We start from the raw sequence: 229070 nt of genomic DNA on the forward strand, positions 1-229070 counted from the left end.
AACTGCCGGCGTTTAAACAGACCATGCTGACCTTTGAGTCGCAGTGCTGGGCGCTGGGAATGAAGCTGCTGTCCTGCTTTGCACTGAAGCTGGGCTTCCCGGAGCACTTCTTCGCGCAGGCGCACAATCCTGATGAAAAAACCTATCAGAGCACGCTGCGTATGCTGCATTACTATGCCACCGAGCAGTCCGAGCAGGGGATGTGGCGTGCCGGTGCGCATACCGACTTTGATTGCCTGACGCTGTTGTTCCAGCGCCCTGGTCAGGGTGGTTTACAGGTTTGTCCGGGCAAGGACCATGAAAGTCAGCAATGGACCAGCATCGAACCGCGCGAAGAGGTGATCACCTGTAATATCGGCGACATGCTGATGCGCTGGAGCGACGATCAATTGCCGTCGAATTTCCATCGGGTCAGAAGTCCGCTGCCGGGTGAGTATCAGGGGCCGCGCTACAGCCTGGCGTTTTTCTGCCAGGCCAATAAAGAGGTCGAAATTCTTGGGCCGCAGAAGAAATATCCGCCGATCACCGCCGCAGACTATCTGCAACAGCGCATCCAGGCGAACTTCGCGAAAGGATAGAGTGGAAGGGCGACGCGCTCAGTGATGCAGAAAAGACAAAAGCCCGCTTATATCAATAAGCGGGCTTTTGTTAAGGGGCACTTCTTCGCGATGCGGGCTGGCCCGGATTTATCCTCGCGTCATCCCCATCGATAAGACTATCGGGTCAGTTCACCACGAACGATAGCGGCACCGGCACTTAACGCGCTCAGCTTGCCACGGGCGACGTCACGAGACAGTGGCGTCATGCCGCAGTTGGTCGAAGGATACAGCTTGTCGGCATCGACGAACTGCAGGGCTTTACGCAGGGTATCAGCCACTTCTTCCGGGGTCTCAATGGCATTGATTGCCACATCAATCGCACCAACCATTACCTTTTTACCGCGGATCAGTTCAATCAGATCCATCGGCACACGGGAGTTCTGACATTCCAGTGAGACGATATCAATGCTGGATTTTTGCAGTTTCGGGAAGATTTCTTCATATTGACGCCATTCGGTACCCAGCGTCTTCTTCCAGTCGGTATTGGCTTTGATGCCATAGCCGTAGCAGATATGCACTGCCGTTTCGCATTTCAGGCCTTCAACCGCTCTTTCTAATGCGGCAATACCCCAGTCATTCACTTCATCGAAGAACACATTAAAGGCAGGCTCATCAAACTGGATAATGTCGACACCGGCAGCCTCTAAATCTTTCGCTTCCTGATTCAGGATTTTGGCGAATTCCCACGCCAGCTTTTCGCGGCTTTTATAGTGGCTGTCATACAGCGTATCGATCATTGTCATCGGGCCTGGCAGCGCCCATTTAATCGGCTTGTCGGTCAGCTTGCGCAGGAATTTGGCATCTTCAACAAATACCGGCTTCTGACGCTCTACCGCACCAACCACGGTTGGCACGCTCGCATCATAACGATTGCGAATCTTAACGATCTCACGCTTCTCAAAATCAACGCCGTTTAGGTGCTCAATAAAGGTGGTGACAAAGTGTTGGCGGGTCTGCTCGCCATCACTGACGATATCGATACCGGCCTGACGTTGATCTTCCAGGCACAGGCGCAGGGCATCGTGTTTGCCATCGATCAGTTCCTGATCCTGCAATTTCCACGGTGACCATAATGTTTCAGGCTGAGCCAGCCAGGAAGGTTTAGGCAGGCTGCCCGCCGTGGACGTAGGTAATAAAATTTTCATAACAGGTGACCTTATATTTTTATGGTTAATCAAAGAACGGGATTAGCTGAGAGCTGCTCAAGGATCGCCCGATAGGGTTTGATAAAGCGCTCTTCAGTAAACTTTCCTTGTTCAATCGCTAACTGGCTGCGTTCTTCTCGATCATAAACAATCTTCGTTAATGCATAATCTTTGTGACTCAGGGTCGGCTGATATTTCTTACCCGCCGCAGAATTCGCATTGTAAATCTCAGGACGATAAATCCGTTGGAACGTCTCCATCGTGCTGATGGTGCTGATTAACTCAAGATCGGTGTAATCGTTCAGCAAATCACCGGAGAAATAAAACGCCAGCGGCGCAACGCCGTTTGGCGGCATAAAGTAGCGTGCCTGCAGGCCCATTTTATTGAAGTAGTGATCGGTCATGGACAGTTCATCCTGCAGGTATTCGACACCTAACACCGGATGATGATTTTCAGTACGGTGATAGGTGTTTTTGCTGGACACGCTCAAACAGATCACCGGCGCTTTATTGAAATGCGCTTTGTAGGCCGCAGAGTTAACGAAATATTTGAACAGGTTGCCATGTAAATCGCCGAAATTATCCGGCGTGGTGAAGGCCGTTTTGTTCTTGTTATGCTCTAACAGCACCACGCTAAAATCATAATCCCGCACGTAAGAGGAGAAGTTATTGCCAACAATCCCTTCCGTGCGCTGGTTGGTCTTTTTATCAACGATGTGGGTTTTCAGAATTTCGATAACCGGGAAGGTATTTCCCTTGCCTTCTACGTCCATCTCAACGGAAATAATTTCCAGCTCGACGGAATAACGATCGCCATTAGCATTATCCTGCCGCGCCAGCGAGTTGAAACGATCGTCGATCATTTTCAAGGTGTTGCGCAGGTTATCCTGGCGTTTTTCACCACGTGCCAGATTGGCAAAATTGGTGGTAATACGCGTATTTTTTGAAGGATTATAATTTTCATCAAAAGAAAGACTTTTAATGGTAAAGGCGAATTCGTTATTCATTTTGATGGCTATCCTAATCTCAGATGTGACACTGAATGCGTTTATTTTAAGCAGTTCCAGAATTTACTTTCTGGTTTCTTATTCAGCTGTTGTCAAATTGTCTTGGGCGAAAAGCAGTGTCTAATTTATGCCATAGTCACTGAGTGAGGAAAAGTGATATAAATTCACCGAACATGAAGCAATTTCATGATCTGGATCAATTTTGAGGGGATTTCACGAGGAAGGCCGCTTAACCGGGGGAACCGGGGCTGGAGGTTAAGGCCAGCCTGGCGTCTGAAGCGGAGAGATTAACGCCTACTTCTTCTTGTTGAGCATCGACTTTAAATCGGCAAACGGATTGTAGGTCGCGGCATCCACATCATTCTGCGCGTCTTCGCCCGCCACCACCGAGGTGCCGTACTGGTCAGCTTCAGTGTACTTCGAATGCTCGTGATCATGGCAATACAGACACAACAGCTCCCAGTTACTGCCGTCTTCCGGGTTATTGGTATGGTCATGATCGATATGGTGAACCGTAAGTTCACGCAGGTTGGAGTAAACAAACTCACGCGAGCAGCGTCCACACACCCACGGATAGATCTTCAGGGCTTTCTCGCGATAGCCGCTTTCCAGACGGGTGTAGTTTTTGGGGATCAGAGCCATGCCGATGTTACCTGTTAACAAGAGATCAATTCACGATAGTGCTGCCAATATATCTCAAAGCCCGGGTCATTCCTATCTCGTCTGAAACCAATACTCTTCCACCCGTTGCTCCCCTGATGCAGCGCCCATCCAACCCCCGTTCATCGCACAACGTCGGTGTCATTCTCCTTATCAATGGACCTGTTTTCCAGGATAGTTCCTGGAATCGGCGGCTGGCGTTTCATCTTCTTGTAAAAAAAGTCTATTAAGTTTATTTAATAATTAGGTTGCTCATTTTTTATCTCTTTAAAAGGAACAAGCGAATGTCTGTTGATATGTATCTGAAAGTTGATGGTGTAACCGGTGAGTCCGCTGATTCGAATCATAAGAACTGGATTGATATTCAGTCCTTCAACTGGGGAGCCAGTCAGCCGGGTAACATGGCGGTAGGTGGCGGCGGCGGTGCCGGTAAGGTCCAGTTTAGCGACCTGGCGGTGCAGGCGTTTATCGATAAAGGCACACCGGCGATCATGAAGTTTTGTGCGTCAGGCAAACACGTCAACAGCGTTGAGCTTTCCGTTTGTAAGGCGGGTGGTCAGAAAGTTGAGTACACGCGTATCGTCCTTGAAGACGTGCTGGTCACAGGATGCAAATTCACCGGCGTGGGCAGCACCGATAAAATCATGGTCAGCTATTACTTCCAGGCAGCAAAAGTGAATCTTCATTACTGGGAGCAAAGCGATCAGGGTACCAAAGGCGCGGAAACAAAATCAGGATGGGACGTTAAGCAAAATAAAGAAATCTAATTGTCTGGGGTATAACAATGGCTGGAATAGCATCCGCGATAACCAACGCTATTTTTAATGGTGGGTCATACGATCTTACTGAGATGAAACTGTTGGTGGATATCATCAACCATACACATGATGATGATTTATACAGTTTTGCCAATGATGATGTTGAACAGGCGATGAAAACCTACACGGCTCTGCTGAACAACACCAGTGGCCGTACAGCGATGAGCGAGGATGATGTTGAGATGGGGCTGTTATCCAACCGCGCCCATGCCGTGATGGTGACGCCCAATAACCAGAATTTCTTTAATAAACACACCGCGGGAAATTCCGGGTGGTGGAATCCCCTGAAGGTCCGGGATGTCTACAATAAGTCTAATCGGGATTTTTTATGGGAGATTCTGGCGCCCATCGGCACCTTCCTGACCTCCGGGAGTACTGTTGCCGCTATCTTGAGGGAAGTCAGCGTCAGGGTAGCGCTGTACTCCGCAGGCTCAACTTCGGCCCTGGTGTCTTTATTATTGGTGCTGAGATCACGGAATAAAGAACATCAGCTGAAAGATAATAAAGACTTAATGAACGCGTTTAAGTCTCTTGCCAAGTCGAAAATTGAATTAAAGAAATCGTACTTGAAGGTTATTTCAAAGCTAAGGAATGATTTAGGCCCGCATGTGAAAGAGGACAAGAAGGAAGATACTCTTGCTAATCTCAATAGCGATCTTAATATTTGGGGCGCGAGTGAGGGGATGAAAACCTTCATTCACGGCGGCTTTATGAATATTTCGGGCGATTCTAATCCCGAAATAAAGATTGTGGACAACGGTTGGGTGATCAATTTTGATCAAACGATGACCTTCAGTAAGAACGATATTGAGATTCTGGAGAGAATGGCTTAACCACCTTTCACCCAGCTATGAGCGATGAGGAGCGCGCGCCGACTTCGTTCATGGCCTGTTCCTGCCTTGCCACCTGATTCGGCCTGAAAAAACAGGTATAATCCCCCAAAATCAGGTAACCAGTTAGAGACCAGGATGACAAAACTCACCTTACAAGAGCAGATGCTAAAAGCGGGATTAGTGTCGAGCAAGAAATTGGCCAAAGTGCAGAAGACGGCCAAGAAATCACGCGTTCAGGCGCGTGAAGCCAGAGAAGCGGTTGAAGAGAATAAAAAAGCGCAGGCCGAGCGTGATAAGCAGCTGAGTGAACAGCAGAAGCAGGCCGCGTTATCGAAAGAGCACAAGGCGCAGGTGAAGCAGCTGATTGATATGAACCGGATCGCCATTGCCAAAGGCACTATCGATTTCAACTTCACCGACAATAATCTGATCAAGAAAATTGCCGTGGATAAGACCACGCAATCCCAGCTGATCAGCGGCCGTCTGGCCATTGCCCGCCTGAGTGCGGATAACAACGGTGAAAATACTTACGCCATTATTCCTGCCAGCGTCGCCGACAAGATTGCCCAACGTGATGCGAACAGCATTGTCCTGAACAGTGCATTGAGTCAGGAAGAGCAGGATGAAGACGATCCGTACGCGGACTTTAAAGTGCCCGATGATTTGATGTGGTGATTCGCTGGACGCTGACTGCATTTCCGGTTAAATGACCGGGTGCTTGCCGCCTGCAAACAGCAGGCGGTTTTGCCAGGAAAAAAACCTCTCTATCAGCGGCATTCTTTGCCATTCCGCTTAGCGCGTAGTTTCGTTCGCGTTTAGTGGAAAGGTTTCAACATCGCCACCGGTGAACTCAACCCCAATCACGAAGCTTCGTTGAGACTGCTGATCGTCAGGTTTCTGAAGAATGTATTGTACGATGTACTGGCGTTTCTCAGAGAATTGATAAAATGTGGGAGGGAGACAAAGTTTTCCATTTGCGACAGTCAAATCAGGTGAGTCCTTTATGGACAGCTTTTGTGGAGGCGTTCCTCTCGGGTTTATTGCGATGAGAGAAGGTTGGTAGTCACTGGCATCTGGAATATCGAAGCATATTTCAGCCCCAACTTTACTGACCGTAGTCGTTTCGTCAGCTTTTAGCCTGTCACCTGAACCTGGGCATCCACTCAGGAAAATAACTGAGGTCGCTAAGATAGAAGAGCGTATTTTAATTAAGTTATTCATTATCATCCCCATGGGAAGTAACGCATCGTTTCTTGATATTTATGTCTGATCACCGCTTCGCTTAAATCCCCGTCCAGGGTGATATCTCCCCTCCGCCTGAGGATCATCCACACGGCATAGCCGTAATGGCTCAATATAAAGTGGTCAGCAATAATTTGAGCCTGTTGTTCCATGGGATAGCGTCTTAAAGATCGTCCATCGAGTCGGTAGCGATAGCTGACTGCAAAGCTTATTAATCCTCTTGCGATGACATTCATGCCTCTTTCACGCTGCCATACATGGCTCATCTCATGGATGAAAAGGTGCTTATAGGGATAGTCAGCTGCTGAGAAGTCATTGCAATACCAGGTCCTGAAATACAACTCTCCATTCGGAGTCATTGCGGTATCTTTGTTTTGCAGGCCGAAGGGTAAGTAACTTCCATGATGAATCCAAACTTTGTTGTAATGAATCGCTTCTCCAAAAACAGACTTAGCGATTTTAATCTCACCCAGAGTAAGCAGCCTCAGACTGCCTTCCTTATTCTCACTCATTGAAACCTCCTTGTGTTTATCTAAGCTTAACATATGGATAGCTCAGTTCAATGTTTTGGGTAATGGCCAGAGAGCCTCTTTTCCTTGCTGCCAACTGATATTTAAGCCTGATATCACGTCAACCTTTCCACTGCTAACCGCGCTCTCAGATAAGGTAAAGTCGGAAGGTCAGACAGGCAATTAGCAGCGGTTTAAAGGTTTGTCAGAACGGGCTGGGATGACAGGCGTTGATCGGTTCCTGGCTGAAAGGATGCATAAAATGCAGCTCGCTGGCATGCAGCATCAGCCTTGGGGTACGTTCGGTGCCTGGCAGCAACAGGCCGCCATACAGGTCACAGCCCAAAATAGGATGGCCTAACTGCTGGCAGTGGATGCGCAGCTGATGGGTACGCCCGGTTTCCGGGGTGAGCTGCACCCGCGTTACTGGCAGTGACGTCCCGTCTTCACTCTCACGATAAAAGCGCTCAACGACCTGATAGCGCGAGCGAGCCGGCTTGCCGTTAACCGCGCAAATTGACATCAATGGGAACAGCGCCGGATCTTTCGCTATTGCGGCGTCGATAACCCCTTCATCTTCCGCCAGATGCCCGCACAGCAGGGCACTATACACCTTGGTCACCGTGCGCTGGCTGAACTGATGACACAGAGCGGCATTGATCGCCTTATTGCGCGCAATCACCATCAGCCCGGAGGTGCCGAAATCCAGGCGGTGGATCAGCGTGCAGCCGGGGAACAGCTGCACCAGCCGGTGATGCACCGAATCGAGATTTTGCGGATTTTTGCCTGACAGGCTGAGCAGTCCGGTGGGCTTATTGATCAGCACCAGATTCGCGTCCTGATAAAGGATCTCAATCTGCTCATGGCACGGCGGGGCAATAAAGGTATCGATAATCTTGGACATCAGGTGACCAGCAGCAAGAGTGGCAGCGGATGATAGCGAATTTTACGCCGACTGACGACTCTGGCGAAGGGCGCGTCAGATCACCGCCTCCTCGCAAGTCGGCAAATTATCGTCCAGGCTTAAAGAAATGGTCTGCGCAGGCATTGTGATTTACACTGCGCGCTGCAAAAATTGAGCAAATAAACGATTAAGTAGGCGGTAATGGCGATGAACGGAACGATCACAACCTGGTTTAAAGATAAAGGCTTTGGATTTATCAAAGATGAAAACGGTGATAACCGGTATTTTCATGAGGTTAAGGTCGCCAACCCTGATCTGATCAAGAAAGATGCGGCGGTGACTTTCGAACCGACCACCAACAGCAAAGGGCTGTCAGCCTATGCGGTCAAGGTCGCACCGGAAAGCAAATACATTTATATCGCGGGTGAGCGCATTAAGCTTACCTCGATCAAGTCTTACGTGGTGTTCAGCGAAGAAGTGCCAGCTGATACCCGCATCGATAAAGAAAATGCCGTGCTTTCCGTGGGCATTCTGATGAGCAGCATCAAGCCGAAGTCCACGACCACCGCGGGCGAAATGCGCTCGGTGAAAAAACTGGCGATCACCACCTTCCAGGGAACGACCTTAATCTTCTCGGAAGATGAGATCGACGTGGATACCACGGTGAAAATGCTGAAGGTCTGATTTTCGCTCCCGCGCTGAACAGCGTCGTGCAAATACGCCGGTGTTCAGCAGGGAAACATCCCCATCATTGATGACCGATCAAGACAGTAAATTTGGACTCTTTATGAATAACGAAATAGCGCTTAAATATTATGACATCGCCGATGATTATGTGGCGGAATCTGCCAAGCCGGTGAGCGAGCCACAGCGTGACGCGCTGGCTCATTATTTCCAGCTGCTGCTGACCCGCCTGTCGGATAATCAGGAAATCAGCGAAGACACGCAGAAAGAGATGGCCCGTGAAGCGGGTATCGACGAGCAGCAGATTGATGGCATCGCGAACTACCTGAATGAATGGGGCAACGAGTAGCGTTTGCCCGGTTCTTTGGAGGTGGATATAAGGTGACGCGCTTTATATCCACTTCAGGTCGCACCGAAAAATTCACAGCAAAAAGCCCGCTTAAGTTTCCTTAAGCGGGCTTTTCTAATTTGGCTCCTCTGACTGGACTCGAACCAGTGACATACGGATTAACAGTCCGCCGTTCTACCGACTGAACTACAGAGGAATCGGTTTCGATGGGGCGCATATTAGCGGGGTAGCCCAGGTGTGTCAACAGCAAAAAACACGCTAGCTTTCAACTGGCTAGGATTAAATCAACCCGACGTATTAGTGAACAATTCCACGGTCATTTTGACGGGATTGCGCGTCTGAATAGCGTTTTGCCGGATCCTGGCGGTAAAACTGGCTAAAGCGTTGATAGAGGCTGGGGAAACGATCCTGCACAATGTCCGGCGCAGTGAAGAAGTACTCCGATAATACGGCGAAGCATTCGGCGGCATCGCTGGCGGCATAGGCATCAATGCTGGCGGCGTTCTCACCGACGGTATCGATCTCATCCTGAATATCCTTCATTGCCGCCTGCAAGTCCTGCTCCCAGCCCGCCACATCACGCAGCGCAATCGACGGTACGCCATTGGCATGGCCGCTACCGCGGCTGTCGAGCTTGTGCGCCACTTCGTGAATAATCAGGTTATAACCGGAGAGATCCCAGGAGTCCTGCACATCCAGCCAGTTCAGCACCACCGGACCTTGCTGCCAGCTCTGACCCGAATGCACCATCTTTTCATGGTGGACCAGACCAAACTCGTCCTGCCATTCATCGTCGACCATAAAAGGAGAAGGGTAGAGCAGCACTTCGTGAAAACCGTCCAGCCAGTCATAACCCAGATTCAACACGGGCAGGCAGAAGATCAGTGCCAGGCGGGTGCTTTTCAGTTCATCAAGCTGGAAGTCTTGCAGCGGGACCAGGCGCTTTTGCTGTAAAAAGCGTTTCGCTAGAGAAATTAGTGATGTCTGTTCAGCTTCGGTAAGCGCGCCAAGTAAGGGGATCGCCATTGCCTGCTGCCAGGGCAGGGCGTCTCTGGCATCTTCGTCGGTTTTCCACGGCCATTTGATCATGATGCACCCGGTTCGCTGAAGGGATCTTTACCATGCCGTAGCGCACCGTCTTACGCAACTGCTGCGTGGGAGCAACAGTGCATAAGAAAGAAAGCTGAATGTGGGATGCGCTGGCTTTAAGGCGCATATTCAATCACTTAAAACCAGCAGTGTCTGTGATGAAGTACAAAAAAGCGGCCTTTCGCCTCAGACGCGTTCGAACTCAATCACCCAGACCCAGGGGTTAACTTCCCAGCTGGTGCCACCATACTGTAACGCCCATTGTTTACGATAGGCATCTTTGCTGGAAACCGCTTCGCTGTGCATGGTGAAAAAGTTATTCAGGAAATGGGAGTCGGTTTGCACACCCTCGGCGATCACATCGTCATCGCTGATATCCTGAATTTTCTCGACACGAATGCCGGTGACCACCAGATCGATACGGCTTGCCCAGCGGGGCATATGAATGCCGGCCTGCCAGCCAAACTGCTCTTGTTCATCCAGCTCGGCGGTTGCGAACTGGCTGGTATCGGCACGGTACTGGCAATAACGCGCGCTTTTAAATGCCGCTGGCGAACGCTGATATTCCGCCATTTCGTCAGGCTCGATAACCGGGCCGCGCCAGGTTTCACGGACCCAAAGCCTGTCGCCGGGTTGTCCGTAAGGGCAGTGGTAACTTAAGTTTTCCATGCCCATAACCCGGTTACCTTGCAGGTGATTATTCAGCACATCAATACCATAGCACCCCTCATGGTTATCCTGTCCGGGACCAAAGAGTTGTGACTTCATAATGCGCCGAGTTTGGCTCTGTTGGCCTGAGAGCAGCGCTCGCACCCGTTGATCGCTAAACAAAATCGGGCGTTCTTTCATGGTTTGACCTCTGTTACTTACATGTTGAACCGATGAACACAGCAACGCTAAAAAGACAAGACAGAATAATCTGAACATTAGCCTGAAGAAAAATACCAGAATCAAAAATTTAGGTAAACATTAGCTGTGCTTGTTGATTTCACTGCCAGGTTAGGGCCATCGCACCTGCTGAATGATCAGGTCGTCCTACCCGGTCTTACCCAAGATGATCCCCTAAAATAAAGGCGGGGTAACAAATTTGACATATGTCGTCTTTACAATCTCTTACAGTGCAGATGCTGAAACAGCGTACCGTCGCGAGGTAAAAATGCCCCAAAATAAGAGATTGTCGGGTAGCGTTAATTCTATCTCACTCTTTGCATAAAAGCCGACAGTTAATTTCACGGCGTTCATTATGTCTGTTTAACCATTTGCCTGAAAATTAATCAATAAATTTTCCTATGGCAAAAGGCTGAAAAGACGAAATATGTTGTGATTCCGTTAAAATTAGCGTTATAAACATGATGTGGATCTCGTTTTTGACCAATTGGTATAGGCGGGTTTCCAGCAGTGGACTGGCCTTCACCCACTGACATCTCTACAAGTCCAAACAATAAGGAGAAGTCTATGTCGCTTATTAACTGGCAACTGCGTTTTGAAAGCTGGCTCCATGAGACCTGGCCACAGGATGATAAAGCTCACGACGTTGCCCATTTGCGCCGGGTCTGGCAGACAGCACAGCGTATTATGAATGGCACCGAGGCGGATGAGCTGGTTGTGCTTACCGGCTGTTATTTCCACGATATTGTGAACCTGCCGAAAAATCACCCGGAACGTCATCTGGCGTCTGCGCAGGCCGCGGTCGAGACCCGCCGCGTATTGCGCGAGGTCTTTCCTGATTTCCCCAAAGACAAATACGAAGCGGTGGCCCACGCGGTTCATGCTCACAGCTTCAGTGCCGGCGTAACCGCTGAAACGCTGGAAGCAAAGATCGTGCAGGATGCCGACCGTCTGGAATCATTAGGCGCGATTGGATTAGCGCGGGTGTTTTATGTTTCTGGCGCGCTGGGGCGTTCACTGTTCGACAGTGCCGATCCGCTGGGACGTGAACGACAGCTAAATGATACCGAATGGGCGCTGGACCATTTCCAGAAGAAATTGTTGCGCCTGCCTGACACCATGCAAACCGTCGAAGGTAAACGTCTGGCTGAACACAATGCCCGTTTTCTGGTGACCTACATGGCCAAGCTGTGTGCGGAATTGAAAGGGGATTTCTGCGCCCTCGATGAAGACGTGTTACGAGAATTTAGTCCGGTTTCATAGAAATATTAAATTTTTATGACTGTATAGTTAAATCGCACAATACAGGCTACGTTATCTGGGACATTTTTCAGGAGAATCAGTGATGACCGATAACGTAAGCCTTACGATCAAGATTGACCCCACTTTAAAAGAAACCCTTAAATCACTGGCGTTGGAAAACCAAATCTCCCTGAGTCAGGAAGTTTGCCAGCGTCTGCAAAACAGCCTGACCGCCGTGGAACACACCGCCGTCGATAATCAGGGCACAGCTGAAGAGACCGATGAGCAGCTGAATGCCAGCGAGCTTAAACAAATTCGCGCGTTACTGAAAAAATCTAAAAAGAAGAAGTAGGTCGCCTGTTTGTGCCCCTCACTTTGGCGAGGGGCTTCCTTCCTGCCACAATCTACATCATCAACTCGTTACGCCTCCTTTTGCCGATGTCCATCCTCCCGGTCTTAACGTCCTTTATCAGATTTAATGCGCCGCCAGCTTGCCCGATCTTTTTTCCGCCTGGCGCGGGCGCAGCGAAGTGATAGACTGCAGGCGTTTACTTATTGATGTCGGGTGATTATGAGCGAGTTTGACAGCGTGGCGCTGCCGTTAGCCGAACAGGCAAGCCAGCAGAAATTTGATCAGGACTGCGAGTTACTGCACAGCGTGCTGGCGATTTATGACCAAAAACGGGTCCTGGCGGAATTACAGCAAGCCAGCCAGCATGGCTGGACGCGCGACAGCCTGAGTCGCTGGATGAGCGGTAAAAGCGCCGCAACGCCGCTGACTGAAGCCGAGCATCAGGCGCTAAGCCAGCTGCTGCCGACACCACCCGCTCATCATCCGCATTATGCCTTCCGCTTTATCGATCTGTTTGCCGGCATCGGCGGCATTCGCAGTGGCTTTGAGGCCATCGGCGGTCAGTGCGTGTTCACCAGCGAGTGGAACAAATATTCGGTCAGAACCTATAAAGCCAACTGGTACTGCGATCCTGATGCTCACCGCTTTAATCAGGATATCCGCGACGTCACCCTGAGCGGCAATCCGGCAGTCAGTGAGCAACAGGCCTATCAACATATCGATAAGCAGGTGCCCGACCATGATGTGCTGCTGGCCGGATTCCCCTGCCAGCCGTTTTCACTGGCCGGTGTGTCGAAGAAAAATGCGCTGGGTCGGGCCCATGGATTCGAATGTGAAGCGCAGGGCACGCTGTTTTTCGACGTGGCGAGGATTATCACCGCCAAAAAGCCGGCGATCTTCGTGCTGGAAAACGTCAAAAATCTGAAGAGCCACGATAAGGGTAAAACCTTCCGTATCATCATGGACACGCTGGATGAGCTGGGTTACGACGTGGCAGATGCCGAAGCCAGCGGTGCCGGCGATCCCAAGATCATTGATGGCAAACATTTCCTGCCGCAGCATCGCGAACGTATTGTGCTGGTCGGGATGCGTCGCGATTTGAAACTACCGGAATTCACCCTGAAGGCGCTGTCCACGCTCTATCCCAAACAGCGCATCCCGCTGCGTGCCTTAATGGAGCCCGAGGTTGACGCCAAATACATTCTGACGCCGACCTTATGGAAGTACCTTTATAACTACGCCAAAAAGCATCAGGCGAAGGGTAACGGCTTTGGCTATGGCTTGGTGGATCCGCAGGTGGAGACCGGTGTGGTGCGCACGCTGTCCGCGCGCTATTACAAAGACGGCTCTGAAATTCTTATCGATCGCGGATGGGATCGTCAGCTGGGCGAAGTGGATTTCGACCAGGCTGAAAATCAGCTGCGCCGTCCGCGCCGTCTGACGCCAAGAGAGTGCGCCAGGCTGATGGGCTTTGAAGCGCCGGGCAGTTACCGCTTTCGCATTCCGGTTTCAGATACCCAGTCTTACCGCCAGTTCGGTAATTCGGTTGTCGTGCCGGCGTTTGCGGCGGTGGCTAAGCTGCTCCAGCCGTGGATAGCGTTGGCGGTGAAGCAGCGTTAACTGGCCCGATCCTAAGCTGGGCTATACTTAGCCAAAGCATAAGGATGATAACAATGGCCGACGTTCACTCCTCTGAAATCCGCAGCAAAAACATGCGCGCGATCCGCACGCGCGATACGGCGATTGAAACCCGGCTGGCAGAGTTGCTGACCGGCCTTGGCTTGCACTATCGGGTGCAGGACAAGGCGCTGCCGGGCCGGCCCGATTTTGTGCTGGATGAGTATCACACCATTATCTTCGTCCACGGCTGTTTCTGGCACAAACACCATTGCCATCTGTTTAAGGTCCCGGCGACGCGGACGGCATTTTGGCTGGGGAAAATCGACAGCAATGTCGCGCGAGATAAGCGCTATATTGCCGAATTGAGCGCTGCGGGCTGGAAGGTGTTGCTGGTGTGGGAATGCGCGTTGCGGGGCAAAACGCGGCTGGAAGAAGACGCGATGACCAGCCGGCTGGAAGAGTGGATCTGTGCCGGAAAGGGAAACGGAGAGATCGATTCCCAGGGGATCCGGCAGATTTAAGGGCCGCGTTACTCGCCCAATACGCAAGGCTTTACGGTGGGCTTGGCCGGGAACAGATACTTGCCCAGCGTCACCAGAATGACCGCCAGCACAATAATCCCTAATGCCAGCCACTCTCTTGACGTCAGGCTCTCACCGCCAAGTCCAATCCCCAGCAGCACGGCCACCACCGGATTCACATAGGCGTAGCTGGTGGCGATGGCCGGCGGCACATTGCGGATCAGGTACATATAGGCGTTAATGGCGATCACCGAGCCAAACAAGCTCAGATAACCCAGTGCCAGCAATCCTTCAATCCCCGGACGGGTGGTCAGATGCTCACCGCTTACGGTGCTGGCGATCAGCAGGACGATACCAGCGGTCAGCATTTCCACCGCACCTGCCATCATGCCGTGTGGCAGATTGATGCGTGAGCCCCAGACGGATCCAAACGCCCAGCTTAATGAGCCCAGTAGGATCATCAGCGCGCCCCAGGGATTTCCCCCCAGATGGCCGCCGCTATTCAGCAGCACGATGCCAACCAGCCCAACGGCAATCCCCAACCACTCAATCCAGCGGGTCTGAATGCCGAACAGTCGGCTAAAGCACATCGCAAACAGCGGCACCGTCGCCACCATCACCGCTGCAATGCCGGAAGGGACATTCTGGTGCTCAGCCACCGTCACCGCACCGTTACCAATCGCCAGCAGCATGATGCCGACCAGGGCGGCGTTTAGCGCAGGACGCCAGCCTGGCAGTTTTTCGCCACGCAGCAGCAGGAACACCAGCAACACGACACCGGCCAGCAGAAAACGCAGACCTGCCAGCATCATCGGCGGCCAGCTGGCAACGCCCACTTTAATCACGAAGTAGGTCGATCCCCAGATAAAGTAGAGGGCGAACAGCGCGGCCAACAGCGGCAGCAGGGCAGGAGCACGGCGTAACATGATATTTTTCTCGGCCTGTTAAAGGAGGGTTAACTTAACGCTAAAAAAACGTTTCAACCAGATGATAAAACACTTTTTTTCCGGCAGAAGGACGATTAGCGTCACACAAGTTGCATCCCTCGTTCATAATTGTTTAGATCACACTCTTTAACATCTCTCGGCAGGGTAAACCATGGCCAGTATCAAACTCACGGTAAGACGGCTGTATAAAATCAGCGGCGAGCGCATGGTGAATACCCATGCGACCGCACGGATATTTGTCGGTGAACACCTGGTGGCAACCGAAGAGATTAGCGGAATGACCGAAAGCCCGGTGAGTAAATACCTTCATCATCATCAGGCCGAAGGGCAACCGATCCGCGTTGAGTGGGATTGCGACGGTATTGCCGATATGGCAGTGGCCGAAATACAGGTTTGTCCCTGTTGTCAGCACGATGAACACTAATAAGGAACGTAATTTTGGCAGGAACGAGCTTACTGACACTTTTGGACGATATTGCCACGCTGCTGGATGATATTTCGGTAATGGGGAAGGTGGCGGTAAAGAAGACCGCTGGCGTGCTTGGGGACGATCTTTCGCTGAACGCGCAGCAGGTTAGCGGCGTTAAGGCCAATCGCGAACTGCCCGTGGTCTGGGGCGTCGCCAAAGGATCTTTCCTCAATAAGCTGATCCTGGTGCCGCTGGCGTTGGTGATCAGTGCGTTTGCGCCCTGGGCAATCACCCCTTTGCTGATGGTTGGCGGGGCTTACCTGTGTTACGAAGGCTTCGAGAAGGTGCTGCACAGTCTGCACAAGGACAAGTCGGCGAACACCCCGGAGGCGAGAGAAGCGCGCATCAAAAAACTCTCACAGCAAAATGCGGCAGAGTTTGAGAAGAAGAAGGTCAAAGGCGCGATTCGGACCGACTTTATTCTGTCGGCAGAAATTGTCGCCATTACTCTGGGCATCGTCTCTGAAGCACCGTTAATGAACCAGGTGTTAATACTGGCGGGCGTGGCCATTTTGGTGACGGTGGGCGTGTACGGGATTGTGGCCGGCATCGTGAAAATTGACGATCTGGGCATGTGGCTGCAGGAGAAATCCTCGGCGGTGGCGAAAGCCATTGGCGGTGCACTGCTGGCGATGGCGCCGTGGATGATGAAGATCCTGACCGTGGTGGGCACCATTGCCATGTTCCTGGTTGGCGGTGGCATCATTGCCCATGGCGTGCCGGCCATTCATCACTTTATCGAGCATTACACCGCTGATTTTGCCGGGCTACTTGCCTCGGTAATGAGCAATCTGGCGCACCTGGTACTGGGCCTGATTGTGGGGTCAATCGTGCTGTTGGTGGTGAATTTGGTTGCCAGGATGCGGGGTAAATCAGTATAAAGGCAGCTTATTCGCGAGCAAGAACTCTGGAGTGATGATGAAAGACGACATTTTTGAATTTGATATTGATGCCGAGCTGGAACAAGCCGAAGCCAATGCGGAAAAAAAGGCCAGTGAAGTGCCTGCCGACTTAGGTGATGAAGCGGATTGTGAAGGTTGTAAAATCTGACGCCAGAGCGCCAGTACTTTCCCTTAAAAGGCGAATAACTTAGCTTATTCGCCTTTTTTATTTGCCTTAAATTGAGCGGCTTATCGGGATTTAACATAAGTTTTACTCCCCATTAACAGAATAATACTGGCCCGCCTGCTATACCTGAAGTTCCCGGTGTCAGGTCTGCAAACATGAGGGTCAGTTATGATCATGGTCAGTCAGGAAGTGCAGCTTAAAAGTGGTGGTCCGGCGATGGTGGTGACAGGCTATGCCAGTGGCATGGTTGAGTGTCGCTGGTATGACGGTCACAGCGTTCGTCGCGAAGCCTTCAGGGAGGAAGAACTCTCACCTTTGCTCACGGGCGAGAGCCAACTTGCCAGCTAGCACCAAAAAGCAGGACGAAGTCGCTCTCGTCCTGCTTTTTCTTTCCTGAATTGCACTGCCGTCAGGCGCGATAATTACACGTTGCCGGCGTTATCCTCTTCTACCGCGTCATAAATCCGATGCAGAATATCCGGGAACGCTGACTGAACCCGACTCCAGCTCGGGATAAAAGGCTTCTCGTTTGGCCGTTCAATAAACGACTGACCAGCATCCAGAATCGACTGGGTAAACATCTCAACCGCCGCTTCCTCGGCATGCTGATCGAACTTCAGCCCGTTCATCGTCGCTTCGTGGTTATAGACTTCCATCATATCCAGCGCATTGCGGTAATAGGTCGCTTTCAGCACGCGGAACGAGTCGCTGGTGATGTTCACGCCCATCGTCGCCATCTTACGCAGCAGCGACTGCACAATGTCATTGCTCATCCTGCGCAAGCCACCGGTGCCATCCTCTTCCGATAATGGCTGATGCTTGTGGTCATAATTATCGGCAATCTCGACCTGACAACTCTGTCGGGTGGTGTAGTTGCGGTAAATTTCTGACAGCACGCCGATTTCCAGTCCCCAGTCGCCAGGGATCTTGATGCCGTTGAGCACGTGCGTGCGCATGGCGAATTCACCGGAGAGCGGATAACGGAAGCTGGAGAGGTAATCCAGATACTCAGAATGGCCATACACTTTTTGCAGTGAGCGCAGCAGCGGACCAACCAGCAGACGGCCCACGCGGCCATTCAGCTTGTTATCCGCCACGCGGGCATAGAAACCTTTGCAGAACTCATACTGGAACGAGGGATTGGCCAGCGGATAGAGCAGACGTGCCAGCATGCCGCGCTCGTAGGTGACAATGTCGCAGTCATGCAGCGCAACGCAGGAGGACTTGTCTGAGGCCAGCGTGTAGCCGGTACAGAACCAGACGTTGCGTCCTTTACCCGGCTGTGACGGCGACAGGCCTTCTTTATCCAGTTCCGCATCCAGCGCTTTCAGACGCGGTCCATCGTTCCACAAAATACGGTGCCGTTGTGGCAACCGCGAGAAGAACTCACGGGCAAACAGAAACTGCTCACGGTCAGCCTTGTCGAGGCCAATCACAATCTCTTCGAGATAGGGGACTTTCGCCAGCTCGTCAACGATGTTGCTTAACGCCGGTCCTTCCAGTTCAGAGAATAAAGAAGGCAGGATTAACGCCATTTTGCGCTTTTTGGAGAAACGCACCAAATCCTTCTCAAGTTCCTCAACCGGCCGGCCGGTGAGGTTATGGAAGTTGGTAATTACGCCGTTCTGGAAAAAATCACTCATCGCATTCCCCTTAATGGCGGGTTATCGGCAGCAGGCCGATCCTCACCCCTGGTTTAAAAAGTGCGTAAGACCTTCACTCCAGCCTTCAGGGCCGAAATACGCACTGTGGAAAACGTGCTCGTTATCTTCACGCTGCAGCGTGACGGGTGTTTTACTGTAACCCTTAATAATGACGGCAAAATCGACTTTATCCAGCATCGGCGCATCATTGGGACCGTCGCCTAAGCCCACCGTCAGCCAGTGTTGGCCGGATGGATTCGGGTAGTGGCTGAGCAAAAAGTCCAGCGCCGCGCCTTTTCCCGCACCCTGATTGGTGACACTCCAGAAACGTCCTCCCTGCAACAGGCCCAGCTGCTCGGCGGCCAGCGCCTGCTTAAAGGCCGTGAACTGTTGTTCGGTGTCCCGCCAGATCAGGCTTTCCGATCCTTCACGCATGCGCGCCAGCGAGGCGTTATGCAGCGTCAACCCGGTCCAGTCAGCCACTTCCTGTTCGGTCACATCGGCAAAACCGGTGAACTTGAAGTGATAGTGGTCGCGCAGCGCGTGCAGGGTCTGGCAAATCTCGGTGTAACCCTTCTGTGTCGGTTGAGCCAGGGCGTCCTTAAACCCTTCCCAATGGATGATGGCGCCATTTTCCGCAATATAGGGTGCGCCGGTAAGACCCAGCTGGCGCTGAAGCGGCAGGATTTCGGCGGCGGTTTTACTGGAACAAATGACTACCGGGATCTGCTGCTCATTAAGGCGATCCAGCCAGGGCTGAGCAGGCTGCCAACTGTAGGTATGATGATCGAGCAGGGAGCCATCTAAATCCGTCACAATCATCAGGGGATCATTCAGCGTGGGCATAAGCCATCCTCCTCGTTCACAACGATAAAAATGCAGGATAATCAGAGAGTATAACTCCGGCTGGAGACTCCGAAGGCTGAAGCGCAGAAATACTGTCCGTTAAGGCCGGAGAAGTGATGAGAATTATCCTAAAAAATAGCGGGGGTTGTACAAGGGCAAAATAAAATGAGAATGCCGTCTCAACACGCGGCAGCATTGGGTTGACCGATTTACGCCATGTACAATTTTCACAATCCTGTACAACTTTGGCGAAACTTGGGACTTGTCTTAGTAGAGAAGTCAGGTACTCTGCTGCAGTCAGAGAATTTCCTCTGTAACGAATTTCAAATGAATTTTTCATTCCCGGCCAGATGGCCGGGATTTTTTTTATCTGTTCACTTCCGAAACCGTAAAATCGCGGATATCGAGTTCGAAGGCGTCGGCCAGTTCGGTGTACGAACGGTACTCCCGACCATCCACCCTGACTTTGTGCGCGCGGTCATTATCCATAAACTCTTTGACCTCACCGCTGGAACGATCCTGGATCGCTTCCAGTAACGCCTCAACGTCAATATTGACTTCACGCTGAACGTTGTCGCTGTACTCTTTTGCAATAGTCATCATGGAGTTCCTCAGCCGATCGTATCAACTGAGTATAGATGGCGGGAAGGAAAGGGGAGGCGGGAAACAGGCAAAAAAAAGCCCGCGCTGCGCGGGCAAAAATCCTTGTTACTTTTAGGTTGACTGCGCCTTTGGGGATGGTGCAGTGGGGAGAGTGTATGCAATCTCCCTGTCAGAAGTCCCACCGCGAAACGTTAAGAAAGTGAAAAGAGGCGTTGCGCCAGACATTACGTTGTTTTACACGCTGCCACCGGGCGGCATTATGCATAACGGCTATACTTATCAGTCGATTAGACAATAATAAGTTTCAATCCACGCTATGGAGGCGACATGGACCTTTTACGTATCATTATTGCGATTATTTTACCGCCAGTTGGGGTGTTCATGCAGGTCGGTTTCGGCGGCGCGTTCTGGCTGAATATTCTGCTAACGCTTTGCGGCTATATCCCGGGAATTATCCACGCGGTGTGGGTAATTGCACGTCGTTAAATGACTCCACTGCCAGAGGCGTTAATTTCGGTTAAACTTAGCGCATCTATCAAGGGAGGAACGCAATGAAAGTGAACGATCGGGTCACGGTCAAAACCGACGGAGGCCCACGCCGACCGGGCAAAGTGCTGGCTGTAGAAGATTTCAGTGAGGGAACGATGTTTCTGGTTGCGCTGGAAGACTATCCGCTGGGGATTTGGTTCTTCAATGAGATTGGCCACAGCGATGGCATCTTTGTGGAGCCACATCCGGAAGCCTGACGGCTGGAACGGTGTTGCGATCCTGCTGCCTCTGACCCGGCAGCGCGTCATTGAAGTGAAGGGGCGAACTGAAAAGTTCGCCCCTTTTCGATCAGAAGGTTTCCCAGTTGTCGCTGTTCGCCAGCGCAGGGCGGCCGGTGGCCAGCGCGGCTTTAGGCTGAACCGCCTGCACCGGCTGTGCTACGCGGCGTGGCGTGCTGTCACTCAGATGGAAGGCGGCAACGGCCTGGGTCAGGCGTGAAGCCTGTTCTTCCAGAGAAGAGGCGGCCGCAGAAGCTTCCTCAACCAGCGAGGCGTTCTGCTGCGTCACGTTATCCATTTCGGTCACCGCCAGGCTGACCTGCTGGATACCGCGACTCTGTTCATCAGAGGCGGCGGCAATCTCGGCCATAATGTCGGTAACACGGCGCACCGCACCGACAATGTCGGTCATGGTGTCGCCGGCATGGCTGACCTGCGAAGACCCTTTGCCAATCAACTCCACCGATTCAGAAATCAATCCTTCAATCTCTTTCGCCGCGCCCGCACTGCGTTGGGCCAGGTTACGCACTTCGCTGGCGACCACGGCAAAACCGCGACCCTGTTCTCCCGCCCTGGCGGCTTCGACCGCCGCATTCAGCGCCAGAATATTGGTCTGGAAGGCGATACTGTTGATCACCGTGGTAATTTCGGCAATTTTCTTGGAGCTGGTGGAGATATTGTTCATGGTGCTGATCACACCGGAGACAATTTCGCCGCCCTGACTGGCTTTACCTGAGGCATCGGCGGCCAGCTGGCTGGCATGATGCGCGTTCTCGGCATTCTGTTTCACCGTGGCGGTCAGCTGTTCCATACTGGCTGCGGTCTGTTCCAGCGCGGCGGCCTGCTGTTCGGTGCGCGAGGAGAGGTCGGTGTTCCCGGCGGAGATTTCGCTGGAACCCTGATAAATCGCCACCGCACCTTCACGGACGGTGCCGACGGTTTTCACCAGCGACTGCTGCATATTTTGCAGATTGCTGCCCAGCGTGCCGATTTCACTTCTTCCCCAATTTTGCAGCGGCGCGGTTAAATCGCCACGGGAAATATGTTCAATTCGCTCAACCGCCTGACGCAGTGGCGTGATCACCACACGACGCAGGAAGATAAAGGTCGCCAGGGTGAGTAACAGCGCGGCAGCAAACGCGGCGGCCATCATAATAAAGCCCAGCCGGGTTTGTGATTCGGCCTGTTTATTAATGGCGTCGGCGCGTTGAGTACGAATGGCAATGGCTTTTAATAATACGGCGTTATACGCATCATCAAACTTACGGGTGTAATCCGTTTCCTGCGCAATCACCCCTTCGAAACTGCCGTCTTTGGCGCTTTTCACCATCGGCAACAGGCCCTGAGTGACATAGGCATCGAATTTGGTTTTCAGCTCGCCATCCAGCGCCATATCTTCCGGGGTTTTCACCCGACGATTCAGGTAAGCATTAAAGCTTTCCGTCGCTTGCTGAATACGCTTTTCGGTTTGCTTAACATTATCGTTAAAGGCATCCATCTCGCCGATTCGGGCGGAGGCACCGGCATGGATGATATTCAGGCGGGCGGTACGTAAATGGTTAGAACTGTTCGAAATCGCCATTCGGACCTGAATTTCTTCCGTGACGTCCTTCAGTGACTGATTACTCTGGATAAGAAAATAGCTGGCCAGCGCAATACACAGGGCAAACAACAGCAGGATGCCACCCAGGATCGCGGAAAATAAAGGTACCAGTCGCAGATGTTGCCAGAAACTGATCCCGTTTTGTTCGGCATTGAGGTGTGATGATTTCATGTCCTTTTGCTCTCTGTAAGGGGTAAGCGAAGCGGGGAGCTTCGGTCTGTCTACAGAACATCGGCAACAGGCGGAAAAGGCTTAGCGGGGAAATGAGATCTGGTTAACACTTTGCTCAAAAAAAGAAAAAGCCGGCAAACGCCGGCATTTTTACTGTGCAGGATGTGATTATCTCACATTAACATAAATGCCACTGGTGACATTGTCCGTCAAACGGACCACATGATAAATAACTTGTTTGTTGTGTGTTTTAATTTTGCGTTTAATATTTCCTTTATGGGAGGAAACCGTCTTGGCCTTAATTTGCATTTTATCCGATATTTGAATTGTATCGTGGCCAGACATCCACATTTTAAGCATATTTGATTCTGTTTGGCTCAGCGTCAGTGGATGCACGTCGAAACCTGCGGAATACCGCGGGGAAACATTGAGTTTCTTTTGAAAATAAGACAGCAATAAATTATCCAGAGTGGCCGGCTTAATCGATTTTGATGTAATAATCAGGTTCTTACGAACGTAGAGATATTCCTCAAAATGGATGTTAGATATGGCCATGAAGATAAAGAACAGCGTGTCAGGATGCTGCATAATAATATTTCTTATGCGCTGACTGGCATCTGCTTCATGAATGAAACAATCTTCGTTAATAAAAACCACGCCTGGCTGATACTGTTGGCATTTTGCTTGTAATTGATCAATGTCAGTGACGGAAGTAATGTTTTTCTTTTTAACACCCTTCACAGTCATATAATCGGTAAGCCCTAGCCGTGTATAGCTGCATGAATCCATTATAATTGTTGGCATTGTAGCGACCCTCACCAAATTGTTATCCGTTTAAATCAACGATGAATTACGCGTTTGTGTAGTTACAAGAGTAAATTGTTCTTATGACGATCTTATTATTTACCCGGCAGTAAATCTGTGTGAGCGAGCGCCCACTGGTCAGATCTGTCCATGCCCGAGGTAATATTTAGGTTTAGTCAGCAGATAAAACCAGTCTTTCGACGCTGAAAATCCACGTTCAGAATGAGTGACTGGCAAATTTTCTTAGCACAGCATGCAGCATGTTTTTTGTGAGCCACGCCACTATCGCGCAAAACACAGAAAAGTCTGATAGGACGATTCCTAAAAAACATTCGTCATGCGAATGTGTGACGCTGTGTGGTGTGTTGACAATGCCGCAAAATGCGGTTTGACACAAGATAAACCACCAAAAATAAAATTTCCAGTAAAAACAGGCAGTTGTTTGTTTTATGAACATTAACGTTCCCGTAACAATCTACCCGTTTCGAAAATCAAAATACGCTAACTGGGATTTAATAAGAATAATTTTCATTGTCCGAATTAACTTATCAGAATTTCCTTAATGAAATTCTGATAATTTTGGTTCGAAAAATGCACAAACACATTTCACATACTTAACAGTAGCGACATTATGATCTATGGATACATTAATTTATCTGGCGGGCATCTCGCTAAGTACACTGGCGAGTAAATCAAACACTTCACTGAACAAATGCTCACAGAATGGGGCGAGGAGGGGCATCATCAGGCTAATGAAGATGATCCCTATAGATAAGGTGACCGGGAAGCCAATAGCGAAAACCGACAGTTGAGGTGCAACACGGTTTAACAAACCCAGTGCCAGGTTAAGGGTGAGGAGCAGAGTTATCAACGGTAGCGCTAATCGCAGACCGTTAAGGAAAATTAGACTGGCCGCTTTGGTCAGGGCAAGGAAAGCATTGCCGTTGATCGGATCGCCGCCGATCGGCAAGGTGTGAAAACTGTCGGCAACCATCGAGATCAGCCAGAGATGTCCGTTGAAGGACAAAAACAGCAGCATGGCCAGCATATCGAGAAATCGTGCCAATACCGGCATGTTCAAACGGCTGGCCGGATCGAAGAAGGTGGCAAAGGACAGTCCCATTTGCAAACCAATTACTTCTCCCGCCGTCCGCACCGCAGCGAAGGCGAATTGCATCGTAAAACCTATCGCCACACCAATCAGAATTTGCTGAATCAACAGCCAGAATCCGCCAACTGAGAACAGCGTCACGTTTGTCGGCGGTAAAGAAGGCAGCAGAACGTAAGTGATCATCACGCCGAGGCCGATTTTCACTTTCTTACTGATGGATTTCTCGCTCAGCAGTGGCGCGGTCATGATCAACGCCAGTACACGCGCCAGCGGCCAGAAGAGTTGGCTGATCCAGAACACCAGCTGACTGCTGTCGATGTTAATCATTAACCGATCATATACGGGAGGTTAGTGAACAGGGTACGCATATAGTCGAGTACCAGATTCAGCATCCACGGCCCGGCGATCACCATAGTGGCGACAACCGCGAGGATTTTCGGGATAAAAGAGAGGGTCTGTTCGTTGATCTGGGTCGCCGCCTGCAGCAGGCTGATAATCAGACCGCTGACCAACGCGGCCAGCAGCAGTGGGGCAGCAACTGCCAGGGCAACCTGCATTGCATCGTGCCCGATAACCATAACCGATTCAGGTGTCATAGAGACTCCGGAGAAATAAAAGGGAAGTGCATTTTTCGGGGCGAAGTGGCTCCGCCCTCAATTTTTTTGGCAAATAAACGGTTAACTGTAAAAACTTTGCGCCAGCGAGCTGACCAGCAGCGACCAGCCGTCAACTAATACAAACAGCATCAGCTTAAAGGGCAGTGAGATAGTGGCCGGTGGCACCATCATCATCCCCAGCGCCATCAGTACGCTGGCAACCACCAGGTCGATAATCAAAAACGGGATAAACACGGTAAAACCAATCTGGAAAGCCGTTTTCAATTCGCTGGTGACATAGGCGGGTAACAGAATACGCATCGGCACGGCTTCCGGTCCCTGCAATGGCGGGGAGTTTGAAAGACGGGCAAACAGCGCAAGGTCGGCTTCACGGGTCTGGCGCAGCATAAACTCACGCAGCGGCTGTGCCCCTTTATCAATCGCATCCTGCATGCTGATCTTGTCCTGACTGAACGGCAGATAAGCATCCTGGTAAATTTTGTCGAACACCGGACCCATAATAAAGAAGGTCAGGAACAGCGCCAGACCGAGCAGCACCTGGTTTGGCGGTGCGGACGGCGTGCCCAGTGCGTTACGCAGAAGGCCAAACACGATAATGATGCGGGTGAAGCTGGTCATCATCAGCAGGATGGCGGGCAGGAAGGTCAGCGAGGTGATGAATACCAGCGTCTGTACCGGTAAGGACCAGCTCTGGCCGCCGTTGGCGGTTGGGTGGCTCATCAGGCCAGGCAGCTGCGCGTGCACATCAGGCGCGATCAGTAAAAACAGCGCCAGCAGAGGAAGAAAGCGTTTCATTATGGCTTACCGGGGCGTTTGAGTAAGGACTGTAACACCTGACGGAAGTCTGCCGTCGCAGCCGGAGGCTCCGGATTTTCCTGCTGCGGTTTAGGCGGCAGGGTATGTAAATGGGTAATCTGTTGACCGGTCACACCCAGCACCAAACGGGCATCTTCCACATCGACAATCACCACGCGTTCGCGCTGGCCAACCTGGCAACTGGCGCTGACGGTCAGGCTGCTTTGCCCGCGAATGCCGCGTTTCGGCGTAAAGCCAAAGCGTTTTGCTATCCAGGCACAGGCCAGGATCAGCAGGATAATCACCGCCAGCACGCTGCTGACCTGCGTCAGCATCGAACCGGTGGACACAGCAGGCTGACCTGCTGGTATTGGCTGGAGTGAACCGGTCTTCATTTAGCGGCTCAGACGACGCATACGTTCGGTCGGGGTGATGATGTCGGTGATACGCACGCCGTATTTATCGGCCACCACCACCACTTCACCCTGCGCAATCAGATAGCCGTTGATCAGGATATCCAGCGGCTCGCCCGCCAGGCCTTCCAGTGAGACCACGGAACCCTGAGTCAGACGCAGCAGCTCTTTAATGGTCATTTTGGTGCGGCCCAGCTCCACGGTCAGTTTGACCGGGATGTCCATAATCAGATCGATATCCTGCAGCGAACCGGTGATATCGTTGCTCTCCAGAGATTTAAACACCCCTTCAGAAGACGGCGTGCTGGCTTGCTCATTCATCGCGTCAGCCCACAGGTCGTCCGCGGAGATGTCGTCTTCGGACGGCTTATTCGTATCACTCATCGGGCTGTTCCTCGTTCATCGAATTCAAAATCGGGTTAATCAGATGTTCCACACGCAGCGCGTACTGCCCGTTAAGGGTGCCGTACTGGCTGGTTAACACCGGCACGCCGTCGACATGGGCGATGATGCGGTCCGGCTTTTCAATCGGTAAAACGTCACCTGGCTTCAGCGCCAGCAGACGGGAAATGCGCATCGACACTTCACCAAAGTTGGCAATCAGCTCCAGTTCGGAGTGCTGAACCTGCTTCACCAGCGTGTCGCGCCAGTTCTGGTCTTCCTGGCGGGAGTTCTCCAGCGGTGGATTGACCAGCGTTTCACGCAGTGGCTCAATCATGCTGAACGGGATACAGATGTTGAACTCACCGACCAGGTTACCAATCTCGACCTGGAACGGCGTGGTGATCACGATATCGTTCGGCGAGGTGGTGATGTTGGTGAACTTCACCTGCATTTCTGAGCGCACATACTCTACGTCCAGCGGATAAATCGGCTTCCACGCTTCGCTGTAGCCTTCAAGGGCCAGTTTCAGCATGCGGCGGATCACCCGCTGTTCGGTCGCGGTAAACTCGCGGCCTTCCACTTTTGTCGGGAAACGACCGTCACCGCCAAACAGGTTATCCACGGCGATAAACACCAGGCTTGGCGAGAACACCACCAACGCCGTACCGCGCAGCGGCTTCAGGTGGATCAAGTTCAGGTTGGTCGGCACCGGCAGGTTACGGGCAAACTCATGGTAAGGCTGAATTTTAATCGCCCCTACCGTGATGTCCGGGCTGCGGCGCAGCAGGTTAAACAACGCCATGCGATAAGAGCGGGCAAAACGTTCGTTGATGATCTCCAGCGCCTGCAGACGTTCGCGAACCATGCGACGCTGGGTATTAGGATCATACGGACGAATATCGTTATCGCCCTTGCTGGTGGTGGTTTCTTCTGCCGCACTGTCGCTGTCGCCATTGAGCAGTGCGTCGATTTCCGCTTGTGAGAGAATGCTGTCGCCCATAATGTCTACCTCAGGATAAAGGCAGTGAACAGAACATCGTTCACAACCTGCTGAGGTTCACCTTGTACCAGCGGTGGTGCCAGTACAGCTTTGATTTGTTTCATCAGTTCCTGTTTGCCCTGCTCGCTGCTTAACGCGGAAGCGTCCTGGCGGGAGAGCAACAGAAGCAGACGGCTGCGAACTTCCGGCAGATAGTCGTTAATGCGACGACGGGTGTCTTCGTCAGGCAGACGTAGCGTAAAGCCAACATACAGCACCCGATCGGGATCGTTGTCTGGATTGATTAAGTTAACGGTGAAGGTGTCCAGCGCATAGAAGACCGGTGCGACAGGCACGGCAGGTTTTTCAGCCTTCGCACTGTCAGCAGGGGACTTCATCATGTGCCAGACCATATAGCCCGCCACGCTGCAAGCAACCACTGTTACGAGCAGTAACAGGGGTATCAGGAGCTTACGTTTGCCGCTTTTGGCTTTCTTATCAGTCATATGAGCTATAACTTCCTGTGATTATCTTCGAGGTGCGGTGCCACTTAATCCGCTATCCCACGGTGTTATGGGCAGATTATGGCGCGTCTTGCGCTAAACAATAGGCAGATAAGACGCGCGTTTTGCCACTAGCTTATGCGTTTGTCACCGTCAGGCGAAAATATCAACAGCGTTGGAACCGGCTGCACGCGCCTGTAATGAGGCTGGAACGGCAATCGCGGTGACATCACTGTCGTTTTCTGCTGCAAGACTAAATGTGTTACCACGTGAGTTATTACGCTGCGGATCCTGCTGGTTGCCAGAGCTCTGACCCTGCTGGAACGCATCGCTGCTAACGTTACTCTGGCCGAGGTTGATGCCGTTTTCTGCCAGTGCGGTACGCAGCTGCGGAATAGCCGCTTCCAACGCCGCACGAACCTGGCTGTGGCCCGACACCATATTCAACTGCGCCTGGTCGTTATCCAGCTTCAGACTGATCTGAATGCTGCCCAAATCCTGTGGATGCAAATGCAGTTCAGCCGTTTGCTGACCGTTTTTGCTGAACATCAGGATCTGCTGACCTAACGCCTGCTGCCACTCCTGGCTGCCAAGCTGTGAACTTAGCTGCGCGCTGGCCGGCGCCGTCACCAGTGAAGTGGTGACCGGCGTGGTCAGTGAAGAAGCCGCACTGATAACATTATTGGTTATCGTCGACGCGGGGGCAGAACTTGAATTTTCTTTATCTGTCTCTTTGCCCGCGTGGCCCATGGCCTGCTGGAAAGCGGTATTCAGCACGCTGGTATCCACCGTGGCTTTCTGAGACGCGCCGGCAGTGGATGCGGTGGTGGTGGCCGTATCGGCCTTGCCGCTGACGTTGCCTTTATCACTCTCTTCCGTGGTGTCCGCGCCGAGCAGCGAAGCGAGGGTCGACTGCTTCGCGCCCTTAATGCTTTGTTCGTCAGACAGCGATTCGGTGCCTTTGGCCTGTGTCGTCACCGGCTGGGCGGTGGTGGGTGGCAGCATGGCGAACAGCGCCTGCAGCGTTTGCATATCGCTCTGATTCAGCGTTGGCGCGGCGGCCTGACTTTCGTCCGTGGTTTTATCGTCGGTCTTGATGTCTTTGCCGGTTTTCTCTGGCTGCAGCAGGGCACTCAGGGTTTCCGGCTTGTCCAGCGCCGCCAGCAGGGCATTCAGCCTGGCTTTGGAAGACTGGCCCGCGTCGGCGGTTTCACCGGCAGCCGCGGTGGTGGCTGCGGCGGCAGTGGCCTGGCCTTTTTCGCTCTGTTGCGCCAGGGTCAGCAGCTTGTTTCCCAGCAGGGTCAAAAAGCCTTTAGAAGTGCCTTCACCCGCAGCGGACTCTTCGCCTGCTGCGGCGGTGGTGGTATCGGTCCCCACGTCTGCTGACGCTGACGCAGAGGCGGAATGACTGGACGTCGTGGTTTTGGTCCCGGAAGTAACAACAAGTGGCAAAGTGATCATTCGCCTTTCCTCAATGATGCCCGTTGGGCAAATTCATCCATCCGTTTCTGATCGAGACGGTTTTCCTGTAATAATTCGTTGGCCTGCGCACGCGCATGCAGCGTTTCGTAGGCATGGAGCCGCTGCTGCTTATCGCGCCAGAAGGTCAGGGCGTTTTCCACCCGACTGCTCCAGTGCAGGAGCTGCTGACGATGCTGTTCGATGGCTTTTTCCAGCGTTTCGATAAACTGGTGGTAGTTGTACCAGCGGGTGCTGGCAATGCCTTCCGCCATGGTGTTGTTCAGCGTTTTACGGTATTCGTCCTGGTAGTTCAGCAGCATGGATAACTGTTCGTCGGCCTGCTTGTGTGCGCGCCGGACGTCACCCAACTGGATGGCCGCCTTCTCAAGATCTTTCTGTGCCAGACCGCACAGGGTTTCGATGGGTGATGCTTGTTTTGCCATGCTTCCTCCGCCAGGGTCGGACTTCTCCGCTCGGGCCGCCCGTTAGCCAAAGATTGCCTGTAGGTGCAAACAGGCATCGTCAAATGTGCTGCGCTCAAACATGCCCTGTTGCAGGAAGGTTTCCAGCTCCGGGTAGAGTTTGATTGCTTTATCCAGTGTCGGATCGCTGCCTGCGGCGTAAGCGCCGACGCTGACCAGATCACGGTTACGCTGATAGCTCGACAGTAACTGTTTGAACTGGCGAACCCGCGCGTAGTGCGGCTCATCAATCAGGTGCGCCATCACGCGGCTGATTGAGGCTTCGATATCAATTGCCGGATAGTGACCGGACTCCGCCAGACGGCGGGACAGTACAATGTGTCCGTCCAGAATGGCGCGGGCGGAGTCCGCAATCGGATCCTGCTGATCGTCGCCTTCGGTGAGAACGGTATAGAAAGCGGTAATCGAGCCGCCGCCATCAATGCCGTTACCGGCACGTTCAACCAGCGCCGGCAGCTTGGCGAAAACCGATGGCGGATAGCCTTTGGTTGCCGGCGGCTCGCCAATCGCCAGCGCGATTTCACGCTGTGCCATCGCGTAACGGGTCAGTGAATCCATAATCAGCAGCACGTGCTGGCCACGGTCACGGAAATCTTCGGCGATACGGGTAGCATAAGATGCGCCCTGCATACGCAGCAGGGGGGAAACGTCAGCCGGCGCCGCAATCACTACCGCACGCGCACGGCCTTCGGTGCCGAGAATATTTTCGATAAAGTCTTTTACTTCGCGACCACGTTCGCCGATCAGGCCAACCACAATCACGTCCGCTTTGGTGTAGCGGGCCATCATGCCCAGCAGCACGCTTTTACCGACGCCCGAGCCGGCAAACAGGCCCATACGCTGTCCACGTCCGACCGTCAGCAGGGCGTTGATGGCGCGCACGCCGGTATCCAGTACGTCGGTTATCGGCGTTCTCTGCAACGGGTTGAATGGTGGGGTGATTAACGGTGCGCGATAACCGGTTTCCGGTGCCGGCAAACCATCCAGCGGACGACCGCTGCCATCCAGCACGCGGCCCAATAATTCCGGGCCGAGCATCAGCTGCTTGCCGCTGTGCTTATCGCCAGACAGACGGGCGTAAACGCGTGCGCCGGGTAAGATGCCTTCCACTTCTTCCAGTGGCATCAGGAACAGCCGCTGGCCATTGAAGCCAACCACTTCGGCCTCAACTTCCGCCACGCCATTATTATCCGCGCGTTCAATCACGCAGGTGGCGCCGAGCGGCAGCTGCAAGCCGGTCGCCTCCAGCACCAGGCCGGTCGCACGGGTTAACCGTCCGTAGCGACGCACTTCGGGTAACTGGTTCAAACGTTGTTCGAACGATTCCATGGCGCCAAGCCAGCGTGAAAGGCGAGTGGTCATTACAGTTCTCCCGGTGCTGCAAGGCGGCAAAGTTCATGCCAGCGGGTGGCGAGGCTGGCATCCAGATCGCCATCTTCAGCGCTGACTTTGCAGCCGCCAGGATGGATCGTGCTGTCAGCCATCAGACGCCAGCCGTGCAGGCTGAGCGTGGCACCCAGCGTTTGTTCTACGCGCTGTAAATCGTCCGGATGAACACGTAGCGTCGGTTTGCCGCTTAACATCGGTTCCTGCTGGATCATGCCCTGAATCTGACGAAGCAGGGCGGTGCCATCGACGTGCGGCGCCTGACCGATGACCTGACGCGCGGCTTCCAGCGCCAGCTGCATCAGTCGGGCGGCAATCACGCTGTCCAGCGCTTCCAGCGTATGGTTGAATTCTGATACCAGTTGCTGCATACGCGCCTGAAGCGGCGCCTGCTGCTGCTGTGCTTCCGCCAGACCCTGCTGGAAACCGGCGTCGTATCCCGCTTTCTGGCCTTCGGCAAAGCCTTTCTGCTGACCTTCGGCATAGCCCAGACCCTGGGCTTCACTGCGCACCTGGGTCTGGAGCTGCTCCAGCTCAAACTGCTGCCGGTTGAAGGGTTCTTCCGGCTGCTCTTCCTCGACGATTTCTTCGATCTTGGGCTTGTTCAACTGCCCGAGATCGTTGGGCTGCCAGCGCTGCCACGGTAAGGAAGATTTATCAGACATACTGTTCCTCGCCACCACCAATCACCATCTCGCCACTTTCTGCCAGACGACGAACGATAAGCAGGATGGCTTTCTGTTCGCTTTCCACCGCAGACATACGCATCGGGCCACGGTTGGACAGGTCGTCGCGCAGGATATCTGCCGCACGCGAGGACATGTTTTTCAGGAACTTCTCGCGCAACGGCTGCTCGGAACCTTTCAGAGCCACCAGCAGAGATTCGGATTCCACTTCCTGCAACAGGCGCTGGATGCTGCGATCGTCGACCTGGATAAGGTTTTCGAACAGGAACATCTCGTCGATAATTTTCTGTGCCAGCTCGCCGTCGAACTCGCGAACCGCTTCGATAACCGCTTCTTCCTGCTGGGTCTTCATCAGGTTGATGATTTCCGCCGCCGTTCTCACGCCGCCCATCTTCGCGCGCTTGAGGTTCTGGCCATCGAGCAGGCCGTTCAGCACTTCGGTCAGTTCTGCCAACGCCGCCGGCTGCACGCCGCCGAAGGTGGCAATACGCAGCATCACATCGTGGCGCAGACGTTCGTCGAACTGGGCAACAATATCCGCCGCCTGAGCACGTTTGAGGTGCACAAGGATGGTGGCGATAATCTGCGGGTGTTCGTCGCGGATAAGATCGGCCGCCGCTTGTGGCTCCATAAAGTTGAGTGTGTCCATGCCGCTGGTGGTTTCCCGCGTTTCGAGAATATCTTCCAGCAGGGTGGCGGCCTTCTCCTCGCCCAGCGCTTTAACCAGCACCGTACGCAGATAATCATTCGAGTTGACGCTCAGTGCCGCAAACTGCTCGGCATCGATTTCGAACTCGCGCAGCACATCGGTCAGCTGCTTGTGGGACACCTGACGCATATTAGAAATGGCAGAACTCAGGTGTTGGACTTCGCGGCTGTCGAGGTGTTTGAACACCTCTGCAGCGCGGTCTTCACCAATCGTCATCATCAGGATGGCGCTTTTTTCAGTACCGGTGAGACTCATAGCTCGTCCTTCATCCACTGGCGAATAACCAGAGCCACCACACGCGGGTCATTTTCTGACATATCGCGAATACGCTGGCTCATGACCTCAGCACTCATGCGGTGCTGAGATTTACGTTCCTGATCCTGCTCGTCTTTCGACAGGCTGACGGCAACGGCATCGTCACCAGATTCTTCCCGAGCCTGCTTAGCAACGGCCGCGGCTTCAACAGCAGCCTTCTCCAGCTCTGCCTTGCGGCGCAGCTGTGGGCGAACCAGCTTGCGGTAAAGGATCCAGGCAACAATCAGTACCAGTAACCAGCGTCCCAGTTCCATCATCTGGTCGATGAAGGCCGGCTGTTTCCAGAACGGTACGTCATCACTGGTGTCTTCGGTTACGGTGAACGGTGAGTTAACCACGTTCAGACTGTCTCCGCGTTTGTCCGAATAGCCCATCGCCTCACGGGTCAGGTTTTCAATCTGTTTCAACTGTGCATCGGTCAGCGCAATTGGCTTACCGGCTGCATCAGCTTTGTAGTTCACCACCACCGCGACCGACAGGCGCTGGACTTCACCGACGTTCATCTTGGTGTGAAGGATGGTGCGGTCCACTTCATAGTTGGTGGTGTTGTCGGTGCGGGTATTCGACGGACCGGCCTTGGCGGTGCTGGCGCTGGAACCCTGATTCGCCGCTGCCGCGTTGCCGTTCTGTCCATTCTGACCGTTTTGGCCGTTCTGGTTGTTTGCCGCAGGCGTGGTCACCGGTGCGGTATTCGCCGGAGCAGGCTGGTTGGAAAGGGCACCCGGAACGCCGCCAGGATACTGTCCGCCAATCTGTTCGCTGTCGCTGGTCTGGCGAGAGCGGACAGCCTGAGTAGACGGGTCGCTGTTTGGCTGATATTTCTCGTCGGTCTGCTCACGGGCATTAAAGTCGATCTGCGCAGTCACCTGAGCATGAACGTTGCCGGTTCCGACAATAGGATTAAGGATGGCTTCGATGCGAGACTGGAAGCGGTTTTCAACATCGGTGGCGTATTTCAGCTGAGCATCGTTCAGATCGCGGCCAGCATTATCTGATTGGGTCAGCAGGTGACCGGCCTGGTCAACAACGGTCACATTGCCCGGTGGCAGTCCGGCGACGCTGCTGGAAACCATATGCACGATGGCACTGATTTGCCCCTGATCGAGCGCACGACCCGGTTGCAGCGTTAAGGTGACGGAAGCGGTTGGGGATTTCTGCTCGCGGACAAACAGGGACGGTTTTGGCATCGCGAGGTGGACACGAACATTTTTAACCGGGCCCAGCGTTTCGATGGTCCGCGCGAGTTCACCTTCCAGCGCGCGCTGATAGTTAACCTGCTCGCTGAACTGGCTGATGCCGAATTTTTCCTGATCCAACAGCTCAAAGCCCACGGCTCCGCCTTTCGGCAGACCCTGTTGGGCTAAACGCAGGCGCAGCTCATGCACTTTTTCAGCCGGCACCATTAATGCACCGCCTTTATCATCAAACTGATAAGGGATGTTCATTTGGGTGAGCTGAGTAATGATTGCTCCGCCGTCTTCATCACTGAGATTGTTGTACAGCACACGGTACTCAGGCTGTTTAGCCCAGAGCGCCATGGCGATAACGATGGCGATCACCGCCGCCGCCGCAATGATGATTGGGATGCGAGGATTAGCGCGTAAACGAGTAAAAAGATCGTTCAGACCTTTCTTCTCGGGTTGATCCTGCGTGACAGTTGCATTCATGACTCTTTCCTGGCTGACAGTTGACCGGACTGTTTCGTGTAGTGTCGTAACAAAACTGACTCCCTGATGCGCTGGCGAAAAATTTTCACTTCTAATGGCTGCCATTATTTTCTGAATCAGGAAATTCGATGGCTGGATAAGCCGTGTTTTATGCGCTTATTTAGCGGCTTTGTCTTATTGACATTGTGTTAAGTTTTCACCCATCAAAAAAATCACCGTCAACTTAGCAAGGTAAAACATGTCAATTCAGGGTATCGAAAGTGTTATGCAGCAGCTGCAAACCGCAGCGATTCAGGCCAGCGGCAAGAGTACCGATGCCTCCAGCCATGCGGATTTTGCCGGTGAGCTGAAAGCCGCATTGAACAAAATCAGCGACACGCAGAATGAAGCCCGCACGCAAGCGCAGGACTTCGAGCTGGGTAAGCCAGGCATCAACCTGAACGATGTGATGGTGGATATGCAGAAGTCGTCGGTGTCGATGCAGATGGGGATTCAGGTGCGTAACAAGCTGGTGAGCGCGTACACCGACATTATGAATATGCAGGTTTAGTGGGTGTAAGAGACGTGACGGCACAAAAAAGCCCGCATGGCGGCGGGCATGTGCTCAGGTCTTGTTGCATTAATGTTACTTTTAAGACTAATACCCCCCAGATAATTCGGACAGAAGCATCGGGGAGTGATATTGTAATTTCTTGTTGTTCACAGTTTATGAAGGTTACTATTCCTATTATCAGATTCAAATGCCCGTCATGTCATGGATGTCAGTTCCGTTTATCTCCCCATAACATCACGCCAAAAAATCCCCACGGTGCTAACTGTATTTTCTGCAAAGCCGGAATGCAGGCCAGCGCTCAGACACTTACTCACTAACACGCTCCGACCGTAAAAACTCTTGATTGCCGCGAATGAAAATCGGGTGAGTCACTAACCCAGCACTTCAGCGCTGCAATCAGGGTGTAAAACTGCTCATATCCCTCTCTTACCCCGACAATCAATCTTCTATTTAAGAAATCAATCGCTTACCCCGACAATCAATTTTCTATTTCAGAAATCAGTCGCTCACCTCAAATCACTCTTTTATCTCAACAATCACTCATGTATCCCTGATCGATTTCACCACGCGTTGGCTGCACCCATTCAGCGCTTCAGCAATCTTACTGGCCAACCGACGATCGCGCTGTCGCCGCGCCAGGGCTTCTGCACGGCGGGCTTTGTAACGACTTTTGCTGGTGCCATATTGCTGGCACGCTTTCCAGATGATCGTGGTCATCATAACCTCCTGATTTTTACGGCTGGCTGGTATTCATTCAGGGAAAATATGACCATTAAATCAGTTAACAGCATAAATATATCCCCCCCTAAAAACGATAGCCATAGTTATTATTAATATCAATGGTTATGATGAAAATAACTGTACTTATAGATTTACGTCATTGAATTTAAACGCAAAAATGTTTTTTTATCGCTTTTTTTACGCTTTATTCTGGCGATGTTATAGAAAGCTTTACTAATCTATTCAGTTGAATCAATGCGTCAAAACCCCTGTGCAGGTTAACTGTCACAGAGGGGGGAATTTGCGAGGAGTAACTGATGATATCTGTACTGCACAGAGTATCCGGAGGGCGATACAAGGAAACCATTCTGCAAGGGCAGGATGTCAGTACTTACCGTCTTAAATCACGGATCAGGAAGATTGCAACACCCGTCAGTTCTGACTCGTCAGAGAGCTCTACAGCGGGCAATCTGGGATCATCTACGGTCAAAAAACCATTAGAGGGGCCCTCAAGATAACGGTATACGGAGAGGCGGGAATTGACCTTTGCAATCACCAAATCTCCAGATTCTGCTGGTACTTCAGTGTCGATGATGACGATGCTGCCGGCGGTGGCTTCTGAGCAACCGCTGTTGCGGTCAAGAATATAGGCTCGCCAGCTCTTCTTCGCCTTTGCGCCATTAGGGGCTGAGACCACTTCTCCTGTTTTTCCATCTGGCCCCCAAACGGAAATAGTAGTACCACTCTTTACTTTGTCAATGGCGCTAATGGCGGAGGCGCCACGCATCTCTCCTTCGCCGTTAGCCAGCCACTGTACGTTCACGTCGAGGGCGCGGGCAATGTCGACCAGTTTGCGGGAGCCTTCTGCTTCCCCTTTGGTCAGACGCCAGATTGTAGGCTGCGATACGCCGGAGGCTTTAGCTAAAGCACCCTGGGTAATTCCCATCATGGACATAGCCATGTTCAGTCGGTAAGCGAGTGTATTCGGTTTCATATACCAGAATTTATAGCGAAGGCTATTTTTCGTCAAACACGCTTTGCTATTGACGAAGCTAATAGCTATTGCTATTAATTTATCATAAGCAATAGCAAGGAGGATATTCAGCGCCACGGAATGCTATCGGATTTACCGCTCTTTCACAATCTGGCCGCCCAGCCTAATCGCTGGCAACGCATCCGACGTCTTCGTATGACGCAGATTTATCCCGATATTTGGGTCAGATCTGCCGACTTGAACTTAGCAGGTGTTTACGAAAAGTGCCGAATAGATCGGCTCGTTACCTGCCTGAATGCTGATTTAAGGAGTCATTATGCGAGACATCAAGCTATTACTGGAAAGCTGGGGCGGCTGGGCGGCCACCGATCGCAATGGTATCGGTTACTCTTCTGTTGCGGCCGGTTTCCGTGGTCTGATTACCTCCTCACCGGTTCCCCGTCCTGTCTGCAGTGACAACGACGGCATTCTGCTCGACAGCTGCATCAGCCGTCTGAAAAAAAATCATCCTGATGAACATGCGCTGCTGGTTGCTCACTATCTGTTCAGAGTTTCACTTCGCTCCATTGCCCGCCGACGCCGTTGCGCCGACGGCACCATTCGCAAGCAACTCCAGACCGCAGAAGGTTTTGTCGAAGGGGTGTTATCCGCACTGGATATAACGCTTGAATGTGAAAATTAATTTATTTTCAGAAAAAGTGGTTGCGTACGCAATTACCGATCCATGATGTTAAAAAGGCAATTTAATCTTCACCCTTGAAGCACTTTCAATACCGGGGAATTCACTTTACATGAATTCAGGCTGGTGCCTGTTTTCGCATGAGGAGGTGGGGAATGAGTAAGATAATACAGATATTAACCTATGAAGAAGGATATAAGGATCGGCCTTACATCGACACTGAAGGTTATCCAACCGTTGCCTGTGGGATCGTTATCGGTCCCAAAGACGCTTCGCTGGTTAATTATCAATTTACCGTGCCAAAAACGGTGGGCGATATTTGGATGCAAAAAATGCTGGATGACAAAATTCAGCTGATGAATACGCGTCCTTCTATTGTCGCTGCATTGAAGCAATGTAATCCAGCGCGTGCCGATGTGCTGTACAGCATGGCCTATCAGCTGGGTGTTGATGGTCTGGCAGCCTTCAAAAATACGCTGGTGATGATCTCAAACGGTCATTTCGATGGCGCGGCGGAAGGCATGCTCAGCAGCTTGTGGGCACGGCAAACGCCGCAGCGGGCAAAACGACTGGCGCAGGTGATGCGCAGCGGTACGTATGATGCTTATCAGGGGGTTATATGAAATTCATTCTGTTTTTACTGATTGTGCTGGCGGTGATTTTCCTGGTCTGGTGGGTAAGCAAGCACGGCAAAATCGAGCTGGTCTCCCATACCAAACTGCTGTTTAAGACCTGGTCGGTCTGGCTGGCGTCAGCCGGTTCCGCCATCGGCGCCTGGGCCCAGTCATTCCCGGATTCCGCGATGAATGCCTGGACCGCATTACCGGAAGATGTGAAGACCTTTATGCCGCAGCATTATCTCGGATTTGTCGCCTCTTTTATGGTCGCGATGGCGGTTATCGCCCAGTTTGTTCGGCAGAAAACCTTAGCCATACAGCGCCAGGCAACGGAGGGTAAAGCATGAGCACACTTCTTGCGCTTTTTACCGGCAGCTGGCATGGGCTGGCTGCAATCGGGGTGGTGTTTGCCGCGTTAATCGCCAGCTGGTTTGGCGGCAAAAAAATCGGCAAGGTGCAGCAAAAAGCCACCTCTGACGTCACGGCGGCAAAGCAGGAAGCCGATCGCGTGGCTATCGTCGCCAATAAACAGGCTATGGATATTAAGGAGGTTAAAAATGTTCAGGACAGTAATAACGTGCTTACTGATGACGCTGCTCGTAACAAGCTGCGCGACTCAACATGGAACAACCCACAATAGTCCTCAGCTTATTCAGGACTCCTCCTGTACGTTATTTTCACCCATCCGTACTTACGGTAAGGACTGGCAGGTCATCGATATCAGGACGGTGAAGGAAATTAACGTCCACAACGATACCTGGAATAAAGTTTGCGCAACTAAAAAGGAAAATTAACCCATTCACCCACAGGGAACGGGTGATGTTATCCCTCAGGAGTTATGACTTATCTTTTATTATTCCTTTAATGAATTTTTCATTTAGGCGATTCGCTACGGCTTATTGCCCCGGAGGTTATTATGATTGAAGTTAACTCATTTGCTGAATTAAGAACAACTGCACCTGCCAAAGCTGGCGATTTGGCTATTCTGCGCCGTTATTACGATAAGGATTCCACATTCCGTGGCGGCGGTGATTTTGTTGGTTTCCTCAGCGCAACGCCGCCGGCGGATGATTCAGGCACGCTGGCAGCCGGCAGCACTTTTTACTGGAAACGCGTCATTCACGATCCGGATGAACTCAACATCTATCACTTTGGCGGGAAGGGTGACGGCGTGACCGATGACAGTGGCGCCTTCAAGCTGATGATGAGCTGGGCGCAGACCTTTAATACCAACGCCAAGGATCTCGGCGTGCGCTTCCCGGCCGGAAAGTTCCTGATTAATCCCATCGATTATACCGGGACCGACGCCGCCTTCTTTTATATCTACGGTGATGACAATCCCCATGGTGCCATGCCACGCACCACCATCGTGTCCAACAAGTCCACCGCACCGGTGTTCAAAGTGCAGGCACGGCGCGTGGCCATCAAGGGCATCGCGTGGAATGGCCAGGCCACGGCGGATATCACCACCAATAAAGCGGCGATTACCTCGGCGATGTGTACCAACCAGCAGCCGTTTTTTGAAAATACCATCGTTGCGGGGGAGTCGGTGGTGATTAATCGCTTCCGGGCGTCAAACAATGGCGGCACGGTCATCAAGCTGTTGGATACCCTGGATTCGAAGTTTGACCAGATCTATACCTTAACCACCTATGGCCGGGTGTTTGATATTGGCTGGTCAGACACCGCAGCCGGTGTCTGGGATCACTCAACGGCGATTGAGTTAACCAACGCGAATTTCCAAACCGGCTATGGTGATGCAACGCTGTATATGCCGCGCGTCACGCAAGGGATTTTGCGCAACGTGTGGATTGAGCATACGCGTTACCCGGGCGACCTGAGTGATGGCGGCTGGACGATTGATACCCTGAATCTGGAAGACTGTGCCAATCCGTTCAATATGAACAATGGACGCGTGCAGATCCGCCAGCTGAATCTGCAGTCCGGCGGTAAAGTCAGTCTGGATACCACGTCTCCACGCTGGCTTTCAGGCTATGAATACGGCTGGCGTCGCGATGAAAGTTTTGGCTCAACCATGACCGGTTCGATGAAGGCGGGCTGGTACACCGGCTTCAAGGTGACCAATACCTCGACCAGCGACAAATGGTACAAGCTGGGCAAAATCAATATGCCGAAGGATAACCAGCAGTGGGTGGTGGAGATGATCAGTAAAGCCACTAACGATGTCCTGACGGGCACGGCGGGTAACCCGGTCACGGCGCTCTCTTCCTGTATGACCTGGCTGAATATCTCGCGTTGTTCAACCGCCATCTATGCTGACATTCAGCATAAAGGTTCCCCGGCGGTGCTGGACGTGAAGCTGAACCGCATCGGTGTGACCTACGCCGAAATTTGGGTCAAGCTGAAAGCCGCCAGCGGCGACATGATGTTCAACCTGAAATCGACCGGGCCGAGTCGTTTTGAGTCGGGCGAATGTAACCTGTTTACCCCGGATCTCAGCGAAGTGACCGACAGCACCACCATCGGCACCACCTCACCGAACGCCAGGATGAGCCTGCATAACGGGCTGGCGGGAATTGGGGCGAACGAGAAGGGGGTACTTACGGTGGCTACCGTGGCGGCCACCGCGCCAACCACCACCACGGCAGCGGGCTATATCACCGTCAACATCAACGGTACGGACCGCAAAATCGCCTATTTTTGACCTGTAAAACAGCAGCGGCCGCCAGTGATGGCGGCCTTTTTCAGTGTTTTACTTTGTTGGTTAAAAAATTGTTGTGAACTTCTGCGAAGCGCAGCGGTCAGAATTGATGAGTGATTTTTTAACCCAGAAGGATAAACGCATGAGTGATAACACCGAAGAACGTAAATCTCCGACTGAACACGTACGCGATGTGACTTCTCAGTTAAAAGAAATGCGCCACTATGCCCAATCCAATGTGGAAACGCTTTCAGCTCACTGGCTGGCTTTTGATCAGGGTGAGTACAAACATCCCGAATTCGCCGAAAGGGTGAACGACCTGCTAACTAAGCAGGGTCAGCTACTGGATGAGTTAGATAAAAACATTCAGGATATGGAAATTGAAGCGAACCGTACCGACAACGAAGCCTGATGATTCAGACTGAGTGAACGCAACCCGCCACGGCGGGTTGTTTTGTTTTTGTGGCAGGGACTACAGCACGAACTCCGGGCTGACGCGATTTCTGCCGCTGCTTTTCGCAATGTACAGCTGCTCATCGGCATTTTTAATCGACTCGTCCAGACTGCCCGCATCAATCACGTGCAAGGTACTGATGCCAATACTCACCGTCACGCTGAGGTTCTGCTCGTTGAGCATAATGGTATTGCGCTCGATGCTCTGGCGCAGCCGATCGGCCAGCAGATACGCTCTTGGCTGAGAAATCCCCTCTATCAACACCAAAAACTCCTCGCCACCCATCCTGCTGATGATTGCCGTCTGTTGCAGCGACTGGCGGATGCACTCCACCGTCTTTGCCAGCACCTGATCGCCGGCCGCGTGCCCGTAGGTATCATTGATGTTTTTGAAACGATCGATATCCACCACGAAAACCGCGCCGTAAAAGCCGCTGGTTTTATTCTTGCGGGCAATCAGCGCGTTCAGCTGCGAGGAAAGGCCGCTGCGGGTCAGTGCGCCGGTGAGGAAATCATAATCCGCCCGCTTGGTAATGCGCGCCACCAGCTTTTTATTGGCAGTAGTGCTTAATGCCACAATCAGCGGGCTGATGGTCATCGCGGCAACGCCCAGTCGGGCGGATGCCAGGCTGTCGATGCGGAAGAAATCATCGGAGCCCTGGATAGTCAGCACTTTACTGGCCACCAGAATGATTTCAGTGATACCGGTTAACAGCGTGAGCAGGCAGGTAAAGAAGATCGGATAGCTGACCGCACACCACATCAGCGCAGGCAGCGGGAAGATGAGGCTGCCGCCACCGCCAACATAAATGCCGCACACGGTGGAAACCAGCAGCATCACCAGCGGCATCAGATTGCTTTCGCGGAGTTCATTGAACAGCTGGTCCAGCTCATCACGGCGCGGGAAGGTGATTACCAATGGCAGGATCAGGATCGACGTGGACACCTGTTCGCAGAACCACGAGATCCATCCTTGCATCAGGTCATCATGAAAATAACGCTGGCCGGCGAAGGAGCCAATGGCGGCACACACCGCGGCGGCGATAATGGAAGCCGGGAAGACGCGAATCAAGGCCTGCAGCCGTCGCGGATAGGGACGCGTCAGATAGGGTGACAGCAGCACCGCCTTGCCCACCGTCACAAAGGCGATATTCGCGGCATCCATTCCCAGCGAAACAACAACCGGGGTGCCGTACAGCATATCGGCGGCGACCATGCCGAGATACATCGCCGGCAGGCTGGAAAGGGTATCAAAGCGAGGAAAACGGATCAGCACCCCTAATAACAGGGCATTACAGGGCCAGAAAAGAGAAAGTGCCTGATAACTACGGCAATGCAGGCCCAGGGTCGCTAAACATAATGCGAGAAAAAATAAGAATATAACCTGGTCAAACTTATATTTATTAATTTGCATTTTTTATGGCTCAAGGTGCTTACCGGAGTCCGGCGAAGACTGTCTGCGCGGTAACTACCGTGTCATGTCCGACTGCGGCCGGCTCCGTGGTACACATTTCTCAGGGTGAAAAGTGTGTAAGGGTGGCATCCACTCGCAGTAAAGCCATGGTTTAAGAATGTTCTTAATTCGGCTGGTGTGCCGCTCAGAATATCGCTAAGGCTGTTTAATTTCAATCACTACCAGGCGTAACTGGCGTGAACAACATAGCTGACAGGTTAAGGGCAATCGCTAGCATATATATCGTAATAGCCAGTGATTTTCGAACGATAATCTGCTGCCCTTTTCGATTTGGGAGCATTCTTAGCAGCTGAAAAGCATAAAAAGTTGTGGAGGGGAAATGTGGGGCATCGTAATCACTGGCCCGGTTACAGGCCAGTGAAAGGGGATTACAGTTCGTTCTTGATGCAGAACTCTTCCCAGGTCATGCCGAGCGCGGTCGCGTGTTGACGCAGGTAAGCTTCAATGGCCTCAGCAGCGACCGCTTTATCCGGTTCGGCTAGCTGAATGGCGAACAGCATGCCGTCGAGTTTTTTCTCCCGGGTGAACGCGGCATAGGCGCGGTCAGTTTGCATATCCTGTAACTGGGGCAGGGTCATGCCCAGTTTGGCCGCATCGGCGTCCGTGAGTTGAGCAATGCCGGTTTTAATTTCCGGGTGTGCTTCAAGAAAAAGAACGCGCGCGATGGCGTAATACTCTTCAATGCTTTTCATAAAAAATCCTGCGGTCAGTAATGGGCGCTAGTTTACACGGCTGCGGGCTGAGGTGAAATGGCGATGGTAACGTCAGTGCCTGCGGGAATTGTTGCGGTAATTGTTGCGGTAAATAAGGAGAAATTATAACGTAGCGCCTGACTGCAGAATTTGGAACTGAATATGAAAAAGTGGATGATTACGACCTTAGCCGCCTTCACGCTGGCTGGCTGTGCAGATATACCCAACTATCAGGGTGCAGTAAAAACCCCACCGCCGGCGAACCTGGTCGGAAACTGGCAGAGCATGGGACCACAGAAAGGTCTGGTCAGTAAGGAGGCGATTGCCAGCCTGATTATTACTGCGCAAGGCGACACGCTGGATTGCCGTCAGTGGCAGCGGGTGATTGCTAAACCTGGCAAGATCACGCTGTTTAAAGGCGACTGGGTTAACGTCAATAAAGACGTCCGGGTGATGCCGCTGGAGCTGGAAGGCACCGAGTTGCATTACGACAAGCTGGTTCTGCAGCGCGTCAATCAGCCAACGGCAGAGTGTCAGCAGGCGCTGGCCCATGAAAACGATGCGGTTGCTACTGCCACCAAAGCCAAATCTGCCGAATCCGGTGCTAAAAAGCACCACAAAGCGTCGTTCAAAAACGCCAAGTCTTAAGCAAAACAGGCCGTCTGAGGATCCCAGACGGCCTGTTGTTATTTAGAAACTGCCGAATCGAGCAAATCCCTTCGGGTTGCCCAATCATTACCCGTCAGTCCGGGCGCTATTCCGTCAGCACCCACACGCTGACGCTACCTGGATTACAGCGGAACACCGCGTTCCCCTGTTCGTCAGCGGTAATGGTCTCCGTCTGATGGCCAAGATAATCCCGCCAGCTTTTCCCTGCCAGCGCCTCGCCCATTGGCAACGATTTTTCTCCTGCGTCACCATTGGACAGGATCACCACGCAGCCCGGCTGTTCTTCCGTTCCGCTGCGCGCGAAAGCCACACAGTTGGGATGATCGAACCACTCGGTCTGTACGCCGTGCGCATACAGCTGACGGGCGCGGATCAAGGCTTCCAGCTCCGGGATCACCGGCATATCGATGTGGTGATTTTCGCCGTCACCGCCTTCATCTTCATAGCTGGCACCGAACAGATCCGGATAGAACACCACCGGCACACCCTGTTCCCGCAGCAGGATCAGCGCGTAGGCCAGCGGTTTGAACCAGGGTTCGACCGGCGCTTCCAGCGACTGCAGCGGTTGCGTGTCGTGGTTGGCGACGATGGTCACCGCATGCCAGTGATCTTTCTCAACCAGGGTGTCATTAAAAATCTGGCTAAGGTCGTAGCTGGCGCCTTCGCGGGAGGCATTGTGGAATTTCATCTGCAGCGGGGCGTCGAACAGCATGGTTTTGCCCTCGACCTGATGAATGTACTGCTGCAGCTTATCCACTTCGTGCGACCAGTATTCCGCAACAATAAACAGCGGTTGTTCGGCGACTTCCTGAACGTGCTCAATCCACTCTTTATAGAACCAGGCGGGAATATGTTTGACCGCATCCAGCCGGAAGCCGGTGCAGGGCAGTTGTTCCAGCATCCAGCGCGCCCAGTACTTTAACTCTTCCGTGACGACATGATTGCGGAAGTCGATATTGGCACCCATCAGATAATCGAAATTGCCCAGTTCATCATCGACCTGATCGTTCCAGCCTTCGCCGGTGTAATCATTGACGATTTTGAATACGCCGTTTTCGTCGGGGTTTTCGATGTAATCAACGCCGTTGAAGCACTTATAATCCCAGACAAATTTTGAATACTGGCCCGCGCGGACCGGGAAGGTAAATTTGGTCCAGGCATCGGCTTCGAAGGCTTCAGGATCGATCTCATCGCGGTTGTCGGGGTTGGTGCGGTTAACCTGAATACGTTCCTTTTCATCTGCCCCCATTTTATGGTTGAGCACCACATCCATGATCACGCCAACCTGGTGCGCGCGAAGGGCGTCCACCGCCGCTTTCAGCTGCTCTTTGTCGCCATACTTGGTGGCACGCGAGCCTTTCTGATCAAACTCGCCCAAATCAAACAGATCGTAACTGTCGTAGCCGACGGAATAGCCGCCGGATTCGCCTTTATAGGCAGGCGGCAACCAGACGTCGGTGATGCCGATTTCAGCCAGTTTTTCCGCTCGTTCGGCGGCTTCGGGCCAGAGTTTACTGCCGTCGGGATAGTACCAATGGAAGAATTGCAACAGGGTCGAATTAGGCATGTCCTTGCTCCGGGTGTTCAGGCTGGGATCTGAAGTATGGAGCAGGCGGAGAGAAAAGCGCGGGTCAGAAGCTAAAAAAGTTTAGCGTTCTGCCCGCCGGCTGGTGTGAGTTGAATTCATACTGAAAAAGGTCTTTTTATGCGCCTTGTGATCCCTGCGGGAACAGCACAACACCCTGCATTCCGCTATAGGCTTTATTGACGGATTTCTGCCGGGTTGCCTGGCCAATCAGCGAGGAGATCTCGCTCATCCGCGACTGCAAAAGGCTTTTCACTTCGGCTTCGTTGTTAAGAATATGGCGCAGCACAGGACGCAACTGATCCTGTGTCTGATCCGGAACAGGGGAAAGCTTGGTGCTCTCCGCCAGTATTTCTACCGCACTGACGTAATCGACTTCCATTTCAATGAGTTCATCCCATTTACCTTCGCTTGCCAGGCGCAACATAGACTGGCTGAGGACTAATAACTGTTGGTAAATCGTGAGCAGCTGCGGAGCAATATTCATTTAAACGGCGTCCTGAAGGGCGTTAGTTGCAGAAACTTCTTTCCAGGCATCGGCAATGTTGCGCAGCAACGTTTCGACTTCCAGAATCGCTTCGGCGTCATTATGCAGATTGGCTTTAAGCAGCCGGTGGACCATATAGCGGTAAAGACTGGCAAGATTATCAGCAAGTTCGTCGCCTTTATTCTCATCCAGACCCTGCTTAAGGCCGTTCTCAATAATGTTGATGGCTTTGGAGAGCGACTCTCCTTTGCCAGCAATGTTGCCATCGAGCAAAAATAACCGGGCACGAACCAGGGCGCTAAGCGCCCCGTCGAACAGCATGGTGACCAGTTGATCCGGCGTGGCGCTCATCACTGCGCTTTCCACACCGATTTTTGCATAGGCTTTGGTACCGCTTGCGCTATACATTTTGTCTCCTTTACTTAGTGCTGCTAGAACTGCTTGATGTTTCAAACTGCGACGTCAGATAGCTACTTGTACTGTTCAGTTTGCTCATCATGACATCCAGTGCGGTGAACTGGGTTTTGTAACGCGCGATAGTGGCATCGATGCGCGTGCTGGCCGCGTTATACTGCGTGGTCAGGTTATTCAGCGTTTTACTGACACCATCTGTCGCTGCCTGCAAGATGCCGCTGCTGGATAACCAGCTAGTGATATTGGTGGCAATGGTGGTCGCGATACCGTTGGTCTTACCATCACCGATAATCATTGCCTTCACGCCGTCCGGATCGCTGGTCAGCGCCGTTGAGAGCTTGTCGTCGTCAATCTCCAGCGAACCAGAAGTTGGATCGGTGGTGACACCAATCTGTGCAAGTGATTTATAGGTAGAAGAGCTCTGCGCATTGGTCAGCATGGTCTTTAGCTGCGACTGAATAGTACGCAACGTACTGTCACCTAACAGAGCGCCGTTGCTGGTGTCTTGCGCGGAGGTGCCAACATCGACAGAGGTATATTTGGTCAGGCTGGCAAAGCTGTCCTGCAAGGTGTTATAGGCTTTTACCCAAGACGTGATGGCGTTGGAGGCTTTAGACGTATCGCTGGAAATAGTCAACGTCTGGTTACCGGTAGTCACGTCGTTCAGATTCAGCGTAATCCCTTCCAGCGCATCGCTGATGGTGTTGCTGCTATTCTCAATCGCGACGTTATTCACCGTCAGTTCAGCATTTTTGGCCGCAACACTCTGCGTCATATTGCTGCTGGCAGTGCCGTCGTAGCTCAACATGCTCTGAATCGCACTGTCACCGGTCACACCAATGGTCACCGCGTTGTCAGTCCCTGTGTCTTTCGAGGTCATCGAGAGACGATAGCTGCCGTCACCGGTTTTAATAATACTGGCGGTGACGCCGGCAGCAGACTTATTGATCGCGTCGCGAATGCCGGTCAGTGAAGATGTGCCAGCAGGAATCGAGACGCTTATCGCCGCATCCCCTTTCGCATTCTGGAAGGTGAGGGTGCTGTCAGTGGTGGCCAGGGCCGTGGTGTTGCTGGTTTGCACCGCTGACGTCAGCGTTTGTGCGGCGGCTAACTGGCTGACGCTTACCGTATATTTACCGGCGACGGCACCTGCAGCAGTCGTGGCGCTAAAGGCGCTGGAGCTGCTGCTTGTTGTCGTCGAACTAAACAGGTCGGCATTGTTTAGCGTGGTGTTCGCGGTCTGGAAGGTGGTCAGCGCGCTTTTCAGCGTGCCATAAGCACTGAGTTTGGCTGTATAGGAAGACTGCTGCGTAGAGATAGGCGTTAACGCGGCCTTCTCGGAGGTTTGCAGACTGTCCAGTATAGAAGCTAAATCAAGGCCTGAGCCGATACCCAACGTAGAAATACTCGCCATAGATGTTTCCTTTCTAGAGTCAACACGGAGAATGAATACCGTGGTTATCGGCCAGTGATGAGGAAAGTTTACGATTATTAGTGCAGGGGTAATTCCACGAATAGCGGTAATAGAGAGGGGTATTTCAACGAGTAGGGGAGTGAAGAAAAAATTGCGGTTGGGAGTAAAAAAATTCTAAAGGTTAGTTAAGTGCTGACGATAATAAGTTTGACGGCGATGAAGCCGGGCGGCAAACAAGCCCCACTCCCTTAACAAGATTCGATTTTAATAGGAAACTTTATCATGGCACAAGTAATTAATACCAACAGCCTCTCGCTGATCACTCAGAACAACATCAACAAAAACCAGTCTGCTCTGTCTACTTCTATTGAGCGTCTGTCTTCTGGTCTGCGTATCAACAGCGCAAAAGATGATGCAGCTGGCCAGGCAATTGCCAACCGCTTCACCTCTAACATCAACGGCCTGACTCAGGCTGCTCGTAACGCCAACGACGGTATCTCTGCTGCGCAGACTACTGAAGGCGCACTGTCAGAAATAAACAACAACTTACAGCGTGTTCGTGAGCTGACTGTACAGTCTCAGAACGGCACCAACTCCGATTCCGACCTGTCTTCAATCCAGGACGAAATCAAATCCCGTCTGGACGAAATTGACCGCGTATCTGGTCAGACTCAGTTCAACGGCGTGAACGTGCTGGCTAAAGACGGCAAAATGTCTATCCAGGTTGGCGCTAACGATGGCGAAACCATCTCTATCGACCTGCAGAAAATTGACTCTACTACTCTGGGTCTGAAAGGCTTCTCTGTATCAAGCAACGCCCTGAAACTGGGTGATGCAGTGACCACTGTAGGCGACGCTTCAAATTCTGGTGCTGCGGTTTCTGGTGTTGACCTGACTGATGTTGCGTCTGCACTTAAAGTAGATGCAAGTGGTCTGTCCCTGCACAACGTGCTGACTTCAGGCGGCGCGGCTACTTCAACCTACGTTGTATCTTCGGGTTCAGATAACTACTCTGTTTCTGTTGGTGCAAGCGGTAAAGTTGAATTGAACAAAACTGATGTTTCTTATACCGATACCGACAACGGTGTTACTTCAGGTGAAGCAGACGGTAAATTCATCAAAGTTGGCAGCGATTCTACCGGTGGTGCAGTTGGCTTCGTGACTATTCAGGGCAAAGATTACACTACTGCTTCAACTGCTCTGACTAACGGTGGTAACACAACTACTACCGGTACTACCTCTATCGGTGATATCTCTAACCCAACTACAGGTACAGCTGCAGGCGACTTGTTCAGTGGCTCAGCGACTAACGATCCATTGGCTCTGCTGGACAAAGCGATTTCTCAGGTTGACAAATTCCGTTCAAGTCTGGGTGCGGTTCAGAACCGTTTGGATTCAGCGGTAACTAACCTGAACAACACCACCACTAACCTGTCTGAAGCACAGTCACGTATCCAGGATGCTGACTACGCAACAGAAGTGTCTAACCTGTCTAAAGCGCAGATCATTCAGCAGGCTGGTAACTCGGTGTTGGCTAAAGCTAACTCCGTACCACAGCAGGTTCTGTCTCTGCTGCAGGGCTAATTATCCTCGCGATTATCCCTTCAAAAAACCCCGCCTCGGCGGGGTTTTTTTTGTCTTATCCGTTGCGGATGGCGATATATTTATGGGTCAGTTTAGCCTTACTTTCCCTCGCTTCTTGAACGATTGATTCCGTATCAGAGCGTTATCATAACTAAAATTATTTCATTCCTACGCCCATGGATCGCCGGGTAGTGAGGAACTCCGGGAGAATCACCAGTTATGACTCAGCCAGCACTTGTCAGTATTATTCTTACCGCCCAAATTCCAACGTGGTTTAAAGCCGCACTCGACAGCGTGTTGGCTCAGGATTATCCCAACTGCGAGATTCTGATTGCTGACAGCAGCGGTGACAAATTCATTTCGGCAATTCTGGCCTCAGTACCAGAAAGTCCCGCGCATCCGGTGCGCCATTTGGCATTGGGTAAAAATGCTGAAAATAGCTACGAGAAAGCACTTGGTGAAGCGAAAGGTAAATATTTAAAATTCATCTCTGATGCTGAGTTGTTGAGTCATGATTGTATAAGCACTTTAGTTGCTGGCCTTGAAAGTCATCCTGAATGCCGTTTGGCATCTTCATCACGTAAACGTATTGATCCTCACGGTGAATCTTTACCCAATATTCCTTCAACCTCTCCTTTACTTGATTACCGCGCAATTTTAGACGGACGCGATCTTCTTAGATGCCAAACTCGAGTGAATTACAGTTTGTTGGGTGAACTGAGCAGCTCTCTTTTTTATCTGGAGGATGTACTGTCATTGGTCCCTGAGAAAGGATCCCTGTTTACGGTAGATCAACAAAAGTTACTGGAAGTTGAAGGTCTGATTGTTTACACCCAATTATTAACGCAAAGCAATGTGCTGTGGTTTCCGCAGCAGTTGTGTTCAATTCGGGTTTCTGAGATATACGGGCAGCCACATCAACGAGAAGGCCTGGAACATGTCAAAAAAAATCGCGATATTATTTTTTCTGCATTACGCGCTGAACCCTGGTTCAAAGACAGTTCTACTCCTGTAGATATGGTGCAAGTCACGGCGCTGGATGGGAACCCAGAGCATTCGGGTTATAAAAACTTAATTAGTCATCAGTTCCATTATCTCAATTTGAACACGCTGGCATGGTGGAACCGCGTGCGGACATTGAAGCCATTCCAACAACAGCGGTTGCAGCAGTCAGCCAGTGATATATCAGCAGTGACAACTGTTGGAGTAGTCATAAATGTGACGGCTGAAAATAATCAGGGCCTGATGACCACATTAAACTCATTGGTTCATCAGGGGTTAAGTTCTTTTCAGCTCACTCCTGTGATTACAGGCTTGACTGAGGGGGTTCCGGAAGGCATTGCATGCTATGCGACCAGTGATGAAAATCACCTGAAAACATTGAATGAAATTATTTCCCAGCGCGAAGAAAACTGGTTCATCTTTATCGACGCCGGGACTTTCTTCATGCCTGCAGGACTGATAGCGCTTTCAACGACGTTGACCCAGGCTGAAAACGTTCTGGCAATTTATGCTGATGAATACTTCTATCTTGATGATGAACCGTGCGGCATCAATTTCCGTCCGGATTTTAATTTAGATTTGCTGCTGAGCTCACCGAAAACGATGGCACAGCATTGGCTATTCCGCCGTGAGTTGCTGTTGGCAGCTGAGGGCTTTGATATTAATTATCCCCAGTCTGCTGAATTTGATTTGATCATTAAAATGATTGAATCCCAAGGGTTAAATGCAGCTGGCCATCTTGCAGAGCCTTTATTGACTGCACGTCTAAAAAAACGTGCCATCGTCGAAGACGCTTCTATTATAGAGCGCCACTTGAACAATCGCGGATATCCTCAGGCGCAAATAGCGCTGGACAGCTTCTACAATTTTCGTCTGCGATATCAGCATGCTACACAGCCAATGGTGAGCATTATTATTTTGGCTAACTGGCACCTGCCTTCGCTAATTACCTGTGTTACCACCGTGCTTGAAAAAACCCGCTACGGCCATTATGAGCTGTTAATTGTGGCAGATGGCCAGGGAAGCCAGGAACGCGATAGCTGGCTGGCTGGCATAGCAAACGTAGATCCACAGCGTATCCGTATTCTGCAATACAGCGAAGCTTATCACCATGGCGCAATGGCCAATATTGCAGGCGAACAGGCACAGGGCGAGTATTTAGTCTTTATGCATTGCGAATTGGCTGTCACAGATGGTGAATGGTTGGACAATTTGTTGAACCATGCTCAGAGACCTGAAGTGGCGATAGTCGGGGGCAAGCAGCTAACCTTTGATAACAAAATTCGCCATGCAGGATACATTTTGGGAATGAATGGGGCCGCCGGGGATGCTTTCCGTGGGCTCGAAGATAATCAGTCCAGCTATCAAGGCCGTTTGCATCTGGATCAAAACTACAGTGCGGTTTCCGGTGACTTCGCGATGGTGCGTAGTGAGGTATTTAAAGCATTAGGAGGTTTTGATACTGATAATCAACTTTATGACGATGTTGATTTCTGCTTGCGCGCACGCGAGCAAGGCTACATGACTGTCTGGACCCCCTATGCGCGAATATTGCGCCCGGCAGCTCGTCAAAATCCTTTTCCGGGTGAAACGGTGCATTCTTCCAGCCAACTCAAACAGATTGAAGAAGACAAACTGTTCAGTCGTTGGATGCCATTGATTGCCAGCGATCCTGCTTTCAATAGTAATCTCACACTTCGCAGCCGTCACTTTGATATGACCAGCGACAGCATCATGAGTTGGCAGCCTGCCAAGCGAGCGGACTTGCCTGTATTTCTGACTCACCACGCGGATACTGCTGGCTGTGGTCATTACCGCATGATGAAACCTTTTGAAGCAATGCAAAATGCTGGGTTGGCTGAAGGCATATCTAGTATGACTCTGCTGAATATTGCAGAAATTGCTCAATTTAAACCCGACAGTTTGATCATTCAGCGGCGATATTCACCGGCTTTTCATAAATGGATTGAGCGCACGGGCAAATTGCACGATGTCTTCAAGGTCTTTGAACTGGATGACTACATTCTTAATGTGCCGATGAAACACTACCGGCGCACCAGCTTCAAACAAGAAGTGACCGGGTTATTGCGTAAAAGTTTGAGTTTTTTTGACCGTTTTGTTGTCTCGACACAGCCTTTGGCAGATGCGATGAACGATATGCATCCCAATATTATGGTGGTAAAGAACCGTCTGCCCGTAGATATCTGGGGAAATCTAGAGAGTTTGCGTAACCAGGGTAAGAAACCTCGTGTAGGTTGGGCGGGTGGTTCAAGCCATCGTGGGGATCTCGAAATGATCCTTGATGTGGTGAAAGAATTTGCTAATGACGTTGAGTGGGTATTTATGGGGCTATGTCCAGCCAAACTAGTGCCTTATGTACATGAAATTCACTATGGTGTAGACATCAGTTTATATCCGGCAGCGATGGCAGCTTTAAACCTCGATCTTGCTCTGGCACCTGTGGAAGACAATATATTCAACGCCTGTAAAAGTAATCTGCGTCTGCTCGAATACGGAGCGTGCGGTATTCCTGTGATCTGCAGCAATGTGGCTTGTTATACAGATGATGATCTTCCCGTCACACGCGTTAGTAACCGCTTTATTGACTGGCGTGATGCCATTCGTATGCATCTCGCCGATCCTGCTGCCAGCGCACGAATGGGTGAGCAACTGCAAACCGCAGTACGTCGCGATTGGATGCTGACAGGCGATAACGTTAAAGCGTGGGCGAAAGCCTGGAGTGCAAATTAACGTATGGAAAATATTGAGATGCCTTCTGCTGCTGTCAATTGGCCCTACATTATTCTGGCACCGGATTATAAAGAATCATCTCTTGGGGTTCAGGTTATCCACCGTTTATGCCATTTGCTTAATGAAAGTGGTCAATTGGCCTATTTAAAACAATGTGTGGTCAATCCAGACTGGAATACACCCTGCGTTTCTTTTGACGATTTTAGAGAATATACCGAGGGTGGTAAGCCTTTCATCGCAGTTTATCCCGAAGTGATTGCTGGAAATCCCCTTAAAGCACCCGTCGTTGTACGCTATATGCTCAATCGAGAAGGGGTCATTGAGCACAGGAGTATGAATGCGAGGGCTGAAGATCTTTATTTCTGGTATCGCGAAGAGTTCGCCGACAAGGCATTTAATGCCCCTTTACTGGTGTTAGAATCTTACGATCTGTCGCTATTTTGTGACGATAACGCAGAAAAAGATCTCGATCTGCTCTATGTCAATCGGATGCCTGAAAAAAAAATTGACTTTAGCAAGCTCCCCACTGGAATACGTGTTTTGTCAATGCAACAGCCATTGTCTTTAAACGAGTTGGCAGCGGTGTTGAAACGCGGAAGGGTACTTTATACCTTCGAGTCCTCTGGCACATGTACTTTGGCAAACCTGTGCGGTTGTCCGGTAGTAGCGCTTACCCAACCTGGCTATGAGCAATTGGCTATTAATGAGCAAACGGTCAGAGACAATGGGGGGGGAATTGCCTGGAATGATCATCCACAAGAGCTGGCCCGTACCCGTCTGTCACTGTCTACTGTCAGAGACGGAATGCTTGCAAAGCGTGCTCTCACAGACCGCCAACTTAATGTATTCATTACTCAGACGCAGCAGCGTGCTGAAGAAATTGGGCAATTTATACCGACAAGCACTGTAGATAGTTGGTTGGAACTTCGCCGTATGTCATCGGGACAGCGGGAACAGGTGGCGGCAAAAATAGAGGCACTGCATCAGCCAGCAAGAATGATGATAGTTGTCCGTAACAGTTCAGAAACTCAGGATTTACTGGACATTACCCTCCGCAGCTTAAACCAGAGCCGCTTGCGTTACCCTCATATTAAGGTGTTGCTAACATCGAAGTCATTCTCTCATGACCCCCTGCCAGACTGGGTGACTGTCATGACCGATGAGTACCAGATTCATCTTATGGAAGAACAGTGGGTTCAGGTTATAGATGCCGGCACTCGCTTGCTAGCTGACAGCTTCTGTAAGTTAGGGCTGATCCTTAGTGAAAACTCGGGCTGCTTTGCGGTGTTTACCGACGAGCTGATTGAACGGGAAAACGGCGAGCTGGAAACAGCACTGCGCCCTGATTTCAACCTTGATTTAGTATTAAGCACACCATGGTTGTATGCACGGCGTTGGTTATTCCACAGCGACGCGCTCAACAGCATTAGCACTGAGCTAACAATAAACAACATAGCCTGGGAACTTGAAGTAATTACTCGTTTGGTTGAGCAGCGGGATATCTCAGGCATTGGCCACGTGAGCGAACCTCTACTCGTCGTTCCTTCATCACTTTTGAAAGCGGATGATATTGATGCTGTGGTTATCCAACGGCATCTGGAACAACGTGGTTATCCTCAGGCCCAAGTCACCTTTAATGATGATAAACCCTGGCGTCTGAGCTATGGCAATACGTCCTTGCTGGCAGTGTCGGTAATTATTCTTGCTGGTGACGATCTGAATTATCTTCAGCGTTGCGTCGAGCTGATGGTCGGCAAAACGACGCATGAGACCTATGAAATTATCATCGTTCATCAGGCAGGTGGCGATGAAATTTTAACTGGCTGGCTTAACAACGTTATTCGAGGCAGTTCGGAAAAGATCGTCGTTGTTACCCTGGAAACTGGAACCGCTGTCGCAGCGATGTATAACGCCGGGGCAAAAGCAGCAAGAGGGGACTTCATCTTATTGTTTAACACCCGTGCGATTGTGGTGCAAAACAATTGGCTGACCAACTTACTCAATCACGCTCAGCGCCCTGAAGTAGGTAGCGTTGGCGGCAAAATTATTTCGCTTGACCAGCGTGTCCTGACGGCGGGGGAGATTATTGGAGGCAACGATTTTTGTCTTCCTGTAGGTTACGGCTCGACAATTGATATGCCGGGCTATATGCAGCGCCTGCAAAGCGACCAAAACCTTACCGTACTTAACTTGGCCTGTTTGATGATTAAAAAAGAAGCCTGGCAAGCTGTCGGGGGTATGGACGAAGGGCTGGTCACCCTTAAGCAAATTAATATCGATCTAAGCCTCAAATTGAGACAAGCAGGATATATGTCGGTATGGACCCCCTATTCGGTAGTGGCCAGTGATGAACTGCATCTCCATCCACGCAGTAAAACACTCAATAAAGCAGAGGAGAGGGGGGATAAAACGATCCGGTCCAAATGGTTGCCGCTTTTACTCCGCGATCCAGCTTATAACGATAATTTCTCTTCACAGCGCCAGTTATTTAAACCTGAGATGAATCCGGCAATGATCGAAAATCCGGTTGCAGAGCGAGTTCATCATCGCGTGCTGGCTATAACAATGCCAGTCGGAATCGGAGCTCCTGAATATTATGCAGCGGCAATAGATGACCTTCAGCGTAAGGGGGTAATTGGCGGTGTGGTTACTGAAAATCACCTTGATTTCAGGCTGTTCAATCGGGTTGATGCCGATGCCTGCGTCATTAGTAGTGATCTGCCTTTAGAAGCCCGAGATCTAATCCTTTCATTGCGTAAACGCCAGCACAGTGTGTTTAGCCAGATGGTTTCCCTGCAATGGATGACCAGCCAGACCCGACAGTTGCCAGATCTACGAGGGATTGACCGTCTTATTGTGCAAAACGAGGCACAGGCTGAATCGGCGCGTCAATACAACCGGCCCGTGGTGATATTGCCACGTAGTCTGCTGACAGTTGCGCCATATGCAAAATCACCCCGCCACGAAGGTGAAAAGCTACACGTACTTTGCAATACCTGCGAGCTGAGCGAGGCAGATATTGAACTGATACATAACTTGATACGTGAACTTGCTGATGAAGTGAGTTGGCAGGTATTGGGGCCGTTACCTTCTTCGTGGATCCCATGGATAGACGAGCACTATCGTTATCCGGGACACCATTATTATCTGCCTCTGCTTGCAAGTATTGACACGGATCTGGCCATCATTCCACGGGCTGATAATAAATTTAATCGTCTTAAGGATAGTTTCATTCTAATGGAGTTGGCAGCGTGCGGTATTCCGGCGTTAGTCAGTGACGTGGTGAGTTTACAAAGTCATATTCCAGCACGTCGGGTGCGCAACCGTAAAACCGATTGGCTTGAGGCTGTTCGTCAGGCTATGGACGATCGAGTGGGTCTGGAAATTCAGGGGCGGTCAGCAACTCACTCTTTACGAGAAAAAGACTGGTTATTCGGTGAAACAATAGACCAGCATCTCCGTGCCTGGTTGGCATAGAGTTATAACTGAGAAGGTCAAGGCAATGAAAGAGAATATATTTGTCACCAGCCCGTTGATGCCGCCACTGGAAGAATTCATCCCTTACCTGGAGCAGATCTGGCAAAATAAGCAGCTGACCAACGGTGGACCTTATCATCAGGCATTAGAGCAGGCACTGGCAGAGTATCTTGGTGTTGAACACATCTGCTTGTTTGCCAACGGCACGCTGGCGCTGGTAACGGCGATGCAAGCATTGCGTATTACTGGTGAGGTTATTACTACGCCTTATTCCTTTGTCGCTACGTCGCATTCGCTATTATGGAACGGTATTAAGCCCGTTTTTGTTGATATCGATCCGGTGACGTGTAATTTGGACCCAGCCAAAATTGAAGCGGCTATTACCCCTAACACCACGGCGATTTTACCCGTGCATTGCTACGGCATCCCTTGCGATGTTGATAGTATTCAGCATATTGCTGATAACTACGGGCTCAAGGTCATCTATGATGCGGCTCACTGTTTTGCGGTTAAGCAGGAAGGCATCAGCGTACTTAACCACGGGGACCTTTCTATTCTGAGTTTTCACGCCACTAAGGTGTTCAATACTTTTGAAGGTGGCGCAATCATTTGCCCGGATGCGAAAATCAAACGTCGCATTGATTACTTAAAAAACTTCGGCTTTGCTGATGAAACGACCGTTGTCGCGCCGGGAATTAACGGCAAAATGAACGAGTTTCAGGCGGCATTCGGCATGTTGCAGCTTAAGCATATTGATGCTGCTCTGGCGGTGCGCAAATTAGTTTATGAAAATTATCGTCTGGCGCTCGCCCATGTTCAGGGTGTGACATTTTTAGAGGCGCAGGAAAATACGCAGTGGAATTATGCTTATTGTCCAATATTCATACACGAGGGGATGTACCCGATCAGCCGCGACCAGCTCTATGACAAGTTGAAAGAACATGGCATTTTCGTCCGCCGCTATTTCTATCCGTTGATCTCAGAATTTCCGATGTATCGGGGCTATGCCTCTTCAGCCCCGGCAAACTTACCGGTAGCCAGCAAAATGGCGCAAAGCGTTCTTTGCCTGCCCATCCATCCTAATCTGACGGCGGCCGAGCAAAACCTGATTATCGATATCGTCCTTCGCGCCAGTGGGGTTGTTGCAGCCTGAAATCATTACCCGCTATTCAATGTCCGGATAAGAGAAGCAAAACAGGCGGTATTCTCCGCCTGAATTACCTTAAGGCCATGTTGAAATAGCGTAAAACCGCTGATAGCGAACGGATGAGAAGCATGAAACTGGCAATTTATGGCGCGGGCGGTCTTGGCAGAGAAGTGCTGGTGCTGGCACAGCGTATTCAGCAGGAAAGTCGACGCTGGGATGAGCTGCTCTTTATTGATGATATTGCCCCCGACCGTGAGGTCAAGGGAACAGGCGTGATCACCTTTGACCGTGCCGCTGAGCAACAAATTGAGGTGGCGATCGCCGTAGGCGAGCCTGCTCTACGGGCCAGCCTGGCGAATAAAGTACGTCAGCGTGGCCTGCCTCTGGCAACGCTGGTCCATCCGAACGTGATGCTTACTGCCTGTGCGGTGGTGGGGGCGGGTTGCATTATTTCCAGCGGCGCGCATGTGTCCTGTGATGTGATTCTCGGCGAAAACGTCTTTTTGCAACCTTACGCCAGCATTGGCCATGACTGTCAGATTGGCGACCACGTGATGGTGTCGACCTACGTGACGATGGGGGGCAGTTGCCATATTCAGGAACGGGTTTTTGTTGGCATGGGCGCCATGATCCAACAACGTCTTAACGTGGGTGCCGATGCCATTATCGGTATGGGTGCCGCTGTATTTTCGGATATTCAGACGAGCGTGATCGCGCTGGGTAATCCCGCGCGGGCGATGCGTAAGAACGAAGAAAAGCGCGTATTTAAATAATTCTCTGTTAACAGCAAGGTCTGGATAGTTGCCATCGTTCATTTTTGCGGATGAGGCATACAGACTTAGGCTTCAGCGCTACCCGGCAGACGGGTAGACACCGATTTTTGCCGCAATTATCCGGCACTCATTGAGAACTCAGTTATGTCTAATATTGAAAAATATAATCAAATCTTCGCCGAAACCTTTGAAGTGGATCAAGCCGTTCTGCCTGATTACAAATATCAGGACACACCTGCTTGGGATTCTGTCGGTCATATGAGCATGATTGCCGGTCTGGAAGAGACCTTCGATATTATGCTGGATACCGAGGATATTATTGAGTTCTCATCGTGGGCCATCGGCAAAGAAATTCTGAAAAAATACGACATCGTATTGTAGGAGCTCCGATGCTACTTGCTGGAAAATGGGCGGTGATTACCGGTTGCCTTCAGGGGATTGGTAAAGCCACGCTGGAAAGTTTCACCGCTGCCGGTGCCTCCGTCTTCGCCTGTTGCCAGCAGGAGGATCCCGCGTTCTCAGCGCTGATCGCCAGGCTTCAGACGCAACATAATGTTGAAGTTATCCCGGTTTATTTTGATTTGCTGGACGACGCCTTGATTAAGCAAGCGGCACAAACGATTCAGAAAGCAAAAAAACCGGTCGAAATCCTGGTGAATATTGCCGGTGCCAATTTTGACGCTTTATTCCCCATGATGACACTGGCGCAGTTGCAGAAAACCTTTGCCATCAATCTGTTTTCTCAACTGGTGTTCACCCAGTACATGACTAAATTAATGTTGCGCCAGAAAAAAGGCAGCATCATTAATATCTCCAGCATTTCTGCTCTCGACGGAAATGCCGGTCAGCTGGCCTATGCAGCTTCAAAAGCGGCATGGGTTGCGGCCACCAAAACGCTCTCCGCCGAATTAGGGCCGCAGGGGATCCGCGTCAATGCGGTGGCCCCTGGGGTGATTGCGACCGCTATGACGGCTGAACTTCCTGATGCCGTGATGGCCAGGCAGATGGCCCGGTGCGAACTTAACCGTCCAGGCTTGCCGGAGGAAGTAGCAAAAGTGTTGCTTTACCTGGCCTCCGACGGTGCCAGTTACGTTACCGGGCAAATTATTCGGGTCGACGGCGGGATGGGCTGAGGAAATGACAATGTTAATGCAGAATAAAACGGTATTAATTACCGGCTGTCGTCGGGGGATGGGCCGGGCAATGGTCGAAGTCTTTGCCGCCAACGGTGCAAATATCTATGCCCACGCCCGCAATGAAGATGCTGAGTTTATTGCTGAAACCCAGCAACTTGCCCAACAATATGGGGTCGAGATCTGGCCGCTATTTTTCGATATGACCGACACGGCATCAATGAAGCAGGCGGTAAAGTGCATTCGGGCGGATAAACGCCCGCTTGATGCGGTAATTAATAATGCCGGGATTACCCACAATAGCCTGTTTCAGATGACCACCGAAGCCCAGCTTCGCCAGCAGTTCGAAGTCAACTTTTTTGCGGTCTATCTTTTCAGCCAGTTTATGGTCAAGCTGATGCTGCCAAACGGCAGGGGCAGTCTGGTGAATATCGCCTCGACGGCAGGTGAGGATGGTAATCCGGGCAAGTCAGCATACGGTGCCTCTAAAGCGGCGCTAATTGCCATGACTCAATCCGTTGCGGCCGAGCTGGGTGAACATGGTCTGCGTGCCAACTGTATTTCGCCGGGCATTACCGAGACGGAAATGCTACTGACAATGCCAGAGCAGGTGGTTGAAGCCGCCCGACAAAGCACGCATCTCCGGCGTGCCGGCCTGCCATCTGAGATTGCTGAGATGGTATTATTCCTCGCTTCAGATCTTTCCAGCTATATTACCGGACAGACTCTTCGCGTCGATGGAGGGTTAAAATGAACCTGCATATCAGTCAGACCCTCAGCTTAGCTAACCAGATCCGCCAAAGCCTGCTCAACGTGGCCTTCAACGCGCCGGTTGATGGCGTGCATTTGGGATCATCGCTTTCGCTGGTGGACATGGCTACCGTCCTTTACGGCAGCAAAATGCGATATCGGGCAGACGCGATGGACGATGCCCAGCGTGACGTTTTTATCCTCAGTAAAGGCCATGCGGCGTTAGGCCTGTATGCCGTATTGCACGCGGTCGGCATTATCACCCGCGATCAGCTCAACAGCTTTGACGTTAACGGCTCGCGTTTTCAGGCGCTGGCACCGATGTATCCCTCGGCTGGCATTGATTTTCCCGGCGGATCGCTGGGGCAGGGATTATCCTATGGCGTGGGCATGTCTATCGGCCACCGACTGAAACAGCAACCCTGGCATACTTGGGTGGTGATGGGCGATGGTGAGTGTAACGAAGGCTCCGTCTGGGAGGCGGCTTTTTATGCCGCACAGCAGCAGCTGGAGGCACTGACGGTCATTATTGATGCCAACGGCATGCAGTCCGACGGCGCCAACCGTGACATTCTTCCGCTTGATCACCAGGCGCTGTGGCGTGCCTGCGGTTGGCAAGTGGTAGAGTGCGATGGGCACGATCATCAGGCGCTGATGACGGCGTTCGATCATCCTCACGAGGGTAAGCCCAAAGCCATCATTGCCAATACGGTGAAAGGGAAGGGCATCTCGTTTATGGAAAACAACAATGACTTTCACCGCAGCAAGCTGACTAAAGATCAGCTGCAGCTGGCGTTAGCCGAACTGGCCGGAGGGGCACTATGATCGCTATCAAACCGGCCCAGATCCGCGGGTGGTCGTTAATGGGCTCGCGTGGCACCTTTGGCGTGACGCTACTCGCACTGGCTGAAAAGCATCAGAATATTGTTGCACTGGCGGCAGACCTAGGCGTCACCGCCGGGCTTGAACGGTTCAGTAAGGCCTTCCCATCGCGATATTTTAACGTGGGTATTGCTGAGCAAAATCTTGTTGGTGTGGCCACGGGGCTTGCTAGCGGCGGTTTTGTGCCGTTCGCCACGTCCTTTGCGAACTTCCTCGCTTTGCGCGCCTGTGAACAAGTCAGACACAATTTGGGCTATATGGAAGGCAACGTAAAACTGGTTGGTCTTGCGGCCGGTTTTGCGATGGGGACATTTGGTTCGACACATTATGGCATTGAAGATATTGCCACACTTCGCTCGATCCCCGGTTTAACCATTCTCTCGCCAGCCGACTGCACGGCGACGGCAAAAATGACCGAGGCCGCTTACTATCACCCTGGCCCGGTATATTTGCGCCTAACCGGAAATATGCGGACACCCATTGTTTATAAAGAAGACTTTGAGCTGCACATCGGGCGGGCAATCCGCTTGCGTCAGGGCAGTAATGTGGCGATCGTCGCCACAGGAAGCATGGTGCACGTGGCATTACAGGCGGCGGAAAGCCTGGCCGTGGCGGGCATAGCCGCAGCGGTAATTGATATGCATACCTTGAAACCGCTGGATACGGCGATATTAGACGAGCTTTTGCAGAGCCAGTTACTGGTGACGCTGGAAGAGCACAGCACCATTGGTGGGCTAGGAAGTGCCGTCTCTGAGTATCTGGCGATCAAAAAACAGCGGCCGCCGCTGTTGACGCTTGGCATTCCGCAAGGTTATCCACATGCCGGTGATTACGGCTGGCTGCTGGAGCAGGCAGGTTTAACCGCCGGTCAGGTAACTGACCGCATCTCCACTCAACTGAAGCAGTAACGCCATGTTTTTCCATCTGGAGCAGCACGATCCTCAACGCCTGGCGGTGATTGACGATCACCATAATGAGATGAGCTATGGTGCACTGCTGGCGGCCGTTTCTCTGCTGGAGCAGAGGCTGCTGCCAGGCCAGCTGGTGTTCATTCTTTGTCAAAATACGCCCGGTGCACTGATCGGCTATCTTGCCTGTCTGCGGGTCGGGGCAGTGCCACTGATGCTTGATGCCTCGCTACACTGCGATCGTCTGCGTGAGTTGGAAAACAGCTATCATCCCGCCTGGTTATGGCAGCCAGAAACAACGGTGGATAATGGCGCGATCTGGCAATCATCGGGCTATCAGCTAACGCCGGGAAGCGCCGACGCCTTCCCCATGCACCCCGATCTCGCCCTGCTAATGACCACCTCCGGCTCCACTGGCAGCCCTAAGCTGGTCAGGCTCAGTCAGCGTAATCTGCAAAGCAATGCAGACAGCATCAAACAGTACCTCGCGATTGATGAAAACGAGCGCCCGTACGTCCATCTGCCGATCCACTATGTCTTCGGCCTGTCGATCGTTAACAGCCATCTGCAGGCAGGCGCTACGCTAATACTGACGCAGCACAGCCTGATTCAGCGTGAATTCTGGACCAATGCAGCGGAAAATAACATCACCTCATTGTCGGGTGTGCCCTACACCTTTGAGATGCTTAACCGACTTCGCTTTACCCGCATGTCATTGCCTTCCTTGAACACGTTGACGCAGGCCGGAGGCAAACTTTCACCAAAACTGCATCAGCTATTTGCAGACTATGCCAGCGAACAGGGAAAGCGCTTTATCGTCATGTACGGCGCAGCAGAAGCCACCTCGCGGATGGCATGGTTGCCTGCTGAACAGGCGGTAGAGAAGTGCGGCTTTATTGGCCAGGCCATTCCCGGCGGTGAGCTTTCACTGGAGGATGAACAGGGCAAGGTGGTTGTCGAACCCGGCCAGCAGGGCGAACTGGTCTATCGTGGTGAAAACGTGATGATGGGTTACGCCAACAGTGGCGTGGATCTTCTCCGGGGAAATGAACTGAATGGTGAACTGAGAACCGGCGATCTGGCGCGCTTCGATCCGCAAGGATGCTTTGAAATCATTGGGCGGAAAAAACGCTTCCTGAAGATTTTTGGCAATCGTGTGGGACTTGATGAGATGGAAAACGTGTTGAAAACGCAGTTCATCGGACTGGCATGTGCCTGTGTCGGCAGGGACGATCGTTTAACCGTGTTCCTGACCGACGAAAGCCTGGCCGCTGAGGTGAAGCGTTATGCTGCACAGACCACGCAGTTACACCCGTCGGCTTTTCGCATAACCGTCATTGAAAACATACCGTTGACGGCCAGTGGGAAAACGCATTATGAGAGGCTGAACGAAGATGAATCCCGGATTTGAAGAAGGCCTGTGCCTCGCGCCCTTTTCACTACGGAAGAGGGATAAAGAGACGTTTTTGCTGAAGCGGGTGCGCGAACTGAGCCTGCATCATCAGCGGCATTGTTCGCCCTATCAGCAGATCCTCACCGCATCGGGTTGCGACTTACAAGCGGTTGATAATCTGGCCTCACTGCCTTTTTTACCCGTCTCACTGTTTAAAAAAATGACGCTAAGAAGCGTTCCAGAGACGTCCGTGGTTAAAACCATGACCTCATCAGGCACCTCTGGACAGCAGGTTTCCCGTATCTTTCTCGATAAAAGCACGGCGGGGTTACAACAGAAAGTGCTGGTGAAAATTGTCAGCGATTTCATCGGTACGTCCCGACTGCCGTTGCTGGTGATTGATTCATCCGCGGTGATGAAAGATCGTGCGATGTTCTCAGCCAGAGGCGCAGGAATTTTAGGTTTCTCCCTGTTTGGTCAGAATATTACCTATGCGCTGGATGAGAATATGGCGCTTAATCATCAGGCTATCGCAGCTTTTCTGGCCAGGCATCAGGGTAAACCCATCTTGCTTTTCGGCTTCACCTTTATGATCTGGCAACATTTTTGCCAGGAGTTGAAGGGCAAGTCTGAAGTTTACGACTTTTCGCAGGCGATGATGATCCACGGCGGCGGCTGGAAAAAACTGCAGTCCCAGGCCGTATCCCCTCACGAATTTGCTGGGACGTTGAAAAGCGTATGCGGTATTCCCAGGGTCACGGATTATTACGGTATGGTCGAGCAAACAGGGTGTATTTACCTTGAATGTGAACAAGGGCATTTGCATGTCAGCATTTATTCAGACGTCATCATCCGCAATCCCCAGGATTTTTCAGTCTGCGTTGTTGGCGAGGTTGGCATTATTCAGGTTATATCCGCGCTGGCAGAATCCTATCCAGGACACTCGTTACTCACTGAAGATGAAGGGGTTTTGATTGGAGAGGATGATTGCCCCTGCGGACGCCACGGCAAATATTTTCGCGTCATTGGACGATTAAAGGATGCAGAACTGAGAGGGTGCAGTGATACCTATGCCGCACAAATTTGACGAGATAGATTTCTTGCTGGGTAGCCCGGATTTACTGGCGTCAATTGGCAGCGTGCCCGCACGCGCACCATTTGATTCTGAAACCGTCGCTTTTATTAATACGTTTTCACAGACCTTGTTGCGCCAGCCGCAGGCGAAAAACTGGAGCGACGTTGTGAGCCTGGCGTTCTGGTGTCGTCCAGCGTCGTTACATCAGATGGCTGCCAGGTATGCCGATCTGAATATGAGGCAAGGCCGTGGCGTGGCGTTTCATATTGCCCCAGCGAATGTCGCAGTTAATTTTGCGTTTTCATTGCTTGTGGGGTTACTGACCGGTAATGCAAACGTGGTGCGTTTACCGGGAAAACACTTTCCGCAGGTCGATATTATCGTTCAGGCACTAAGAGAGGCGCTGGAGATCCATCCGGCGATGAGTTCCGCCGTTCTACTGGTGCGATATAACAAACAGCAGGCGATCAATGAAGCACTCTCTGAGATGTGCAATACCCGAATAATTTGGGGAGGCGATGCGACTATTGCTTCATTGCGCCAGTCGCCTCTGCCGCCACGCGCCCTGGATATAGCCTTTGCTAATCGCTACTCCTTTGCGTTGCTTGATGCTGAGGGCTATCTGGCTAAAGACGACAAGGCCCGTATTGCGTTGGATTTTTATAACGACACCCTGCATAGCGATCAGAATGCCTGCTCCTCGCCGAGTCTGGTGGTCTGGTTGGGGGAGAGTGCTGAGGCGCGCGCGCAGGCGCGTCAACTTTTCTGGCAGCATTTTGACGACGTTGCTGCTGCCCGATACACTTTGCAATCAGTCAGCGCGGTTGAAAAGCTAACTTCATTCTGTCTGTTGAGCGCGGCTATCCCTGGCGTGTTCAGGCAACCCGTTACTCACAATCGACTGGTGCGGGTTGAATTACCGGTTTTAACCGATGAAAGTCTTGGCTACAGCGGAAACTGCGGGTATTTTCTGGAGTATCAGGCACAAAAAATTGATGAGATCTTGCCGATTTGCGGTGCTTCGACCCAAACCCTCTCTTTTTGTGGGTTGAGCCGTGAATCTCTAGAGAATTTTGTGACCCGCAATCGTCCTTCGGGAATCGATCGTATCGTTCCAATTGGTCAGGCGCTGAGCTTCACCTTGCAATGGGACGGATACGATCTGGTTTATATGCTGACCCGCATCTGTGCAAGATGAGTGGCCTTGTTTGAATTCTACTACGCCGTAGTCACGATGACCCCTCCCTACGCTGATTGGCTAAACAGAAGCGCATTTATGCCCTCATTGAGGCCCATTCCCTCAACGCCCCCTTACAGAATCCTTACGCTCTGCCGATAACAGAAGAGATAACAACCGTTGCGATTTTCCTGGGCGACCTGGGGAACGCTTTACCCTTTTCTGGAGTGTCTATGCGCTTCAATGTCGACCTTACACCTGGGGACTTGCTGACCTTTGAGGAGATAGCGCAGCGCTATGCGTTGAAATATCCCGAAGAGAAGGAGTTGACGGCGCGTGCGCTGTTAAGCCCCTCGACCAGCTACCGCAACCTGGTGATCCGTGCGGTGTTTGCCAACGAAGAAACCAACAGTCCGTTAGAAGACCTGTTGTTCGTCTCCAATGACAACGAGCGCAAAAACTACCTGCGGCGATTTGAGTCCTATCTCAAACAGCAGCAGTCCTTCTTCTATTTTCGCCGCACGGCAGAAGCGAAGCAGGAGAACCGCTGGAAGGTGATGGGCGAAAGCCAGGTGTACGCCATGCTGGACCCCGCGTCGGCAGCGGCACAGAACTTGATATCGAGCCGGGGCTACAAACTGTCGCTGATGCGTAAAGAGGGTGAGGATGACTATTGGCAGATGTTTGATGCCCAGGCGCATCCGTGCTTCACCGTGTCGCGGCGTATTCAGTTTGTGGTGGTGTTGACCAGCCCGTTACTGAAACTCCCTGCCGGGGTGATTGCCGGCACTCAGGTGGGCAGACAGGTGAAAGCCAACGTTTGGCAGCGCGCCAGTCAGGCGGAATTTGCCGCGTCGGTGAAGGCCCGTTATGGCGCCTGCGTCATCACCGGCACCCGGCTGATGGAGCACAGTCAGTATCCGTGGGTGGAAGCCTGTCATATTGATACTCAAGAGAATGACGATGGTTTCCTGCAGGACAACAGCGTCGACAATGGCCTGTTTTTGCGCAGCGATTTGCAACGGCTGTTCACCAGTCGCTTGCTGACCATCCATCCGACAACCGGAACGGTGAACTTCCGCCACGGTTTGCATGAGGAAAGTCAAATAAGTGCGTTTTATCAAGAGATTGACGGCAAGATTTGTGCGCTTTGGCAGCAGGTTCCTGCCGCCACCCGTGAGAAACTTCATCCCCTAAGGTAAATCCTCAGCAGGCGGTTGCGCAACGCGCCGCCTTTTTAAACAAAAATGAAATAACCCGCCTTTAGTACCGCTATTCAGCCAATCAATCTCCCCTACAGAAACGGATAATCATGCCGATAACTTAACTAACGCAGGGTCGTCATCGTGAATGATCTCTATACCGCCGATGGTGTGATGGACAAAAACTCGCTCTGGCAGCGATACGTACCGCTGGTGCGCCATGAAGCGTTGCGCCTCCAGGTCCGGCTGCCAGCCAGCGTGGAACTGGATGATTTGTTACAGGCAGGGGGAATTGGTCTGTTGAATGCCGTGGAGCGCTATGACGCGTTACAGGGCACCGCCTTTACCACCTACGCGGTACAGCGCATCCGTGGCGCGATGTTGGACGAACTGCGCAGCCGTGACTGGGCACCTCGCAGCGTGCGGCGTAATGCACGTGAAGTGGCCGGCGCGATGCACAAGGTCGAGCAGTCGCTGGGGCGAACGGCGACCGAGCAGGAAGTTGCTGCATCGCTTGATGTTTCATTACAGGAATACCGGCAGATCTTGCTGGATACCAATAACAGCCAGTTGTTCTCCTACGACGAGTTTCGTGAAGAGCACGGCGATACCGCAGAACTGGTGACAGATGGCCACGAAGAGGCCAATCCACTGCACCAGTTAATGGAAGGGAATCTGCGCGAACGCGTCATTGAAGCGATTGAAGCCTTACCCGATCGCGAAAAGATGGTTCTGACGCTCTATTACCAGGAAGAGCTGAATCTGAAAGAGATTGGCGCAGTGCTGGAAGTGGGTGAATCCCGCGTAAGCCAACTGCACAGTCAGGCGATTAAACGCCTGCGCGCCCGGTTAACGGGAGCGCGCTGACGGAGTCAGTATTGCACTCTCAACACCAACCGGGGACTCTCAGATGGGATCCAAAACTAAAATGAGGCCGTTGAGCCGCTATTTGAAAGACTACAAACACAGCCAGAGTAACTGTTCACATTGTGGCAAAGTACTGGACCGCATGGCGTTAGTGTTTCGCGGTCAGATAATAAATAAAGAGGCCATAGCCCGGATGGACCAGCTGATCGACGATCAGGTCTGGTTGAAGCTTCAAAATGAACTGACGGCACTGTGCCGTTTTTGCAGTGATATCTACTGCAACACGCATCCGAATTATTTCGATATTATGGCGTTCAAACAGTATCTGTTTGAACAGACCGAAATGAGCCACAGCACCATTCGCGAATACGTCGTTCGCCTGCGCCGCCTTGACGATATGCTATCGGCACGCAACTTCCCTGCTGAAAAACTCAGCGGCAACAGCTGGCACGAATGCCTGGAAAATGATTTACCGGATGCCGGTAATAATAACTATCGCATTGCTCTGCGCAAATATGACCAGTTTTTAGGCTGGCAGCGCGCTTAAGGTGACATCAACTCACTCTTTTACGTTACCTTTTTGCTATCTTCTGTAAGACTGTAAGGATAACTGTTAGCGCCATCTCAGGAGGCTGCATTGTCCTTACATCTTTTACCCTCATTCCCCAAGCTTGAGCTGCTGGGTGCGCCCACGCCGCTGGAGCATCTGCCACGCCTGTCTGACTACCTCGGCCGCGATATTTTTATCAAACGGGATGACTTTACGCCCGTTGCGCTCGGTGGCAATAAACTCCGAAAACTCGAATTCCTCGCCGCCGATGCTTTGCGTCAGGGTGCCGATGTGCTGCTTACCGCCGGTGCGATTCAGTCCAACCACGTGCGTCAAACCGCGGCCGTCGCGGCCAAGCTCGGTCTGAAATGCGTGGCGCTGCTCGAAAATCCACTCGCCACCACCGCGTCTAATTACCTGTCTAATGGCAACCGCCTGCTGCTTGATCTGATGGACGCCGAAGTGGTGATGGTCGATGCGCTGCACGATCCTGCGGCACAGCTCGAAGAACAGGCGACGCGGCTGGAAGCGCAGGGCTTTCGTCCCTATATTGTGCCCGTCGGGGGATCGAATGCCCTTGGCGCGCTGGGCTATGTGGAATGTGCCCAGGAAATGGCGCATCAAATCGAAGGCGTGGTGGATTTTGCCGCGGTGGTCGTGGCGTCTGGCAGCGCCGGCACCCATGCCGGGCTGGCGGTGGGGCTGGAAGTGCTGATGCCCGAAACCGAACTGGTCGGCGTCACCGTCTCGCGCAAAGCGGATGAGCAGCGCCCGAAAGTGGTGGCGATCCAGCAGCAGCTGGCGGCCTCGTTGGAACTGACGGCCAGCGCACCGATCACCCTGTGGGATGAGTATTTTGGCCCGCAATACGGCATGCCGAATGAAGAGGGGATGGAAGCGATCAAGCTGCTGGCCCGTCTTGAGGGGATCTTCCTTGACCCGGTCTATACTGGCAAAGCAATGGCCGGATTAATTGACGGTATCTCGCAGAAACGTTTCCGCCGTGAAGGACCGATTGCTTTCGTCCATACCGGCGGTTCACCGGCGCTGTTTGCTTATCATCCTTCGGTCTGAGCTGGAACGAAATAATCTTTGCAGGCCGCTGGTATTCACGCGGCCGCTCGAATAAATTCTGCGGGTCGGAATCTAATAACACAGTGGAGTCTTTATGAATTTATCTCTGGTACGTCGCCGTCTGGTGATGGGAGCCGTGTCGCTGGCGCTGGTGGCGGGCTTTTCAGTCAACGCCTTTGCGGCGGATGAAAACCTGCTCAGCAAGGTAAAAGAGCGCGGTTCTCTGTTAGTGGGTCTGGAAGGCACCTATCCGCCGTTCAGTTTCCAGGATGAAAACGGCAAGCTGGCCGGTTTTGAAGTGGATTTCGCTGACGCGTTGGCGCAGCACCTGGGCGTGAAGGCCAGCCTGAAGCCGACCAAATGGGATGGTATGCTGGCGTCGCTGGACTCCAAACGCATCGATGTGGTGATCAATCAGGTGACCATTTCCGATGAGCGTAAGAAAAAATATGACTTCTCCACGCCGTACACCATCTCCGGTATCCAGGCGCTGACCAAAAAAGAGAATGCGGCAAGCATCAGCAAGCCGGAAGATCTGAGCGGCAAGAAAGTCGGTGTTGGCCTGGGCTCTAACTACGAGCAGTGGCTGCGCGCCAACGTGAAAGGCGTCGACATCCGTACCTATGATGATGACCCAACGAAATATCAGGATCTGCGCGTAGGCCGTATCAATGCGATTCTGGTGGATCGCCTGGCCGCCCTTGATCTGGTGAAGAAAACCGGCAATACGCTGGCTGTCGCCGGTCCGGCATTCTCCCGTCAGGAATCGGGTGTGGCATTGCGTAAAGGCAATACCCAACTGCTGGACGCGATCAACAAAGCCATTGCGGACATGCAGAAAGACGGCACCATGGCTAAACTGTCTGAAAAATGGTTTGGCGCGGACGTGACTAAATAATGCAGGAAAGTATTCAACTGGTGCTGGATTCAGCACCTTTTTTATTGAAGGGTGCCGTATTTACCCTGCAGCTGAGCATCGGCGGCATGTTCTTTGGCCTGTTGCTCGGCTTCATTCTGGCGATGATGCGCCTGTCGCATTTCTGGCCGATTTCATGGCTGTCACGCTGCTACGTGTCGATTTTCCGCGGCACGCCGCTGATCGCCCAGCTGTTTATGATCTACTACGGCCTGCCGCAGTTCGGCATTGAGCTGGATCCGATCCCGTCGGCGATGATTGGCCTGTCGCTGAATACCGCCGCTTACGCTTCCGAATCCCTGCGGGGTGCCATTGCCTCGATCGAGCGCGGGCAATGGGAAGCCGCATCCAGTATTGGCATGACGCGCTGGCAGACCATGCGTCGCGTTATCCTGCCGCAGGCGGCTCGCACCGCGTTACCGCCGCTGGGCAACAGCTTTATCAGCCTGGTGAAAGATACCTCACTGGCCGCCACCATTCAGGTGCCGGAGCTGTTCCGTCAGGCACAGCTGATTACCTCGCGCACATTGGAAGTGTTCACCATGTATCTGGCTGCGTCACTGATTTACTGGGTGATGGCAACCGTACTTTCCATCCTGCAAAGCAAGCTGGAAGATCGCGTTAATCGCCAGGATCGGGAGTCGAAATGAGTGCCATCGAAGTCAGAAATCTGGTTAAACAGTTTAACGGGCAGACGGTGCTAAATGGCATCGATCTTGAGGTCAAATCCGGCGAAGTGGTGGCAATTATTGGCCCCAGCGGTTCCGGTAAAACCACGCTGCTGCGCTGCATCAACCTGCTGGAAGTGCCGGAAAGCGGCACGATCCAGGTTGGCGAGATTAAAATTGATGCCGCACTGGGCATCAACAAACAGAAAGAGCTGGTGCGTCGGTTGCGTCAACAGGTGGGGTTTGTCTTCCAGAGCTTCAATCTGTTCCCGCACCGCTCGGTAATGGAAAACATTATTGAAGGGCCAACCATCGTTAAGCGCGAACCGAAGGCCGAGGCGATTGCCCGTGCCCGCCAGTTGCTGGAGAAAGTCGGTTTGCAGGGCAAAGAAGAGAGCTACCCGCGCAAACTGTCCGGTGGACAGCAACAGCGCGTAGCAATTGCCCGTGCGCTGGCGATGCGTCCTGAAGTGATCCTGTTTGATGAACCGACCTCGGCGCTGGATCCGGAGCTGGTGGGCGAGGTGCTCAGCACCATTCGCGCGCTGGCAGAAGAGAAGCGCACGCTGGTGATCGTTACGCATGAGATGAGCTTTGCCCGCGACGTGGCTGACCGGGCGATCTTTATGGATCAGGGCCGCATTGTGGAGCAGGGCGACGCCAAAAGCCTGTTTACAAATCCGCAGCAGCCGCGTACCCGGCAGTTCCTTGAGAAATTCCTCAATAATTAATTCCCTCATCTAATTTCCTCCTCGCCGGGTTCCCCGGCGAGTTATTTTTCGTTTCCCCCGTTTCTGCCATTCGCTTATTACTAAGGATTATCTTAATTACGCCCGGCGCTTATTTGGCTTAATGACTGAGATAACGCCCGAAATCGCTTAACTGACTGATAATCACCGTCGTTATCAGACCAATTAGGAGTAACCCCATGGCCTTTTCGTGGACAAGAGTTAATAATTCCTAAAGTTTTACGTTAATTTGGGTTAAATGCTATGTCTGCTTCTGGGTCTTCTTCAACTAAAAATGAAGTTTTATGGATCAATACGCTGAAGGGCGGTTGTATTCTATTGGTTGTTTTGCATCACACTATTATCACTACTTTCGCCCCATCTTTACAATATCTTACCGCCGGCGTCTTGCCAGCGGAAATATGGATCGCGTTTAATAAGTACCTGTCGCCATTAAGAATGCCGGCGTTCTTTTTTGTTTCTGGTTTGCTGGCAATCAGTGCCATTAATAAAAAGTCCTGGGGAGAGGTTTTTACTAAAAAATTCAGCAATATTTTTTACCTGTATATCCTGTGGGGCGTGATCCAGTGGGTCAGTATCTACAATATTTCAGCGAATTTGATTGGAGAGAAACTCTCCACGGCTAAGAACGCAGCCTACGCTGAAAGCCCGCAGGAATTCGTGAAATTGCTGTTTTTATCGATGACCAGCCTGTGGTACCTGTACGCGCTGGCGGGGTATTTTGTGGTGGCTAAGCTGTTCCATCGCCAGAAAATGGCGTTGATAGTGGCTGCACTGCTGATGAACTATGCCACGCAGTTCAGCCTGGTGCCAGGCTGGGGACCGGCAAGCGTGGTGCAGAACTTTGTCTACTTCCTGTTAGGGGCGTACTTCAGCCACTATCTGGTCGAGCTGAGTTTTATGAACCGACGCAACGTGCTGATCCTCAGTGCCTTCGCCCTGACCGGCGTCGTACACCATGCGGTGGGACTGTATAAGAACCCGTTCTACTGCATGCTGTCGATTGTGTTTGGCATCGTGCTGTGCCGGGCGCTGAACAACCGATTCAATATGGCCTGGCTGAACTGGATTGGCCGTAACACGTTACAGATTTATGTTTTGCATCGCATTTTTATCGAACTGCTGGGACTGAGCGTGCTGACGCTGGCCGTGCAGTACAACCTGTTCGATAACAGTGCGTTTTCACTGATTTGGGCGTTGACGCTTCCGGTGGTTGCCGTCAGTACCTGTACTGCTGTCTCTTTGCTGGTCTGGTCGCTGCTCAATCGTGGCCCTGGTCGGGCTCTGTTCCTCTATCCGGTATTGATGAGAAAAACAAAGCCTAAACCCGATATCGCCAGCAATCACTGACAGTCTCCATTCAGGGCCGATAATATCGGCCCTGAATGTTTCTGAACCACCGCATTACCCTGTACCACATAATAATAAAATTACACTCAGCACCGGGAAAGATGCTGCCACTGTTTTATAAAAATACGACGATAACAGCTGGAGTATTATAATGAAACCTACTCAAAAGAAAGATATCGCCTGGGTGAATAGCCTGAAAGGCGCTTGTATATTGTTGGTTGTCTTATATCACGTTGTACTACCAGGTTATGCTGATATGGTAACGCATTTAACCGCCGGTTTTTTCCCGGCGAAATTATGGGTTGCTTTTAATAACACACTCTCACCGCTTCGAATGCCTGCGTTCTTCTTTGTCTCCGGTCTGCTGGCGGCCAATGCCATTGTCAATCGTCCCTGGAAACAGGTATTCACCAGTCGCGTCACCAATCTGTTCTATCTCTATTTTCTGTGGGGACTGATTCAGTGGCTGATGATCAACGGCGTCTCCGGTGAAATCATGGGCGATCACCTCTCCGACAACATCAACGCTGCCTGGGCTTCCACGCCGTGGGAGTTTTTGAAGCTGATGCTGCTGGCGATGAGTTCTTCCTGGTATCTCTATGCGCTGGGCCTGTTCTTTGTCTTTGCCAAGCTGTTCCGCCAGCAGAAGGTGTTGATGATGCTGGTGGCGGCGGCACTGAACTATGCGGCGATAGTGAAAGCCATCCCCGGTTGGGGACCGGAAAGCCTGTCGCAGTATTTTATCTTCTTCCTGTTTGGCGCGTTCTATAGCAGTACGATGATCCGCTGGAGCGAGTGGCATCGCAGTAATGTGCTGCCGTGGGCCGCGATTGGGGTGCTGGCGGGCATCCATGCGATGGTGGGATTACCGAAAAGTCTGTTTATGTGCGTCATCGCTATCCTGTTCTGCATCGCCGCGTGTCGGGCGTTGAACAGCCGCTTCTCGATGAACTGGTTAAACTGGATCGGTAAAAACACGCTGCAAATCTACGTGCTGCACCGTATTTTTATCGAGTTCTTTGGCATGTCGGCGATCCTGTTTGCCGTGCATCACCATCTGTTTGCCAGCAAAGCCTTCTCGATGGTGTGGGCGGTGGGCTTCCCGATCGCCATGGTCGCGCTCTGTTCGGGCTGCTCGGTGGCTATCTGGACGCTGCTCAATCGTGGAGTCGGCAAGAACCTGTTTATCTACCCGAAGCTGTTACGGATGAAGCTGAACGTACAGTAAGGGCGTCTGCTTTCAGGCAATAAAAAACGGGGCGAATAATCGCCCCGTTTTGTTTTCCGTTATGCCGCTTAGCCAATGGTCATCAGGCTGGCATTGCCGCCGGCTGCGGCGGTGTTAACGCTCAGGGAACGCTCGATCAGCAGACGTTCCAGCAGCAGATTGGTTTCCCCGCGCGCAAAGCCCTGTACCGACACAATCGGCCCTTCACGAGAGGCGACGGTTTCACATACGGTGCGTAACTGATCGGCGTCACCGTGATAAATTACCGCGTCAAACGCTTCGCTGGCCGCCAGCGGCTGCGCGCGCAGGCTGATGCGTTTCTGCACCTCGGCAGGCAGGGATTTCAGCAATGCGCGGTGCAGCTCATCATCACTCCAGATCGCCTGGCTACCCACGGCAGTCACCCCAGCCAGCTGGATCAGCGCATCCTGCTCATTATCCGCCAGGCACAGGACATGCTCTCTTGGTAGCAGCGCAAAGGTGTTGCGCTCGCCCGTTGGGCCCGGCAGCAAGCGGACGGTGCCGCCCTGACCGAGTTCGGCAAAGCGGGCGCAGCAGGCCGCAAGTTCCGGTTGGTCTTTCGCCCATTCGGTCAGCGCCTGGTGAGCGGCTAACAGCGAGAGACGCAGCGCCGCATCGACCGGACGTTCGCCATCCTGACGATCGAGGGTAACGCGCAGCGCGCCATCCGGGCGGTGCGATAACAGACGATAGAGATACAGCGGGCCACCGGCTTTCGGTCCGGTGCCGGATAACCCTTCGCCGCCAAATGGCTGAACCCCAACCACCGCGCCAACCATATTACGGTTAACGTAGAGGTTGCCGACGCGGGCATGGTTGGTGACCTGAAGGATGGTCTCATCAATACGCGTGTGCACACCCAGCGTCAGGCCGTAACCCGAGGCGTTGATCTGCTCAATCACCTGCGGCAGGGAACTGCGCGCGTAGCGCACCACGTGCAGCACCGGGCCAAACACTTCTTTATCGAGGTCGCTGACGCTGCCAAGTTCAATCAGCGTTGGCTGGATAAAGGTTCCGCTCTGCCACTCTTTGCTGTCTTCCTGGCTGGCGTAGGCGGCCTGATAAACGGTCATGCCTTTGCTGCGCATGCTCTGAATATGACGTTCGATGTTCTCGCGGGCTTCGGCATCAATCACCGGGCCGATATCGGTGGACAGGCGTTCAGGATTGCCCATCCGGCACTCGGCCATCGCCCCACGCAGCATTTTCAGCGTGTGGTCAGCCACATCGTCCTGAATGCACAGCAGACGCAGCGCGGAGCAACGCTGTCCGGCACTGTCAAAGGCCGAGGCGACAATATCAATCACCACCTGTTCGGTCAGCGCGGAGGAGTCGACGATCATCGCATTCATCCCGCCGGTTTCGGCGATTAACGGCGTCGGGCGGCCTTGTGGATCGAGACGACCGGCCAGATTGCGCTGCAGTAAGGTGGCCACGGCGGTAGAGCCGGTAAACATCACGCCACGGACGCGCGCATCGCCCGTCAGCTGCGCACCGACGGTTTCCCCCAGGCCTGGCAGCAGTTGCAGCGCGCCGACCGGCACGCCCGCTTCATGCAGCAGCGCCACGGCTTCGGCCGCCACTAACGGCGTCTGTTCCGCCGGTTTCGCCAGCACGCTGTTGCCGGCGGCTAACGCTGCCGCAATCTGTCCGGTGAAGATCGCCAGCGGGAAGTTCCACGGGCTGATACAGACCACCGGACCCAGCGGGCGGTGGGTTTCATTATCAAAGTCATCACGCACCTGGCCGGCATAGTAATGCAGGAAGTCGACCGCTTCACGCACTTCGGCAATGGCGTTGCTGAAGGTTTTACCGGCTTCACGCACCAGGATCCCCAGCAGGCGCTGCATCTGGCCTTCCATCAGGATCGCCGCGCGTTCCAGAATGGCGGCTCGCTCCTGCGGCGGCGTGGCGAACCAGATTGGGCCTGCACGGGTAGCCGCATCCAGCGCAACCGACACCTCGGCTTCGCTGGCATGACGAACGTAACCGACGATATCGGTCGGCTCTGCCGGGTTAATCACCGGCAGCGATTCACCGGCTTCCAGCTCGCCGTCAATCATTGGCACAGCCTGCCACGGCTGGATCGCACTGTTCAGCAAGGCGCTGGAAAGCGACGCCAGGCGATGTTCATTGGCCATGTCCAGGCCGGCGGAGTTCTGTCGCTTCTTGCCATACAGATCGCGCGGCAGCGGAATCTTCGGATGCGGTAAGCCAATCGCCCCTTCAACCCGCGCCATTTTCTCCACTTCTTCCACCGGATCGGCCACCAGATCTTCAATCGGCAGGGTGTTATCGGCGATGCGGTTAACAAAGGAGGTGTTGGCGCCATTTTCCAGCAGACGACGAACCAGATAGGCCAGCAGAGTTTCGTGGGTGCCCACCGGCGCATAGATACGGCAGGGACGGTTTAACTTGCCGTCCGCCACTTTGCCTACCACATGTTCGTACAGCGGTTCGCCCATGCCATGCAGGCACTGGAACTCATACTGGCCAGGATAGTAGTTGTTGCCCGCCAGCTGGTAAATCGCTGCCAGCGTGTGGGCGTTATGGGTGGCAAACTGCGGGTAAATCAGGTTTGGCACCGCCAGCAGTTTGCGGGCGCAGGCCAGATACGAAATATCGGTGTACACCTTGCGGGTGTATACCGGATAGCCTTCCAGACCTTCGACCTGGGCGCGCTTAATTTCGCTGTCCCAGTAAGCGCCTTTCACCAGGCGGATCATCAGGCGGCGACGGCTGCGTTGCGCCATATCGATCAGCGAATCGATCACAAACGGACAGCGCTTCATATACGCCTGGATCACAAAGCCAATGCCGTTCCAGCCTTCCAGCTCCGGTTCAAAGCAGAGTTTTTCCAGCAGATCCAGCGACAGCTCCAGGCGGTCAGCTTCTTCTGCATCGATATTGATGCCGATGTCATAAGAGCGGGCCAGCAGCGTCAGCGATTTAAGGATCGGGTACAGCTCGGTCATCACGCGCTCGTACTGCGCGCGGCTGTAGCGCGGGTGCAGGGCGGAAAGCTTGATCGAAATGCCCGGACCTTCGTAAATGCCGCGGCCGTTGGAGGCTTTACCGATGGCGTGAATCGCCTGCTGATAGGACTGCAGATAGGCTTTGGCATCCTGCGCGGTCAGCGCCGCTTCGCCGAGCATATCGTAAGAGTAGCGGAAGCCTTTCTCTTCCAGCTTGCGGGCGTTGGCCAGCGCTTCGGCAATGGTTTCACCGGTGACAAACTGTTCGCCCATCAACCGCATCGCCATATCCACCCCTTTGCGGATCAGCGGTTCGCCACTTTTACCGATAATGCGGTTCAGCGAGCGGGACAGGTTGGCTTCGTTATGGGTGGACACCAGACGGCCGGTAAACAGCAGTCCCCAGGTCGCCGCATTGACGAACAGAGACGGGCTGCGGCCGAGGTGTGAATGCCAGTTGCCGTTGCTGATTTTGTCGCGAATTAACGCGTCACGGGTTGGTTTATCAGGAATTCGCAGCAAGGCTTCGGCCAGACACATTAACGCCACGCCTTCCTGCGACGAGAGTGAGAACTCCTGCAGCAGGCTTTGCACCATGCCAGCGCGTCCGGTTGCACCTTTCTGGTGCCGGAGCTTCTCCGCAAGCTGATGGGCGAGGCGGTAGGTTTGCTGTGCCAGCGGCAGCGGCAAACGCGCCTGTTCCAGCATCATCGGCACGGCTTCCGTCTCTGGCCGACGCCATGCGGAGGTGATGGCGGCGCGGTTAACCGACTGCGGCAGAATATGTTCCGCAAATTGCAGGAACGGCTGGCGCTGCTCGTCTGCCGGGGCTTCATCGGTTTCCTGGGGCACCGTCTGCAGCGGGATCTCAGGCAGGGCATGGCCACTTTCCAGCTGCTCAAGATAGTTAAAGATCGCCTGCTTGATCAGCCAGTGTGGGGTGCGGTCAATCTGGCCTGCCGCCAGCTTAATGCGCTCGCGCGTGGCTTCATCCAGCTTCACGCCCATGGTAGTTGTGCCCATGCCTGAGAACTCCTTAAAAAATAATGACAATGTTGGCAAGCAATATCACTGAAGTTGCAACTTTGTGCAACCGTGTTAAATGTGACGCCGTTTGCAGAGTTTGAAACCGATTATTTAAAAGCGGCATGGATATTGCTGCAAGAATCCGGCCAAGGTTGTTCAACGCCATCCAGCCTGGGTTGTAGGGACGCTTCTCGCAGGTGCAACCGGTTAAAATGTGATCCAGTGCAACCTGTTAAAACGCCGTCTGTGACGAAGGGTGAAATTGCTGTAACTGCTGTGTTAAATCGTTTGTGCGTCAAAGCGGTTTACGGCAGGATACCCCGCGCTGAGCCAGGGAGGTAGCGCCGCGACGTTCCAGCGGTGACTACGGATAGCTCCGGTGGTTGCGCATAAACAATAATAAGTGGAGAACCTGAATGACTCTGAGTACACCAATGATGGTGACCTTTTGTGTGTATATCCTCGGCATGGTGCTGATAGGTTTTATTGCATACCGGTCTACAAAAAACTTCGACGATTACATCCTCGGCGGTCGCAGCCTCGGTAGCGTGGTCACCGCGCTGTCGGCGGGCGCATCGGATATGAGCGGCTGGCTGTTGATGGGTTTGCCTGGCGCGATTTTCCTGTCGGGCATCTCAGAAAGCTGGATTGCCATCGGCCTGACCATCGGCGCCTACCTTAACTGGAAAATTGTCGCGGGGCGTCTGCGCGTGCAGACCGAGCATCACGACAATGCCTTGACCCTGCCAGACTTCTTCTCCAGTCGCTTCGAGGACAAAAGCAAAATGCTGCGGGTGATCTCAGCGCTGGTGATCCTGGTGTTCTTCACTATTTATTGTGCTTCCGGCATCGTTGCCGGTGCGCGTCTGTTCGAAAGCACCTTCGGCATGAGTTATGAAACCGCGCTGTGGGCCGGTGCTGCTGCCACCATCATCTATACCTTCGTTGGCGGCTTCCTCGCCGTCAGCTGGACCGATACCGTGCAGGCCAGCCTGATGTTCTTCGCGCTGATCCTGACGCCGGTGATGGTGATTTTAGCCGTCGGCGGGCTGAGCGATTCACTTAAGGTGATTGAAGCGAAGAGTATCGAAAACCTCGATATGCTGAAAAACCTGAACTTTGTCGCGGTGATTTCACTGCTGGGTTGGGGACTGGGCTACTTCGGGCAACCCCATATTCTGGCGCGCTTTATGGCGGCTGATTCCCATCGCTCAATCCGCAGTGCACGCCGCATCGGCATGATCTGGATGATCCTGTGTCTGGGTGGGGCGGTTGCCGTGGGCTTCTTCGGCATCGCGTATTTCCAGAACCATCCGGAGCAGGCCGTGGGTGTATCTGAAAACGGCGAGCGCATCTTTATTGAGCTGGCGCGTATTCTGTTTAACCCGTGGATTGCCGGTATCCTGCTCTCCGCTATCCTGGCGGCGGTGATGTCGACCCTGAGCTGTCAGCTGCTGGTGTGTTCAAGCGCACTGACGGAAGATTTGTACAAAAACTTCCTGCGCAAAAACGCCACTCAGCGTGAGCTGGTGTGGGTAGGGCGCCTGATGGTTCTGCTGGTGGCGGTGATCGCCATTGCGCTGGCCTCGAACCCGGAGAACCGCGTGTTGGGACTGGTAAGCTACGCTTGGGCGGGCTTCGGTGCGGCGTTTGGTCCGGTGGTGCTGTTGTCGCTGATTTGGAAGCGTATGACCCGTAACGGCGCGCTGGCAGGCATGATTATCGGTGCGGCAACCGTACTGATCTGGAAACAGTACGGCTGGCTGGATCTGTATGAAATCATCCCTGGCTTCCTGTTCGCCAGCCTGGCAATTTGGATCGTCAGCCTGATGGGCCGCGAGCCAAGCGCTGCGGCACAGCAACGTTTCGAAGCAGCAGAAATCGAATACAACACCAAATAAGTCAGCGTTTACCACCGGGCGTCGCACTGACGCCCGGTCGGTTGACTGCCATTGACTCTTCGCACGCCCCGTTTGTATCCGCTACAGCACCGCCGCGCCCCTTCTCGCAGATTGCGAAAATACCCACGATCCCTCTTGTTTTTTCGTTGCCGATAATGATAATCGATATCGTTTTGATTTACGTTTCTTTACCGCAACTGAAATTCTTTCACACTCGAGGGTGTAGGCATGTTTGTTCCATTTCTCATCATGTTACGCGAAGGCCTGGAAGCCGCGCTGATTGTCAGCCTGATCGCCAGTTACCTGAAGCGTACCCATCGCAGTGAATGGTTTGGCGCAATGTGGGTGGGCGTGTTTGTTGCCGCCGCACTCTGCCTTGGCGTTGGCTACTTTATCAACGAAACCACCGGCGAATTCCCGCAGAAAGAGCAGGAGCTGTTTGAAGGGATCGTGGCCGTGGTGGCCGTGTGTATCCTGACCTACATGGTGTTCTGGATGCGCAAAGTGTCCCGCAACGTGAAAGCCCAACTGGAAGATGCCGTGGACAATGCGTTGCAGAAGGGCAAAAGCAGCGGCTGGGCGCTGATTATGATGGTGTTCCTGGCGGTTGCCCGTGAAGGCCTCGAATCGGTGTTTTTCCTGCTCGCGGCCTTCCAACAGGATGTGGGCATTGGCCCACCGTTGGGCGCCATACTGGGCCTGGCGACCGCGATTATCCTCGGCATGCTGATCTACTGGGGCGGCGTGCGTCTTAACCTGGCGACCTTCTTCAAGTGGACCAGCCTGTTTATCCTGTTTGTGGCCGCCGGTCTGGCCGCCGGTGCAATCCGCGCCTTCCACGAAGCCGGGCTGTGGAATCATTTCCAGGACATCGCCTTTGATATGAGTAATACGCTCTCCACCAGCACCCTTATCGGTACGCTGCTGGAAGGGATGTTGGGCTACCAGGAAACGCCAAGCGTCAGCGAAGTGGCGGTCTGGTTTATCTATTTAGTTCCTGCGCTGCTGCTGTTCTTTATGCCAGTGCGTCCACAGGCTACGGCAGTGCGTACCACACGCTAAGCCTTTGTCCGCGCCTGTTTTGCAGGCGCGTAACTTTTTCACAGGGATTTACTATGACTCTTCGTTTTCGCCAGCACGCGCTGAATGCTGCGCTCGTGACTTTGCTGACCGGTTCTGCCGCTGCGATGGCCGCTGATATTCCACAGGTTAAAATCAGCGTGAATGACAAACAGTGTGATCCAATGAACGTCACGGTGAACGCGGGTAAAACCCAGTTCATCATCCAGAACAACAGCCAGAAAGGGCTGGAGTGGGAGATCCTGAAAGGGGTGATGGTGGTCGAAGAGCGTGAAAATATCGCGCCTGGCTTTACCCAGAAGCTGACGGCGAATCTGGAAGCCGGTGAATATGACCTGACCTGCGGCCTGTTAAGCAACCCGAAAGGCAAGCTGATCGTCAAGGGCACTAACGCGCCTTCTGACGGAAAGCCGGACGTGATGCAGTTGGTCGGACCGATTGCTGAATACAAAACCTACGTCACCAAAGAAGTGGTGGAACTGGTTGCCGGCACCAAAGCCTTTACCGATGCGGTGAAAGCGGGCGATATCGAAAAAGCCAAAGCGCTGTACGCACCGACCCGCCGTCATTACGAGCGCATCGAACCAATTGCCGAACTGTTCTCCGACCTGGATGGCAGCATCGACGCCCGTGAAGACGATTTCGAGAAGAAAGCGGAAGATCCTAAGTTCACCGGTTTCCACCGCATTGAGAAAGCACTGTGGGGCGATAAGAGCACCAAAGGCATGGAGTCCTTTGCGACTCAGCTGAACACCGACGTGTTGGATCTGCAGAAGCGCATTGACGAGCTGGCCTTCCCGCCAAGCAAAGTAGTTGGCGGTGCGGCAGGTCTGATTGAAGAAGTGGCCTCCAGCAAAATCTCAGGCGAAGAAGATCGTTACAGCCGCACTGACCTGTGGGATTTCCAGGCTAACGTTGACGGCGCGCAGAAAATTGTTAACCTGCTCCGTCCAATGCTGCAGAAGGCCGATGCGCCTCTGCTGGCGAAAATCGATGCGAACTTCAAGAAAGTGGACGGCATCTTGTCAAAATACCGGACCAAAGACGGTTACGAATCTTATGACAAGCTGACTGACGCTGACCGCAATGCAATGAAAGGCCCGATCACCACACTGGCGGAAGACCTTGCTAAGCTGCGCGGAACGCTGGGACTGGATTAACTGTAAATGGCAAAATCTGTGGATGACGCGGCACTGCCGTCGCGTCGTCGTTTATTAAAAGGCATGGGCATCCTTGGGGGGGCCTTTGCTGTAAGTGGTGGCTGTCCGGTGCATGCGGCACCGGATGATAAATCCTTCTCGCCAGGCGCCTTGTCGCCTTCAGCAAGACAGGAAGCACAGCCGTTCTATGGTCTGCATCAGGCGGGCGTAACCACACCTCAACAGGCTGCGATGATGATCGTAGCCTTTGACGTTTTGGCGACCGACAAAGCGGATTTGCAACGGTTGTTCCGCTTGCTCAACGATCGCATTGCCTTCCTGACCAAAGGCGGCAAAGCGCCGCTGGTGACCAATCCACGCTTACCGCCAATGGATTCCGGCATTCTGGGAGATGATATTTACCCGGATAATCTGACCATTACGGTGTCGGTGGGGCATTCGCTGTTTGACGAGCGCTATGGGTTACAGGCGCACAAGCCGGTGAAGTTACAGGCGATGACGCGTTTTCCTAACGATGCGTTGGATGCCCGTTTGTGCCACGGCGATCTGCTGCTGCAAATCTGTGCCAACACCAATGACACGGTGATCCATGCCCTGCGCGATATCATCAAGCATTCGCCGGATCTGCTTAGCGTGCGCTGGCGTCGTGAAGGTTTTATCTCTGACCATGCTGCGCGCAGCAAGGGCAAGGAGACGCCAATCAATCTGTTGGGCTTCAAGGACGGTACGGCGAATCCGGATACCACTAACCAGCCGCTGATGGACTCGATTCTGTGGGTCACCGCCGGGCAGGGCGAACCGGCCTGGACCGTGGGCGGCAGCTATCAGGCGGCGAGGATTATCCAGTTCCACGTTGAGTTCTGGGATCGTACGCCACTGCGCGAGCAGGAGACGATCTTTGGTCGCGTGAAGCACAGCGGTGCACCGTTAGGGATGCAGAACGAGCATGATGTGCCTGACTATGCCAGCGATCCTGATGGCAACGTCACGCCGCTGGATGCCCATATTCGTCTGGCAAATCCCCGTACGCCAGAAACGCAGAGCAATTTAATGCTGCGTCGCGGCTACAGCTATTCGGCGGGGGTATCAAACGCGGGTCAGCTGGAAATGGGCCTGTTGTTCGTTTGTTATCAGCATGATTTAGAAAAAGGTTTTCTCAGCGTGCAAAAAAGACTGAACGGTGAAGCCCTCGAGGAATATATCAAGCCGATTGGCGGGGGATATTTCTTTGTGCTACCCGGTGTCCAGGATGATAAGCATTATCTTGGGCAGTCTTTGCTGGAAGCCTGATAGTTTCATTAAAGAACCTTCTGCTTCGTTGTGAAGCGGGAGGTTATTTTTTAATCAGTTATTTTTTTCACCCCTTTTTCCTCCTCCCAGTGCATTTATCGATTCAGAAAAACCCGTAAGAAAAATCCATCTCGTTGAATTACTTCATTATTTAATTTCTCACAGCCAGGGTGCGGGCTATTAACCGATAAAATGTTACGTCAGACGTAAAATAGATGTTGCATTGATCCTGAGATCTGTAGCACCTTATTAACAGCGGGTGTTTAAAGTGTTGACATGTCCACCACGGAGATCGCGAATGGTAAAGTGTTGTAACGGACAGATGTACCATAAACAAAGTTTCGCGGCTCCATGCGAGGGCGCTACTCCCGCTTCAACTTTCTCTTCTCTTTTATATTCTAACGGCCAACTTCTTTCTTTTTCAAACCGGTGCACAGCTGCGCTCAAACACGGCTATGCGCTAACACAATGGCCAGACAAGGCTTAAAAGGAAGCCACCGAAACCTCTAAAGCGTTCACGTAATCGCATCGATTTGCAGGTGCGGGAAATGAAACCAACTGTAAGGTGCCACTATGGGAAGACAGAAAGCAGTGATCAAAGCGCGTCGTGAAGCAAAACGTGTGCTTCGTAGCGATTCACGCAGTCACCGTCAGCGTGAAGAAGAATCGGTCACCTCGCTGGTGCAGATGGGTGGGTTAGAGTCAATTGGCATGGCGCGTGATACCCGTGACCATTCCCCGATTGAAGCCCGAAATGAAGCTCAGGCGCACTATCTTAAAGCCATAGAAAGCAAACAACTGATCTTTGCCACAGGCGAAGCCGGTTGCGGTAAAACCTGGATCAGCGCAGCGAAAGCGGCTGAGGCCCTGATTCATAAGGATGTTGACAGGATTATTGTTACGCGTCCGGTGTTGCAGGCGGATGAGGATTTGGGATTCCTCCCTGGAGATATCTCAGAAAAATTCGCTCCGTACTTCCGGCCAGTGTATGACGTTCTGGTTAAACGTCTGGGCTCTTCCTTTATGCAGTATTGTCTGCGTCCCGAAATTGGCAAAGTGGAGATCGCTCCCTTCGCTTATATGCGTGGACGAACGTTTGAAAATGCCGTGGTGATCCTTGATGAGGCGCAAAACGTCACCGCCGCTCAGATGAAGATGTTTCTGACACGCCTTGGGGAAAACGTCACCGTGATTGTGAACGGCGATATCACACAGTGTGATTTGCCGTCCCATGTGAAGTCGGGTCTCAGCGATGCGCTATCTCGCTTCGAGGACGACGACATGGTCAGCGTGGTGCGTTTCGAGAAAGAAGATTGCGTACGTTCACAGCTCTGCCAGCGTACGCTTCTCGCTTACGGCTAAGAATCTGACTAGCTGAACCGAGCCCGGATGAAAGTCCGGGCTTTTTTATGCAAAAAAAAGTCTGAACGTAAGTTCAGACTCTTCTTTGAATATGGTGGTGAGAGAGGGGGATCACGAGGCACATCCCTGTGCCTCGCCCTTTGGGCAGCAGAGCTGTGCAAAACGGCTGTCCTGCCGTTTTGTCGAACCCTGTCGAGGCTTCTCACCCCTCTCTCCTGAATTTTATGCAAAAAAAAAGTCTGAACGTAAGTTCAGACTCTTCTTCGAATATGGTGGTGAGAGAGGGGTTCGAACCCTCGATACGTTGCCGTATACACACTTTCCAGGCGTGCTCCTTCAGCCACTCGGACACCTCACCATATTTTTACTGCTGTGTCCCAGAGGGGCGACGGGGCGCTACTATAGGCAGTCGCAGGGAAGCGGTCAAGCAGAATTTTCTTTGCTTCTATCAGCTTATCCTCAATCCACTCACTGATTTATCCAGAAAGTTCACAAAAATCAGGTCATAAAACTGACATCAACTAAACACAAAAATGTCATGGTTGTGTCGCAGACTGGCTCCCTGAAATGTTTAGCAAAACTTACTCATGGAGCCTTGAGTTTATGAACGTTAAAAGCCTGTTTACCCTGTCTTTGGTTGCCTCTGTTATCTCTTCCTCCGCCATCGCCGATATCGCCACTTACACCCGGGCCGCGCAGGGCGACATCACCCAGCCTGGCGGTGCCCGTCGCTTGACCGGTGACCAGACCGACGCGCTGAAAGCCTCGCTGAACAGCAATAAAGCCAAAAACGTAATCCTGTTGATTGGCGATGGTATGGGCGACTCTGAAATTACCGCAGCACGTAACTATGCCGAGGGCGCGGGCGGCTTTTTTAAAGGGATTGATGCGCTGCCGCTAACCGGGCAATACACGCATTACGCGCTGGACAAGAAAACCCATAAACCGGATTACGTCACTGACTCTGCCGCATCAGCCACCGCGTGGAGCACCGGGGTGAAATCGTATAATGGCGCAATCGGCGTGGACGTTAACGGCATCGATCACCCAACCATTATGGAAATGGCGAAAGCAGCGGGTAAAGCAACGGGCAACGTCTCAACCGCTGAGCTGGAAGATGCGACGCCAGCGGCGCAGATCGCCCATGTCACTTCGCGTAAGTGTTATGGCCCGGAAAAAACCAGCGAGCTATGCGCCGCCAATGCGTTAGAAAAAGGCGGCAGGGGATCGATTGCTGAGCAGCTGCTGAATGCCCGTGCGGATGTGACGCTCGGCGGCGGCGGTAAAACCTTCAGCGAAACCGCGAAAGCCGGCGAGTGGCAAGGCAAGACGCTGGAAGAGCAGGCTAAGCTGCGGGGTTATCAGTGGGTCAGCGATCTTAACGGCATGACGGCCATTACCGAGGCGAATCAGGACAAACCGGTGTTAGGTCTGTTTGCTCAGGGCAACATGCCGGTACGTTGGAAAGGGCCGAAAGCGACTTATCACGGCAACGGTGAAGACAAGGCGATAAGTTGTGAAGTGAATGCCGAACGTCCGGCAACCACGCCGACGTTGGCGCAGATGACCGACAAAGCAATTGCGTTGTTGAGCAAGGACCAGAATGGCTTTTTCCTGCAGGTTGAAGGCGCGTCGATAGATAAGCAGGATCACGCTGCCAACCCATGTGGTCAGATTGGTGAGACGGTCGATCTGGACGAGGCGGTACAGAGGGCGCTGGAGTTTGCCCGTAAAGACGGTAACACGCTGGTGATTGTGACGGCTGACCATGCGCACTCCAGCCAGATCGTTGCCAATGACAGCAAAGCGCCTGGCCTGACGCAAACGCTGAAGACCAAAGAGGGGGGGTTTATGACCCTCAGTTACGGCAATTCTGAGGAGGATTCTCAGGGCCACACCGGCACGCAGTTGCGTATTGCTGCTTACGGTCCACATGCGGCTAACGTTGTCGGGCTGACCGATCAGACCGATCTGTTCTACACGCTGAAATCGGCGATGGAAATCCAGTAACTTTTTCTGGTTAGCCTGGGGGAGCTTCGCTAAGCTGAATCAGCGACTCCCCTTCAGGAATAATGTCATGCGGCAGAGCTTGTTACGTGTACGCGATGGTCAGGGCGCCACCGTGTCGTTTTCTGAATTACTGTTCGATCTGATTTACGTCTTCGCCGTTACCCAACTTTCCCACTATTTGCTGCATCATCTGACGCTGGTCGGCGCGTTGCAGACGCTGTTGCTGTGGTTTGCCGTCTGGCTGGCCTGGCAATATACCGCCTGGGTCACCAACTGGTTCGATCCGGAAACCCGGCAAATCCGTCTGTTGTTGTTCGCCATTATGTTGCTGGGGCTGTTTGCGTCCTCAGCCTTGCCTGAAGCCTTTGGCGAAAGGGGATTGGTGTTTGCCTTATTCTACATTTCGATGCAGGTTGGCCGTGCGGCGGTGACGTTGTTCTGGTTGCCGGACAATCATCTGTTACAACGTAACTTTCAGCGCATCTTAGGCTGGATGGTGATTTCCGCGGTGTTTTGGCTGATTGGCGGTGTTGTAGAGGGGAATGGGCGGATGGTGTGGTGGGCGATCGCCATTGCCTGTACCTACATTTCGCCGATGATAGGTTTCTGGTTGCCAGTGTTAGGGCGTTCAAATACGTCCAGCGAGTGGACGATTGAGGGCCATCATCTGGCGGAGCGCAGTCAGCTATTTGTGATTGTGGCGTTAGGGGAGACCATTCTGATCACTGGCGCGACATTGAGTGAGCTGGAGCGTTGGGATGCGCCGGTGATCATAGCCTCATTGGTGGCATTTCTCGGCAGTCTGGCGATGTGGTGGGTTTATTTTGACACCAGCAGTAAGGCGGGCAGTCATGCGATCCAGCAGTCGGAAAACCCGGGGCAAATGGGTGCCTGTTATCATTATGTGCATGTGGTATTGGTCGGTGCGATTATCGTTTGTGCGGTGGCGAACGAGTTGGTGATCGTCCATCCCGACGGGCATATGGATGCCAGCGCAATAGCGGTTTTGTTATTGGGTCCCGCCGCCTATCTGGCCGCCAACGGCATTTATAAAACCATGGTGTACCGGCGTTTCCCGCTTTCGCACATTGCCGGAATGGTGGCTCTGTTGGCGCTGTTACCGGTTTGTTTTATCACCGACAGGCTGATGATTAACGGATTAACAACAGTGGTGATGATCGCCGTCGCCGGATGGGAAAGCATATCGCGGGGGAAGGGAGTGGCTTAAGGTCAACATCGGGTTGGGTGGCACGGCGTCGGCATTACTGAGGTCAACACCGGGTCGGGTGGTAGGGCGTCGGCATTGCGGAGGTCAACACCGGGTTGGGTGGCACGGCGTCGGCACAGAGCGCCTTATCCGAGACGCCGTGAATCCATCCCTGGAGGCTTGGCTGCGGCATCCCTGCCGCAGACACTCGGCTAAGGCGCTCTGAGCCGCCACCTTATAGCATTGGTGTCGATGGGTGGACTGGTGGACGCACAAATCAAAGGAATGCATCGAAGAGGGTTTTGACCTGTGTGTCCACAATCAAGCATTCGATACTGAAGCTTAGGGGAAGGGAGAGAAGGTTGATAAGCAAAGCATCGGCGACAGGGATGTCGCCGCTGAGCCCCCAGGGATGGGTTCACGGCGACTTTGCGTTCAACCTTCTCTCCCTGACCTGCCACCACAGTTAGCAGGCGACTTACCCTAACTTCAGACTTTATTCGTCGAGGCTTCTCACCCCTCTCTCCTGAATTCTATGCAAAAAAAAAGTCTGAACGTATGTTCAGACTCTTCTTTAAATATGGTGGTGAGAGAGGGGTTCGAACCCTCGATACGTTGCCGTATACACACTTTCCAGGCGTGCTCCTTCAGCCACTCGGACACCTCACCATATTGTTGTCGCAACAAGGTTGCTGACGGGCGCTAATGTAGGCAAAAGCGCTGCCGCGGTCAACTCCCTTTCTCCACTTTTCTGCGCGTTTAGCCAGTTTTGCAGCAGTTTGCTGCTTAAATCACCAAAATCCCCACTAACCACAACGAAACGGCCTATCCGCTGTTAATAACCCCATACGTCCATTGCCGATCCTGACGAATACTTCATCGCGATACTATTGGTATCGCAACAATTTTTGCTTGCCAGACGCGCTGTTTTCCCCGAGCCTTGAGAAAAAACAGGAGAGCAAACGTGGATATCATTTTTTACCATCCGTCATTTAATGCAGAAACCTGGATCGACGGCCTGCAACAACGCCTGCCCGACGCCCGTATCCGCCAATGGACACCCGGCGATGATGCGCCTGCCGACTTTGCGCTGGTGCGCCAGCCTCCTGTCGATATGCTGCAAGGCCGTAAAGGACTGAGAGCAGTATTCGCGCTCGGCGCGGGCGTGGATGATATTCTCGGCCAGCTGCGCCAACATCCTGAAATGCTGGCTAAAGAGGTGCCGCTATTCCGCCTGGAAGACACCGGCATGGGCCGACAGATGCAGGAATACGCTGTTTACCATGTTTTAGGCTGGTTCCGTCGCTTCACGGAATATCAACAGCAGAAGGCACAGTCGCTGTGGCAACACCTGCCTAACTACAGCCGCAAAAATTTCAGCATCGGTATTCTGGGCGCGGGCGTACTGGGGCAGAGCGTGGCAGAAAGCCTGAAGATTTGGGGCTTCCCGGTGCGTTGCTGGAGCCGCTCACCAAAAGACTTGCCGGGTGTCACCAGTTTCCATGGCGCGGAACAGCTGGGCGAATTCCTGGCCGGCAGCCAGGTGCTGATTAACCTGTTGCCCAACACGCCACAGACCGAAGGGATCCTGAACCGCAGCTTGCTTAGCCAACTTAAACCGCAGGCATTCTTGCTTAACCTCGCCCGTGGTGCGCATCTGGTCGAAGACGATCTGCTGGCGGCGATCGAAGCCGGTGAGGTCAAAGCCGCCGCGCTGGACGTCTTCGTACGTGAACCGCTCGATACTTCCCATCCGTTCTGGACGCATCCGGATATTGCCATCACGCCGCATAATGCCGCTGTAACCTTGCCAGACGAAGCTATGGACTCTATCGCGAAATCGATCGCCACCCTGGACGCCGGTGAAATGCCTGGCGGTCTGGTCGACGTGACCCGCGGTTATTAAGTCAATCAGGGGCAGGAATGCTATTCTTGCCCTAAGCCTAAAGGAGAATGTTATGTACCCCGTTGACCTTCATATGCATACCGTTGCCAGCACTCATGCCTACAGCACACTCCGCGACTACGTGGTGCAGGCGCAAACCTGTGGCGTCAAACTGCTGGCGATCACCGATCACGGCCCGGATATGGCCGATGCACCGCACTACTGGCACTTTGTGAATATGCGCGTCTGGCCACGTGTGGTGGATGGCGTGGGCATTCTGCGCGGCATCGAGGCTAACATCAAGAATACCGACGGTGATATTGACTGCACCGGGCCGATGATGGGATCGGTGGATATCGTGGTGGCGGGCTTCCATGAACCGGTGTTCGCCCCGCGCGATAAGGCCACGCATACCGAAGCGATGATTGCGGCGATGGCCAGTGGCAATGTGCATATCATCAGCCATCCGGGCAACCCGAAATACCCGGTCGATATCCCGGCTATTGCCGAAGCGGCGGCGAAATATAACGTCGCGCTGGAGTTGAACAACTCCTCCTTTACTCATTCCCGCCCGGGCAGCGAACCTAACTGCCGCGCAATCGTCGCGGCGGTGCGCGATGCCGGCGGATGGATCTCCTGCGGATCGGATTCCCATACTGCGTTTACCCTCGGCAACTTCGAACACTGCCTGCGGATTATGAAGGAAGTGGATTTCCCGGAAGATCGCGTATTAAATGTCACTCCTCGCCGCTTGCTGGATTTCCTCGAGCTGCGTACCGGCACCAAAATTGCTGAATTTGCTGATATGTGACATTGTCACAATTAACCTCTGAATGGACTGACCGTCATGAATGAATTCTCTATCATCTGCCGTATTCTTGGCTCGCTGTACAACCGCCAGCCGCAGGATCCGTTGCTGGTGCCGCTGTTTACGATGTTGCGTGAAGGCAAACTGCAGCAGCACTGGCCGCTGGAGCAGGATGAGCTATTGATCCGCCTGCAGGAAAACAGCGACCCGCAGGCGCTGGCGGGGGATTACAACGCGCTGTTTGTCGGCAGCGACTGCAAAGTGCCGCCGTACGGATCGCATTGGGATAACGGCCCGCAGGAGAGCGACGTGCGTGGCTTCCTGCAAAGCCGCGGTATGCCGTTAGGCGAAGGCCCAGCCGATCATATTGGTGCGCTGCTGCTGGCCGCTTCATGGCTGGAAGACCAGTCTGCGGCGGATGAAGTGCAGGCGCAGGTGACGCTGTTTGATGAGTATTTATTGCCGTGGGTGGGTCAGTTCCTGGGCAAAGTTGAAGCCCATGCCACCACCGCGTTTTACCGCACGCTGGCCGCGTTAAGCCGCGAAGCGATTCAGGCGATGCGTGACGAACTGGAAGAAGAAGGGGACGTCTGAGCCCTGTTCCAGCCTGAGCCATAACCTGACGTAAGCCCGCCGGTAGCCCATTAGCGACCGGCGGGCTTTTTACTGCGTTACTGCCACTCCGCGTTGGCCGATCCCAACCGCGACGCCGCTCGTGACCAGATCAACGGGGTGCCGGGTAACCACACTGGCGAACGCAGGCGATAGCCCATGCCCCACGGGGTGATTTCAATCTCGACGTTTTCATCCTGTGGCTTAAGCGGGCCCAAACCCTGCGGTTGTTCACTTTCTGGATACGGATTGTCGGTCAACAGGCAGGCAGTTCTGGCCAGCGACAGGCGGGCGGTATAGCCGGTATTGTGCAGCAGTCGCTGGCGCAAGCCTTCCAGCACCGCGGCTGCCATCAGATAACCGGTGGCATGATCCAGCGCCTGCACCGGCAGCGGCGAGGGCGCATCGCGCTGTTTCCACTGGCGGCCGCTGTCGGCAATGCCGCATCCCATTTGTACCAGGCTGTCGAAGCCACGGCGATTGCGCCATGGGCCGGTCCATCCCCACGCATTCAGGCTGACGTCCACCAATCCCGGCGACAGTTTTTGCCGGGTTTGCGCATCATACCCAAGCGCGCTCAACGCATCGGCACGGTAGCCATGCACCAGCACGTCCGCCTGACTCAGCAAGGCTTCAAAGTGCTTGCGTCCCTGCGCGGATTTCAGGTCGAGCCTGGCGCAGCGCTTACCCAGGGTCACCTCTTCTTCCAGCGAGGGTTCTTCCCAACCGGGCGGATCGAGCCGCAATATCTCCGCGCCCAGCCCGGCCAGAAATCGCGTGGCCACCGGGCCGGCGATGATGCGGGTCAGATCCAGCACGCGCACGCCATGCAGCGGACGCGCGGGGAACAGGCGCCACGTGGGCGCTGGGCCTTCGGGCTGCAACGCCTGTTCGATCAACGCTTCGCGCCGGACGGCCTGGCCTTGCGGATGCTGTTGCCACGCCTCCACGCTGCGCATCTCCGCCGCACAGCCGCCGGCGGCGACCACCGCGTCTTCCAGTGCGGTTTTATTCCACTGGTTGACGGCGGCAGCAAGGCTGGCACGATCGGCATGCTGACCGAGCACGCTTTCCATCGCCGCGCGATGATGGGGCGCATTGGTATGCAGGCGGATCCAGCCATCCGCGGTGGGATAATCGCCGGCAAAAGGGTCCCACAAGGCAGGCGCGGGGCGATTAATCGGGCGGAAGCTGTGCTGGAACCAGCGTGAAGCCAGCGAGGTATTCACCTCAAGCGGATGCGGATTGCCAATCAGATCGGCCGCAGCCTGCATCGCCAGTGCGATGCTGGTGCCGGCCAGTTCGGTGACCGGATACAGCGAGCAGAGTTGCGCGTCCCCGTGGAAGGTGACCTGAGGAACGGCATCGCTGGCAGCGCGCAGCCCGTGCCAAAGCTGTTGCCAGAGGTGTGTGGTAAGCCCATTGTCCATTGCGTCCTCCTTGGATGATGCTTATCACCTTAGCAATGAACCCCGCTTTTTGCCTGGCGTTAACGCAGGCGGCGGAATTTTGGCAGACGGGCGTGCATGCGCAGATTACGCAGATTAATGACCGCGATGGCCGTGCCGGCAACCACCAGCAGCGCGCCGATAATTTTGAACATATTCATCTCGTCGCCCAGCACCACCACGCCCATAATCACCGCCAGCACCGGCGTCAGCAGCGAATACGGCATGATCAGATTGACGTTGTAGCTGCGCAGCAGCCAGTACCACAGCGAGTAGGCGATAATCGAAGAGAAAATCGCGCTGTACAGAATGCCAAACCAGCCGCGCCAGCTGGAGTGGATCAGGCTGTCGATCTGATTGGATTCCATCACCCAGGAGGCGAGGCCGACAATTGGGATCGCCAGGAAACAGAGCCAGCCGGTCATGGTCAGCGGCTTGATCGGCGGGGATTTTTTCACCAGCATATTGCTGATCGCCCAGCCCGCGGCGCTGCACAGCAAGATACACAGCACCCACCAGGAAGGAATGGTCGGGCTGCCGGCCAGCACCACCACGCCGGTCAGGGAGACGGCAATGCCGGTCATCTGCACCACCGACAGTTTCTCCTTGAGGATCACCATTGCCAGCAGCATGGCAAACGGCGTGCCGAGCTGTACCACAATTGCACCGGTTCCGGCATCGGTGTATTTCATGCCAACAAACAGCAGTGAAAAGTGCAGGAAGCCAAAGGTAAACGCCAGCGGCACCAGATAGCGCAACTGCGCGCGGTTAACGCGGGTGAACGGGACCAAAATCAGCGCCACAACCACAAAGCGCATCAGGGTCAAAAACAGCGGGGGAAGATCGAGCAGACCCCATTTGATTGCAACGTTATTGAACGCCCAAAGGGTCACTACCAGTAAAATAAGAAAAAAATGCCTCAAAGCCACGAGACTGTCCTGTTGTGCGTGTGATCACCTTTTTATCATGGCATGAATTGCCGCTAAATTAAGCGGGCTCAGGCAATTTATTTCGCACCGGGCGTTAGCTGAATTTGTTTTACTGCCCTCAGAAAAAGTGATGAGACAGCCGACCGTCAACATGCCATCATAATCTTCAGATCCCTGTCGTCAGGTGCATGTTGATAATCATTAAGGATAACTTCCCGCTATGCGTTCTGCACTTCCGTTAGCCATCATTCAGTTTGAAACCCCGCCTGACGCGGTCATCGATCGCGTTGGTGAACAACAGCACTGGTTTGTTGCCGCTCTGGGCCTGCAACCCGGCGAATATGTGGTGATCCGCCCGGATTTGGGTGAAGCCCTGCCGGATGCCGGTTCCGTTGCCGCCGCGGTGCTGAGCGGCTCCTGGGCAATGGTGACCGATCACGCCGAATGGAGCGAGCGCAGCGCGGCCTGGATCCGCAGCGCGGTCGAGCAGGGCTTACCGCTGCTCGGCGTCTGTTACGGTCATCAGCTGATGGCTTACGCGCTGGGCGGGCGGGTGGATGATAATCCACGCGGCTGGGAACGCGGTCTGCAACAGCTGGAGATGAACGCCTGCTCCGCCAGCGATCCGTTACTGAGCCAGCTGCCGACGCACTTCTCCGCGTGGCTGTCCCATCGTCAGTCGGTGCTGCAGCCGCCGCCGGGCGCGCAGGTGCTGGCCGCGTCCGCACAGGATGACTGTCAGATTATCCGTTACACCCCGCAGGCGCTTTCGGTGCAGTTTCATCCGGAATTTACCGGCACCATCATGACCGCCTGTCTGCAAAGCAGCCAGAATAGTGAAATCAGTAGCCTGATGGCGCATCAGCAGGAGCCGGCCACGCCGTTGCAGCTGCTGCAAACCTTCTGGCATCAGCATCGTCAGGCCAGCAAGCTGGCCTGATTTACCCGGGCCATTGTTGTGCGTTACCTCACAATGATGGCTTCCCGACCCGCTTTCATGGCACTCCCGTCACAGTTTCCTCTTCGGCAATCTGACATGCTCATTTTTATCAATATTGTTAATGATGAGTTATTTGATTGTTAAATCGCTCCGGCGAATTTACTCCGAGGAAACCACCATGCGTTATGCATATCCGGGCACTACAGATTCATTGATCACCCTGAAGTCTCAGTACGGCAACTTTATCAACGGTGAGTTTGTGCCGCCGGTTAACGGGGCCTATTTCGAGAACACCTCGCCGGTAAATGGATCGGTGATCGGTGAGTTCCCCCGTTCCGATAAAGATGATGTGGAAAAAGCGCTGGATGCAGCCCATGCCGCTGCCGACGCCTGGGGCAAAACCTCTGTTCAGGCGCGTTCACTGGCGTTGCTGAAAATTGCCGACCGGCTGGAAGAGAATCTGGAATTTATCGCGGTAAACGAAACCTGGGACAACGGCAAACCGGTGCGCGAAACGCTGGCCGCCGACCTGCCGCTGGCGGTGGATCATTTCCGTTATTACGCCGGCTGTATTCGCGCTCAGGAAGGATCGTCTGCGGAGATCGACGAATTCACCGCCGCGTACCACTTCCACGAACCGCTGGGCGTGGTGGCGCAAATTATCCCGTGGAACTTCCCGCTGCTGATGGCCGCGTGGAAACTGGCGCCCGCGCTGGCTGCCGGCAACTGCGTGATTTTGAAACCGGCTGAACAAACGCCGCTGTCTATTACGCTGTTTGTGGAACTGATTGCCGACCTGCTGCCGAAAGGTGTGCTGAATGTGGTTCACGGTTATGGCCGTGAAGCGGGTGAAGCGCTGGCGGGCAATCCGCGTATCGCCAAGGTGGCCTTTACCGGCTCCACCGCAACCGGTGGCCATATCCTTGAGCTGGCGGCGAAGAACCTGATCCCGTCCACGGTGGAGCTGGGCGGTAAATCGCCAAACATCTTCTTCGAAGACATCATGCAGGCCGAACCGTCCTTTATTGAGAAAGCGGCGGAAGGCGTGGTGCTGGGCTTCCTTAATCAGGGCGAAGTCTGTACCTGTCCGTCGCGTGCGCTGGTGCAGGAGTCCATTTACGAACCCTTTATGGAAGCGGTGTTGAAACGCGTGAAAACCATTAAGCGCGGCGATCCGATGGATACCGACACCATGGTTGGCGCGCAGGCGTCACAGCAACAGTTCGACAAAATCCTCTCCTATCTGGAAATCGCTCAGCAGGAAGGCGCTGAAGTGCTGACCGGCGGCGGGGTGGAAAAACTGGAAGGCGGTCTGTCCACCGGTTATTACATTCAGCCGACGCTGCTGAAAGGCAATAACAGTATGCGCGTGTTTCAGGAAGAGATTTTTGGACCGGTAGTGGGCATCCTGACCTTTAAGGATGAGGCCGAAGCGATCGCCATTGCTAACGACTCAATCTATGGCCTCGGTGCCGGCGTCTGGACCCGCGACATCAACCGCGCGTATCGCGTGGGCAGGGCGATCAAAGCCGGACGCGTCTGGACCAACTGTTACCACCTGTATCCGGCGCATGCCGCTTTCGGGGGTTACAAAAAATCCGGTATTGGCCGTGAAACCCATAAAATGATGCTCGATCACTACCAGCAAACCAAGAACCTGCTGGTCAGCTACAGCATTGAGCCGCTGGGCTTCTTCTGATGTAAGCGCATCACCCAACAGGGCCGCAATAGCGGCCCTGTTTATGCTGTTCCCCGCCATAACCTCGACCGGTTTAAAAACGCCTGCACCTCACCTCCACGCGCGTTTGCGCGGCCTCACACATTGGTTTTTGTTATGACCCATCATCTTGCCGACTAAAGCCAAATATGGCACGCTGCCATAGGGTTGTATATACAAGACTAAACAACACAACCCGCACACATCATCGCGCCTCCTCGCCTCATGTCGTTCCCATGAGCGGGCGGCTCCCTTTCAGGCAAGGAGTTGGTTATGTCATCCGTATCCTCTGCGCGTACCGAGCGTGCAGAAAGCAAACTGATTGAGACCCGCAGCATCGACTACATTCCCGAATCCGAACGTCACGGCAACGTCTTCAGCCAGTTCACCCTGTGGTTCGGCGGCAACTTACAAATCACCGCAATTGTCACCGGCGCGTTAACCGTGGTACTGGGCGGCGATGTGGTCTGGTCGCTGATTGGGCTGCTGGTGGGGCAGATACTCGGTGCCGGGATTATGGCGCTGCATGCCGTGCAGGGGCCGAGGCTGGGCCTGCCGCAAATGATCACCTGCCGGACGCAATTCGGCGTGTATGGCGCGGTGATCCCGCTGGTGCTGGTCTGCGTGATGTATATCGGCTTCTCGGCCAGCGGCACGGTCCTGGCCGGGCAGGCGCTGGCGCATCTGGCGAACATCAGCGACAGGGCCGGGATTATCGGCTTTGGGTTGATCATTATCGTTGTTGCCACGCTGGGATACCGGCTGATCCACGGGCTGGGCAAAGTGGCCAGCGTGGTTGGCGTGCTGACCTTTATCTATCTGTTCTTCCGGCTGCTGCTGGAGAACGATATTGGCGCGCTGCTAAGCAATAATCACTTCTCGCTGGCGAACTTCCTGCTGGCGATGTCGCTGTCGTCTTCCTGGCAGATTGCCTTTTGCCCCTACGTCTCTGACTACTCGCGCTATCTGCCGCGTAACGTCTCGGCGGGTAAAACCTTCTTCGCCGTCTTTGCCGGCACTGCGTTGGGCACCCAGCTGTCGATGACGCTGGGCGTAATTGCCGCCGCGCTGGCCGGAAAGGCGTTCTCGGGCAATGAAGTGGGTTACATCGTGGGATTGGGATCGAGCGGGACGCTGGCGCTGGTGCTCTATTTTTCCATCTGCTTCGGCAAAATCACCTTCACTACCTTAAATGCCTACGGCAGCTTTATGTCGCTGACCACCATCGTCTGTGGTTTCCGCAAGACTGCCACCATCAGCAAAGCCGGACGGATTACTTTTATTGTCTGTATGGTGCTGATCAGCTGTGCGATTGCGATGCTTAGCGCGCCGTCGTTCCTCAAATCCTTCACCCAGTTCCTGCTGTTCCTTCTGGCGTTCTTTGTGCCCTGGAGCGCCATGAATTTGATGGATTATTACTTTATTACCCGTGGGCATATCGACATTCCGGCACTGTCCGATCCTGACGGTCGGTATAAGCGCTGGAATCTGGTGGGGATTGCCACCTATGTGGCGGGCGTGTTGATCCAGCTGCCGTTTATCTCCAATGGTTTCTACAGCGGCTCGTTGGTGTACCTGTTCGACGGGAATGATGTTTCCTGGATTATCGGCTGGGTGTTTACCGCGCTGAGCTGGCTGCTGGTCAATCAGCGCAATAAGGCGGCCCGTTTACAGGCCACCGTGCTGCCGCAGGGTTAACTGGCTTTTCGCTGCGCCAGTAATTCAACGATGTGTTCTTCGGAAACCGCCTGAGAGAAAAGGTAGCCCTGCAGCTGATTACATCCGGCTTCTGCCAGGGCTGCCATCTGTCCGTGGGTTTCCACGCCTTCTGCGGTCACCGTCAGACCCATTGCCTGGCCCAGTTTCACCACCGATTCGATGATCGCCATCGAGTTCTCCGTCACGCCCAATGACTGGGTGAACGAGCGGTCGATTTTGATTTTGTCGACCGAGAAATGGCTGAGGTAATTGAGGCTTGAGTAGCCGGTGCCAAAATCGTCCAGCGCGATGCGGAAGCCGGCCTCGCGCAGTTTTTTCATCGTCTCCTGCGCGCCTTTTTCGTCTTCAATCAGCACGCCTTCGGTCACTTCCAGCTCAATGCGCGTCGCCAGGGTTTTTTCCTGCTTCACAATCGCCTTAAAACGCTCGACAAAGCCGGCCGCGCGGAACTGCAATGGCGAGACGTTAACCGCAATGGTCAGATCCGGCCACTTGAGCGAGACGCGGCAGGCTTCCCGCAGCACCCATTCGCCAATCTGAATAATCAGCCCCATTTCTTCGGCCAGCGGGATAAATTCGCTCGGTGAGATCGCGCCATGAACCGGATGATTCCAGCGCATCAGCGCTTCCAGTGCCACCACCTTCTGCCCGGAAATGTCCATCAGCGGCTGATAGAACACCGCCAGATCCTTTTTGGTTTGCATCGCCAGACGCAAATCGGCGGCGATTTGCTGGCGGGTTTTCACCGACTCATCCATCGCCCGCTCAAACACCCGGTACTGCCCGCGTCCCTGACTTTTGGCTTCGTACAGCGCGATATCTGCTTTGCGCATCATCTCGGAGCGATCGACCGCATCCTCCGGCGCAATAGCCACGCCGATACTGACCCCAATCCAGGTATCGCTGCCGAGCAGGGTAAACGGACGCGAGAGCGCGGCAATAATCTGCTCGCACATGGTCTGGATCTCGCGCGGAGAGCTGACCACATCAAGGATCACCACAAACTCATCGCCGCCCAGTCGGCCAACGGTATTCTGTTCGCCCACCAGGCTGCTGACCCGGTGGCCCACTTCAATAATCAAATCATCCCCGGCGTGATGGCCGTAGGTGTCATTAATCAGCTTAAATCTGTCCAGGTCTAATAACAGTAACGCCACCTTGTCGCCGTTACGCATCAGTCTGCCTAACGCTTGCGTCAGGCGTTCCTCCACCATCGCGCGGTTGGGCAAACCGGTCAGCACATCATGGAAGGCCAGATGCTGTGCCTGTGCCTCGCTGGCGCCGAGTTGTAGCACCGACTGCGACAGCCGCAGGGAAGAGAGCCACAGGCGGCGGATCATCACGCCGCAGATCGCGGTGATAATTAACACCACGATGGCGACCAGCGGGCCGATCACCGCCAGCATGCGTGTGCCAGGCCGATCGGGCTGCCAGGAGAGGTGGCCGAGAGACTGACCGCTATGGCTGGTTAACAGGTAATTGGCGCCGTCCGCAATGGGATTGCCATCGGTATAGCGAAGATCTTTCAGCAGGCTGCGCTGGGAGAGTGAGCTCAGGTAGGTATTGTCGAGATACTTAACGCTGACCAGGGTGAACGGGCTTGAACGGCCACGTTCTCCTTCTATATTGCCCATGGCCAGCACGGCAGGGCGGTTATCGATCAGGGTAAAGTCGATCACCTCACGATGACCATTTTGACTGGCATAGGGCACCTTCAGCTTTTGCATAAAGGTCTGTACCGGTTGCTGCAGGTGCGCAAACTGAGAAACCGCCACGTTGCGACCGTTCTCCCAGCGATAGACCGGCTGGTTGTTCGCATCGAGGATATAGACCAGCTGATGGCCGAACATCGTCGACAGCCAGTCGCCCACGTTTTGATTAAGCCAGACGGTATCTTGCGGCGATCTGGCCAGTCGTCGGGCAAGCGGTTGCCACAGCGCCAGGCTGCGATGCTGCTTGATCATTTCGTCAAGGCTTTGAGAAAGTGAAGTTTTTATTATCTGTTGCTGCTGTGCAGCGGCAATATCATTGCTTTTTGCGGTCGCCCACCAGACGGTAAAGCTGGCTGCCACAAAAGTAATAATCAACACTAAAACCAGAGGAACAAGAACTTCACGAACAAAGTGGAGACGGAAACTGTCTGATATCTTCATGTTTTTTATCAGCCTGCGGCGAAGGACGGACCTTCTTTCAGGCTAGCATAAATCTGATTTCTGTCTTTTTTCTGCGCCTGAAACGTGCGGCTCAGCTGATTTTCCACAGATTTATATGTGAAGTGAAAATTAACTGATGAAGTTTTTTTACTTTTTGCCGTGGGGGAATTTGACTTAAAACTGTAAAAGCGATGCGTTAATCATTACGGGGTAAAAACGCAGGGCAGGGCGTCGACAGTTTAGCGATCTGTAAGTGTCCAGATTTGCCGCACGCTGTTTTATCGCCAATAACATAGGATTATTCCTTATTATTCTTGCCGGGTTGTTACAAAGGCCGCTGCGGCTGTGAGATTGCCGTCTTACCAGCGATAAAAATATGTGTAACCAGGTTTCGCCTGTGCATCACAGCGGATAAACAGGTATTTGGCTTAAATGTTTTGTTATCCCTGATGCCTTATGGCTTTCTTTGAGGATGAGTGAATCGTTGCGGTGAATTAGCCTTCGGCGGTGGACACACCTTTTTAAGGGGATGGACTGAGGATTATCCTAATACCACAGTTTGTTTAACCTTGGTTGTAGTGAGATTTTGGAATAAAACATCCTTTGCGGAAATAAATAATCATTCCTTCTGATTGGCCGCATAAAGATTATCATCTGACATCAATTTTAATAGGTTCGCTTATCTTATTATTGAGCCAGGTTGAATTAACTTAGAAATGTAAAAAATGACATGCTTTATAATATTTAAGCGTTATTCCTGGTATTAATCCGAATAAGCGCAGGGCGGCTCATTCTGCGTTGATTTTATTTTGGTATTGTTGTTAATTAGCAGGCATTCCACTCTCACAAGAGATGAGACCTATGTCAGCTAAATTGTTGTCAGTCATTATTCCTGCGTATAATGTTGGGAATTATATTGTTGAATGTATTGATTCATTGCTGAGTCAAATTCCTTCGCCGAATGAACTTATTATCATTAACGATGGATCTACCGATAATACTCTGGCGCTGGTGGAGCAAAAGTACGGTGCGCTGGACAATGTAAAAGTGGTGACCATTGCCAATGGTGGCTTGGGTAATGCACGCGACGTCGGCATTGCGATGGCGCAGGGTGAGTTCATCTTCTGCTGTGACCCGGATGACGTGGTATGCGACGGCCTGTTCAGAGAGCTGAGCGACACCGTGGCCCTGCACCCCGAAGTGGAACTGTTTTGCTTCAACTCGCAGATGTTTGAGGATGATGACTCCGGGCGCACCTATGGCAAAGTCGAGCACCGCGAATTTGGCTTAATGAAGCCAAAGGAGGTTTTTGCCTCTTTACTGCGTTCAGGGGCCTATACCTCGGCGACCTGGAATTATATTTTGAAAAAAGAGGTCATCGAAACTTACCAATTAAAATATGTTAAGCGTCTGCATGAAGACCATTGTTTTACGCTGGAAGTGTTTTTGCGCAGCCGAAGCGCATTTGTCAGTCAGAATCTTTACTATAAGCAACGTATTCGCAGCGGCTCTTTAACCAACAGCGTGAAGAGCGAAAGCTTTTTCCGCCAGCGTTATGATGCTTTTGTCTGTTCCTATGAGAAATTACTCAGGGCGGTGGACGATCAAAAGGAACTGGCCGAATTGCGCCGGCTGTATCTGATTCACTCGTTCAAGTTAATGATTAACCTGGCACTTGCCGATAACCGCAGCGTTCCTGCCTATGTCACCCACGCGATTCACTATTTGGGGAAAAGTCTGAAACCAGGCTCTGTTACCAACTGGCTACTGTTAAGGAAGCCGGAATTATACTCTAATCTGATCAAAGTCAGGCAGAATCTGCGCAGTATGACGGTTTCTTGAAAAGGTTAAGGGCTGATGGCTAAGGTATTTGATAAAAGTTTAATCATTAATATTTTTTCTTTGTTGGGGCTGCGTGGCGCCTCCTTTATTTTTCCGTTAGTCACCTTGCCCTACCTTGCCCGTATTTTGGGTGTAGAGCATATGGGGGTATTGGCACTGGGTCTGGCCTGCGTCATGTACTGCAGTACCATCTCCGATTGGGGCTTTAACGTTTACACCACCAAGGATATCGCGCAGCACCGGGAAGACAAAAGCAAGGTGACCCAGCTGTTCTGGTCAACCTTCAATGCCAAGCTGATTATGGGGACCGCCACGCTGGCGATCCTGCTGCTGGTCACCTGGTTTAACCCGAAGTGGCACAATTTATTCTTCATTGTGCTGGCGAACTCAACGGTCTTATATGGCCAGCTGCTGTCCTTTGGCTGGTTGATGCAGGGTTTTGAGAAGCTGGGGAAAACCGCGCTGATCTCCACCGTCGGGCAGTTCTGTTCTATTCCGTTGACCTTCCTGCTGGTGAAAACCCCGGATGACACCTGGCTGGCGGCGCTGATACCGGGCGTAACGGCCACTATTACCGCGGTGATCACCCTGTATTTCGTGGTCAATATGAAGGTAATTGGTTTTTACCGCTTTGAGCCGCGCGAAATCATGCAACGCATTAAAGACAGTCTGCATGTCTTTCTGGCGATTGCCGGCGCCAACCTGTTTAACAACGTCAACGTGTTAATCCTGGCCAGCATGACCAGCAATTATATGGTTGGCCTATATAACGGCGGCGACCGCCTGAAGAAAGCCGCCAATACCTTGCCTGAGCAAATTGGTAATGCCTTCTTCCCGCGCGTCAGCTATCTGTTCCATAAAGATCCGCATGCGGTGATCCACGCCACCCGCAAAAGCATTACCTTCTCCTTCGGTATTAGCGTGTTTATTGTGGTGTTCACCTTCTTCTTCGCGGATTTAATCGTCAAGCTGCTGTTGGGCCCCGATTTCCACGAATCGGCCAACGTGCTGCGGGTGATGGTGTGCGGATTTATCTTCGGTAACGTCAGCTACCCGGCGGGGCTGCAAATCCTGATCCCTCACGGGCTGGCCAAGCAGCGTATGCATGTGATGTTTATTGTTGGCCTGATTAACGTGCCGGTCTGTGCGCTGTTGGCATGGCAGTTTGGCGCGATTGGCGCGGCGAGTTCGCTGGTGCTGTCCGAGTTCCTGGTATTCCTCGGCATCCTGCGCATTATGATCAAACACAATATCCTCAAGAGCTATCTGCTGAAAGAGAGCCCACGAGGATTTGAAGCGCCGAAAGAAAACGCGGGTTAAGGCTAACCCGCGCCGTTTTTAATCGTCCTTTTTCTGTCTGGCGGCAATTTTTGCCTGCCGCCAGTTCAGCAACGGCGTTACCGACACGCCATGCACGATGACGCTGGCGACAATCAGCGTGAAGGCCATATTCGCCATTCGGGTGACTTCTCCTCCCGCCACGCCATGGGTGTAGGCCCAGGCAATGTAGTTAATACTGCCAATCCCTCTAATCCCTAACCAGCCGATAATCAGGCGCTGATTGCGCGGCGCGTTCATGCCGGCGGTGGCGATCCACACCGAAGCCGGGCGGATAACGAGAAACAGTATCACCGCCATCAGCAGACCTTGTGGATCCCAGTGATGGGCCAGCGTAACGCCCAACACAATGATGATCACGGCGGCGAACAGCCGTTCCACCGTGTCACCGAAGGAGAGCGCATCGCCAACCACCAGGCCAACCGAGCTGGCGGCATTGGTTTCGCCCGGCGCGTGGCGGATATGCGGATTGACCAGCACCTCAGCCGGTGGACGATTGTCGCTGTCGGTAAAGTCATCGGCCGGTTGACGGTTAATCACCCGCATTTCTGCGCGACGCAGCCCCACACCGGCGGCAAAGGCGGCGAGGAAGCCGGAAGCATCCAGCGCCTGGGCGGCGGCATAGCTCAGGGCAATCAGCGCCAGCGCCAGAAAGTCATTCGGGGCGACATCCTGATGCCGGTGGCGCAAATGGGTGATGTACTGACCAACAAACCGGCCGAGAATAAAGCCGATCCCCAGCCCGCCCACAATCGCCCAAAGCACATCGACCAGCGCCCATTGCGCAAAGTCAGGCAGCGTTAACTCGCCCTGGGTGGTCAACAGCATCACCGCCAGCATCAGCAGCGGCAGGGCGGTGCCGTCGTTCATGCCGGCTTCGCTGGAGAGGGAAACCCGCAGGTTGTCGCTATCCCGGGCATCGTTAACCGAAATCAGGCTGGCCAGCACCGGATCGGTCGGGGCGACGATCGCGCCAAAGGCCAGCGAAAGCGGCCAGGAGAGGTCCGCCAGATAGTGCGCCACCACGGTGACTCCCAGCACCGTTAGCAGCATCCCCGGAAACGCCAGCCGCAGACCAATCCGCCAGCCCTGACTTTTTAGCGGCAGCCTGAGCTTCAGCCCGGTAATAAACAGCGAAGCGGCCATGGCGATCTCAGTGAGATTTTTTGCCAGTTCGGCATGGGCCGCAATATCAATCGATAATAAGCCGAGCACCCAGGGGCCGCAGGCAATGCCCACGGCGAGATATAACGCAAATGCGGTAATCGGGCCACGTTTGATCCAGCCCGATGCCAGCGTCATTAACAGTAATAATCCACCCGTAGCGGCGGTCCAGCCAAGAAATCCCATTGCTTCTCCTTTTTGTGTTGAGCCGTTAAGTATGGACGATAAAATTACGCATTCTGTGCCGCGCGCCGCCGCAAAGATTGTCAGCGGGCGTTCAGAGGTATACTGTTAGCAGACTCATTTTTTCTCGCTGACGACTTTCTTCTTCAGCGATCCTCCGCTAAACCGAGGTTGTTTTGTCCAGTTATACGCCTAATCAACGTCCACGACGTCTCCGTCAGACCCCGTCTCTTCGCGCCATGTTCCAGGAATCTTCACTGAGTATCAACGATTTGGCATTGCCTATTTTCGTTGAAGAAGGTCTTGATGACTATAAAGCCATTCAGGCGATGCCGGGCGTCATGCGCATTCCTGAAAAGCGTCTGGCCTATGAAATTGAACGTATTGCTAAGGCCGGTATCCGTTCGGTGATGACCTTTGGTATTTCGCATCATACCGACGCGGATGGCAGTGACTCATGGCAGGAAAACGGTCTGGTTTCCCGTATGTCGCGGATCTGCAAAGAGACCGTGCCGGAAATGATCGTGATGTCCGACACCTGCTTCTGTGAGTACACCACCCACGGTCATTGCGGCGTGTTGCACGACCATGGCGTGGATAACGACGCCACGCTGATTAACCTCGGCAAACAGGCCGTTGCGGCGGCTCACGCAGGTGCCGATTTTATCGCGCCTTCCGCGGCAATGGATGGCCAGGTTGCCGCCATTCGTCACGCGCTGGATGCCGCCGGTTTCACCGATACCGCCATCATGTCCTACTCGACCAAGTTTGCTTCCTCGTTCTACGGCCCGTTCCGTGAAGCGGCAGGCACTTCTCTGAAGGGCGACCGTAAAACGTACCAGATGAACCCGATGAACCGCCGCGAAGCGCTGCGTGAATCGTTAATCGATCAGGCCGAAGGTGCCGATGCGCTGATGGTCAAACCTGCCGGCGCCTATCTGGATATCATCCGTGACGTCCGCGACCACACTGAACTGCCGCTGGCGGCCTATCAGGTGAGCGGTGAGTACGCGATGATCAAGTTTGCCGCACAGGCTGGCGCAATCAGCGAGCGTGATGTGGTGCTGGAAAGTCTCGGTGCCATTAAGCGCGCCGGTGCCGATCTGATCTTCAGCTACTTCGCGCTGGAGCTGGCCGAGAAGAAACTGCTGTAGTCTGGCAGTGCGTGATAAAACCGGCCGTTGAGCCGGTTTTTTTATGCCTGCTGGGGGCGGGTTATACCACCACTTCCGCGATCCATTTCACCGATGTAATGTTGGTGAAGTTATCGACATCACCGACAATCTCATCCACATGTCCCGCCATGCCTTTTTGCAACGCTTCGGCAGAATGGCAGATCAGATGGCAGGCCGCGACGTATGGCGCTGGCGTGCCATCGGGGGCAGAGAGAATTTTGTCGATGCTGTACGAGACCAGATAGTCGCCCATCCGCGCTTTGATTAACGGCAGATGCACGTCGCGATAGTAGTCATGATCAAAGTGGCCGTTTTCAGTAGTCGGATAGAGCACGCTGTATTTAATCAAACCTTCACCTCATTGAGTTTCCCCGGTACGCTTACCGCACCGTGCCCTCTAGTATAGCGAGGATGTCAACGAAGCGATTAGCGCTTTGGAGTCATTGGGTGCCTGTCCTTTACATGCCTCCGGGGAATGACTAAATTACCGCAAACCGGATGCCAGAGTGACCCGATAATGACTGATAACCAGACCCGAGGCAGACCCTCCGCGCCGGAAAGTGACGTGCGTGACAAGGTACTCAATACCGCCTTCATCCTCATTGTTGAGCGGGATATGGCCAGTCTTACCATTGATGAGATCGCCAAACGAGGCGGTCTGGCTAAAAAAACCATCTATAAATTTTTCAGCAACAAAGACGCCATCGTCGAAGGCATGATTGCGAAATGGACCTCCACCAGTGAGGTTGTGGCCCCGGCTTTACCTGCGACTGAGCAGGAGGTTATCGCATTGCTGGAAGCCTTTTTCATCACCCTCATGCAGCGGGTGCTCTCTCTGGAATCCGTGGTGATCTATCAGTTTCTTCAGGGAGAGTTAAAGAAAAAAGCAGAGTACCTCAAGCTGTACCGGGCCAATGGTTTTGATACCGCTGGCAGTGTGCTCGACGGCTGGCTGAACGCGGTGAGGGCGGCGGGGTTGCTAAACCCGCTCTGGCCAGCAAATTCAGCGGTCTATCTTCAGTCGCTGATCGTGACGCCGCTGCTGCGTGATATTTCGCTGGGGATCCTGCCGCCGGTTCCGACCTACAACCCCCAGCCGCGGATTGCACAGATCCTGCAAGATTTCAGCCCCATGCTGTTGGCCTCCCGCCCGTCGTTAACACGCGCTTTCAACTGATTACGTTTTGCAACGAGGTGCCAGACGATTTCAGGCCGCGTTACGGTTATCTTAATTAGGAAACGATATTCGTTTCCTAATTGTGGCCGGAGCCCTGATATGACCAATCGTCGTGATTTTCTTAAGAATGCGACCGCCGTGATGGCGGGAAGCACCGTATTTGCAGGAAGCAGCCATTTTGCCTCGGCGGCGGCTGTCGAACCTGCCGCCGTTCAACCGCCCCGGCGCATCATTGCTCTTGAAGAGCATTTCATGCTGCCTGAGTTCGTTGGCTACCTGCATGAAACTCAGCAGAACTTGCGCAATGGGCTGGTGGATAAAGTGGTCACCCCGTTGTCTGATTTTGGCAAGGGCAGGCTGGAAATTATGGATAAAAATGGCGTGGATTTTGCCGTGCTGTCCTTATCCGGTCCTGGCGTGCAGGCCGAGCCTGACAAAGTGAAGGCGGTGCGACTGGCCCGTTATGCCAATGACAAACTGGCCACCGAGATGCAAAAGAATCCCCGTCGTTACGGCGGTTTTGCCCACCTGGCGATGCAGGATCCGCTTGCGGCGGCGAATGAACTGGAGCGCTGCGTAAAACAGCTTCATATGCAGGGTGGCATGATCAACGGCGAGACGGACGGATTGTATCTGGATGACCGCCGCTATGACGTGTTCTGGGAGCGCGTAGAAGCGCTGAACGTGCCGATTTACATTCACCCTGGCAACCCACCAGACTACCCGCATATGTTTGCAGGTCACCCTGAGATGTGGGGGCCGGTCTGGAGCTGGGCAGTAGAAACCTGTTCCCATGCGCTGAGGCTGATTTTCAGCGGGACGTTTGACCGTTACCCTGGCGCGCGGGTGATATTGGGCCATATGGGCGAGACGCTACCCATCCAGTTGTGGCGTCTGGATAGCCGCTATCAAATTGCCAATCAGACGTTTGCCATCAAGCATCCGCCTTCCTGGTATGCCAAAAAGAACATCACCATCACCACCTCGGGTGTCTGTAATGATGCCGCGCTCAGGTGTGCGCTGGATTCAATGGGCAGTGAAAATGTGATGTTCTCGATCGACTACCCGTTTGAAAGCACCGAAATTGCGGTGAACTGGCTTAAAACCGCCAATATCACTGAGCAGGAGCGTAATGCGGTTGCCTGGGGAAATGCCACATCGATTCTTCGCCTCGGCGCATAAGCCTCGCATTCCTCACGCGGCAGGGAAGGCAGGTAGCATCAGTTGACCGCCTGAACGCCTGACCGGTTTACAAAGATTCGCCGACCGGGCATTCTCTGAGTTAATCGCCATTTATCTGGCTATCGTTATCTTGGCTAGCTAAAATGCTAGCCTTATTTTTATTCCGGACACTTCCCCCCTATATTGATGAAGCTCATATTCCCCCTAATCCGCTGGGCCCGCACCTTTTGGCCGCAGGCGACCGTGCCTTCCCTGAAAGAACGTCTGGCTGCCGCCATCGGTGCCGCCATTGCGCTCACCGCCACCTTTCAGTTGTCCCACCTGATGCTTGGCGAAGCCAACCCGTGGTTTATTGCGCCGATGGGCGCATCTGCGGTGCTGTTGTTTGGCGTGCCTGCCAGTCCTTTAGCGCAACCCTGGTCAATCATTGGCGGCAATCTGCTGGCCTCGGTGATCGGTGTTGCCTGTGCGCAATGGATAGGGCATAGCGGCCTGGCGGGCGGGATCTCCGTGGGCCTGACCATCGCCCTGATGTTCTCTTTGCGCTGCCTGCATCCGCCGAGTGGTGCCGTGGCGCTGACCGCCGTTTTCGGCGGACCGGCGATTAGCCATCTTGGCTGGGCGTTTGCCATCGTGCCGGTGCTGGTGAATTCGCTGTTACTGACCGCCGTGGCGCTGGTGTTCAACAATGCGCTGCGTCGACGCTATCCTCACGCCGCACCGGTCAACGCCGCCGATAAAACGCCGGTCAGGCCGGCGCAGCGGATTGGCGTCAGCCGGGAAGATTTGCATGCGGTGCTGGCGGCGCGTGGCGAGTATGTTGATATCGATGAGGGTGATCTGCAGGCGATTTTGTCTCAGGCTGAGCAGCGCGCGCATCGCCGGCATTTTGGTGGGCTGCGCTGCGCCGATTTTATGACCCGCGAGCTGTGGACCATCGAGCCGGATGCCTCCTGTCACGAGGCGGGCAGCCTGCTGCGACAGCATCGCATCGATGTTCTGCCGGTGGTGTCGAAAGCGGGTGAGCTGTTGGGGATCGTCACCTCGCGGGATTTACTGGCGGACGCGGAGAGACGGCCGGACGATCTGGCCACGCATCCCATCTCACAGGTGATGTGCACCGCCTTCCCGCGCTGTGCGCCGGATGATGCCGTTGAGCAGCTGGTGTTGCCGTTCACGCTGCAGAGCATGCAGTGTTCGCTGGTGATTGACCCGGCCGGCAAGCTGGTCGGGCTGGTGACCGCCTCCGATGTGCTGGCGGCGTTGTACCAGGAGCAGCTTGAGAAGGGCCGTGCGGCCTGAGCACCGCTAAAGTGACGACGCCAGCGAGACGATCAGCGCTCTGAGCCACGTCTGTGCGGAAGATCCGGCGTTACGGCGATGCCACATCAGGTCGAATGGCACAACCGGCAAGGTCACTGGCGGCGTGAACATCCGTAATTGCCCGGTGGCCGACGCGTGCTGCGCAACGCGCTTCATTACCGTGGTCACCATATCCGTGGCGGCGACCAGCGCGGGTGCCGCAAACATCTGTGGCAGCGTCAGCGCCCGGATGCGCTGTAATCCCTGCTGCGCCAACACCTGATCCACCAGGCCATAGCCATCACCTTCCGGCGAAACCAGCACATGCTTCAGCTGCAGAAACGTCGCCATATCCATCTCGCGGCTGGCCAGCGGATGGTCGTGCCGCAGCAGCGTGACAAACTCGTCCTGCAACAGCGGCTGCGAAAGAATGCGGTTATTCTGCTGGCCGGTCGGCACGCCAATCGCCGCATCAATTTTCCCCGCATCCAGCAGATCGATTGCCCGATCGCGGTGATCGAAATTCAGCACCGTCAGCCGGATCCCCGGTGCCTGATGCTCCAGCGCCTGACTCAGTAAAGGCAGCAGCACATAGGCCGGATATTCAGACATGCCGAGCCGGAAAGTCTGATTCACCGTGCTGGGATCGAAAGCCGGTCTGGCGATCAGCGTCACTTCCAGCTGTTGCAGGGCATTGCCAATCGGTTCCGCCAGTTCTCTGGCCCGGGCGGTCGGTTGTAAACCGTCGGCACTGCGTTGGAACAGCGGATCGCCAAACAGCGTGCGCAGGCGGGCGAGGGCCGCGCTCATCGCCGGCTGGCTGACGCCTACACGGCTGGCCGCGCGGGTGACATTGCGTTCTTCACTCAGCGCATTAAACGCCACCAGCAGATTCAAATCGATGCCATGAAAATCCATAAATCGTATAGTCATCTATATCGGTTATTTGTTGGATTGATAATAGCGGGCGCTTTATCCTCAGGCAATCATCTACACCACGGGAGTCAACCATGAGCCATGCCGAAACAGAACTGGGATTAACAGAACGTCGCGCTGTTGAAACGATCTACCGCGCGTTTAACGATAAGGATCCGGATTTACTGGATCGCGTTGTCAGCGACGACTGGCAGGACATCCCGCTGGCACCAGGCCAGGGGCCAGGCGCCGCAGGCTTGAAGCCGATTATTCTCGGCTTTATCGCAGCGATGCCGGATGTGCATATTCATGTCCATGAGGTGATGCAGACGCCTGGTCGCGTTGGCGTGCGCGCAGAAATCACCGGCACCCATCTTGGCAATTTTATGGGCATTCCGCCGACCGGCAAGCCGGTGAGTTTCCCGATCTTTGAGTTTCATCATCTGTCCGCCGGACGTATTACCCACACCTGGCACCTTGAAGACTGGTTTGGCTTATTCCGCCAACTGGGGCAGTTTCCTCAGCTGGGATAATCACGCGACAGAACTATTTGCCGAAAAATAATAAAGCCAATATGGGGAGATTCATTCACCCCATATGGCTGACAAATGTAAAGGTGCTTAACCCAACAATCACAACAATAACAATGGGCAGCGCCACATAAGAAAAAATACGTTTACCGCTGTAAATTCCGTTCATCAGACGCCTTTATTTGAAGTTAAACTAAACGAACATTAAACCGATTGTTAAAATAATCTCGCTGAATAGTATCGCAATAACGTCTCCGGTAAATATTGCGACGGATCAAGTCGCCTTCATCACTATTCCATTAAGATAATTCAAATCGTAAATTTTGAATTTTACTCTTTGATGGAGTTATATTTTGACTAAACTCGCCACGGAAAATAAAAACTTTCCTCCCACGCCTGCGGCAGATATTCCTTATTATCAGCTTTCTGCAGAACAGGGCTTACAACGTCAACATTCGTCGCGTAACGGCCTGAGTCAGGCGGAAGTTAACGCCCGTCAGCATCAGTATGGCCCGAACGCCTTACCGCAAACGAAAGGCAAGCCTGCATGGCTGCGCTTCCTCGCTCACTTCAATGATGTGCTGATCTATATCCTGCTGGCAGCCGCATTACTGACTGCGGTGATGGGGCACTGGGTCGACACGCTTGTCATCCTGGGTGTGGCGGTAATTAACGCGCTGATTGGCCATATCCAGGAAAACAACGCCGAGAAATCCCTCAAAAGCATCAGCAATATGCTCGCCAGCGAAGCCGTGGTGGTGCGTGACGGCCAGCACAGCACGCAGCCTACGCGCGATCTGGTGCCTGGCGATATCGTCATCCTGCGCGCGGGTGACCGCATTCCGGCTGACCTGCGGGTGATTGAGGCGCACAACCTGCGGGTGGAAGAAGCAATCCTCACCGGCGAATCGGTCTCGGTATCAAAAACCGCTGAGCCGCTGAGCGGTGAACTGGCATTGGGCGATCGCACCAATCTGCTGTTCTCCGGCACCACGCTCAGTGCCGGTAGCGGCAGCGGCGTGGTAATTGCCACCGGTGGCGACACCGAGTTGGGCCATATTAACCAGATGATTTCCGGCATTGAAAAACACCGTACGCCGTTGCTGGTTCAGATTGATAAACTCGGCAAAGCGATATTCGTCATTATTCTGTTGATGATGGTGGCTTTATTTATTTTCAGCCTGTTATGGCGGGATATTCCCCTCGACGAATTACTGCTGTCTTTAATTAGCCTGGCGGTTGCTGCCGTACCTGAAGGCTTACCGGCAATCATTTCGATTATTCTGTCACTGGGTATTCAAACCATGGCGCGGAAACACGCCATTATTCGCAAATTACCGATTGTCGAAACGCTTGGCGCAATGACCGTGGTCTGTTCGGATAAAACCGGCACGCTGACGATGAATGAAATGACCGTCAAAGCGGTGATCACCGCCGATGCCTGTTATCAGGTTGAAGGCGACAGTTATGAGCCGGTGGGCAATATTTCCCTTGAAGGGGAATCGACGCCGCTGTATATCGCGCCCGGGTCGGTGCTTGAAGACTATCTGCGCACCATCGACCTCTGTAATGACAGCCAGCTGATGACGGATGAACAGGGACACTGGACCGTCACCGGCGGCCCGACGGAAGGGGCACTTAAGGTGCTGGCGGCCAAATCCGGCTTACCGGCGATTCAGGTCGAGCTGAAAGGGAAGATCCCCTTTGACTCCCAGTACAAATATATGGCGACCCATCATCAGGTCGGCGATCGCAATAAGATCCTGGTGACCGGCGCGCCGGATGTGCTGTTCGCACTGGCCCGCCAGCAGCAAAGCGCTCACGGCCTGTGCGCCTTTGACCAGGCTTACTGGGAAGAGAAAATCACCCACTATGCCAGACAGGGACTGCGGATGGTGGCAGCAGCGTGGATGCCGGCACCTGACGACCTGACCCAGCTCGATCATGATGTGCTGCACGGAGGATTAATTTTCCTCGGTATCGCCGGCATGATGGATCCCCCGCGGCCGGAGGCTATCTATGCCATCCGTACCTGTCAGCAGGCGGGCGTACGCGTCAAAATGATCACCGGCGATCATCCGCAAACGGCGATGAATATTGCGCAAATGCTGGGCATGGCCAACAGTGACCGTGCGCTGACCGGCCACGATCTGGAGGCGATGAATGATGAGGAACTGCGCGAAGCGGCGGTCAGTTACGATATCTTCGCCCGCACCAGCCCGGAGCATAAGTTGCGGCTGGTCAAAGCCCTGCAGGATAAAGGCGAAATCGTGGGCATGACCGGCGATGGCGTCAACGATGCTCCGGCGTTGAAGCAGGCGGATGTCGGCATCGCCATGGGCATCAAAGGCACCGAAGTGACCAAAGAAGCTGCTGATATGGTGCTGACCGATGACAACTTTGCCACCATTGCCGGCGCCGTGCAGGAAGGGCGCCGGGTGTATGACAACCTGAAGAAAACCATCCTGTTTATTATGCCGACCAACCTGGCGCAAGGTTTGCTGATCATCATTGCGCTGCTGGCGGGCAATATCGTGCCGTTAACCCCGGTGCTGATCCTGTGGATGAATATGGCGACTTCCGCCACGCTCTCGTTCGCCCTGGCGTTTGAAGCCGCCGAGCGCAACGTGATGCTACGTCCGCCGCGCAACCCGACGCAGCATGTGATGGACGGCTTTGCCATCTGGCGCGTGGCCTTTGTCGGCACGCTGATTGCGCTCAGCGCCTTTGCGCTGGAAGCCTGGTTACAGCCACGCGGACACAGTCCGGAGTTTATCCGCACCGTGCTGCTGCAGACGCTGGTGACCGCACAGTGGTTCTATATGCTGAACTGCCGCGTCAGCAACGGTTTCTCGCTCGGTCGCAGCGTGTTGGCCAACAAAGGTCTGTGGCTGGTCAGCGGCGTGTTATTGCTGCTGCAACTGATGATTATCTATGTGCCCTTTATGCAACTGTTGTTCGGCACTGAGGCGATTCCGCTGCGTTACTGGGGCATTACCCTGGCGATTGGCGCAGTGCTGTTCCTGATCGTCGAACTGGAAAAACCCCTTACGCGCCGCTTCCGCAGCCGTTAATGCCAGCAGATGCCCTGCGGGGCATCTGTCTTCGCTTGCCTCCCGTTTTTGGAAAACACGATGAACAGGTTATGCCCAACAATCGCCCTGGCGATTGCTCTCGTTATCAGCTGGCCAACGCTGAGCGTCGCCAGTCAGTCCGTGCAGGTGGTGCAGGTTGAACCCGCGCCGCTGCTGATGGAGCGCCGCTTGCCGGGACGGATTGAAGCCGTCCATGCGGTGGCACTGCGCAGCCGCATTGAAGGCATCATTACTCAGGTCCATTTCAGCGACGGGCAGCAGGTGAAGGCCGGCGATCTGCTGTATGAGCTCGATGATGCGGAGCAGCGTGCCGCACTGTCGCTGGCCCAGGCGGAGTTGCGCAGCAGTGAAGCCTCCCTTCGCCAGGCACAGCAGCAGTTCGACCGTTTCCAGCGGCTGAAGCCGGCGCAGGCCATCAGTAACCATGACGTTGATGGCGCGCGTATGCAGCGTGATATCGCGCGGGCTGCGGTGGATCAGGCGAAATCCCGCCTTAAGGCCCGTGAGATTACCCTCGGCTACACGCGGATCGTCTCACCGGTCAGCGGACGGGTAGGGCACAGCCAGTTCCATCAGGGCAGCCTGGTGAATCCTGCCAGCGGCATGCTGGTGGAAATCGTGCAGCTGGACCCGATCCGCATCGCCTTTGCCATTGAAGAACACGCCTTTTTTGATAAGGCCGGTCAGCATCCCGACCTGAAAACGCTGCGTCAGGCCTGGCTGCCAGAAATTGAGCTGGCAGACAAACGCCAGGCGGGAACGCTGGTCTCGGTGGATAACCGCATCGATCCGCGCAGCGGCAGCGTCACCTTACGTGCAGAATTCGCCAATCCCGGTGAGCGGCTGTTGCCCGGCGGCAGTATCGATCTGTTTTTCCGGCCAAAACAGAGTGAGCCGGCGCTGATGATCCCGGCGCTGGCGATCCAGCAAGATCCGCAAGGGTTCTTCTGTTGGCTGGTTAACGACGAGAATAAAACCGAAAAACGCCGCCTCACTCTGGGCAGCCAGCAGGGCCAGCAATATCAGGTGCTAAGCGGCCTGCAGCGTGGCGAGCGGGTGATCGTTGAGGGCACGCAGCGCCTTCAGGCCGGGAGCCCGGTGAACGCGATCGCCGCCGGAGGAAACAGCTGATGTTGACGTTCTTCCTGACCCGCCCGCGTTTTGCGATGGTGATCGCGCTGGTAATTGGCTTACTCGGTGCCATCGCCCTGAAAATCATTCCGGTAGAGCAGTACCCGGAAATCACCCCGCCAGTGATTAACGTCAGCGCCTCCTGGCCGGGTGCCAGTGCGTCAGACGTGGCCGAAGCGGTTGCGGCCCCGCTGGAAACGCAAATCAACGGCGTGGACCATATGCTGTATATGGAATCCACCAGTTCGGACGATGGCAGCTATGCGCTGGCGATCTCCTTTGCCGCCGGCACCGATGCCGATCTGGCGGCCATTGATGTGCAGAACCGCGTGGCGCAGACCGTGGCTCAGCTGCCGCAACAGGTGCAGGAAATGGGGGTGCAGGTCCGCAAGCGCACCACCAACCTGATGCTGGGCGTCAGCCTGTTCTCCCCTGATAAAACCCGTGATGCGCTGTTTATCAGCAATTACGCCAGCACCCACGTTCGTGATGCGCTGGCGCGATTGCCGGGCGTGGGCCAGGTGCAGATGTTCGGTGCGCGCGATTACAGTATGCGTATCTGGCTGAACCCGCAGCGGATGAACGCGCTGAATATTACCGCCGACGATATCACCCTCGCGATCCGCCAGCAGAACGTGCAGGGCGCCGCCGGACAGGTCGGCACGCCACCGGTGTTTAACGGCCAGCAGCAAACGCTGACCATTAACGGCCTTGGCCGCCTGAACAGCGCGGAAGCGTTCCGCGATATCATTATCCGCAGCTCGGCACAGGGGCAGCTGGTGCGGCTGCGGGATGTCGCCTTTATTGATATCGGCGCGCGTAGCTACAACTCCAGCGCGACGCTGAACGGTAACGACACGGCATATCTGGGAATTTACCCCTCGCCAGGGGCAAACGCGCTGAATGTGGCGGGTCTGGTGCGCACCGAGCTGAAGCGACTGAGCCATACCTTCCCGGCAGACGTGAAGTGGGAAATCAAATTCGACTCCACGAAATTTGTCTCTGCCACCATCAAAGAGATGGGCTGGTCGCTGGGACTGACGCTGGCGGTAGTGATCCTGGTGGTGTCGTTATTCCTGCAAAGCTGGCGCGCCACCTTTATCGTCGCCATGGCCATTCCGACCTCGCTGCTCGGCACCTTCGCCATCCTCTATCTGCTTGGCTACTCGGCCAATACCCTTAGCCTGTTTGCCATTATCCTGGCGTTAACCATGGTGGTGGATGACGCCATTGTGGTGGTGGAAAATGTCGAAACGCTGATGGCGGAAGGCATCGATCGGCTCAGCGCCACCACGCAGGCGATGCGCCAGGTCGCCGGACCGGTTATCGCCACCACGCTGGTGCTGCTGGCGGTGTTTATTCCGGTGGCGATGTTGCCCGGAATTACCGGTGAGCTGTACCGGCAGTTTGCGGTGACGCTCTCCAGCGCGGTGACGCTTTCCAGCCTGGTGGCCCTGAGCCTGACGCCGGCGCTTTGCGCGTTGATGCTCCGGCCACGCACGGCGGCACCGGGCCGCATTTTCCAGCTGTTCAACCGGGGACTGGATAAAACCCGTGGCGGTTACGGTAGCCTGGTGAAGGGCATGAACCGCCGGCCGTGGCTGGCAGTGGTGGCCACCACCGCCGCCGCGCTGGCCGTGGCCGTCAGCTTTATGCTGATGCCCAAAGGCTTTTTACCTGCCGAGGACCAGGGCTATTTCTTTGCCAACGTGCAGCTGCCCGCCGCCGCGTCATTAGAGCGCACGGAAGCCACCATGGAGCGCGCGCGGCTGTTGATTGCCAGCAATCCCGCCGTCGAGGACGTCATTATGGTGTCCGGGTTTGATATTCTCAGCGGCACCACCACCTCTAACGGCGGCTTTATGTCGGTGATGCTGAAACCCTGGGGTGAACGCGCGGCGTTGGATCAGGTCGCCGGGCAGATCCAGCAGCAGCTGGCGCAGATCCCCACGGCCAACATTATGACCTTCAATCCGCCGACGCTGCCGGGGCTGGGCAATGCCGCTGGCTTTGATCTGCGTCTGCTGGCCCAGCAGGGGCAATCCTCTGCCGAGCTGGAGCAGGTCACGCGCGCGGTGCTGGCGAAAGCCAATCAGCATCCTCAGCTGCAGGCGGTATTTACCACCTGGAGCAGCAACGTGCCTCAGCTGACGCTTAACGTCGATCGCAACCGGGCCGCCCTGTTGGATGTGCCGGTATCCCGCATCTTCAGCACTCTGCAAACCGCGTTCGGCGGCACGCGCGCCGGCGACTTCACCTTAAACAACCGCGCTTATCACGTGGTGGTGCAAAATGAGATGAGCTGGCGTGAACGGGCAGAGCAAATCAGCGATCTGTATGTGCGCAGCGATAACGGTGAACGCGTGCGGCTCAGTCATCTGGTTACCGTGACGCCGGGCGTTGGTGCGCCTTATCTGAAGCAGTACAACCAGTTCCCGTCGGTGGCCATCAGCGGATCGGCGGCGGCAAACGTCAGCAGCAACGACGCGATGAACGCCATGACCGCGATCCTCAGTGACAGCTTACCTGAGGGCTACGGCTACGCCTGGAGCGGGCTGTCATTGCAGGAACAACAAACCGGCAATCAGGCCATCTGGATCGTGCTGGCGGCGGTGGTGATGGCCTGGCTGTTCCTGGTTTGCCAGTATGAAAGCTGGACATTGCCCGGCAGCGTGATGCTTTCGGTGCTGTTTGCCCTCGGCGGTGCGCTGCTGTGGCTGTGGTGGGCCGGGTTTGCCAATGATGTTTATGTGCAAATTGGCCTGGTGTTGTTGATCGCCTTAGCCGCCAAAAACGCCATCCTGATTGTCGAATTTTCGCGAACGCTGCGTGAGCAGGGCGCGTCAGTTGCGGATGCCGCGCTGCAGGGTGCGACGCGGCGTTTTCGGGCGGTGATGATGACGGCAATCTCTTTTATACTCGGCGTGCTGCCGCTAATGCTGGCCTCCGGCGCGGGTGCCCAGAGTCGTCGGATCATCGGCACCACGGTATTCAGCGGCATGCTGGTGGCTACCGTGGTGGGCATTGTATTTATCCCGGCGCTGTTTGTGCTGTTCCAGCGTATGCGTGAATGGGCGCACCGGCGGGTTGGCTAAGCGGCCTGCAATTCAGTGACGATCGGGGGAGAATGAGGCGGGTGTCGCGATGCTTCATTATCCCCCAGAGTGCTCAGGAAGTATGGCGGTAAAGGGCATAATCCGAGCGAAGATAACGACAGGTGGCAAAAAGGCACAAACTGTAGCCGAGCAGCTCAGAGCACTCTTCCGCCATATTCTTGACCGTATGACTATATCCTCCAGGCATGAGCGTCCGCCAAAGGTCCTGCATACCGAACAGCCGGGAGAAGACCAGTACAGTGAGCAGGCCCGCGCTCATCATTCCCCATGAGGGATGACGGAGAAAACTCACCAGACCGGCGAGCGTACGTTGTGGATATCTTAAGGCAAAAATTAGACAAATTCCCGTCACGGCGAGGGCGAACCAGACCCAACACCCATGTTTTATTTCATCAAATAAAAAGTCCATTTCCCTGATTAACATGCAGGAAAAAAATCCCCCAATCAGCATCAGTGACGGACGTGCAGAGGAGTGCCGCATTGCGCGAAAAAAATACATGAGTGCAATCACCAGCAGCATCAGCTCCTGAGTTATCTCTGTTAAAGAGGACTCATGAACAGCATCATGCATCCAGTGAACATCAATAAATACCAGACCCATCATCAGACAAAGAAACAGTGCACTGGTGAAAAATAAAACCAATTTGTTGCGTATAAAGATTAAATCAGAAAGCATTTTTTATAACCATTGCTCGACAAGCGGTAGACATTAAGAACGAAAAAAAGCCGGTTACAACGGAGTGAGTAACCGGCAAGATGCTGCAGGATAGCGTTTTTTTTATAGAAAAATGGTCCTTATGTGCCCTATGTTATTCCTGGCAGGTGCTGGCAGGTGCTGGCAGGTGCTGGCATGTTGGGCACGGTACCGCGCAGCATGCCACGAGGGCATGCTGGGAATGAATCCTGGATTAAGAGGTATAGGGTTCTGACAGCGCCTGTCCTTCAACGCCGGCATAAGTAATGATCACCTCGGCCGGTTCGTCAGTGGTATAACCGCGATGAACATCATCAATTGATTCGTTAAACGCTTCACCCGCGGTAAATTTTCGACTTTCGCCCGTCTCTTTATCTTCAATCGTTAACGACCCAGAAATAATATAGGCAACATTAGGCATCGGGTGAGTGTGCCAGGGCAAAGTGGTATTTGCGTCAAAGTGCATTTTCATTACGGTTAAATGCGGTTTGCCTTCCGGATATTTTTCGTACGCTTTACCGTTCCATGCGCTACCACTACTTACCAGCTCTTCCGATTTTACACCGTCGGATTCAAACTCAGAGGTTTGGTCAGATGGTTCTTTAGAATGAGTAGACATAAATCGCTCCCTGGTTGTGATGACATATTACAAAACGGGACATGCCAGGCAAATCGCGGCCAGGCTCCCGCTGATAAATTCTCTGTGCTGCATGATTTACGCCTGTTTCGATGATGGGGCGGGGATCCACCTTGTCGCAGTGGCCTGCGGGTCATAACTCAGGGGGGTTGGCAGAGAGATCAGCTCAATAAGCAGTCCAAAGGGCGTCATGCAAAACCAGGTCTGGTTACCTTTCCCTTGTTCCTGGCCAAAACAGTCTGACGGGCCGTCAAACATTTTTGCGCCATGTGCCCGCATCCTCTCACCAGCCTCTTGAATATCGTCAACATAGAGAGAGAAATGGTTAATGCCTGACTGGGATGGATTGGCTTGATGATCCTTTGCGGCAGGTTGAGTCTGAAACAGTTCCACATTACACCCGTTCGCCAGACGTAACATCGCAAGGCCAGTCACCTTCAATTCACTGGGAAAACCATTCAAGGGCGCCATATTATCCCCAGCGATACTGTCTTCCTTATCATCTGGAGAAACCAACTGATAGAGAACGGATGCGCCAAGCGCATCAGTGAAAAATTGTTTAGCCTGTTCAATATCTGCAACCGTAATTCCAATGTGCTCGATACCACGAATTGTCATTTATCCTCCAGCAGTTTTGTCCATATCAAATCTGACTTCGAGGATTAAGCCTGGCAGAAATGAGCGAGATGTCACATCGATATTGTCACTGACTGGAATCACGGTTAAGCGGGCGAACGTGCAGGATAGGTGCCTTTTTGTCCATGAGGCCTGCAATTCAGTGACCCTCAGCGGATAACCGGCAGATCCCGGAAGCGGGTGGTGTAGCTGGGCGACAGCATCTCACGCTTCATCGACCAGTCGCGCTGGATCCCCTGACCGGCGAACCAGACGCGGCTGCCGCTCTGTTTATTGAGCGTATCCAGCACGGCCATTAACGCCTCGCTGTTGGCTTTGGGCTGAAAATCATCAAACAGATTCAGCTGTGCCACGCCCTGATTGAAGAAGTCGCCGAGCATGATGCCGCCTTTCATATAGCGATGGCCCGGTCGCCAGATTTTGTCCAGGCACTGAATGGCGGCGTTAATAATATCGCGGCTATCCTGGGTCGGCGTCAGCAGCTTAACGCTGGCGGCATTGGTGTAATAAGGATGTTTGGGATCGTGCGGGCTGGTACGGATAAAGGTGCCGATTTCCCGACAGTACTGGCGCTCGTGGCGCAGTTTTTCCGCGCCCCGGACAGCATAGCTACAGATGGCTTCATGCATCTCCTGATACTCGGTAATGCGGTGGCCGAACGAGCGTGAGCAGAGGATATGCTGCTTGGTCGGCACCTCTTCCAGCTCCAGGCAGGCTTCCCCGCGTAACTCCCGCACCGTGCGCTCCAGTACCACACCAAAATGCTTGCGGATCAACGCCACCGGCGTATCGGCCAGCTGCAGCGCGGTTTCAATCCCCAATCCTTCCAGCTTTTTCGACAGGCGTCGGCCCACGCCCCAGACTTCTTCTACCGGCAGCAGCCCCATCAGCTTACGCTGGCGGGCAGGCGAGGAGAGATCGAGAACGTGCCCGGTTTTGGTCCATTTTTTGGCGGCAAAATTCGCCAGCTTGGCGAGGGTTTTGGTCTGCGCAATCCCCACGCCGACTCTCAGGTGGGTATCCTGCCAGATTTTATCGCGCACCTGGCGGCCAAAGGTATCCAGCGGCAGACAGTTGCTGATGCCGCTGACATCGAGGAACGCCTCATCAATCGAGTAAATCTCAATTGCCGGCGCCAGCTCTTCCAGCGTGCTCATCACCCGCTGCGACATGTCGGCATACAGCGCATAGTTTGACGAGAACACCGCCACGTTATGTCGCTGAATTTCGTCACGCATCTTAAAGTAGGGCGCGCCCATCTTGATCTGCAGCCGCTTGGCTTCGGCGTTGCGCGCAATCACGCAGCCATCGTTATTGGAAAGAACTATCACCGGGCGGCCTGCAAGATCAGGGCGGAACACCGTCTCACAGGAGGCATAAAAGCTGTTGACGTCTACCAGGGCAAACATAGCGATTTGCCTGGTGGGTGAGGGATGAGCGACATAAAGTGGGCCTCCAAATGTACTGTGTATATGTACAGTATATTTGAATGTCTGGAACGATCAAGAAGGTTTCCAGAAGACTGGCTTAGTCCCGGCCTGCAGGAACTGAAATCGTCTCGCTCAGCGTTAGCGCCTCATCAATCGGTATCACGGGAAGAACCTTTTAATGCCACTTTTAGCCGGTAATTAAAAAAAAAGCCAAATGAAAGTTTTTATCTTTCATTTTATATTTCATTATGAAAGGTTTTTTAATCGTTTTGTGATCTATTCGTGTTTTATTGGATGGTTTTCGATCTACCTTGTAATTGCACTGAATAAGAAATGAATCTGTTCTCTACATGAAGGGGTTTGAAATGATTGAAAACATCACACACGGGGCTGAGTGGTTTATCGGCCTCTTTCAAAAGGGAGGGGAGGTTTTTGTCGGAATGGTTACCGGCATTCTTCCTCTTCTTATCAGTCTTCTTGTGGTCATGAATGCGCTGATTGTCTTTGTTGGCCAGCGCCGTATTGAAGCGCTCGCACAACGCTGTGCGGGTAATCCGGTCTCGCGTTACTTGTTTCTACCCGTGGTTGGCACGTTTGTTTTCTGCAATCCCATGACACTGAGTCTCGGCAAATTTATGCCGGAGAAATATAAACCCAGCTATTACGCCGCGGCTTCTTACAGCTGCCATTCGATGAATGGTCTCTTTCCTCACATCAATCCGGGCGAACTGTTCGTCTATCTGGGAATAGCCAATGGGTTAACCACGCTGGGTCTGCCGCTGGGGCCGCTCGCGGTGAGCTACCTGCTTGTGGGAATGATCATGAATTTCTTTCGTGGCTGGATTACCGATCTCACAACCACCATTTTTGAAAAAAAGATGCGTATTCAACTTGAACGTCAGGTTCGCTTATAAGCGCGGAGCATACGATGGCTGACTCAATTGTTATCAAAAAAGGTGAAAGTGGCTGGGGCGGCCCACTCACTCTGACTGTTAGTCCCGGTAAAAAAATCGTTTATATCACTGCAGGCACCCGACCGGCCATTGTCACCAGACTTGAGGCACTCACCGGATGGGAATCGGTAGATGGTTTTAAAGAGGGTGAACCGCCAGCTGAAGAAATCGGTATTGCCGTTATCGACTGTGGCGGAACGCTGCGATGCGGACTGTACCCCAAGCGTCGCATACCAACGGTTAACATCCATGCCACTGGCAAGTCCGGGCCTCTGGCTCAGTACATCACCGAAGACATTTACGTATCGGGTGTACGTCCGGACGATATTCAACCGGTTCAACATGAGGGAGAAGCCGAGCCCGTTTCATCTGAACCGCAACCTGCTGCAGGCTCAGAAAGCAACGGCGGCCCGCGGCAATATGATTCCAGTAAAAAGATTACTGAGCAGAGCGACGGACTGCTGGCAAAAGTAGGTATGGGGATGGGTTCCGTGGTCGCCGTTTTCTTTCAGGCCGGCCGTGAAACCATTGATACCGTCCTCAAGACCATCCTGCCCTTTATGGCATTTGTCTCCGCGCTGATCGGGATCATTATGGCATCCGGCCTGGGTGACTTCATCGCACATGGTCTGACGCCACTGGCTAACAGTCCCGTAGGGCTGGTGACTCTGGCACTGATTTGTTCGTTTCCTCTGCTTTCACCCTTTCTCGGTCCGGGCGCGGTAATTGCTCAGGTTATCGGCGTCCTGGTTGGCGTACAGATAGGTCAGGGCACCATTCCACCTCATCTGGCGTTGCCGGCACTGTTTGCCATCAATTCTCAGGCGGCATGCGACTTCATACCGGTCGGCCTGTCACTGGCCGATGCGCGTCAGGACACCGTCCGGGTGGGCGTGCCTTCCGTGCTGGTTGGGCGCTTTTTGACGGGTGCACCCGCGGTTCTTCTTGCCTGGGCTGTATCCGGCTTTATCTATCAGTAAATGCAGGAGTTCTTATGAAAACCGTCTATGAATCCACCTTTATTGCTGTCGGACTTTGCGCCAATGAAGCACTGGAGGACAACTTCATCATCACGTTTGGTGAAGGCGCTCCACAGGACGTTGCTGAGTACTGTTTTATTCATCGGACAGACGTCAATAACGGTGGGGCTTTTGCAGCCGGCTCCTTACTGACTATTGGTGAACGCGAATACCCGGTTACAGCCGTCGGCAACGTTGCCCGCGAGAATCTACGCGATCTGGGCCACGTCACCATTCGGTTTGATGGGGCAGTAAATCCCGACTTTCCCGGCACCGTTCATGTCGCTGGCAGCGCGCCAACGTCAATAGAGCCGGGCCAGAAATTCCGCATGTTGAGTTAATAATCAGGAGAATACTATGAATCAGGTTGCTGTAGTCATCGGTGGTGGCCAGACGCTGGGTGCTTACCTGTGCGAGGGACTGGCAGAGGCCGGTTATAAAGTGGCGGTTGCCGACCTAAATGAGAACAATGCGAAGACGGTCGCGGCAGGGATTAATGAACGATACGGCGAGGGATCTGCGCTGGCATTACAGGTGGATGCTACCAATGAAGAAAGTGTTATCGCACTGGCAGGCCAGGTAGATAACCGCTTTGGCCGTGCCGACCTGCTGCTTTACAGTGCGGGAATTGCTAAAGCGGCCCCTATTACTGAGTTTGGGCTCAGCGATTTTGACCTCTCACTGCAGGTCAATCTGGTGGGATATTTTCTTTGTGCCCGTGAATTTTCAAAACTCATGATCCGTGATGGCATCAGAGGACGGATCATTCAGATCAACTCTAAATCCGGTAAGGTCGGCAGTAAACATAACTCAGGATACAGCGCGGCAAAATTTGGCGGCGTGGGACTGACGCAATCACTTGCTCTCGATTTAGCAGAATACGGCATCACCGTGCACTCACTGATGCTGGGCAATCTGCTCAAGTCACCGATGTTTCAGTCGCTGCTGCCACAGTATGCTGAAAAACTGGGCATCAGTGCTGATCGGGTTGAACAGCATTACATCGATAAAGTGCCGTTGAAAAGGGGATGTGACTATGAAGACGTCCTTAACGTGCTGCTGTTTTACGCAAGCGACAAGGCAGCTTACTGCACCGGGCAGTCCATCAATGTGACCGGTGGGCAGGTCATGTTCTGACAGACATACCGGCAGTGAAGGCTGCCGGTATAAGGAGAAAGCTATGGAACCTGTCAACGCTCTCATCGTAAGCGCAGCCCTGGCCTGGACCGGGCAAATAGCACTGGGCTGGCTGCAGATCAACCGCTTCAATCGCGCACTTACGGCCCTCTCAGGCTACGGGGTTGTAAAAATTGGCCGCTCAACAGGCCGCTTTAAACCCCGGGTGGTGCTGGCCCTTGCCATTAGCGAGCAGGGGGTTATAACAAACAATTTTGTTATGAAAGGGTTTACGGTTTTCTCACGCCCTTACGCAGAAGCAACGCTTAATGGCATCCGACTGGATGAAATACGTTCCGAAGTCATATTTCCTGCAAATAAGATGCTGCAGGAGGCACTGACGTTAGCCATTTCAAATAGAAGATGATAGCTTTCATTATGAAAGAATATTCCTTTACATCGCGAGTTTCAAAGTCGGGGATGGTCAGGGAATTCGGCAAATGAAAGGACATACTTATGAAACCGATACAGCGTCAGGCGTTAATTCTGGATTATTTACAGCAGAACGGCCGCACTACTGTAGATGCGCTTATTGCTCACTTTAATACTACCGGAACAACCATCAGGAAGGATCTCACGCGGCTCCAGCAGGAGGGGGCTGTAATCCGAACCTATGGCGGGGTGATGCTAAACCGCGATGAGGGGGACCAGCCGATTGACAGAAAAACGCTCATTAATACGGAAAAGAAAAAGCGGATTGCAGGACGCGCCGCAGCGTTCATCAGTGAAGGCGACTCGCTGATATTTGACGCCGGCAGCACCGTTCTCCAAATGGTGCCGCACCTTGCGCGCTTCAACAACATTACGATCATGACTAACAGCCTGAGTATCGTTAATGAACTGGTTGAGTTGAACAACGATCAGGTGATCCTCATGCCGGGCGGCACTTTCCGTAAGACATCGGCCTCTTTTCACGGCAGCCTGGCTGAGTCTGCTTTCAGTAAATTCAGTTTTGATACCCTGTTTATTGGTGCAGATGGTGTTGATCTGACTGCTGGCGTGACCACATTTAATGAGGTGTTTGCTGTCAGCCAGGCCATGTGCCAGGCAGCAAAAAAAATCGTGCTACTCGTGGACTCTTCCAAGTTTGGCCGCCGCAGCCCGAATGTGGTGTGCAGCCTTGACGTTGTAGATGTGTTAATCACTGATAATGATATAGGTGACGACATTCTGGCGCAGTTCAGGGAAAAAGGCATTGAGGTCATCATCGCCGGAGAGGAATAATTTATGAAAGATCTGATACTCACAGCAGCCAGGAAGACGATTGAAACCGAACTCCACGAAGCAGCACGCCTGACTGAACGGCTGGACGATGAATTTTATCAGGCCTGCAGACGAATACATCTCTGCGAGGGGAAAGTGATCGTCAGCGGAATCGGGAAGTCAGGCCATATCGGACGTAAAATCGCTGCCACGCTGGCCAGCACCGGTACGCCGGCTTTTTATGTTCATCCTGCCGAAGCCCTGCATGGCGATCTCGGTATGATTGCTGCCGGGGATGTCGTTATTCTGATTTCGTATTCCGGCTACGCCGCAGAGTTTCGCCTTATGGTGCCGTTACTTAAGGATCTCCCGGTCAGCATCATCGCGTTTACCGGCAATCCCTCTTCGCCGCTGGGTGAAGGAGCCGATCATTGCATCAATATTCACGTCAGCAAAGAAGCCTGTCCTCTCGGACTTGCGCCAACATCTTCGGCAGTTAATACGCTGATCATGGGCGACGCCATGGCAATAGCACTGATGCGGGCACGTAACTTCAGTGAACATGATTACGCCCGGACGCATCCTGCCGGAAGCCTTGGCACACGGCTGTTGTGCCGGGTGGAAAATATTATGCGCACTGAGGAGAGAATTCCGCGGGTAAATCAGTCTGCAACCGTGCATGACGCACTGTTTGAGCTGACGCGTACCGGGCTGGGTCTTGTTGCCGTAACGGCCGATGACCGGAAGCTGGCGGGAATTTTTACTGATGGAGATTTGCGCAGGTGGTTGCTGAAGGACGGTTCACTCCGCGCGCAAATTAAGGATGCAATGACCTCACCCGGCCTGAGTTTATCTGCAGGTCAGCACGCTGTTGAGGCGCTGGCTTTATTTCAGCAACATAAAATATCTGCAGCACCCGTGACGTCTGATGCGGGACGGGTTATCGGTGCCATTAACGCGCATGATATTCGCGAAGCTGGGATCTGATCTTCTTGCAGATTTTTACAAAAAATGAAAAAAGCCGTGTGTGCGAAATCGAAAACCGAAGCTAGCGGTGCATTATTTTCATTAATGATTAAAGTCCGCGCGCCGGCCAGAGTCGCATCCAATACATAATTCACCGTCCGGCTTCATGTGCCGTCAATGTGATTACTTATCCAGTCGGTCAGCCTTTCAATATGTGCCGCCGCCTCAAGTCCCTGAGCGGTGAGCGCATATTCAGTATGAGGCGGTAAAACGGGATAAACCTTTCTCTGGACCAGTGACGTGCTTTCAAGTTCCTTCAGCGTTTTTATCAACATTCTTTCGTTAATTCCGCCCATTTTACGTTTCAGCTCTCCAAAACGATGAGTACCATCCAGCAGGATTATCAGCGTCAGGGTTCCCCACCTGCTTGTCAGGTGACTGAGCAGCCTTCTGGAAGGACACGTCGCATCAAATATTTCACCGTTACGTAACCGGGTCGCAAGCACATTTTTTTTTACTTCAGCAGGTTCAGAGAATACAGACATTTTTGTAGGTACTTATCCTGGACGTTAAAGAGGGCTAAAGTCATAGTTTACTCTATCCGATACGGGGAAAACCTTCACGATGAAAGCTGTACTCCTTGGCAATGAAGCGGGCGTAGATAATATCGCCTTTACAGACGTTACCGATCCGGGCCAGCCAGGCAAAGGTGAAATACGCGTCCGCATTCATAATATCTCGCTTAACTTTCACGATTACAACGTCGCTGCGGGTATCCTGCCAGCGCAGGCGGGTCGTATCCTGATGTCTGACGGCGCTGGAACCGTCGAAAGCGTCGGAGAAGGCGTCACAGATTTTCAATCCGGGGATGCGGTGGTATCCACATTTTTTCCCGACTGGGACAAAGGAGAGTGTCCACTCGCCGGTTTCAGCCGAACGCCCGGAGACGGCATTGATGGATATGCCACGGAATACGTTGTCCGTCCCGCCCGTTTCTTCACGCATTCCCCCGCAGGATGGACGCATGCCGAGGCGTCAACGCTCCCTACCGCAGCACTGACGGCCTGGCGGGCGTTGATTACCGAAGGCGATCTGCGCCCGGGGGAAGATGTTCTTATCCTGGGCACCGGGGGCGTATCCGTTTTTGCCCTGCAGCTGGCAAAAATGACCGGAGCCCGGGTCTGGGGCACGTCTTCCTCTGAAGAAAAAATGGCCTGGCTGCGTGATCAGGGTGTTGCCGGTGTCGTTAATTACCGTAAAGAGCCGCATTGGGGTAAAAAAATCTTCGAGCTCACCGGTGGACGGGGGGTTGATCATGTAATTGAAATTGGCGGCCCCGGTACGCTGGCTCAGTCAATTGCCGCAGCGCGCATAGGCGGCCGGATTACGCTTATTGGCGTATTTACCGGCATTGCGGGAGAAGTCCCGACGGCGGCAATAATGGGCAAGCAGCTAACCGTACGGGGCATCACCGTTGGAAGTCGTGAGCATCAGAAAGAGATGATCCGCGCCTTTGAAGCCTCTGATGTACGTCCCGTAATTGATAAAGTTTTGCCGCTCGGGGAACTGCAGGACGCATTTCGGCATCAGCTTGCCGGTAAGCACACGGGTAAAATTGTCATAGAAATTTAACAAATCAGGCCAGCGGAAGCTGGCTTTTTTTTGCACAAAAATTCCTGGTGGGAATTGCTCTGCCATTTGTCCCGGCACTGACGAAAGAGAACGCATCGGATGAAGACAAAGCTGATGCCAGTCTTATAGACGGCATTCTGAACATAGCGCTTTGCCTGTTGGGTGAGGGATAAGCGTAAATGCGATGGTGCTTCTGCCAGTGATGAAGGTAATAAAATAGGGATAGGCTATTCATCGGATCACAGGATCTGCGTAACGGATGCTACGCTTACGACCCGTGTTCAGGACAAGAGGAATGAGATGATCTGGCTGATTGTGAAGTATGCGGTAACCGCAGGAATGATAGTGCTTATCTCCGAGGCGGCAAAACGAAGCGACCGGTTGGGCGGTCTGTTGGCGGCATTGCCACTGGTGACCGTTTTGGTGCTGATATGGATGAAGCTTGAGGGGCAAACCCAAGAGAAAATAGCGAATCATGCATGGTACACATTTTGGTATGTCGTCCCGACACTGCCCATGTTTCTTTGCTTTCCCTTCATTTTTCAGCGGTGGGGATTCTGGGTCGCGCTGCTGGCCTCCTGCCTTATGACCGTGCTGCTTTTTTGGGGATATGCGCTGTTACTTCGCCGCTTTGGTATTGAGCTGATGTGAACCCCGTGTGGGGGTGTTCCTGTTATTTATGTGTGATTTTACCTGCTATCGCCTCTGGCAGGCTGCTGCGCTGACGGAACCATGCTGCAAAGAAGCCGGTGATAATGCATAACTCGGCGATATCCCCGCCATAATACATCCACAGTGCGGCCGCCTGAATTTCCTCAGGAGATGCTGAGGTCCCAAGAGGGTAGCCGTATCCGTACATTAATTTTCCAAGAACACCATGAGCCGCTGTGGCCAGGAAAATGACTATCAGCCTTACGGACCTCGGCGGGCGATGGGGAGCAGGATCGGGCCCTGCGACAGACCAGGTAAAAAGATACCCGGAGAGAACAAAATGCAGATGGATAAAAACAAACAGGAAAGGGCTGGTCATCGTCAGCCCAAAAAGCGGGGTGAGATAAAGAAGATACATACCGCCAATATCCAGGAAAGCAGCGGTTATCGGGTGGATTAAAAAACGGACCGGGCGCGTGCGGAGAATATTCATAATGACGCGTGTAATTTTCGCGGGAGCACAGCGCATCAACAGCGATCCGGGCGCACCAAAAACCAGGCCCAGAGGACCAAACATTCCCAGAAAAAGATGCTGTATCATGTGACCGCGTAAATCGTGATGAGCCCAATCAGCCACAGGCGGCAATACGGATACCACGATTAACACTATGCCGGCCGTGAAGCTGGCTGTACGCCACGTGCTCCAGCGGGCGGTGCCACGTATTCTGACGGCGGCCAGAAGATAAAGACAGAGCAGTACGGCAGGCATAATGACCAAAAGAACGAACAACATCGGGGAGTGGGGCACATCTGCGTGATGCATTGCTGGCTCCACGGGTTACGTTCCCGCCTGCAGTTCAGCCGTGCGCGCCCGGCGATAGATAATGAAACCCGCCAGCAATAAAAGCAGACCCGCCGCGTTCCAGATAAGGTCGTAGAGGAGAACATTGTCCACGTAACGGATCTGATGAATCCTGAGCAGCTTGTGATCCACAATCCCGTCAAAAAGCTGAAACGCTCCCATCCCCAAAAAGAAGCCTGCCCATGCTGCTGTCCGGTTAAGCTTTCTGCGGCTACGCAGATCGGCAAACATAAAAAAGCCGAGGACAAACAATATCAGCTCAGCTGAATGCAGTAACCCATCTGAGAACAGGCCAAAAGCGGGTGTTTCCCAGTCAAAAAAGTGATGCCAGGCCAGAATCTGATGAAATATCACTTCGTCTATCGCTGCCATCATACCAACGCCAAGCGGAAGCGTGGCCGTCAATGAACGTTTAAGATCGGATTGAATTGCTGGGGTCAACGTTGGCACTACTCACTCCTGAATAAAGAAAATTTTACTTAAGAAGCGTAGCTGAAAATGAGGGGGTCCCGATGGCTCTCCGGCATAGGCCTCTTTCCGGCCCTGCATCTGCCCTGCAAACAATTTTTATGCTTTTCATCCGGCAGGTGACGGCATCAGCCCGGCTGACGAAGCCTGCCCCAGAGTCACATGGGGCGGGCAGCCCGCTTACAGGCGGTTACCGGCCTCGACCAGTCCGTTATAGGATTTTAAAACGCGCATCGGTGAACCTGATACCATCCAGCCCGAATTGCCGCTTGCTTTCAGCAGACTCTGCTCACCCGTGCTGTAAGGTGTTTTATCGCGAATCCGACGCATGCGATCCTTGCAGTCTTTCAGGAAGGTTCCGGCATTATCCTGAAAGATGGACCAGGTTAATGGCTTGCCCGCTTCGCTGGCCGTTGCCTTTTCTGCCTCAGTCAGCAACGTACTGTAAGCATCAATCGCTTTTGTCATCTGTGCCACGTCGGGAGCAGGGGAGGTAAACAGGGTCGCCAGCGCCTTGGCCTGCGTGACTAATGCCAGGCGGTAGTAGCGACTATGCCGGCCCTCAGACTTCTCAATTTCAACCAGTTGCGCAGCCACGACTTCATTGTTCTCTTTTTCAACTTCAGCACCGAACTGGTCGCTGGATTTCATAAAGCGGTCAAACGCCTTCATGAGTGGCGGATGCATTTGCTTGCCTTTCGCGAAGCCATCATCCTTGTAATCTTCCTGACTGTAGTAAAGGTGAGCCTGCGAAACCAGCGGCTGCAATGTCGTTAAATCCGCCAGATACTGTGTTGCTGCAGCATCCAGCGCCGGTAACGCCGGTTTCGCCTTCGATGCCTGGTTGATGGCTTTAGTGCAGCTCTCCAGTTCGTAAGGCGTGACCTCGCCCAGTACGTTGACGTTGCGCTCTTTGCCGGTTGGCCCCTTTTCAGCATTCGCCATCCAGCTCACATAGCGCAGGGCACTGTCGCGAACCGATCCATCCGTAGTGTTAAAGCAACCCACATAGGCGTTTAATTTTGTGGTGAGTTGCGCAGCGGTATCCTCCGCAACAGCCTGGGGTTGACTCTGCGGGGCTGGCTTTGCATCTGCTTTGTCACTGTTGTCGCATGCTGTCAGCGGCAGCACAAGGGCAGTCACCAGCATCCCGGGTATCATGGCCCTGCTTGCTCTTTTAAACACAATCGTTCCTTTATTTATGCGGTTAGAAATACAGGTTGGGAATTGATGTCCGCATCGGCTCCCTTTCCAGCTGCGATGAGGGAGCCGATGACAAACGGGTTATGCGCGTTGCGTCGCTTCCGACGATTCTTCTTTCAGTAACGCCCTGACTGTCTGATGACGATGCCAGTAATAGCCGAGGCTGTTTTTAAAGGCTTCAATCTCCTTTTTCAGGCCCGGCAGACGGATCTCACTGCGTTTTTTCCCCTGCGAGTTTCGCTGCACATGTTGCACGTAGAGCTTATCCCGGCCGAAGCTACGAATAACGTTGATGTTTTTAACGTTATCCCACTCCAGCACTTCGCCGGTTTTCGGCGCCACGATGCCCTGCCAGGTGATGACGATCTGCGAGCCATCTTTCAGGGTATAAGGAACATTGGGGAAATGCTTCAGCACCAGCGCGGTTTCCATTTCACCGTCAGGCTGATAGCGCCAGGCCAGGCTCTCTTCATGCACTGAGGAGAAGTCGCGTTCATATTTCTGCCACAACTGCTGTTCCATCTCGTCGGCAACCGGCATCAGATCGACCCAGCTCTGTGCCGGGAAATCGGCGGCGATCGCGGCATAGTCAGCTTCGTTAATCTCATACCCTACGTTGCGCATCCTTTCCGCCAGCGGCGGGTGTGAATCAAACGGGTGCGGCACATTCTGCTCACGGATGACGCTGATAAAGTCCGGAGAGGCGACATGTTCAGGCAGACCTGCAGCAATAGCGCTACTGATCCCCAGTTCATTTTCGTGCAGCGTTTGGTTATTAAAGAAGTTTCGCTCAACTTCATTCCGGTAGCTGGCATACGCAGACACTTTGATCAGTGATTCGATAATCGCGGCAGGGGAGACCAGCGTTGATGCATTGCGATCCGCGACAAACTCACGTTCACGGCTGTTACGCTGCCACGCCAGCTCAAACAGCATGCGATAAAGATAGAGCGGATAGAAGACGATCAGCGTGGCCAGATTCTGACCCATCAGCTGCATATAGAGATCAAACCGGTGCAGCTTCGGTCCCAGTAATGCGCCGGAGGCGGTGTCGCCTTCATGGAGGTGAGTCAGTTCATGGACCATCACGCCATCAGCCTGCGCAACGGTGAGCTGACGCAGGAGTGGAATACTGACATAGAGCTTACGGCCGGTGAGCGGATTCCCATTCACGTTCAGCGGGGCTTCGGTCACGTAGAAGTTGGTGTCGATACCCGCAACAATATGATCGGGTGGCGTGGTGCCCACTCTGGCGGCCAGCATATCAATCTGTGACCAGAGTGCCGGGGCCGCTTCGCGGGTCACGACTTCGCCTTCAATACTCTCTTCCGGTGGGAGTTTTTTGAAGATGCCTTTAATCATGTAATACATACCGGCCAGCACCAGCAGTCCTACCGCCATCACCAGTTTTGGATAGTAGGTTTGCGTGAAGAAGGCGGTGCCCCAGAATGAGAGCCATACCAGCATGCCGCCCTGCACCATGACTTCCAGCGAACAGGCCAGCATCAGGAACTTGCGGGCGAGCGCCAGACTGATTACCTGTCCCTGGCGGCTTTTAAAGGCCAGCGCACTGAACAGCAGCACCATCAGCAGGACAACGCCGCTACCGATCAGCGTCCAGAATGCCACTTTATCCATCATGTAGAACTGCCACAGTTCGGATTGCGGTGCACAGACGGCGTTTTTGTAATCCTGCAGATTTTCATCTACCGGGCCGCAGACACTGGAAGGCGGGTTCTGCTGCAGAAACGCCTGAAGTTTGCCCGTATCCTGATGTTGTTCCCGCGCATCGTTCATGAAGATTTGCGTGTATTGCTGATCAAGTTGGGTGTTGCCATATTCAGCAAAAAACAGGGTAATGACGGGGACGAGAAACAGTGTGAATAGCAGCCAGAAAAATACCTTTAGATAACCCTTTTTCAATTCCGTTAATGTATTCAAAATAATAACTTCCTGCATGTCTGTGAAAGGGAGAAGCTGCTGCTATCAGGAAATTCCGAAAAGAATAGCCTGGCCCCGATTAAACGGTGCGGAAGCATTTATGCGAGCTTCACGATATTATAATTATTGCATAGCGATTATAAGCCAGATTGGTGCTGATGCCATACAGGGCGTTAAAACCCTGACCCAGACCAATATCGAGATATTTTGGATAAGCTATAGCCATTGTCGAAAAAAACACGGATAGGGCAGAATAAACAACTGCCATAATTAAAATCAGTGTAATATTTCTCTTCCAGAGGCCGAGCGCAAACAAATAAATCGGGCCGAAAAAACAGTCGTGTAAAATAAATCCATCAAATCAGTAAGGTGAAAATTGCCCAGGCTGGACATCTCCTGTGCTGGATGGCATTTATATTAGCACCAAAGAAAATATCGCCACAATGATAAAAATATGTTAATTTTCAAAAAAATTATTCCTCATTCCTCACACCTTAGAAGGATATAAAGATGATCGCATGGAGCGGAGTGGGTTTTTTCGTCGCAGTATTAATTTCTGCCGCCTATCTCCTGTGTAAATGGCTGTTAGATATTTATTACTATGACGGTTTCTTTGTCGCGCATCTATGGGCGACAGGGGCTACGCTGATAGTTTCTGCCCTTTTCTGTGCGGCCTTTGTCTGGGTGCTCCGGCAGGAAAAATGGCTGGACTCCATTGCACAGGCAACGAAAAGCCAGCCAATGATGGCCCCCGAAAAAACCCATAACTTCTTTTTTATTCCCGTTCTCTACTGGCCGATTATTCTGTTTCTGCTCGGCTCAGGGATCTGTCTCTACGATCTGACCCGATAACCCCCTTACATCACTGATACAGGCCATACTGATGCTGTATCAGCGAAATGGAAATATCATCAATACGCAGGAGTTCATCGTGAAATTAAGAAAATCATTAAATATCGTGGGTGCAATCTGCCTGGCAACTGCCATCGGCGGAACCTCCCTGATGGCATCCGCAGCTGAGACAGCACCAGCCGCAGCCACGCAGACTGAGACGCTTGCTTTGCTGGATGGAAAGCAGACGTTCAAACTGCAGGGCTATATAAAGCAGCCTGTTCCGGGCGGCGGACCGGGAACAATGTATGTTAACAAGCCGGAAAAACGCGTGTTGATCATTGGCGAAGAAGATATCCCGGTAATTGCTCGCGGTGGCAGTGACGCTGATTTTCTCAACGGCATGAAGTCAATTAAAGACAAGCAGAAGCAGGCTTCACCTTCTTATAAGGTGATCAGTGAGAAAACTGAAAATGCCAACGGTTTGTCGGTCTACCATATCGAAGCCACTGACAAGATGGGGGGTAACGATGTGCAGCAGGCCACTCTGCTGGCGGTCGCTGACAAAAAATTCACCGTCATTCAGGTGATTTCAAACCACAAAGATAAGGCTGGTCACCTGAAAGCGGTTAACAATATTCTCGGTAAATAAGGCGTGAGTAGATTAGGCTGCATCAGCGCCATCACCCAACCGTCACCGCAGCGACATAAATCCTTCATTCCTATCCGCTAGCGTACTGCCATTCAGATTCTCGGATTGCGGATGCATGAGCCACCTCTCGCTTCACCATATTCATAAAGCCTGGGGCGAAAAAATCGCCCTGAATGACATCAGTTTTGAGGCGGCACAGGGCAGTTTTGTTGCGCTGCTGGGGCCATCGGGCTGCGGAAAATCGACCTTATTGCGTACCATCGCCGGACTGGAAACCGCCGATCGCGGCGCCATCCAGTTTAATCATGCCGACATCACCCCTCTGCCACCGTCGCAGCGCAAGCTGTCGATGGTGTTTCAATCCTATGCGCTGTTTCCTCACCTTAACGTGCGCGAAAACCTGCTATTTGGCTTAAAAGCGCGGGGCGAAGAGAAACAGTCGTTTGCTCAGCGCCTGGCGGATGTCAGTAAGTTAATGGAGCTGGATACGCTGCTGGATCGCCTGCCGTCGCAGCTTTCCGGCGGCCAGCAGCAGCGCGTGGCGTTGGGCAGGGCGGTGATCGCTAACAACACGCTGTGCCTGATGGATGAGCCACTGTCGAATCTGGATGCCAAGCTGCGGCAAAGCATGCGCCGTGAAATCCGCGCGCTGCAGAAGAAACTCGGTCTGACCATGCTGTACGTGACCCACGATCAAACCGAAGCCATGAGCATGGCCGACAGCATTATTCTGCTTAACGATGGCCATATTGAGCAACATGGCACGCCGGACGAACTTTATAACCATCCCGCCAGCGTGTTCGCCGCGCAGTTTATTGGCGCGCCGCCGATGAATATCCTGCCGCTGCAACGCAACGGTAGCCATCATTACCTCATGCCTCTCACGCAGCCGGTGGTCGAATACCCCGAGGCCACGCTCAGTCTGGGATTACGTGCCGAAGATATCCAGCTTATCCCCGCTGCACAGGCGGCCCTGACCGCGCGCGTAGAGAGCGCCGAATATATGGGTGCCGATACCTTACTGGTGTGCAGGCTTGCGGGCCTCGACGTGTCGCTGACGGTCAAAGTTCCCGGCATGCAGCGCTTCGCCGAGGGCAGCGACGTCGGCTTGCAGTGGTCCGCCGCACGGCAATACCTCTTTCACCGCGAAAGCGGTAAGCGCTGCGAACACGCCGAACAACAGATGTTTGCCTCACAAAAAAAATACGCCATTTAACCGTTGTCATTTGCCCAAGGGAAAATCATGTCTGCAATTCGTTACTCACGCCTGTCCTCTGTTGTCTTGCTCGCGATGGCCACCTCAGCGTTCGCTGCCGATCCGGTCAAGCTGCAAATGTATTATCCGATCGCGGTGGGTGGCAAAGTCAGCCACACCGTCGATACGCTGGTGGCGGACTTCGAAAAAACGCACCCGGATGTGAGTATTCAGCCGGTGTATACCGGTGACTATGCGACGACCGTGACCAAAGCGCTGACCGCTTTTCGCGGCGGTAATGCGCCACAGATGGCGGTGATTGGTGATATTGAGGCGTATTCACTGATTGATGCCGGGGCGATTGTCGCGGCCAGCGATCTGGCGCAGGGCGAGGAAGGCAAAAAATGGATCGACGGTTTCTATCCCGCCTTTCTGCGCCACATCGACGGTAAGGTGTGGGGCGTGCCGTTCCAGCGTTCAACCGTGGTGATGTACTGGAACAAGCAGGCGTTTGAGAAAGCCCGTTTGAACGCCGATACGCCGCCCGCCAACTGGCAGCAGGTGGTGGAATTCAGTAAGAAACTGACCCTCAAAGATGCTAACGGCGTCAGCCAGTGGGGTATCGAGATCCCGTCCACGCCAAACGGTTACTGGAACTTCCAGGGACTGTCGGCCACCAACGGCGGACGTCTGGATAACGGCAAGGGCACTGCGGTTCACTTCAATACGCCGGGCAACGTTGAAACGCTGCAATGGCTGACCGATCTGGGGCAGAAAGAACAGGTTTCTCCAAAGGGAGCAATTGCATGGGGCACGACGCCGCAGGACTTTATCAGCGGCAAAACCGCGATGATGGTGACCACCACCGGCAACCTGACCAACGTGCGTGATAATGCGAAGTTCCCGTTTGGCGTGGCGATGCTGCCTGAGAAAACCCAGCGCGGTAGCCCAACCGGCGGCGGCAATCTGTATGTCTTTAAAAACACCTCACCAGAACAGCAAAAAGCCGCGATGGAATTCATCCGCTGGGTAACGTCGCCAGAGCAGGCTGCACGCTGGAGTATCGCCACCGGTTATGTCGCCACCTCGGCGGCGGCGTGGGATACCCAGGTGATGAAGGATTACGTTAAGCAGGTCCCGCAGGCCTTAGTGGCGCGTGAGCAGCTGAAGTATGCCCAGCCAGAACTGTCGACTTATAACAGCGTGCAGATTCAGGATGCGCTGAATCACGCGGTGGAAGCGGCGGTGACGCAGGCGAAAACGCCAGCTGATGCGCTGGCCGGCGCGCAGAAACAAGCCGATCGTCTGCTGAAGTCATACCAATAACGATGAGCGTCATTCTCACCGTCGCACCGGTTCACCGTCCCCGGTTATGGACGATGCAGCTGTATGGCTATCTGCTGATCTTGCCAGCACTCAGCTTTTTGCTGCTGTTTACCCATTATCCGGCGGTCGCGACCGTGTGGGAAAGCCTGTTCAGCGCGGCGCGCAACGGTCATCCGGCCCAGTTTGTCGGGCTGGATAACTACCTTGCGCTGCTGGATGACGACATCTTTATCCAGTCTCTGCGCAATAACCTGCTGTATGCGCTGATTACCATTCCGCTGGCGGTCACGCTGGCGCTGCTAATGGCGCTGGCGGTCAACCGGCAGATGCGCGCCACTGCGCTGGTTCGTACCGCCTTCTTTATTCCCTCGCTGCTGCCGATGATCGCCATCGCCAACCTGTGGCTGTTTTTCTACACGCCGCAGCTCGGCTTGCTGAATAAGCTGCTGGCGCTGTTTTCGCTACCGGCGGTTAACTGGCTCGGCGAACCGCAAAGCGCGCTCTACTGCCTGATGGCGGTTTCGGTATGGCGCGAAGCGGGTTTCTTTATGATTTTTTATCTTGCCGCGCTGCAGCAAATCGATCCGCGACTCGGTGAAGCTGCGGCGATAGAAGGGGCTTCGCGCCGCTACTTCTTCCGCCGGGTACAGTGGCCGCTGCTGATGCCGACCACGCTGTTTGTGCTGATCAATGCTTCGATGAATGCGTTCCGCATTGTGGATCAGGTGATCGCCATGACCAACGGTGGCCCGAACAACAGCAGCAGTTTGCTGCTATTTTACATCTATCGCACCGCCTTCAGCTTCTGGGATATGCCTGCCGCCGCCGCGATGACGGTGGTGCTGCTGGTGATCCTGGCCGCCATTGCGCTGCTGAAATTCAACCTGCTGGACAAGCGAGCCCATTACCAATGACGCCGACACTCTCATTTGGTCGTTTATGCCTGAATACGGTCATAGTCCTCGCGGCGTTGCTGTGGTTTTTACCGATTCTGGTGGCGTTTTGGGTGGCGATTCATCCGGCGTCGGAACAGGCCAGTTTTTCATTGCTTTCTCCGTTGACGCTGCAGAACTTCGTGGATGCCTGGCACGCCGCGCCGTTTGCCCGCTACTTTCTCAATACCGGCCTGCTGGTGCTGATGATTGTGGTGGTGCAGCTGGTGCTGGCAACGATGGCGGCTTACGCGCTGGTGCGTTTTCGCCTGAAATTCGCCGGGGTGATCTTTGCGCTGATCCTGCTGCAGTTGATGATCAGTCCGGATGTGCTGATCCTGAATAACTATAAAACCATCGGCGCGCTGGGACTGCGTGACACGCTGACCGGCATCGCGCTGCCGTATTTCTCCTCGGCGTTCGCCATCTTTTTACTGCGACAAACCTTTAAAAGTATTCCGCTGGTGCTGGAAGAGGCGGCGATTGTTGAAGGTGCCAGCCGCTTTTATATTCTGCGCAAGATTTACATCCCGCTGGCGAGGCCGATTTATGTCGCCTTTACGCTGGTGTCGATCAGCTTCCACTGGAACGATTTCCTCTGGCCGCTAGTGATTACCGATTCGGTAAACGTGCGGCCGCTGACCGTCGGCCTGCAGCTTTTTTCCGCGCCAGAGCAGGGTGTGCAATGGGCGCTGGTCAGTGCGGCCACCCTGATGACCACCTTACCGCTGCTGGTGCTGTTCCTGATTTTTCAGCGTCAGTTTATTCAATCGTTTATGCGTGCTGGAATTCGCTAAGGAGTGCTTGTTGTGTCTTATCCGCATTCACTGAACCCGTTACAGCGAGAGCTGTTAGGGGATGTCGCCAGGCTATATGCCTTGCCCAACGTGCGTTCTGCGCCGCTCAACAGCACCTTACGGTTTGGTTTGATTGCCGATCCGCAATATGCCGACATTGACGCCGATATCGCCAAGAATCTGTACTATCGCCATGCGCTCCAAAAGTTGCCGCAGGCGATTGAGGCACTCAACCGGCAGCCGCTGGATTTTGTCGTCACGCTGGGTGATTTGGTCGATCGTGATTGGGAAAGTTTCGCGGCGATCCTGCCGGTTTATGAACGCCTTCACCATCCGCATGCGGTGGTGCTGGGCAATCACGATGCGCAGACCCTTACCCAGCACCTCAACGACGCCGCCGCGCTGCCGAAAAGCTATTACGCCTTTGGGCTGCAAGGCTGGCGTTTTATTGTTTATGACGGCAACGATATCAGCCTCTACTGCAACGCGCTGAACGGCGACGATCGCGCGCAGGCGGAGGCGATGCTCGCCGACCTCAGCGAACGGCAACAGCCGCAGGCCAAACCCTGGAATGGTGCGGTAGGGCAGCAACAGCTCAAATGGATTGAGCAGCAGTTGCAGGAAGCTCAGCGGCAAGGGGAAAACGTGGTGGTATTTGGCCACTATCCGCTGGCTCCGCACAACAGCCATAATTTGCTGAACGGGGGGGAACTGGCCGAGTTATTTGCTGCTTACCGTGTGAAAGGCTGTTTCTCGGGGCACGATCATCGCGGTGGCTATGCCCGTATTGGCGAAACCGGCTTTTACACCCTGAAAGGCATGCTGGATGGCGCCGATACGGTGCCCTTTGCAGTGGTGGAAATCGAAGGGGATACGTTGCGCGTCACCGGTTACGGCGGTGAAACCGGTCATCTGTTTCCACCGGGCTGATGCTGAATAACGGGCTAAATGATCGCCACTGCATGCCAGTCAGTCTCCGAACGATCTGAGAAGCTGACTGGCAGAGGATCCGTTATCTGCATACTGATACGCCAGCAGTGAATCGGGAAGGATCCAGAGTGCGAAATGATCAACAGTGCTCTCAGGATTATTCAATGATGAACAGCCCTCATAGGGCTATTCAGTGAACAACGCTAATGTCCTGAAACCTTTTATATTATCTTTATGAGAGTTAATTAAAAAAAGGTAGCGCTATGATGAACAGCACAGATTCCCTTAATCCAGGCCAGCGCGCGATTATTCCGATTGCGGCTTTCACTGCCAAAGGCGATCTCTCTTCTTTGGCGGCCGCGTTAGATAATGGATTGAATGCCGGATTAACGATTAATGAGATAAAAGAAGTTCTGCTGCAAATGTATGCCTACACAGGCTTTCCCAGAAGCCTGAATGGCATTACTGCTTTCATGAACGTCGTCAATGACCGCGAGGCTGCAGGCAAATTGGATTCGCAGGGGACAGACCCGTCTCCTGCCAGTGCCGATAAATCGCGTGCGGAGGTGGGGGCAGAGATTCAGACGTTAATCGCGGGCCGTGTTTTAAAAGCCGAAAAAGGAAACTTTATTGCGTTTCTGCCTGAGATAAACGTCTTCCTTCAGGAGCATCTGTTCGCTGATGTTATTTCCCGGGATAACCTGAGCTTACAGGATCGGGAGATTGCAACAATTGCGGCACTGACAGCATTGGGTGGCGTGGAAGCACAGCTTAAATCGCATCTGGCTGGCGGTTTGAATGTGGGGCTGTCTCAGCAACAGATCGGCGCGTTATTCACTGAATACGGTAACAGCGTAAATAACAGCGAAGGCCAGCGTGGTGAAGCGCTACTGGCTGAGGTTCTGCTTAGCCGGGCAGCCGATTAGCCTGCTTTTTGTCGTTAAACGAATGGCAGTTAAACAGGCTGCCATTCTTGTTATCCTTTATATCTTACGGCTTCAATAAGCTTCGAAAATGCGGCCGTATGTTGTTTTCGGCTGGGATAATACAGGTAATAGCCGCTAAAAGGTTCGCACCATTCATCCAGCAGACTTTCCAGTCGACCTTCATTAATATGATGCTGAACGGTGTCCTCCGGCACACAGGCAATGCCCATACCCGATAACGCCGCATCAATTCGTGAGGCAAGATTATTGAAAATAAGCTGTCCTTCAACTTTAACCCGGATCTCTTTTCCATCTTTGCTGAACTCCCAGCTATACAGACCGCCCAGCGTTGGAAGCCGCATATTCATGCAGTTGTGATCCTGAAGCTGATAGGGTGTTTCAGGCCGGCCATATTTCGCCAGATAGTCCGGCGAGGCAACAACCGCCATGCGCCAGTTGGGACCTATTCTTACCGCCACCATATCTTTTTCAATCGACTCGCCCAACCTGACGCCTGCATCGAAGCGGCCACTGACAATATCTGTCAGCGTGTTATCGACCGATAATTCAACTTTTACTTCGGGATACGCCTGTAAAAATGGCTTTAACAGCGGCCAGAGTGTCGATGACAATGCATGCTCACCCGCGGTGATACGAATGTTTCCCGAGACAGAACCGACATTATCGGTGATGTGCAGTAAGGCTTTTTCAATATCCGCAATCAGCGGACCCACGCTGTCGATTAATCTTTCGCCTGCTTCTGTCGCTGCCACGCTACGCGTCGTACGCGTCAGCAAACGGGTTTGCAATCGTTCTTCTAAGCCGCGAATGGAATGACTTAGCGCCGATTGAGAAACGCCTAATTTAGCGGCTGCGCGCGTAAAGCTTTTCTCTTTAGAGACCATCACTAAGTAAATGAGATCGTTGAAATTTTCTTTGAGCATAGTCAGCCTTGTGCAAGCGTGGGTGGGACCCGGTCAGTATCCTCTATTTTGTCGGGTGGTTTTTATGAATTTTACTCATAGGTGCTTTTCGATTATTGACTCTAATCGTCACGCCACAGGTTTGCTACAGTCATTGCACGCTATACACATTGAATAAGGAACGTCGCATGTTGAAAATTATCCCTAACGGCTCAGTGCCGTCTAACAAAGGCCCGGAGCAATATTTTACCGGTACGGTTCGCATTGATGCGCCGTTCAGTGGCACCGAATCCGCGCGCGTTGGCGGTGCAACCGTGACCTTTGAACCGGGTGCACGCACTGCCTGGCACACCCATCCACTCGGTCAAACGCTGATCGTCACCCACGGTCAGGGCTGGATCCAGTGTGAAGGGGAAGACACCGTGGTGATGAATCAGGGTGACATCATTTTCATTCCTGAAGGCGTGAAACACTGGCATGGCGCCACGCCAGATAACGCCATGACCCACATTGCGATTGCCGAATCACTGAATGGCAGCCCGGTAGAATGGCTGGAAAAAGTGACCGACGAGCAATACAAAAAATAACGATTTAAGCACAGCGCGCCGGCAGAATATTGCCGGCAGGCAGTTTGAGAAACTTATATGGATGACGCAGCTCAGCGTTTGAAGTCCTTTACCGTAAAGTCGTCCGGCATGACGTTTGTTATTATTCTAAGTGCCTTAATGGCCTTTACCTCGTTATCTACCGATATCTATCTGCCCGCCATGCCGATAATGGCAAATGAACTGCACGGCGACGCTGAACTGACCATTACCGGTTTTTTAATCGGTTTTTGTATTGCTCAGCTGATCTGGGGGCCGTTAAGCGATCATTTTGGCCGTAAAAAACCACTGTTTGTCGGTCTGGTGCTGTTTATTATTGGCTCGATCGGCTGTGCGCTCTCTACCGACATCACGCAGATCGTTTTCTGGCGCGTGTTCCAGGCGCTGGGGGCCTGCACCGGTCCGATGCTGGCTCGCGCCATGATCCGCGACCTGTTTGGTCGTACCCGTGCCGCGCAAATGCTGTCGACGCTGATGGTGATGATGGCTATCGCGCCGATTGCCGGGCCGCTGATCGGCGGGCAGATGATCAGGGTCACCTCGTGGCACAGTATTTTTTGGCTGCTGGCGGTGATTGGCTGCGTCATGCTGATAGTTATTTGCTGGCTGCCTGAAACCTTACCGGAAGATAAAAGGGTCAAAGCCTCTTTACCGGGCGCCTTCAGCAATTATTATCTGCTGCTGAAGAATACCCAATTTATGCGTTTTACCTTATGCGTGACGTTTTATTATGTCGCTGCCTATGCGTTTATTACCGGTTCTCCGTTTGTCTATATCACTTACTTCCACGTCGATCCGCAGCACTATGGCTGGCTATTTGCCGTTAACGTTGTCGGGCTAATGGGGGTAAGTATGCTTAACCGAAAGTGGGTTCACCGCTATCCGTTAGCGTTACTGCTTAAAATTGCGACCGTAATTGCTGCGTTGGCCGCTGTGCTTCTCGCCGTCTGTGCCCGCTTTGAAGTCGGCGGGATCGTGATGGTTATTCTGCCGGTGTTCGTCTTCTTTTCCATGAACGGCATTATCGCCGCCACCTCCACCGCGTCGGCGATGGATGCCGTGCCCAACGTTGCCGGTTCCGCATCAGCCCTGATTGGATCGCTTCAGTATGGCAGCGGCATTATCTCGTCAATACTGCTGGCCTTACTCAGCGACGGCACGTCCTGGACCATGGGCTGGATAATTGCAGCTTTCACCCTGGCGGCGGCGGTCATGGCGCTATCCGTCAAGGCAGATAAATAGTCTGCCCATTAGCTGCGTGCAATGATTAATGCACGCAGCTAATAACCCCTTGCTGATTACGCCCTCTAATCGAATCAATCCCATCAGGTTATGCTGACTCCTGAACGCACTCAAGCAGAGTGGCATGGCGCGTGAGGGAATGGCTGTCCAGCCGCAAACTCGACGTCTAATCACACAGAATGAAACCAGAGGAGAGAGAAATGCAAAAACGTTATTTGGGCAACTCAAAACTTGATGTTTCAGCGCTGGGGCTGGGCTGTATGGGCCTCAGCCACGGCTATGGTCCGGCGACGGAGTCGCGTCAGGCTGTGGAACTTATTCGCGCGGCGGTAGAGCGTGGCGTCACCTTCTTCGACACCGCAGAGGTTTATGGACCCTACCTCAATGAAGAGGTGGTTGGCGAGGCGTTAAAGCCTTATCGCGATCGGGTAGTCATCGCCACTAAATTTGGCTTTACCTTTGGCAATGACAACAAGCAGCAGATCCTCAACAGTCGCCCGGAACATATCCGCGAAGCCGTTGAAGGCTCGCTGCGCCGTCTGAAAACCGACGTCATCGATCTGCTTTATCAGCACCGTGTCGATCCCGACGTGCCGATTGAAGATGTGGCGGGAACGGTCAAGGATCTGATCGCCGAAGGTAAGGTAAAACACTTTGGCTTGTCAGAGGCTGGCGCGAAAACCATTCGTCGTGCGCACGCCGTACAGCCGGTCACCGCGCTGCAAAGCGAATACTCCATGTGGTGGCGTGAGCCGGAGCAGGAAATTCTGCCACTGCTGGAGGAGCTGGGGATTGGCTTTGTGCCGTTCAGCCCGTTAGGAAAAGGCTTCTTAACCGGCGCGATTAAACCGGGCACCACCTTTGGCGAAGATGACTTCCGCAGCAAAGTGCCGCGTTTTGCTGCCGAAGCGATGGCCGCCAATGAAAAGCTGGTGACGCTGCTGGGCCATCTTGCCGCAGAGAAGGGCGTGTCCTCGGCGCAGATTGCGCTGGCATGGCTGCTGGCACAAAAGCCGTGGATTGTGCCTATTCCGGGGACCACCAAGCTCCATCGCCTGGAGGAGAATCTGGCCGCGGCGGATATTGTTCTGTCGGGTGAGGAGATGCATAAGCTGACTCAGGCGCTGGAAACCATCAAAGTGATCGGCGAACGCTATCCCGCCGCATTACAGGCGAGAGTCGGCGGCTAATCTCAACCTACGGCACGTTTAAACGCTCACTCAGGCGGCGAGAGCAGGAGCATCGCCGCTGATATCGCCGCAAAGGTCAGCAAAGCAGGTACCACGCCGGTGCCTGCAGAGAGCAGGCCAAATAACACCGATCCCGCAACCTGACCTGCGGCCAGCGCGAAGAAAACCGCCGCCACGCCGGTGGCGGGCGCGTTGTTTGTCACCGCAACCCCACTCACCAGTAAAACGCCGGACAGCGTGACGTATCCTGCGCCGCAACAGGCCACCGCCAGGAACAGCCACCCGTGCATCTGCTGACTCACGGCCAGCAATACCAGCGGCGCGGCCATCGCCAGTTGCGAAAGACGGTAAACCTGCCTCATGCCAATGCGCTCAGCCAGCGGACCGGTTAGCGCCCCCATCACTCCCGCACCACCTCCGACCAGCCACAGCAGATTGACGGTACCGGCTTCGACATGAATATGATGACGCAATACATCCGGGCCAAAATTCCACCAGGCGGCGCTGGCTATGCCGCTGAAGAAGGCGATCAGCATCAGGTTTAGCATGGCGCGTTGCAGCAGCGTTTCACGCCAGCCGGGCTTAGTTTCGCGGGCCGTAGTTTGCCCACGCGGCACGTAGCGCAGGATCGCCGGCAGGCAAGCCAGGGCAAAAAGGGTGAAGACAAGACAGGCCGCGCGCCAGCCTTCCGGCAGAAAGTACAGTACCGGCACGGATAAGATAATCCCGGCGCTGGTGCCGGAATTAATGATGGTATTCATCATTGGCTGCGTCTCAGGATCAACCACCTGGTCCACTGCGGCGGCCAGCGAAGGGGAAGCTAAGCCCGGACTCAGACCGGCGATAAACAGCCCGGCTGCCAGCATCGCGGGGGATCCGGCGACGGCAATCACCGCCAGTCCTGCCGCGGCGCAGCAGGCCGCAGCTGCCGCCATCAGTCGCGGGCTAAACCGATCGTCCAGCACAGACGAAGCCACAATGGCCAGACAGTAAGCAGCAAAGCTACAGGCCGAGATAACGCCCGCCATTTGCGGGCTGAAGGGGATATCGACAATCACCTCGGGCAGCATCAGCCCCCAGGAGAAGCGCGCCATGCCGTAGGTGACGGCAATCAGCGAAGTGCCGGCGATGCCCAGCGCGACCGTTTTCATCGGTGGGTGCCGCTGGCGGTAAGCAGCGCTGCCGCCTCACCGGCGCGAAAGGCGGCTTCAGGCCCGGCGACCAGCGCCGCGGTAATCGCCCCTTCAAACAGCATCCAGATGGCATCCGCCAGCACTTCGCGATGCTGACCGGGCATATTGCGTACGCAGGCCGTGATGTATTCACGCATCTCGTAGCGATAATCCAGTGCCAGCGCCGACAGCCAGACGTCCTGCTCGGCATATTCTCCCCACGCCTTCAGGAAGAAACAGCCGGACGTGCCGTAATCCTGCATCCAGCTGCCGAGCACGCTAAACAGCTGCGCGATCGCCGCCGGATCTTCCGCTGGAAGCAGCGCCGCAGAGAAGCGATCTTTCCGGGCATTCATCACCGCCTCGGTCAGCAGCTCCCGCGAAGGAAAGTAGCGATACAGCGTGCGGGTGGAGACGCTGGCTTCGCTGCATATTCTGTCGGTGCTGGTGGCATGAAAACCGTTGCTGTAGAACAGCCGCTCGGCGGCGTTCAGGATGTCCTGTTTCTTTTTCATCCTCTAAAAGTAAACCGATCGTTTTACTTTTGCAAATCAGCCTTGGAAAAAGTCACTCAGCTCGCGGGCAATCGCTTCGGGCTGTTCTTCCGGCAGGAAATGGCCGCAATAAGGGACCACAACGCCGGTGACATCTGCTGCAAACGGGCGCAACGGTGCTGCCATATCGGGGATCGAGCCCTGCTCGGCGCTGATGGCGAGGATTGGCATGCTTAACTTGCCGTTAGCCTGTAATTCCCGGTTTTGCTGTGCGGACAGGGCGGCGGAACGGTAGTAGGCGAGGCCCGCGCGTAATCCACCGCTTTTCATCAGAATGCGCAAATACTCATCCATGTCAGTTTCAGAGAAAACGTCAGGGCAGGCGGTTTTGCGCTTCAGGAACCACTCCAGGTAGACGCGCTCATTTCCTGCGATCAGCGCTTCGGGCAGGTCCGGGATAACGTGAAAGGCGAAGTGCCAGGTTTTCCAGGCGGCATCCGGCGTCACGGGCAGGGCATCCGGCAGGGTGATCCCCGGAATACCGGCATCCAGCAAGGCCAGGCGCTTAACCTCGTCGCCGTATAAGGCGGCATAAGGCCAGGCTACCCAGGCACCCACATCGTGCGCGGCGAGGTAATAGCGGCTGATAGCCAGTGAGCTGAGCAGTCCGTGCACCTTTGTCGCCAGCGATCGGGTGTCATAACCCGTTTCCGGTCGATCCGAATCGCCCTGGCCCGGCAGATCCGGCGCAATAATGCGGTAGGTCGATGCCAGTCGCGCCATTACCTGTCGCCATGCAAACCAGCTTTGCGGGAAGCCCGCCAGCAGCACGAGGGTTTCGCCCTGCGGATTGCCGCCGCTGACATAATGCAGTCTGACCCCATCAACGTTGGCATAGCGATGCACAAAACCGGGAAGGGTGCTGTCAGCAAAAGTCGTGGGTTCGGCCTCGGTGCGGCGGGGCAGGACGCTTTCTGTTGTTGGCTGTTTCATCGTGGACCTCTTCAGTGATTGCCTGCGGGCTGGCAGGCAGGTTGATTAGGAAATGAATGCTTCCTAAATGGGTAAATTTTTTAATCGAGCAGCTTCATCGCCAGCGTGATGGTGGCTTCGTGGTCGCTGATATTTTGCATCTTACCGACGATACGCATGCCAAAAATCAGGCATAAAATCAGTTCTGCTGCGGTCTCCACCGCCAGGCTACTGGATACCGAGCCATCCTGCTGGCCCTGGCTTAACAGTGAGGTCAGCAGGCTTTTATTACGCATCACCGCCTGACGAACCAGTTCTGACAACGCCTCGTCCAGTACCTGCAATTCGGTGGCGCTGCCGACCACCAGGCAGCCACGTCTTCCTTCAACATCCTGAGCCGATTCCAGATAGAAGCGCAGTAGCTCAGCCAGTTTCTCGCGGCCGGTGGTGAACAGTGCCAGACGCTCGCGCAGCGCGCTGTTACGCAATGAGGTGTAACGCTCAAAGACCTGCAGGAAGAGCGTACGTTTATCCTTAAACGCCTTATAGATGCTGCCTGCGGTCAGGTTCATCGCCTCGCTCAAATCCGCAATCGAGGCGGCGTGGAAGCCTTTTTCCCGGAACACCAGCATGGCGTTATCCAGCGCCAGGTCGGTATCAAACTCTCGTGGGCGGCCGCGCTCTTTGCTGTGCTGCGGCAGAAGGGATGCGTTGTTCATAATAATCCAATAAGGGAACGATTGTTTCCAAAATGCCAGAAAGCGGGATAACTGGCAAGAGAGTTCTCGCTCAGCAGCCCATCGCGCATTATTCTGATATTCACCTCGTCAGTCTCAGGAGAAGCTCGTGGTTATACCTATTGCGATACCGGATGATTACCAGCGGGCAACCGCTCAGCTTGATTTCCTGCACGATAATCCGGCCTTCCAGTGCCGCGCGCTGGGCGACCTGGCGGACGATCCGCATGCCAGCGAGGTGCTGGCGACGGCTCAGGCGCTGATTTTGATCCGCGAGCGAACGCAGATTGATGCGGCGTTTCTGCGGCGAACTCCGCAACTTAAAGCGATCAGCCAGACGGGCAAAGTGGCGCGTAATATCGATCTGGCCGCCTGCCAGCGGGCTGGCGTGGCGGTGGTGGAAGGAACCGGCTCGCCGGTGGCGCCGGCAGAACTGACCTGGCTGCTGATCATGGCTTCCCGCCGTAAGCTGGTGTCCTCGGTGAATGCTATGGCCGCCGGACGCTGGCAAACGGAGATCGGCAGGGCGGTTAACCGGCAAACTCTCGGCATTCTTGGCTACGGCAAAATTGGCAAGCTGATTGCCGGTTATGCCCGCGCTTTCAATATGCAGGTGCAGGTATGGGGCAGCGAACGCGCCCGCGAGGAAGCGCGGCGCGATGGTCACAGCGTGCCCGCCGATCGCACCGCCTTGTTTGCCACCAGCGATATCCTCTCTGTCCACCTGCGACTGGTCGGGGCCACCGAAGCCAGTATCACCCAGGCCGATCTGCTGGCGATGAAACCGGATGCGCTGTTTGTGAATACCAGCCGGGCTGAGCTGGTCGCGCCGGGCGCGCTACTGCATGCGCTGGGTCAGGGACGTCCGGGCTTTGCCGCGCTGGATGTCTACGAGCAGGAGCCGGTGTACGATCCTGCCTCGCCGCTGTTGCAGATGCCAAATGTGCTCTGCACGCCGCACCTCGGTTACGTCGAGCAGGCCAGCTACGAGGCCTATTTTCGCGTGGCGTTCGACAACCTCACCCGCTTTTTTGCCGGCGATCGGTCACAGGTGATCAACCCCTGAGTTCACTCTCTCAGCGCGCCGCATAAATAATAAAGGTCACCACGCCGAACACGCTCAGCCCGGCTTCGTCGTCTATATCGATGGCGGCGTAGCTGGGATTCATCGGCAGCAGCTTCACCGAAGGGGTCAGCTGCAATTTCTTCAGGGTGAATTCGCCATCAATGGCGGCAATCACCCGATCGCCATGCTGTGGCTTTAACGAGCTGTCTACTACCAGCATATCGCCGTCGTTAATATTGCCCTCGATCATCGAATTTCCCGCCGCGCGGATAAAGTAGGTCGCGCTGGGATGGCTGACCAGCAGTTCATTCAGGTCTATCCGCGATTCCACGTAATCGGCCGCTGGCGAGGGAAACCCGCAGGCGACCCGTTCAACGAACAACGGGATGGTGAGAGGACGCGGAGAAACAACAAGTTGGTGCATGTGCATAATGATGACTCAATGTTACTGTGTTTATATACAGTATTATCAATCCGCGCTGGCAATCAACCGCTGAATCTGCGGAAAAACCTACGCGCTTGTTCTGCTGAGGAATTTAGTTTCTGCCTGAAAAAGCGGGGCGGAATTGCGGCCTGCGTAAATGTAAAAATTAAGTAAAAGATGCGGTCCCTCGCCGCATTCACTGAAGCTTTTTCAGGCAAGGCCGATACCTGTGCTGAATGGAGGAACTGGCAAAGAGGCACAGGATGATCAGGCGAATTCAGGTACAGGCGCTGCGCGTTGGGATGTATGTGCACAAGCTGGAGGTTTTCTGGCTCAAGCATCCGCTCGTCCACAACGACATGTTGCTGACCACCGATCTGCAGATCCAGGTGATTGCAGAAAACGGCATTAAAGAAGTCTGGATCGATCTGTCTAAAGGGCGGGCGCCGGACGAAACAGAATCAGAGATTGAAGAAGACCAGGCGGACGTGCCGCGTGGTCCCATCAGCATGCATCAAGAAGTTGAGCAGGCGCAGGCGATTTGCCTGAATGCCAAAGGGCAGGTAATGGATATGTTCAGCGATGCCCGGCTGGGACGTACCATTGACACTGTCAGCACGCTGCCGCTGGTGGATGAAATCGGCGGATCGATCAGCCGGCATCCTGCCGCGCTGCTGAGCGTGGTGCGGCTGAAAACCCATGATGATTACACCTATCTGCATTCGGTCGCCGTCTGCGCGCTGATGGTGTCGCTGGCCAGGCAGCTGCAGCTGGAAGAAGAGCAGGTGCGGCGGGCGGGAACCGCCGGGCTGCTGCATGACGTGGGAAAAGCCGGGATCTCACTGGACATCCTCAACAAGCCCGGCAAGCTGACCGACGACGAGTTCGACATCATGAAACAGCATCCGGTGATTGGCGAAGCGCTGCTGCGAAAAAGCGGCGGCGGCGAAGATCTGCTGGACGTGGCGTTACACCACCATGAAAAATTCGATGGCCGTGGCTATCCGCATGGCCTGGCCGGTGAAAAAATCTCGCTGCTGGCGCGGATGGCGGCGGTCTGCGACGTCTATGATGCGGTGACCTCTAACCGGCCTTATAAAGCAGGCTGGAATCCGGCCAGCGCCATGCACCAAATGGCCAGCTGGGAAGGGCACTTCGACCGCAAGGTGTTTTTCGCCTTTGTGAAGGCGGTGGGCATCTATCCGGTGGGCTCCACCGTGCGTCTCGCCTCAGGACGCATTGCGGTGGTCGCCGAGCCGGGCGGAGGCTCACTGCTGCAACCCAAAGTCTGCGTCTTCTATTCCCTGGTCACCAATCAGAGGCTGTCACCGGAGATCGTCGACCTCGCCGATCGCTTCTGCTGGGACAGCATCACCGGCCCGGAAGAGTCCACGAACTGGCACGGCATCAATGTTGACGCGCTGTGGATGAAGCCGGTAGCCTGAAGGTCGAGTAAAGGCGGATCGTTCCGCCTGAACAATTACCCGTTTCACTCACAGTTTTTCCGAGTCATTCCCGCTATACATTTCGCCTTTCTCCTATGTCTTTTTCCCCAGTAATTTGGCAGGCTGGATGCATCGATCCGGGCTCAAAGCCGCGTATTGTCTGGCAGAGTCGGGATCAGCGTCTATACTGAATGCTGATATTGCTGCGTTTTCCTCGTGCGTTGTGGGTGATCAGATACGCCATCTGACCCTCCCCCGTGAGTTGGGCCGTAACACAGCCTGATGAACGTATCGCCGTAACACACTCAATCAGGAGGAATACTTTGAACACCCAGAATGAATCCGCGCCCCCGTTATCCGCCAGCGGCCGGTATGCTTTTTTCTTCGATGTCGATGGTACTCTGGCTGCCATTCAGTCCCGTCCGGATGAAGTGTTTATCCCCGGAGAAGTGATTTCTCACCTGGACCGCCTCAGCCGCCTGACCGATGGCGCGCTGGCGCTGGTTTCGGGCCGGCCGATGTCTGAGCTGGACGCGTTAGTCGCACCCTTACACCTCCCACTGGCTGGCGTTCACGGTGCTGAACGACGCGACGGCCAGGACAACATTGAACGCCTGTCCCTGCCGGATGACGTCGCCCGTTCGCTCTCTGCTTTACTGGGCGACGCGATGGCAAAAATGCCGGATACCCAACTTGAAACCAAAGGAATGGCCTTCGCGCTGCACTACCGGCGTGCGGAACACTATCAGCAGGACGTGCTGGCGCTGGCCGAGGCGATGGTCGAACGTTTCCCGGTGCTGGCTCTGCAACCGGGCAAATGTGTGGTTGAACTGAAACCGAAAGGCGTCAGTAAAGGGGCTGCGATTGACGCGATCATGCAGCAGGCCCCGTTCGCCGGCAGAACGCCTGTGTTCATCGGCGACGATGTGACAGATGAAGCCGGATTTAAGGTTATCAATGCTATGGACGGCATCGCCATTAAAGTGGGCGAGGGACCAACGGAGGCCGGCTACCGGTTACCGGACGTCGCTGCGGTTTACCACTGGCTTGAACAAACACTATTACAACTAGATCAAGACGAAACAACGTCGGTAAGGAGTCAAGGTTATGAGTCGCTTAGTAGTCGTATCTAACCGCATCGCTGTACCTGATGGGACCAAGGCCAGCGCAGGCGGTCTGACTGTCGGGATCGTGGATGCCCTGAAAACCACCGGTGGACTGTGGTTTGGCTGGAACGGCGAAATCAATGAAATCGGTGAAGATGACGAAGATATGGACCTGTTCGAACAGGACAACGTCACCTACGCCTCTTTCGGGCTGAATCAAAACGATTACGACCTGTATTATCTGCAGTTCTCCAATGCCGTGCTGTGGCCCGCTTTCCACTACCGGCTTGACCTGGTTAACTTCCAGCGTGAAGCGTGGGAAGGCTACTGCAACGTCAACACGCTGTTGGCTAACCGCTTGCTGCCGCTGCTGAAGCCGGATGATGTGCTGTGGATCCACGATTATCACCTGCTGCCATTTGCGGCCGCGCTGCGTAAGCTGGGCGTGAATAACCGCATCGGATTCTTCCTGCATATTCCGTTCCCAACGCCGGAAATCTTCAATGCGCTGCCGCCGCACAATGAGCTGCTGGAAATGATGTGTGATTACGATCTGCTGGGCTTCCAGACAGAAAGTGACCGCACGGCGTTCCTCGAATGCCTGTCGCTGATGACGCAGTTGCAGACTGACGGCAAGCAGCATCGCGCCTTTGGCAACACCTTCGCCACTGAGGTCTACCCGATCGGCATCGAGCCAGACAGCATTAAAGAGATGGCGGAAGGGCCATTGCCGCCGAAGATGGCTGCAATGAAAAAAGATCTGGGCGATGCGAAAAACATCATTGCCTGTGAGCGTCTGGATTATTCCAAAGGGCTGCCTGAGCGTTTCCTCGCTTATGAAGCGCTGCTGGAGAACTATCCTGAGCATCACGGCAAGATCCGTTATTCGCAGATTGCCCCGACCTCGCGCGGTGACGTGCAGGCCTATCAGGACATTCGCCATCAGCTGGAAACGGAAGCCGGGCGCATCAACGGCAAATACGGCACGCTGGGCTGGACGCCGCTGTATTACCTTAATCAGCACTTCGATCGCCGTCTGCTGATGAAAATCTTCCGCCTGACCGATATTGGTCTGGTGACGCCGCTGCGCGATGGCATGAACCTGGTGGCGAAAGAATATGTCGCCGCACAGGACCCGAACGATCCGGGTGTGCTGGTGCTGTCTCGCTTTGCCGGTGCCGCCAACGAGCTCACCTCCGCACTGATTGTGAACCCTTACGATCGTGATGAAGTGGCCGCCGCGTTGAACCAGGCAGCGACCATGTCGTTGAACGAGCGTATCTCTCGTTATAACGACATGATGGCCGTGCTGCGCCGCAACGATATCAGTAACTGGCGTAAAACCTACCTGAAGGATTTGCAGGCTGTAAAGCTGCGCACACCGGAGCAGGGGGAGGCCAATAAGGTCGCCACCTTTCCGCGACTAGCATAATCTGTGCCAGTAACCAAAAGGGCGATCTCAGATCGCCTTTTTTTCGACCAAAATCAGCACCATAAATGAGACAGGGGTCTAAGTTTTCCTAAAAAAAGAGCCATTTATAAGAAAAATAACGAAAATTGACCCTTTTCACTAAAGATTGTCTGCAGAGTGCCGATACTTACCCTGATAGCTCACAATTCCGCTAAAACATTCATATCACTAATGTAACTGCCGATTACATCCCTTTACACGCCCTAAACACAAGCCGGATAAGGCTTACGAAACGCTATCGCTTACTGATAGAAACCTGCGCTATGTCACATTTCAGTCATCATACACATCCCTGACAGTCACCTTTCGTGACTATTTTGTGATCGCTACTTACCTCGCATATCCAGCATTAAATTCTGATTATTTTTGTCAACATAGATAGTTGAGCTGATATTGATCTAAATCACGCACCCGTTCCGTTTAATACTCGTAACCAGAATCGTTTTCATTTGGAAATGTTCCAAACATGTTAAAAACTGACAAAAAGGGGGTAAATTGATTAGTTAGTGAACTAATCAACAGTATCGCTGAAGGGTTATTTTAGTTAAATTACCCCAAAAGTGTGATCTGCGTCACACTTTATCTAAAATTTGGCCTGGCCCTCGTTGTATGTCGAAATCAGAGGGGATAGAGTTGCCTTGTTTTCGGAATAGTCCTAAAAGGTAGTAAGAAAAGTCTGACTCTAAGGTCAGATAAAGCGGACGGAAAACAGGGAAGCAGTACTGGCAAAATGAGTTAATGACTACTTTCTGGACAGGCGCTATTTGGCACCTTACAGCTTCGCAAACGTTTGGCTTCTGCCACTAAATTATTTGCCAACTTAGCTCTACAAATCAGCAACCAAGGTAGCGGCGTAATCCGCAAACGTTTAAGTAGTGTCAGTCAGGATGGAAAAAAAAATGGGTACATCAGAATTACTCAAACATATTTACGACATCAACTTGTCTTATTTATTGCTTGCACAACGCCTCATTAACCAGGAAAAAGCCTCTGCGATGTTTCGTCTCGGTATCGATGAAGCGATGGCAGATACACTTTCTCAATTAACTTTGCCTGAAATGGTGAAGTTAGCTGAAACGAATCAGCTTGTTTGTCAGTTTCGTTTTAACGACCACAATACAATTACTCGCTTAACGCAGGAATCACGCGTGGACGATTTACAGCAAATCCACACCGGTATTCTGTTATCCAGCCGTTTATTACGCACCGTGTCGGGTAAAAGCGACGAGTTGCCTAAAAAGAGAGCGAGCTAATGAGTGAAAAAAGTATTGTCCAGGAAGCGCGCGATATTCAATTAGCGATGGAGTTGATCTCGCTGGGCGCGCGTCTGCAAATGTTAGAAAGCGAAACGCAGCTGAGTCGTGGCCGTTTAATTAAATTATATAAAGAACTGCGCGGTAGCCCACCGCCGAAAGGCATGCTGCCGTTCTCAACCGATTGGTTTATGACCTGGGAACAGAACATTCACTCTTCTATGTTCTGTAACGCCTGGCAGTTCCTTCTCAAAAGCGGGTTGAGCAAGGGTGTGGACGCGGTAATCAAAGCGTACCGACTCTATCTCGAACAGTGCCCGCAACAGGACGAAGGCCCGCTGTTGGCGCTGACCCGCGCCTGGACCTTAGTCCGGTTTGTTGAGAGCGGAATGCTCGAACTGTCCGATTGCAAAAGCTGCAACGGCAGTTTCATCAACCACGCACACCAGCCAGTTGGCAGCTTTGTCTGCAGCCTGTGCCAGCCGCCATCCCGTGCGGTAAAAAGACGTAAACTTATCGGGGAATCTGCCGATAACATTTCACAACTGCTGGAGGAAGAGATTAAACAAGCCGTTTAATTCTCCTCACAACGTGGAATGCATCCAGCAGCGGTTATTTAACCGCTGCTTTTTTTTTGCCTGCGGCGGGTAGAAACATCCTGAAGCGCTCTTCTTCAACCCACACGTCACCAGACGTAAGGATTTAGTGTGTTAATTATTATTGGGTATATCCTGGTACTCGGGTCGGTGTTGGGGGGCTACGCGATGGTCGGTGGCCACCTTGGCGCTCTCTATCAACCTTCAGAATTGTTGATCATCGGCGGCGCCGGTATTGGCGCATTTATCGTGGGGAATAATGGCAAAGCCATTAAAGCCACCATGAAGGCACTGCCATTATTAATGCGCGGCTCAAAATATAACAAAGCCGTCTATATGGATCTGATGGCCTTGCTGTACCGCATTATGGCCAAATCCCGCCAGCAGGGCATGTTATCACTGGAAGCGGATATTGAAAGTCCGCAGGAAAGTGAAATTTTTGCTAATTACCCGCGCATCCTTGCCGATAAAAGATTAGTGGACTTCATTACCGACTATTTGCGTCTGATGGTCAGCGGCAATATGAACGCCTTTGAAATCGAAGCGCTGATGGACGAAGAGATTGAAACCTACGAACACGAATGCGAAGTGCCGGCAACGGCGCTGCAAACGGTAGGCGATTCTCTCCCGGCTTTCGGCATCGTGGCGGCGGTAATGGGGGTGGTACATACGCTGGCATCCGCCGATCGCCCGGCAGCAGAGTTAGGGGCATCGGTCGCACACGCGATGGTGGGAACCTTCCTCGGCATTCTGTTGGCCTACGGATTTATCTCTCCGTTGGCCGGGGTGTTACGCCAGAAATGTGCAGAAACCACCAAGATGATGCAGTGCATCAAAGTGACGTTGCTCTCCAGCCTGAATGGCTATGCGCCGCAAATCGCGGTTGAGTTTGGTCGTAAGACGCTGTACTCAACCGACCGACCGTCGTTTACCGAGCTGGAGGAGCATGTCCGTAACGCAAAATCACCAGCGAAACAGACTTCAGACCAGGACGCATGACGCATGAAGCATAACAATCACCCCATTATTCTGGTTAAGAAAAAGAAGCATAAAAGACATGAGGGCGGTCACGGCTCATGGAAGATTGCTTATGCCGACTTTATGACCGCGATGATGGCTTTCTTTATGGTGATGTGGCTGCTGTCGATCGCGAACCCTCAGGAATTGGTGCAGATTGCCGATTACTTTAAGACGCCGTTGAAAGTGGCACTGACCGGCGGTTCAAAAAGTAGCGAAAGCATCAGCGTGATCCCCGGCGGTGGCGAGGACCCAACTCAGAAATCGGGCGAGGTCCACAAGGTGGTGGATATGGATGCGCAGAAACGCAAGCTGGATGAAATCCGTCTTAACCGTCTGCGTGAGAAGCTCGACCAGCTGATCGAATCGGATCCACGGTTGAAGGCCCTGCGTCCCCATTTGATCATCAATATGGTGGAAGAGGGGCTGCGTATTCAGATTATCGACAGCGAGAACCGGCCGATGTTTAAAACCGGTCGCGCGGAAGTTGAGCCGTATATGCGCGATATTTTGCGGGCAATTGCACCGATCCTGAACGATATACCGAACAAAATCAGCCTTGCCGGCCATACCGATGATTTTCAGTATGCCAACGGCGACCGCGGATACAGTAACTGGGAACTGTCTGCCGACCGCGCGAACGCCTCACGGCGTGAGCTGGTCACCGGCGGACTGGATAGCGGCAAGATGCTGCGCGTGGTCGGGATGGCCGACACCATGAGTTTAAAAAACCGCGGCGCGGATGATGCTGTAAACCGTCGAATCAGTCTGCTGGTGTTGAACCACGACACGGAGCTGCAGATTGAGAAAGAAAACTCGGAGAGCGACGCGACGCAAATCAGCGACAGCAATGCGGGCAGTCTTAAAGAAATCGTCGCACCGGCACTCCCTGCCGATGCCACAAAAAAACCAGACCCTCAACCCCCAGTGGCTGAGCCAGCAGGCGATCAGGTAAAACCGACAGCATCCGCTCCGGCTAACCCGGTACCGGCGGCCCAGACCGATCGCGACTCACAGCAGAGGTGATCCCGTGAGCATGGATATTAGCGATTTTTATCAAACGTTTTTCGATGAAGCCGACGAACTGTTGGCCGATATGGAACAACACCTGCTGGGGTTAGACCCACAGGAACCGGATTCGGAACAGCTTAACGCTATCTTCCGTGCGGCCCACTCGATTAAAGGCGGGGCGGGTACCTTTGGTTTCACTGTGTTACAGGAAACCACGCATATTCTGGAAAATATTCTCGACGGCGCTCGTCGCGGCGAAATGCAGCTGAGCACCGATATCATCAACCTGTTTTTGGAAACCAAAGATATTATGCAAGAACAGCTGGATGCCTATAAAACCGCCACGGAACCCAATGCCGCGACGTTTGAATACATCTGTCAGGCGCTGCGCCAGTTAGCGTTAGAAGCCAAGGGTGAAGTGATTGAACCGCCTAAAACGCTGGCAGCCGCGGCGAACGCGCCTGTGGCGGCCGCCGGTCTGAGACTGGCGCTGGTGGACCTGAAACCGGCAGAAATTCCATTAATGCTGGAAGAACTGGGGAATCTGGGCACCGTTTCTGACGTGGTGAAAGGCGAAACCTCGGTTGAAGTGACCCTTGACTCTACCGTCGATCAGGATGACATCGTGGCGGTGCTGTGCTTTGTGATTGAAGAAGCGCAAATCCAGTTCCTGACGGCGCCGTCAGCAGCAAACGTGGTTGAGCCAATCGTTGAAGCGGAGGCTGAAGAGCCGGCCGCACCGCTGGCCACGGTCACCGACATTACGCCGGCGAAACGTGAAGCACCGAAAAAAGCGGCCGCCAAAGCCAGCGAATCCACCAGTATCCGCGTTGCGGTAGAGAAAGTGGACCAGCTGATTAACCTGGTTGGCGAACTGGTTATCACCCAGTCGATGCTGGCGCAGCGTTCCGGTGAACTGGATCCGGTTGCCCACGGCGACCTGCTGAACAGCATGGGACAGTTAGAACGTAACGCCCGTGACCTGCAGGAATCGGTGATGTCCATCCGTATGATGCCGATGGAATATGTCTTCAGCCGCTTCCCACGTCTGGTGCGCGATTTGGCCAGCAAGCTGGGTAAAGAAGTGGAGCTGACCCTGCAAGGCAGCTCGACCGAGCTGGATAAGAGCCTGATCGAACGCATTATTGACCCGTTAACGCACCTGGTGCGTAACAGTCTGGATCACGGTATCGAAACCCCGGAAAAACGTCTGGCCGCTGGCAAAGACGCCATCGGTAACCTGATCCTGTCCGCGGAACATCAGGGCGGCAACATCTGCATCGAAGTGGTTGATGACGGTGCCGGTCTGAACCGTGAACGTATCCTGGCGAAAGCGCTGTCGTCTGGCCTGCCGGTCAGCGAATCGATGAGCGATGAAGAAGTGGGCATGCTGATCTTCGCCCCTGGCTTCTCCACGGCGGAGCAGGTGACTGACGTCTCGGGTCGCGGTGTCGGCATGGACGTGGTGAAACGAAATATCCAGGAGATGGGCGGTCACGTCGAAATCTCCTCGAAGCAGGGTAAAGGCACCACCATTCGTATTCTGCTGCCACTGACGCTGGCCATCCTCGACGGCATGTCCGTTCGCGTGGCTAACGAAGTGTTCATTCTGCCGCTGAACGCGGTGATGGAATCGCTGCAACCGCTGGCAGACGATCTGCATCCGCTGGCCGGTGGCGAGCGCGTGCTGGAAGTGCGGGGTGAATACCTGCCGCTGGTTGAGCTGTGGAACGTGTTCGATGTGCAGGGCGCAAAAACCGAAGCAACGCAGGGCATCGTGGTGATCCTGCAAAGCGCCGGTAAACGCTATGCGATGCTGGTCGATCAGCTGATTGGCCAGCACCAGGTGGTGGTTAAAAATCTGGAAAGCAACTATCGCAAAGTGCCGGGTATCTCGGCAGCAACCATCCTCGGTGATGGCAGCGTGGCGCTGATTGTCGACGTATCGGCTCTGCAGTCTCTCAACCGTGAAAAGCGTGTGGCGGGAGCCGCAGCCTGACTTTAACCGATTAAGGGTAGAATTATGAATGGAATGGCAACTGTCTCTAAACTCACTGGCGAAACCGTAGGTCAGGAGTTCCTGGTGTTTACGCTGGGTGACGAAGAATACGGCATCGATATTTTGAAAGTGCAGGAGATCCGCGGTTACGATCAGGTTACCCGCATCGCCAACACGCCTTCCTTTATCAAAGGCGTGACCAACCTGCGCGGCGTTATCGTGCCAATCATCGACCTGCGCATTAAGTTCGCGCAGTCCGATGTCGGGTATAACGAAAACACCGTGGTGATCGTGTTGAATCTGGAACAGCGCGTGGTCGGTATCGTGGTTGACGGCGTGTCTGACGTGCTGTCACTGACCCAGGATCAGATCCGTCCTTCCCCGGAATTCGCCGTAACCATGTCGACCGAATATCTGACCGGCCTGGGTGCACTGGGCGATCGCATGTTGATTCTGGTCGATATTGAGAAGCTGCTGAACAGCGAAGAAATGGCGTTAGTCGACGTGCTGCGTAGCGCCTGATAACCGTTGTTTTTCCTGTTGAAAAAGGGCCTTGCGCAACACGCAGGGCCCTTTTTTTAGTTACAATATTATTTCGTCTTTGTTTTATATAGCAAAATAAATCCCCGTAAAATATCTCTCTCACAACATAAAGTATGGCCCTGAAAAGCCGATAGATCCGGTGTTGTTTTTTACTTTTACACACCAAGGGTTCTCTATGTTCACACGCATCAAAGTGGTCACCAGCCTGCTGCTGGTCCTGCTCGTTTTTGGCTCATTGCAGCTGATCTCTGGCGGCATATTTATTGGCGCGCTGACCAGCGATAAAGACAGTTTTTCCATTGCGCAAAATTCCAGTGACAACGTGGCGTCCTTCACCGACGCGTGGATTGCACTGAACCAGACCCGCATCACCCTGAACCGCGGCATGCTGCGTCTGCAGAGTGAAACGGCCAACAGCATCAACAGCGCGTCGCTGACCGCGATTTCCGATCAGGGTAAGAAACTGCTGGCTGATGCCGACAAATCTTACGCGCGCTATCAAGCCATCCCGAACACCAAGGGTGTTGACCCGAAAGTGGTTGATGACCTTGAGCAGAACTACGTCAGCTATTCCAAAGCGCTGTCGACCATGCTGGATTTGATGCAGAGCAAGCAGCTGCCTGAGATGTTCAAACTGAACATCGAGCAGAAGCAGAATGATATGCAGCAGGCCTATACCCTGTGGCGTACTGCCCTGAATGAAATCACCGTGCAGGGCGTGAAGGCCAACGAAGCGGCGTACAGCAAAATGCTGTGGGTGATTGGCACCATCATGGTACTGGTTGTCGCGCTGATCGCCCTGTGCTGGGTGGGCCTGCGCAAGATCCTGATTACGCCATTACAGAACAACATTGCCCACATCAGCCACATTGCGGGCGGCGACCTGACGCATACCATCGAAGTAGAAGGCCGTAATGAAATGGCCCAGCTGGCAAACAGTTTGCTGGAGATGCAGCAGTCGCTGGTGCGTACCGTTAGCGACGTGCGCGACGGTTCCGATGCGATCTATACCGGTGCCAGTGAAATTGCCGCCGGCAATAACGATCTGTCTGCCCGTACCGAGCAGCAGGCTGCCTCGCTGGAAGAAACCGCAGCCAGCATGGAGCAGTTAACCGCGACCGTGAAGCAGAACGCCGAAAACGCCCGTCAGGCCTCTCAGCTGGCGCTTAGCGCGTCTGAAACCGCGCTGAAAGGCGGCAAGGTGGTGGATGGCGTGGTGAAAACCATGAGCGACATTGCCGGCAGTTCGAAGAAAATTGCTGACATTACCAGCGTGATCGACGGGATTGCTTTCCAGACCAACATCCTGGCGCTGAACGCTGCGGTGGAAGCGGCGCGTGCCGGCGAGCAGGGTCGTGGCTTCGCAGTGGTTGCCGGTGAAGTGCGTAACCTTGCCCAGCGCAGTGCGCAGGCGGCGAAAGAGATCAAAGGGCTGATTGAAGACTCCGTGGCGCGCGTTGACAGCGGCACCGTGCTGGTGGGTACCGCAGGCGAAACCATGGCGGATATCGTCAGCGCCGTGACCCGCGTGACCGACATTATGGGCGAGATTGCCTCTGCCTCTGATGAGCAGAGCAAAGGCATCGACCAGGTTGGCACCGCCGTGACCGAAATGGACCGCGTGACGCAGCAGAACGCCTCGCTGGTGGAAGAATCCGCCACGGCGGCCGCCGCGCTGGAAGATCAGGCCAGCCGTCTGACGCAGGCCGTCGCGGTATTCCGCGTGCGCAAAGAGTCCGGTTTCACATCGGCGGCGAAAGCCAGCACCGTGAAACGGGCAGCATCGCCGGTGGCGCGCAAAGCCTCCGCGCCGGTTGCCTCGGACAGCAACTGGGAAACCTTTTAATCCGCTCTCCGCAGTAAAAATGCCGTCATAAGATTATCCGCTGAGCGATCGGCGGATATCTGCATAAAGATCCCATTCCCTTTGCCGATAACAGTGCCAGTTGTTTCCCCTTCCTGAGGTAGTCATGTTCAAACGGATAAAGGTTGTTACCGGCCTGGTCAGCGTACTGGTGCTGTTTGCGTTGCTGCAGTTTGGCACCGGCGGATTGTTTTTCCATACGGTCAAGAATGACAAAGATAATTTTGCGTTTAACCAGCGTCTGCGCGCGTTACAGCAGTCGATGGGCACCTCCTGGGTCTCTCTGGTTCAGGCGCGTAATACCCTGAACCGCGCCGGTATCCGCTACCTGCAGGATGCCAATCAAATGGGTTCGGGTGCCACGGTGAAGGAACTGCTGGTACTGGTACAGCAAGAGCTGGATATCGCCGACAAATCGATGGCGGTATTTGATTCCAACCTGTCCGAGAAGGGCAAAACCGCCGAGAACGTCAAGCAGCTGCATGCCAATTACAAGCAGCTCCACGATGCGCTGGCCGACCTGATTGTGATGATGCAGACCGGCAAGTTCACCGACTTTATCGCTCAGCCAACCCAGAGCTACCAGAATCAGTTTGAAAAAACCTATAACGACTGGCTGGAAACCAATAACCAGCTGACCGCCGAGGGCGTTGAGGCCAACAGTCGCGCTTACGAGCATACCCTGTGGCTGCTGTTTGCGGTGCTGGTGATCTCTCTGCTGGTGATCGCGCTGGCCTGGAGCGGCATCTATAAAATCCTGCTGCGTCCGTTACGCACCAATATCGAACATATCCGCCATATCGCCAGCGGCGATCTGACCCAGTCAATCGAGTCAGAAGGGCGCAACGAAATGACCCAGCTGGCCGACAGCCTGCGTGAAATGCAGCAGTCGCTGGTCCGCACGGTCAGCGATGTCCGCGACGGTTCCGATGCGATTTATACCGGCGCCAGCGAAATCTCCGCCGGCAATAACGATCTCTCCTCGCGTACCGAACAGCAGGCGGCCTCGCTGGAGCAAACTGCCGCCAGTATGGAGCAGCTGACCGCCACGGTGAAGCAGAACGCCGAGAACGCCCGTCAGGCCTCTCAGCTGGCGCTCAGCGCCTCAGAAACCGCGCAGAAAGGCGGCAAGGTGGTGGATGGCGTGGTGAAAACCATGAACGACATCGCCGGAAGCTCTAAGAAGATTGCTGACATTACCAGCGTCATCGACGGCATTGCCTTCCAGACCAATATCCTGGCGCTGAACGCCGCGGTGGAAGCGGCCCGTGCCGGTGAGCAGGGACGTGGCTTCGCGGTAGTGGCAGGCGAAGTGCGTAACCTGGCCCAGCGCAGCGCGCAGGCGGCAAAAGAGATTAAAGGGCTGATTGAAGACTCCGTGGCCCGCGTCGATACCGGCTCGGTGCTGGTGGAAAGCGCCGGAGAGACCATGGCCGATATCGTCAGCGCGGTGACCCGCGTCACCGACATCATGGGCGAAATCGCCTCGGCGTCGGACGAGCAGAGCAAGGGCATCGACCAGGTGGGCACCGCCGTGACCGAGATGGACCGCGTCACCCAGCAGAACGCCTCACTGGTGGAAGAGTCTGCGGCAGCCGCCGCCGCGCTGGAAGAACAGGCCAGCAGACTGACTCAGGCGGTCGCCGTATTCAGAATTCGTAAAGAAAATGTCATCCAGGCCGTTAATACCAGTAAGGCAAATAAAAACCCACTGTTAATGCCGGCAGCCGCACCGCGCAAAGCGCTGGCCGCACCGACATCCAACGATAATTGGGAAACTTTCTAACAGACTTTTTTGCCGCTCATCTTGGGCGGCAAAACCTGGAGGCTTTGATGGTGAGTCGTATACGTATTTCTACCGCAATTTTCCTGCTGTTGGGGTTGTTCTGCGTGATGCAGATTGTCGGTAACGGTTTGTCTTTTAATTCTTTCCGCCTTGATGCCCGCAACTTGCAGGACGTCGAAGTGAGCAGTAATCAGCGTGAAGCGCTGGGCGAAACCTGGGCGGCCTTACTGAGCGCTCGCGTCACCCTGAGCCGCGCCGGAACGCGTGCCGCACTGAGTTTACCGCGCGATCAGGTAACAAGTTTGATGGCAAAGGCTCAGGAAGATCTGAATGCTGCCGATAATGCTTTTAAGCGCTTCAATGCGATCCCGGAAACCACACCGGCGGGTGGCGCGCTGAAAAAGTCGATGAATGAGGCCTATGACGTTTATGCCCACGAACTTTCTCAGCTGATTGCCTATTTACAGAATTACCAGTTACAGGACTTCCTCGACTCGCCGACGCAGGGCAAGCAGGACAAATTTCAGGTTCAGTACAACCAGTGGATGAAGCACATCGATCTGCTGCGCGAACACGCTAACCAGGCCGGGAAAGGCTTTTATGCCCAGTCGAAAATTATCTTTATCGTGGCGGTGGTGCTCTGCCTGTTAGTGACCTTCAGCGGTATCTGGTGGGTGCGCCGTGCGGTTATCGCGCCACTGTCCAGAATGCGTGGCCACTTTGAACGTATCGCCTCGGGCAACCTGGGCGGCACCATCGAAACGGAAGGGCGTAATGAGCTCAGCCAGCTGTTTATCAGCCTCAACGCCATGCAGAAATCATTGGCAGAGACGGTCAGCAGCGTACGTGATGGCACGCACGCCATGCACACCGGCATCCGTGAGATTGCGTCAGGCAACAACGATTTGTCTGCCCGTACCGAGCAGCAGGCCGCGTCACTGGCCGAAACCGCCGCCAGTATGGAGCAGCTGACCGCTACCGTGACCGGCAATGCCGAAAATGCCCGCCAGGCTTCTCAGCTGGCGAAAGAGGCCTCAACCACCGCCCATAAAGGCGGGCAGTTGACCGGCAAAGTGGTCACCACCATGAGTGAGATTGCCAGCAGCTCGAAGAAAATTGGCGATATCACCGGGGTGATTGACGGCATCGCGTTCCAGACCAACATCCTGGCGCTGAATGCCGCGGTGGAAGCGGCACGCGCTGGCGAGCAGGGCAGAGGCTTTGCGGTGGTCGCCGGCGAAGTTCGCAACCTGGCGCAACGTAGCGCGCAGGCGGCAAAAGAGATTAAAGCGCTGATTGAAGCGTCGGTGGATCGCGTCGATCAGGGCGCGGTGCTGGTGGCTTCAGCGGGCGAAACCATGGACGAGATTGTGCAGTCGGTGACGCGCGTCAACGACATCATGGGCGAAATAGCTTCAGCCTCTGATGAACAGCGTCGCGGCATTGAGCAGGTTGCACAGGCAGTCAGCCAGATGGATCAGGTAACACAACAGAACGCCGCGCTGGTAGAGGAAGCGGCAGCAGCCACAGAAGCCCTTGAAGCTCAAGCTGACCATCTGACGGGCACGGTGACCAGATTTACACTGGACGCAGAAGGCCAGCCAGGTTATCCGGACGGCATACAGGGAATATAGCTGTGTTTTACCCCCTTAATCAGTACGTTGCAGGGTAGCCCTACATGAAAAAATCGACGTTGTTAGCCCCGCAGGAGAACGCCACGCTGCTGTCCCAGATGGTTCAGCGCCTGCCGTTATCGGATACGCACTTTAAGCGTATCAGTCAGTTGATCTACCAGCGTGCTGGCATCGTTCTCGCCGATCACAAGCGGGAGATGGTTTACAACCGGCTGGTCCGGCGGTTGCGGATGTTGGGTATCGACGATTTTGGTCGTTACCTTGCGCTGCTGGAGAGTGATTCCAACAGCCCGGAGTGGCAGGCGTTTATTAACTCGCTGACCACTAACCTGACGGCATTTTTCCGTGAGGCGCACCACTTCCCGATTCTGGCCGAACACGCCAAACGCCGGGCGGGCAGTTTTAACGTCTGGTGTGCGGCGGCCTCCACGGGTGAAGAACCGTACTCCATCGCCATGACGCTGGCGGAAACGCTGGGCGCAGGGCCAGGGAAATTCCAGGTCCATGCCAGCGACATTGATACGCAGGTGCTGGAGAAGGCGCTGAGCGGTGTTTATCGCCAGGAAGAGTTACGCACGCTGTCTCCACAGCAGCTGCAACGTTTCTTCTTCCGGGGCACCGGCCCGCATTCCGGGATGGTAAGAGTCCGTCCCGAGCTGGCAAACACCATTAATTTTGCTCAGCTGAATCTGCTGGGCAGCGAGTGGGCGCTACCGGGCCCGTTCGACGCCATTTTTTGCCGTAATGTGATGATCTATTTCGATAAAGAAACACAGGAAAAGATCTTACGGCGTTTTGTCTCGATGTTGAAACCCGGCGGGATCCTGTTCGCCGGTCACTCCGAGAACTTTAGCCAGATCAGTAAAGAGTTCTATCTGCGCGGCCAGACAGTCTACGGACTGACTAAGGAAAGATAATGGGAAAAATCAGAGTGTTATGTGTTGATGACTCTGCATTGATGCGACAGCTGATGACAGAAATCATTAACAGCCATGCAGATATGGAGATGGTCGCCTCGGCACCGGATCCTTTAGTGGCAAGGGACATGATCAAAGAATTTAACCCGGACGTGCTGACGCTGGATGTGGAAATGCCACGCATGGACGGACTGGATTTTCTGGAAAAGCTGATGCGCCTGCGGCCGATGCCGGTGGTGATGGTGTCGTCGCTGACCGGGAAGGGATCGGAAGTGACGCTGCGTGCGCTGGAGCTGGGTGCCGTGGACTTCGTTACCAAGCCGTCGCTGGGGATCCGTGAAGGGATGCTGGCCTACAGCCAGATGATTGCGGATAAGGTCCGCGCGGCCTCCCGAGCAAAACTGCATGCGCGTGGCGCGCAGCCTGCGCCGGTGATGCTGAAAGCGGGGCCGTTGCTGAGCAGTGAAAAGCTGATCGCCATTGGCGCTTCAACCGGCGGAACCGAAGCGATTCGCCATGTGCTGCAGCCGTTACCGGCGACCAGCCCGGCACTGTTGATTACTCAGCATATGCCACCTGGCTTCACCCGTTCATTTGCCGAGCGCCTGAACAAGCTCTGTCAGATCACGGTGAAAGAAGCGGAAGACGGTGAGCGTATTCTGCCAGGCCACGCGTACATCGCGCCGGGTGCCATGCACCTTGAGCTGGTGCGCAGCGGGGCGAACTATCAGGTCAAACTGAACGAAGGACCGCCGGTCAATCGTCATAAACCGTCGGTGGACGTCTTATTTAAGTCGGTGGCGCAGTACGCCGGTCGTAACGCCGTCGGGGTGATCCTGACCGGTATGGGTAACGACGGTGCCGCCGGATTGCTGGCGATGAACAAGGCAGGTGCCTGGACCATCGCGCAGAACGAAGCAAGTTGTGTGGTATTTGGCATGCCAAGAGAGGCAATCGCCCTCGGGGGAGCCAGTGAAGTGGTGGATCTTCACCAAATCAGTCAGCACATGCTGGCCAAAATTAGCGCCGGACAGGCATTACGTATTTAACGCAGCGCCCGTCCAGCGGGCTACAAAAAAACGGGAGTGGGTATGGTTGATAAAAATATGCGGTTTCTGGTGGTCGACGACTTCAACACGATGCGTCGTATCGTCCGTAACCTGTTAAAAGAACTCGGCTTCAACAACGTTGAAGAAGCTGAAGATGGTGTGGATGCGCTGCACAAGCTGCGTGCCGGTGGATTTGATTTCGTGGTGTCTGACTGGAACATGCCCAACATGGACGGTCTGGAACTGCTGAAGACCATCCGTGCCGATGCGGCTATGGCCAAGTTACCGGTGTTGATGGTCACGGCGGAAGCCAAAAAAGAGAACATTATTGCGGCTGCTCAGGCTGGTGCCAGCGGCTACGTCGTTAAACCTTTTACAGCAGCGACCCTTGAAGAGAAGTTAGGCAAAATCTTCGAAAAGCTGGGTATGTAAGGAGCCGAGATGAGCACACTTCCGACACCAAATGTTGATGCGGCTTCTGCCAACGACATTATCTCCCGAATTGGTTCGCTGACGCGGATGTTACGCGACAGCCTGCGTGAATTGGGACTGGATCAAGCTATTGCTGAAGCGGCGGAAGCAATTCCGGATGCCCGCGACCGCCTGGATTACGTAGTGCAAATGACCGCTCAGGCGGCAGAACGCGCGTTGAACTGCGTGGAAGCTTCACAACCACGTCAGACGCTGATGGAAGATGGAGCGAAGGCGCTGAAAGGCCGTTGGGATGAATGGTTTGAAAATCCTATCGAACTGGCGGATGCCCGCTCTCTGGTTTCGGATACCCGTGGCTATCTGGAGTCTGTGCCTGAACACACCGCTTTCACCAACGCACAGTTGATGGAAATTATGATGGCACAGGATTTCCAGGACCTGACCGGTCAGGTGATCAAGCGCATGATGGACGTTATCCAGGAAATCGAGCGCCAGCTGTTAATGGTGCTGCTGGATAACATGCCAGAACAGGCTTCCCGTCCGAAGAAGGATGTGGACAGCTTGCTCAATGGTCCGCAGATTAACGGTACCGCGCCTGGCGTGGTAGCGAATCAGGATCAGGTGGACGATTTACTGGACAGCCTCGGGTTTTAAGCTTGTCTGTGACAGGAGCTGGCGCCCGCCAGCTCCTGCTATTTTTACCATCCCGCAAATAACCCCCATTTTACGCGTTTACTCGCGGCATTATCCCTGCGCCAATTTGGCATGCTGGCACCTGAAATTCCGTATTGAAGGTAAGCTGCCGTGGCCGGAGACAGCGAAGAGGAAAAGACCGAATCCGCAACCCCCCACCGAATAGAAAAAGCACGAGAAGAAGGGCAAATTCCGCGTTCGCGCGAGCTGACCTCCGTGCTGATGTTGGTGGCGGGACTGAGTATTTTGTGGATCACCGGGGCGACAATGGCACGAAAGATCGGCGCGCTGCTGGCCGATGGGCTCAAATTCAACCATTCCGTGGTCAGCGACACCAGCCAGATGCTGCATTTACTGGGCAACCTGGTGCAGCAGGGGATCTTCACGCTGATCCCGATGATGGCCGGTTTAGTGCTGGTGGCGATTGCCGCGCCGATGCTGCTGGGCGGCGTGGTAATCAGCGGTAAAGCCATTAAGTTTGATGTTGGCAAGATGAACCCGATTAAGGGCATCGGCAAACTGTTCTCCGGCCAGACGGCTGCAGAGCTGTTGAAGTCGGTGCTGAAGGCGATTCTGGTCGGCTGCGTCACCTGGCTGTATATCCGTCATCACTGGCCCGATATGCTGCGACTGATCAGCGAATCACCGTATAACGCCTTAGCCAATTCGTTAAATATGATTGCGATGTGTAGCGTGCTGGTGGTGTTTGGGCTGTCGCCGATGGTGATGTTTGACGTGTTCTGGCAGCTGTACAGTTATTTCAAGGGCCTGCGCATGACGCGCCAGGATATCCGCGATGAGTACAAGCAGCAGGAAGGTGACCCGCACGTGAAGGGCCGCATTCGTCAGCAGATGCGCGCCGCCGCCCGCCGACGCATGATGGCGGATGTGCCAAAGGCCGACGTGATCGTCACCAACCCGACGCACTATTCCGTGGCCTTACAGTACGACGAACGCAAGATGAGCGCGCCGAAAGTGGTGGCGAAAGGGGCCGGCGAGATTGCCCTGCGCATCCGTGAGTTGGGCAAAGAACACCGCATTCCGATTTTAGAAGCACCGCCGCTGGCGCGTGCCTTATACCGACACAGTGAGATTGGTCAGCATATTCCGGGAACGTTATATGCCGCCGTCGCAGAAGTGTTGGCCTGGGTTTGGCAACTCCGTCGCTGGAAGCTGGAGGGTGGCCTGGCCCCGAAAAAACCTGACAATTTAACCGTCCCGGAAGGACTGGATATTGTCATAAGAGATGAAGACTAATGGCGAATCTGGCCGCAATATTACGGTTACCGAATTTTAAAGATACCCAATGGCAGGTGATGGCCGGGCCGGTATTGATTCTGATGATCCTGTCGATGATGGTGCTGCCGCTGCCGCCCTTCATTCTGGATCTGCTGTTCACCTTTAATATTGCGCTGTCGATCATGGTGCTTCTGGTGGCGATGTTCACCCAGAAAACGCTGGAGTTCGCCGCTTTCCCCACCATTTTGCTGTTCTCAACGTTACTGCGCCTGGCGCTGAACGTTGCCTCAACCCGTATCATTCTGATGGAAGGCCACACCGGTGCCGGTGCGGCTGGACAGGTAGTTGAAGCCTTTGGTCACTTCCTGGTGGGCGGTAACTTCGCCATCGGTATCGTGGTGTTTATCATCCTGGTGATCATCAACTTTATGGTTATCACCAAGGGTGCGGGCCGTATCGCCGAAGTGGGCGCGCGTTTCGTGCTTGACGGCATGCCCGGCAAACAGATGGCCATCGACGCCGACCTTAACGCCGGCCTGATTGGCGAAGAAGAAGCGAAAAAACGCCGTTCTGATGTGACCCAGGAAGCAGACTTCTACGGTTCAATGGACGGTGCGAGTAAGTTCGTTCGTGGTGATGCCATCGCCGGTATCATGATCATGGTGATTAACGTGGTCGGCGGGTTGTTAGTCGGCGTTATCCAGCATGGGATGGACGTGGGGCACGCGGCGGAAAGCTACACGCTGCTGACCATCGGTGATGGCCTGGTTGCACAGATCCCGGCGTTGGTGATCTCAACCGCAGCAGGTGTGATCGTCACCCGCGTCGGCACCGATCAGGATGTTGGCGAGCAGATGGTCACCCAGCTTTTCAAAAACCCGCGCGTCATGATGCTGAGTGCCGGCGTTCTGGGCCTGTTAGGCCTGGTGCCGGGCATGCCAAACCTGGTGTTCCTGATGTTCACCGCCGCCTTGCTGGGCCTCGCCTGGTATCTGCGCGGTAAAGAGACCAAACCGAAAGCGGCAGCCCCGGCGCCAACCAAACAGGTTGAAGCCTCTTCCAATACCGAAGCCTCCTGGGGCGATGTGCAGCTGGAAGATTCGCTGGGCATGGAAGTCGGTTACCGCCTGATCCCGATGGTCGACCATCAGCAGGATGGTGAGCTGCTGGGCCGTATCCGCAGTATCCGCAAAAAATTCGCCCAGGAGATGGGCTTCCTGCCGCCGGTGGTGCATATCCGTGACAACATGGATCTGCCGCCTGCGCGCTACCGTATCCTGATGAAAGGCGTCGAAATTGGCAGCGGTGATGCCTATCCTGGCCGCTGGATGGCGATCAACCCTGGCACCGCCGCCGGCACGCTGCCGGGCGAACCGACCGTCGATCCGGCGTTCGGTCTGGCTGCCACCTGGATTGACAGTGCGCTGAAAGAGCAGGCGCAAATCCAGGGCTTTACCGTGGTGGAAGCCAGTACCGTGGTGGCAACACACCTTAACCACCTGATTGGTCAGTACGCCAGCGAGCTGTTTGGCCGTCAGGAATCGCAGCAGCTGCTGGATCGCGTGACCCAGGAGATGCCAAAGCTGACCGAAGATTTGATCCCAGGGGTGATTTCCCTGACCACGCTGCATAAGGTGCTGCAAAACCTGCTGGCCGAGCGCGTTTCAATCCGTGATATGCGCACCATTATCGAGACGCTGGCGGAGCATGCTGCGGTACAAACCGATCCGCATGAGCTGACGTCGGTGGTTCGCGTTGCACTGGGCCGCGCCATTACCCAGCAGTGGTTCCCGGGTACCGGTGAAGTGCAGGTGATCGGGCTGGATACCACCCTTGAACGTCTGTTGCTGCAGGCGCTGCAGGGCGGTGGCGGACTCGAGCCGGGCCTGGCGGATCGTCTGATGGCGCAGGCGCAGGGCGCGCTGGATCATCAGGAATCATTAGGCGCACCGCCGGTGCTGCTGGTTAACCATCCGCTGCGTGCATTGCTGGCCCGCTTCCTGCGCCGCAATATGCCGCAGCTGATGGTGATCTCGAATCTTGAATTGAGCGATAACCGTAATATCCGCATGACGTCGACCATTGGAGGTCACTGATGAAAATGCTGCTACTGCTGCTCTGTTTCCCGGGCGTTGTCCTGGCCGCCGGCGGTGCCTGGCAGGCCAGCTCGATCGGGCCTGGCCTGCAAAATCGCGGGATGCAGGCGGCATCGCCGGCGCTGACCGCTTCTGAAGCGGTGGACGGTTCGATTACCGAAGTGGCCTGGCGCTATGTGGTTAACGGCCCGGTGCCTTCAGGCATGATGGTGCACCTGTGTGCCGAAACCCGCTGTGTGGCGCTCGACGGTGCCAGCGGCGCAACCCGCGGCCTGAGCAATCTTGCCGCTAACCAGAGCCTGCATTTTGTCTACGGCGTGCAGGGGAAAGGGCGACTAAACAAGGATCTGCGGGTGATCAGCAATCAGGTGATGGTCAACTACCACTGATTGCTGAACGGCAGGATCAAAAAAGGGGAGGATTACGCATCGTCCCCTTTTTTATTGCCGCGTCGGCGGTTACATTCTTTCTACCGTATCGATACCCAGCGTATCCAGACCCTGTTTCAGGGTTTTCGCCGTTAACAGCGCCAGCTTCAGGCGGCTCTGTTTGGTGGCTTCATCGTCGGCGGTCAGAATCGGGCAGTGCTCGTAGAAGCCAGAGAACAGGCCGGCCAGATCGTACAGATACGCACACATCACGTGTGGCGTACCGTCACGGGCAACCTGGGTGATGGTTTCTTCGAACTGCAGCAAACGCACCGCCAGCGCCGCTTCACGATCTTCAACGATTTGCGCGTTGCCGGTGACGCCAGTCTCATCAATCCCCGCCTTACGGAATACCGACAGCACACGGGTATAGGCATACTGCATATACGGCGCGGTGTTGCCCTCGAAGGCCAGCATGTTGTCCCAGTCGAAGATGTAATCGGTGGTACGGCTTTTGGACAGGTCGGCATACTTGATCGCGCCGATACCGACGCTGTTCGCCAGCGCCTTCAGCTCGTCGGCAGGCATGTCCGGGTTCTTCTCGCCAACCAGCTTAGTGGCACGCTCGACCGCTTCGTCCAGCAGGTCGGACAGCTTGATGGTGCCGCCCGCGCGAGTTTTGAACGGCTTACCGTCTTTGCCCAGCATCATGCCAAAGGCATGGTGTTCTAACGGCACCGACTCAGGCACGTAACCGGCTTTACGCACGATGGTCCACGCCTGCATCAGGTGCTGATGCTGACGGGAATCGATGTAATACAGCACGCGGTCCGCCTTGAGGGTTTCATAACGGTATTTCGCACAGGCGATATCGGTGGTGGTATAGAGGTAGCCGCCATCCTTTTTCTTGATGATCACACCCATCGGGTCGCCATCTTTGTTCTTGTACTCGTCAAGGAACACCACGGTGGCGCCTTCACTTTGCACCGCCAGACCTTTGGCCGTCAGATCGGCGACGATGCCCGGCAGCATATCGTTGTACAGGCTTTCACCCATCACGTCTTTGCGGCTCAGCGTCACGTTCATGCGGTCATAAATGATCTGGTTCTGCGCCATGGTGATATCGACCAGCTTCTTCCACATGGTGCGGCAGTATTCGTCGCCACCCTGCAGCTTAACCACATAGCCACGCGCGCGCTCGGCGAAGGCCGGATCTTCATCATAGGTGCGCTTCGCTTCGCGGTAGAACACTTCCAGATCCGCCAGCGCGTGCTCTTCGTGATGCTCGTTCTGCTGTTTCTCCAGGAAGGCGATCAGCATGCCGAACTGGGTGCCCCAGTCACCGACGTGGTTCGCGCGGATCACGTTGTGGCCGAGGAATTCCAGCGTACGCACCGCCGCGTCACCGATGATGGTGGAGCGGACGTGACCGACGTGCATCTCTTTCGCCACGTTTGGCGCGGAGTAGTCAATCACCACGGTTTGGGGGGCCACCGGCGCAACACCGAGGCGCGGCGCGGCGGTAACTGCATCAACCTGCACGGACAGCCACTGCTTGTCGAGGAAAAGGTTGATAAAGCCGGGTCCGGCAATTTCTACTTTGCTGGCAATGCCGGTCAAATCGAGATGCTTAAGGACTTCTTCCGCCAGTTGTCGGGGCGCCATAGCCAGCTTCTTGGCCACTGCCATGATGCCGTTCGCCTGGTAGTCACCAAACTGCACTTTGGCTGATTGTCTTACCTGCGGTTCGCAGTCGGCCGGAGCCCCTGCTGCGATCATCGCCTGACTGACTTTTTCTGAGAGAAGAGCCTGAATATTCACCGGGTTACCTTATATGCTAAAAAGCCTGCGTCGGGGCAAGCCATCATGCTGAACGACGCCAGGCCACAGAGCGATCTGTTGTACACTGGCACCGTCAAAAAAGAAGGGGAAAAGTATACTGCATTTCAGGCGGAGTTATCCAGGAACCTGATCATCGGAAGATGACGTGAGGGCGGCGGGAAACAGTGCTGTGACTGTTTCCCGCCAAAGTATTCAGGAACGGCGACGGGCTACGCGGTGAGGGCGATGCGGGCTGGCAACGGTGCTTTTATCGTTACGTACCTTCCAATGGCGGGCCAATGCAAACCCCATCATCGCAATCAGCACTGCAACTAAAATATACATAAGCATTATGCTTTTTCCTTGTGTGAGGGTGGGAACAAATCTATAAGAATCCACAATACCCTACAACGTCCCGACAGGGATTTAGGAATAGTCGCATTGTATAAATTTAACTAAACTAAAACAGAAAGTTAAAAGACATTTTCTAAATAATACGCTGGTCCTGAACCAGCTAAAACTGAGTATTTGCGTTAAATATCGTTATTAATAGGTACATTAATCCATAAAAATGCACTATTCATAACATTGGCTGGTCCGGTAATGAGACGGCGTCGCAAACCAATGATTAAGTAAACTACAGTAAGGAGGCCGAATGGCGCTGTTTTCAGGTAAAAATGCAGAAGAATTAAACGATTTGTCTAATGATTTACCCCGTTTTTTACACTCTCTTTACCAATTAGCGGATCGATTAGAACTGGATTTGGCGCAGCTTGAGGTTGACCACATTGCCGTGCGTTGTCACCAGAACACCACCGCAGCGCGCTGGAAATCTGGCTTTATGCAGCATGGCGTGCTGTTTTCGGAAAAAGAAATCAACGGACGTCCTGTGGCCCTTTTTGAACTGGAGTCGCCGCTGTCGGTTGGACCCTGGAAGATAAGCGTTGTTGAACTACCGTGGCCAGGAAATCGCCTGTATCGCCATGAAGGATGGGAGCATATCGAAGTGGTGCTGCGGGGTGATCCTGACGAACTGGGGTCGCGCGCGTTGGCGCTGTGCTCTGATGCAGGGCTGATTCAGCAAGGAATTTCCATCAAAAGCAGTGCGCCAAAGGGCGAAGGGGAACGTCTTCCCAATCCCACGCTGGCAATCAGTGACGGTTCGGTCACCATCAAGTTCCATCCCTGGAGCCTGAAAGAGGTGGTCGAAAGCGAGTTATGACAGGTTAAGACGCGGCAGGGTGCGCACGGCATTTTCCATGCGTCGGAGGGCTTCGTGGATAAAGTCGCGCGGGCAGCCGAAGTTCAGGCGCACGTAACCGTCGTCGCCAAAGTCACGGCCTGGTGAAAAGCCCAGTCCGTGACGTTCAAAGAACAGCGCCGGACTGGCGGCCTTCAGCTGACTGGCATCAATCCACGCCAGGTAGGTGGCTTCCGGTGCCACCATCGACAGGCCGGGTATGGCATTGACGCGCTGCGTCAGCAGATCCCGCGTCTCCCGCAGATAGGCCAGCTGCTCATCCAGCCACGGCTGTCCGTCACGCCAGGCCGCCGTCGCGGCAACATACGAAAGAATATCCACGCCCGGCACCAGTCCCTGACGTTGTCGGGTGAAACGCTTGCGCAACTCCCTGTCCGGAATGATCGCCACTGAAGCACCCAATCCGGCAATATTGAAGGTCTTGGACGGGGAGATCAGCGTGACAGAGCGCTGTTCGGCATCCTCATTCAGCGAGGCAAAAGGAATATGCTGCGCACCGGGCTCCAGCAGCAGGTCGCAATGGATTTCATCTGAACAGACAATCAGATCGTGGCGCTGGGCAAATCGCCACTGCTCCAGCAACTCCTCGCGACGATACACCGTGCCGCCCGGATTTTGCGGGTTACACAGCATCAGCAGCTTCTCATTGCCAGTCATTTGTGGCTCTAACGCCGCCAGGTCCATCACCCAACGTTCCTCTTCCAGACGAAGCTGGGCATTGAGTTGGCTGCGGCTGGCATTGGAGGCGGCTGAACGGAACGGCGGATAGATCGGGGTAGGGGCGATGGTGCCCTGATGCGCTTCAGTAAATGCGCGCACCGCAAGATTTAAGCCGGTGACCACGCCGGGCAGGAACACCAACCATTCAGGTTTTATCGCCCACTGATACCTTTCAGCCATGCGGGCAATAATCACGTCAATCAGTTCGGCTGGCGGATTGCCGTAACCAAAAACGCCGTGCTCAACGCGCTGCGTCAGGGCATCGATAATACACTGCGGAGAACGGAAGTCGGTGTCGGCGACCCACAGCGGGAGGATATCCTGATCACCATATTTTTGCCATTTGAGACTATCGCTGTGACGGCGATCGATCCGTTCATTAAAATTGGATGCCATGTTAGTGATTCCCGTTAATATTAAATCGAAGTTATTGAGTCAGACTAAACACCTGCAAAGATTTTCACAACCAGCCAGCAGTCATTAACAGGAGGATGGGATGCTAAAACTGGAAGTATGCTGCTATGGAGTCGATTGTGCTTTGACTGCTGAACAAGCCGGAGCCGATCGGGTTGAATTATGTGCTGCACCGGCTGAGGGTGGGTTAACCCCGTCCGCTGGCAGCCTTAAACTGGCGCGTGAAAAGCTGACGCTGCCCGTCCACCCCATTGTTCGCCCGCGCGGCGGCGATTTTTGCTTCTCAGCCAACGAATTTAATGAGATAAAATCAGACGTCGCGCTGATCCGCGAACTGGGCTTTCCGGGCGTGGTGGTCGGCGTGCTGGATGTTGATGGCCACATTGACCTGCCAAGGATGAAACAGATTATGGCGCTGTGCGATGGCATGGCGGTCACCTTCCATCGGGCCTTCGATCTGTGCCACAGCCCGCTGATGGCCCTGCAGCAACTGACCGACCTTGGTGTGGCGCGCATCCTGACCTCAGGACAGCAACAGAGTGCCGAAAGCGGATTATCGCTGCTCAAGGAACTTAACCGAATGACGCGCGGTCCAATCATTATGGCTGGGGCGGGCGTCCGTCTCGGCAATTTGCAGAAGTTCATTGATGCAGGTCTGAGCGAAATACACAGCTCGGCCAGCCAGAGAGTGGCCTCGCCGATGCGCTACCGTAAAGCCGGTGTCTCTATGAGTTCTGTGGCAGAAACCGATGAATTCAGTCGCACCTGTGTGGACAGTGATATGGTCGAAGCGATGAAAGTCGCGCTGTCGCTCAGTCCCCCGGTGAGAGTTGCCTGACCCGATTTTGCCGCGCAGCACGCCACTAAACGACGTGATGTTTGCAAGTACCAAGCCCCATCGTTTTGGTGGGGCTTTTTTTCACCCCAAACTGCCCGCAGGGCAGAAATTCCCCTTACACTTAGGCTATTCCTTTCCTCTTTGACGAGATTGTTCATGAAAATCATCATGCTGGGCGCAGGGTGTTTTATGTTGTGGGCAGGCGTCTCGGCCGCGTATGCCGCAGAGAGCTGTCCTGCGCAGGCGAAGCAGATCAATGACAGCAACAGCCTGGTGCTGCTGGGTGGCACCGCCAAAGGGCCGATCAAGCAGGTGGTGGTTGGCGAGTTTGGTAAGGACGTTAATCAGCAGAAACGCATTCTGGGCCAGTTCGATCGCTGTGGCGCGTTGCTCAGGGCGGACATCAGCTATGACAAGAGCGAAGGCAACATGATGCTGCGGATGGTGCAGAATATCGCCCGGGTTAACAGCGGCTGGCAGTCGGTGTATGACATGTCGGTGTTCATGATCAAAGACGGCCAGCCGGTGGAAGTGAATCGCAAACAGGGCACCGTGAACTATCTGATCGGCAACAAGGGTACTATCACCAGTTCAACCGATGCCTTTTTACTGAAGGGCGAGAAGGGGTTCACCGAAACCACCAACAGCTTTGATTCCCGTCTGCGGTTGATCAAAAGCGTGGCCAGAGGCTCCGACGAGCAGGCTAACGGTGTGTTTCGTTATCAGTGGAACAATAAGAACCAGTTAGTCAACTCCAGCTCCGGCAACAGCAAAATGAGCTGGTCGTATGATAAGCAGGATCGCGAGCAGCGTTTGCTGACGCTGACCCATTCCGCCAACAGCGATTTGACCTCGGTTGATGAGTGTCAGCTGTGGGACGATCGGGGGAACTGTACCTTAAGCTACGCCCATGAAAAGGAAGTGTTTCCGCAGGGCGAAATTAACCGCCATATCAGCGCCGCCTACCGGTTTGAATACTGGGAGCAGTAACAGGTAATAAAAAAGGCGGCGTGAGTATCCCGCCGCCTTGTTACAGGGTGAGGTGACGCGATTATTTCACCGTCAGGCTAAAGGCATCCACCGCCAGAATGGCACTGGCAATATCTTCCGCACTCAGATTCGGGTTGAGGTTTTTCAGCGTATCGCCTTCGCTGTTGGCCAGCGCACCGACTTTCACCAGGTTTTCCCAGCTCTCCTTCTCCAGATGCAACTCTTTCAGCGTGGTTGGCATGTTAATCGAGCGGTAGAAACGGATATAGCGCGCGATCTCTTCATCCGGACGCTGCTCCAGCACCATCTGCGTCAGCGTGCCGTAGGCCACTTTCTCGCCGTGCGTCAGGTGGTGAATATCGCCGTCGATGGCGGTGAAGCCATTATGGATCGCATGCGCGCCGGCCAGACCGGCGTTTTCAAAGCCCAGTCCTGACAGCAGGGTATTGGCTTCGACCACCGCTTCCACCGCAGGCGTTACCACTTTTTTCTCCACCGCCTGATAGGCGCTGTAACCGTAGGTCAGCAGCGTTTTTTCACAGGCTTCCGCAATCGCCATACCGGCAATGGTCGGATCGCCACCCACCATCGATTTACTGTGAGAGCGTTTCACCGCCTGCGCTTCCACAAAGGTGGCCAGGCCGTCGGCGATGCCGGAAGCAAACAGGCGCACCGGCGCGCGGGCGCACACCTGCGTATCGACCAGCACCAGGTCTGGGTTTTTGCTGTAGAAGCGATAGCTTTCGAATACGCCGGTATCGGAATAGATCACCGAAAGGGCGCTACAAGGCGCATCGGTTGAGGCGATGGTCGGGACAATCACCACCGGCTGTTTCAGTTCATCGGCCACGGCTTTGACGGTATCCAGCGTTTTGCCGCCGCCCAGACCAATCACCAGGCTGGCACCGCCTTGTTTAGCCAGTGCCGCCAGCCGGCTGATTTCGTTGCTGGACGCTTCGCCGTTGAACTGTTGATAGTAAAACTCAATATTGTGTTCTTTCAGGGAAGCCTGTGCTTCTTTACCAATCAGCCCCCAGACAATCTCATCGGCAACCACAAAGGCGTTATTGCCAAGCTCTGCGACATACTCGCCTAGCTGGGCTAACACACCCGCACCCTGGACATATTTCCGCGGTGAAGAGAAAACGAATTTACTCATGTGGGACTCCTTTCAGTGAAATGAAACAGATGTCTGACTGCGCCAGTGTGAACCCTAAGGGGTGACAGGGTTTGTTAAAAAACGGCATAACGTAAAAAATTCACATTCTCATTTGTTGCACCAGGTGATTGATTTCCGCCCACGAAAGGATTGATTGTGGTGAGGATGTCGCTAGAATATGAATTTCCTGTTAAGGACCCTGCCATGACCGCTTCACTGCTGACCTTTCTGTTCGCCATCATCATTCTGACGCTGACACCCGGATTCGATACCGCGCTGATCCTGCGCACGTCTGCCGCCAACGGCTGGAAAAAAGCCGTCACCACCAGTATGGGGATCAATACCGGCTGTATGGCGTGGGGCGCTGCGGTGGGCCTGGGATTAGGGGCGCTGCTGCTGGCCTCGGAGATGGCGTACAACATGCTTAAGCTGGTGGGTGCCGCCTATTTGCTGTGGTTAGGCGTAGGGTTACTGCTGAAGCCGCGCTCCGATTTTCATGCTGATGTGGCCGTAAGCAAAAAGCAGAGCGGCTATGGTGCCGTCTATATGCGTGGATTTCTGGGGAATATGCTGAATCCGAAGGTGGGGGTGTTTTACGTCTCTTTCCTGCCGCAGTTTATTCCCGCGGGGGGGTCCGTCGCGCTGTGGAGTATCGGCCTGGCGTTTATCCATGTGATGGTTGGCACATTGTGGAACGCCGTGCTGATTGCCTCGACGCACTATTTCGCCGAAAAGCTGCGTCGCCCGGCGGTGATGAAGATGATGGATCGTCTGACCGGCTGCGTGTTTCTTGGCTTTGCCGCGAAGCTGGCGATGTCGCGGCGGTAACGGCGTTGCGAAGTGAGCCGCAGAGGTCAACACCGCTGCGGTGTTGACCTCTGCTGAGACCGTTGAGCGTGACGGCGGTTAAGGCTTGCGCGCCACCAGAACCGCGCGCAGCGGTGCCGGATAACCCTCAATGGTTTTCGTCGGATCGTTGGGGTCAAGGAACTCGGCCAGTGATTCGCTGGTCATCCAGTCGGTGCGGCGCTGTTCGTCGGTACTGGTGACCGAATAGTCCGCAATCCGCACGTCTTCAAAGCCACACTTCTCCAGCCAGTTTTTTAAGGCACCGGTGGTAGGCAGGAAATAGATGTTACGCATCTGCGCATAGCGCTCGCCCGGCACCAGCACTTCCTGGTCGCCACCTTCAATCACCAGCGTTTCCAGCACCAGTTCGCCACCGCTGACCAGCTGATTTTTTAACTGGTAGAGGTGATCGAGCGGCGAACGGCGGTGATAGAGCACCCCCATCGAAAACACGGTATCAAAGGCTTTCAGCTCCGGAAGTTGCTCAATCCCCAGCGGCAACAAATGGGCGCGCTGATCGTCGCCCAACAGCTTGCGCACCGCTTCAAACTGGCACAGGAACAGCTGCATCGGATCGATGCCGACCACCAGTCTGGCACCCGCACCCAGCATCCGCCACATGTGATAGCCGCTGCCGCAACCGACATCCAGCACCGTTCTGCCCGCCATCGGCGAAATATGTGGCAACACGCGGTCCCACTTCCAGTCTGAACGCCATTCGGTGTCAATGTGCACGCCGTATAACGAATACGGCCCTTTGCGCCACGGCATCAGATTTCTTAACAGCTTCTCAATACCGCCGCGCTGACGATCGGTCAGATGGCTGGCATCGGCGGTGACGCTGTGCAGTAAATCCAGCGTCTCCGGTTGAAGTGCCGGAAGATACTCAACGGCACGATCCCAGTTCTTGAAATGGCCATGCAACTGCTCGCGCTGCCAGGTGGCAATCTGCGCGGGCAGGGTTTCTAACCAGGGAGAGAGAAGCGGGTGTTTTGCTATTAACTGGTAAAAATTACCGAAATCCATCAGACCGAACCTGCTTTAAGCGCTATCAACGAGCCAAAATTAAAACACTGGAACCATAACTCAGCGTGTTCAAACCCTGCGGTGCGCAGGCGCGCTTTGTGCGTTTCCACGCTGTCCGTCAGCATCACGTTTTCCAGCATGCTGCGCTTCTGGCTGATTTCCAGCTCGCTGTAGCCATTGGCCCGCTTGAAATCGTGGTGCATGTTGAACAACAGCTCACCGACATCCGCATCCGCAAAGCTGAACTTCTCGGACAACACCAATGCGCCGCCAGGACGAAGCCCTTTCCAGACGGTATTCAGCAGCTGCTGGCGCTCGTCGGGTTCCAGAAATTGCAGCGTGAAATTCAATACCACCATCGAGGCATTCTCAATGTTGATGTCACGAATATCGGCTTCAATCACGTCTACCGGCGTGTCCGCACGGAAGGCATCAATATGACGACGGCAACGCTCAACCATCGCCGGCGAGTTATCCACCGAGATGATTTTGCAGCCTTCGGCTTTGATGTTGCGGCGCACGGAAAGCGTGGCCGCCCCCAGCGAACAGCCCAGATCGTAAACCTGGGTGTGGGGCTGCACAAAACGCTCGGCCAGCATGCCGATCATCGAAATAATATTTGAATAACCCGGCACCGAGCGCTGGATCATATCAGGGAAAACTTCTGCAACGCGCTCGTCAAACGTCCAGTCACCCAGTTTGGCAATTGGCGCGGAGAACAACGTATCGCGGTTAGGCATAGTGGTCAGTCCGGGAGAAAAACGGAAAGGCGCTATTTTGGCAGAAAGCGGCGCGGGCTGCACCCTTTCTGCCACGGTTGCCGGGCAGGAAGGTGAAAAAATTGCGGCAGAGAGATTAATGCAGGGTCAGAACCAGGTCCCACGGCAGGTAGATCAGATTCAGGATAATCATTCCCAGCAGCGAAAGCAGGGTGATGATCATGCCGTTTTTACGCCACAAAATGGTGCTGGTACGCATACCGTAGGCATGCAGCAGACGGCCAAGGAAGAAAAATAAGCCCACCAGATGCAGCATCCAGATATCGGCGCCGTTCATCTCCATCAACACCAGCAGCAGTGCCGCCAGCGGAATATATTCTACCGCGTTGCCGTGAATACGAATGGCGGTCTGAAGTTCATAAAAACCGCCGTCACCGTGAGAAACACGGTACAGGCGTCGAAGACGAACCACATCAAGCGAAAACTTGATAATGAAAAGTGCTCCTAGCACGACATACAGGGCGCTGACCATCCCGACTCCCAAAGGCACAAATATTTTAAGGCGTCATCATAGCCGTGAAAACCCGGACTGTCAGTGCGTTACCCCTACAGTTAAAGAATTATCTTACGAATTAGCTCAGAATAACTGGTCCTGCTGCGGCCAGTTGGGCGGATCGCCAACGGCGGGTATTGCTTGCTGTAGCGCGCTCCACAGATGCAAAACCAGTTCCGGTGCAAACGCGATATCCGGCGTATGGATAAACAGCCAGGGTTGGCCCTGTTCCTGCCACTGCGGCAACTTGCTGAGCCACGACTGGAACCATTTGAGATTGGCGTCCGCATCGTCACCGCCGATAAACCGCACCATCGGCCGGTCCGCAGTCATCACCGCATGCACCGGCAGCTGAGGCTTTTTGCGCTGCGCGTCAATAATCGCGGCATTGCTGGGTTTTGCGGAGTGTACGCCACGGGTATCGAGGATCACCCGGTTAACGCCTCGCTGATGTAAACCGCGATTAAGCTCGCGCTCAGCCTCGCCTTTGGCAAAAAAATCCGCATGACGCACTTCGACGCCATAACTGAAGCTGTCCGGCAAGCCATCGAGAAAGGCCCACAGCGTGGGCAAATCGGCGGGGCTGAACGCGGCCGGAAGCTGAAGCCAGTACTGGCCGAGGCGGGCCGCCAGCGGTTCCATCAGAGCAAAAAACTCGGCCGTTAAATCGCCGCAGTTCTTCAGGGCAGCCTGGTGGCTGATGGTCGCCGGGAATTTAAAGCAAAAGCGAAACGCATCGTGGGTCATAGCCTGCCAGCGCTGCACGATTTCAGGTCGGGGCAGGGCATAAAGCGTGGTATTGCCCTCAACGCAGTTAAAGTGCTGTGCGTAGTCGGCAAGGGTAGTCATACCCAGTTTTTTCCACTGAGGATGCTGCCATTGTGGCAATCCAAGGTAAAAAGGCTTCATCGGCTGTCCCTGATTGACGGTCTGGCCTGAAATGTAGCGAGCGAAAGGAGGGAGTGCAAGGCGAAGTGCCGGAGAACCAACCCGGCAATCGCATCAGCGAGCGCCGGGCTGACAGGGTTACAGCGCGGAGATGATCTCGGCGGACTGACGAACGCGACCCAGGCGCGGGAAGATATTTTTGAAGCTACCTTCGTGTTCTTCGGTGCTGCCGGCACTGCAGATGTCTTCTGCAACAATCAGGTTGAAGCCCAGCTCCCACGCGTTACGCGCGGTGGATTCCACACCGATATTGGTGGAGATGCCGCCCAGTACGATGGTGTCGATACCACGACGACGCAGCTGCAGCTCCAGATCGGTACCGTAGAACGCGCCCCACTGATGCTTGGTCACTTCGATATCGCTGTCTTTCTTGCCCAGCGCTGCCGGATACACCCACCAGTTCTCCGGCAGTCCGCCGCTGTGGCTGGCATCGACCGGTTGCTTTGGCGCATCGCCAAAGTCTTTTGCCCAACCAACACGCACCAGAATGACGGGTGAGTTGGCGGCACGGAACTTTTCAGCCAGCACCGCTGAACGGGCAACCACATCAGACGCTGCGTGTGGGCCGCCAGCGAAAGGCAGAATACCTTCCTGCAAATCGATCAGTACCAGTGCCGTTTTTGCAGCATTTAATTCCAACATAGTCTCTCCGGTGAAAGGGGGGAAATCATTGAGAATACAAGCAATCTGATTTTATACGCGACAACAACAATGTTCGGAAAGGGTGAAATTTGTTAGCTTTTGTGAGTAGCCGGCAGATTGTGAACAAATTTGCCGCGAAACGACGCGCCTGATGCGCTCACGGCTCTTATCGTGCCGGGCTTTTTCCATTATAATGGGCGCCTTTTTTCGCGGCAGCAGACTTTATGTTGCGGCGATGCGGCGAAGTTTAAAGGATATCGTTATGCGTACTGATTATTGCGGACAGATCAACCTGTCTCACGTAGGCCAACAAGTGACACTCTGCGGTTGGGTCAATCGCCGCCGCGACCTGGGTAGCCTGATCTTCATTGATATGCGTGACCGTGAAGGCATCGTGCAGGTCTTTTTCGATCCGGACCGTCAGGAAGCCTTCAAGCTGGCCTCTGAACTGCGTAACGAATTTTGCATTCAGCTTACTGGCACCGTCCGTGCCCGTGACGACAAAAATAAAAACAGCGATATGGCCACCGGTGAAGTCGAAATTTTCGCCACCGATCTGACCATCATCAACCGCTCCGAGCCGTTGCCGCTGGATTCAAACCACGCCAACACCGAAGAAGCGCGCCTGAAATACCGCTACCTGGACCTGCGTCGTCCGGATATGGCGCAGCGCCTGAAGACCCGTGCCAAAATCAGCAGCTTTGTCCGTCGCTTTATGGATGACAACGGCTTCCTCGACATCGAAACGCCAATGCTGACCAAAGCCACGCCGGAAGGCGCGCGTGACTATCTGGTGCCGAGCCGCGTGCATAAAGGCAAATTCTATGCGCTGCCACAGTCTCCTCAGCTGTTCAAACAGCTGCTGATGATGTCCGGCTTCGATCGCTACTATCAGATCGTGAAGTGCTTCCGTGACGAAGACTTGCGTGCGGACCGTCAGCCCGAATTTACCCAGATCGACGTCGAAACCTCCTTTATGACCGCGCCTCAGGTGCGTGAAATCATGGAGCAGCTGGTGCGCGAGCTGTGGCAGAACGTGAAGGGTGTGGATTTGGGCAACTTCCCAATGATGACCTTCGCAGAAGCGATGCGTCGCTACGGTTCCGATAAGCCAGACCTGCGTAACCCAATGGAGCTGGTGGACGTTGCTGACCTGCTGAAAGACGTTGAGTTTAACGTCTTCTCCGGACCGGCGAACGATGCCAAAAGCCGTGTTGCCGCATTGCGCGTGCCGGGCGGCGAAAAGCTGACCCGTAAGCAGATCGATGAGTACACTGACTTCGTGAAAATCTACGGGGCGAAAGGCCTGGCGTGGATGAAAGTCAACGAACGTGCGAAAGGTCTGGAAGGCGTCACCAGCCCGGTGGCTAAATTCCTCACCGCTGATATCGTTGAAGCGATTCTGGCACGCACCAATGCCGCCGATGGCGACAGCATCTTCTTCGGCGCGGATTCCGCCAAGGTGGTGGCCGATGCGTTAGGTGCGCTGCGCCTGAAGCTGGGTCGTGACCTGGATATCACCACCGGCAATGCCTGGGCACCGCTGTGGGTTGTCGACTTCCCCATGTTTGAAGAAGATGGCGAAGGCGGCCTGAGCGCCATGCACCATCCGTTCACCGCGCCGAAAGATATGACGCCGGAAGAACTGAAGTCCATCCCGGAAACCGCCATCGCCAATGCGTACGATATGGTGATCAACGGTTATGAAGTGGGTGGCGGTTCGGTCCGTATCCACAACACGCAGATGCAGCAGACCGTGTTTGGCATCCTCGGCATTACCGAGCAGGAACAGCGCGAGAAGTTTGGCTTCCTGCTGGACGCGCTGAAGTACGGTACGCCGCCACACGCTGGCCTGGCGTTCGGTCTGGACCGTCTGGTGATGCTGTTGACCGGCACCGATAACATCCGTGATGTGATCGCGTTCCCGAAAACCACTGCCGCCGCCTGTCTGATGACGGAAGCGCCTAACTTCGCCAATCCGGCTTCACTGTCCGAGCTGGGTATTGAAGTGATGAAGAAGTACCAGACTCAGCAGCCGTCAGAGAACGAGTAATGGCGTTTAAGCATCCCGTGTCGGTACTGGTGGTGATTTACGCCCGCGATACCGGCCGGGTGCTGATGCTCCAGCGTCGGGACGATCCCGGCTTCTGGCAGTCGGTAACCGGCAGCCAGGAGCCAGGCGAAACGCTGGCAGAAACCGCGATGCGGGAAGTGAAAGAAGAACTGGGAATTGACGTCAACGCCAGGCAGCTCACAGTCGTCGACTGCCAGCGTCAGATACAATTCGAGATCTTCGCCCATTTCCGCCATCGCTATGCGCCGGACGTGACGCACAACAGTGAGCACTGGTTCAGCCTGGCGTTGCCGGAAGAGTGGGAGGTGTCGCTCAGCGAACATCTCGCCCTGCAGTGGCTTCCGCCTGCAGAGGCCGCCGTGCTCACCAAGTCCTGGAGTAATCGCCAGGCAATTGAAGAATTTGTTATTTAGTCTTTTCTGGAGAATTGAATTTATGGCAGGCCACAGTAAATGGGCTAACACCAAGCACCGTAAAGCGGCGCAGGATTCCAAACGCGGTAAGATCTTTACCAAGATTATCCGTGAGCTGGTGACTGCAGCAAAACTGGGTGGCGGCGATGCCGGCTCCAACCCACGTTTGCGTGCCGCAATGGACAAAGCGCTGTCGAACAACATGACGCGTGACACCATGAACCGTGCGATTGCACGTGGCGTGGGTGGCGATGATGACAGCAACATGGAAACCATCATCTATGAAGGTTACGGCCCGGGCGGCACCGCCGTGATGGTTGAATGCCTGAGTGATAACCGCAACCGTACCGTGTCTGAAGTGCGTCATGCCTTCAGCAAAACCGGTGGCAACCTGGGAACCGACGGTTCTGTTGCATACCTGTTCACCCGCAAAGGCGTAATCACCTTCGCACCGGGTCTGGCAGAAGATGACGTGATGGATGCGGCACTGGAAGCGGGCGCGGATGACATCGTGACCTATGACGATGGCACCATTGATGTGTTCACCGCCTGGGAAACCGTTGGTCAGGTGAAAGATACGCTGGAAGCGGCTGGCCTGAAGGCTGAATCGGCTGAAGTGACCATGATCCCGTCTACCAAAGCGGATATGGATGAAGAGACGGCACCAAAACTGCTGCGTCTGATCGATATGCTGGAAGACTGTGATGATGTGCAGGAAGTCTACCATAACGGTGAGATCTCCGACGAGGTGGCGGCAACCCTTTGATCGGGTTGTGTCTGCACAGCCCGCTGACCGGAGGTGCGTGATGACGATCATTCTTGGTATTGACCCAGGTTCACGCATCACCGGTTACGGCGTTATTCGTCAGGTTGGCCGCCAGCTGACCTACCTTGGCAGCGGCTGTATCCGCACCAACGTGGTCGATCTGCCTTCACGTCTGAAGCTGATTTACGCGGGCGTTAGCGAGATCATTACCCAGTTTCAGCCGGAATTTTTTGCCATTGAGCAGGTTTTTATGGCTAAAAATGCCGACTCGGCACTAAAGCTGGGGCAGGCGCGCGGCGCGGCGATTGTGGCCGCGGTGAATCATGATTTGCCGGTTTTTGAATACGCGGCACGTCAGGTGAAGCAAACCGTGGTCGGCACCGGTAGCGCAGAGAAAAGCCAGGTGCAGCATATGGTGCGCACCTTGCTGAAGCTCTCGGCGAATCCTCAGGCGGATGCCGCCGATGCGCTGGCGATTGCGATCACTCACTGCCACGTGAGCCAGAACGTCAATCGACTGGGTGAAGGGCCGTTAAGCCTGGCACGGGGTCGTCTCCGTTCCTGATAAGCTGGATATCCATCCAGCTTTTTTTATGGTATAAAATCCCACTACTCTTTTGTGAAGGATGCGAATGTGATTGGTCGTCTTAGAGGCATTATTTTAGAAAAACAGCCGCCGTTAGTGCTGCTGGAAGCCAATGGCGTAGGCTACGAAGTGCATATGCCGATGACCTGTTTTTATGAGCTGCCTGAACTGAATCAAGAAGCCATCCTGTTCACCCACTTTGTGGTACGCGAAGATGCGCAGCTGCTGTTTGGTTTCAACAGCAAGCAGGAGCGTGCGCTGTTCCGCGAGCTGATCAAAGTGAACGGTGTCGGACCGAAGCTGGCGCTGGCCATTCTGTCCGGCATGTCGGCGCAACAGTTTGTCACCGCCGTCGAGCGCGAAGAGATTGCGGCGCTGGTTAAGCTGCCAGGCGTGGGCAAGAAAACCGCCGAGCGTCTGGTTGTCGAAATGAAGGACCGCTTTAAAGGCATGCATGGCGACCTGTTCGCCGCCGATGCGCCATTTGCGCTGACCAGCGAAGTGCAGCCTGCGGATGCCGCTAACGATGCCGAAGGTGAAGCCGTTGCTGCGCTGGTCTCGCTGGGGTATAAACCTCAGGAAGCCAGCCGGATGATCAGCAAACTGGGTCGTCCGGACGCTGATTGTGAAACGCTGATCCGCGAAGCACTCCGCGCCGCAATTTGAGGTAAGCATGATAGAAGCCGATCGCCTGGTCTCGCCGGGAACCATCACCGAAGAAGAGGTCATTGACCGCGCCATTCGTCCCAAGCTGCTGCAGGAGTATGTCGGGCAGCCGGTGGTGCGTGAACAAATGGAGATCTTTATCCAGGCGGCCAAAATGCGCGGTGATGCACTTGATCATCTCCTGATCTTCGGCCCGCCAGGCTTAGGGAAAACCACGCTGGCCAATATCGTGGCTAACGAGATGGGCGTGAACCTGCGTACCACCTCCGGCCCGGTGCTGGAGAAGGCAGGCGATCTGGCGGCGATGCTGACCAACCTCGAACCGCACGACGTGCTGTTTATCGATGAGATCCACCGTTTGTCGCCGGTGGTTGAAGAAGTGCTCTATCCGGCGATGGAAGATTATCAGCTGGATATCATGATTGGCGAAGGGCCGGCCGCGCGATCGATTAAACTCGATTTGCCGCCGTTTACCCTGATTGGTGCCACCACGCGCGCGGGCTCGTTAACCTCGCCGCTGCGCGACCGTTTTGGCATCGTTCAGCGCCTTGAGTTTTATAAGGTGGAGGATCTGCGCCACATCGTCTCACGCAGCGCGGCCTGTCTTGGGCTGCCGTTAAGCGACGAAGGTGCGCTGGAAATCGCCCGTCGTGCGCGTGGTACGCCGCGCATCGCCAACCGCTTGCTGCGACGCGTGCGTGACTTCTCCGAAGTGCGTGCTGCCGGCAGTCTGAGCGGGGATGTGGCGTCACGCGCGCTGGATATGCTCAGCGTCGACACCGAAGGCTTTGACTATATGGACCGCAAGCTGCTGCTGGCGATCATCGATAAGTTTATGGGCGGGCCGGTCGGACTGGATAACCTCGCCGCCGCCATTGGCGAAGAGCGGGAAACCATTGAGGACGTGCTGGAACCCTATCTGATCCAGCAGGGCTTTATTCAGCGCACTCCGCGCGGCCGCATGGCAACGAATCACGCGTATAAACACTTTGGCATCAAGCGGGAAGAGTAATCCGCGTGGTCCAGACGAAAAAAAACCGGGAATTCCCGGTTTTTTTTATGGCTGCGGTAAGTGGGCGGGATAAAAACGGCCCTCTGCGGCAACGTTATACCGCCGGACGTTTCATCATGCTCAGCATAAACATCAGTGACGCGCCCAGCACCACTGACGGGCCAGCTGGCGTATCGTACCAGGCAGAGAAGGTCAGGCCGGCGGTCACCGCTAGAATCCCCACCAGGATGGCAATCCCCGCCATCTGCTCCGGCGAACGGGCAAAGCGTCTGGCGGTGGCGGCAGGAATGATCAGCAGCGAAGTGATAATTAACGCACCGACAAATTTCATCGCCACACCAATAGTTAGCGCGGTCACCAGCATCAGCACCATTTTGGTCCGCTGAATGTTAACGCCATCAACCTGCGCTAACTCCGGGCTGATGGTCATCGACAGCAGCGAGCGCCAGTAAAACGCCAGCACGGCCAACACAATCGCCACGCCCGCGCCGATGGTATACAGATCGGTTGGCGTCACCGACAGCAGGTCACCGAACAGATAGGCCATCAGATCGACCCGCACGTTGGACATCAGGCTGACTACCACCAGACCCAGCGACAGCGCGCTGTGCGCGAGGATGCCAAGCAGGGTATCAATGGCCAGATGCGGCCGGCGTTCCAGCCAGACCAGCAGCAGCGACAGCATCAGCGTGATAGCAATCACGGCATAAAACGGGCTGATATTCAGCAGCAGACCAAAGGCCACGCCCAGCAGTGAAGCATGCGCCAGCGTATCGCCAAAATAAGACATCCTGCGCCACACCACGAATGAACCCAGCGGGCCTGCGGCCAGCGCCAGTAAAAAACCGGCAAACCAGCCGGGTAACAGCAGTTCAATCACTGATTCTGTCCTCTGCGTAAAACAATACGTCCCTGTAAATCGTGACGGTGATTATGGTGGTGACGATAGATGGCTAACTGTTCGGCGCCACGGGAGCCAAACATCGAGATAAATTCGGGGTGTTTCGACACCACTTCTGGCGTGCCGGAGCAGCAGATATGCTGATTAAGGCACAGTACCTCGTCGGTTTTAGCCATGACCAGATGCAGATCATGGGAAACCATCAGCACCGCGCAGTTCAGCTCGTTTCGCAACTGGTCGATCAAATCATACAAAGCAACCTGACCATTGACGTCCACGCCTTGCGTCGGCTCATCCAGCACCAGCACCTGTGGCTGATTCAGCAAAGCACGGGCCAGCAGCACGCGCTGCATCTCGCCACCGGACAGTTTCTGCAGCGGGTAATTCAGCAGCTGGGCCGCCTGCACGCGCTTTAACGCCGGCAGAATATCGCTGCGCTTGACGCCGCCGCGCAACAGCATAAAGCGCTCGACGGTGAGGGGCAGGGTGGCATCCAGATGAATTTTTTGCGGCACGTAGCCAATGCGTAACTGAGACGGGCGGAGTAATTTGCCCTGGTCCGGTTGGATCAGGCCCAGCACCACGCGCACAAGCGTCGACTTGCCTGCGCCATTCGGGCCAAGCAGGGTCAAAATTTTACCGGGTTGCAGGGTTAACGAGACGTCGGAAAGCACACGACGCACGCCAAAGCTGACAGACACTTTTTCCAGACTAATCAGTGGGGACATAATCATTACAGGTTGCCAAAGTTTTAGAATGTTATAATATCACACTCCATCGACTTCTCACGATGGATGGAAATATGATGTTACATAATAAAGCCCCGCTTTTTACCCTCATTTCTGCGGTGGGTTTAGCCGCCTCGCTTGCGGCGCCTGCCCATGCTGCTGTGGTGGCTTCTGTTAAGCCTCTGGGCTTTATTGCGGCGGCGATCGCAGATGGCGTTACGCCTGTCGAGGTGCTGTTGCCAGACGGTGCCTCCGAGCATGATTATGCTCTGCGTCCATCCGATATTAAACGCTTGCAGGGCGCGGATCTGGTGGTCTGGGTAGGGCCAGAAATGGAAGCGTTTATGCCGAAAGCGGTCGCGCAATTACCGGTCCAAAAATCAATAGAATTAGCCGAATTACCGGGCGTAAAACCCCTGCTGATCAAGGGTGGAGAAGAGGATGAAGAGGCCCATGGGGAAAGCGCTCAGGGCCATGATGCGGCTGAGGATCACCATCATCACGGCGAGTATAATATGCACCTGTGGATGTCCCCAGAGATCGCAAGGCAATCGGCGGTTGCAATCCATGCAAAATTATTGGAACTTATGCCCCAAAGCAGAGACAAACTAGACGCGAACCTCAAACATTTTGAGGATGAATTGGCATCGGCCGATACGCAAATAGGAACTCAGCTTGCGCCGGTTAAAGGTAAAGGGTATTTCGTTTTTCACGATGCTTATAGCTACTTTGAAAAACACTTCGGTTTGACCCCAACAGGTCATTTTACCGTCAACCCTGAGATCCAACCGGGCGCCCAGCGATTACATCAAATTCGAACAGAGCTGGTTGAGCAGAAGGCCGTCTGCGTCTTTGCTGAACCACAGTTCAGGCCGGCCGTGATAAATGCGGTTGCCAGGGGCACCCACGTCCGTTCAGGTACGCTGGATCCACTGGGAACGGACATTACTGTAGCCAGAGACAGCTATGTGAAATTCCTCTCACAGTTGTCCAGCCAGTACACGAGCTGCCTGAAAGGAGCCTAGAGGAAATTCATAAGTGCAGCAGATTGCCCGCGCTGTCAGCATGGCGTTTAACACATTACCGCGAACCCACCGCATCATGCTGGGTTCGCTCACCGTAGTGACACTGGCCGTCTCCGTCTGGCGGCCATTTGTTTATCATCAAACCGGTGAAACTAACCCTATCGTTAAGAGCATTATCCTCGACAAGAGCCAGTTGCGCACCGTGACGCCCGATGCCAGCGAACCGCTCGATCAGGACACGCCCGCGCCAGAAGATGATGTGCCAAAAGATGAGATAGATGAGGATGTGCCGAATGAAACCGGCACCCATGACTATGTCGTTTCTTCCGGCGATACCTTAAGCAGCGTCTTAAATCAGTATGGCATTGATATGAGTGATATCAACCAACTGGCTAAGGTCGATAAGGATCTGCGCAACCTCGGTGTGGGCCAACAGCTGAGCTGGACGCTGACTGATGATGGTCAGCTGCAACGTCTGACCTGGGAAGCCTCCCGCCGCGAAACCCGCACTTATGATCGTTCTGGCGACACCTTTAAATCCTCTTCTGAAGTGCAGAAGGGCGAGTGGAAAGATGCCGTTCTGTCGGGCACGGTGAACGGCAGTTTTGTTAACAGTGCAAAACAGGCTGGCCTTACCAGCGGGGAAATCAGCGCGGTAATTAAAGCGTTGCAGTGGCAGATGGATTTCCGAAAATTGCGCAATGGCGACAAATTCTCGGTATTGATGTCGCGCGAAATGCTGGAAGGCAAGAGCGAGCAAAGCCAACTTTCCGGCGTTCGTTTGCAGTCTGGCGGCAAAGACTATTACGCTATCCGCGCCAATGACGGTAAGTTCTACGACCGCACCGGTTCCGGGCTGGCGCAAGGCTTTATGCGCTTCCCGACCGTTAAACAGTATCGCGTGTCGTCCAACTTTAATCCGCGTCGCGTTAACCCGGTGACCGGCCGTATTGCGCCGCATAAAGGCGTCGATTTTGCCCTGCCGATTGGCACGCCGGTGCTGGCGGTCGGCGACGGTGAAGTGATCGTCTCCAAGCGTAGCGGGGGTGCGGGTAACTATGTGGCAATCCGTCACGGTCGTCAGTATATGACCCGCTATATGCACATGCAGAAGCTGTTGGTGAAACCCGGCGAAAAAGTGAAGCGTGGCGAGCGTATTGGTTTGTCCGGCAGCACCGGGCGTTCCACCGGGCCGCACCTGCACTTTGAAATCTGGATCAACAACCAGGCGGTTAACCCACTGACGGCGAAACTGCCGCGGATGGAAGGTCTGAGTGGCAAAGATCGCAGCGATTACCTGAAACAGGTGCGTGAGGTTATGCCGCAGTTACGCTTTAACTAAGTCAGTTCAATCGTTCATCTTTAAGCCGACGGGATCTCCCGCCGGCTTTTTCATTTTATCGACGGAATGATACGGGGATTGCAAAATTGCCCGTCAGCACTATCATTAGCCCGTTATTGTTTGAGGCGAGTGCATGGAAAACAGCAAAAAAAGTAATATAGAGTTCATTCCTACCTTTCAGAAATCCTTTCTGTTGCCGAAATATTGGGGCAACTGGCTGACCATTGGCGCCTTTGCCGGACTGGCATGGTTACCTGCAGGGATGCGCGATCCGTTGCTTGGCGCACTGGGGCGTCTGGCAGGAAAGATGGCCAAAAGTGCCAGAAGGCGCGCGCAGATTAATCTGTTGTATTGCATGCCCGAAGTGCCTGAAGCACAGCGGGAAGCGATCATTGATGAGATGTTCGCCACGGCGCCTCAGTCAATGGCGATGATGGCCGAGCTGGCGTTACGCCCGGACAAAGCGATCGGCCGCATCCACTGGCACAATCAGGAAATTATCGACGATATCCGTGAGCAGGGTGGCAACGTGATCTTCCTGGTGCCGCACGGCTGGGCTGTGGATATCCCGGCGATGGTGCTGGCTTATCAGGGCCAGAAAATGGCGGCAATGTTCCATAACCAGCGCAATCCGTTGATGGACTACGTGTGGAATGCCATCCGTCGCCGCTTTGGTGGCCGGATGCACGCGCGTAATGACGGCATCAAGCCGTTTATCAGTTCAATCCGTCAGGGTTACTGGGGCTATTATCTGCCGGACCAGGACCACGGCCCGGAGCAAAGCGAGTTTGTCGACTTCTTTGCCACCTATAAAGCCACGCTGCCCGCCGTGGGTCGCCTGATGAAGGTCTGCCGCGCGCGCGTGATCCCGTTGTTCCCGGTGTATAACAGCAAAACCCATCAGATGGATATTTATCTGCGTGAACCGATGGATGATTTGGTCAATGTCGATGACCATACGCTGGCGCGCCGGATGAACGAAGAAGTGGAAATGCTGGTGCGGCCGAATCCGGAGCAGTACACCTGGATCCTGAAACTGTTGAAGACGCGTAAAGAGGGCGATATCGAGCCGTATAAACGCAAAGATCTCTACGGTAAAAAGTAAGGTTGAGCAGCATAAAAAAAGAGCGGGGTGATGAACACTCCGCTCTTTTTGTTTATTACGTCCCGGCGCTGTATCAGTTCACCGCAGTGATGGTTGTCCGGCGCTTGCGCTCACGCAGGAAAGCATGCACCAGCAGCAACCATGCCAGCCCACACGCCAGGTTCACCACGCTGAACATAAAGCTTCCGCCACCGAAGTAGGCGCTTTTCGCCAGCTCAATCCCCAACGCAAACACCACAATACTCACCATGCCCAGCATTGCCGCCACGCTGCCTTTTCCGGCGGTGCTGGAGAATAAGGTCAGGCGATACAGCCCGGCGTTGACCAGCCCGGTGCCAAAGCCATACAGGCTCAGACCGGCCGTCAGCCACAGATAGCTGTGCGGGTTGATGGAGGTGCACAGCGCAGCCAGCGCCAGACCAATCACAATCGGCCATGCGCCCAGCTTCAGCGGCTGCTCAATCGCCATGCGGCCAGAAAGCCGACCGAGCGTCAGATTTCCGGCAATCATCGCCACAAAGACCGGCAGCTGCAGCAGCGCATAATCCATGCGGGTTAACCCTTCGTCATGGATCAGGATCACCGGTGAAAGCGCCACCCAGGCCAGGCAGGGAATGGTTACCAGGCCGATGGCCAGCGATCCACTCATCACCTGACGGTCTGTCAGCAGCGCGTAATAGCCTTTGGCGAGGGATTTAAGCGAAAGTGACGTGTTCCGATCGCCCGAGGTTTCCGGCATGGTGCGCCACAGGCCGATCAACGCCACCGCCGTTACGCCACCAAACAGCCAGAACATGGTGCGCCATTCGCCCACCGACAGAAACGCCGCGCCGGCCAACGGTCCGGCCAGCGGCGCTAACAGCGCCACGTTGGCCATCAGCGCCATAATCTTCACGCTCAGCGACTCATCAAAGGCTTCCTGGATGGCGGCATAACCCACCGCGCCAATAAAGCACAGGCTTATCCCCTGTAAAAATCGCAGCAGGATAAACTGTTCGATGCTTTGCACCCAGTGGGTGGCGAAGCAGGTCAGCATAAAGAACGCCACGCCAGACAGCATCACCGGGCGGCGACCCAGCTTGTCGGAAAGCGGGCCCAGTAACCACTGCAGCACGATGCCACCGATCAGATAGGCCGTTAGCGACGCGGAAACCCATTCGGGTCCGACGTTGAATTCGCTGGTGACCAGCAACATGCCGGGTTGGATCATGTCGTGGGCGATGTAGGTAGCAAACTCAAACAGCACAAGGGAGAGAGGGAAAATCAGATGTCGGCGGGTCAGGCTCGACACCGGAATAAATGAGGCCATTCTGGCTCCTTCCAGCAAGGATAAGAAAAACAAAAGACGCGGTCACCGAAGCGACCGCGCCAACATACACCAGTTTTATGCCGGATTGATGAATTATCTCGGGCAAGGCGCAGCGTCAGGTTGCTCACCGCCTGACGCTGCCCTTGCCCGAAGCACGCAACCCTTAACGAAAAGCCGCAATCGGGTTAACCAGCGTGCCGGCAAACTTCAGGTTTTCCGCCGGATCGGACAGGTTAATCATCTGCTGATTGTTCGCCAACTGCAGGCGGTTCAGGCAGGAGCGGGTGAACTCCGGCGTGAACATATCGTACCGCTCGAACTTGCTGGCCAGCTGCGGATGCGCCTGCTGATACTCTTTCACGCAGTTAGCCACCGCCTGCCAGAATTTCTCTTCTGGCAGGGTGCCGGACTCGTCGAGGATGGCGCTGATAAAGCGGAAAATGCAGTCGAACACGTCGGTAAAGACCGACAGCAGCTTCAGCTCTTCCGGCACGTCCACCGCCAGACGCTGTACCTTTTCAGGCAATACCGCGTCCGGGTTCATCACCGCAATCTCTTCGCCAATGTCTTTCATATAGGCGCTGACCGGCACGTTATTTTCCAGCAGCAGGATCAGGTTTTCGCCGTGCGGCATAAACACCAGATCGTGCTGATAGAAGCAGTGCAGCAGCGGGCTGAGGTAGCAGGTCAGATAGCGGGCAATCCACTGGTCCGCTGGCAAGCCAGAATCCGCAATCAGGGCCGGCAGCAGGGCTTTCTGATGCTGGTCGACATGCAGGAAGGACGCCATGGTCATCAAACGCTGATTGGCCTGAAGCTGGGCAACCGGGTTGTCACGCCACAGCGCGGCAAACATCTTCTTATACGCCGAGTCGCCGGTGATGGCTTTCTCGTAATAACGGTTGTGATAACCGACCGCAGCCACTTCGCGCAGAATGCGGAAGTCACAGCGTTGCAGCCATTCATCCTTCGCCACCAGACCGTCCAGCCATTCGTTAATCGCCGGCGTCGTAGCCATGTAATACGGCGAAAGGCCGCGCATAAAGCCCATATTCAGCACCGACAGGGCGGTTTTCACATAGCGCTTGTTCGGCTGGCTGCGGTTGAAGAAGGTGCGAATTGACTGCTGGGCCTGATAGTGATCGTCGCCGGTCCCGAGGTAAACGATGTCGTTATTAGCGATATCCGGTGCGAAGACGGTCAGCAGTTTGTTCTGCCACTGCCATGGGTGCACCGGCATAAACAGATAGTCATCGGTCGCCAGGCCTTTTTCGGTCAGCTGGCGGTTAAAGCCGTTAATCACCGAATCACCCAGCTCATCACGCATAAGCTGCTCATACTCCAGATCGCTCAGGCTGGAAAAATGCGCATTGCGCAGATGAACCGCCACCCACACCAGATTGATCGGTGTCGCCGCTTCGGGAGCAAAGGCCAGATAATCGCGCGCATCAAAACCGATACGGCCGTTATTCGCCACGAAGCACGGATGGCCTTCGGTCATTGAGGCTTCAACCGTCTGGAAATCCGCACTGACCAACGCGGCGCTGTCGGGATTGTTCTTCTGCAGTTTGAACACGCTGCTGCAAAGCGTGCTGGTGATCTCTTCCATATAGGTGGCCAGCATCGCCGGAGGAATGCCAATCTGCTGATTGAACTCGACGATAAATTGCAGCGCATCCAGCGTCAGCGGATGTCCGTTCTCCTGCTTGAGCAGGGAATCGGCGGCGATTTCCCAATGATCTAACGCCAGTCGACGTGCCGTAAACTGATAGTCAGCTTCGCCGCCCGGAACGGCCAGACTGAAGCGACCGTTGCCCAGATCGGTTGGCGCGATGATTTTCTCATGGGCGAACTCGGCAATGGCTTTGCGGATCAGCATACGGTTTGCCAGCGACCAGTTGTCACCGGACAGATGCGATCCTGAGAGAAGTGGGTTGTCATTGGTCATAGTCAGGGTTTCCTGCAGTAAAGCGTGTTGATAATCATCGCGCTGGCAGAAAGCCAGCCAGGCGGTTTTGTGGCCCATATCGATGGTGTGCTGGTAGCGGAAGCCGGCACGCTTGTTCAGCGGATGGATTTTGTCATTGCGCACATCAGGCTCGACCACCACGCGCTGCACTTCCGGCTGGCTGAACATGTAGTCCATCACCACGCTGAACACCTGCCAGCTGAAATGACGGACCGGACGATTAGCCGGCGCGATCAGGATATGCATGCCGTAGTCGCCCGGCTGCGCCGGATAGAACTTGCCGACTTCATCTTCACCCGCCTGATAGAACTCCATCAGAAACACCGGCTTGTCATCACAGCAGCCGATCAACGCCGCACGCGTGTTGTTGGCGGTCAGGTTGCGATAGAAGGTGGCGACCTGCTCCAGGCTGTCGCTCTGCATTCCCCAGAAGCGGGCATAATCACGCGTTACCCAGCTGTGGATTAAGGACGCATCGTCAGCCTGCATCGGACGAAGGGTGAAGTGGCCCGCCGGACGGGCTTTGCTAAACAGTATTTGAGACATATCAACGTTCCGATTTGGCCGGGAAAGTCTGGAAAGCGATCTGGCGTTCTACCGGGTAGACTTCCCGGCCGGCCAGTTCGCGCAGTAAGACGGAGTTGCGGTAGCACGCCATGCCGAGGTCTGGCGTGACAAATCCGTGGGTATGCAGCTCGGCGTTCTGCACAAAGACCTGATTGTTGTGGTCGATGCTGTAGTTGCGCTGCACGTCGTAGCGGCCTTTTTCATCCCAGCGTAAGCGGCTGGAAATGCCTTCAATAAACATCGGCGGACGGTAGTGATACCCGGTCGCCATCACCAGACCTTCCGTCCGGCGGGTAAACGGCCGGTCCTGCTCCTGCTGATGCAAGGAAAGCTCAAACTCACCGCCCGGCAGCCAGCGCATATCCTTCAGTTCGGAATGGGTGAACAGGTTGACGTTCAGCTCACCATCCAGCTGCTTCACATACATCAGGTCATAGATGTCATTGATCAGGCTGCTGTTGATGCCTTTATAGAGGTTTTTATGGCGTGCATTTAGCGCGTCACGTTTCTCTGGCGGCAGATCGTGGAAGTAGTCGATCCACTCTGGCGAGGTCATCTCCAGCGTCAGCTTGGTGTACTCCAGCGGGTAAAAGCGCGGGGCGCGCGTCACCCAGTTCAGCTGGTAGCCGTGGCTGTCGATATCCGTCAGCAGGTCGTAATAGATCTCTGCCGCGCTCTGGCCGCTGCCCAAGACGGTAATTGAGCTCTTCTTCTGCAACTCCGCTTTGTTCACCAGGTATTCACTGGAGTGCGTAAAGCGTTCGCGATACGGGCGGCTGCAGTCTGGCATCCACGCCGCAGGACCGGTGCCCAGTACCAGATGGCGTGCCAGCCACTCCTTCGGCTCTCCGCTTTGCGAATCCACCGAACGGATGCGATAGCACTGCTGGCTGTCGTCATAACTGACGTATTCCACACGGGTGTTCCAGCGCAGGTTGCTCAGCTGCGAACAGGCCCACTGGCAATACTGGTTGTACTCTTTGCGCATCAGGAAAAAGTCTTCCCGGATATAAAAAGAGTACAGCTTGCCTTTCTGCTTCATGTAATTCAGCAGGCTGTAACGGCTGGTCGGATCGGCCAGCGTCACCAGATCGGCCATAAACGGCGTTTGCAGATGGGCGCTTTCCAGCATCATGCCGGTGTGCCAGTCAAAGCCAGGATTCTGGTCGAGGAACACCCCGTTCAGGCCTTCAACCGGTTCGCTCAGGCAGGCCAGACCAAGGTTAAAGGGGCCGATGCCGATACCAACAAAATCATAAATCGTAGTCATAGTAGGGATCTCACTGATTAGCCGCGTTCAGCGCAGAATGGCGAACCTGTTCGCGACCGTAATGAACGATCAGCGCGATAACATCTTCCAGGTCTGCGGCTGTGGTGGTCGGGTTCAACAGGGTAAATTTCAGGTACTGGCGGCCGTCGACTTTGGTGCCAGCAATCACCGCATTACCGGAGCGGAACAGCGCTTTACGGATATTGGCGTTGATCTCATCGACGGTGGCCTCGCTCATGCCGGGACGTGGCACATAGCGGAAGATTTGGGTGGTCAGTTCCGGCGCATGCAGCACTTCAATGGCCGGATGAGCGCTCAGCAAAGTGTGCGCGGTTCGCGTCAGATCGATGATCGAATCGAACGCTTCACCCAGGGCGGCAGGGCCCATAATGCGCAGCGTCATCCACATCTTCAGCGCATCGAAACGACGGGTGGTCTGGATACTTTTGTTCACCAGGTTAGGCGTGCCTTCCTGCTGCGCGCTGAGCGGATTCAGGTAGTCTGCGTGGTGAGTCACATGGCTCAGGTGCTGCTTGTCGCGAACGAAGAAGGCACCACAGCTGACTGTCTGGAAGAACGATTTGTGGTAATCCACCGTCACTGAATCGGCTTTCTCAATGCCGTTCAGCCGCTGACGATGCTGCTCAGAGACCAGTAAGCCACAGCCGTAGGCCGCATCCACATGCATCCACAGGCCGTAATGTTTGCAAAGATGCGAAATGGTTTGCAGCGGATCGATGCTGCCAAAGTCGGTGGTGCCGCTGGTGGCAACCACGGCAATCGGGATCAGGCCTTCCTGATGGCAGCGCTGAATTTCCTGCTCCAGCTTCATCGCGTCCATGCGGTAGTGATTGTCGTAATCCACCGGGATCACCGCGTCGTAGCCCAGGCCCAGGATCGCCATCGATTTCTGAATGCTGAAGTGGCTCAGTTTCGAGGTAAATACGCGCCATTTGCTGGCATCGTGCGGCAGCCCCTGATGTTTGATCAAATGACCCGGATGATGTTCAGCACACCAGCTGTCTCGCGCCAGCAGCATCGCCATCAGGTTGGACTGCGTGCCGCCACTGGTGAAAATGCCGTCAGAATGATGCGGTAAGCCGATGCGGCTCAGGGTCCAGTCAATGACCTTCTGTTCGATCAACGTGCCGCCGGCGCTCTGATCCCAGGTATCTACCGAGCTGTTAACCGCCGCCATAATCTGTTCGGCCAGCAGGGAAGGGAGCACCACCGGGCAGTTCAGATGGGCAACGTATTTCGGATGGTGGAACCAGACGGCATCACGCAGGTAGAGCTCCTTCAGCTCTTCCAGCGCCGCTTCGTTGCTGCCCAGCGGGGAGTTGAGATCGACTGCGTTAAATTTTGGCGCCAGTTCGTGAGGAAGAATGCCGCTGAACGGTTTTTCCACGTTGGCAATGGTATTCGTCAGCAACGTCAGTACGTCCTGTGTTTGCTGATCCCACGAGTCCAGTTGCCGATCGTTGAAAATGTACTCCTGGACTCCAGCAGTTTCTGACGACAGGTGCAGACGAGGCACCGGCTGAGTTTGTGAACGTAAGACCATAGCAATTCCTTAAAAAAAGACGTAGTGAGCCCTGCCATCCCAAAAAAAGGACGACGTTATGCGCCTGACGGCACGGCGTCAGTTCAGATTTATTAACGGTTTTCCAGGGTGGTAAAAACCCTAATGGCACATCAATCCAGTGGTTTTAGCTTAACTTAACTAAAATAACTCCTGTTTGTGTGGTTTTGTGGCGTTAAAGTACCGTTTGTTATTGAGGATGAGATTATAAATAGTAATCATTATCATTCAATAGGATTATTGTGACAGGAGTGTTATAAGCATTGTTAATGTTAAAAGTGTGATCCAGATCACAAAAGAGCCGTTATGGGCTGCAAAAGGCCGGTCAAAGGACTAAGGGGAGTGCGGCGGGGGGATAAGAAAAAGTTATTGAGCCTTGCAGCTCAATAACTTGGGGGAAGGTTATTCTACGCGAAGCACGCGGCTGGTGTTGGTCGTACCTGTGGTACTCATCACGTCACCCTGAGTCACGATCACCAGATCGCCGGACATCAGGAAGCCTTTATCACGCAGCAGGTTGGTGGCGTCGTGCGCTGCCGCCACACCGTCGTTGTTGCTATCAAAGAACACCGGGGTCACGCCACGGTACAGCGCGGTGAGGTTCAGCGTACGCTCATGACGCGACATGGCGAAGATGGGCAGGCCAGACGTGATACGCGAGGTCATCAGCGCGGTGCGACCGGATTCGGTCATGGTGATAATGGCGGTCACGCCCTGCAGGTGGTTAGCGGCATACATTGCTGACATCGCAATAGCTTCTTCGATGTTATCGAACTGCACGTCAAGACGGTGCTTAGAGACGTTGATGCTTGGGATTTTCTCTGCGCCCAGGCACACTTTTGCCATCGCGGTGACGGTCTCCGCTGGGTATTGTCCGGCGGCGGTTTCAGCGGAAAGCATCACTGCATCGGTGCCATCCAGCACGGCGTTAGCCACGTCCATCACTTCGGCGCGGGTTGGCATTGGATTGGTGATCATCGACTCCATCATCTGGGTCGCGGTGATCACCGAACGGTTCAGCTGACGGGCACGGCGGATCAACGCTTTCTGGATGCCGACCAGCTCCGGATCACCGATTTCAACGCCCAGATCGCCCCTTGCCACCATCACCACGTCGGAGGCCAGGATGATGTCATCCATCGCTTCCTGTGAGGCGACGGCTTCTGCACGTTCCACTTTCGAGACGATTTTTGCATCGCAGCCAGCGTCACGAGCCAGGCGGCGGGCGTAATTCAGGTCTTCACCACAGCGCGGGAAGGAAACGGCGAGGTAATCACAATTGATTTTCGCGGCGATCAGAATGTCCGCTTTGTCTTTCTCGGTCAGTGCTTCAGCCGACAGGCCACCGCCAAGTTTGTTAATGCCTTTGTTGTTGGACAGCGGGCCGCCGACGGTGACTTCGGTAAACACTTTCATGCCCTGAACTTCCAGCACCTTCAACTGCACACGGCCATCATCCAGCAGCAGCAGGTCGCCAGGCACCACATCGGCCGGCAGGCCTTTATAATCGATGCCGACTTTTTCTTTATCGCCTTCGCCTTTACCCAGGCTGGCATCGAGCAGGAAACGATCGCCTACGCTTAAGAAGACCTTGCCTTCTTTAAAGGTGGAAACACGGATTTTCGGACCCTGCAAATCGCCGAGGATCGCCACGTGGCGGCCCAGTTTCGCGGCAATTTCGCGGACTTTGTTTGCACGCAGAATATGATCTTCTGCGGTGCCATGTGAGAAGTTCAGGCGAACGACGTTGGCACCCGCAGCGATGATTTTTTCGAGGTTATTATCACGGTCGGTAGCGGGGCCTAAGGTCGTTACGATTTTGGTTCTTCTGAGACGTCTGGACATGTATGACTCCGTTGACTTTGAAAGGGAGGTTGCCTGAGCAATCCCTGAAAAGGTTCACTCTATTTTATAGGATCAGGCCGGGTACAGCGACCTGTTGCGGACCGGCTAACGGCGTGAGAGGGCCACTAACGGGTCTTCTTTATCAAATCTCGATTCTTTCAGTGCCGCCTTGACCCGCTTCAGATTGTCGCGGAACTTTGCGCCACGTCGCAGGGTAAAACCGGTGGCGAGCACATCTATTAATGTCAGTTGCGCCAGCCGGGAGACCATCGGCATATAAATATCCGTGTCTTCCGGGACATCCAGCGTCAGCGCCAGCGTGGCCTCACGGGCCAGCGGTGAATCCGCCGAAGTGATAGCCAGCACGGTAGCATCATTTTCCCGCGCAAGCTGAGCCAGTTCGACTACGTTTTTAGTGCGGCCGGTGTGGGAGATTAACACCACCACATCGCCTTCCGTGCTGTTGATGCAACACATTCGCTGCATCACAATATCATCGGAATAGATGACAGGCACATTGAAGCGAAAAAATTTATTCATCGCGTCATGCGCCACGGCGGCAGACGCGCCGAGGCCGAAGAAGGCAATTTTTTTCGACTGGGTCAGCAGGTCCACCGCGCGGTTAATGGCGGTGGCGTCGAGGCCGTTGCGAACGCGATCCAGCCCGGCCATCGCGGACTCGAAAATCTTGGCGGAGTAGGCTTCCACGCTGTCATGCTCTTCCACATTGCGGCTGACATACGGCGTGCCGTTGGCCAGGCTTTGCGCCAGCTGCAGTTTGAAGTCGGGGAAACCTTTGGTTTGCAGGCGATGACAGAAGCGGTTCACCGTCGGTTCACTGACTTCTGCTTCTCTGGCCAGAAGCGCGATGCTGGCATGGATGGCCGAGCCCGGCGCGGCAAGAATTACCTCCGCCACTTTGCGCTCGGATTTGCTAAGGTGTTCCAGGTGAGCCTGGATTTTTTCCAGCATATTCATAACGGCGTCCACTCATACATTCTGACGATTTCAATCACAGGAGAAATCGATGTCAATTTGTAGAGAATATACAGCGCGCCGATCGGCTTCGGGCAGGGGCATTGCACGTCAGGCCTGCCTTTTTTATCAGACTTTGAACTGTGTCTAACTTTCACAGTTGTAAATGCAGTAACAAAAAAGTTTAAAAATTACGCACAAACTGCCCGTTCACTGCGCGGGAAAGTTCAGACAATTGCATACTCTGTGCTGGAGGCGTGCTGCCAGGTTTACGTGGACCCGGCAAAAGCAGTACATTGTATTGAAAGAAAATTACAATAAGAGCCTGACTGCTTACGGATTATACGGGTCAGGCTTATCCTGCAACGAGGAGAATATAATGGCGGTTACACAAACGGCCCAGGCATGCGATCTGGTCATTTTCGGTGCCAAAGGCGACCTTGCGCGCCGGAAACTGTTGCCTTCCCTGTATCAACTGGAAAAAGCCGGTCAGATCCACGAAGAATCCCGCATCATCGGGGTGGGTCGTGCAGACTGGGATAAAGCAGCCTACACCAAGGTAGTGCGTGAAGCGCTGGAAACCTTTATGAAGGAGAAGATTGACGAAGCGCTGTGGGACAAGCTCAGCAGCCGACTCGATTTCTGTAATCTTGATGTGAACGACGCCGCGCACTTTACCAAACTGGGCAAAATGCTCGACCAGAAAAAACGCGTCACCATCAACTACTTCGCAATGCCGCCAGGTACCTTCGGTGCGATCTGTAAAGGTCTGGGCACCGCCAAGCTCAATGCACAGCCTGCCCGTGTGGTGATGGAGAAGCCGTTAGGCACCTCTCTGGCAACCTCTCAGGAGATCAACGATCAGGTCGGTGAATACTTCGAAGAGAACCAGGTGTTCCGTATTGACCACTATCTGGGCAAAGAAACGGTCCTCAACCTGCTGGCACTGCGCTTTGCCAACTCCCTGTTTGCTTCAAACTGGGATAACCGCACTATCGATCACGTGCAGATTACCGTGTCGGAAGAAGTGGGTATCGAAGGCCGTTGGGGTTACTTCGACAAAGCCGGCCAGATGCGCGACATGATCCAGAACCACCTGCTGCAGGTTCTGACCATGATTGCCATGTCACCGCCTGCGGATCTCTCTGCAGACCGTATCCGCGATGAGAAAGTGAAAGTCCTGCGTTCACTGCGTCGCATCGACCATACCAACGTGCGCGATAAAACCGTGCGTGGTCAGTACACCTCTGGTTTTGTGCAGGGCAAAAAAGTGCCTGGCTATCTGGAAGAAGAAGATGCCAACAAATCCAGCAGCACCGAAACCTTCGTTTCTATCCGCGTGGATATCGACGACTGGCGCTGGGCCGGCGTTCCGTTCTACCTGCGTACCGGTAAGCGCCTGCCGGTGAAATGTTCTGAAGTGGTGGTGTACTTTAAGAACCCGGCACTGAACCTGTTCAAAGATTCCTGGCAGGAACTGCCGCAGAATAAACTGACCATTCGTCTGCAGCCGGATGAAGGTGTGGATATTCAGATTCTGAACAAAGTCCCGGGTCTGGATCACAAACACAACCTGCAAACCACCAAGCTGGATCTGAGCTTCTCTGAGACCTTCAACCAGTCTCACCTGGCAGATGCTTACGAGCGCCTGTTGCTGGAGACCATGCGCGGTATTCAGGCGCTGTTTGTCCGCCGTGATGAAGTGGAAGAAGCCTGGAAGTGGGTCGACTCCATCATGGAAGCCTGGGCTGGCGATAACGAAGCGCCTAAGCCTTATCAGGCAGGGACCTGGGGACCGGTTGCCTCTGTGGCGATGATCACCCGCGATGGCCGTTCCTGGAACGATATCGGCTAATCGCCCATCGCTGCCTGCTCTCAAGCCCCGTCTCTGTTACGGGGCTTTTTTTTGCGCAGGCGAGGGCAAAAAGCGTCGTAACGAAAAATGAACCGTAGTTTTAAAAATCCGCATTAGCGCATGGACGCAGGGAAGGGCAATCCTGTATGGTAGAGGCTGTATTCCTGTCCTGACGCCGCGCGCGTCGCTTTGGAGAAGCAGAAAGATGACTAACTGGAAGACCAGCGCCGAGCAAATCCTCACCACTGGCCCTGTGGTGCCGGTAATTGTGGTAAACAAACTTGAGCACGCGGTGCCGATGGCGAAAGCGCTGGTGGCGGGCGGAGTGAAAGTATTAGAAGTCACGCTGAGAACACCCTGCGCGATGGATGCCCTGAAAGCGATGATCCGCGAAGTGCCGGAAGCCATAGTGGGTGCGGGCACGGTACTTAACGTCCAGCAGCTGAAGGAAGTGACCGATGCCGGTGCGCAGTTTGTTATCAGTCCTGGCGTGACCGAATCGCTGTTACGCGCAGCGGTTGATGGCCCGGTGCCATTAATTCCTGGCATCAGCACGGTGTCGGAACTGATGACCGGTCTGGATTATGGCCTGCGTGAATTCAAATTCTTCCCGGCTGAAGCCAACGGTGGCGTGAAGGCGCTGCAGGCGATTGGCGGCCCGTTCCCTCAGGTGCGTTTCTGCCCGACGGGCGGCATTTCGCCGGCCAACTACCGTGACTATCTGGCGCTGAAAAGCGTGCTCTGTATTGGTGGTTCCTGGCTGGTTCCGGCTGATGCGCTGGAAGCAGGGGATTACGATCGTATCACCCAGCTGGCCAGAGAAGCGGTAGCGGGCGCCCGATAAGACGTCGGATCAGGCAAAAAACAAAAGGGATGGCACAGGCCATCCCTTTTTTGTTGCTACGAAAGCGTGTTTATCCGCTGACTTTCACACCGGCTGCACAGGTAATTGCGCGCTGTACCGCATCATCGATGTTCTCGCCCGTGGCCAGCGCCACGCCCAGACGGCGCTTACCCCGAACTTCCGGTTTGCCGAACAGACGCACCTGCAGACCGGCGCCCAGCACGCCGCCCAAATTGGCAAACTGCACGTTATCGCTGTCCAGTTCTGGCAGGATCACCGCAGATGCGGCGGCGCCGTACTGACGAATGCCGCCAATCGGCAGACCGAGGAAGGCACGCACGTGCAGGGCAAATTCGGACAGGTCCTGAGAGATCAGCGTCACCATTCCGGTGTCATGTGGGCGAGGGGAAACTTCGCTGAATACCACCTCATCACCACAGACAAACAGCTCAACACCAAACAGGCCGTGGCCGCCCAGCGCCTTAACCACTTCTTCGGCAATCTGCTCAGCACGTTGCAGCGCGAGGGCGCTCATCTGCTGCGGCTGCCAGGATTCACGGTAGTCGCCATCTTCCTGACGGTGGCCAATCGGCGCACAGAAGTGAATGCCATCAACCGCGCTGATGGTCAGCAGAGTGATTTCGAAATCAAATTTCACCACACCTTCAACGATTACCCGGCCGGCACCGGCACGACCGCCTTGCTGCGCGTATTCCCAGGCGGCATCCAACTGTGACGCTTCGCGGATAAAACTCTGGCCTTTGCCTGACGAGCTCATCACCGGCTTCACAATGCACGGGAAGCCGATTTCGTCAGCCGCCTGATTAAACGCCTGCTGGCTGTCGGCAAAGCGGTAGGTGGAGGTGGGCAACGCCAACTCTTCTGCCGCCAGGCGACGGATCCCTTCGCGGTTCATGGTCAGGCGGGCAGCGCGGGCGGTTGGCACCACGTGTTGACCCTGTTTTTCCAGCTCAATCAGCATATCGGTGGCGATGGCTTCAATTTCCGGCACGATGTAATCCGGGCGCTCCAGCGCAACCAGCGCTTTCAACGCTTCACCATCCAGCATGTTGATGACGTGGCTGCGGTGCGCCACGTGCATAGCGGGTGCATCGGCATAACGATCGACAGCAATCACTTCAACGCCAAGACGCTGGCATTCCAGCGCCACTTCTTTGCCCAGTTCACCTGAACCTAACAGCATTACGCGGGTTGCGGCAGGGCGCAGCGCGGTACCAAGAGTGGTCATAATCTCTACCTGATTGGAGGGAAAAAACGCGCGCAGTATAAACGAAAACGATTGCGCGTACATCCGCTTTCCAGGGTTGAGCGAAAAAGACCCGTCTGTTATACTGTATAAAAATACAGTTAACTGAGGTGTGGACTATGGCTGTTGAAATCAAATATGTTGTCGTCAGAAAAGGTGAGGAAAAGATGACATTCGCCAGTAAGAAAGAAGCCGACGCGTACGATAAAATGCTCGATATGGCAGAAGCCTTTTCTGACTGGTTGAGCGTGGCACCTCTGGATATGGAAGAACCACAGCGTGAAGCGTTGGGCATGTTCCTGGCGGAGAATAAAGACGCCGTGCAGCATATTCTGCGCACCAGCAAGATGCCTGAGACGAGCGAGTCCGCCGCCGCGGGCAATGATGCTGAACCGACTGTTGAACAAGACAGCGCTGAAGCTGCAGCAGATCAACCGGCTGAAGAGTCCGGTGCGGAAGACCCGGAAGCCTCAACGGGCAAAGCGGCCAAAGCAAAATCGGCTGCACGAACCGTTAAAGCTGCCTGATTCTTTTTACTTCATCACAGTATGTGGCGCGCAGGGTATTTTTCCCTGGCGCGCCAGAAACTTCGCCTTAATTCTTCCCTGTTAGTGACTTCCTCCACCGGCTACCGTTAACGATCGTCGCCGGATAACACCTTTTTCAACGACTGCAGCGCTTTGCTGGCCACCTCTGCCGGCGGCAGTTGATGATAACGATCGCTGAACACTTCCAGTCCTATCGGGCCTGAATAGCCTTGCTGATGAAGATAGTCAGCCAGAGATGAAAGCGGGAAATTCCCTTCGGCTGGCAATAAACGCTGATGGCGTGCCACATCCACCAGATGATCGTGGCTGGGAAGGGTAACCAGGTCGGACAGCTGGACCAGGAAGATCTTATCCATCGGAATCCCCGCCAGATCGTCCACCGTGCGGTTCAGCACGAAAATGTGAAACGCATCCACCACCAATCCCAGATTGGGTTCATTGACCTTTTGCACCAGCTGCCATGCCGCCGCCGTATTGTTGATATGCGTGCTCCAGGCCATGGCCTCAAAGGCCACACGCAGGCCACGTTTGCCAGCCTGGCGGGCCAGCCAGCGAATATCGTCCTCTTCCCGTTCTGCAATGCAGCCCTGATGGGTAGATGCAGGCGTCAGTAAGGTTGTTGCGCCCAGTTCAACGGCGGTATCCAGCATCTGCAGGGCTTCCTGGCGTTTACTCTCTCGCTGATCGTCTGGCGCGCCGTCAAAATCCAGCAGCACCTGGTAATCCGTCAGGGCCAGGCGCTGGTTATCCAGTAATCTGGCCACATCACTGGCATCGCCGCTGGCTGCCTCCACGTCTTGACGCCAGAGCTCAACCTGATCAAACCCGGCCTGGCTGGCGGCCTTCAACTTCTCTTCCGTGCTGCCGCCAAGCAGAACCGTATTGATAAACAGCGGATTATTATTGAATCTCATGATGATTTTTCCCTTACGCCAGTGCTTTAAAAAAACAAATCCAGTCGGTTCAGCCGCCGCTTTTGGCGAAGCATTATGAACCAGAAGGTTCGACTGGTGGGCTAAGTATAGCTGACGGCTTAGCATCAACTGGCCGTGAAGGTTTTCCAGGCTTTTCCTGCTTTGACGCTTCTTGACGCAAGTCGCTCTATGCTGGTTGTTTTCCGCTGAAGAAGGAAAGGCAATGAGTAACTGGCTGCAACAGATTCAAACGGTACTGGGAGGCAGTAAAGACGGCAAAGGCGGCGGTGAAGGCCTGAGTAAAATGCTGGCACCCGGCGCGCTTGGCGGACTGGCCGGTTTGCTGATTGCCAGCAAATCCTCCCGTAATCTGCTGACCAAGTATGGCAAAAATGCGCTGATTATCGGCGGTAGCGCCGCAGCAGGTGCCGTACTGTGGAAAAAGTATAAGGATCGGGTGAGCGAAACCCATCAGGATCAGCCGCAATTCGGTCAGCAGCAGTCACCCGTCGATCGCCGGGCCGAGCGTCTGGTGCAGGCGCTGGTCTTCGCCGCGAAAAGCGACGGGCATATTGATACCCAGGAACGACAGGCCATTAACGAGCATATCCATCAGTCCGGGCTTGGCGCAGATGGCGAACGGCTGATTCAGCAGGCGATTGATATGCCGCTTGACCCACAAAAACTGGCCGTGGACGTGAAAAACGAAGAAGAGGCGCTGGAGGTCTATTTCCTCAGCAACCTGGTGATCGACGTCGACCACTTTATGGAGCGCAGCTACCTTCAGGCGCTGGGTGATGAACTGAAAATCCCTCAGGACGTGCGCGACAGCATGGCAGAAGATATTAAAGCCGAAAAGCTGAAGCTTACCGCCTGATCCTGCTTTCAGGGTGACGCTTGCGTCACCCCGTCACACTATTTTTCCAATCTCCTGCCATTGCGCTTGGCAATCTTGATAACAACTGCCACCCTTAGCCTATGTGATTGATCCAACGGGGCTGAACCATGCATAAACCACCAATTGCCAAAAAAATTCCTTTCGATATGACGCTCCACGGAGAAACCCGCACCGATAATTATTACTGGCTGCGCGATGACAAGCGGGAAGATCCTGCGGTCCTCGACTACCTGAAGGCCGAAAATGCCTATGGTAAAGAGATCATGCAGTCGCAGCAGGCGCTGCAGGAGACGGTGCTGAAGGAGATTATTGACCGCATTCCCCAGCGCGATCACTCGGTCCCTTACGTCAGAAAGGGTTACCGCTATCAAAGCCGTTATGAAGAGGGCAATGAATACGCCATCTATACGCGCCAGCCTGAAGAGACCACTACGCCTGATCAGTGGGACGTGTTGCTGGACGGCAACCTGCGTGCGAAGGACAGCGATTTTTATACCCTCGGCGGCGTCGGCATCACCGGCGATAATAAAATCATGGCGGTGGCAGAGGATTTCCTCTCACGTCGTCAGTACGGCATCCGCTTCTGCAATCTGGAAACCGGAGACTGGTACGAAGATGTGCTGGAAAATGTCTCCTCCAGCCTGACCTGGGCCAGCGACAACCGTACGCTGTATTACGTGAGGAAAGATGAGCAGACGCTGCTGCCTTATCAGGTCTGGCGTCATACGCTGGGAACGCCTGTGCAGGATGACCAGCTGGTGTATGAAGAGCTGGACGATACCTTCTACGTCGGCGTGCACAAAACCACCTCGGAAGACTATATCCTCATCTCCCTGAGCAGCAGCACCACCAGCGAAGTTCTGCTACTGGATGCCGCTGACCCGAATGCCGAACCGCAACTGTTCTGCCAGCGCCGAAAGGATCACGAATATGGCGTTGATCATTACCAGCATCAGTTCTATGTGCGTTCGAATCGTGAAGGCAAAAATTTCGGTCTGTACCGGACCGCTGCTTTCGCGGAAGACAAGTGGCAGACGCTGATCCCGCCACGGCCTGACGTGGTGCTGGAAGATTTCAGCCTGTTCCGTGACTGGCTGGTGGTCGAAGAACGTGAAGGTGGGCTGACCAGCCTGCGCCAGATCCACTGGCTGACCGGCAAAGAGTCAGGCATCGCCTTTGACGATCCTGCCTATGTCACCTGGCTTTCCTACAATCCCAGCCCGGAGACCAGCAAAATCCGTTATGGCTACTCGTCAATGACCACACCGGACACGCTGTTTGAGCTGGATCTGGACAGTGGCGAGCGCAAGGTGCTGAAACAGGCTGAGGTTAAGGGCTTTGATGGCAGCAACTATCGCAGTGAACGTCACTGGATCACCGCCCGTGATGGCGTTGAAGTGCCGGTTTCCCTGGTCTATCACCGCGACCACTATCAGCCGGGCAAAAATCCGCTGCTGGTGTACGGCTATGGCTCTTATGGCAGCAGCATGGATGCCGATTTCAGCGCCAGCCGCCTGAGCCTGCTGGATCGCGGATTCGTCTTTGCCCTGACGCATATTCGCGGTGGCGGAGAATTAGGGCAGCAGTGGTATGACGATGGCCGCCTGTTAAACAAGATGAATACCTTCAACGACTTCATCGATCTGACCGATGCGCTGGTGGCACAGGGATATGGTCATCCTGATAAGCTTTATGCGATGGGCGGCAGCGCCGGTGGCCTGCTGATGGGTGCGGTGATCAATATGGCGCCTGACCGGTTCCATGGCGTTGTGGCGCAGGTGCCGTTTGTCGACGTTGTTACCACCATGCTCGATGAATCCATTCCGCTTACCACCGGGGAATATGACGAGTGGGGCAATCCGGCGGAAGAGCAGTATTACCGCTACATTCGTCAATACAGCCCGTATGATTGCGTTACTGCCCAGGCCTATCCGCATTTGTTGATCACCACCGGTCTGCACGATTCCCAGGTACAGTACTGGGAACCGGCAAAATGGGTGGCGAAGCTGAGAGAGCTGAAAACGGATGATAACCTGCTAATGATCTGCACCGATATGGACTCAGGACACGGCGGTAAATCAGGACGCTTCAAAGCTTACGAAGGCGTGGCGCTGGAATACACCTTCTTAATCGCGCTGGCGCAGGAAACGCTCAGCGCGGGCAACGCAAACTAATACTCAGCTGACAACGCGCGTTCCATCGCGCTGCGCAGATCGGGCTTTAGATCCTGGATATTTTTCAGCATCCATTTGAGGTATCCCGGATCGCGTTTCGCCACATCATCAATTTTACTGCCACGGTATTTGCCAAACGGGAAGGTGGTGCTTGAGCCTTTCACCAGCATTCTGCGGATCATCTCGGCAGCATCCCAGCCGGAATAATCCATAATGCGGATCAGCAGGGCGGCAGTGACATAGCAGTCATACAGCGCCCGGTGCGCGTGAAGATCGGCCGGAGGGGTGACCTCCAGCTTCAGGGTTTCGCGCAGTGCCTGGTTGCTGTATTTGATGCCTGGCCATAATCCGCGTGCCAGGGTCATGGTACAAATCCACTCTCCGTGCATTTCTGGCAGCATCCGCCGGTCGAAGCTGGCGTTGTGGGCGACGTAATAGGGACTGCCGTGATAACGACCGATGGCGTGCTCGATAGGCGGCTTATCCGCGACCATCGCTTCGGTGATGCGATGAATCGCCATCGCATGTGGGCTGATTGGCCGGTCAGGGCAGATCAAATCACTCATCGGATTGACAATCTTGCCATCAATCACATCGACCGACGCCACTTCCACAATTCCACCCTGCAGACCGCAGGTTTCGGTATCTATCACGCGTAACATTATGCGTCCCTTTTAAAAAACTGGCGGGTAGCGTAACGAATGCACCTCTCCTTGCCAATCATTACCCGTTCTTCTGGCAATGACTAACTGCTCACCTTCGCCCCCGGCGACCACCTGTCTGCCGCTTTCATCCCACAGCGCACTCTTGCCTGCACTTTGATAACCGCCGGTGGGCAGGGCATGGTTGGCCATCAGCACGGCCATTTTGTAGTCGCGTGACCAGCGCGCCAGGTATTCACAATCATTGTGATAGCCCTTTTCCGAAACCAGTACGCCAGTGGCATACAGATTGGCGCCACGTCTTGCCGCGTCGCGGGCATACTCTTCCACGCTGATATCCGCGCAGATCGCCATGGCGACATGATGACGCTGATAACCAAACAGCGGCACGCCTTCACCCGCGGTAAAGAACAGCTTCTCATCACCAAACAGATTGCGTTTGCCGTAGGCCACCTTGGTGCCATCCGGCAGGAAAGCCACGGCGCTGAGCAGAATATCCTCGCCGTTAACCAGCGGCAGGCCGATGACAATCGACATTTGATGGGCAGTTGCGGCATCGGCAAACACCTGCAGACGCGGATCGTCCAGGGTCATCGCCAGAGTGGGCACCAGGGAGAGTTCGTAGCCGGTGAGGGAAAGTTCAGGGAAGATCAGTAAATCGATGTGATGGGATGCAGCCTGAAGAATGAATTCAAGGTGGCGGGAAATGTTCCAGGTGATGTCACCCGGTCGCGAACCTGATTGAGCAGCAGCGATACTCCAGACAGACATAAGCTCTCCAGCAAGGCCTCATTGAGGCCATCATCACAACCGAAGCGGTGAATAAAGACAAGAGATATTAAGTCAAATTGACGGCTATTTTAGTTTTGGTTCGTAAGGTAAGCGCGAGAGGCTCAGTGAAGCCTGGCGATATTGCGTCAGACGCTGACGGAACCAGTCACGTAATGCTTCCGGCTGCTCGCGCTCAACCATTTCGGCAATTACCGGCATGTTATAGCGTTCTTTAAACGCCACAGCTGCAGCGGCCAGGTCAACGTTAACCTTATCTTTTTCTTCCTGCGGCCAGTTGGCCAGATTTTGAGTCATCAGCTTTCTCCTGTTACGGCGGCAAAAATATAGCAGTTAGTGCACTTTCGCAAGCCTGGGTCTGCTTAGCGCCGTTATCGGCTCGACACATTATTTTAAGCGGGGTATCCTTTCGGCCTCATCGCAGCTATCGGGCTGCCAAGGACAGGATGATACGACTATTATGCGTAAGTTCTCTATGGTTTTTGCTCTGGCGTTGACCGCTGCCGCCTTCTCTCAGCAAGCTTCTGCACATGCTCATTTGAAGAGCCAATATCCCGCCGCGAATGCGAATGTTGAAGCCTCTCCTCAGGCGTTAACGCTAACATTTTCTGAAGATATCGAACCTGCTTTCAGCGGCGTGGTGATCCTCGACGGCAATCAGAAAGCGATCCCAACCGCGAAAGCTGAGCGCGCACCAAAACAGCATAACCAGCTGATTGCGCCCTTACAGCAGCCGTTGCCCTCGGGTCATTATCTGGTGAACTGGCATGTGCTTTCGGTAGACGGACATAAAACCAACGGGAATTACAGCTTTAGCGTGAAGTAAGATGTCCCTCAGCACCTTCTATATACTCTGCCGCTGGCTGCACTTTGCCGCGCTGATGTCGCTGGCAAGCGGCAGCCTGTATAGCGCATTGATGGCGCCAGCCCGTTTTCGATCCTATCTGGCGGGGCGTTTTCGCCTGTTATTGAGTTGCAGCGCGATAACGGCGTTGATTACCGCCGTTATGCTGCTCGCCGCCCAAACCGGGCTGATGGGCGATGGCTGGCAGGATCTCGGCAATACGGACGTCTGGCTGGCGGTATTGCAGACCCGTTTTGGTCAGGCCTGGCAATGGCAGCTGATCGCCGCCTTGTTGGGCGTGGCGGCATTGCTGCTTCATGGCCGTATTCGTCAGCAGCTGTTATTGCTGAGTGGAGTAGGGCAGCTGGTGGGTCTGGCCTTTGTCGGACATGCCGCGATGCTGGATGGCGCGATGGGCGTGCTGCAACGCACCAATCAGGCCGTGCATCTGCTCTCGGCGGCCTTCTGGGCCGGTGGATTGCTGCCGGTGGCACTGCTGATGAAAGACGCGCGACAGATAGCAACGCGCTATGACGCGATCCGCACCCTGATGCGCTTTTCACGTTACGGGCATCTGGCGGTGGCGCTGGTGGTGATCAGTGGCGTGATCAACGCGCTATTGCTGCTGGGCTGGCCACCGGCCAGCTTTCAGCTGTACAGCCAGCTGCTGCTAATTAAGACGCTGCTTGTGGCGTTGATGTGTGCAGTCGCCCTGTTTAACCGTTACTGGCTGGTGCCACGATTTCAGCGTAGCGGTGAGAATGCCCAACATAAATTTCTGCTGACCACGCTGGCTGAGCTGTTGCTCTCGGCGTTGGTTTTGCTGCTGGTTAGCGTGTTTGCCACGCTTGAACCGGCCTGATACTGATTATTTCTACCGCCTGCACACGGCAGGCGTTATCCAGAGAGGGTTCGCACCACCATGAAAAAATTGGCCAGTCTGATGATTGCACTGAGTTTTTGTTCCAGCGCCATGGCGGCGGAGATTATCACCGTAAGTCGTTTTGAAATGGGCAAGGATACCTGGCCTTTCGACCGCGAAGAAGTAATGTTGACCTGTGCCAAAGGCAATGCGCTGTTTGTTATCAATCCAAGCACGCTGGCGCAGTACCCAATCAACGATGTCGCCAGCGCTCTGGTGAAGAGCGGGCAGGCGAAAGGGCAGAACATCAGCATTATCCAGAGCGACGACCCACAGCATCCGGGCCAGAAAAAGAGCCTGACGCCGATTATCGAGCGCACTCAGAAGCTGTGTAACTAAGCCGAAAAAGTCACGCCAGAGATTCACTTCAATACGCTGTCTTGCCGCCTGGCAAGGCAGTTCGCCTGTTTCTGCCGCCATGATCACAGAGCCAACAAGTTTATAGCAAGCCGTTTACAACTGGCTGGAAAATCCCCGCGCCTGTACTACCTTTTAAAGGGCAAGGCGACATAGCCTGCATAAATGCCAACTTTTAGCGCACGGCTCCCACAAGGAGCCATTTCCCTGGACCGAAGATAGGAATCGTCTTCGGTCTTTTTTTTGGTTGGTATTTGGAACAGCGACAACACGGCACCTGATGCGCCTGGTAAATTGGGTGCGATTAGATAGTCGGGTTGGGTGAGACCCTGCATCCGATTGTCGTTTACTGGTAGAAAAACAGGCAAAGCATATCGCCCTTATGTCAGTTATTCGAACAGCCAGCATCCCGCATTTGCAGACTCAATAAACATTTCCAGGGTAAGTGGCTTTTTGCCCTGATTCTCCGGCTTGCGCGAAAAACACGAAGGAGTTTTCCAGGGAAAATACGAGTTAAGCGTAAAACCTTTGGATTGCACGTTAAATTCCCTGAAGAATTTCTTAGACATTTCAGCTATATCATCGACTTCATAGAGTTCTTGTAAGATATCACCATCTTTGATGTCGATTTTCTTAAGAAGGAACGTCGTCATTAATGGTAGCTCACGCCGTACGAACTCCCTTACTGAAGCAGTTGTATCATACATATCACTCACCAGATTTTATCCTCAGGGCGCACAAGAAGATTATAACGATGCACGGTACGAAAGCTGATTTGTGCAATATCCTTGCCCAGAATAACCCATCCCACCACTGGCACGGTACGGCCCAAAAACGCGCCCAGATTCGCTATTTTTTTATGGATCTTTCCCTACAAATAGTGTCTTTTAACACCCAAGAAAATCGTCTTTCAGGGAGCACGTGATGATCACCGTTTTAGCGCTATTGGGTTTGATTTTAGGCGCATGGTCTGTTCGCAGTATCTGCATCAAGCAGCAAAGCAACATCAAGAAGCTGGTTAAATCCTTCGTTGCCGCGTTCTACTTCCTGGCATTTGGTGGGCTGAGCAGTGAGGATATCAATAAGATGCCTGTCGCCATTGTCATGCTGTTACTCGGTGCGGCAATACAGTGGTATGCAAATCGCCGCGATAAAACCCCTGAAGAATAATGCATCCGGCAGGGGCTCAATAACTTAGCGAGTAGGCTGATACTCCATCAGCATTTCATGGGTAACCGACGCCCCGCCGCAGACAATCACCAACACATTATCTTCAGGCTTGAAGCCGATGCGGTTTTTATACATCAACGATAAAGACGCGCCACACGCAGGTTCAACCAATACCCGATGATCGTTAAGGAACAGTTTGCAGGCTTCGACCGTTTCGTCGTCGGACACCAGCAAACTCTTCACATCAAACTGCTGACTAACGTTAAATGCATTTTCGCAAACCTGACTCGCCGCCAGCGTGGTGGCAATGCCGCTGACCTGTTCAAGCCTGACCAATTTCTTCGCCTGCATCGACGCATTCAGCGAGGCCGTACCGAAGGTTTCCGCGGCGTATATCGGGATGTTTTTAAGCTGATGTTTTTCCAGCCCCAGCGCGATACCCGATAGCAAACTGCCGCCGCCCACCGAAAGCACTACGGCATCCGGGGTCACGCCAGCCTCAATCACTTCATCGATCAGGGTGCTGATGCCTTGCCACAGCAGCGGGTTATCAAATGGATGCACATAGACGTTGGTGTCGGACGTTAATGACAAGGCATGATCGTTGGCCTCACTCCAGTTTCGGCCATGCACAATCAGCTGGGCGCCTTCCTGCAGGATCAACTGCCGTGCGCGGGAAGAGGTCGTCTCGGGTACTACCACCGTCACCGGGATATTTAGCTGTCGGCCACTGTGCGCTACCGCGATGCCGGCATTACCGCCTGACGAACTGACAAATCCTTTGGCACCTTTGGCCGCATAAAACTGGCAGGCGTGGCTGGCGCTGCGCAGTTTGAATGAGCCGCTCGGTTGGGCCGACTCCATCTTTAGCCAGACGTTACACTGGTTTAACTGACTCAGAGGGAGGGAAGAGATCAGGGGCGTTTGCAGCGAAATAGTCATCGTGGGAGGTGTGCCTTATATGCGACTTTCCAACAGGTTAGCCTTAAACAATAGCTTTTCACCGTTGGAAAGTCATCAGGCGAATACCTTTGAGGTTATCCCCTGCCGTATCCTGCTGAATGGCTGGCGCATCGATTGCTGACAGCGTCGATGGCAAGCTAAACGCCGAACGCGCTACACAAACGTCCAGATAAAGCGGTCGTTGTCTTTGGTAATGCGTCCGGCAGAGGTGCAATCGAAATGGCTGGTAAACACCGTCGCGTTTTCAGTTGCGGCAAAATCCAGCAGCCAGCGGCGGGATTCGGCGGCCAGTGGACCGTTGCCGCAGAACATCGAGTTCCACTTCGGATGGGCCACCTGAATGGCTGAGTGCATCACGTCCCCCAAGAAGATCACCGTTTCACCTTCGGTGACGAAGGCAATGCTCATATGTCCCGGGCTGTGTCCCGGCGTTGGATAGAAGACGATACCGGGCAGGTATTCGGTGATTTCATCGGGCAGGGTAACCAGACGGCGCGCATCAATGATCGGCTGCACGCTGTCATCAAATACCACTCTGCGTGCCGCTGCGGCTGGAGAGGTCATAAAGGTGACTTCTGCCTGCGGGCAAACCCAGGTTGCGTTGGGGAAGGTGGGTATCCAGCTATCGCCATTCGGCACCGTATTCCAGCCAACATGATCGGTATGCAGATGCGTGTGCAGCACATAATCCACGTCTGCCGGATCGATCCCGGCGGCAGTCAGATTCTCCATCCACGGGGAATTCAGCTGGTGGAACAGCGGACTGAAAGGCCGATCTTTGCCATTACCGGTGGCGGTATCGATCAGCATGATGCGGTTAGGGGTTTCGACCAGCCAGCTGTGAACGCTCATATCCACCGGCATATCGGCTTGCTCAGCAGGCGACTCATCACCCGACGTGGGGAACAGTTTCCCCTGCGGTACGCTGAACATCTGTTCAGTCAGGCGGGTGATTTTTAGTTTGCCGATAGTGTAAGACGCCTGCTCAGTCATTAATTTACTCCGTTATGGTAAAGCCCCCGGATGGCCCGGGTGATGACGCTGAAATATCCTGCAGGGTCAGACAGCGTAAATGCGCCTGGATTCCCCGTAAGCGTAAATAATGATATTTAACGTTTGATGACGGCGCACAGGTCGAAAGTCTCGTCTGCAGGGGACCTAAACACCCTGTTGAGCTCACAATCCAGCCAAAGCCACAGGTTTTTACCCTTTATCTTGTTTATCCCGCGCCAACACTCTACCCTCAGTGGGCAACAACGATACGCGAGTGACGCGTCCACCGTTCGGCCTGGAGCCAACTTGATGAAAAGCGACAAAGAGATTTCGATAGACCAGTTTACCGATGCAGAGAAGGAGCTGGTGGCGGCAAAGGTTAAGACCCTGACGTTAAAGATGAGCCATGTGCCAAGTAAGAAAGAAGAAAAGGAAATTCAGAAAGAGGCCAAGCGTCTGGTGATGAAGGATCGTGTGGTAAAAGAGACCACCAAAGCCGTGATAGCGAAGAAACCGCGCAAGGCGTCTTCGGCTAAAGAGAGTGAAGTTAAAGAGTTCAACTGGTCAGCTTCACTAAGCAAAAACCCGCGCGCATTAAAAGCCAAATAGTGCCGCCCGCTACAGCGTCAGCCGGGTGCCAGCCCCGAGCGTCTGACGCTGTCAGCATTACCCCACAATAATTAAATGCACCAGCCGGGCTAATACCTCAATAATCAACAGGCTCCCAGCCGTAATTAACGACAGCGTGATATAAAACTGTTTGCGATTGCTCATGAGTGTGAGAAGTCCCAATCCCCGAATAGCCTATACTGTAGTCGTTATTTCCTAAACGGACTGTCAATGTTTCCAGTAAATGTGCTCAGGGTGGATCATGCTGTACCAATATCTTAACGGTGAAAACTGGCGTCATATTTATCTGGTAGGTGATTTGCATGGCTGCAGAACCTTGCTGGATGAACAACTGCTAGCCCGTCAATTTGATACAGAGAAAGATTTACTGATTTCCGTCGGTGACTTAATCGATCGCGGCCCGGACAGTCCGGCCTGTCTGGCACTATTACAGGAACCCTGGTTTCGCAGCGTGCGCGGCAACCATGAAGAGATGGCACTCAGCGCGCTGACCAGTGGATTGCATAAGCAGTGGATGTTTAACGGCGGTGACTGGTTCTATAAGTTGAAAGGCGTCGACATGATTGCGGCTAAGCATGCGATCAATCACTGCCGGACGCTGCCGCTGATTATGCATGTGCAGCTGGACCAACGCATCGTGGTGGTTGCGCATGCCGATTATCCGGCAAATCATTATGCGTTTGGCGCCGAAGTCGACGGCAATGAGGTTGTCTGGAGCCGCCAGCGCATTGAGCAATTACAGAAGGGAAAAGGGCAGGCCATTTCCGGAGCCGATGCGTTCTATTTTGGTCACACGCCGGTCCAGAGACAGCTCGATGCCTACAATCAACACTACATTGATACCGGCGCCGTTTATGGCAACCGGTTAACGCTGGTGCAGGTTCAGTAATCAGGCGAACAGCTTGCCATCACGCACCAGTTCGCGCGGATAGTTGTTCTTAATCCGGCTGCCGACTTTCTTCGCCAGACCAATCTGCTGCTGCTGACAGGTGAGGATCAACTCATCCGCAGGCAGATCCCGTTCCGGATAAATATCCCGCCCGCGATACCACTCTTCTGCTTCCGCTAACGTCAGCTCAAAACGGTTTTTAGCGTCAGGCTCAGCCAGCGCAATCACCGCTTCGTGCTGCCAGCGATAGCCTTTAGTGAACGTCTCAGCCAGCTTCAGACCAATGCGTGAGAAGCGCACTCTGACCAGCAGCGGCTCGATGGCTAACGGGAACAGCCAGATCTCTTTGTCACGCTCCCATAAGGTATGCGTTTTGCTGTTCCAGCTGAGGCCAGATTTGGCGGCGGCGGCGATAATTTCCTGCTGCTCTTTGCGTTTTACCGGGAAAAACGGGAATTTACCCAGTTTGTAATTGGGTGTCGGTAATGCCGGCACGCTTTCCAGCTTACGCAGGCGGGCAACGAAGAAGCCCTCGCTGTCAAAGATCTGAGGGAAGACGTGCAGGAATCCTTCTGGCGTCACGGCCTGCTCTGCGCCGGGGAACAGATCGTTCAGCGGTTCAATCTCTACCGCACCCGGATATTGCTGCTGCAGCCAGGCGATCACCTGCTGATTTTCAGCGCGATTAAGCGTACAGGTGGAATAAATCAGCGTGCCGCCGGGCTTCAGGGCATGAAAGGCACTGTCGATCAGGTCATGCTGCGTGGCCGCAATCTCTGCGGTGCTTTCAACGGACCAGTTGCGCAGCGCATCGGCATCCTTGCGGATGACCCCTTCGCCCGAGCACGGCGCGTCCAGCAGAATGGCGTCAAAAATTTCCGGCAATGCGGCACCAAACACCCGACCATCGAAATGGGTCATCGCCGTGTTGCTGACGCCACAGCGGCTGAGATTGGCATGCAGCACCTTCACCCGGCTGGCAGAATATTCGTTGGCAAGAATGGCACCCTGGTTGCCCATCTTTGCTGCGATCTGCGTGGTTTTAGAGCCTGGCGCGGCGGCGACATCCATCACCGTTTCAGGCGTCGGACAGCCGGCAAATAAAGCGCTAACCGGCAGCATTGAGCTGGCTTCCTGAATATAGAACAGGCCAGAGAGATGCTCAGCGGTGCTGCCCAGCGGCAGCGTGTCGGCATCATCACGGGAAATCCAGAACCCTTCTTCACACCATGAGATCGGCGTCAGTTGCCACTGATACGGGGCAACCAATGCCAGAAAATCGGCGACGCTGATTTTGAGCGTGTTCACCCGCAGGCTACGGCGTAACGGCTGCTGGCTGATAGCGATAAAACGCTCGAATTCTGCGACATCTGGCAGCAATTCGCGCATCTGATTTAAGAAAGAGTCGGGGAAGTACACGCGTGAGGAAGAGGACACTGAAAAATTCCGCTGGAAATAAGTGGGGCGAGTTTATCACATCCTGATAGCTGAAAAAAAACGGGCAGCTCAAGGCTGCCCGTTCAGGTTATTTCGCAGGGAGCGCGGTTCCCCATTTACGCCAGTCTTTTGGCTCTTCGTCTTCCAGCAGATAGTGCTTGCCGGAAGTGGCCTGCGGCGCTAACGGGATCGTCGGCGGCGTGGCGAAGGCAATCCCACCCTGAATAAACTGCTGGAAGGTGCCGGTTTTCACTACGCCACCAATCAGACCGAATTTCAGGTTATAGCCGGAAGCCAGCCAGAACACCGAGTTGTTACGCACCAGATGCTGGTACTTCTTGCTGATGCGCAGGGTGATCTGGACGCGGTCAGCCATGGCGCCCAACGACGTGCCGGTGACAGTACCGACCTCAATGCCACGGAACAGCACCGGCGTACCGACGGAAACGGAACCGCCTTCAGGCGCATCCATCACCACGTTCAGGCCATCCAAATAGCGCGCGTCAGTAATGGTCGATTCCTGCAGTTCGAAACTGCGTTGAGCGCGGCCTTTGCCCGGATCGACGTTGATGTAAGGCTGCAACAGGGTTTCCAGATGATTGACACCCGCCGCCGATATTTCCGGCGAAACGACCGAGAAGCGGCTGCCAATGCGGGCAAAGTCATCCACATACTGCGGATACAGCACGCCTTTGGCGACAACCTCATTTTTTTCCTGATTCAACGCAAGGTCTTCGATCTGACCGATGGTAATGCCCAGATAGCGGATCGGCATGCCGGCAGAAAGTTTGGTGGCATCGTAAGTGTGCAGGGTGATCTGGCTACCTACCGCACGTGCGGCGGTTTCAGAGTTATACAGCACGCGCTTATCTTTGCTGGTCAACCCGGCGCCAGCACCGGTCAGGTTATCAAAGCTGATCGCACCTTTTAACACGCGATTAAGCGGGGAGGCCTGAACCGTTAAGCCGCTGCCGTTCAGCTGCACGCGGGCACCGCCTTCTGACCAGAACACGCTGTTTTCAGTCAGCAGCTTGCGGTATTCCTGTTTGATATGCACCCGAACGTCAAACTCATTGGCTTTCGGGATCACCTCAACAATCTCGCCGACCTGGAACTTGCGATACAACACAATCGAACCGGCCTGTACATCCGGCAGGCTTTTCGCGGTCAGCGTCAGGGTGGTTGGCAGCTGGTTTGAGGTGATGCCTTCTGCCGCTTTCTCAGCATTGGCATAGAGCGGGTAATTCTGCTTCACCGCACCCTTGCTGCCGGGATCGAGACGAATGCCGCCATCAACCCACTCACTGGCGCTGGCACCCAGCACTTCCATGCCATCAATACCCAGCTTCACATCCAGCCGGCTGTTGATAATGAATTTACTGTCACCGTGGACCAGCTCGCGGTAGTTGCCCGCGATGGCGATAACGAAGTTCACGCCTTGCTCGTTCAGCGAGCGGTTAACCACCTGACCAATCTGCATGCCATGCAGCATGATCGGCTGGCCTGCATCGATGCCGTAGCTTTCCGGTGCGGTCAGCTTCAACTCCAGCGAGTTAGGCTGTTGCAGCAGTGCTTCGTTGCTCTCCAGTACCTGATAATGATCCTGCGGCGCGCCTTCACCTGGCACCAGCTCCAGAGTGTTGCCGGTCAGTAAGCTGCTTAAGCTGGTGTCATTCAGGCTGATTTTCGGGCTGCGCATTTCAATGCGGGTGCCGGTGCGCATCAGGCCGGTGACCGAAGGATCGATGGTCAATTCTCCGGTTACCTTGCCGCCTGGCTGTAAGGTCATCGCGGTCAGGGTGCCCACTTCAAGGCCCTGATACATCAGCGGGGTGCTGTTGGCCTTAAGATTCTTGCCGCTCGGCAGGTCCAGGCTGATGATCACGCCGCGATGGCTGTGCGCTAAATCAGGATAGAGATCGAAATTGTCTTCCGACTTCGCCTGTTCCGACTGGGCCGGCGAATCGAAGGCGATAGCGCCGTTCACCAACGCCGCCACGCTTTCCAGCTGTACCTTCACGCCGTTCAGCCCGACATCGGCCTTAACGCCTGATACGTTCCAGAAGCGGCTGTCTTTTTTCAGCAAATTGGTGAAGCGACGGTCAATCAGCACATCCACCGTCACGCCTTTATTACCGGGATTGATGCTGTAGTCGTAAACACGGCCAACAGGAATTTTACGGTAATACACCAGCGAGCCGGTATTCAACGAGCCAAGATCCGGCGTATGCAGATGGATCAGCATCTCGCCGGTATTGACGCGGTATTTCGGCTGAGTATCCAGCGCGACAAAGTGCTCTTTAGGCTGACCTTTACCCGGCATCATGCCGATGTAGTTACCGCCGACCAGCGCATCAAGGCCTGAAACCCCCGCCAGCGAGGCTTTCGGCGTCACCAGCCAGAACTGGGTCTGGTCGCGTAACGCGTCTTTCATATCGCTTTTGATGCTGGCCTTGATTTTGATGGTGCGCAGATCGTCCGTCATGCTGATGCCCTGCACCAGACCGACTTCAACACCCTGATAACGGACCGGCGTTCTGCCCGGCACAATGCCGTCCGCCGTGGCGAAATCAATAGTGACGGTGGTCCCGCGCTCCTGGTAATTTGACCAGATAAGCCAGCCCGCAATCAGCAGCGCAATCAGCGGCAATAACCAGAAGGGCGAAATTTTCCGCCGGCTGGTAATGCGCGCGTTAGTCGGTGTAGTCGGCGTTTCCTGTTGCATGTGCATCCCATAATAAACGGCTATCCAGCCACTCAACGGCAAGAATAGTGAGTATGACTGACGAGCCAAAATAGAAAGCTGCCGGTCCCATGTTGAAAGAGAGAAGCTGGTCGCGATTGACCAACGACATGGTTAACGAAATAACAAACAGATCCAGCATAGACCAGCGGCCTACCCAGGTAACCACCCGCAGCAGGCGGACGCGGGTTTTCAGTCCCTGTTCACACTTGAAGTGAATACTGAGAAGTAGCGTCAGTAGCACAATAATTTTGGTAAACGGCACCAGAATACTGGCCACAAATACCACGATGGCCACCGGAATATTGCCGGAACCCAGCGACATAATCCCGGAAAGGATGGTGTCTTCCTGGCGGGAACCGGTGAGATAAATGATGGAAATTGGCAGCAAATTGGCCGGGATCAGCAGCACAATAGAAGCAATCAAAGCGGCCCAGGATTTCTGCAAGCTGAAGTGACGACGGAAATAGAGGGGCGTGTGGCAACGTGGGCAACGGCCCCGGGCATCGGCAACACCGGTGTGGTGGCAGCTCAGACAAACCTGTAACTTTTCCCGGGCAACGTTAGGGTGAGGCTGCGGATAAAAGCGGTGCCAGAGCTGCTCGACGTTTAAATGAATCAAGGTCACCAGGCTCAGCAGCGTCAGGGAAATAAACGCAATCAGCCCGGTGCCAGGCGTAATCGCCGCATAGTCCTGCACTTTAATTGACGCAACGGCAATCCCCACCAGATAGATATCCAGCATCACCCACTCTTTCAGGCGATCGAGCATCAATAATACCGGACGAAGGTTCATGCCCAATTTATGGCCAAAATAGAGATAGGCAATAGACCCAACCAGCGTCGCGGGGGCACCAATGGTGCAAAAGGCCACCATCGAGGCGGTAATGACATTGCCTTGCTGCGCCATCTGAGTGATGCCTTCCAACAGACTGGCATAAATGTTGGTGCCCAGCAGGCGGATGCTCATCAGCGATTCAGTGTAGGCGAAGGGCATCAACAGCAGCATGGTGACGGCCATCGCACACAGCCGGGTCATCGACCAGTCACGGCCATTCATAATGCGAGCATTGCAGCGAGGGCAGTGCGCAGACTGGTTGGATTTCACATCTGGTAAGGAAAAAAGGGTATCGCATTGGGGGCAACGCTGATAACGTGCCTGAGGCAGAGCATGGCTAATGGCGTGTATTTTCATAATCCTGATCGTCTCAGGCCCAGGCAGCGCAGGTGCAGGGCAGGGTTAAGTTTTTTCGCCATAAAACGATAATGACACGTCAAGGTCATGCTTAAGGCTTCGGACTGACTAAGGGTATATTAACTAACGGAATGATTCACCTTGTCCGTCTGGGCATTTAATGCTTATTTTAGCAAGGGGTCATCATGGGCCTCATGACACGTTTTCACAATGGTTAAAAAATGACAAAAGCTGAGTTTTATTCGGACCTGAACCGTGATTTGCGCGCGCTTATCGCTGGAGAAACAAGTTTCCTGGCGGCAATGAGCAACTGCAGCGCGCTGTTATATGAGCGCCTTGACGGTGTTAACTGGGCAGGTTTCTATCTGTTGACCGAAGCCGATACGCTGGTTCTGGGACCTTTCCAGGGAAAAATCGCCTGTGTGCGTATTCCGGTAGGTCGCGGCGTGTGCGGTACGGCCGTGGCCGAAAGTCAGGTTCAGCGCGTGGATGATGTCCATGCTTTCCCGGGTCACATCGCGTGTGACGCGGCCAGTAATGCTGAGATCGTGCTGCCATTGGTGGTGAACGGCCAGACAATTGGCGTGCTGGACATCGATAGTATCGAATATAAACGCTTCGACAGCGAAGACGAAGCGGGGTTAAAAACCCTCACTGACGGGCTGTGTGAGGTGCTTGCCGGGTCTGATGTGGAAAAATTTATTCACATGAAACGCAGCTAAAGCGCTGGATCACGTAGCAATTGCCGATGGGGTCATTATAATGACGCCTGTTCATGCCTGCGCTGGTTGGCAAACCCGTTGTAATCAGGAAATTTCATGGAAAATCAACCCAAGTTGAATAGTAGTAAAGAAGTCATTGCCTTTCTGGCCGAGCGTTTCCCGAAATGCTTTAGCGCCGAAGGCGAAGCACGACCACTTAAGGTCGGCATCTTTCAGGATTTAGTCGATCGTGTTCAGGGCGAAATGAGCCTGAGTAAAACTCAGCTCCGCTCCGCACTCCGTCTTTATACGTCCAGCTGGCGCTACCTGTACGGCATCAAAGCCGGTGCAGTTCGCGTTGATCTGGATGGTAACGACTGTGGCGTCCTCGACGAGCAGCATGTTGAACATGCCCGTAAGCAACTCGAAGAAGCAAAAGCGCG

The 229070-nt window shown here is 54.2% G+C and carries 222 protein-coding genes, 3 tRNA genes and 1 pseudogene (2 of these 226 only partly in view); 136 read left to right on the top strand and 90 right to left on the bottom strand.

Annotated features, from left to right (window positions below):
* Positions 1–578 carry the 3' portion of an isopenicillin N synthase family dioxygenase gene (locus AC0IXH_RS03415; RefSeq protein ID WP_013202723.1) on the top strand. 403 nt of this gene lie to the left of the window's left edge, so 578 of the gene's 981 nt are visible here — the last part of the coding sequence; its start codon lies beyond the left edge, outside the window; it ends in the stop codon at positions 576–578.
* Between the two features lie 137 nt (positions 579–715).
* Here the strand turns inward: AC0IXH_RS03415 and AC0IXH_RS03420 are convergent, their stop codons facing one another.
* The 3 genes from AC0IXH_RS03420 to yajD form a co-directional block, all read right to left on the bottom strand.
* A complete protein-coding gene (locus AC0IXH_RS03420) occupies positions 716–1744 on the bottom strand; it encodes a methionine synthase (RefSeq protein WP_471719972.1) in 1029 nt (342 codons plus the stop codon).
* 29 nt (positions 1745–1773) lie between these two features.
* Complete coding sequence (locus AC0IXH_RS03425; RefSeq protein ID WP_134824409.1) at positions 1774–2751, bottom strand: DUF1852 domain-containing protein; 978 nt, start codon at positions 2749–2751, stop codon at positions 1774–1776.
* A 294-nt stretch (positions 2752–3045) separates the two neighbouring features.
* Complete coding sequence (gene yajD / locus AC0IXH_RS03430; protein WP_013202720.1) at positions 3046–3393, bottom strand: HNH nuclease YajD; 348 nt, start codon at positions 3391–3393, stop codon at positions 3046–3048.
* 302 nt (positions 3394–3695) lie between these two features.
* On the opposite strand from yajD, the gene AC0IXH_RS03435 reads away from it, so the two are divergent.
* From AC0IXH_RS03435 to AC0IXH_RS03445, 3 genes are all read left to right on the top strand, one after another.
* Positions 3696–4178 (top strand): Hcp family type VI secretion system effector, encoded by a 483-nt coding sequence (locus tag AC0IXH_RS03435; RefSeq protein ID WP_134824408.1) that lies wholly within the window; start codon positions 3696–3698, stop codon positions 4176–4178.
* 17 nt (positions 4179–4195) lie between these two features.
* Entirely contained in the window at positions 4196–5062 is an 867-nt protein-coding gene (locus AC0IXH_RS03440) for a hypothetical protein (RefSeq protein ID WP_041692039.1), read from the top strand.
* Between the two features lie 135 nt (positions 5063–5197).
* Positions 5198–5737 carry a DUF2058 domain-containing protein gene (locus tag AC0IXH_RS03445; RefSeq protein WP_471719973.1) on the top strand — a complete coding sequence of 180 codons (540 nt, stop codon included), beginning with the start codon at positions 5198–5200 and terminating at the stop codon, positions 5735–5737.
* A gap of 117 nt (positions 5738–5854) precedes the next feature.
* Here AC0IXH_RS03445 and AC0IXH_RS03450 read toward each other — a convergent pair whose 3' ends face one another.
* From AC0IXH_RS03450 to AC0IXH_RS03460, 3 genes are all read right to left on the bottom strand, one after another.
* A complete protein-coding gene (locus AC0IXH_RS03450) occupies positions 5855–6283 on the bottom strand; it encodes a putative T6SS immunity periplasmic lipoprotein (protein ID WP_471719974.1) in 429 nt (142 codons plus the stop codon).
* Between the two features lie 2 nt (positions 6284–6285).
* Entirely contained in the window at positions 6286–6816 is a 531-nt protein-coding gene (locus AC0IXH_RS03455; protein WP_471719975.1) for a type IV secretion protein Rhs, read from the bottom strand.
* Positions 6817–7018: 202 nt separating this feature from the next.
* Positions 7019–7717: an RluA family pseudouridine synthase gene (locus AC0IXH_RS03460; protein ID WP_471719976.1), complete on the bottom strand. Its 699-nt coding sequence runs from the start codon at positions 7715–7717 to the stop codon at positions 7019–7021.
* Between the two features lie 201 nt (positions 7718–7918).
* Between AC0IXH_RS03460 and AC0IXH_RS03465 the strand changes: the two genes are divergently transcribed.
* Both AC0IXH_RS03465 and AC0IXH_RS03470 read left to right on the top strand, forming a co-directional pair.
* Positions 7919–8401: a cold-shock protein gene (locus AC0IXH_RS03465; RefSeq protein WP_471719977.1), complete on the top strand. Its 483-nt coding sequence runs from the start codon at positions 7919–7921 to the stop codon at positions 8399–8401.
* 103 nt (positions 8402–8504) lie between these two features.
* Complete coding sequence (locus AC0IXH_RS03470) at positions 8505–8750, top strand: DUF2543 family protein (protein ID WP_053142467.1); 246 nt, start codon at positions 8505–8507, stop codon at positions 8748–8750.
* 120 nt (positions 8751–8870) lie between these two features.
* Here AC0IXH_RS03470 and AC0IXH_RS03475 read toward each other — a convergent pair.
* From AC0IXH_RS03475 to AC0IXH_RS03485, 3 genes are all read right to left on the bottom strand, one after another.
* Positions 8871–8946 (bottom strand) — tRNA-Asn (locus tag AC0IXH_RS03475).
* 101 nt (positions 8947–9047) lie between these two features.
* Positions 9048–9839 carry a DgsA anti-repressor MtfA gene (mtfA, locus tag AC0IXH_RS03480; RefSeq protein ID WP_346566742.1) on the bottom strand — a complete coding sequence of 264 codons (792 nt, stop codon included), beginning with the start codon at positions 9837–9839 and terminating at the stop codon, positions 9048–9050.
* A gap of 186 nt (positions 9840–10025) precedes the next feature.
* Positions 10026–10688 (bottom strand): hypothetical protein, encoded by a 663-nt coding sequence (locus AC0IXH_RS03485; protein WP_013202703.1) that lies wholly within the window; start codon positions 10686–10688, stop codon positions 10026–10028.
* A 606-nt stretch (positions 10689–11294) separates the two neighbouring features.
* On the opposite strand from AC0IXH_RS03485, the gene AC0IXH_RS03490 reads away from it, so the two are divergent.
* The 4 genes from AC0IXH_RS03490 to AC0IXH_RS03505 all read left to right on the top strand — a co-directional run bounded on the left by AC0IXH_RS03490 (position 11295) and on the right by AC0IXH_RS03505 (position 14462).
* Positions 11295–11990 (top strand): phosphohydrolase, encoded by a 696-nt coding sequence (locus tag AC0IXH_RS03490; RefSeq protein ID WP_013202701.1) that lies wholly within the window; start codon positions 11295–11297, stop codon positions 11988–11990.
* An 82-nt stretch (positions 11991–12072) separates the two neighbouring features.
* Positions 12073–12321 carry a hypothetical protein gene (locus AC0IXH_RS03495; protein ID WP_013202700.1) on the top strand — a complete coding sequence of 83 codons (249 nt, stop codon included), beginning with the start codon at positions 12073–12075 and terminating at the stop codon, positions 12319–12321.
* Positions 12322–12540: 219 nt separating this feature from the next.
* Positions 12541–13941 (top strand): DNA cytosine methyltransferase, encoded by a 1401-nt coding sequence (locus AC0IXH_RS03500; RefSeq protein ID WP_471719978.1) that lies wholly within the window; start codon positions 12541–12543, stop codon positions 13939–13941.
* A 53-nt stretch (positions 13942–13994) separates the two neighbouring features.
* Complete coding sequence (locus AC0IXH_RS03505) at positions 13995–14462, top strand: very short patch repair endonuclease (RefSeq protein WP_013202698.1); 468 nt, start codon at positions 13995–13997, stop codon at positions 14460–14462.
* An 8-nt stretch (positions 14463–14470) separates the two neighbouring features.
* Here AC0IXH_RS03505 and yedA read toward each other — a convergent pair whose 3' ends face one another.
* Positions 14471–15388, bottom strand: coding sequence for a drug/metabolite exporter YedA (gene yedA, locus AC0IXH_RS03510; RefSeq protein ID WP_471719979.1), 918 nt, complete (start codon positions 15386–15388; stop codon positions 14471–14473).
* Between the two features lie 172 nt (positions 15389–15560).
* Here yedA and AC0IXH_RS03515 point away from each other — a divergent pair, with 172 nt between their 5' ends.
* The 4 genes from AC0IXH_RS03515 to AC0IXH_RS03530 all read left to right on the top strand — a co-directional run bounded on the left by AC0IXH_RS03515 (position 15561) and on the right by AC0IXH_RS03530 (position 17294).
* A complete protein-coding gene (locus tag AC0IXH_RS03515) occupies positions 15561–15833 on the top strand; it encodes a hypothetical protein (RefSeq protein ID WP_013202696.1) in 273 nt (90 codons plus the stop codon).
* A 14-nt stretch (positions 15834–15847) separates the two neighbouring features.
* Entirely contained in the window at positions 15848–16759 is a 912-nt protein-coding gene (locus AC0IXH_RS03520) for a DUF808 domain-containing protein (protein ID WP_013202695.1), read from the top strand.
* A 37-nt stretch (positions 16760–16796) separates the two neighbouring features.
* The gene (locus AC0IXH_RS03525; RefSeq protein ID WP_013202694.1) at positions 16797–16928 is read left to right on the top strand and encodes a hypothetical protein; all 132 of its coding nucleotides are present in this window, start codon (positions 16797–16799) and stop codon (positions 16926–16928) included.
* 186 nt (positions 16929–17114) lie between these two features.
* Entirely contained in the window at positions 17115–17294 is a 180-nt protein-coding gene (locus AC0IXH_RS03530; protein WP_013202693.1) for a YodC family protein, read from the top strand.
* A 74-nt stretch (positions 17295–17368) separates the two neighbouring features.
* Here AC0IXH_RS03530 and AC0IXH_RS03535 read toward each other — a convergent pair whose 3' ends face one another.
* From AC0IXH_RS03535 to yodD, 3 genes are all read right to left on the bottom strand, one after another.
* Positions 17369–18589 (bottom strand): glycosyltransferase family protein, encoded by a 1221-nt coding sequence (locus AC0IXH_RS03535; RefSeq protein ID WP_013202692.1) that lies wholly within the window; start codon positions 18587–18589, stop codon positions 17369–17371.
* Positions 18590–18631: 42 nt separating this feature from the next.
* Positions 18632–19435 (bottom strand): mannosyl-3-phosphoglycerate phosphatase-related protein, encoded by an 804-nt coding sequence (locus AC0IXH_RS03540; protein ID WP_206400607.1) that lies wholly within the window; start codon positions 19433–19435, stop codon positions 18632–18634.
* 366 nt (positions 19436–19801) lie between these two features.
* Complete coding sequence (gene yodD, locus AC0IXH_RS03545; protein ID WP_053142415.1) at positions 19802–20035, bottom strand: YodD family peroxide/acid resistance protein; 234 nt, start codon at positions 20033–20035, stop codon at positions 19802–19804.
* A gap of 330 nt (positions 20036–20365) precedes the next feature.
* Between yodD and AC0IXH_RS03550 the strand changes: the two genes are divergently transcribed.
* Positions 20366–20524 (top strand): YqaE/Pmp3 family membrane protein, encoded by a 159-nt coding sequence (locus AC0IXH_RS03550; protein WP_013202689.1) that lies wholly within the window; start codon positions 20366–20368, stop codon positions 20522–20524.
* A 65-nt stretch (positions 20525–20589) separates the two neighbouring features.
* A complete protein-coding gene (gene dsrB, locus AC0IXH_RS03555; protein ID WP_013202688.1) occupies positions 20590–20784 on the top strand; it encodes a protein DsrB in 195 nt (64 codons plus the stop codon).
* 91 nt (positions 20785–20875) lie between these two features.
* Here dsrB and AC0IXH_RS03560 read toward each other — a convergent pair whose 3' ends face one another.
* From AC0IXH_RS03560 to fliF, 15 genes are all read right to left on the bottom strand, one after another.
* The gene (locus tag AC0IXH_RS03560; RefSeq protein ID WP_471719980.1) at positions 20876–22579 is read right to left on the bottom strand and encodes a methyl-accepting chemotaxis protein; all 1704 of its coding nucleotides are present in this window, start codon (positions 22577–22579) and stop codon (positions 20876–20878) included.
* 168 nt (positions 22580–22747) lie between these two features.
* Positions 22748–23383: a transcriptional regulator RcsA gene (gene rcsA, locus AC0IXH_RS03565; protein ID WP_013202686.1), complete on the bottom strand. Its 636-nt coding sequence runs from the start codon at positions 23381–23383 to the stop codon at positions 22748–22750.
* 652 nt (positions 23384–24035) lie between these two features.
* Entirely contained in the window at positions 24036–24821 is a 786-nt protein-coding gene (fliR, locus tag AC0IXH_RS03570; protein WP_013202685.1) for a flagellar biosynthetic protein FliR, read from the bottom strand.
* Positions 24821–25090: a flagellar biosynthesis protein FliQ gene (gene fliQ / locus AC0IXH_RS03575; protein ID WP_013202684.1), complete on the bottom strand. Its 270-nt coding sequence runs from the start codon at positions 25088–25090 to the stop codon at positions 24821–24823. Before fliQ ends, fliR begins: the two co-directional genes overlap by 1 nt.
* A gap of 81 nt (positions 25091–25171) precedes the next feature.
* Positions 25172–25906 carry a flagellar type III secretion system pore protein FliP gene (gene fliP / locus AC0IXH_RS03580; RefSeq protein WP_013202683.1) on the bottom strand — a complete coding sequence of 245 codons (735 nt, stop codon included), beginning with the start codon at positions 25904–25906 and terminating at the stop codon, positions 25172–25174.
* Complete coding sequence (gene fliO / locus AC0IXH_RS03585) at positions 25906–26301, bottom strand: flagellar biosynthetic protein FliO (RefSeq protein ID WP_013202682.1); 396 nt, start codon at positions 26299–26301, stop codon at positions 25906–25908. The genes fliP and fliO overlap by 1 nt, the downstream gene beginning before the upstream one ends.
* Positions 26302–26703: a flagellar motor switch protein FliN gene (fliN, locus tag AC0IXH_RS03590; RefSeq protein ID WP_013202681.1), complete on the bottom strand. Its 402-nt coding sequence runs from the start codon at positions 26701–26703 to the stop codon at positions 26302–26304.
* Positions 26696–27703 carry a flagellar motor switch protein FliM gene (fliM, locus tag AC0IXH_RS03595; protein ID WP_013202680.1) on the bottom strand — a complete coding sequence of 336 codons (1008 nt, stop codon included), beginning with the start codon at positions 27701–27703 and terminating at the stop codon, positions 26696–26698. Before fliM ends, fliN begins: the two co-directional genes overlap by 8 nt.
* A gap of 5 nt (positions 27704–27708) precedes the next feature.
* Complete coding sequence (gene fliL / locus AC0IXH_RS03600; protein ID WP_013202679.1) at positions 27709–28188, bottom strand: flagellar basal body-associated protein FliL; 480 nt, start codon at positions 28186–28188, stop codon at positions 27709–27711.
* Positions 28189–28338: 150 nt separating this feature from the next.
* The gene (locus AC0IXH_RS03605; protein ID WP_346594279.1) at positions 28339–29646 is read right to left on the bottom strand and encodes a flagellar hook-length control protein FliK; all 1308 of its coding nucleotides are present in this window, start codon (positions 29644–29646) and stop codon (positions 28339–28341) included.
* The gene (gene fliJ / locus AC0IXH_RS03610; protein WP_013202677.1) at positions 29643–30089 is read right to left on the bottom strand and encodes a flagellar export protein FliJ; all 447 of its coding nucleotides are present in this window, start codon (positions 30087–30089) and stop codon (positions 29643–29645) included. The genes AC0IXH_RS03605 and fliJ overlap by 4 nt, the downstream gene beginning before the upstream one ends.
* 42 nt (positions 30090–30131) lie before the next feature.
* A complete protein-coding gene (fliI, locus tag AC0IXH_RS03615) occupies positions 30132–31490 on the bottom strand; it encodes a flagellar protein export ATPase FliI (protein ID WP_013202676.1) in 1359 nt (452 codons plus the stop codon).
* Entirely contained in the window at positions 31490–32179 is a 690-nt protein-coding gene (fliH, locus tag AC0IXH_RS03620; RefSeq protein ID WP_013202675.1) for a flagellar assembly protein FliH, read from the bottom strand. The genes fliI and fliH overlap by 1 nt, the downstream gene beginning before the upstream one ends.
* A complete protein-coding gene (fliG, locus tag AC0IXH_RS03625) occupies positions 32172–33164 on the bottom strand; it encodes a flagellar motor switch protein FliG (protein WP_013202674.1) in 993 nt (330 codons plus the stop codon). Before fliG ends, fliH begins: the two co-directional genes overlap by 8 nt.
* The gene (gene fliF / locus AC0IXH_RS03630; RefSeq protein WP_013202673.1) at positions 33161–34891 is read right to left on the bottom strand and encodes a flagellar basal-body MS-ring/collar protein FliF; all 1731 of its coding nucleotides are present in this window, start codon (positions 34889–34891) and stop codon (positions 33161–33163) included. The genes fliG and fliF overlap by 4 nt, the downstream gene beginning before the upstream one ends.
* 238 nt (positions 34892–35129) lie before the next feature.
* On the opposite strand from fliF, the gene fliE reads away from it, so the two are divergent.
* Complete coding sequence (gene fliE, locus AC0IXH_RS03635; RefSeq protein WP_013202671.1) at positions 35130–35441, top strand: flagellar hook-basal body complex protein FliE; 312 nt, start codon at positions 35130–35132, stop codon at positions 35439–35441.
* 158 nt (positions 35442–35599) lie between these two features.
* Entirely contained in the window at positions 35600–35761 is a 162-nt protein-coding gene (gene ymcF, locus AC0IXH_RS03640; protein WP_422570432.1) for a cold shock small protein YmcF, read from the top strand.
* Between the two features lie 223 nt (positions 35762–35984).
* Here the strand turns inward: ymcF and AC0IXH_RS03645 are convergent, their stop codons facing one another.
* On the bottom strand, positions 35985–36164 hold the full coding sequence (locus AC0IXH_RS03645) for a hypothetical protein (RefSeq protein WP_471719981.1): 180 nt from the start codon (positions 36162–36164) through the stop codon (positions 35985–35987).
* A 391-nt stretch (positions 36165–36555) separates the two neighbouring features.
* A complete protein-coding gene (locus tag AC0IXH_RS03650) occupies positions 36556–37275 on the bottom strand; it encodes a LexA family transcriptional regulator (protein ID WP_258166991.1) in 720 nt (239 codons plus the stop codon).
* A gap of 199 nt (positions 37276–37474) precedes the next feature.
* Between AC0IXH_RS03650 and AC0IXH_RS03655 the strand changes: the two genes are divergently transcribed.
* From AC0IXH_RS03655 to AC0IXH_RS03680, 6 genes are all read left to right on the top strand, one after another.
* Complete coding sequence (locus AC0IXH_RS03655; RefSeq protein WP_013202668.1) at positions 37475–37840, top strand: antiterminator Q family protein; 366 nt, start codon at positions 37475–37477, stop codon at positions 37838–37840.
* A 152-nt stretch (positions 37841–37992) separates the two neighbouring features.
* The gene (locus tag AC0IXH_RS03660; RefSeq protein ID WP_013202667.1) at positions 37993–38460 is read left to right on the top strand and encodes a glycoside hydrolase family protein; all 468 of its coding nucleotides are present in this window, start codon (positions 37993–37995) and stop codon (positions 38458–38460) included.
* On the top strand, positions 38457–38801 hold the full coding sequence (locus AC0IXH_RS03665; protein WP_013202666.1) for a DUF7940 domain-containing protein: 345 nt from the start codon (positions 38457–38459) through the stop codon (positions 38799–38801). Before AC0IXH_RS03660 ends, AC0IXH_RS03665 begins: the two co-directional genes overlap by 4 nt.
* Positions 38798–39094, top strand: coding sequence for a hypothetical protein (locus tag AC0IXH_RS03670; protein WP_013202665.1), 297 nt, complete (start codon positions 38798–38800; stop codon positions 39092–39094). The genes AC0IXH_RS03665 and AC0IXH_RS03670 overlap by 4 nt, the downstream gene beginning before the upstream one ends.
* A 276-nt stretch (positions 39095–39370) precedes the next feature.
* Complete coding sequence (locus tag AC0IXH_RS03675; RefSeq protein ID WP_471719982.1) at positions 39371–41119, top strand: amylovoran biosynthesis protein AmsF; 1749 nt, start codon at positions 39371–39373, stop codon at positions 41117–41119.
* Positions 41120–41258: 139 nt separating this feature from the next.
* On the top strand, positions 41259–41528 hold the full coding sequence (locus tag AC0IXH_RS03680) for a hypothetical protein (RefSeq protein ID WP_471719983.1): 270 nt from the start codon (positions 41259–41261) through the stop codon (positions 41526–41528).
* A gap of 60 nt (positions 41529–41588) precedes the next feature.
* On the opposite strand, the gene AC0IXH_RS03685 is transcribed toward AC0IXH_RS03680, so the two are convergent.
* Positions 41589–42845 (bottom strand): GGDEF domain-containing protein, encoded by a 1257-nt coding sequence (locus tag AC0IXH_RS03685; RefSeq protein ID WP_245174139.1) that lies wholly within the window; start codon positions 42843–42845, stop codon positions 41589–41591.
* A gap of 566 nt (positions 42846–43411) precedes the next feature.
* On the bottom strand, positions 43412–43735 hold the full coding sequence (locus AC0IXH_RS03690) for a DUF6388 family protein (protein WP_338574618.1): 324 nt from the start codon (positions 43733–43735) through the stop codon (positions 43412–43414).
* A gap of 162 nt (positions 43736–43897) precedes the next feature.
* Here AC0IXH_RS03690 and yedD point away from each other — a divergent pair, with 162 nt between their 5' ends.
* Complete coding sequence (gene yedD, locus AC0IXH_RS03695; RefSeq protein WP_471719984.1) at positions 43898–44383, top strand: lipoprotein YedD; 486 nt, start codon at positions 43898–43900, stop codon at positions 44381–44383.
* Positions 44384–44489: 106 nt separating this feature from the next.
* Here yedD and amyA read toward each other — a convergent pair whose 3' ends face one another.
* From amyA to fliD, 4 genes are all read right to left on the bottom strand, one after another.
* Positions 44490–45971 (bottom strand): alpha-amylase, encoded by a 1482-nt coding sequence (gene amyA, locus AC0IXH_RS03700; protein ID WP_471719985.1) that lies wholly within the window; start codon positions 45969–45971, stop codon positions 44490–44492.
* Positions 45972–46107: 136 nt separating this feature from the next.
* Positions 46108–46476, bottom strand: coding sequence for a flagella biosynthesis regulatory protein FliT (gene fliT / locus AC0IXH_RS03705; protein ID WP_151037138.1), 369 nt, complete (start codon positions 46474–46476; stop codon positions 46108–46110).
* Positions 46477–46884, bottom strand: a complete 408-nt coding sequence (gene fliS / locus AC0IXH_RS03710) for a flagellar export chaperone FliS (RefSeq protein WP_013202657.1) — start codon at positions 46882–46884, stop codon at positions 46477–46479. It lies immediately after the preceding gene.
* A 10-nt stretch (positions 46885–46894) separates the two neighbouring features.
* Positions 46895–48304, bottom strand: a complete 1410-nt coding sequence (fliD, locus tag AC0IXH_RS03715; RefSeq protein WP_471719986.1) for a flagellar filament capping protein FliD — start codon at positions 48302–48304, stop codon at positions 46895–46897.
* A 282-nt stretch (positions 48305–48586) separates the two neighbouring features.
* Here fliD and AC0IXH_RS03720 point away from each other — a divergent pair, with 282 nt between their 5' ends.
* The 22 genes from AC0IXH_RS03720 (at position 48587) to AC0IXH_RS03825 (ending at position 74960) form a co-directional block, all read left to right on the top strand.
* A complete protein-coding gene (locus AC0IXH_RS03720; RefSeq protein ID WP_471719987.1) occupies positions 48587–49888 on the top strand; it encodes a FliC/FljB family flagellin in 1302 nt (433 codons plus the stop codon).
* Between the two features lie 219 nt (positions 49889–50107).
* Entirely contained in the window at positions 50108–53641 is a 3534-nt protein-coding gene (locus AC0IXH_RS03725; protein ID WP_471719988.1) for a glycosyltransferase, read from the top strand.
* Positions 53642–53644: 3 nt separating this feature from the next.
* Positions 53645–57118: a glycosyltransferase gene (locus AC0IXH_RS03730; protein WP_471719989.1), complete on the top strand. Its 3474-nt coding sequence runs from the start codon at positions 53645–53647 to the stop codon at positions 57116–57118.
* A 25-nt stretch (positions 57119–57143) separates the two neighbouring features.
* Positions 57144–58271 carry a DegT/DnrJ/EryC1/StrS family aminotransferase gene (locus AC0IXH_RS03735; protein ID WP_471719990.1) on the top strand — a complete coding sequence of 376 codons (1128 nt, stop codon included), beginning with the start codon at positions 57144–57146 and terminating at the stop codon, positions 58269–58271.
* 122 nt (positions 58272–58393) lie between these two features.
* Positions 58394–59038 (top strand): acetyltransferase, encoded by a 645-nt coding sequence (locus tag AC0IXH_RS03740; protein ID WP_471719991.1) that lies wholly within the window; start codon positions 58394–58396, stop codon positions 59036–59038.
* A 144-nt stretch (positions 59039–59182) separates the two neighbouring features.
* On the top strand, positions 59183–59419 hold the full coding sequence (locus AC0IXH_RS03745; protein WP_471719992.1) for an acyl carrier protein: 237 nt from the start codon (positions 59183–59185) through the stop codon (positions 59417–59419).
* A gap of 8 nt (positions 59420–59427) precedes the next feature.
* Positions 59428–60171, top strand: coding sequence for an SDR family NAD(P)-dependent oxidoreductase (locus AC0IXH_RS03750; protein ID WP_471719993.1), 744 nt, complete (start codon positions 59428–59430; stop codon positions 60169–60171).
* A 10-nt stretch (positions 60172–60181) separates the two neighbouring features.
* Complete coding sequence (locus tag AC0IXH_RS03755; RefSeq protein WP_471719994.1) at positions 60182–60925, top strand: SDR family NAD(P)-dependent oxidoreductase; 744 nt, start codon at positions 60182–60184, stop codon at positions 60923–60925.
* Positions 60922–61746, top strand: a complete 825-nt coding sequence (locus tag AC0IXH_RS03760; protein ID WP_471719995.1) for a transketolase — start codon at positions 60922–60924, stop codon at positions 61744–61746. Before AC0IXH_RS03755 ends, AC0IXH_RS03760 begins: the two co-directional genes overlap by 4 nt.
* Positions 61743–62711, top strand: coding sequence for a transketolase family protein (locus AC0IXH_RS03765; RefSeq protein WP_471719996.1), 969 nt, complete (start codon positions 61743–61745; stop codon positions 62709–62711). The genes AC0IXH_RS03760 and AC0IXH_RS03765 overlap by 4 nt, the downstream gene beginning before the upstream one ends.
* A gap of 4 nt (positions 62712–62715) precedes the next feature.
* Positions 62716–64122: an AMP-binding protein gene (locus AC0IXH_RS03770; protein WP_471719997.1), complete on the top strand. Its 1407-nt coding sequence runs from the start codon at positions 62716–62718 to the stop codon at positions 64120–64122.
* Positions 64106–65191 (top strand): LuxE/PaaK family acyltransferase, encoded by a 1086-nt coding sequence (locus AC0IXH_RS03775; protein ID WP_471719998.1) that lies wholly within the window; start codon positions 64106–64108, stop codon positions 65189–65191. The genes AC0IXH_RS03770 and AC0IXH_RS03775 overlap by 17 nt, the downstream gene beginning before the upstream one ends.
* On the top strand, positions 65175–66377 hold the full coding sequence (locus AC0IXH_RS03780) for an acyl-CoA reductase (protein ID WP_471719999.1): 1203 nt from the start codon (positions 65175–65177) through the stop codon (positions 66375–66377). Before AC0IXH_RS03775 ends, AC0IXH_RS03780 begins: the two co-directional genes overlap by 17 nt.
* A 212-nt stretch (positions 66378–66589) precedes the next feature.
* Positions 66590–67558 (top strand): HNH endonuclease signature motif containing protein, encoded by a 969-nt coding sequence (locus AC0IXH_RS03785; RefSeq protein WP_471720000.1) that lies wholly within the window; start codon positions 66590–66592, stop codon positions 67556–67558.
* A 144-nt stretch (positions 67559–67702) separates the two neighbouring features.
* Positions 67703–68425 (top strand): RNA polymerase sigma factor FliA, encoded by a 723-nt coding sequence (locus tag AC0IXH_RS03790; protein WP_013202652.1) that lies wholly within the window; start codon positions 67703–67705, stop codon positions 68423–68425.
* A 43-nt stretch (positions 68426–68468) separates the two neighbouring features.
* Complete coding sequence (gene fliZ, locus AC0IXH_RS03795) at positions 68469–68972, top strand: flagella biosynthesis regulatory protein FliZ (RefSeq protein ID WP_013202651.1); 504 nt, start codon at positions 68469–68471, stop codon at positions 68970–68972.
* 90 nt (positions 68973–69062) lie between these two features.
* Positions 69063–70049 (top strand): D-cysteine desulfhydrase, encoded by a 987-nt coding sequence (locus AC0IXH_RS03800; protein WP_206400642.1) that lies wholly within the window; start codon positions 69063–69065, stop codon positions 70047–70049.
* Positions 70050–70143: 94 nt separating this feature from the next.
* Entirely contained in the window at positions 70144–70947 is an 804-nt protein-coding gene (gene tcyJ / locus AC0IXH_RS03805) for a cystine ABC transporter substrate-binding protein (RefSeq protein WP_013202649.1), read from the top strand.
* A complete protein-coding gene (gene tcyL, locus AC0IXH_RS03810; RefSeq protein ID WP_013202648.1) occupies positions 70947–71615 on the top strand; it encodes a cystine ABC transporter permease in 669 nt (222 codons plus the stop codon). Before tcyJ ends, tcyL begins: the two co-directional genes overlap by 1 nt.
* Positions 71612–72364 carry an L-cystine ABC transporter ATP-binding protein TcyN gene (tcyN, locus tag AC0IXH_RS03815; protein WP_134824376.1) on the top strand — a complete coding sequence of 251 codons (753 nt, stop codon included), beginning with the start codon at positions 71612–71614 and terminating at the stop codon, positions 72362–72364. The genes tcyL and tcyN overlap by 4 nt, the downstream gene beginning before the upstream one ends.
* A gap of 261 nt (positions 72365–72625) precedes the next feature.
* Entirely contained in the window at positions 72626–73732 is a 1107-nt protein-coding gene (locus AC0IXH_RS03820; protein WP_471720001.1) for an acyltransferase family protein, read from the top strand.
* A gap of 151 nt (positions 73733–73883) precedes the next feature.
* Positions 73884–74960: an acyltransferase family protein gene (locus AC0IXH_RS03825; RefSeq protein ID WP_134824374.1), complete on the top strand. Its 1077-nt coding sequence runs from the start codon at positions 73884–73886 to the stop codon at positions 74958–74960.
* A gap of 68 nt (positions 74961–75028) precedes the next feature.
* Here the strand turns inward: AC0IXH_RS03825 and putA are convergent, their stop codons facing one another.
* Positions 75029–78979 carry a trifunctional transcriptional regulator/proline dehydrogenase/L-glutamate gamma-semialdehyde dehydrogenase gene (gene putA / locus AC0IXH_RS03830; protein WP_471720002.1) on the bottom strand — a complete coding sequence of 1317 codons (3951 nt, stop codon included), beginning with the start codon at positions 78977–78979 and terminating at the stop codon, positions 75029–75031.
* Positions 78980–79398: 419 nt separating this feature from the next.
* Between putA and putP the strand changes: the two genes are divergently transcribed.
* The 5 genes from putP to phoH all read left to right on the top strand — a co-directional run bounded on the left by putP (position 79399) and on the right by phoH (position 85775).
* Positions 79399–80883 carry a sodium/proline symporter PutP gene (putP, locus tag AC0IXH_RS03835; RefSeq protein WP_471720003.1) on the top strand — a complete coding sequence of 495 codons (1485 nt, stop codon included), beginning with the start codon at positions 79399–79401 and terminating at the stop codon, positions 80881–80883.
* Positions 80884–81111: 228 nt separating this feature from the next.
* Positions 81112–81945: an iron uptake transporter permease EfeU gene (efeU, locus tag AC0IXH_RS03840; RefSeq protein ID WP_013202642.1), complete on the top strand. Its 834-nt coding sequence runs from the start codon at positions 81112–81114 to the stop codon at positions 81943–81945.
* Between the two features lie 53 nt (positions 81946–81998).
* Entirely contained in the window at positions 81999–83123 is a 1125-nt protein-coding gene (efeO, locus tag AC0IXH_RS03845) for an iron uptake system protein EfeO (protein WP_013202641.1), read from the top strand.
* A gap of 6 nt (positions 83124–83129) precedes the next feature.
* A complete protein-coding gene (gene efeB / locus AC0IXH_RS03850; RefSeq protein ID WP_134824371.1) occupies positions 83130–84413 on the top strand; it encodes an iron uptake transporter deferrochelatase/peroxidase subunit in 1284 nt (427 codons plus the stop codon).
* Positions 84414–84986: 573 nt separating this feature from the next.
* Positions 84987–85775, top strand: a complete 789-nt coding sequence (gene phoH, locus AC0IXH_RS03855) for a phosphate starvation-inducible protein PhoH (protein ID WP_013202639.1) — start codon at positions 84987–84989, stop codon at positions 85773–85775.
* A gap of 270 nt (positions 85776–86045) precedes the next feature.
* On the opposite strand, the gene AC0IXH_RS03860 is transcribed toward phoH, so the two are convergent.
* Positions 86046–86133 (bottom strand) — tRNA-Ser (locus AC0IXH_RS03860).
* A 245-nt stretch (positions 86134–86378) separates the two neighbouring features.
* Here AC0IXH_RS03860 and phoA point away from each other — a divergent pair.
* Both phoA and AC0IXH_RS03870 read left to right on the top strand, forming a co-directional pair.
* Positions 86379–87785 (top strand): alkaline phosphatase, encoded by a 1407-nt coding sequence (gene phoA, locus AC0IXH_RS03865; protein WP_471720004.1) that lies wholly within the window; start codon positions 86379–86381, stop codon positions 87783–87785.
* A gap of 67 nt (positions 87786–87852) precedes the next feature.
* A complete protein-coding gene (locus AC0IXH_RS03870; protein ID WP_471720005.1) occupies positions 87853–89013 on the top strand; it encodes a low temperature requirement protein A in 1161 nt (386 codons plus the stop codon).
* A 560-nt stretch (positions 89014–89573) separates the two neighbouring features.
* Here the strand turns inward: AC0IXH_RS03870 and AC0IXH_RS03875 are convergent.
* Positions 89574–89661: transfer RNA gene (locus tag AC0IXH_RS03875), tRNA-Ser, on the bottom strand.
* A gap of 295 nt (positions 89662–89956) precedes the next feature.
* On the opposite strand from AC0IXH_RS03875, the gene ghrA reads away from it, so the two are divergent.
* From ghrA to AC0IXH_RS03890, 3 genes are read left to right on the top strand one after another with little or no spacing between them, the layout of a single operon-like run.
* Positions 89957–90898 carry a glyoxylate/hydroxypyruvate reductase GhrA gene (gene ghrA / locus AC0IXH_RS03880; RefSeq protein ID WP_471720006.1) on the top strand — a complete coding sequence of 314 codons (942 nt, stop codon included), beginning with the start codon at positions 89957–89959 and terminating at the stop codon, positions 90896–90898.
* 52 nt (positions 90899–90950) lie between these two features.
* The gene (locus tag AC0IXH_RS03885; RefSeq protein WP_013202635.1) at positions 90951–91688 is read left to right on the top strand and encodes a phosphatase; all 738 of its coding nucleotides are present in this window, start codon (positions 90951–90953) and stop codon (positions 91686–91688) included.
* 36 nt (positions 91689–91724) lie between these two features.
* Positions 91725–92279 (top strand): TorD/DmsD family molecular chaperone, encoded by a 555-nt coding sequence (locus AC0IXH_RS03890; RefSeq protein ID WP_013202634.1) that lies wholly within the window; start codon positions 91725–91727, stop codon positions 92277–92279.
* 77 nt (positions 92280–92356) lie between these two features.
* On the opposite strand, the gene AC0IXH_RS03895 is transcribed toward AC0IXH_RS03890, so the two are convergent.
* Entirely contained in the window at positions 92357–93727 is a 1371-nt protein-coding gene (locus AC0IXH_RS03895) for a CoA transferase (RefSeq protein WP_471720007.1), read from the bottom strand.
* 59 nt (positions 93728–93786) lie between these two features.
* A complete protein-coding gene (locus tag AC0IXH_RS03900) occupies positions 93787–94674 on the bottom strand; it encodes a DMT family transporter (RefSeq protein WP_013202632.1) in 888 nt (295 codons plus the stop codon).
* Between the two features lie 220 nt (positions 94675–94894).
* Between AC0IXH_RS03900 and AC0IXH_RS03905 the strand changes: the two genes are divergently transcribed.
* From AC0IXH_RS03905 to AC0IXH_RS03915, 3 genes are all read left to right on the top strand, one after another.
* Positions 94895–95614, top strand: a complete 720-nt coding sequence (locus AC0IXH_RS03905) for a glutamine amidotransferase (RefSeq protein WP_346566769.1) — start codon at positions 94895–94897, stop codon at positions 95612–95614.
* Positions 95615–95792: 178 nt separating this feature from the next.
* Complete coding sequence (gene exaC, locus AC0IXH_RS03910) at positions 95793–97313, top strand: acetaldehyde dehydrogenase ExaC (RefSeq protein WP_013202630.1); 1521 nt, start codon at positions 95793–95795, stop codon at positions 97311–97313.
* Positions 97314–97604: 291 nt separating this feature from the next.
* Positions 97605–99029, top strand: coding sequence for a purine-cytosine permease family protein (locus AC0IXH_RS03915; protein WP_471720008.1), 1425 nt, complete (start codon positions 97605–97607; stop codon positions 99027–99029).
* On the opposite strand, the gene AC0IXH_RS03920 is transcribed toward AC0IXH_RS03915, so the two are convergent.
* Positions 99026–101140 (bottom strand): bifunctional diguanylate cyclase/phosphodiesterase, encoded by a 2115-nt coding sequence (locus tag AC0IXH_RS03920; RefSeq protein ID WP_471720009.1) that lies wholly within the window; start codon positions 101138–101140, stop codon positions 99026–99028. The two genes, AC0IXH_RS03915 and AC0IXH_RS03920, sit on opposite strands and share 4 nt — an antisense overlap.
* Positions 101141–102064: 924 nt before the next feature.
* On the opposite strand from AC0IXH_RS03920, the gene AC0IXH_RS03925 reads away from it, so the two are divergent.
* On the top strand, positions 102065–103045 hold the full coding sequence (locus AC0IXH_RS03925) for a glycosyltransferase family 2 protein (RefSeq protein ID WP_013202627.1): 981 nt from the start codon (positions 102065–102067) through the stop codon (positions 103043–103045).
* A 15-nt stretch (positions 103046–103060) separates the two neighbouring features.
* Entirely contained in the window at positions 103061–104365 is a 1305-nt protein-coding gene (locus tag AC0IXH_RS03930; RefSeq protein ID WP_134824361.1) for a flippase, read from the top strand.
* Between the two features lie 18 nt (positions 104366–104383).
* Here AC0IXH_RS03930 and AC0IXH_RS03935 read toward each other — a convergent pair whose 3' ends face one another.
* Positions 104384–105733 carry a cation:proton antiporter gene (locus AC0IXH_RS03935; RefSeq protein ID WP_013202625.1) on the bottom strand — a complete coding sequence of 450 codons (1350 nt, stop codon included), beginning with the start codon at positions 105731–105733 and terminating at the stop codon, positions 104384–104386.
* 173 nt (positions 105734–105906) lie between these two features.
* Between AC0IXH_RS03935 and hemB the strand changes: the two genes are divergently transcribed.
* On the top strand, positions 105907–106884 hold the full coding sequence (gene hemB, locus AC0IXH_RS03940; RefSeq protein ID WP_013202624.1) for a porphobilinogen synthase: 978 nt from the start codon (positions 105907–105909) through the stop codon (positions 106882–106884).
* A 61-nt stretch (positions 106885–106945) separates the two neighbouring features.
* Here hemB and AC0IXH_RS03945 read toward each other — a convergent pair whose 3' ends face one another.
* Positions 106946–107254, bottom strand: a complete 309-nt coding sequence (locus AC0IXH_RS03945; protein ID WP_134824360.1) for an EthD family reductase — start codon at positions 107252–107254, stop codon at positions 106946–106948.
* Positions 107255–107470: 216 nt separating this feature from the next.
* Here AC0IXH_RS03945 and AC0IXH_RS03950 point away from each other — a divergent pair, with 216 nt between their 5' ends.
* The 3 genes from AC0IXH_RS03950 to AC0IXH_RS03960 all read left to right on the top strand — a co-directional run bounded on the left by AC0IXH_RS03950 (position 107471) and on the right by AC0IXH_RS03960 (position 110566).
* A complete protein-coding gene (locus tag AC0IXH_RS03950) occupies positions 107471–108082 on the top strand; it encodes a TetR/AcrR family transcriptional regulator (protein ID WP_041692033.1) in 612 nt (203 codons plus the stop codon).
* A 99-nt stretch (positions 108083–108181) separates the two neighbouring features.
* Positions 108182–109264, top strand: coding sequence for an amidohydrolase family protein (locus tag AC0IXH_RS03955; protein ID WP_134824358.1), 1083 nt, complete (start codon positions 108182–108184; stop codon positions 109262–109264).
* 243 nt (positions 109265–109507) lie between these two features.
* A complete protein-coding gene (locus tag AC0IXH_RS03960) occupies positions 109508–110566 on the top strand; it encodes an HPP family protein (protein WP_231853662.1) in 1059 nt (352 codons plus the stop codon).
* Between the two features lie 6 nt (positions 110567–110572).
* Here AC0IXH_RS03960 and AC0IXH_RS03965 read toward each other — a convergent pair whose 3' ends face one another.
* Positions 110573–111499 carry a LysR family transcriptional regulator gene (locus tag AC0IXH_RS03965; protein WP_231853661.1) on the bottom strand — a complete coding sequence of 309 codons (927 nt, stop codon included), beginning with the start codon at positions 111497–111499 and terminating at the stop codon, positions 110573–110575.
* Between the two features lie 77 nt (positions 111500–111576).
* Between AC0IXH_RS03965 and AC0IXH_RS03970 the strand changes: the two genes are divergently transcribed.
* The 4 genes from AC0IXH_RS03970 (at position 111577) to AC0IXH_RS03985 (ending at position 119332) form a co-directional block, all read left to right on the top strand.
* A complete protein-coding gene (locus AC0IXH_RS03970; protein ID WP_013202618.1) occupies positions 111577–112014 on the top strand; it encodes an ester cyclase in 438 nt (145 codons plus the stop codon).
* 350 nt (positions 112015–112364) lie between these two features.
* Positions 112365–115085 (top strand): cation-transporting P-type ATPase, encoded by a 2721-nt coding sequence (locus tag AC0IXH_RS03975; protein ID WP_471720010.1) that lies wholly within the window; start codon positions 112365–112367, stop codon positions 115083–115085.
* A gap of 60 nt (positions 115086–115145) precedes the next feature.
* A complete protein-coding gene (locus tag AC0IXH_RS03980) occupies positions 115146–116237 on the top strand; it encodes an efflux RND transporter periplasmic adaptor subunit (RefSeq protein WP_471720011.1) in 1092 nt (363 codons plus the stop codon).
* The gene (locus tag AC0IXH_RS03985) at positions 116237–119332 is read left to right on the top strand and encodes an efflux RND transporter permease subunit (RefSeq protein WP_471720012.1); all 3096 of its coding nucleotides are present in this window, start codon (positions 116237–116239) and stop codon (positions 119330–119332) included. The genes AC0IXH_RS03980 and AC0IXH_RS03985 overlap by 1 nt, the downstream gene beginning before the upstream one ends.
* A gap of 73 nt (positions 119333–119405) precedes the next feature.
* Here the strand turns inward: AC0IXH_RS03985 and AC0IXH_RS03990 are convergent, their stop codons facing one another.
* The 4 genes from AC0IXH_RS03990 to umuC form a co-directional block, all read right to left on the bottom strand.
* Positions 119406–120029, bottom strand: a complete 624-nt coding sequence (locus tag AC0IXH_RS03990; RefSeq protein WP_471720013.1) for a hypothetical protein — start codon at positions 120027–120029, stop codon at positions 119406–119408.
* Between the two features lie 232 nt (positions 120030–120261).
* Entirely contained in the window at positions 120262–120666 is a 405-nt protein-coding gene (locus AC0IXH_RS03995) for a cupin domain-containing protein (RefSeq protein ID WP_471720014.1), read from the bottom strand.
* 96 nt (positions 120667–120762) lie between these two features.
* On the bottom strand, positions 120763–121302 hold the full coding sequence (locus tag AC0IXH_RS04000; RefSeq protein ID WP_471720015.1) for a VOC family protein: 540 nt from the start codon (positions 121300–121302) through the stop codon (positions 120763–120765).
* Between the two features lie 167 nt (positions 121303–121469).
* Positions 121470–122729 (bottom strand): translesion error-prone DNA polymerase V subunit UmuC, encoded by a 1260-nt coding sequence (gene umuC, locus AC0IXH_RS04005; RefSeq protein WP_105759884.1) that lies wholly within the window; start codon positions 122727–122729, stop codon positions 121470–121472.
* A gap of 386 nt (positions 122730–123115) precedes the next feature.
* Between umuC and srlA the strand changes: the two genes are divergently transcribed.
* From srlA to AC0IXH_RS04040, 7 genes are all read left to right on the top strand, one after another.
* Complete coding sequence (srlA, locus tag AC0IXH_RS04010; RefSeq protein WP_013202611.1) at positions 123116–123664, top strand: PTS glucitol/sorbitol transporter subunit IIC; 549 nt, start codon at positions 123116–123118, stop codon at positions 123662–123664.
* 14 nt (positions 123665–123678) lie between these two features.
* The gene (gene srlE / locus AC0IXH_RS04015; protein WP_013202610.1) at positions 123679–124683 is read left to right on the top strand and encodes a PTS glucitol/sorbitol transporter subunit IIB; all 1005 of its coding nucleotides are present in this window, start codon (positions 123679–123681) and stop codon (positions 124681–124683) included.
* A gap of 14 nt (positions 124684–124697) precedes the next feature.
* The gene (locus AC0IXH_RS04020; protein ID WP_013202609.1) at positions 124698–125063 is read left to right on the top strand and encodes a PTS glucitol/sorbitol transporter subunit IIA; all 366 of its coding nucleotides are present in this window, start codon (positions 124698–124700) and stop codon (positions 125061–125063) included.
* Positions 125064–125079: 16 nt separating this feature from the next.
* On the top strand, positions 125080–125859 hold the full coding sequence (srlD, locus tag AC0IXH_RS04025) for a sorbitol-6-phosphate dehydrogenase (RefSeq protein ID WP_013202608.1): 780 nt from the start codon (positions 125080–125082) through the stop codon (positions 125857–125859).
* 43 nt (positions 125860–125902) lie between these two features.
* Positions 125903–126265, top strand: coding sequence for a transcriptional regulator GutM (gene gutM / locus AC0IXH_RS04030; protein ID WP_338574676.1), 363 nt, complete (start codon positions 125903–125905; stop codon positions 126263–126265).
* A gap of 89 nt (positions 126266–126354) precedes the next feature.
* Positions 126355–127122, top strand: a complete 768-nt coding sequence (gene srlR / locus AC0IXH_RS04035) for a glucitol operon DNA-binding transcriptional repressor SrlR (RefSeq protein WP_013202607.1) — start codon at positions 126355–126357, stop codon at positions 127120–127122.
* Between the two features lie 3 nt (positions 127123–127125).
* A complete protein-coding gene (locus tag AC0IXH_RS04040) occupies positions 127126–128088 on the top strand; it encodes a KpsF/GutQ family sugar-phosphate isomerase (RefSeq protein ID WP_471720016.1) in 963 nt (320 codons plus the stop codon).
* A gap of 143 nt (positions 128089–128231) precedes the next feature.
* On the opposite strand, the gene AC0IXH_RS04045 is transcribed toward AC0IXH_RS04040, so the two are convergent.
* Entirely contained in the window at positions 128232–128612 is a 381-nt protein-coding gene (locus tag AC0IXH_RS04045) for a winged helix-turn-helix transcriptional regulator (protein WP_471720017.1), read from the bottom strand.
* Positions 128613–128691: 79 nt separating this feature from the next.
* Here AC0IXH_RS04045 and AC0IXH_RS04050 point away from each other — a divergent pair, with 79 nt between their 5' ends.
* Complete coding sequence (locus AC0IXH_RS04050; protein ID WP_471720018.1) at positions 128692–129699, top strand: zinc-dependent alcohol dehydrogenase family protein; 1008 nt, start codon at positions 128692–128694, stop codon at positions 129697–129699.
* 300 nt (positions 129700–129999) lie between these two features.
* A complete protein-coding gene (locus AC0IXH_RS04055) occupies positions 130000–130350 on the top strand; it encodes a DUF3147 family protein (protein WP_053142562.1) in 351 nt (116 codons plus the stop codon).
* A 22-nt stretch (positions 130351–130372) separates the two neighbouring features.
* Here AC0IXH_RS04055 and AC0IXH_RS04060 read toward each other — a convergent pair whose 3' ends face one another.
* From AC0IXH_RS04060 to AC0IXH_RS04080, 5 genes are all read right to left on the bottom strand, one after another.
* Complete coding sequence (locus AC0IXH_RS04060) at positions 130373–131173, bottom strand: cytochrome c oxidase assembly protein (RefSeq protein ID WP_471720019.1); 801 nt, start codon at positions 131171–131173, stop codon at positions 130373–130375.
* 15 nt (positions 131174–131188) lie between these two features.
* Positions 131189–131662, bottom strand: coding sequence for a DUF2243 domain-containing protein (locus AC0IXH_RS04065; protein ID WP_471720020.1), 474 nt, complete (start codon positions 131660–131662; stop codon positions 131189–131191).
* A gap of 198 nt (positions 131663–131860) precedes the next feature.
* Positions 131861–132829 (bottom strand): YiiG family protein, encoded by a 969-nt coding sequence (locus AC0IXH_RS04070; RefSeq protein ID WP_031594462.1) that lies wholly within the window; start codon positions 132827–132829, stop codon positions 131861–131863.
* 135 nt (positions 132830–132964) lie between these two features.
* Positions 132965–134842 (bottom strand): M48 family metallopeptidase, encoded by a 1878-nt coding sequence (locus AC0IXH_RS04075; RefSeq protein WP_013202598.1) that lies wholly within the window; start codon positions 134840–134842, stop codon positions 132965–132967.
* 91 nt (positions 134843–134933) lie between these two features.
* Entirely contained in the window at positions 134934–135173 is a 240-nt protein-coding gene (locus AC0IXH_RS04080) for a DUF2628 domain-containing protein (protein WP_081461038.1), read from the bottom strand.
* Between the two features lie 161 nt (positions 135174–135334).
* Here AC0IXH_RS04080 and AC0IXH_RS04085 point away from each other — a divergent pair, with 161 nt between their 5' ends.
* The 8 genes from AC0IXH_RS04085 (at position 135335) to AC0IXH_RS04120 (ending at position 142413) form a co-directional block, all read left to right on the top strand.
* Complete coding sequence (locus tag AC0IXH_RS04085) at positions 135335–135676, top strand: hypothetical protein (protein WP_265910750.1); 342 nt, start codon at positions 135335–135337, stop codon at positions 135674–135676.
* A gap of 31 nt (positions 135677–135707) precedes the next feature.
* The gene (locus AC0IXH_RS04090; RefSeq protein WP_471720021.1) at positions 135708–136307 is read left to right on the top strand and encodes a hypothetical protein; all 600 of its coding nucleotides are present in this window, start codon (positions 135708–135710) and stop codon (positions 136305–136307) included.
* A gap of 115 nt (positions 136308–136422) precedes the next feature.
* Positions 136423–137523, top strand: coding sequence for an ABC transporter ATP-binding protein (locus tag AC0IXH_RS04095; protein ID WP_471720022.1), 1101 nt, complete (start codon positions 136423–136425; stop codon positions 137521–137523).
* A 27-nt stretch (positions 137524–137550) separates the two neighbouring features.
* Positions 137551–138828, top strand: coding sequence for an ABC transporter substrate-binding protein (locus tag AC0IXH_RS04100; protein ID WP_471720023.1), 1278 nt, complete (start codon positions 137551–137553; stop codon positions 138826–138828).
* 2 nt (positions 138829–138830) lie between these two features.
* Complete coding sequence (locus AC0IXH_RS04105; protein WP_471720024.1) at positions 138831–139742, top strand: carbohydrate ABC transporter permease; 912 nt, start codon at positions 138831–138833, stop codon at positions 139740–139742.
* Positions 139739–140557: a carbohydrate ABC transporter permease gene (locus AC0IXH_RS04110; protein ID WP_471720025.1), complete on the top strand. Its 819-nt coding sequence runs from the start codon at positions 139739–139741 to the stop codon at positions 140555–140557. Before AC0IXH_RS04105 ends, AC0IXH_RS04110 begins: the two co-directional genes overlap by 4 nt.
* 12 nt (positions 140558–140569) lie before the next feature.
* Positions 140570–141487, top strand: a complete 918-nt coding sequence (locus AC0IXH_RS04115) for a metallophosphoesterase (RefSeq protein WP_471720026.1) — start codon at positions 140570–140572, stop codon at positions 141485–141487.
* 266 nt (positions 141488–141753) lie between these two features.
* On the top strand, positions 141754–142413 hold the full coding sequence (locus AC0IXH_RS04120; protein ID WP_041692337.1) for a carboxymuconolactone decarboxylase family protein: 660 nt from the start codon (positions 141754–141756) through the stop codon (positions 142411–142413).
* 50 nt (positions 142414–142463) lie between these two features.
* Here the strand turns inward: AC0IXH_RS04120 and AC0IXH_RS04125 are convergent, their stop codons facing one another.
* Complete coding sequence (locus tag AC0IXH_RS04125) at positions 142464–143357, bottom strand: LysR family transcriptional regulator (RefSeq protein ID WP_013202588.1); 894 nt, start codon at positions 143355–143357, stop codon at positions 142464–142466.
* A 167-nt stretch (positions 143358–143524) separates the two neighbouring features.
* Here AC0IXH_RS04125 and AC0IXH_RS04130 point away from each other — a divergent pair, with 167 nt between their 5' ends.
* The 3 genes from AC0IXH_RS04130 to AC0IXH_RS04140 all read left to right on the top strand — a co-directional run bounded on the left by AC0IXH_RS04130 (position 143525) and on the right by AC0IXH_RS04140 (position 146373).
* On the top strand, positions 143525–143923 hold the full coding sequence (locus tag AC0IXH_RS04130; protein WP_013202585.1) for a (R)-mandelonitrile lyase: 399 nt from the start codon (positions 143525–143527) through the stop codon (positions 143921–143923).
* A 57-nt stretch (positions 143924–143980) separates the two neighbouring features.
* Positions 143981–145183 (top strand): multidrug effflux MFS transporter, encoded by a 1203-nt coding sequence (locus AC0IXH_RS04135; RefSeq protein WP_471720027.1) that lies wholly within the window; start codon positions 143981–143983, stop codon positions 145181–145183.
* A 200-nt stretch (positions 145184–145383) separates the two neighbouring features.
* Positions 145384–146373 carry an aldo/keto reductase gene (locus tag AC0IXH_RS04140; protein WP_346597525.1) on the top strand — a complete coding sequence of 330 codons (990 nt, stop codon included), beginning with the start codon at positions 145384–145386 and terminating at the stop codon, positions 146371–146373.
* A gap of 26 nt (positions 146374–146399) precedes the next feature.
* Here AC0IXH_RS04140 and AC0IXH_RS04145 read toward each other — a convergent pair whose 3' ends face one another.
* The 4 genes from AC0IXH_RS04145 to AC0IXH_RS04160 all read right to left on the bottom strand — a co-directional run bounded on the left by AC0IXH_RS04145 (position 146400) and on the right by AC0IXH_RS04160 (position 149730).
* Complete coding sequence (locus tag AC0IXH_RS04145) at positions 146400–147524, bottom strand: MFS transporter (protein ID WP_471720028.1); 1125 nt, start codon at positions 147522–147524, stop codon at positions 146400–146402.
* Positions 147521–148060: a TetR/AcrR family transcriptional regulator gene (locus AC0IXH_RS04150; protein WP_471720029.1), complete on the bottom strand. Its 540-nt coding sequence runs from the start codon at positions 148058–148060 to the stop codon at positions 147521–147523. The genes AC0IXH_RS04145 and AC0IXH_RS04150 overlap by 4 nt, the downstream gene beginning before the upstream one ends.
* Positions 148061–148096: 36 nt before the next feature.
* Positions 148097–149032 (bottom strand): alpha/beta fold hydrolase, encoded by a 936-nt coding sequence (locus tag AC0IXH_RS04155; RefSeq protein WP_471720030.1) that lies wholly within the window; start codon positions 149030–149032, stop codon positions 148097–148099.
* An 80-nt stretch (positions 149033–149112) separates the two neighbouring features.
* Positions 149113–149730: a TetR/AcrR family transcriptional regulator gene (locus AC0IXH_RS04160; RefSeq protein WP_471720031.1), complete on the bottom strand. Its 618-nt coding sequence runs from the start codon at positions 149728–149730 to the stop codon at positions 149113–149115.
* Positions 149731–149857: 127 nt separating this feature from the next.
* On the opposite strand from AC0IXH_RS04160, the gene AC0IXH_RS04165 reads away from it, so the two are divergent.
* The gene (locus AC0IXH_RS04165; RefSeq protein WP_471720032.1) at positions 149858–150814 is read left to right on the top strand and encodes a D-2-hydroxyacid dehydrogenase family protein; all 957 of its coding nucleotides are present in this window, start codon (positions 149858–149860) and stop codon (positions 150812–150814) included.
* A gap of 10 nt (positions 150815–150824) precedes the next feature.
* Here AC0IXH_RS04165 and umuD read toward each other — a convergent pair whose 3' ends face one another.
* Complete coding sequence (umuD, locus tag AC0IXH_RS04170) at positions 150825–151244, bottom strand: translesion error-prone DNA polymerase V autoproteolytic subunit (protein ID WP_013202564.1); 420 nt, start codon at positions 151242–151244, stop codon at positions 150825–150827.
* A 257-nt stretch (positions 151245–151501) separates the two neighbouring features.
* On the opposite strand from umuD, the gene AC0IXH_RS04175 reads away from it, so the two are divergent.
* From AC0IXH_RS04175 to flhE, 19 genes are all read left to right on the top strand, one after another.
* A complete protein-coding gene (locus tag AC0IXH_RS04175; protein WP_206400710.1) occupies positions 151502–152683 on the top strand; it encodes an HD-GYP domain-containing protein in 1182 nt (393 codons plus the stop codon).
* A 323-nt stretch (positions 152684–153006) separates the two neighbouring features.
* A complete protein-coding gene (otsB, locus tag AC0IXH_RS04180) occupies positions 153007–153816 on the top strand; it encodes a trehalose-phosphatase (RefSeq protein ID WP_013202561.1) in 810 nt (269 codons plus the stop codon).
* Positions 153791–155221: an alpha,alpha-trehalose-phosphate synthase gene (gene otsA / locus AC0IXH_RS04185; RefSeq protein WP_346567564.1), complete on the top strand. Its 1431-nt coding sequence runs from the start codon at positions 153791–153793 to the stop codon at positions 155219–155221. The genes otsB and otsA overlap by 26 nt, the downstream gene beginning before the upstream one ends.
* A gap of 938 nt (positions 155222–156159) precedes the next feature.
* Positions 156160–156513 (top strand): flagellar transcriptional regulator FlhD, encoded by a 354-nt coding sequence (flhD, locus tag AC0IXH_RS04190; protein WP_041692028.1) that lies wholly within the window; start codon positions 156160–156162, stop codon positions 156511–156513.
* Positions 156513–157091 carry a flagellar transcriptional regulator FlhC gene (flhC, locus tag AC0IXH_RS04195; protein ID WP_013202558.1) on the top strand — a complete coding sequence of 193 codons (579 nt, stop codon included), beginning with the start codon at positions 156513–156515 and terminating at the stop codon, positions 157089–157091. Before flhD ends, flhC begins: the two co-directional genes overlap by 1 nt.
* Positions 157092–157220: 129 nt before the next feature.
* A complete protein-coding gene (gene motA, locus AC0IXH_RS04200) occupies positions 157221–158108 on the top strand; it encodes a flagellar motor stator protein MotA (RefSeq protein WP_013202557.1) in 888 nt (295 codons plus the stop codon).
* Positions 158109–158111: 3 nt separating this feature from the next.
* Positions 158112–159152, top strand: a complete 1041-nt coding sequence (motB, locus tag AC0IXH_RS04205; protein WP_013202556.1) for a flagellar motor protein MotB — start codon at positions 158112–158114, stop codon at positions 159150–159152.
* Positions 159153–159162: 10 nt separating this feature from the next.
* Entirely contained in the window at positions 159163–161136 is a 1974-nt protein-coding gene (cheA, locus tag AC0IXH_RS04210; protein WP_471721116.1) for a chemotaxis protein CheA, read from the top strand.
* Between the two features lie 24 nt (positions 161137–161160).
* The gene (cheW, locus tag AC0IXH_RS04215; protein ID WP_013202554.1) at positions 161161–161658 is read left to right on the top strand and encodes a chemotaxis protein CheW; all 498 of its coding nucleotides are present in this window, start codon (positions 161161–161163) and stop codon (positions 161656–161658) included.
* Between the two features lie 196 nt (positions 161659–161854).
* Entirely contained in the window at positions 161855–163525 is a 1671-nt protein-coding gene (locus AC0IXH_RS04220) for a methyl-accepting chemotaxis protein (RefSeq protein WP_471720033.1), read from the top strand.
* 124 nt (positions 163526–163649) lie between these two features.
* On the top strand, positions 163650–165329 hold the full coding sequence (locus AC0IXH_RS04225) for a methyl-accepting chemotaxis protein (protein ID WP_013202552.1): 1680 nt from the start codon (positions 163650–163652) through the stop codon (positions 165327–165329).
* 47 nt (positions 165330–165376) lie between these two features.
* Complete coding sequence (locus AC0IXH_RS04230; RefSeq protein ID WP_013202551.1) at positions 165377–166963, top strand: methyl-accepting chemotaxis protein; 1587 nt, start codon at positions 165377–165379, stop codon at positions 166961–166963.
* A gap of 44 nt (positions 166964–167007) precedes the next feature.
* Positions 167008–167880, top strand: coding sequence for a protein-glutamate O-methyltransferase CheR (cheR, locus tag AC0IXH_RS04235; protein WP_134824327.1), 873 nt, complete (start codon positions 167008–167010; stop codon positions 167878–167880).
* Entirely contained in the window at positions 167880–168929 is a 1050-nt protein-coding gene (locus AC0IXH_RS04240) for a protein-glutamate methylesterase/protein-glutamine glutaminase (RefSeq protein ID WP_013202549.1), read from the top strand. Before cheR ends, AC0IXH_RS04240 begins: the two co-directional genes overlap by 1 nt.
* A gap of 42 nt (positions 168930–168971) precedes the next feature.
* Positions 168972–169361, top strand: coding sequence for a chemotaxis response regulator CheY (gene cheY / locus AC0IXH_RS04245; protein WP_013202548.1), 390 nt, complete (start codon positions 168972–168974; stop codon positions 169359–169361).
* 9 nt (positions 169362–169370) lie between these two features.
* A complete protein-coding gene (gene cheZ, locus AC0IXH_RS04250) occupies positions 169371–170015 on the top strand; it encodes a protein phosphatase CheZ (protein ID WP_134824326.1) in 645 nt (214 codons plus the stop codon).
* Between the two features lie 150 nt (positions 170016–170165).
* Positions 170166–171311 carry a flagellar biosynthesis protein FlhB gene (gene flhB / locus AC0IXH_RS04255; protein WP_013202546.1) on the top strand — a complete coding sequence of 382 codons (1146 nt, stop codon included), beginning with the start codon at positions 170166–170168 and terminating at the stop codon, positions 171309–171311.
* Positions 171311–173389, top strand: coding sequence for a flagellar biosynthesis protein FlhA (flhA, locus tag AC0IXH_RS04260; protein ID WP_134824325.1), 2079 nt, complete (start codon positions 171311–171313; stop codon positions 173387–173389). The genes flhB and flhA overlap by 1 nt, the downstream gene beginning before the upstream one ends.
* Positions 173389–173778, top strand: a complete 390-nt coding sequence (gene flhE, locus AC0IXH_RS04265) for a flagellar protein FlhE (protein WP_013202544.1) — start codon at positions 173389–173391, stop codon at positions 173776–173778. Before flhA ends, flhE begins: the two co-directional genes overlap by 1 nt.
* A 69-nt stretch (positions 173779–173847) precedes the next feature.
* Here flhE and argS read toward each other — a convergent pair whose 3' ends face one another.
* Positions 173848–175578, bottom strand: a complete 1731-nt coding sequence (argS, locus tag AC0IXH_RS04270) for an arginine--tRNA ligase (protein WP_134824324.1) — start codon at positions 175576–175578, stop codon at positions 173848–173850.
* 213 nt (positions 175579–175791) lie between these two features.
* On the bottom strand, positions 175792–175929 hold the full coding sequence (locus AC0IXH_RS04275; RefSeq protein WP_013202542.1) for a hypothetical protein: 138 nt from the start codon (positions 175927–175929) through the stop codon (positions 175792–175794).
* Between the two features lie 304 nt (positions 175930–176233).
* Here AC0IXH_RS04275 and AC0IXH_RS04280 point away from each other — a divergent pair, with 304 nt between their 5' ends.
* Positions 176234–176800, top strand: coding sequence for a VOC family protein (locus AC0IXH_RS04280; protein WP_471720034.1), 567 nt, complete (start codon positions 176234–176236; stop codon positions 176798–176800).
* Here the strand turns inward: AC0IXH_RS04280 and AC0IXH_RS04285 are convergent.
* The gene (locus AC0IXH_RS04285; protein ID WP_346567547.1) at positions 176795–177955 is read right to left on the bottom strand and encodes a MalY/PatB family protein; all 1161 of its coding nucleotides are present in this window, start codon (positions 177953–177955) and stop codon (positions 176795–176797) included. The genes AC0IXH_RS04280 and AC0IXH_RS04285 overlap by 6 nt on opposite strands.
* 100 nt (positions 177956–178055) lie before the next feature.
* Here AC0IXH_RS04285 and cutC point away from each other — a divergent pair, with 100 nt between their 5' ends.
* Both cutC and AC0IXH_RS04295 read left to right on the top strand, forming a co-directional pair.
* Positions 178056–178811 (top strand): copper homeostasis protein CutC, encoded by a 756-nt coding sequence (gene cutC, locus AC0IXH_RS04290; protein ID WP_053142666.1) that lies wholly within the window; start codon positions 178056–178058, stop codon positions 178809–178811.
* A gap of 156 nt (positions 178812–178967) precedes the next feature.
* A complete protein-coding gene (locus AC0IXH_RS04295; RefSeq protein WP_105759801.1) occupies positions 178968–179801 on the top strand; it encodes a hypothetical protein in 834 nt (277 codons plus the stop codon).
* Between the two features lie 61 nt (positions 179802–179862).
* Here the strand turns inward: AC0IXH_RS04295 and AC0IXH_RS04300 are convergent, their stop codons facing one another.
* Entirely contained in the window at positions 179863–180960 is a 1098-nt protein-coding gene (locus tag AC0IXH_RS04300; RefSeq protein WP_471720035.1) for a glycerol dehydrogenase, read from the bottom strand.
* A gap of 204 nt (positions 180961–181164) precedes the next feature.
* On the opposite strand from AC0IXH_RS04300, the gene AC0IXH_RS04305 reads away from it, so the two are divergent.
* Complete coding sequence (locus tag AC0IXH_RS04305) at positions 181165–181788, top strand: LysE family translocator (protein ID WP_346597501.1); 624 nt, start codon at positions 181165–181167, stop codon at positions 181786–181788.
* A gap of 78 nt (positions 181789–181866) precedes the next feature.
* Here the strand turns inward: AC0IXH_RS04305 and cmoB are convergent, their stop codons facing one another.
* From cmoB to AC0IXH_RS04330, 5 genes are all read right to left on the bottom strand, one after another.
* Positions 181867–182835, bottom strand: coding sequence for a tRNA 5-methoxyuridine(34)/uridine 5-oxyacetic acid(34) synthase CmoB (gene cmoB, locus AC0IXH_RS04310; RefSeq protein ID WP_181151405.1), 969 nt, complete (start codon positions 182833–182835; stop codon positions 181867–181869).
* Positions 182835–183575: a carboxy-S-adenosyl-L-methionine synthase CmoA gene (gene cmoA / locus AC0IXH_RS04315; RefSeq protein ID WP_041692025.1), complete on the bottom strand. Its 741-nt coding sequence runs from the start codon at positions 183573–183575 to the stop codon at positions 182835–182837. Before cmoA ends, cmoB begins: the two co-directional genes overlap by 1 nt.
* A 115-nt stretch (positions 183576–183690) precedes the next feature.
* Entirely contained in the window at positions 183691–184086 is a 396-nt protein-coding gene (locus tag AC0IXH_RS04320) for an MAPEG family protein (protein WP_013202533.1), read from the bottom strand.
* A gap of 105 nt (positions 184087–184191) precedes the next feature.
* Positions 184192–185016, bottom strand: coding sequence for a DUF72 domain-containing protein (locus tag AC0IXH_RS04325; protein ID WP_455863808.1), 825 nt, complete (start codon positions 185014–185016; stop codon positions 184192–184194).
* A gap of 117 nt (positions 185017–185133) precedes the next feature.
* A complete protein-coding gene (locus AC0IXH_RS04330) occupies positions 185134–185697 on the bottom strand; it encodes a hydrolase (protein WP_053142683.1) in 564 nt (187 codons plus the stop codon).
* 262 nt (positions 185698–185959) lie between these two features.
* Between AC0IXH_RS04330 and aspS the strand changes: the two genes are divergently transcribed.
* From aspS to ruvB, 6 genes are all read left to right on the top strand, one after another.
* A complete protein-coding gene (aspS, locus tag AC0IXH_RS04335; RefSeq protein ID WP_346567537.1) occupies positions 185960–187750 on the top strand; it encodes an aspartate--tRNA ligase in 1791 nt (596 codons plus the stop codon).
* Positions 187750–188184, top strand: coding sequence for a dihydroneopterin triphosphate diphosphatase (gene nudB / locus AC0IXH_RS04340; protein WP_013202529.1), 435 nt, complete (start codon positions 187750–187752; stop codon positions 188182–188184). The genes aspS and nudB overlap by 1 nt, the downstream gene beginning before the upstream one ends.
* A gap of 22 nt (positions 188185–188206) precedes the next feature.
* Entirely contained in the window at positions 188207–188950 is a 744-nt protein-coding gene (locus AC0IXH_RS04345; RefSeq protein ID WP_013202528.1) for a YebC/PmpR family DNA-binding transcriptional regulator, read from the top strand.
* A 40-nt stretch (positions 188951–188990) separates the two neighbouring features.
* The gene (ruvC, locus tag AC0IXH_RS04350) at positions 188991–189515 is read left to right on the top strand and encodes a crossover junction endodeoxyribonuclease RuvC (RefSeq protein WP_013202527.1); all 525 of its coding nucleotides are present in this window, start codon (positions 188991–188993) and stop codon (positions 189513–189515) included.
* 69 nt (positions 189516–189584) lie between these two features.
* Complete coding sequence (ruvA, locus tag AC0IXH_RS04355; protein ID WP_013202526.1) at positions 189585–190202, top strand: Holliday junction branch migration protein RuvA; 618 nt, start codon at positions 189585–189587, stop codon at positions 190200–190202.
* Between the two features lie 7 nt (positions 190203–190209).
* Entirely contained in the window at positions 190210–191214 is a 1005-nt protein-coding gene (gene ruvB, locus AC0IXH_RS04360; protein ID WP_013202525.1) for a Holliday junction branch migration DNA helicase RuvB, read from the top strand.
* Between the two features lie 94 nt (positions 191215–191308).
* On the opposite strand, the gene znuB is transcribed toward ruvB, so the two are convergent.
* A complete protein-coding gene (gene znuB / locus AC0IXH_RS04365) occupies positions 191309–192094 on the bottom strand; it encodes a zinc ABC transporter permease subunit ZnuB (RefSeq protein ID WP_471720036.1) in 786 nt (261 codons plus the stop codon).
* Entirely contained in the window at positions 192091–192843 is a 753-nt protein-coding gene (gene znuC, locus AC0IXH_RS04370) for a zinc ABC transporter ATP-binding protein ZnuC (protein WP_134824314.1), read from the bottom strand. The genes znuB and znuC overlap by 4 nt, the downstream gene beginning before the upstream one ends.
* A 77-nt stretch (positions 192844–192920) precedes the next feature.
* Here znuC and znuA point away from each other — a divergent pair, with 77 nt between their 5' ends.
* The 3 genes from znuA (at position 192921) to lpxM (ending at position 196315) form a co-directional block, all read left to right on the top strand.
* Positions 192921–193868 (top strand): zinc ABC transporter substrate-binding protein ZnuA, encoded by a 948-nt coding sequence (gene znuA, locus AC0IXH_RS04375; protein WP_471721117.1) that lies wholly within the window; start codon positions 192921–192923, stop codon positions 193866–193868.
* A 13-nt stretch (positions 193869–193881) separates the two neighbouring features.
* Positions 193882–195210, top strand: a complete 1329-nt coding sequence (gene mepM / locus AC0IXH_RS04380) for a murein DD-endopeptidase MepM (RefSeq protein ID WP_013202521.1) — start codon at positions 193882–193884, stop codon at positions 195208–195210.
* Positions 195211–195343: 133 nt separating this feature from the next.
* Positions 195344–196315, top strand: a complete 972-nt coding sequence (gene lpxM, locus AC0IXH_RS04385) for a lauroyl-Kdo(2)-lipid IV(A) myristoyltransferase (RefSeq protein ID WP_134824312.1) — start codon at positions 195344–195346, stop codon at positions 196313–196315.
* 73 nt (positions 196316–196388) lie between these two features.
* Here the strand turns inward: lpxM and AC0IXH_RS04390 are convergent, their stop codons facing one another.
* The 6 genes from AC0IXH_RS04390 to AC0IXH_RS04415 form a co-directional block, all read right to left on the bottom strand.
* Positions 196389–197624 (bottom strand): MdfA family multidrug efflux MFS transporter, encoded by a 1236-nt coding sequence (locus AC0IXH_RS04390; RefSeq protein WP_471720037.1) that lies wholly within the window; start codon positions 197622–197624, stop codon positions 196389–196391.
* A 163-nt stretch (positions 197625–197787) separates the two neighbouring features.
* A complete protein-coding gene (locus tag AC0IXH_RS04395; RefSeq protein ID WP_471720038.1) occupies positions 197788–200139 on the bottom strand; it encodes a GNAT family N-acetyltransferase in 2352 nt (783 codons plus the stop codon).
* Between the two features lies 1 nt (position 200140).
* A complete protein-coding gene (locus tag AC0IXH_RS04400) occupies positions 200141–201430 on the bottom strand; it encodes a lysine N(6)-hydroxylase/L-ornithine N(5)-oxygenase family protein (RefSeq protein ID WP_013202517.1) in 1290 nt (429 codons plus the stop codon).
* 10 nt (positions 201431–201440) lie between these two features.
* On the bottom strand, positions 201441–202994 hold the full coding sequence (locus tag AC0IXH_RS04405) for a pyridoxal phosphate-dependent decarboxylase family protein (RefSeq protein WP_134824310.1): 1554 nt from the start codon (positions 202992–202994) through the stop codon (positions 201441–201443).
* A gap of 420 nt (positions 202995–203414) precedes the next feature.
* Positions 203415–204857 carry a pyruvate kinase gene (gene pyk / locus AC0IXH_RS04410; RefSeq protein ID WP_013202515.1) on the bottom strand — a complete coding sequence of 481 codons (1443 nt, stop codon included), beginning with the start codon at positions 204855–204857 and terminating at the stop codon, positions 203415–203417.
* A gap of 105 nt (positions 204858–204962) precedes the next feature.
* Positions 204963–205835, bottom strand: coding sequence for a MurR/RpiR family transcriptional regulator (locus tag AC0IXH_RS04415; protein WP_013202514.1), 873 nt, complete (start codon positions 205833–205835; stop codon positions 204963–204965).
* A gap of 376 nt (positions 205836–206211) precedes the next feature.
* On the opposite strand from AC0IXH_RS04415, the gene zwf reads away from it, so the two are divergent.
* Together zwf and AC0IXH_RS04425 are read left to right on the top strand one after the other, a co-directional pair.
* Entirely contained in the window at positions 206212–207687 is a 1476-nt protein-coding gene (gene zwf / locus AC0IXH_RS04420) for a glucose-6-phosphate dehydrogenase (RefSeq protein WP_013202513.1), read from the top strand.
* Positions 207688–207892: 205 nt separating this feature from the next.
* Positions 207893–208531, top strand: a complete 639-nt coding sequence (locus AC0IXH_RS04425; protein WP_206400846.1) for a bifunctional 4-hydroxy-2-oxoglutarate aldolase/2-dehydro-3-deoxy-phosphogluconate aldolase — start codon at positions 207893–207895, stop codon at positions 208529–208531.
* Between the two features lie 70 nt (positions 208532–208601).
* On the opposite strand, the gene purT is transcribed toward AC0IXH_RS04425, so the two are convergent.
* A complete protein-coding gene (gene purT / locus AC0IXH_RS04430; protein WP_134824307.1) occupies positions 208602–209780 on the bottom strand; it encodes a formate-dependent phosphoribosylglycinamide formyltransferase in 1179 nt (392 codons plus the stop codon).
* Between the two features lie 137 nt (positions 209781–209917).
* On the opposite strand from purT, the gene AC0IXH_RS04435 reads away from it, so the two are divergent.
* A complete protein-coding gene (locus AC0IXH_RS04435) occupies positions 209918–210325 on the top strand; it encodes a YebG family protein (protein ID WP_471720039.1) in 408 nt (135 codons plus the stop codon).
* Between the two features lie 107 nt (positions 210326–210432).
* Here AC0IXH_RS04435 and AC0IXH_RS04440 read toward each other — a convergent pair whose 3' ends face one another.
* Entirely contained in the window at positions 210433–211260 is an 828-nt protein-coding gene (locus tag AC0IXH_RS04440; RefSeq protein WP_471720040.1) for a sugar phosphate isomerase/epimerase family protein, read from the bottom strand.
* 223 nt (positions 211261–211483) lie between these two features.
* On the opposite strand from AC0IXH_RS04440, the gene AC0IXH_RS04445 reads away from it, so the two are divergent.
* Both AC0IXH_RS04445 and AC0IXH_RS04450 read left to right on the top strand, forming a co-directional pair.
* Positions 211484–212137: a tellurite resistance TerB family protein gene (locus tag AC0IXH_RS04445; protein ID WP_105759789.1), complete on the top strand. Its 654-nt coding sequence runs from the start codon at positions 211484–211486 to the stop codon at positions 212135–212137.
* A gap of 128 nt (positions 212138–212265) precedes the next feature.
* Entirely contained in the window at positions 212266–214332 is a 2067-nt protein-coding gene (locus tag AC0IXH_RS04450; protein ID WP_471720041.1) for a prolyl oligopeptidase family serine peptidase, read from the top strand.
* On the opposite strand, the gene exoX is transcribed toward AC0IXH_RS04450, so the two are convergent.
* From exoX to AC0IXH_RS04465, 3 genes are all read right to left on the bottom strand, one after another.
* Positions 214329–214994: an exodeoxyribonuclease X gene (gene exoX, locus AC0IXH_RS04455; protein WP_471720042.1), complete on the bottom strand. Its 666-nt coding sequence runs from the start codon at positions 214992–214994 to the stop codon at positions 214329–214331. The genes AC0IXH_RS04450 and exoX overlap by 4 nt on opposite strands.
* A gap of 12 nt (positions 214995–215006) precedes the next feature.
* Complete coding sequence (locus AC0IXH_RS04460) at positions 215007–215765, bottom strand: carbon-nitrogen hydrolase family protein (RefSeq protein ID WP_013202505.1); 759 nt, start codon at positions 215763–215765, stop codon at positions 215007–215009.
* 84 nt (positions 215766–215849) lie between these two features.
* Positions 215850–216080 carry a DNA polymerase III subunit theta gene (locus AC0IXH_RS04465; protein WP_346567516.1) on the bottom strand — a complete coding sequence of 77 codons (231 nt, stop codon included), beginning with the start codon at positions 216078–216080 and terminating at the stop codon, positions 215850–215852.
* Between the two features lie 163 nt (positions 216081–216243).
* On the opposite strand from AC0IXH_RS04465, the gene yobA reads away from it, so the two are divergent.
* From yobA to AC0IXH_RS04480, 3 genes are read left to right on the top strand one after another with little or no spacing between them, the layout of a single operon-like run.
* Complete coding sequence (gene yobA / locus AC0IXH_RS04470) at positions 216244–216609, top strand: CopC domain-containing protein YobA (protein ID WP_053142723.1); 366 nt, start codon at positions 216244–216246, stop codon at positions 216607–216609.
* Between the two features lies 1 nt (position 216610).
* The gene (copD, locus tag AC0IXH_RS04475; protein ID WP_471720043.1) at positions 216611–217489 is read left to right on the top strand and encodes a copper homeostasis membrane protein CopD; all 879 of its coding nucleotides are present in this window, start codon (positions 216611–216613) and stop codon (positions 217487–217489) included.
* Between the two features lie 60 nt (positions 217490–217549).
* Complete coding sequence (locus AC0IXH_RS04480) at positions 217550–217888, top strand: YebY family protein (RefSeq protein WP_013202501.1); 339 nt, start codon at positions 217550–217552, stop codon at positions 217886–217888.
* Positions 217889–218295: 407 nt separating this feature from the next.
* Here the strand turns inward: AC0IXH_RS04480 and AC0IXH_RS04485 are convergent, their stop codons facing one another.
* Positions 218296–218613: a DUF1493 family protein gene (locus AC0IXH_RS04485; RefSeq protein ID WP_471721118.1), complete on the bottom strand. Its 318-nt coding sequence runs from the start codon at positions 218611–218613 to the stop codon at positions 218296–218298.
* 5 nt (positions 218614–218618) lie between these two features.
* A pseudogene (locus AC0IXH_RS04490) lies at positions 218619–218759 on the bottom strand (STM2901 family protein); the annotation flags it as partial.
* A gap of 71 nt (positions 218760–218830) precedes the next feature.
* Here AC0IXH_RS04490 and AC0IXH_RS04495 point away from each other — a divergent pair.
* The gene (locus tag AC0IXH_RS04495; RefSeq protein WP_134824298.1) at positions 218831–219076 is read left to right on the top strand and encodes a hypothetical protein; all 246 of its coding nucleotides are present in this window, start codon (positions 218831–218833) and stop codon (positions 219074–219076) included.
* A gap of 24 nt (positions 219077–219100) precedes the next feature.
* On the opposite strand, the gene AC0IXH_RS04500 is transcribed toward AC0IXH_RS04495, so the two are convergent.
* Together AC0IXH_RS04500 and AC0IXH_RS04505 are read right to left on the bottom strand one after the other, a co-directional pair.
* Positions 219101–220018, bottom strand: coding sequence for a pyridoxal-phosphate dependent enzyme (locus AC0IXH_RS04500; RefSeq protein WP_471720044.1), 918 nt, complete (start codon positions 220016–220018; stop codon positions 219101–219103).
* Positions 220019–220192: 174 nt separating this feature from the next.
* On the bottom strand, positions 220193–221032 hold the full coding sequence (locus AC0IXH_RS04505; RefSeq protein ID WP_471720045.1) for an MBL fold metallo-hydrolase: 840 nt from the start codon (positions 221030–221032) through the stop codon (positions 220193–220195).
* 309 nt (positions 221033–221341) lie between these two features.
* Here AC0IXH_RS04505 and AC0IXH_RS04510 point away from each other — a divergent pair, with 309 nt between their 5' ends.
* Complete coding sequence (locus AC0IXH_RS04510) at positions 221342–221641, top strand: hypothetical protein (protein ID WP_013202496.1); 300 nt, start codon at positions 221342–221344, stop codon at positions 221639–221641.
* Between the two features lie 262 nt (positions 221642–221903).
* Positions 221904–222551: a metallophosphoesterase gene (locus AC0IXH_RS04515; protein ID WP_471720046.1), complete on the top strand. Its 648-nt coding sequence runs from the start codon at positions 221904–221906 to the stop codon at positions 222549–222551.
* On the opposite strand, the gene rsmF is transcribed toward AC0IXH_RS04515, so the two are convergent.
* The 3 genes from rsmF to yebS all read right to left on the bottom strand — a co-directional run bounded on the left by rsmF (position 222552) and on the right by yebS (position 227926).
* Complete coding sequence (gene rsmF, locus AC0IXH_RS04520) at positions 222552–223988, bottom strand: 16S rRNA (cytosine(1407)-C(5))-methyltransferase RsmF (RefSeq protein ID WP_471720047.1); 1437 nt, start codon at positions 223986–223988, stop codon at positions 222552–222554.
* An 88-nt stretch (positions 223989–224076) separates the two neighbouring features.
* Complete coding sequence (locus tag AC0IXH_RS04525) at positions 224077–226713, bottom strand: PqiB family protein (RefSeq protein WP_041692023.1); 2637 nt, start codon at positions 226711–226713, stop codon at positions 224077–224079.
* Positions 226682–227926: a membrane integrity lipid transport subunit YebS gene (gene yebS / locus AC0IXH_RS04530; RefSeq protein WP_013202491.1), complete on the bottom strand. Its 1245-nt coding sequence runs from the start codon at positions 227924–227926 to the stop codon at positions 226682–226684. The genes AC0IXH_RS04525 and yebS overlap by 32 nt, the downstream gene beginning before the upstream one ends.
* A 221-nt stretch (positions 227927–228147) precedes the next feature.
* Between yebS and AC0IXH_RS04535 the strand changes: the two genes are divergently transcribed.
* Entirely contained in the window at positions 228148–228648 is a 501-nt protein-coding gene (locus AC0IXH_RS04535) for a GAF domain-containing protein (RefSeq protein ID WP_013202490.1), read from the top strand.
* 96 nt (positions 228649–228744) lie between these two features.
* Positions 228745–229070: the 5' portion of an RNA chaperone ProQ gene (proQ, locus tag AC0IXH_RS04540; protein ID WP_013202489.1), read on the top strand. The gene runs 367 nt beyond the window's last position; 326 of the gene's 693 nt are visible here — the first part of the coding sequence; it begins with the start codon at positions 228745–228747; its stop codon lies off the right edge, out of view.

The sequence above is a fragment of the Erwinia sp. AC075 genome (genome assembly GCF_979253995.1).

Excerpts from the sequence above, each read along its gene's own strand:
- AC0IXH_RS03420 (WP_471719972.1), bottom strand. The coding sequence starts at position 1,744 with ATGAAAATTTTATTACCTACGTCCACGGCGGGCAGCCTGCCTAAACCT.
- AC0IXH_RS03425 (WP_134824409.1), bottom strand. The coding sequence starts at position 2,751 with ATGAATAACGAATTCGCCTTTACCATTAAAAGTCTTTCTTTTGATGAA.
- yajD (WP_013202720.1), bottom strand. The coding sequence starts at position 3,393 with ATGGCTCTGATCCCCAAAAACTACACCCGTCTGGAAAGCGGCTATCGC.
- AC0IXH_RS03435 (WP_134824408.1), top strand. The coding sequence starts at position 3,696 with ATGTCTGTTGATATGTATCTGAAAGTTGATGGTGTAACCGGTGAGTCC.
- AC0IXH_RS03440 (WP_041692039.1), top strand. The coding sequence starts at position 4,196 with ATGGCTGGAATAGCATCCGCGATAACCAACGCTATTTTTAATGGTGGG.
- AC0IXH_RS03445 (WP_471719973.1), top strand. The coding sequence starts at position 5,198 with ATGACAAAACTCACCTTACAAGAGCAGATGCTAAAAGCGGGATTAGTG.
- AC0IXH_RS03450 (WP_471719974.1), bottom strand. The coding sequence starts at position 6,283 with ATGAATAACTTAATTAAAATACGCTCTTCTATCTTAGCGACCTCAGTT.
- AC0IXH_RS03455 (WP_471719975.1), bottom strand. The coding sequence starts at position 6,816 with ATGAGTGAGAATAAGGAAGGCAGTCTGAGGCTGCTTACTCTGGGTGAG.
- AC0IXH_RS03460 (WP_471719976.1), bottom strand. The coding sequence starts at position 7,717 with ATGTCCAAGATTATCGATACCTTTATTGCCCCGCCGTGCCATGAGCAG.
- AC0IXH_RS03465 (WP_471719977.1), top strand. The coding sequence starts at position 7,919 with ATGGCGATGAACGGAACGATCACAACCTGGTTTAAAGATAAAGGCTTT.
- AC0IXH_RS03470 (WP_053142467.1), top strand. The coding sequence starts at position 8,505 with ATGAATAACGAAATAGCGCTTAAATATTATGACATCGCCGATGATTAT.
- mtfA (WP_346566742.1), bottom strand. The coding sequence starts at position 9,839 with ATGATCAAATGGCCGTGGAAAACCGACGAAGATGCCAGAGACGCCCTG.
- AC0IXH_RS03485 (WP_013202703.1), bottom strand. The coding sequence starts at position 10,688 with ATGAAAGAACGCCCGATTTTGTTTAGCGATCAACGGGTGCGAGCGCTG.
- AC0IXH_RS03490 (WP_013202701.1), top strand. The coding sequence starts at position 11,295 with ATGTCGCTTATTAACTGGCAACTGCGTTTTGAAAGCTGGCTCCATGAG.
- AC0IXH_RS03495 (WP_013202700.1), top strand. The coding sequence starts at position 12,073 with ATGACCGATAACGTAAGCCTTACGATCAAGATTGACCCCACTTTAAAA.
- AC0IXH_RS03500 (WP_471719978.1), top strand. The coding sequence starts at position 12,541 with ATGAGCGAGTTTGACAGCGTGGCGCTGCCGTTAGCCGAACAGGCAAGC.
- AC0IXH_RS03505 (WP_013202698.1), top strand. The coding sequence starts at position 13,995 with ATGGCCGACGTTCACTCCTCTGAAATCCGCAGCAAAAACATGCGCGCG.
- yedA (WP_471719979.1), bottom strand. The coding sequence starts at position 15,388 with ATGTTACGCCGTGCTCCTGCCCTGCTGCCGCTGTTGGCCGCGCTGTTC.
- AC0IXH_RS03515 (WP_013202696.1), top strand. The coding sequence starts at position 15,561 with ATGGCCAGTATCAAACTCACGGTAAGACGGCTGTATAAAATCAGCGGC.
- AC0IXH_RS03525 (WP_013202694.1), top strand. The coding sequence starts at position 16,797 with ATGAAAGACGACATTTTTGAATTTGATATTGATGCCGAGCTGGAACAA.
- AC0IXH_RS03530 (WP_013202693.1), top strand. The coding sequence starts at position 17,115 with ATGATCATGGTCAGTCAGGAAGTGCAGCTTAAAAGTGGTGGTCCGGCG.
- AC0IXH_RS03535 (WP_013202692.1), bottom strand. The coding sequence starts at position 18,589 with ATGAGTGATTTTTTCCAGAACGGCGTAATTACCAACTTCCATAACCTC.
- AC0IXH_RS03540 (WP_206400607.1), bottom strand. The coding sequence starts at position 19,435 with ATGCCCACGCTGAATGATCCCCTGATGATTGTGACGGATTTAGATGGC.
- yodD (WP_053142415.1), bottom strand. The coding sequence starts at position 20,035 with ATGACTATTGCAAAAGAGTACAGCGACAACGTTCAGCGTGAAGTCAAT.
- AC0IXH_RS03550 (WP_013202689.1), top strand. The coding sequence starts at position 20,366 with ATGGACCTTTTACGTATCATTATTGCGATTATTTTACCGCCAGTTGGG.
- dsrB (WP_013202688.1), top strand. The coding sequence starts at position 20,590 with ATGAAAGTGAACGATCGGGTCACGGTCAAAACCGACGGAGGCCCACGC.
- AC0IXH_RS03560 (WP_471719980.1), bottom strand. The coding sequence starts at position 22,579 with ATGAAATCATCACACCTCAATGCCGAACAAAACGGGATCAGTTTCTGG.
- rcsA (WP_013202686.1), bottom strand. The coding sequence starts at position 23,383 with ATGCCAACAATTATAATGGATTCATGCAGCTATACACGGCTAGGGCTT.
- fliR (WP_013202685.1), bottom strand. The coding sequence starts at position 24,821 with ATGATTAACATCGACAGCAGTCAGCTGGTGTTCTGGATCAGCCAACTC.
- fliQ (WP_013202684.1), bottom strand. The coding sequence starts at position 25,090 with ATGACACCTGAATCGGTTATGGTTATCGGGCACGATGCAATGCAGGTT.
- fliP (WP_013202683.1), bottom strand. The coding sequence starts at position 25,906 with ATGAAACGCTTTCTTCCTCTGCTGGCGCTGTTTTTACTGATCGCGCCT.
- fliO (WP_013202682.1), bottom strand. The coding sequence starts at position 26,301 with ATGAAGACCGGTTCACTCCAGCCAATACCAGCAGGTCAGCCTGCTGTG.
- fliN (WP_013202681.1), bottom strand. The coding sequence starts at position 26,703 with ATGAGTGATACGAATAAGCCGTCCGAAGACGACATCTCCGCGGACGAC.
- fliM (WP_013202680.1), bottom strand. The coding sequence starts at position 27,703 with ATGGGCGACAGCATTCTCTCACAAGCGGAAATCGACGCACTGCTCAAT.
- fliL (WP_013202679.1), bottom strand. The coding sequence starts at position 28,188 with ATGACTGATAAGAAAGCCAAAAGCGGCAAACGTAAGCTCCTGATACCC.
- AC0IXH_RS03605 (WP_346594279.1), bottom strand. The coding sequence starts at position 29,646 with ATGATCACTTTGCCACTTGTTGTTACTTCCGGGACCAAAACCACGACG.
- fliJ (WP_013202677.1), bottom strand. The coding sequence starts at position 30,089 with ATGGCAAAACAAGCATCACCCATCGAAACCCTGTGCGGTCTGGCACAG.
- fliI (WP_013202676.1), bottom strand. The coding sequence starts at position 31,490 with ATGACCACTCGCCTTTCACGCTGGCTTGGCGCCATGGAATCGTTCGAA.
- fliH (WP_013202675.1), bottom strand. The coding sequence starts at position 32,179 with ATGTCTGATAAATCTTCCTTACCGTGGCAGCGCTGGCAGCCCAACGAT.
- fliG (WP_013202674.1), bottom strand. The coding sequence starts at position 33,164 with ATGAGTCTCACCGGTACTGAAAAAAGCGCCATCCTGATGATGACGATT.
- fliF (WP_013202673.1), bottom strand. The coding sequence starts at position 34,891 with ATGAATGCAACTGTCACGCAGGATCAACCCGAGAAGAAAGGTCTGAAC.
- fliE (WP_013202671.1), top strand. The coding sequence starts at position 35,130 with ATGTCAATTCAGGGTATCGAAAGTGTTATGCAGCAGCTGCAAACCGCA.
- ymcF (WP_422570432.1), top strand. The coding sequence starts at position 35,600 with ATGAAGGTTACTATTCCTATTATCAGATTCAAATGCCCGTCATGTCAT.
- AC0IXH_RS03645 (WP_471719981.1), bottom strand. The coding sequence starts at position 36,164 with ATGATGACCACGATCATCTGGAAAGCGTGCCAGCAATATGGCACCAGC.
- AC0IXH_RS03655 (WP_013202668.1), top strand. The coding sequence starts at position 37,475 with ATGCGAGACATCAAGCTATTACTGGAAAGCTGGGGCGGCTGGGCGGCC.
- AC0IXH_RS03660 (WP_013202667.1), top strand. The coding sequence starts at position 37,993 with ATGAGTAAGATAATACAGATATTAACCTATGAAGAAGGATATAAGGAT.
- AC0IXH_RS03665 (WP_013202666.1), top strand. The coding sequence starts at position 38,457 with ATGAAATTCATTCTGTTTTTACTGATTGTGCTGGCGGTGATTTTCCTG.
- AC0IXH_RS03670 (WP_013202665.1), top strand. The coding sequence starts at position 38,798 with ATGAGCACACTTCTTGCGCTTTTTACCGGCAGCTGGCATGGGCTGGCT.
- AC0IXH_RS03675 (WP_471719982.1), top strand. The coding sequence starts at position 39,371 with ATGATTGAAGTTAACTCATTTGCTGAATTAAGAACAACTGCACCTGCC.
- AC0IXH_RS03680 (WP_471719983.1), top strand. The coding sequence starts at position 41,259 with ATGAGTGATAACACCGAAGAACGTAAATCTCCGACTGAACACGTACGC.
- AC0IXH_RS03690 (WP_338574618.1), bottom strand. The coding sequence starts at position 43,735 with ATGAAAAGCATTGAAGAGTATTACGCCATCGCGCGCGTTCTTTTTCTT.
- yedD (WP_471719984.1), top strand. The coding sequence starts at position 43,898 with ATGAAAAAGTGGATGATTACGACCTTAGCCGCCTTCACGCTGGCTGGC.
- amyA (WP_471719985.1), bottom strand. The coding sequence starts at position 45,971 with ATGCCTAATTCGACCCTGTTGCAATTCTTCCATTGGTACTATCCCGAC.
- fliT (WP_151037138.1), bottom strand. The coding sequence starts at position 46,476 with ATGAATATTGCTCCGCAGCTGCTCACGATTTACCAACAGTTATTAGTC.
- fliS (WP_013202657.1), bottom strand. The coding sequence starts at position 46,884 with ATGTATAGCGCAAGCGGTACCAAAGCCTATGCAAAAATCGGTGTGGAA.
- fliD (WP_471719986.1), bottom strand. The coding sequence starts at position 48,304 with ATGGCGAGTATTTCTACGTTGGGTATCGGCTCAGGCCTTGATTTAGCT.
- AC0IXH_RS03720 (WP_471719987.1), top strand. The coding sequence starts at position 48,587 with ATGGCACAAGTAATTAATACCAACAGCCTCTCGCTGATCACTCAGAAC.
- AC0IXH_RS03725 (WP_471719988.1), top strand. The coding sequence starts at position 50,108 with ATGACTCAGCCAGCACTTGTCAGTATTATTCTTACCGCCCAAATTCCA.
- AC0IXH_RS03730 (WP_471719989.1), top strand. The coding sequence starts at position 53,645 with ATGGAAAATATTGAGATGCCTTCTGCTGCTGTCAATTGGCCCTACATT.
- AC0IXH_RS03735 (WP_471719990.1), top strand. The coding sequence starts at position 57,144 with ATGAAAGAGAATATATTTGTCACCAGCCCGTTGATGCCGCCACTGGAA.
- AC0IXH_RS03740 (WP_471719991.1), top strand. The coding sequence starts at position 58,394 with ATGAAACTGGCAATTTATGGCGCGGGCGGTCTTGGCAGAGAAGTGCTG.
- AC0IXH_RS03745 (WP_471719992.1), top strand. The coding sequence starts at position 59,183 with ATGTCTAATATTGAAAAATATAATCAAATCTTCGCCGAAACCTTTGAA.
- AC0IXH_RS03750 (WP_471719993.1), top strand. The coding sequence starts at position 59,428 with ATGCTACTTGCTGGAAAATGGGCGGTGATTACCGGTTGCCTTCAGGGG.
- AC0IXH_RS03755 (WP_471719994.1), top strand. The coding sequence starts at position 60,182 with ATGTTAATGCAGAATAAAACGGTATTAATTACCGGCTGTCGTCGGGGG.
- AC0IXH_RS03760 (WP_471719995.1), top strand. The coding sequence starts at position 60,922 with ATGAACCTGCATATCAGTCAGACCCTCAGCTTAGCTAACCAGATCCGC.
- AC0IXH_RS03765 (WP_471719996.1), top strand. The coding sequence starts at position 61,743 with ATGATCGCTATCAAACCGGCCCAGATCCGCGGGTGGTCGTTAATGGGC.
- AC0IXH_RS03770 (WP_471719997.1), top strand. The coding sequence starts at position 62,716 with ATGTTTTTCCATCTGGAGCAGCACGATCCTCAACGCCTGGCGGTGATT.
- AC0IXH_RS03775 (WP_471719998.1), top strand. The coding sequence starts at position 64,106 with ATGAATCCCGGATTTGAAGAAGGCCTGTGCCTCGCGCCCTTTTCACTA.
- AC0IXH_RS03780 (WP_471719999.1), top strand. The coding sequence starts at position 65,175 with ATGCCGCACAAATTTGACGAGATAGATTTCTTGCTGGGTAGCCCGGAT.
- AC0IXH_RS03785 (WP_471720000.1), top strand. The coding sequence starts at position 66,590 with ATGCGCTTCAATGTCGACCTTACACCTGGGGACTTGCTGACCTTTGAG.
- fliZ (WP_013202651.1), top strand. The coding sequence starts at position 68,469 with ATGGGATCCAAAACTAAAATGAGGCCGTTGAGCCGCTATTTGAAAGAC.
- tcyJ (WP_013202649.1), top strand. The coding sequence starts at position 70,144 with ATGAATTTATCTCTGGTACGTCGCCGTCTGGTGATGGGAGCCGTGTCG.
- tcyL (WP_013202648.1), top strand. The coding sequence starts at position 70,947 with ATGCAGGAAAGTATTCAACTGGTGCTGGATTCAGCACCTTTTTTATTG.
- tcyN (WP_134824376.1), top strand. The coding sequence starts at position 71,612 with ATGAGTGCCATCGAAGTCAGAAATCTGGTTAAACAGTTTAACGGGCAG.
- AC0IXH_RS03820 (WP_471720001.1), top strand. The coding sequence starts at position 72,626 with ATGTCTGCTTCTGGGTCTTCTTCAACTAAAAATGAAGTTTTATGGATC.
- AC0IXH_RS03825 (WP_134824374.1), top strand. The coding sequence starts at position 73,884 with ATGAAACCTACTCAAAAGAAAGATATCGCCTGGGTGAATAGCCTGAAA.
- putA (WP_471720002.1), bottom strand. The coding sequence starts at position 78,979 with ATGGGCACAACTACCATGGGCGTGAAGCTGGATGAAGCCACGCGCGAG.
- putP (WP_471720003.1), top strand. The coding sequence starts at position 79,399 with ATGACTCTGAGTACACCAATGATGGTGACCTTTTGTGTGTATATCCTC.
- efeU (WP_013202642.1), top strand. The coding sequence starts at position 81,112 with ATGTTTGTTCCATTTCTCATCATGTTACGCGAAGGCCTGGAAGCCGCG.
- efeO (WP_013202641.1), top strand. The coding sequence starts at position 81,999 with ATGACTCTTCGTTTTCGCCAGCACGCGCTGAATGCTGCGCTCGTGACT.
- efeB (WP_134824371.1), top strand. The coding sequence starts at position 83,130 with ATGGCAAAATCTGTGGATGACGCGGCACTGCCGTCGCGTCGTCGTTTA.
- phoH (WP_013202639.1), top strand. The coding sequence starts at position 84,987 with ATGGGAAGACAGAAAGCAGTGATCAAAGCGCGTCGTGAAGCAAAACGT.
- phoA (WP_471720004.1), top strand. The coding sequence starts at position 86,379 with ATGAACGTTAAAAGCCTGTTTACCCTGTCTTTGGTTGCCTCTGTTATC.
- AC0IXH_RS03870 (WP_471720005.1), top strand. The coding sequence starts at position 87,853 with ATGCGGCAGAGCTTGTTACGTGTACGCGATGGTCAGGGCGCCACCGTG.
- AC0IXH_RS03885 (WP_013202635.1), top strand. The coding sequence starts at position 90,951 with ATGTACCCCGTTGACCTTCATATGCATACCGTTGCCAGCACTCATGCC.
- AC0IXH_RS03890 (WP_013202634.1), top strand. The coding sequence starts at position 91,725 with ATGAATGAATTCTCTATCATCTGCCGTATTCTTGGCTCGCTGTACAAC.
- AC0IXH_RS03895 (WP_471720007.1), bottom strand. The coding sequence starts at position 93,727 with ATGGACAATGGGCTTACCACACACCTCTGGCAACAGCTTTGGCACGGG.
- AC0IXH_RS03905 (WP_346566769.1), top strand. The coding sequence starts at position 94,895 with ATGCGTTCTGCACTTCCGTTAGCCATCATTCAGTTTGAAACCCCGCCT.
- exaC (WP_013202630.1), top strand. The coding sequence starts at position 95,793 with ATGCGTTATGCATATCCGGGCACTACAGATTCATTGATCACCCTGAAG.
- AC0IXH_RS03915 (WP_471720008.1), top strand. The coding sequence starts at position 97,605 with ATGTCATCCGTATCCTCTGCGCGTACCGAGCGTGCAGAAAGCAAACTG.
- AC0IXH_RS03925 (WP_013202627.1), top strand. The coding sequence starts at position 102,065 with ATGTCAGCTAAATTGTTGTCAGTCATTATTCCTGCGTATAATGTTGGG.
- AC0IXH_RS03930 (WP_134824361.1), top strand. The coding sequence starts at position 103,061 with ATGGCTAAGGTATTTGATAAAAGTTTAATCATTAATATTTTTTCTTTG.
- AC0IXH_RS03935 (WP_013202625.1), bottom strand. The coding sequence starts at position 105,733 with ATGGGATTTCTTGGCTGGACCGCCGCTACGGGTGGATTATTACTGTTA.
- AC0IXH_RS03955 (WP_134824358.1), top strand. The coding sequence starts at position 108,182 with ATGACCAATCGTCGTGATTTTCTTAAGAATGCGACCGCCGTGATGGCG.
- AC0IXH_RS03965 (WP_231853661.1), bottom strand. The coding sequence starts at position 111,499 with ATGACTATACGATTTATGGATTTTCATGGCATCGATTTGAATCTGCTG.
- AC0IXH_RS03970 (WP_013202618.1), top strand. The coding sequence starts at position 111,577 with ATGAGCCATGCCGAAACAGAACTGGGATTAACAGAACGTCGCGCTGTT.
- AC0IXH_RS03980 (WP_471720011.1), top strand. The coding sequence starts at position 115,146 with ATGAACAGGTTATGCCCAACAATCGCCCTGGCGATTGCTCTCGTTATC.
- AC0IXH_RS03985 (WP_471720012.1), top strand. The coding sequence starts at position 116,237 with ATGTTGACGTTCTTCCTGACCCGCCCGCGTTTTGCGATGGTGATCGCG.
- AC0IXH_RS03990 (WP_471720013.1), bottom strand. The coding sequence starts at position 120,029 with ATGCTTTCTGATTTAATCTTTATACGCAACAAATTGGTTTTATTTTTC.
- AC0IXH_RS03995 (WP_471720014.1), bottom strand. The coding sequence starts at position 120,666 with ATGTCTACTCATTCTAAAGAACCATCTGACCAAACCTCTGAGTTTGAA.
- AC0IXH_RS04000 (WP_471720015.1), bottom strand. The coding sequence starts at position 121,302 with ATGACAATTCGTGGTATCGAGCACATTGGAATTACGGTTGCAGATATT.
- umuC (WP_105759884.1), bottom strand. The coding sequence starts at position 122,729 with ATGTTTGCCCTGGTAGACGTCAACAGCTTTTATGCCTCCTGTGAGACG.
- srlA (WP_013202611.1), top strand. The coding sequence starts at position 123,116 with ATGATTGAAAACATCACACACGGGGCTGAGTGGTTTATCGGCCTCTTT.
- srlE (WP_013202610.1), top strand. The coding sequence starts at position 123,679 with ATGGCTGACTCAATTGTTATCAAAAAAGGTGAAAGTGGCTGGGGCGGC.
- AC0IXH_RS04020 (WP_013202609.1), top strand. The coding sequence starts at position 124,698 with ATGAAAACCGTCTATGAATCCACCTTTATTGCTGTCGGACTTTGCGCC.
- srlD (WP_013202608.1), top strand. The coding sequence starts at position 125,080 with ATGAATCAGGTTGCTGTAGTCATCGGTGGTGGCCAGACGCTGGGTGCT.
- gutM (WP_338574676.1), top strand. The coding sequence starts at position 125,903 with ATGGAACCTGTCAACGCTCTCATCGTAAGCGCAGCCCTGGCCTGGACC.
- srlR (WP_013202607.1), top strand. The coding sequence starts at position 126,355 with ATGAAACCGATACAGCGTCAGGCGTTAATTCTGGATTATTTACAGCAG.
- AC0IXH_RS04040 (WP_471720016.1), top strand. The coding sequence starts at position 127,126 with ATGAAAGATCTGATACTCACAGCAGCCAGGAAGACGATTGAAACCGAA.
- AC0IXH_RS04045 (WP_471720017.1), bottom strand. The coding sequence starts at position 128,612 with ATGTCTGTATTCTCTGAACCTGCTGAAGTAAAAAAAAATGTGCTTGCG.
- AC0IXH_RS04050 (WP_471720018.1), top strand. The coding sequence starts at position 128,692 with ATGAAAGCTGTACTCCTTGGCAATGAAGCGGGCGTAGATAATATCGCC.
- AC0IXH_RS04055 (WP_053142562.1), top strand. The coding sequence starts at position 130,000 with ATGATCTGGCTGATTGTGAAGTATGCGGTAACCGCAGGAATGATAGTG.
- AC0IXH_RS04060 (WP_471720019.1), bottom strand. The coding sequence starts at position 131,173 with ATGCATCACGCAGATGTGCCCCACTCCCCGATGTTGTTCGTTCTTTTG.
- AC0IXH_RS04070 (WP_031594462.1), bottom strand. The coding sequence starts at position 132,829 with ATGCTGGTGACTGCCCTTGTGCTGCCGCTGACAGCATGCGACAACAGT.
- AC0IXH_RS04075 (WP_013202598.1), bottom strand. The coding sequence starts at position 134,842 with ATGCAGGAAGTTATTATTTTGAATACATTAACGGAATTGAAAAAGGGT.
- AC0IXH_RS04085 (WP_265910750.1), top strand. The coding sequence starts at position 135,335 with ATGATCGCATGGAGCGGAGTGGGTTTTTTCGTCGCAGTATTAATTTCT.
- AC0IXH_RS04090 (WP_471720021.1), top strand. The coding sequence starts at position 135,708 with ATGCTGTATCAGCGAAATGGAAATATCATCAATACGCAGGAGTTCATC.
- AC0IXH_RS04095 (WP_471720022.1), top strand. The coding sequence starts at position 136,423 with ATGAGCCACCTCTCGCTTCACCATATTCATAAAGCCTGGGGCGAAAAA.
- AC0IXH_RS04100 (WP_471720023.1), top strand. The coding sequence starts at position 137,551 with ATGTCTGCAATTCGTTACTCACGCCTGTCCTCTGTTGTCTTGCTCGCG.
- AC0IXH_RS04105 (WP_471720024.1), top strand. The coding sequence starts at position 138,831 with ATGAGCGTCATTCTCACCGTCGCACCGGTTCACCGTCCCCGGTTATGG.
- AC0IXH_RS04110 (WP_471720025.1), top strand. The coding sequence starts at position 139,739 with ATGACGCCGACACTCTCATTTGGTCGTTTATGCCTGAATACGGTCATA.
- AC0IXH_RS04120 (WP_041692337.1), top strand. The coding sequence starts at position 141,754 with ATGAACAGCACAGATTCCCTTAATCCAGGCCAGCGCGCGATTATTCCG.
- AC0IXH_RS04125 (WP_013202588.1), bottom strand. The coding sequence starts at position 143,357 with ATGCTCAAAGAAAATTTCAACGATCTCATTTACTTAGTGATGGTCTCT.
- AC0IXH_RS04130 (WP_013202585.1), top strand. The coding sequence starts at position 143,525 with ATGTTGAAAATTATCCCTAACGGCTCAGTGCCGTCTAACAAAGGCCCG.
- AC0IXH_RS04135 (WP_471720027.1), top strand. The coding sequence starts at position 143,981 with ATGGATGACGCAGCTCAGCGTTTGAAGTCCTTTACCGTAAAGTCGTCC.
- AC0IXH_RS04140 (WP_346597525.1), top strand. The coding sequence starts at position 145,384 with ATGCAAAAACGTTATTTGGGCAACTCAAAACTTGATGTTTCAGCGCTG.
- AC0IXH_RS04145 (WP_471720028.1), bottom strand. The coding sequence starts at position 147,524 with ATGAAAACGGTCGCGCTGGGCATCGCCGGCACTTCGCTGATTGCCGTC.
- AC0IXH_RS04150 (WP_471720029.1), bottom strand. The coding sequence starts at position 148,060 with ATGAAAAAGAAACAGGACATCCTGAACGCCGCCGAGCGGCTGTTCTAC.
- AC0IXH_RS04155 (WP_471720030.1), bottom strand. The coding sequence starts at position 149,032 with ATGAAACAGCCAACAACAGAAAGCGTCCTGCCCCGCCGCACCGAGGCC.
- AC0IXH_RS04160 (WP_471720031.1), bottom strand. The coding sequence starts at position 149,730 with ATGAACAACGCATCCCTTCTGCCGCAGCACAGCAAAGAGCGCGGCCGC.
- umuD (WP_013202564.1), bottom strand. The coding sequence starts at position 151,244 with ATGCACATGCACCAACTTGTTGTTTCTCCGCGTCCTCTCACCATCCCG.
- AC0IXH_RS04175 (WP_206400710.1), top strand. The coding sequence starts at position 151,502 with ATGATCAGGCGAATTCAGGTACAGGCGCTGCGCGTTGGGATGTATGTG.
- otsA (WP_346567564.1), top strand. The coding sequence starts at position 153,791 with ATGAGTCGCTTAGTAGTCGTATCTAACCGCATCGCTGTACCTGATGGG.
- flhD (WP_041692028.1), top strand. The coding sequence starts at position 156,160 with ATGGGTACATCAGAATTACTCAAACATATTTACGACATCAACTTGTCT.
- flhC (WP_013202558.1), top strand. The coding sequence starts at position 156,513 with ATGAGTGAAAAAAGTATTGTCCAGGAAGCGCGCGATATTCAATTAGCG.
- motB (WP_013202556.1), top strand. The coding sequence starts at position 158,112 with ATGAAGCATAACAATCACCCCATTATTCTGGTTAAGAAAAAGAAGCAT.
- cheA (WP_471721116.1), top strand. The coding sequence starts at position 159,163 with ATGGATATTAGCGATTTTTATCAAACGTTTTTCGATGAAGCCGACGAA.
- cheW (WP_013202554.1), top strand. The coding sequence starts at position 161,161 with ATGAATGGAATGGCAACTGTCTCTAAACTCACTGGCGAAACCGTAGGT.
- AC0IXH_RS04220 (WP_471720033.1), top strand. The coding sequence starts at position 161,855 with ATGTTCACACGCATCAAAGTGGTCACCAGCCTGCTGCTGGTCCTGCTC.
- AC0IXH_RS04225 (WP_013202552.1), top strand. The coding sequence starts at position 163,650 with ATGTTCAAACGGATAAAGGTTGTTACCGGCCTGGTCAGCGTACTGGTG.
- AC0IXH_RS04230 (WP_013202551.1), top strand. The coding sequence starts at position 165,377 with ATGGTGAGTCGTATACGTATTTCTACCGCAATTTTCCTGCTGTTGGGG.
- cheR (WP_134824327.1), top strand. The coding sequence starts at position 167,008 with ATGAAAAAATCGACGTTGTTAGCCCCGCAGGAGAACGCCACGCTGCTG.
- AC0IXH_RS04240 (WP_013202549.1), top strand. The coding sequence starts at position 167,880 with ATGGGAAAAATCAGAGTGTTATGTGTTGATGACTCTGCATTGATGCGA.
- cheY (WP_013202548.1), top strand. The coding sequence starts at position 168,972 with ATGGTTGATAAAAATATGCGGTTTCTGGTGGTCGACGACTTCAACACG.
- cheZ (WP_134824326.1), top strand. The coding sequence starts at position 169,371 with ATGAGCACACTTCCGACACCAAATGTTGATGCGGCTTCTGCCAACGAC.
- flhA (WP_134824325.1), top strand. The coding sequence starts at position 171,311 with ATGGCGAATCTGGCCGCAATATTACGGTTACCGAATTTTAAAGATACC.
- flhE (WP_013202544.1), top strand. The coding sequence starts at position 173,389 with ATGAAAATGCTGCTACTGCTGCTCTGTTTCCCGGGCGTTGTCCTGGCC.
- AC0IXH_RS04275 (WP_013202542.1), bottom strand. The coding sequence starts at position 175,929 with ATGCTTATGTATATTTTAGTTGCAGTGCTGATTGCGATGATGGGGTTT.
- AC0IXH_RS04280 (WP_471720034.1), top strand. The coding sequence starts at position 176,234 with ATGGCGCTGTTTTCAGGTAAAAATGCAGAAGAATTAAACGATTTGTCT.
- AC0IXH_RS04285 (WP_346567547.1), bottom strand. The coding sequence starts at position 177,955 with ATGGCATCCAATTTTAATGAACGGATCGATCGCCGTCACAGCGATAGT.
- cutC (WP_053142666.1), top strand. The coding sequence starts at position 178,056 with ATGCTAAAACTGGAAGTATGCTGCTATGGAGTCGATTGTGCTTTGACT.
- AC0IXH_RS04295 (WP_105759801.1), top strand. The coding sequence starts at position 178,968 with ATGAAAATCATCATGCTGGGCGCAGGGTGTTTTATGTTGTGGGCAGGC.
- AC0IXH_RS04300 (WP_471720035.1), bottom strand. The coding sequence starts at position 180,960 with ATGAGTAAATTCGTTTTCTCTTCACCGCGGAAATATGTCCAGGGTGCG.
- AC0IXH_RS04305 (WP_346597501.1), top strand. The coding sequence starts at position 181,165 with ATGACCGCTTCACTGCTGACCTTTCTGTTCGCCATCATCATTCTGACG.
- cmoB (WP_181151405.1), bottom strand. The coding sequence starts at position 182,835 with ATGGATTTCGGTAATTTTTACCAGTTAATAGCAAAACACCCGCTTCTC.
- cmoA (WP_041692025.1), bottom strand. The coding sequence starts at position 183,575 with ATGCCTAACCGCGATACGTTGTTCTCCGCGCCAATTGCCAAACTGGGT.
- AC0IXH_RS04320 (WP_013202533.1), bottom strand. The coding sequence starts at position 184,086 with ATGGTCAGCGCCCTGTATGTCGTGCTAGGAGCACTTTTCATTATCAAG.
- AC0IXH_RS04325 (WP_455863808.1), bottom strand. The coding sequence starts at position 185,016 with ATGAAGCCTTTTTACCTTGGATTGCCACAATGGCAGCATCCTCAGTGG.
- AC0IXH_RS04330 (WP_053142683.1), bottom strand. The coding sequence starts at position 185,697 with ATGTTGGAATTAAATGCTGCAAAAACGGCACTGGTACTGATCGATTTG.
- aspS (WP_346567537.1), top strand. The coding sequence starts at position 185,960 with ATGCGTACTGATTATTGCGGACAGATCAACCTGTCTCACGTAGGCCAA.
- nudB (WP_013202529.1), top strand. The coding sequence starts at position 187,750 with ATGGCGTTTAAGCATCCCGTGTCGGTACTGGTGGTGATTTACGCCCGC.
- AC0IXH_RS04345 (WP_013202528.1), top strand. The coding sequence starts at position 188,207 with ATGGCAGGCCACAGTAAATGGGCTAACACCAAGCACCGTAAAGCGGCG.
- ruvC (WP_013202527.1), top strand. The coding sequence starts at position 188,991 with ATGACGATCATTCTTGGTATTGACCCAGGTTCACGCATCACCGGTTAC.
- ruvB (WP_013202525.1), top strand. The coding sequence starts at position 190,210 with ATGATAGAAGCCGATCGCCTGGTCTCGCCGGGAACCATCACCGAAGAA.
- znuC (WP_134824314.1), bottom strand. The coding sequence starts at position 192,843 with ATGTCCCCACTGATTAGTCTGGAAAAAGTGTCTGTCAGCTTTGGCGTG.
- znuA (WP_471721117.1), top strand. The coding sequence starts at position 192,921 with ATGTTACATAATAAAGCCCCGCTTTTTACCCTCATTTCTGCGGTGGGT.
- lpxM (WP_134824312.1), top strand. The coding sequence starts at position 195,344 with ATGGAAAACAGCAAAAAAAGTAATATAGAGTTCATTCCTACCTTTCAG.
- AC0IXH_RS04390 (WP_471720037.1), bottom strand. The coding sequence starts at position 197,624 with ATGGCCTCATTTATTCCGGTGTCGAGCCTGACCCGCCGACATCTGATT.
- AC0IXH_RS04395 (WP_471720038.1), bottom strand. The coding sequence starts at position 200,139 with ATGTCTCAAATACTGTTTAGCAAAGCCCGTCCGGCGGGCCACTTCACC.
- AC0IXH_RS04400 (WP_013202517.1), bottom strand. The coding sequence starts at position 201,430 with ATGACTACGATTTATGATTTTGTTGGTATCGGCATCGGCCCCTTTAAC.
- AC0IXH_RS04405 (WP_134824310.1), bottom strand. The coding sequence starts at position 202,994 with ATGGTCTTACGTTCACAAACTCAGCCGGTGCCTCGTCTGCACCTGTCG.
- pyk (WP_013202515.1), bottom strand. The coding sequence starts at position 204,857 with ATGTCCAGACGTCTCAGAAGAACCAAAATCGTAACGACCTTAGGCCCC.
- AC0IXH_RS04415 (WP_013202514.1), bottom strand. The coding sequence starts at position 205,835 with ATGAATATGCTGGAAAAAATCCAGGCTCACCTGGAACACCTTAGCAAA.
- zwf (WP_013202513.1), top strand. The coding sequence starts at position 206,212 with ATGGCGGTTACACAAACGGCCCAGGCATGCGATCTGGTCATTTTCGGT.
- AC0IXH_RS04425 (WP_206400846.1), top strand. The coding sequence starts at position 207,893 with ATGACTAACTGGAAGACCAGCGCCGAGCAAATCCTCACCACTGGCCCT.
- purT (WP_134824307.1), bottom strand. The coding sequence starts at position 209,780 with ATGACCACTCTTGGTACCGCGCTGCGCCCTGCCGCAACCCGCGTAATG.
- AC0IXH_RS04435 (WP_471720039.1), top strand. The coding sequence starts at position 209,918 with ATGGCTGTTGAAATCAAATATGTTGTCGTCAGAAAAGGTGAGGAAAAG.
- AC0IXH_RS04440 (WP_471720040.1), bottom strand. The coding sequence starts at position 211,260 with ATGAGATTCAATAATAATCCGCTGTTTATCAATACGGTTCTGCTTGGC.
- AC0IXH_RS04445 (WP_105759789.1), top strand. The coding sequence starts at position 211,484 with ATGAGTAACTGGCTGCAACAGATTCAAACGGTACTGGGAGGCAGTAAA.
- AC0IXH_RS04450 (WP_471720041.1), top strand. The coding sequence starts at position 212,266 with ATGCATAAACCACCAATTGCCAAAAAAATTCCTTTCGATATGACGCTC.
- exoX (WP_471720042.1), bottom strand. The coding sequence starts at position 214,994 with ATGTTACGCGTGATAGATACCGAAACCTGCGGTCTGCAGGGTGGAATT.
- AC0IXH_RS04460 (WP_013202505.1), bottom strand. The coding sequence starts at position 215,765 with ATGTCTGTCTGGAGTATCGCTGCTGCTCAATCAGGTTCGCGACCGGGT.
- AC0IXH_RS04465 (WP_346567516.1), bottom strand. The coding sequence starts at position 216,080 with ATGACTCAAAATCTGGCCAACTGGCCGCAGGAAGAAAAAGATAAGGTT.
- yobA (WP_053142723.1), top strand. The coding sequence starts at position 216,244 with ATGCGTAAGTTCTCTATGGTTTTTGCTCTGGCGTTGACCGCTGCCGCC.
- copD (WP_471720043.1), top strand. The coding sequence starts at position 216,611 with ATGTCCCTCAGCACCTTCTATATACTCTGCCGCTGGCTGCACTTTGCC.
- AC0IXH_RS04480 (WP_013202501.1), top strand. The coding sequence starts at position 217,550 with ATGAAAAAATTGGCCAGTCTGATGATTGCACTGAGTTTTTGTTCCAGC.
- AC0IXH_RS04485 (WP_471721118.1), bottom strand. The coding sequence starts at position 218,613 with ATGTATGATACAACTGCTTCAGTAAGGGAGTTCGTACGGCGTGAGCTA.
- AC0IXH_RS04495 (WP_134824298.1), top strand. The coding sequence starts at position 218,831 with ATGATCACCGTTTTAGCGCTATTGGGTTTGATTTTAGGCGCATGGTCT.
- AC0IXH_RS04500 (WP_471720044.1), bottom strand. The coding sequence starts at position 220,018 with ATGACTATTTCGCTGCAAACGCCCCTGATCTCTTCCCTCCCTCTGAGT.
- AC0IXH_RS04505 (WP_471720045.1), bottom strand. The coding sequence starts at position 221,032 with ATGACTGAGCAGGCGTCTTACACTATCGGCAAACTAAAAATCACCCGC.
- AC0IXH_RS04510 (WP_013202496.1), top strand. The coding sequence starts at position 221,342 with ATGAAAAGCGACAAAGAGATTTCGATAGACCAGTTTACCGATGCAGAG.
- AC0IXH_RS04515 (WP_471720046.1), top strand. The coding sequence starts at position 221,904 with ATGCTGTACCAATATCTTAACGGTGAAAACTGGCGTCATATTTATCTG.
- AC0IXH_RS04525 (WP_041692023.1), bottom strand. The coding sequence starts at position 226,713 with ATGCAACAGGAAACGCCGACTACACCGACTAACGCGCGCATTACCAGC.
- yebS (WP_013202491.1), bottom strand. The coding sequence starts at position 227,926 with ATGAAAATACACGCCATTAGCCATGCTCTGCCTCAGGCACGTTATCAG.
- AC0IXH_RS04535 (WP_013202490.1), top strand. The coding sequence starts at position 228,148 with ATGACAAAAGCTGAGTTTTATTCGGACCTGAACCGTGATTTGCGCGCG.